The following is a 230,686-nucleotide window of genomic DNA, read 5'->3' as shown; positions in this document are numbered from 1 at the left end:
CATGCCGCCGCTGGCGAAGATCGAGATCGCGGCGACCGAGGTCTTGCTGTGCTGGGAGGTCATGGCGGGGGATTTAGCAGTCCATGGCCGAACATCAAGCGATGATCCGGGTCGTAGTCGCTAGTGAGTTGCAGGAGCGGATTAATCACTGCCGCCGTCATTCCGGGGCGATGCGAAGCATCGAACCCGGAATCTCGGGATTCCGGGTTCGGCTCTTCGAGCCGCCCCGGAATGACCGCGCCCCCTATAGAGTCACCACGATCTTCCCCAGGTGCTTGTTCGCCTCCATGTGTGCGAAGGCCTGATCGATGTCGTCGAACGCGTACACCTTGTCGATCGGCAGTTGCAGCTTGCGCGACTCCACCGCGCCCCAGACGTCCTTGCGGACTTCGTCGAAGATCTCGCGGACCTCCTCGATGGTGCGGGTGCGGAAGGTGACGCCGATATAGCTGATGCGGCGGGCGGCATGCAGGTCGAAGTTGAAGTCGGCATGGGTGCCGCCGAGCCGGCCGACATTGACGATCCGGCCCTTGATCCGGGTCGCGGCCAGGTTCTGGTTGGCGACCTGGCCGGAGACCTGATCGACGATGAGGTCGACGCCTTCGCCGCCGGTCGCCTTCAGGACCTCGTCGACCCATTTGGGGTCGGAGGAGTCGACCGCGAGGTCGGCGCCGTAGTCCGTCAGCCGGCTGCGCCGATAGGCATCGGTCGACGAGCCGATCACGAGCCTGGCGCCCTTGAGCTTGGCGATCTGCATCGCCATCAGGCCGACGCCGGAGCTGGCGCCCTGGATCAGTACGCTCTGGCCCGGCCGCACGCCGCCGACGGTGACGACGGCGTTGTGCATGGTCGCGAGCGCGACGGGGAGGGTGGCGGCCTCTTCGAAATTCATGTTCGAGGGGGCGCGGAACAGCCGGCCGTGATCGGCCAGCGTGTATTCGGCGAATGCCGCGCCGCCCGAGCCCATGATGCGGTCGCCGACCTTCACGCCCTTCGCATCGGGTCCGAGCTCGGCGACTTCGCCGGCCCATTCCATTCCGAGCACCGTGCCGACGCCGCCGGCCGCGCCGTGGGCGTGGCCCTTGCGCATGCCGGTGTCGGCGCGGTTCAGCCCGCAGGCGCGGACGCGCACCAGCACCTGCGTGCCCAAAGGTTTTGGTTGAGCGACGTCGGAAATCCGAGCGCCGTCAGTGCCGTAGACGTAAGCCTTCATGAATTACTCTCGCTTCTTGCAGTGATTATTCCGCAGCTTGCGCTGTCGGATGAACGATCATGCCTTCGAGCCGGCCGCGGATGATGGCCTCCGCCTCACGCACGATGCGGGAGACGAGCTCGGCGCAGCTCGGAATGTCCTGGATCAGACCCTGCACCTGGCCAGCCGACCAAATGCCCTCGTCGGAATCGCCCGTCGCATAGACCATCTTGCCGCGGGCGCCCGCAACGAGCTCGCGGATGTCCTCGAACTTGGCGCCTTCCTTCTCCATCGCCACGACCTTGGTCGAGATCGCGTTCCTGGCGACGCGCGAGGTGTTGCGCATGGTGCGGAAGATCAGCTCGGTCTCGCGCTCGTCGTTGGCGACGATCTTCTCCTTGATGAGCTGGTGGATCGGGCTTTCCCTGGTCGCCATGAAGCGGGTGCCCATGTTGATGCCTTCGGCTCCCAGCGCCAGGGCGGCGACCAGGCCGCGGGCGTCGGCAAAGCCTCCCGAGGCGATCATCGGGATCTTGATCTTGTTGGCCGCTGCCGGGATCAGGATCAGGCCGGGGGTGTCGTCCTCGCCGGGATGGCCGGCGCATTCGAACCCGTCGATCGATATGGCGTCGACGCCCATGCGCTCGGCCGAGAGGGCATGGCGGACGCTGGTGCATTTGTGCACGACCTTGACGCCGTGCTTTTTGAACTCGTCGACATGCTCCTGCGGCTTGTTGCCGGCGGTCTCGACCACGGTGATGCCGCTCTCGATGATGGCGGCACGGTATTCGGTGTAGGGCGGTGGCTTGATCGCGGGCAGGATGGTGAGGTTGACGCCGAACGGCTTGTCGGTGAGGTCGCGGCAGCGCGCGATCTCCTTCCTCAGATCCTCCGGGGTCGGCTGGGTCAGCGCCGTGATGAAGCCGAGCGCGCCGGCATTGGCAACGGCGGCGACCAGCTCGGCGCGCCCGACCCATTGCATGCCGCCCTGGACGATCGGGTGCTCGACGCCGACGAGTTTGGTGAACCGTGTCTGCAGCATGATGTTTCCCCCTGGGTGGCCCGCAGGCTCTGTTGTCGATTGATGCCGGGAGGATGCCGCTCAGGTGGAGAAAAGTCTATTGCGGGGGCGTGCGGAGGGGGCGGGGCGATCATGCGAGGGACGAGGGTGATTCCGCGGGGCGGATAATTAGGGTGGCTCGTGTCCCGGACGCGCTGCAACGCCTCTTGGCGTTGCGGCGCAGAGCCGGGGACCTATGCCATCCGCGGTGTTCTCGGAAAGATGGGCCCCGGCTCTGCAACGCACCGCTGAAGAAGCGCTGCGTTGCGTCCGGGGCACGAGAGCATCTGTTGATATTTGTACGGCATCGAAATTCGCACACCTTCGCCTTCTCGCGGCATTCCGCCTGAGCTTTGCTCCCCGTCGCGTCGCCCTTATCGAAGCAAGGGTGCCGGGAAGGCCGGGCGCCAACCGGCACCTGCGTCAACCTTGGCCACGAAGCCTCAGAAGTCGCGATGGAATATACTCGACGTCGATGCTGATGCCGTCTCCACTCAGAGGGTTCGCCGTATAGACGACGGAGACAGACAACTCGAATTGGCTCACAATCGTCAGGATGGCGATCGTGAGAGCGGTGTCTCCACTCGGGGCTCCGCCCAGCAGCATCTCTGCGATACGGCAACAATCATCCATCGTCGCCCCCAACGGAGGAAGCTTGATGACCTCTGCCTGACGTGCAGCAAACGTGGTGGGATCGGCGACGTCGGGTTCACGCGCAACAACGGCGCCTGAGTTGATCAAGGGCAGGACGAACTTCAGAACCGGCGCGGTCACCAGATTGAGATTTTGAATGTTGACCTCGGTTGCGTACACGCCCGGCCGGGCGCCCGCGACACAACAACAGTTCGTCTCGGTCTGTTTACCGCATACGATCTTCGCGCTGTATGCAAAGAGGCCCTCGGCTGCCGCCGGTATGGCGCCGAGCTTTTCGAGAAGTGGATGCTTCAACCGGTCAGCACTTGGGCCCGTCTGATTGTTAGCCATCTCGACCTCCATGAAGGGTTGGTGGAACGGATGAGCGGCACCTGGGCGCGTTGCTTAAATTCCTCGGTCTTGGATTCCTCGGTCTTGCCTCGATTGACTCTTGATCACTCTTCACTAGACGCGTTGCGAAGCGCCTACTCACGACCTATAATAGCACTGTCGAGGAATGCTCGCCACCTCATGTTGCAGGCGGGATTACTCCGCCGACAGCCGCACCATTTGCCGGCCGCCGTTTGCTTCCTTCAGGCTGTTGACGAAGTTTTCCGGGCGTTGCCAGCGGTAGGGGACCTTCAATCCCATGTACTCGGCGATGTCGCCGATGAAGCCGGTGCAGTTGGTGGTCTCGGCGTTCCAGACCGGCGAGCTCGCCTGCAATTTCTTGATATAGGCGAACACGCGTTTGGCGTCGGCTTCGTTCAGATAGACCCGGTAGCTCGCGGTGAGATAGTCCGGATCGAGATCGCCGTAGCTCGCGCCGGTCTCGGACGGCACCCAGGTGAGATGGCCGAGAACGTAGGCCCAGGTGTCGCCGGCGGGCGTGAGTCCTGCGACCTCGACGGCGCGCTCGCTGGTCTTGCCGTACCAGACGAAAGCATGGCCCCAGCTCGCCGCCGTGCGCGCGCGAAAGTCGACGTAGTAGGGACCTTTCTCCGCGCGCACGACGGGGCGCCGCGTCGATTGCGGCGCCGGTCGTGAAACGGAGTCGGTCGTGGCAAGCGCGTTGGCATCGGCAACGCGCTTGTTCGCTTCGTGGGCCGAGGCCGAGGGCAGCGTGCACGCGATCATCGCCGCAAGGGCGAGTCCCGCAAGGATGCAGGATCCCGATCGATCAGGTTTGTTCGTCATGCGAGCCCCCTCGACTGTCGGCCGTTTACGCTGGTGACGCGTCTACGATGCTGCGCGTCAGTAGCGCGAGACGACCGGGCCGGGTGCCTTGCCGATCGGGGCCTTTCCAACCGGGCTCTTGCCAATCGGCATCTTTCCGATCGGCGCCTGCGGCTGGACATAGACGGGCTGCCGGCGCGGCAGATCGGCCGCGTTCGCAACCGTCACCAGAGCAAACGTAGCACCCAGAACAAATACAATCTTCTTCACAGTCATACCCCTGAAGGTTTGGTCCAAACACGGCAGCGCCGTGCCCCCAGACACGTCTCACAGAAGGGCGTCGGATTGCGTCCACAGTGCGGCATCCGAGCGACATGTTGGCGGCATCTGCCGAGCGCGCGCAAAAGTGATGTGTCTGGATGTTCGGAGTGCGGAGGTCAGGATCGGTAGAGTGAAAGCGAAACCCATCCTTGCGGCCTCTCTACGCAGCTCCTCACCCGATCCGGTTCAGGCTGTTGCGGATCGTCGAGAAGATGCCGCCGATGTCCTTGCGCAAGGCATCGAGCGCGTTGAAATGGTCGAAGATGTGGGCCAGCCGATCCTCGACTTCGCGCTTGCTCCTGGTCAGCGCGTCGACGCGCGAGGTGAGGGTGACATCGCCGTTCGCCTCGATCTCGTCCACGGTCCTGGCGAGCAGGTCGCGGGTGGCGCTGACGTCGGCGATCATGGCCTCGATGCCGAACACCGGAGCCTTCAGCGGGACGAGGTCGGCCTGCGACTTCGACAGTTCCGTCTTGAAGGCGTTCAGCGTCGCCAGTGTCTCCTGCAACGCGCCGAGGCGCTAGCGCGACTGGAGGACGAAATCGTTCAGCGCGTTCTGGCGGTCGGCAAGTGACTTGCCGTCGGGATCGGTTTCGACATCCGCGAGCGAGCGTTCGAGCTGGGCTCGGCGCTGGGCGAGCTCCTCGAAGTCGAGGCCGACCGTCTTGAGGATGTTGAAGCTGTCGTCGACGCGTGCAAGGCGCTGCTCGATCTCGATCTTGTTCTTCGACAGCGTCTCGACGCGGGTGCCGAGCGGCGCTTCGCCGCCGGTCTCGAGCTCGTCGATGTTCTTCGCGAGGCGGTCATGGCTGAGCCCGAGCTCGCTGATCAGGGCGTTGATGCCGGCGTCCGTCGAGCGCAGCGGCACCAGCTCGGCGTGGGATTTCGCCAGATCTTCCTTGTACTGGTTAAGGGTCGCAAACGTCCGAGCGGTGGAGGGCGTGCGGAGGTTGCGGGGTTTTCCCGAAGTGGGGGGATGGCGCTGGCCCAGTCCTCAGTCGTCATTCCGGGCTCGGCGCTCTGCGCCGCCCCGGAATGACAGCGAGAGCTACAGCCGAAACTCGTTGGTCAGCTCGCCGATGCCGTCGATCGCGACGGTGACGATATTCACCGGCTCCTTCATCACGCCGACGCCGGCAGAGGTGCCGACGGCGATGAGGTCGCCGGGGAGCAGGGTCATGTCACGGGAGATCCTGCTGACCAGATCCTGGGCGCTGAAGATCATGTCCGCGATCGGATAGTTCTGCCGCTCGGCACCGTTGAGGATGGTGCGGACCGTGAGCCTTGCGGGATCAAGGCCGGTCGCGATGGCAGGGCCGAACGGGCCGTAATCGTCGATGCCTTTGGCGCGGGCCCATTGGGGGAAGGTGGGATCGCGCGTGAGGATGTCGTTGGCGGTGATGTCGTTGACGCAAGTGTAGCCGAAAATGAAGCTGTCCGCCTCATCAGGCAAGACGCGCGCGCAGGTCTTGCCGATGACGATGCCGAACTCACCCTCATAAGTGGTCTTGCCGTCGTAACAGGAGGGGCGCGGATCACGGCGCCCGGCGTCGTGATGCTGGTGGTGGCTTTCAGCAGATAAAGCGGCTCCGGCGGCTCGGGCTGGTTCAGCTTGGCGGCGAGCGCGTGAAAACTATTCCAGAGCGCGACGATCTTGCTGGGCGCGCACGGGGCGAGCAGATCGACCTCCGACAGCACCAGCGTCTTTCCGGTGGGCGCTTTGCGGCCGAACATCTCGCCCTCATGCCCGCTGATGCCTGGCGAGGTCAGCGTGCCGAAACCGGTCGAGCCGGCGTGGCGGAAGCGAAGCCATTTGGTGACGTCCGCCATCATGCCACCGCCAGTGCATGCGGATCGGCCGGCGTCGAGACGCCGTCATAGAGACCGGCGATGCGGGCGCGCTGCGTCACCATCGCCAGCACCGAGTCGAGCGCGGGCGTCGGAATTCCGGTCAGCCGGCCCATCTCCTGCACCACGGTGACGAGCGGGTCGATCTCCATCGGGCGGCCGCGCTCGAGATCCTGCAGCATCGAGGTCTTGTGCGCGCCGACCTTGCGGGCGCCCTCGATGCGGCGCTCGACATCGACGCGGAATTTGACGCCGAACGTCTCGGCGATGGCTTGCGTCTCCACCATGATCGCGCGCGACAGCGCGCGCGTGGGCGGATCGGTGCAGATCACGTCGAGCGTTGCGTGAGTGAGCGCGCTGATCGGGTTGAAGCAGACATTGCCCCACAGCTTCAGCCAGATCTCGTCGCGGATGCGGTCGAGCACCGGCGCTTTCAGTTCGGCCGAGACGAACAGATCGGCAAGACGTTGCACGTCCGGCGTGATCTCGCCGGAGGGCTCGCCGAGCGGAAAATTATTGCCGTAGACGTGGCGGATCACGCCGGGCGCCTCGATCTCGGTGGCGGGATAGACGATGCAGCCGATGGCACGCTCGGCGCCGATCTCGCGCCACTGCCGTCCGCCAGGGTCGATGCTTTCCAGCGTCGCATTCTCGTAAGCGCCGCCGTGCCTGTAGAAGTACCAATAGGGGATGCCGTTGACGGCAGTGACGATGCGGGTGTGGGGCCCGAGCAGCGGCTGCATCTTCTCGATCACGCTGGTGATCGAGTGCGCCTTCAGCGTGATGATGATGAAATCCTGCACGCCGAGCTCAGGGGGATTGTCGGTGCAGCGCGGATGCACCGTGTGCGTCTCCTCGCCCGTGAGCAGCGTCAGGCCGCGCTCGCGCATCGCGGCGAGATGGGCGCCCCGTGCGACCAGGCTGATATCGGCGCCCGTGCGCGCGAGCTGAACCCCGAGATATCCGCCGATCGCGCCGGCACCGTAGATGCAGATCTTCATGAAATCCTCACGGGTGGCCGGAATTTTGGGACGAGGGATCCTGTCCGGCTCGGATGGGTCCGAGCCGGGCTGGTCGTCGCAGGAGAGGGGGCGTGCCGCTTCAGGCTGCTGCCTGCGGCGTGCCGTTGATCGCTTCGTCAACGGCAGCGGCGATGTCGCGCATGCTGATGACGGAGACGAGGCTGTAATCGTCGATCACGGGCAGGTGCCGGATGTGATTGCGGTTCATCAGGTGGCGGACGTGCTCGATCGTGTCCGAGGAGGTGCAGGAGACGAGCTGCTGCACCGAGACGAGCTGCGAGACCTTGACGTTGACGCCGTTCGCGCCGTGCTCGGCGACGGCGCGCACCACGTCGCGCTCGGTGAACATGCCGACGGCGGTGTTGCCCTCGGAGCGGACCACGTCCTTGACCACCAGCGCGCTGATATTGTTGGCCCGCATAAGCTTGGCGGCGATACCCACCGTTTCGTTCATTCGCACCGTGACAACGCGCGGTGTCTTCTTGCGCAGAATGTCTCCGACCAGCATTGCAACCTCCCTGGGGTGAACGACGGGGGAAGTGTGGTATACATAATACCAATCGTCAAGCGCTCGATTTGGCTGATCCGAGAAATCTTGCGGCAGGACTGCTGACGTTTGTCGCGAGACAAAAAAGAAGGGGCGCATCGTTGCGCCCCTTCGCGATCTTGCATTGGCGTGTGGCGGCTTACGCCGTCTTGGCGTTGCCGGTTGCGGAGGTGGCGCTCTCGGCTTCTTTGCCGAGGATGAAGGAGCGGCGCAGCGGCTTGATCACGAACAGCGCCATCAATGCCGCCGTCGCGTTCAGAGCCACCGCGACCACGAACACGGCCTTCCAGCCATAGGCGGCCGAGATTACGCTGGCGAGCGGAACGAGCAGGGACGCCGTGCCCTTCGCAGTGTAGAGCATGCCGTTGTTGGTGGTGGCGAATTTCGAGCCGAACGTGTCGCCGCAGGTGGCGGGGAACAGCGAGTAGATCTCGCCGAACACGCCGAAGTAGACCGCGGTCGCGAGCACGAAGACAACGGGCACGTGGCCGTAAGCCGACAGCGTCAGCAGCATCACCGCCGCCGTGCCGAACGCGATGAACATCGTGTTCTCTCGGCCGATATTGTCGGAGACGAAGCCGAAGAACGGGCGGCCGAAGCCGTCGAAGATGCGGTCGAGCGAGATCGCGAACGTCAATGCCGCCATCTGGAAGCCCGCGAGCGTCACCGGCGTGTTGGCGATCTTGAAGTCGTGCGCGATGGGAGCAATCTGCGCCGCAGTCATCAGGCCGCCGGATGCGACCATGACGAAAACGAGGTACATCACCCAGAAAATAGGGGCGCGCAGCACCTGCGGCGGGGTGAAGTCGATCTTGGTCTGCGGCAAATTGAGCTGCTTCTTCTTCGGCGGGATCGAGATCCGCGGCGGCTGGATGAAGAAGGCGAGCACGAACACGATCAGGCCCTGGCCGATGCCGAACTTCAGGAACGCGCTCTGGTAGCCGCTCGACGCGATCATGACCGCGATCGGCACCACGGTGAGCGCGGCGCCCGCGCCGAAACCGGCGGCAGTCGCGCCGGCGGCGAGGCCGCGGCGGTCAGGAAACCACTTCAGCGCGTTGCCGACGCAGGTGCCGTACACCGCGCCCGCGCCCATGCCGCCGACGACCGCAGCCGCGTAGAGCAAGGCGAGCGAGTCGGCGTAGGAGTTGAGCACCCAGGACAGCGCGATCATGACGCCGCCGAACATGACGACGATGCGCGGACCGTATTTGTCGACGAACCACGCCTCGACCGGCACCAGCCAGGTCTCGGTGACAACGAAGATGGTGAAAGCGAGCTGGATCGCGGCGCGACCCCAATGGTGAGCCGCGTCGATCGGATCGACGAACAGCGTCCAGCCGTATTGCAGGTTGGCGATCATCGCCATGCAGACGATGCCCATGGCGAGCTGAAACCAACGGAAACCTGTGCGAAGAGGCGCGGCTGTGACGGCGCCATCCGTGCTGGAAATCATAAGAACCTCCCAACGCGCCTGATTGTCGCGACCTGGGATTGCAAGATGACCCAGTGTCGCAAATGTTGTGGCTTATCGTCGCAAGCGCGGTGGGGGAGATTGGTATACCATATTCCAGAAGGCAAGCCTTATCTGGGGCCGCGACGCAAGAAAATGCCCCGTTCCGTTCGCATCGCCGGAATCGCGCAGGCTTCGCGCAAAACGAAAACGCCCGGCCGTGAGGCCGGGCGTCCGTGAACGAGCGATGGTGGCGTGCGTCAGGCGGCGACGGTCGATTTCGCGACCACGATCTTGCGCCAGGGTTTCAGCACCGCGATTGCCAGCGCCGAGGCGAGGATGTTGGCGCCGGCCGCGATGATGAACACGCTGTCCCAGTTGCCCGACGACTGCTGCATGTAGTTGGCGATCGGGACCAGCAGCGCGGCCGTGCCCTTTGCGGTGTAGAGCAGGCCCGCATTGGTGGTCGCGAATTTGGCGCCGAACGTGTCGGTGCAGGTCGAGGGGAACAGCGAGTAGATCTCACCCCAGGCGAAGAACACGAAGCCCGAGAGCAGCACGAACCAGATCGGATCGTGACCCCAGAGGTAGAGCATCCAGATGCCGAAGCCCTCCATGCCGAAGGCGATGAACATCGTGTTCTCGCGGCCGATCATGTCGGAGACCCAGCCGAAGAACGGACGCGTCAGGCCGTTGAGCACGCGGTCGATCGTGGCTGCGAACGTCACCGCCGTCATGGTCATGCCAATCAGCGTGACCGGCACGCTGTCGACCTTCCAGTCGACCGCGATCGGTTTCAGGTTCGCCGTCACCATCAGGCCGCCGGCGCCGACGATCACGAACATGAAGTACATCAGCCAGAAGATCGGTTGGCGCAGCACCTCGGTCGGCTGGTAGTTGCGGCGCGTCTGCACCAGCGCGGCGTTCGCCACCACGGCCGGGACCTGGCCCGGCTTCGGCGCCAGCAGGAAGAAGGCGAGGATGCAGATGATGATGCCTTGTCCGAGGCCGAAATACAGGAAGGTGGTCTGGAAACCAGAGTCCTTGATCATGGCCTGGATCGGCGCGACGGTGAGCGCGGAGCCCGCACCGAAGCCGGCTGCCGTGATGCCCGCGGCGAGACCGCGCTTGTCGGGAAACCATTTCAGCGCGTTGCCGACGCAGGTGCCGTAGACGCCGCCGGCGCCGATGCCCGCGATGATCATGCCGAGATAGAAGCCGTTGAGCGTGGTGGCCTGCGCGTTGATCGCCCAACCGATGGCGCAGAGAATGCCGCCGATCAGCACGACGAGGCGCGGGCCGTATTTGTCGACGAACCAGCCTTCGATCGGCACCAGCCAGGTCTCGAACAGGACGAACAGCGTAAAGGCCCATTGGATCGAGGCGCGATCCCAGCCGAACTTCTTCTGGATGTCGGGGACGAAGAACGTCCAGCCGTATTGATAATTGGCGATCATCACCATCGCCGCTACACCGACCGCCAATTGCGCCCAGCGATACGTGTCGCTGACGCGCGCGGCTGTAGGGGCCGTTGCCTGCACCATGTCCGTCATAAAGCCTCCCGTGGCGCCTCTATTTTTCTGCGAGCGCTGGAGCGGCATTCTTGTATTCATTATGCCAAGGTTCAAGCGCCGGTCCGGTCACCGTGCGCAAATGCCGCAGGACCTTTCCGGCCCAGCTGGGAATCGGACAACGCAAATAGAAATGGCCCCGTCGTGCGGGGCCATTCATCAAAAGTAGTATATCGACGGTTCTGAAACCGGTGCGGCGCGGCGCGCTCGCGGCGCTGCTTACAGGCCGAAGCGGGGCAGGTCGCCGTTGTGATTGGAGATCTCGGCGCTCGCCATCAGGAAGCGGTCCACCGCGGCCATGAAGCGGGCGAACAGCGAGGAGGATTGGGCGAGGGCGACGGAAGCGGTCTTGGACATCGGAATTCCTTTCTCGAGACAGTCAGTATTGCTGTCTCATTTCGAAGGGCAATTTACGTATACCAGATGCCAGTGTCCATGCATGCCAGCGCATGGCAGCATGCGCGCTCCCGCATTGCAGCATAATCGTCTGCTAAAGCGGCCGTTTCGGGCTTAAGATTGGCCGGAAACATACCAAAGGGGCGAATTCGGCTCCGAAACGATCGGGAATCGCGGTGCGCTGGTGGCTCCCGTTGCCCAGATCCGCAACACTTTCGGGCGGTCCCGCCACCGCGCTGCAACATCTGCGGCCTTGGCAGAGCAGGTCAAAGCCGTTAGTGGTCTGCCCCCTTTTCCAATCAAGCGTCAGAGTGGTTCATGTCGAGCGCTTCGTCCGCTGTCTCGATCGGCATCGATTTCGGGACCAGCAATACGGTCGTTGCGATCGCGGCGGATGACCGCCGGGTCGAGGCCATCCGCTTCGACCACGGCGGCCAGCGATACAGCGTCTATGTGTCGGCCCTGTGCTTCTGGGAGGACCGGCCGGGAGCCGGCGCCCAGGCCGAAGGCGGCCCGTGGGCGATCGAGACGTTCCTGGAAGGACGCCACGCCTACCGCTTCCTCCAGTCGTTCAAGACCTTTGCCGCGAGCAGCAGCTTCAACACAACGCAGGTGTTCCGGCAGCGCTTCAAGTTCGAGGACATCCTGGCGGCGTTCCTGCGGACACTGGCGCGCCATGGCGGCGACAAATTCGATTTCGAGACCTCCACCATCACGGTCGGCCGTCCGGTGCGCTTCGCCGGCGGAAATCCCGACGAAGCGCTGGCGATGCAGCGCTACCGGGCTGCGTTCGAGCGTCTCGGCGCCGGCCACGCGCGTTATGTCTACGAACCCGTGGGTGCCGCGTTCTCCTTCGCCCGCCGGCTCGAGCGCGATGCGACCGTGCTGGTCGCGGATTTCGGCGGTGGCACCAGCGATTTCTCGGTGATGCGTTTCTCGCGCACGGGGGGTGTCTTGCGCGCCGAGCCCCTCGGCCATGCCGGCATCGGCATTGCGGGCGACACGTTCGACTACCGCATCGTCGACCACGTCGTCTCGCCGCGGCTGGGCAAGGGCTCCAGCTTCCGCTCGTTCGACAAGGTGCTGCCGGTCCCCAGCGGCCACTACACCAACCTCGCGCGCTGGCATCAGCTCGCGATGATGAAGAGCAACGGCGATCTGCGCGAGCTTCGGGAGCTTGCGCGCAGCGCGCTGAAACCGGAACTGCTCGAGGATTTCATCACCATCGTCGATCTCGATCTCGGCTTCTCACTTTATCGAGCTGTGTCGGATGCCAAGGTCGCGCTTTCGGCAAAGCACGAAGTCGACTTCCGCTTCAAGGGCGGCGGCGTCGACATCGGTTCCACCATCACGCGGAAGAACTTCGATTCCTGGATTGCCGACGACGTCGCGCGGCTCGGCGCCACCGTCGACAAGGTGCTGGCCGAGGCCGGCATCACCGCACGCGAAATCGAGAAAGTGTTCCTGACCGGCGGGACCTCGTTTGTACCCGCCGTCCGGAAGCTGTTTGCCGACCGGTTCGGCAACGAACGGCTGATGTCGGGCGACCAGTTCGAGTCGATCGCCTACGGGCTCGCGCTGATCGGGCACAGTCCCGATCCGGACCGCTGGACTGCGAGCGGCGGGCTCGAACCGAAGGCGGGCGCGTAACCTCGGCCGTCCCGATGCTCGCGCCGTCTGGGCGTTACTGATTGATCTCGGGCTCGACGAGCCTTGCCAGATTCCGCAGCGATTCCTGCCAGCCGAGATAGCAGGCCTCCGGAGGAATGACGTCCGGGATGCCCGCCTGGGTGATATCAAGCTCGGTGCCGACCGAGACCTTTTTCAGGATCACGGTTACCTCGATCTCGCCGGGCAGATTGGGATCGTCGAACCTGTCGGTGTAGCGGAGACGTTCGCCGGGGAGGAGCTCGAGATATTCACCGCCGAATGAATGGCCGGCGCCCGTCGTGAAGTTGCGGAACGACATCTTGAACGTGCCGCCGACCTTCGCCTCGAGATGCTGCACGGTGCAGGTGAAGCCGTTCGGCGGCAGCCATTTCGCCAGCGCGTCCGCTTCGATGAAGGCGCGATAGAGTTTCTCCGGGCTGGTCGAGAGAACGCGGTGCAGGCGGACAGTGTTCGGCATGGTGGTCATCCCTGTGACTTGATGGGCCCGACATTGGCGTCTACGGCCCGTTCATGTCCCGAGGACGACCGAGACGCTGCCGATCCGACAGGGCGTCGCAGGTTATGCGAAAGGCTGCGTCAGGTCGGCGCTCGCAGGCCCGGGGAGCTGATCCATGCATCGATCTGTATGGCAGTCTCGTCTTGCCGGACCTCTCGCAGCAAGTTCTTGCGGCGGTGACCTGGCGGAAGCGTGCGCATTTCCGCGCGCAGACGTTCGATGGCCCGAGTGAGCCTCTGGCTGAGAGTTTCAGTCTGCTTGAAACGACGCCGTCCCATGGCGCATCTCCCTTGCTGATGAGGCGGGAGCGCAATTGGCGTTCTCATCACCGGTAAAAGCCACATGCCGGGCGGTGATGTGGATCAGTACCATCGGATCCGCGGTACGTATGTTCACTAGGATACATTGTCTGACCGGAACCTTCGAACAGGCCTCCGTCCATCAGATTTGCTGTAAACTCGAAACGTCCGGAACCAGGGGGCACGATTAAATCTGGCCCATGCCTTGCTAATGACGATGGTGAGGTATAGGTTAGAGGCGTTCGTTCAGCCGCTGTGCCTTGTTGAATGCGCCCGCGGGCTCCTTTTCCATCGACATCGACGAATTGAATCGGTTCCGCGTGAGTGTCACGCGGAATGCACGCATGTGCGCTTTGGAGAAGAAAAATGCCGACAGGTACAGTGAAGTGGTTTAACGGCCAGAAGGGCTTCGGATTCATTCAGCCCGACGACGGCGGCAACGATGTGTTCGTTCACATCAGCGCGGTCGAGCGTGCTGGTCTGGCGGGTCTCGCCGAGGGCCAGAAGGTCAACTTCGAGGCCAAGACCGACAAGATGCGGGGCAAGGTCAGCGCTGAGAATCTCTCGCTGGCTTAAGCTCTCCAGTGCCGTTTCACGGATGTACTGAAACGGCCATGCGACCCGCTCGATCGTAAGGATTGAGCGGGTTTTGTCCGTTGCCGAACAGGGTGGAAGATGAGCACCAAGAGATCGGCCGGCCCGTCACCCGAAGGCATCGCGCGTTCCGAGCGTCAACGCGCGGCAGCCGAGGAGGGCGCGCGGGCGATGGCGGATGCCGAGCGGCAGTCCTTCGATGTCCGCAAGAACATGGCGCGGCTTCGCGAGCTGCGTGAGGCGAAGGAACTTGCCGATGCGACTCTGCGCGCATCGTTGCCCCCGCCTGCGCCGAAGAAGCGCGCGACGAAGAAATCGCCGCGATAGGCGCGTTCGATAGCGCCGACGATCATTCCAGGAAGACCGGTCACATGCCAGAGATTGCGGATCGTGGCTAGGATCAAGCCCGATGGCGGCGGCACGATCACCTTTTTTCTCGCGCTTGGCGCGGGACGGCAGACGTGCAGGCTCGCCACCAATTTCCAGACCCAGAAGCAGGCCTTCAGCTATCTTCAGAAATACCGGACGGAGTTCGAGCGTATCGCGCGGGTCCGGTTGGCTTCAGGCGAACTCGAAGACGGGATCGTCGTGCTCTCGATGCTCTAGACCGACGGCGCTCTTCTCAGCACCTGCTACTCGGCCTGATCCTTCGGCTTGGCCTCGCGAGCCAATCGCTCGGCCTTAAGGCGCTCGCGGTTCTCGTTGAAGGAGTGTTGATCCCTGGCATAGTCGTTGACCGGCTTCTGCGTCTCCACAGGTTTGAACGCCTTGTTGGCTTCGCGCTTGGCGCGATCGGGGGATTGATCTTTCGACATGTCGTCCTCGACTTGATCAACGAGCGGGGCCTCGACTCTTGCCGGGCAACGCCTCTCGCTATGGACCGGCCTGTCTTCATCAAGAAGACAAGGCGGACAATTTCTTCCGGGATGGCGGGCTTTTTTGCGAGAGTTGGTCGCTCGCTGTGCAAACAGTACGCACTTCTGACAGCGCACCGGCGAAACGATAACGGCCTGCAATAGCTTTTGTTCCCGGGGGGGCACTGTTTCATTCAGCCGTCGGTTTACTCCGCGGGGCGCCCGGCGGATTGCGTGATACGCTTTCCCCCGCGCCAACAAAAAGGCCGCCGAACCCGGCGGCCTTTCGTGTCTCTGACAGAGCCGTTTACTCGGCGGCCTGCTTCTGCGGCGGGTCGAGCGCGCCGGACTTGTGGATCTCGGCGACCTGGTGGTCGCTGAAGCCGAGCACCGAGCGCAGGATCTCGTCGGTGTGCTCGCCGAGCAGCGGCGAGCGCTCGACGTCGCTCGGGCTATCCGACAGCTTGATCGGGTTGCCGACCGAGAGGTACTTGCCACGGGTGGGGTGGTCGACCTCGACCACCGTGCCGGTCGCGCGCAGCGACTGGTCCTCGGCAAGCTCCTTCATCGACAGGATCGGGCCGCAGGGGATGTCGTCCTTGTTGAGGATTTCCATCGCCTCGAACTTCGTCTTGGTCATCGTCCACTGCTCGATGCGGGCGAAGATCTCGTTCAGGCGCGGCAGGCGCGCCGCCGGCTTGGCGTAGCTCGGATCGGTTTTCCAGGTCGGCTCGCCGATCACGTCGCAGATCTTCTCCCAGACCGGGGCCTGGGTGATGAAGTAGATGTAGGCGTTGGGATCAGTCTCCCAGCCCTTGCACTTCAGGATGCGGCCGGGCTGGCCGCCGCCAGAGTCGTTGCCGGCGCGTGGCACGGCATCGCCGAACGGAATGCCTTCGCCGAACTGGCTGTACTCCTTGAGCGGACCGTGGGCGAGACGCTGCTGGTCACGCAGTTTTACGCGCGCGAGATTCAGGACACCGTCCTGCATTGCAGCCGTGACGCGCTGGCCCTTACCCGAGTGGGTGCGGTGATAGAGCGCGGTGACGATGCCGAGCGCCAGATGCAGGCCGGTGCCGCTGTCGCCAATCTGCGCGCCGGTGACCAACGGAAGACCGTCGCGGAAACCGGTGGTGGAGGCGGCGCCGCCGGTGCACTGCGCGACGTTCTCATAGACCTTGCAGTCTTCGTAGGGGCCGGGGCCAAAGCCCTTGATCGAGGCGACGATCATCTTCGGATTGATCGCCTGGATCTTCTCCCAGGGGAAGCCCATGCGGTCGAGCACGCCGGGGCCGAAATTCTCGACCAGCACATCGCACTTCTTGATCAGCTCGGTCAGAACCTCCTTGCCCTTGGGGTTCTTGGTGTCGAGCGTGATCGAGCGCTTGTTGTGGTTGAGCATGGTGAAATACAGGCTGTCCACGTTCGGGATGTCCTGCAACTGGCCACGGGTGATGTCACCCACACCCGGACGTTCCACCTTGATCACGTCGGCGCCGAACCAAGCGAGCAGCTGCGTGCAGGTCGGTCCGGACTGGACGTGGGTGAAATCGAGAATGCGAACGCCCTCGAGCGCTTTGGTCATCGTGTTGCTCCGTACTCTGTCTGCCCCTGCACCCGCAGGGAATAAAGGGTTGAAGGGGAGGGCTTACTTCTTCTTCTGCAGAACGCTCTGCGGATTGAGGTTGCCGATGCGGCCGCTCTCCGAGCCCGCGGCCGGATCGATCACAGCGTTGATGAGTGTCGGCTTGCGTGAAGCAATGGCGTCGCTGACGGCGCGCTTGAGCTCGTCGGGCGAGGTCGCATTCACGCCGACGCCGCCGAAGGCTTCCATCATCTTGTCGTAGCGCGCGCCCTTGACGAACACGGTCGTGGCCGGGTCGGCATTGGCGCCGTTGACGTCGGTGCCGCGATAGATGCCGTCATTGTTGAAGATGACGACGCAGATCGGCAGATTGTAGCGGCAGATGGTCTCGACCTCCATGCCGGAGAAGCCGAACGCGCTGTCGCCTTCCACCGCGAGCACGGGATGGCCGGTCTCGAGCGCAGCCGCGATCGCCTGGCCCATGCCGATGCCCATCACGCCCCAGGTGCCGACGTCGAGACGCTTGCGAGGGCGATACATGTCGATGACGCCGCGGGCGAGGTCGAGCGTGTTGGCGCCTTCGTTGACGAGGATCGCATCGGGATGATCCTTGATGATGGTCTTCAGCACGCCGAGCGCGCCGTGATAGTCCATCGGCGACTTGTTGTTCATGAGCTTCGGCGCCATCTTGGCGACGTTCTCGTCGCGCTTGGACACGATCGCCTTGGTCCATTCGGTCGGCGGCGCGGTCCAACCCGTGGCGATCGCCTGGTTGAAGGCCGAGACGACCGAGCCGATGTCGCCGACGACGGGCGCGACGATCTCGACGTTGGAGTCCATCTCGCGCGGTTCGATGTCGACCTGGATGAACTTCTTGGGCGCTTCGCCCCAGCTCTTGCCCTTGCCGTGCGAGAGCAGCCAGTTCAGCCGCGCGCCGATCAGCATGACGACGTCGGAATCTTTCAGCACGGTCGAGCGGGCAGCACCGGCGCACTGCGGATGCGTGTCGGGGAGGAGGCCCTTGGCCATGCTCATGGGGAGGAACGGCACGCCGCTAGTCTCGACGAAAGTCTTGATCTGTTCGTCGGCCTGCGCGTAGGCCGCGCCCTTGCCGAGGATGATCAGCGGGCGCTTGGCGCTCTTGAGCACGTCGAGCGCGCGCTTCACCGAAGCGGGCGAGGGGATCTGCGCGGGCGCAGCGTCGATCACCTTGACCAGCGATTTCCGGCCGGCCTCGGCGTTCATCACCTGGCCGAACAGCTTGGCCGGCAGGTCGAGATAGACGCCGCCCGGACGTCCCGAGACGGCGGCGCGGATGGCACGGGCAAAGCCGATGCCGATATCCTGGGCGTGCAGCACGCGATAGGCCGCCTTGCACAGCGGCTTCGCGATCGCGAGTTGGTCCATCTCCTCGTAGTCGCCCTGCTGGAGGTCGACGATCTCGCGCTCGGACGAGCCCGAGACCAGGATCATCGGGTAGCAGTTGGTGGTGGCGTGCGCGAGCGCGGTGAGACCGTTGAGGAAGCCAGGCGCGGACACCGTGAGGCAGACGCCGGGCTTCTTGGTGAGATAGCCGGCGATGCCCGCGGCGTAACCGGCGTTCTGCTCGTGGCGGAAGGAGATCACGCGAATGCCGGCGGCCTGCGCCATGCGGCCCAAATCCGTGATCGGGATGCCCGGCACATTATAGATGGTGTTGATGCCGTTCAGCTTGAGCGCGTCGATGACGAGATGAAAGCCATCCGTCAGTTCCTGCTCGGTGCCCGGTGCCTCGGACTTGGTCGCGGTGTTCAGCATGGGCCTTGTCTCCCTGGTCTCAAGATGCCGTTTAGGCTTCGCGGGCGAATGCCTCGCCCTTCTGGTGAACGGTGCTAGAAGAGTTCCTGGCCATGCGCTTCGACGTAAGCGGCAAGGCCAAGGGTGTGGTCGCGGGCCCGCTTCTCGGCGAGTTCGGTGTCGCGCGCTTCCAGCGCTTCGATCATGCCGAGATGCTCGGGCAGGGAGGTCGCGGTGCGGTCCTTGCGTCCGATGGTCAATTGCCGGTAGCCACGCACGTGCAGCAGCAAATCGTTGGTGAGATCGACCAGCACGGGCGATTCCGACAGCGAGATCAGCGCCTGGTGGAAGGCGATGTTGGCACGTGAGTATTCCTCGACGTGATCCTCGGGCAGGCGGTCCTTGCTGAAGTCCTTGAAGTAGTCGCGCAGCGCCGTGATGTCCTTCTTGCGCGCGGTGGTAGTGATGAGGCGCGCGGCCATGCTCTCCAGCGCCGCCCAGGCACGGATCATGTCGACGATCTCGCTCTTGGTCCGGCGCACCACCATGATGCCGCGGCGCGGAACGGTCTTCACGAAGCCGTCCTGCTCGAGCATCGCGATCGCTTCGCGGATCGGTGTGCGGCTGACACCCAGGCGCTCGGACAGCGCGCGCTCGTCGAGCATCACCGGCTCGGGCGTCGAGTAGATGTCCATCTTGAGGATGGCTTCTTTCAAGGCGTCATACGCCTTGTTCTTGAAGCTGCTCTCCGGGGCAATACGAACGATTGCGATATCTGCCTCGGCCATGTTCGGCAACGCCTTGGTTGGTTTCCGCAGTGACACGACGAATCTCCTCCAGTGGGAGTCGTCTTTTACAGGATTATTAACGGGAAAGTTTTTGGCATACCAAATGCCAGAATGTCAAGCTGCCTATTTTTTGCAGCCTTCTAGGGTGCTCCGCAGCTTGACAAGTTGGCTTCTGGCATACCAAATGCCATCGTCAGCCATTTTCGATCCAAGGCGGCGGAGTAATCTCATGCTTTATGCCACTCCGTTCCGCGACATGGAACAGAGCGCGGCGAATGGCAAGCATGACGGGCAGCCGCAACACGCGCGCGCTTTGAAAAGAACGAACTAAGGTCAAGGGAGAAGCCACATGTCCAATTCCAAAGATGCCGTCCGCAAGGTGCTTGACCAGGTCAAGGCGGACAACCGCACCAGCCTGACGGCGCCGGAAGGCAAGCTGGTCTGCGACGCCTACGGCATTCCGGTGCCGAAGGAGGGGGTGGCGAGGTCGGCGGGCGAGGCCGGCAAGATGGCCTCCGCGATGGGCTTCCCTGTGGTGATGAAGATCGTCTCTCCGGACATTCTCCACAAGACTGAAGCCGGCGGCGTCATCGTCGGCCTCAAGACGGCCGAGGATGCCGAGAAGGCTTACGAGACCATCCTCGGGAACGCCCGGAAATATAAGTCCGATGCCAAGATCGAGGGCGTCCAGGTGCAGCAGATGCTGGCCGGCGGCACCGAAGTCATCGTCGGCTCGATCACCGACGGCTCGTTCGGCAAGCTGGTTGCCTTCGGCCTCGGCGGCGTGCTGGTCGAAGTCCTGAAGGACATCACTTTCCGCCTCGCGCCCGCGACCAGGGAGGACGCGCTGTCGATGCTCGACGGCATCCAGGCGCATGAGATTCTGAAGGGTGTTCGCGGGGGCGAGCCGGTGAACCGCAACGCGCTCGCCGAGGTCATCGTCAAGGTCTCGCAGCTCGTGACCGACTTCCCCGAGATCGTCGAGCTCGATCTCAACCCGGTGTTCGCGACCGCGAAGGACGCGATCGCCGCCGACGTGCGCATCGTGGTGGACTTCGCCTATGTGCCGAAGCCCAAGCCGCGCCCGACCGAAGAGATCGTCGCGGCGATGAGCCGCATCATGCAGCCGAAGGGCGTCGCCGTGATCGGCGCCTCCGCCGAGGACGGCAAGATCGGCAACTCCGTGATGAAGAACCTCATCAATGGCGGCTACAAGGGCGAGATCTATCCGATCCACCCGAAGGCACCGGAGATTCTGGGCTACAAGGCCTACAAGAGCGTCAAGGACGTGCCAGGCGTGATCGACACCGCGGTGTTCGCGATCCCCGCGAAGTTCGTCGCCGGCGCGCTCGTCGAATGCGGCGAGAAGAAAATTCCGGGCGCTGTGCTGATCCCCTCGGGCTTCGCCGAAGCCGGCGCGCCGGAGCTGCAAGCCGAGATCGTCGAGATCGGCAAGAAGTACGACATCCGCCTGATGGGGCCGAACATCTACGGTTTTTATTATACGCCCGCCAATCTCTGCGCGACCTTCTGCACCGCCTATGACGTCAAGGGCCACGCGGCACTGTCGTCGCAGTCCGGTGGCATCGGCATGGCGATCATCGGCTTCTCGCGCTCGGCGAAAATGGGCGTGTCGGCGATCGTCGGCCTCGGCAACAAATCCGACATCGACGAGGATGATCTGCTCGCCTTCTTCGAGCAGGACCCGAACACCAATCTGATCGCGCAGCACTGCGAAGATCTCAAGGACGGCCGTGCTTTCGCGGAAGCCGCCAAGCGCGTCTCCAAGAAGAAGCCGGTCGTGGTGCTCAAGGCCGGCCGCACCTCGGCCGGCGCCAAGGCGGCGTCCTCGCACACCGGCGCACTCGCCGGTAACGACAAGATCTACGAGGACGTGCTGGCGCAGTCCGGCGTGATCCGCGCCCGCAGCCTGCGGCAACTGCTCGAATTCGCCCGCGGCGTGCCGGTGCTGCCGACGCCGAAGGGCGAGAACGTGCTGATCATCACCGGTGCCGGCGGCTCGGGCGTGCTGCTGTCGGACTCCTGCGTCGACAACGGCCTGTCGCTGATGTCGATGCCGCCGGATCTCGATGCGGCCTTCCGCAAGTTCATCCCGCCGTTTGGCGCGGCAGGAAATCCTGTGGATATCACCGGCGGCGAGCCGCCGATCACCTACGTCAACACGGTCAAGCTCGGCCTGTCGGACGAGCGGATCCATTCGCTGATCCTCGGCTACTGGCACACCATCGTCACGCCGCCGATGGTGTTCGCCCGCAACATGGTCGAGGTGAAGAAGGAGATGGAGGCCAAGGGCTTCGTGAAGCCGATCGTCGCCTCGCTCGCCGGCGACGTCGAGGTCGAGGAGGCCGCCGAATATCTCTACCAGAACGGCATCCCGGCCTATGCCTACTCGACCGAGCTGCCGGTCGAGGTGCTCGGTGCCAAGTACAAATGGGCTCGCGGGGCAGGGCTGCTCTGAGCGTTATCTCTCTTGTCATGCGGGGGCGGTGCGAAGCATCGAACCCGGGATCTCGAGATTTCGGGTCTGGTACGCCAGGCCCGCGCTGCGCGCAGCCCCGGCGCACCATCCCGGAATGACGGATGCACAAGCGGCAGGTCGCGATGAGCAAGAACGTGATCCGGCGCAAATCGCTCGAGCCTCGATCTTCGTCGGACGCCGATCGCGACGGCGGCGTGCAGTCCGTCGACCGCGCGCTGTCGATCCTCGAAACGCTCGCAGAGGACGACGAGGGCTATCGCCTCAGCGACCTCGCCGTCCGCACCGGCCTGTCGGCCTCCACCGTGCACCGCCTGCTGGCGACACTGGAGAGCCGCCGCTTCGTCCAGTTCGACCGCGCCGAATCCAAATGGCATGTCGGGGTGCGCAGTTTTACCGTGGGCGCGAGCTTCGCGCGGCGGCGCAATTTCTCGGCGCAGGCGATTCCCTACCTTCGCAAGTTGCGCGACCTCACCCGCGAAACCGCCAACCTCGCCATGGTCGACGATGAATTCATCATCATGCTGACCCGGATGGAGAGCCGCGAGATCATGCGCTCGCTGACCCAGGTCGGCGGCCGCGTCGCCATGGTGACGTCGGGGGTCGGCAAGGCGGTGCTGGCGACCTATTCCGACGAGGACGTCGGCGCCGTCATCCGCCATCATGGCATGCCCCGCCTGACCGAGAAATCGATCGTACGCCCGAGCGACCTGTTCAAGGAGCTCGAGAGAATCCGCAAGCAGGGCTACGCGATCGATGATGAAGAGGCTTGCATGGGCCTGCGCTGTATTGCCGCAGTGGTCTACAACGACTGCGCCGAGCCGCTCGCGGCCATTTCCGTCTCGGGCATGACCAGCCGCATGACCGACGACAGACTGCCGGAAATCGGCCAGATCGTCCGCGAAGTCGCCGGTGAATTGACGGTCGCGCTCGGCGGGAGGCTGCCGGCTGCCGGCTAACCGGGGAACACGGGCCCTGTCGCTGGACAGCATCGGCCATTTTGGCTGATATGCGACCAAACGACACAATGCGGCAAACGTCCGCATGAGCCTGGAGATGCCCTCATGTTCCAATTTCCCGCGCGCCTTGTCGGCGCAGCCGTCGCGCTGACTCTTGCCGCAGCGACGCCTGCCTTCGCCCAACAGCTCGAGCTCAGGCTGATGGCGCCGGCGGCCCCGGGCGGTGGCTGGGACCAGACCGCGCGCTCGATGCAGCAGGCGCTGGTCGCCTCGGGCGTCGCGCGCAGCGTACAGGTCGTCAACGTTCCCGGCGCAGGCGGCAGCGTCGGCATCGCGCAGTTCGTCAACGGCGCCAAGGGTGACGGCAACCAGTTGATGGTCAACGGCTTCGTCATGGTGGGCGCGCTCGCCATGAACAAGTCGCCGGTGACGCTCGAGCAGGTGACGCCGATCGCGCGCCTGACCGAGGAAATCCAGGTGATCGTGGTCCCCGCGAATTCGCCGATCAAGACCGCGCAGGATCTGGCTGCCGCGGTGAAGGCCGATATCGCCAAGGTGACCTTCGCCGGCGGCTCGGCTGGCGGCGTCGACCACGTGATGGCGGCGTTGTTCGCCGGCGCCGTGGGCGCCGACGCCAAGAAGATCAACTACATCCCGTTCTCCGGCGGCGGCGAGTCGCTCGCCGCGATCCTCGGCGGCAAGGTCACCGCGGGTATTTCGGGGCTGAGCGAATATGACGGGCAGATCAAGTCCGGCAAGCTGCGCGCGATCGGCGTGACCTCGGAGAAGCGCATCCCAGGCAGCGACATCCCGACCTTCAGGGAGCAGGGCATCGACCTCGTGATCGCCAACTGGCGCTCGGTGGTTGCGCCTCCCGGCATCACGCCGGAGCAGCGCAAGACCTTGAGCGATGCGGTCGAGAAGATGGTGAAGTCGGACGCCTGGAAGGAGATCCTCAAGCAGAAGGGCTGGGAGGACGCCTATCTCGGCGGCGACGCCTTCGCCGACTTCCTGAAGAAGGAAACGGTGCGCGTCACCGACGTGCTGAAATCGGTTGGCCTGGTCAAGTCATGACCTCAGGCGATCCGGCCCAGCCCCCGCGGCGCGTCGATCGCGCCGGCATCGTCATCGCTGCGTTGCTCGCAGGCGTTGCCTCAGTGCTGGTCTTCGATGCGCGCGGTCTGCAATCCACGACGATGTACGGGATGGGGCCGGAGGCGATGCCTGTCGTGATCGCCTGTGGCCTCGCACTGCTCGCGATCGGCAATTTTGTTGACGCGCTGCGCGGCAATTTGCCGGCGCGCGAGAGCGCCGATCCGGTGCCGGTGGTTTTGATCCTCATTGGCCTTGCGTTGTTGATCGCCATCATCGGCTTCGGCGGTGGCTTCATCCTGGCGACGTCGGCGCTGTTCGTGACGACGTCGGCGGCGTTCGGGCGCCGTGCCATCCTGGTCGACGGCGTCATTGCGCTGGTGATGTCCGTCCTCATCTATCTCGCGTTCGACCGGCTGTTGACGCTGAGCCTTCCGACCGGCCCGCTGGAGCGACTGCTGTGATGGACACTTTTGCGGCGCTGGCGCATGGCATGGCGGTTGCCGTCCAGCCGATGAATTTGCTCTATGCGCTGATCGGCGTGTTCCTCGGCACGGCCGTGGGCGTACTGCCCGGCATCGGCCCGGCACTAACGGTCGCGCTGCTGCTGCCGGTGACGTACAAGCTCGACCCCGGCGGCTCGCTGATCATGTTCGCCGGCATCTATTACGGCGGCATGTATGGCGGCTCGACGACCGCGATCCTGATCAACACGCCCGGCGAGAGCGCCTCGATGGCGACCGCGCTCGAAGGCAACAAGATGGCCAAGGCCGGCCGCGGCGGGCCGGCGCTCGCGACCTCGGCGATCGGCTCCTTCGTCGCCGGCACCATCGCCACCATCGGTCTCGCGTTCCTCGCGCCCTGGCTGGTGGATTTCGCCGTGCGCTTTGGCCCGGAAGATTATTTCGCGCTGATGTGCGTCGCCTTCGTCACGGTGTCGGCGACCTTTGGCGATTCCCCGGTCCGCGGCCTCACCAGCCTGTTCATCGGCCTGACGCTCGGCCTCGTCGGTATCGACAAGCTGACCGGTCAGGCGCGGCTTGCGTTCGGCGTCCCTGAATTGCTCGACGGCGTCGAGGTGACGACGCTCGCGGTCGGCCTGTTCGCGCTGGGCGAGGCGCTCTTCGTCGCATCACGCCGGCACCATACCGAGGAGAAGCTCGAGCCGGTGCGCGGCTCGCTGTGGATGACCAGAGAAGACTGGAAGCGGTCGTGGAAGCCGTGGCTGCGCGGCACCATGTTCGGCTTCCCGATCGGCGCGCTACCGGCGGGCGGCGCGGAGATCCCGACCTTCCTGTCCTATTCCTGCGAGAAACGGCTGACCAAGTACCCAGAAGAATTCGGCAAGGGCGCGATCGAAGGTGTCGCTGGACCGGAAGCCGCGAATAACGCCTCCGCCGCCGGCACCTTGGTGCCGCTCTTGACGCTGGGATTGCCGACCTCGGCGACGGCCGCGATGATGCTGGCGGGGTTCCAGCAATACGGTCTCAACCCCGGGCCGTTGCTGTTCGCCGAGCGGCCCGACCTCGTGTGGGGCCTGATCGCCAGCCTGTTCATCGCCAATTGCATGCTGCTCGTGCTCAACCTGCCGCTGGTCGGCCTGTGGGTGCGGCTGCTCGCGATCCCGCAGCCCTGGCTCTATGCCGGCATCCTCGTCTTCGCGACCATGGGCACCATCGCCGCAAAGCCCTCGGTGGTCGAATTGTCCATGCTGGCGGGCTTCGGCGCGCTCGGCTTCCTGATGCGCCGGTTCGATTTTCCGATCGCGCCCGTCGTCGTCGGCCTGATCCTCGGCCCGATCGCCGAGAGTCAGTTGCGCCGCGCGCTCGCGATCAGCCTCGGCGATCCCATGACGCTGCTCCAGAGCCCGATCTCGGCGACGCTGCTCGGCCTCGCACTGATTGCGCTGCTGGCTCCATTCGTGCTGAAGGGGATGGGACGCTTCAAGGCGAACGAGGACTAGCCGTCGCGGCGCTCGCGTCGTCCAATGCTGCGTCCATCTCCTGGGGAAATGCCATGCCGTCGGAACTTCGCTCGCCCCGTCTCGCCGTCCTGATCGATGCCGACAATGCTTCCGCGAAGATCGCGGATGGGCTGTTCGAGGAGATCGCCAAGATCGGCGAGGCCAGCGTTCGCCGCATCTACGGCGACTTCTCCAATGCGCGATCGAGGGGCTGGGCCGACATCTTGTCGAAACACGCCATCATCCCGCAACAGCAGTTCGCCTATACGACGGGAAAGAATGCGTCCGACATAACGCTGGTCATCGATGCCATGGACCTGCTGCATAGCGGCCGCTTCGATGGCTTCTGTCTGGTGTCTTCCGACAGCGACTTTACCCGTCTGGCCGCCCGCATCCGGGAGCAGGGCGTCGACGTCTTCGGGTTCGGCGAGCAGAAGACGCCGGAAAGCTTCCGGCAGGCCTGCCGAAGGTTCGTTTACACCGAGAACCTGCTTGCCGTTCCGGCCACCACGCAGGACGCCGCCGCGAAATCGACGTCGCTGCAGCCGCCCGATGCAGCCACTCCCATCATCAAGAAGGTCATTACCCAGATGGAGAGCGAGGACGGCTGGGTCGCGCTCGGCGAAGTCGGGCGGCAGCTCGCCAATCTGGCGTCCGATTTCGATCCGAGAACGTTCGGCTTCCGCAAGCTCAGCGATCTCGTGCGCAAGACGAATTCGTTCGAGATCGATGAATCTAAGGGCCGGGCGATGCGAATACGGGTCAAGCCCACTGCCGCACCATCGCCGAGACGGCGGAACCCGCGCAGACCCGCAAGATCCGGAGCAGCGGTCGGTTCGGCGCCTAAGGCCTGAGCATGGCGTGCCGTTACATTTGCGCTTGCCCGGTTGAGCGCAGGGCGTAACCATCGCCTGGCCGTAACGCCACGCGAGAGTCCCGATGACAAAACTTACCCGCTTCGCCGTCGCACCGCTGCATGCGATGACCCGGCGCCTCGCCGATGTCGCATCCGCGCGTGTCGCGCCAGATCTCGTCGTCACCGGTGCCCGGGTGCTATCGACCTATTCGGAGCGCATCCACGCCAACCGCGAGATCTGGATTTCCGGCGGCCGTATCGCGGCGGTGAAGCCAACCGGGACTGCGAAGAAAGTCTGGAGCGACGTGTCGCCGTTCGACGCGGCCGGTGGCATCATCGCGCCGGGCCTGGTCGACCCGCACATCCACATCGAATCCTCGATGGTGACGGCCTGCGCCTATGCCGAGGCGGCCCTTCTCAACGGCACCACCACGATCTTCTGTGACAGCCACGAAATCGGCAACGTCATGGACGTCGCCGGCGTCGAGGCGATGCTGGAGGACGCGCGCGTGGCGCCGCTCTCGATCTTCCTGACGGTGCCGTCGACGGTGCCTGCGACCTCGGCCGAACTGGAGACGGCGGGCGGCGATCTCACGCCGGACAAGATCGCCGGCCTGTTCGACCGCTGGCCTGAGGCGGTGGCGCTCGGCGAGAAGATGGATTTCGTGCCGGTGACGATGAGCGACGAACGCAGCCACGCGATCCTCGCTGCCGCCTTGAAGCGGGGGCGGCCGGTGTCCGGCCATGTCTATGGCCGCGAATTCGTCGCGGCCTATGCGGCATCAGGCGTCACTGACACGCACGAGGCGATCGACCGCGACATCGCCGACGATCTGCTCGATGCCGGCGTCTGGGTATTTCTGCGCGGCGGGCCGCCGACCACGCCCTGGCATTCGCTGCCACAGGCGATCCGCACCATCACCGAGCTCGGCGCCTCGCACAAGCGCACCGCCGTGTGCACCGATGACCGCGATGCCGACGACCTCCTGCTGTTTGGCCTCGACTGGGTGGTGCGCGAAGCGGTGAAGGCGGGAATGTCGCCGGAGCAGGCCTGGTCGATGGGGTCGCTGCATGGTGCCACCCGCTTCGGCATGGATGGCGATATCGGCGGGCTCGGCGGCGGCCGCCGCGCCGATCTCGTGCTGATGGACGATCAGCTCAAGCCGCAATGCACCTGGTATGGCGGCGAACTGGTGGTCGAGCACGGCAAGGTCACGCCGCGTCTCGATCAGGCGCTGTCGCAACGCTATCAATATCCGAAGGCGGCCTACGCGACCGTGAAGCTGCCGGAAAAGTTGAAGCTGACGCCCGAGCTGCCGGCGAAGGCCTGCACGGTCAACGCGATCAGGACTGCGCTGCCGGGCATTACGCTGATCCACGAGAAGGTCGCGATCAAGCCGGCCCGGGACTGGCCGTCGCTGTTTGAACGGTACGGCCTGTGTTTTGTGACGGTGGTCGAGCGGCACGGCAAGTCGGCCGGCAACGTCGCCTATGGCTTGCTGAAGGATTTCGGTCTGAAGCGCGGCGCGGTCGCCTCCAGCGTCGGGCACGACAGCCACAACATCATCGTTGCCGGAACCAACGAGCCAGATATGCATGTGGCGATCGCCGCCATCAAGCAGCACCAGGGCGCGGTCTGCGTCGTCGCCGACGGCAAGGTGCGGGCGCTGGTGCCGCTTCCGATCGCCGGCCTGCTCTCCGACAAGCGCGTCACGGAGGTCGCCGAAGAGGTCAAAGTGCTGAAGAAGGAATGGGCCGAAGCCGGCTGCACCATCCCTTACATGGGGTTCAATTTGATTCCGCTATCGGTCATTCCGGAAATTCGCATCACCGACAGGGGCCTCGTGCTGGTGCCGCAGATGGAGCTGGCGCCACTGTTCGAGTAACCGCTTTCACGTGCTTCTCGATCTAACCGATTGAGGCGCCCGCGATTTTTCCGCGGCTGCCGCATCGTGGAAAATAAAACCGATCTCGTTGAGATCGCATCTCGCACGCCTGATGATCTCGCTCGCTGACGCAACCTGAGCGAGGTCCGATATGGCGAAGATGCGAGCTATCGATGCCGCTGTCCGAATCCTGGAAAAGGAGGGCATCTCGACGGCCTTCGGTGTTCCCGGGGCCGCGATCAATCCGCTTTACTCGGCGCTGAAGAAGCGCGGTTCGATCCGCCACATCCTGGCACGGCATGTGGAGGGCGCCTCGCACATGGCCGAGGGCTATACGCGGGCGAAGGCGGGCAATATCGGCGTCTGCATCGGCACCTCGGGGCCGGCCGGCACCGACATGATCACCGGGCTCTATTCGGCGATCGCAGACTCCATTCCGATCCTCTGCATCACCGGGCAGGCGCCGCGGGCGCGGCTCTACAAGGAAGACTTTCAGGCCGTCGACATCGAATCGATCGCAAAGCCCGTGACGAAGTGGGCGGTGACCGTGCGTGAGCCTGCGCTGGTGCCGCGGGTGTTCAGCCAGGCCTTTCACGTCATGCGTTCGGGCCGGCCGGGGCCGGTGCTGATCGACATGCCGCTCGACGTGCAGCTCGCCGAGATCGAGTTCGACGACGAGACGTATGAGCCGCTGCCGGTCTACAAGCCGGCCGCGACGCGCAAGCAGGTCGAGAAGGCGCTGGAGATGCTCAATGCGGCCGAGCGACCGCTGATCGTGGCGGGCGGCGGCGTCATCAACGCCGATGCCTCGGATTTGCTGGTGGAGTTTGCCGAGATCGCCAACGTGCCGGTGGTTCCGACGCTGATGGGATGGGGCGCGATCCCCGACGATCACGTGCTGATGGCCGGCATGGTCGGCCTTCAGACCAGCCACCGCTACGGCAACGCCACCATGCTCGAATCCGATTTCGTGCTCGGCATCGGCAATCGCTGGGCCAACCGGCACACCGGCTCGGTCGAGACTTACACCAAGGGCCGTACCTTCGTGCATGTCGATATCGAGCCGACCCAGATCGGCCGCGTGTTCAATCCCGATCTCGGCATCGTCTCGGACGCCAAGGCGGCGCTCGAACTGTTCGTCACCGTCGCCAGGGAGTGGCGCTCAGGCAGGCTCCGCGAGCGCGAGGCGTGGCCCGCTTCCTGCCGCGATCGCAAGAGGACGATGCTGCGCAAGAGCCATTTCGACAACGTTCCGATCAAGCCGCAGCGCGTCTACGAGGAGATGAACAAGGCCTTTGGCCGCGACACCACCTATGTCACGGTGATCGGCCTGTCGCAGATCGCGGGTGCGCAATTCCTCGGCGTCTACAAGCCGCGCAACTGGATCAATGCCGGGCAGGCGGGCCCGCTCGGCTGGACGCTGCCGGCGGCGCTCGGCGTGCGCGCGGCGTGCCCAGAGCAGGAGATCGTCGCGCTGTCGGGCGATTACGACTTCCAGTTCCTGATCGAGGAGCTTGCGGTCGGGGCGCAGTTCAATCTGCCCTACATCCACGTCGTCGTGAACAATTCCTATCTCGGTTTGATCCGTCAGGCCCAGCGCGGTTTTGACATGGACTACCATGTCCAGCTCTCGTTCGAGAACATCAACGCGCCAGAGCTCGGCGGCTATGGCGTCGACCACGTTGCGGTCGCCGAAGGCCTCGGCTGCAAGGCGATCCGCATCACCGACCCCAGGGATTCGCAGGCCGCGTTCGCGACCGCGCGCGAATTGATGGCGAAGCACCGCGTGCCCGTGGTGGTCGAGTTTATCCTCGAACGCGTCACCAACATTGCAATGGGGACCGAGATCGACAACATCGTCGAGTTCGAGGAGGTGCTGGATCTGCCGCTCGACGAGATCGGGACCAAGCGTCCCAACGCGCTGCAGCCGGCGGAATAGGGGGGCAGCACCATGCCGAAATTCGCCGCCAACCTCACCATGCTCTTCAACGAAATGCCGTTCATCGACCGCTTTGCCGCGGCGAAAGCGGCGGGCTTTGCCGGGGTCGAGTATCTCTTTCCCTATGATTTCGAGAAGGCGCAGTTGCGTGAGCAGCTCAAATCCCACGGGCTGACGCAGGTCCTGCACAATCTGCCCGCGGGCAATTGGGCCAAGGGCGAGCGCGGCATTGCGATCCTGCCTGATCGCACCGCCGAATTCCGCGATGGCGTGTTCCGGGCCATCGATTACGCCAGGTCGCTCGATTGCGAGCAGCTCAACTGCCTCGTCGGCATCGCGCCTGTCGATGCCGATCCGCGCGAGCTGCAGGAGACGCTGGTTGGTAATTTGCGTTTCGCGGCCTCGACGCTGGCGCGCGAAAACATCAGGCTGCTGGTCGAGCCGATCAACACGCTCGACATTCCCGGCTTCCACCTGAGCGGCACCGAGCAGGCAGCGCAGCTGATCTCCGAGGTGCGGTCGAACAATCTGTTCATCCAGTACGACATCTATCACATGCAGATCATGGAGGGCGATCTCGCCCGCACCATGCAGGAATATCTGCACCGGATTGCCCACATCCAGCTTGCCGACAATCCCGGGCGTAACGAGCCCGGCACCGGCGAGATCAACTATCCTTTCCTGTTCCGCCATCTCGACGCGATCGGCTATCGCGGCTGGGTCGGCTGCGAATACAAGCCGCGCACCACGACGCTGGAAGGCCTGTCCTGGCACGCGGCGCAGACATTCGAGACCTGAGGACATCTGAGTATGATCGACATCGGATTCATCGGACTTGGCACCATGGGACGGCCGATGGCCGGCCATCTCCTGGCCGCGGGCCATCGCGTTCTCCTGCATGACGTCATGCCTGTTGCCCCCGAGCTGATCGCAGCCGGCGGCGTCCCCTGCAAGTCGGCCAGGGAAGTCGCGGAGGAAGCGGATGCCGTCATCATCATGGTGCCGGATACGCCGGATGTGGAGGCGGTGCTGTTCGGCAAGGACGGGGTCGCGAGCGGCATCTCCAAAGGCAAGATCGTCGTCGACATGAGCTCGATCTCGCCGCTGGCGACCAAAGAGTTCGCCAGGAAGATCGAGGCGCTCGGCGCCGACTATCTCGACGCGCCGGTGTCGGGCGGAGAGGTCGGCGCCAAGGCTGCAAGCCTCACCATCATGGTCGGCGGGCCGGAGCGGGCTTTCGACACCATGAAGCCGATCTTCGACAGAATGGGCAAGAACGTCACCCGCGTCGGTGCCAATGGCGACGGCCAGACCACGAAGGTCGCCAACCAGATCATCGTCGCGCTGACGATCGAGGCGGTCGGCGAAGCGCTGTTGTTTGCATCCAAAGCCGGGGCCGACCCAGCGCTGGTGCGCAAGGCGCTGATGGGAGGGTTTGCGTCCTCTCGCATCCTCGAGGTGCATGGCGAGCGCATGGTGAAGCGCAATTTCGATCCCGGCTTCCGCATCGAGCTGCACCAGAAGGATCTCAACCTCGCGCTCGAAGGCGCTCGCGCGCTCGGCTTGTCGTTGCCGAGCACGGCGGTGGCGCAGCAATTGTTCTCGTCCTGCACAGCCCATGGCGGCAAGGGCTGGGATCACTCCGCGATGGTACGGGCGCTGGAACTGATGGCGGGTCACGAGGTCGCCGTGGCCTGAACTGTTACGCGGTAACACTCTTTCGAATGTCGCGCATCTTTCGGCCTGGGGGAACTGGAACAATGGTCCGGCCCCGTGGTTGAAGGCGCATCAACAAACACTGGAGAGTGTGGACATGAAGACCCGTCTTGCAATTTCGCTGGCTGCCGTGTCCCTGCTGGCGTCGAGCGCAGCCTTTGCCCAGTCGACGACCGAACAGGGCGCCAGGAACGGCGCACGCGCGGGTGGCGACATCGGCGGTCCGGTCGGGGCGGTGGTCGGCGGCACCGTGGGTGCGGCCGTCGGCGCTGGCCTGGAAATCCCGAACGCGATCCTGGGCGGTATCCCGCGCTCCGACTCTGTCGTGGTCGAGGAGCGCGTTGTGGTCGGTGAGCCGTTGCCCCCGACTGTGGTGCTGCGTCCCGTGCCGAACTACACCGAGTATCGATATGCGGTCGTGAACGATCGCCGTGTGATCGTCGAACCGCGCACGCGCAGGGTCGTCAAGATCATCGACTGACCGGCCAGAGCACAGGCGTTTGAAGAAAACGGGCCCTGCGGAGCGTTACTCCGCGGGGCCTTCGCTTGTGACCGCAGGACTGGCACGAAGGCGCGCCACGGCCCAATCAGCGGCGGCCGCGAGCACAAAGCCCGCGCAGGCCGTGGCTGCATCGACGAGAAAATCTTCCAGGCGCGCGTGGCGTCCGGGCGCCCAGTATTGCATCAGTTCGAGCACGCCAATCAGGACCACCGCGACGGCGGCGACGACCCAGCGGCGATTCCGGTAGGCGAGGCCGAAGGCCAACCCTACCAGGACGAAGGCGAGTGCATGCTCGCCATCCTGGCCGAGGTCGGAATGGGGCCGCAGGCCGGGCGGGCCGAGGGTTGCGAAAGTGACGGCGGCGGCAAGCAGCCAGGCAAAACAGCGAACTAAAATCGTCATCCAGTGCGAATAGCACGGATTTGCAACAGCCCGCTACGCGGCCGGGATCAGATCGTCGTGTAGTTAATGACGAAACGTTAAAGTGGCTCACGCACACCGAGTCCGTGCATGAAGCGTTCCCGGATTTGCACGGGATCGCGCCGGGTGGCGCCGACGCCCGGCTTGTCGTCGATCCGGACCGCGATCAGGCTCGGCTCGGAAGTTGACATCGCCGTGTCGACCAGTCGCTCGAAATCCTCCTCGTCCGCGGCCCAGGCGCTGTTGGCCAGCCCCGAAGCAGTGGCGATGCCGACGATGTCGGCCACATTTGCCGCCGGCGTTGGCTGTGCGCCGGTGATCTGGTAGATGCCGTTGTCCATCACGATCATGATGAGGTTCTTCGGCTTCAGCGTCGCGATCGTCGAGAGGGCGCCGAGCTGCATCAGCAGCGAGCCGTCGCCCTCGAGTGCGAAGACGCGGCGGTCGGGCTGCGCGATTGCGACACCCAGTGCGATCGGGAAGGCGAGGCCCATGCTGCCGAGCATGTAGAAATTCTGCGGACGGTGGCCCGCGGCCCAAAGGTCGAAATTGGTGTTGCCGATGCCGCCGATCACGGCTTCCTCGAGCCTGAGCTTTGCGATCAGGCGCGAGGTCACGTCGAACCGGTTCATCACCTTGGTATTGCGCGTGCTCATGGCCGACCTCACTTGTCGAAAGTCTTGCCGCCGGTGAGCAGCGGGTTGAGGATCAGCGCCACCGGCGCCTGTGTCGTGACGGCCTGCTTGATCGAGCGGTCGGCGATGAATTCGAGCTCGTCGAGCCGGGTGATGGTGTGATGCTCCAACGCCAGCGAGTCCAGCACCGGGCGCATGGTGCGGCAGACCAGCGACTGGCCGTAGTTGAACTCGCCGAGCGTGCCGCGCTCGGACACGAACATGATCAGCGGGATCTGGTAGGGCACTGCCAGCGAGGCCAGCACGTTGGCAAGCGTTGCAAAGCCTGACGTCTGCATCAGCACGGCGCCGCGCCGTCCGCCCATCCAGGCGCCCGAGACGATGCCGACGGCCTCTTCCTCGCGGGCGGTGGCAAAGGTCGTGAAGAAGGGGTCGGCGTGCAGGTTCTGGATCAGCGGCGTCAGCACGCGGTCGGGCACGTAAGGGATGAGGCTGATCTCGTTTCGCTTCAGGGTTTGCAGGACGATGCCATGCCAGCTCTTGTCGCTGGACCCCTGCGTCACCTGGGGCGAGGTCTGCTGCTCCGCAATCGCCATTGCGCTCTCCCTTGAGCCGCGCATGCTTCTTGGTTCTGGCCGTCGCGGCGATCTCCCGAACTTGACGCAGGCAGCGGGATTGTCAACATGTCCGGGCCGGTACCGTGATCTGCGCCAGACGGCCTGCCGTGGCCGGCCCCGCCATGTCATAAGCGGCGACAACGAGAAAATGGGAGGGACGCATGGACGGGGCGCGCATCGCGCTGACCTTGCGGGTCTCCTCGAGAGAGCCGGAAGGGTCCTGATGTCCGTCAACAGCAAGCGCGTCTTCTACGTCAAATACCTGGCCAATCCGATCTATATCGACATCCTGAAGGCGCGGCCCGACGTCCGGCTCGATCGCATCGAGAACGAGAGTTCCGAGGATTTCTACGCGCCGATCATCAGCGCCGCCCATGTCTACCAGATCGGCGCCGCCCGCGACGAGCTCGCGCCGCATTTCCATGTCGATGCCGGCTTCCTGAAGCGAACGCCGAATCTGCTGCTCGTGTCGAGCAACGGCGCCGGCTTTGATCCTGTTGACGTCGAGGCCTGCACCGATGCGGGCGTGCTGGTCGTCAACCAGTCCGGCGGCAACGCCCATTCGGTTGCCGAACACGCGCTGGCGATGATGCTGACACTGTCCAAGCGCATCATCCAGTCCGACCGCAAGCTCCGCAGGGAGTCCAACGTCAATCGCAACGAGCTCGTCGGCAACGAGGTCGAGCACAAGACCGTCGGCATCATCGGTCTCGGCAATGTCGGCCGCCGGATCGCGGCACTCTGCAAGGGCCTGTTCGGCATGAAGGTGCTGGCCTACGATCCGTACCTCACGGCCGAGGTGATGGCCGAGCGGGGCGGCGAGAAGGTCGAGCTCGACGAGCTCTTGCGCCGCGCCGATTTCGTTTCGATCTCCTGTCCACTCGACAAAAGGAGCCGCAACATGATCAGCACGCGCGAGTTCGCGCTGATGCAGTCGCATGCCTATTTTATTACCACCGCGCGCGGCTTTATCCACGACGAGGACGCGTTGCTCCGGGCATTGCGCGACAAGCGCATTGCCGGTGCCGGCCTCGACGTCTGGTCCAAGGAGCCGCCGCCGCCGGAGCATCCGTTGCTCCAGTTCGACAACGTGCTGGCCAGCCCGCACACCGCCGGTGTCACCATCGAGGCGCGCCAGAACATGGGCCGCATCGCCGCCGAACAGGTGCTGGACACGCTCGACGGCGAGCGCCCGCCGCGCATCATCAATCCCGAGGTCTGGCCTCGCTATGCCGAGCGCTTCAAGCAGGCCTTCGGCGTGACGCCGGGGTAGCGGCGCGCGAAGTCCGATTGCGCTCCGGTCGTTGGTTACGACGATGGAAGCGGAAAGCGGAGGATTTTACTGATGGCGTGAGGGAACGCGTATGACTTGTCCTGTAGATCAGGGGTCATGAGCATATTTTCGATTGCGACCTCCGGACTTTCTGCAGCGAGCCTGCGCGTGAACGTCGCCGCGAGCAACATCGCCAACGTCAACACGACCGGCCCGCTGCCCGCTTCAGGCGGATCGAGCTCGTCGGCCGGTGCGGGCAGTCCGGGCATCGCGCCAACGTTTCCTGCGGCCTACGTGCCGCTGCGAGTCGATCAGGTCTCCCAATCGAGCGGCTCGACGCCGGACGGTACGGTCGCGACCGTGTCGACGGTGTCGCCGAGCTACACCGCGCAATCCGACCCGAGCGCCCCCTTTGCAAATCAGGACGGCATGGTGGCCGCGCCGAACGTCGATCTCGCCAATGAATTCGCTCAGCTGGCGACCGCGAAGTACAGCTTCATTGCCAATGCGAAGGTCATTCAGGCTTACGCCGAAACGACGGATTCGCTCCTCGACATCACGACGTGACGACGCCGGGGTAGGTCGTCTACCCCAGCTTTGCGCCGAGCTGTTTGAACACGGCCTCGCAAGTCATGAGGTCGAGATGGCCGCCGCCTGCGTTCTTGAAGAACGTGATGTCGGACGGTGACGTGCGTCCCTGCACGCGGCCGCTGGCGAGATCGTAGAGATCGCCGAGAACATCCTTTTCGCTGATCGCGCCGCTTGCGATCGGCTGCAGGATGTCGCCGACGCCATGGAATGCGGATTCTCGCCGGTCCACGAAGACACGCGACATCCTTGCCGCCTCGTCATCGGCCTCGCGGGTTTGCGGTGTATAGCCGCCGACGAGGTCCAGATGCGTGCCCGGCCGCAAATTGCGGCCTTTGATCAGTGGTTGATGCGCGCGGGTGCAGGTGGTGATGACGTTGGCTTCGCGCGTCGCGGCATCGAGGTCCGTGATCGTCTCCGTCTTCACGCCCTCCGCGGTCAGTCGCTTGGCGAGATCATCGGCGCGTTCCACGCTCCTGTTCCAGATCAGCACGCGTTGCAGCGACGGCCGGACCGTTCGATGTCCCCGGATCAGCCATTCCGACATCTCACCGGCACCCACGCAAAGCAGCGTTTCGGGATTGGACGGTGCGAGCAGTTTCGTGCCCAGCGCGGAGTCGGCGGCGGTGCGCCAATGCGTGATCTCGGTGCCGTCCATCGCCGCCAGCGGCCGCCCGTTGGTGCCGTCGAACAGCACGCAGACGGCCTGCACCGCCGGCATCTTTCCTTCCGCCAGATTGGCCGGAAAGCTGGTGAACATCTTGCTCGCCATGTACCGGCCGGGATCGACGGCGCTGCGGATGACGTATTGCCCTTTCTCGTCGCCGAGGAAGGCGTCCAGAACCTCCATCTTCGACCGGCGGTGCGCTTCTTCCAGGGCCGCAATGAGGACGGGAAACGTCAGGGCATTCGTGACTTCGGTATCGGCGACAAAGTGCAAGACAAAATCCTCATCGGTGGCCGGCAATTGCCGTTAAACCCGCGCGGAAAGTTCCGCAATGAATCTTGCGCGAGAGATCATCAACCTTGATCCGCGTCAAAATCTCCTTCCCATGTTCAGGCCAAATGGGATTTAATCGGCTGCCGGGGCAGCAGGAGGTCCCATGTCTATCTATGTCGTCAGGTTCATGAAGGACGTGCTCGGGGAGTACGGCCGGCAGAGCGAGATTTGCCAGGGTACGCTGGAGATCGACGCCGCCGACGAGAACGAGGCCACGGAGCGGGCAAAGGCAAAGTTCTGCCAGGACCAGGCGTTGCATGACTGGTCGCTGCATGCCGACCGCATCCATGTAAAGCCGGCAGACTTTCCGTCCTGAGACTTATCTTCCGGGCACTGTTCCCGGAGGCGGAGCGGTCGCGCCGGTTCCGAGCGATCGCTGCACCATGACGGTGTCGGACCAGCGGCCGTGGCGATAGGCGACGCCGCAAAGCAGGCCGGCGCGTGCGAAGCCGAATTTCTCGTGCAGCGCCAGCGAGGGGGCGTTGTCGGCATCGATATAGCCGATCATCTGGCGGAAGCCGGCCGCCGCACAGGCATCGATCAATTCCTGAAGCAGCAAACGTCCGACACCGCGGCCGAGATGGGCGTGGTGGACGTAGATCGAGTGCTTGGCCGTGTAGCGATAGGCCGGACGCTTGCGGAACAGCACCGCATAGGCATAGCCGACGATCTCGCCGCGAAAGGTCGCGACCAGATGCGGCAGCCGGGTCTGCTTCAGATTCTTGCGCCGGTCGCGTAGATCATCCGGCTCCGGCGCGCCTGTTCCCTCGACGTCGCGGGGCACCCCATTGCGGACGTGGTGGCGATAGATCGCCAGCATCGCCTCGATATCGCTCTCGCGTGATGGCCGGACCAGCACCGGCTCGTCGTCTGGACGCGCAATCGCTGTTTCGGTCATCGACACCTACTCGACGGCGACGTAAGTGTAGAGCCCAATGCGGCCATGGGCATCGACCTCCTTGTAGACGCCCTGGATTTCCACATCGAAGCCCGGAAATGTATTGAAGCAGCTTTCGAACATCTTGAGATAATCGACCATGGGCTTGGCCCGTTCCGTCAGCCGCTCGCCGGGAACGATCGTCGCGATGCCTGGCGGATAGACAACGAAGGGCGTGGTCGCGATGCGGCCCGCGATTGCCTCGATCGGCAGATAGTCGACATCGTTGCGGATCAGGCGGCGCGCTGCATCGCGCGGCGAGATCGCAATCTCCGGCATGTGCTCCGGCATGAACTGGCGGGCCTGGAGCGCGCTGACATTGGCATCCCGGAAGAAGCGGTGCATCTCGCCGCAGAGATCACGCAGCCGGACGCCGGCATAGCGCGTCTGTCGCCGCTGATAGAACTCCGGGATCGCGTCGGCCAGCAGCGCATTGTCGTCATGCAGCCTCTTGAACGCGACGAGGCCGGAGATCAGCGTGCCGGCCTTGCTCGCCTCGACGCCGGGCGTCAGCAGGAAGAGCAGGGAGTTGAGGTCGTTCTTTTCGGGGACGATGCGGTTCTCGCGCAGATATTGCGCGACGATCGGTGCCGGGATGCCGTGCTCGGCATAGGCGCCGGTGGCGCGGTCGAAGCCGGGTGTCAGCAGTGTCAGCTTGTTTGGATCGGTCATGGCAAAGCCTTCCGCGAGATCGGGAAAGCCGTGCCAGCTGGTATCGGGAGAGAGCTGCCAGTGGGCGGGATTGGTTGCGAGCTCGTCGGTCGAGAGCGTTTCCCAGGCGACGTTGTGCGCGGCGCCGGGGCGGCTGACGTCGGGAATGGCGACGCGATCGGGGACGAAGGGTTCGAAGAACCAGCGGCGATCCGGATTCTGCTCCTTCTCCTCGAACTCCCGGCGCATCGCACGGATCTTCTTGCGAAACTCGATGCCGAGCCGGATCGTGTCGTCCCAGAGAACTTCGCCGGAGCGGCCCTTCATCATCTGCGCGCCGACGTCGAGCGAGGCGAACAATGGATAGAATGGCGACGTGGAGGCGTGCTGCATGAAACTTTCATTGAAGCGACGGTGCTCGACGCGGCGCTTCTGGCCGCGGATATGGCGGTCCTTGATGTGGATTTGCGAGGCCTGCGAAAAGCTCGCGAGCTGCTTGTGGGTCGACTGCGTCGCGATGATGCCCGGGGCGTCGGGAGGCAAGTTCGCCAGCCCCATCGCAAAGCGGCCGGCATAGAGCGGGTGGAACTTCATGAAGCCGGCCCAGGCCTCGTCGAACAGGATGTATTCGCAGAGATGGCCGATACGCTTCAAAATCATCTCGGCGCTGTGGATCGATCCGTCATAGGTGCATTGCTCGACGACGGCGACGCGGAACGGCCGCTCCTTGCGCCAGGCGTCCTTGTCCTCGACCAGCGGGTGGTTGCGGATGGCGTCGCGCAGCGCCTGTTCGTCGAGGGCGTCCCAACGCATCGGCCCGATCAGGCCCCAGGCGTTACGGATGGTCGGCACGTAGATCGGGATGCCGCCATTGATCATTAATGCGCCGTGATGGGCGGCCTTGTGGTTGTTGCGGTCGAACAGCACGAGGTCGCCGTCGGTGACAAGCGCGCCGAGCGCGATCTTGTTGGAGGTCGAGGTGCCGTTGAGCACGAAATAGGTCTTTTCCGCGCCGAAGATCGCTGCTGCTTCCTTCTGCGCCTTCAGCGCCGGGCCCTCATGGGTGAGGAGGTCGCCAAGGTCGAGCACGGAATTGTCGAGATCGTCCCGGAACACGGACTCGCCGAGATGTTCGACGAAGACCCGGCCGATCGGACTGCGGTTGTAGAACACGCCGCCGTTGTGACCGGGGCAGGTCCAGAGCTGGTTGCCTTCCTCGGCATAGTCGACCAGCGCGCCGAAGAACGGTGTCTTCAGCGTCTCGGCATATTGCTTGAGCCGGCTGATCAGATTCTTGGCGATGAAGGTCGGCGTCTCCTCGGACAGGAAGACATACCCGTCGATGAAGTCGAGCACCTCGACCGGCAAATCCTCGAACCGCTTGCGCCGGATCAGGAGGATGATCGGGAAGTCGAGGCCTCGGCGGCGCATCAAATTGATCAGCGCCGAGGTCTTGCCCTCCAGCCCCTTTTTACCCCAGTCCACCACCATGCAGCCGATCGCGGCATCGGTCTGCACCGCCATCTCGGCGTCTTCCAGCTTGCGAGCCCGGACCACCTCGAAGCCGGAGCGCTGGATCTCCTCAATGATCTGGTTGAAGCGGTTGCCTTCGAGGTCGTCGGCGTCGAAAACAGGTGCGGCGAACAGGAAGTTGAAGCGCTTGAAATAATCCATGTGCGGTCCCGAATATGCCCCGCCACACGTCTCGGTGTATTTGATGACGGTTCTATGACAGCGGTCACGTCGGCTTGCGATACCGGCTGCCGAGCGCGGCTTCGATCGTCTCGGGCTTCTCGATGCGCTCGATCAGCAGATCGATGCGGTCGCCGCCCCAGAACAGCTCGCCGTTGAACACCATGGTGGGCACGCCGAACACGCCGAGCGTCTCGGCCTCGTCGATGATGCTGTCGTGCTCGGCGCGGGCGGGGCCGTGGACATAAGCCTCGAAGTCGCTGGCTGAGCCGCCGCAGGCGGTGATGACGCCGGTGATGTCGGCGAGATCGTCGATCTCCAGCTCATGGCTCCAGAACTTGCGGAACACCGCGTCGTGGTAGGGGCGGAAGAAGCCGTGGCGTTGCGCGAACAGCATGCCGACGCTGGCATGGAAGGCATCGTAGATGCGCCGCGGTCCCTTCATGACGAGCCCCTGCGCGTTGGCATAGCGGCGCGCGTCCATATAGGCGTACCGCACCTTGCGCCAGAAATGCGGCGTGCGGTCCTCTACCGTCCCCATGAATTCGGCGACGCGCAGCGTGTAGGGCAGCCATTCGAGCTCGACACCGTGCGCTTCCTCGAGCGAGAACAACCGCTTGTTGGCGACGAACGCGTAGGGGCTCTTGTAGTCGGTGTAGATGCGCACAAGTGGCTTGGACATTGCGAGCCTCCCTAAGCTTCTGCCTTCGTCAGCCTGTATTGCCCCAAATCGGGGTCATGCGTCATGCGCCAGTAATCCACGAATCGCCACGGCATCGCGGAGAACACGCGGCCACTGGAATTGCGGTAGTAGGTGCTCATGCCTGGATGGGTCCAGATCATGGTTTCGTGCTCGGCATCGACCTTGCGGACGTAGTCGTCGAGCACGTCCTGGCGCACGTCGACGGCGGCGACGTCCTGCTCGACCATGTCGGCGAGGCAGGCGGAGATGTAGCGGCTCTGGCACTCCGACTGGAAAATGACGCTGCCGCCGTGTGCTGGGCCCGAGTTCGGTCCGAGCATGCAGAAGAAGTTCGGAAAGCCCGGCACGGTGAGGCCGAGGAACGCGGTCGGGTTGTCGTTGGCCCAGGCCTGCCGCAAATCCTTGCCGTCGCGGCCGCTGATGTTGAGGCGCGCCGCCATCTCCGTGACTTTGAAGCCGGTTGCGACCACGATGATGTCGGCGGGACGGCGCTCGCCGTCGGCGGTGACGATGCCGCCCTCGTCGAAATGATCGATCGTGTCGGTGACGAGCTCGACATTGTCCCGAGTCAGCGTCTTGAACCAGTTGTTGTCGAGCAGGATGCGCTTGCCGTAGGGCGGATAGGTCGGCACGCACTTTGCGATCAGGTCGGGCCGATCCTTCAGCTCGGCGAGGATGAAGTCGGTCAGTTCCTGGCGGTGCCGGTCATTGCCCTTGTTGACGGCGCGCTCGGGATGCGGCCAGGCCGGGTCCTTGCGAAGGAAGGGCAGCAGGCCGTCGCCGTAGCGCCAGAACATGTTGAAGCGATACCACTGCACGTAGAACGGCAGATGCGCCAGCAGCCAGCGTGCGCCTTCGCTGATCGGGTCGGCGTAGCCCTTCACCGGCCGCGCCCATTGTGCGCTCCTCTGATAGACCGTAACCGAGGCGACGCGGCCGGCGATCGCCGGCACGAGTTGCATCGATGTCGCGCCGGTACCGATCACGGCGACATGCTTGCCGTCGAGCTTGATGTCATCCGACCACAGCGCTGAGTGCAGGATCGCTCCCTTGAAATTTTCCTCGCCCTTGAAGTGCGCGCGCGAGGGATCGTTGAGCTGGCCGATGGCAGAGACCAGCGCGGTGGACTCGAACGTCTCTTCGCCGTTCGCGGTCTTGAGTGTCGAGATCCAGCGTCGTTTCTCCTCATTCCAGCGCGATGATGTCAGCTCGGTGTTGACACGCAGATGCTTGCGGATGCCGTATTCCTCGGCGACCTTCTGAAGATAGCCGAGCAACTCCTCGCGTTGACAGAAGTAACGCGTCCATTCGTTGTGCGAGCCGAAGTAGGAGTAGGAGTGGTTCGGCGTGTCGACGCCGCAGCCGGGATAGCGGTTGATCCACCAGGTGCCGCCGAGCTCGTCGTTCTTTTCGACGATGGTGTAGGGGATTCCGAGATGGCCGAGTGCTACGCCGAGCGCGATGGCGCAGACGCCGGCGCCGACGATGAGGACATGCTGTTCCGCGAGCTTTTCGTCGGAGGGGCGCTTGGTCCAGCGCGGCTCGCGCGGCACGAATCCCATCTCCTCGCGCATCAAGGGCGCGTATTCCGGCGCGACGTTCTCGCCGAGGCAGGTGCGCATCATCTTTAACAACAACTCTTCGCCGGGATCGGCGATGACGGGCTTGGGCGTGCCGTCGGCAAAGAGCTTGACCACGGCGGCGCGGATCTCGTCCTGGACCTCTTTCGGCACCCCGGCCTCGGGATCGGGAATGAGGCGGATGTCGCGCTTAGGCAGATAGGGCGGCTCTAGCCAGCGCTTATCGCCGGTCATGTGCGCCAGCACCATCAGGAGGCAGCGGATATCGCCCTCGGCGATCGCCGAGGCGAGGTCGAGCGGCTGGCGTGGAGATTCGATGTTCATGGCGATTTCTGATCTCCGGATCAACTAAACAGGCCGCGCGTCATCAGCTTGCGATAGGCGGAGATGACGTGGTCGGGCACGGCGGTAACGCCGCCTTCCGAATAGGAGTAGCGGCGGCTGAGATAGCCGCGCGAGCCCATCAGCATGTGGACGATCGCCTCGAATTCCTCGTCGCTGTAATCCTCGATGGCGCCGGCCCCGCGGGCGCGACGCAGGATGCGGACATAGGCAACCGAGATGTTGTCGAGATGCTTCTGGTAGCCGATCGGTGCAAAGAATTCGGCCTCGTTGAGGATGCGCAGGAATTCCGGCACCTCACGGATGAAGTCGAAGAAAGCAGAGAAGCGCGCGATCTCCTGGCGGGCCGCATCGGCATTGCCGGTGCGGGCGCGGATGAACTCGACCATGTCCAGGCCAATCTTGGGCAGGAGCTGGTCGAGCAGCTCCTGGCGGTTTTCGAAATGATTGTAGAAGGTGCCTTGCGCGACGCCGGCCTCTTCAGTGATGCGGGCGACGGAGGCCTCGGCATAGCCATGCTTTCCGACGACCTTGGTGGCGGCCTCAAAGATCTTCTGCTTGGTCCAGGCGTTGCGCTCGACGCGATTGAGCTTTGCGACCTTGGCGTTCGCGTGCGTCATTCAGACGTCTCCAGCTCGGCGCGCAACACGCGCTTGAGAATCTTTCCGCTCGGATTGCGCGGAAGGCTGTCGCGGATGACGAGCTGCTTCGGCACCTTGAAGCTCGCCAGCCGGGCGCGGCAATGTTCGGTGAGGGCAGGGAGCTCAAGGCTCGCGCCTTCGGCCAGCACCACGATCGCGACCGGCCGCTCGCCCCAGCGCGCATCGCGCAGGCCGATCACCGCGACCTCGCGCACCTCTGATAGCTCGTAGATGACACGCTCAACCTCGGAAGAGGCGATATTCTCGCCGCCGGAGATAATCATGTCCTTCTTGCGGTCGGTCAGATACAGGAAGCCTTCATCGTCGAGATAGCCGACATCGCCGCTGCGGAACCAGTCGCCGAAGAAGGCGGCTGCCGTCTTGTCCGGATCCTTCCAGTAGCCGCGCGTGATCTTGGGGCCGCGCAGGCAGATCTCGCCGTTGACGTTCGACGGCAGCGTCCTGCCATCCTCGTCGCGAATCTCGATCTCGACATGGGCGATGGCCCGCCCCGTCGAACCGATCTTCTCGATCTCGCGGCCGGCGTCCATGAAGGTGTCGCCGCCGACGGTTTCAGTGAGGCCGTAGGCGTCGATGTAGCGCGCATTGCGGAAGTATTCGGAGAAGGCGCGGATGCGCGCCTCCGGCGTCTTTTCGCCGCCCCCGATCGCCCATGCCAGGCTGGAGACGTCGTAGCTGTCGCGGGTCGGGCAGGTGAGCATCGCGGTGGTCATCACGGGGGCGAACCAGGCGGCGTTGAGCTTGTCTTCCGCGATGGCGGCAAGCGCGGCTTCCGGCTCAAAATTACGTTCGATGTGGACGAATCCGCCATGCCAGAGCACGGCGATGCCGGGGAGGTCGAGCGCGCCGACGTGATAGAGCGGGCCGGCGACGAGCAGACGTGTGCCGCCGCAGAGTCCGAGTGCGATGGTCTGGTCGGCGGACTTCCAGTAGAAATTATCGTAAGAGAGCATCACGCCCTTGGGGCGGTCGGTCGTCCCCGACGTGTACATCAGCCGCATCAGGTCCGATGGCGCGCGCAGATGCATCGGCGCAGCAGGCGCATCGCCCGCGAGGCGTGTGACGCTCCGTTGCGCGGCCTCGTCCAGCACGACGATGTTCGCGCCCGCTGCATGTGCGGCAAGTTCTTCATCGACGATCAAGAGGCGCGCACCGGCATTGCCTGTGATGTAACCGACCTCGTCGCGTGAAAGGCGGAAGTTGATCGGCAAGAACACCGCACCAAGATGGCTGGTGGCAAACACCAGTTCCAGGAACGCCGCGCTGTTCTTCATCAGCACAGCCATGACATCACCGGCGCCGATGCCCTGCGCGGCGAGCCAGCCGGCGGCCTTGCGGATGCGCGCATCGAAGACGGCATAGGAGATCTCCTCGCCGCGATATTTCAGCGCAGGCCGGTCCGGCGTGCGCCGGGCATGAAAGGCGATGAAGCTCGACAGGTTGATCATTGCGCGGATTTCGGGCCGGTTGCGGCCTCGGTGTCTCCATCGATGAATTCTGACTCGTAATTCATCTTTGGCTTGACGTCACCCCCCTACCTCTGAAATCCTTGAGCACACGGAGACGAGACGATCTCCGACAGGGATCAGGAAACGCCGACCCGACAGAGGGAGGGGATAATGACGAGAACCCGCACGCCGGGCATCAGCCGCCGTTCAACGCTGGCGCTGATGGGCGCCGGTGCGATGAGTGTTGCCGCGCCGTGGGTGGCGCGGGCCCAAGCCAAGACCATCAAGATCGGCATGCCGACAATTCTGTCGGGCCGCGTCGCGCAGCTCGGCACGTCGTCGCGAAATGCGGTGATGCTTGAGGTCGAGAAGGTCAACGCGGCCGGCGGCCTCGCCGGCCGGCAGATCGAGATGGTGATCCGCGATTCCAAAGGCCAGCCGCAGGAAGCCGCCCGTGTCGCGCGCGAGCTCGTCAACACCGACGGCTGTGAATGGCTGGTCGACGGCGAGGCGTCGTCCGGATCGTTCGCGGTTCACGAAGTGGCGCGCGATCTCGGCGTGCTCTGCGTCCACACCTGCTCGGAAGCCTCTTCGCTGACGGCCGATCCCAAGCAGCACATCCCGAACGCGTTCCGTTGCGTGCGGCAGGGCATCCACGATTCCATCGTCGGCGGCAGCTACGCCGCCGCGATCTCCAAGGCCAAGGGCCTGAAGAAGTGGGCGACTTGTTCGCCGGACTATGCCTATGGCCGCGACACCACCGGCGAGTTCACGCTGTACCTGAAGCGCTTTGCGCCCGACGTCGAGATCATCAGCGAGTCCTGGCCGAAGCTGTTCCAGCCTGACTACACCGAGGTGGTGACCAAGATCTTGCAGGCCAAGCCGCAGGCGCTGTACTCCTGCCTCTGGGGCGGCGATCTCACCTCCTACATCGACCAGGCCAACATCTACGCGATGTTCGGCCAGATGGAGGTGTTCGCGGTCAACATGGCAGACTACACCGCGCTCACCGTGGTGAAGAACCTGCCGAAGGGTATCCATTCCGGCAACCGCTACATCAAGACCTTCCCGACCACGCCGGAGAATGCCGCCTGGGGCGATGCCTACAAGGCCAAGTACAACGAATATCCGACCAACTGGTCGTGGCAGAACGCGACCGCCGTGATGTTCCTCGCCGAAGCCGCGAAGAAGGCGAATTCCACCGACGGCAAGAAGATTGCGGAGACATTGAAGGGCCTCACCATCAAGTGCCCGTTCGGCGCCGACGGCACCGTGACGATGCGCGGCGACGACCACACGCTGGTCGGCTACGCGATCGGCTGGGGCACCACGATCCCGCAGGAGCCTTATGTGCCCGAGGTCAAGGCCGGCGACTGGAAGACCATCTTCGAGCTCGAAGCCGAGTGGAAGAAGAGCAAGGGTTACACCTGATCCGACACGCGGCGGAGACGGGCGACCGTCTCCGCCGTTTTTGTTTGGCTCTCCGCGCCGCTTCGGGCGCGCTGCAATGAAAGTGTTCCCGTGGATCTCGACGCGCTTGCCGGCTGCCTCACCAGTTCCTCCTGCCTGGTGACGCAAACCACCAGCGGCCTCATCATCGGCATGCTGCTGTTCCTGGTCGCGGTCGGGCTGACGCTGATCTTCGGCGTGCTCAAGGTCGTCAATTTCAGTCACGGCGCCTTCTATATGTTCGGCGCCTATTTCGCGATGACGGCATATCAGCTCACCGGGAGTTTTGCGCTGGCGATGCTGGCGGGTGCGGCGGGCACCGCGATCCTCGGCCTGATCTTCGAGCGCGTCTTCATGAGCCGCGTCTATGGTGCCGACGTGCTGATGCAGCTTCTCGTCTGCTATGCGTTCGTGCTGATCTTCGATGACGTCGTGCGCCTGATCTGGGGGCCGGAATTCAGGTCGATGGGCATGCCGGCGGCGTTCCAGGTGATGCCGCTGTTCATCGCCGGGGGCGTGGTGCCGCCTTATTATCTGTTGCTGATCGGCGTCGCACTCGTCGCGGCCATCGTGCTCGGCATCGGATTGTCGCGCAGCCGCATCGGCAAGGTGATCCGTGCGGCCGCGCACAATCCCGGCATGGTGTCCGCGCTCGGCATCAATACCGGCCTGATCTATGGCGGCGTGTTCGCGCTCGGCGGCATGCTGGCAGGCCTTGCCGGCGCGCTTGCGGCGCCGGTGCGGTCGCTGACGCCGGGGATGGGATTTTCGGTGCTGATCGAATCCTTCATCGTCACCGTGATCGGCGGCATGGGCTCGATCCTGGGCGCGCTGATCGGCGCGCTGTTGCTCGGCCTGATCCGCTCCTACGGCTCGCTCGGCTTTCCCCTGTTCACGGAAGGCCTGATGTATCTGTTCATGGTGATCGTGCTGGTCTCAAAACCCACCGGCCTGTTCGGCAAGGAGGCGGCATGACCGAGCTGGAGGCCGGACGCGCGCTGGCGCCGGCGCGCAGCGGCGCGGCGCTGCAACGCTATCGCGACGCCCTGATCGCGCTGGTCGCCTTTGCCGTGCTGGCAAGCCTGCCGATGTTCACCGGCAGCAAGGCGCTGCTCGATTTCGTCATCCGCTGCTCGGCTTACGGCCTGTTCGCGACATCGCTCAATCTCCTGGTCGGCTATACCGGCCTGACCTCGTTCGGCCACGGCATGTTCTTCGGCCTCGGCGCCTACAGCTATGGGCTGATCATGCAGAAACTCGGCGTATCGATTCCCGTGGCCTTCGTCGCGACGCTGGCGATTACGGCGATCGTTGCGGTGATCATCGGCGCGATCTGCGTGCGGCTGAAGGAGATCTATTTCGCCTTCGTCACGCTGGCGTTCCAGATGCTGATCCACTCGACCATCCTGTCCTGGGCGTCCTTCACCGGCGGCGATCAGGGGCTGCGTGGCGGCATTCCGCGCCCCGTGTTTTTCGGCGTGGATCTTGCCAACCACGTCCATCTCTACATCGCGAGCTGCGCGCTGCTGATCCTCGGCCTGCTCGCGATGCGCCAGATTGCGCAATCGCCGTTCGGCTACACCCTGCGCATGATCCGCGACAACGCCGCGCGCGCGAGCTTTCTCGGCATCGACGTCTGGCGCGCCAAGCTCACCGTCTTCGTGCTGGCGGCGCTGTTCGCCTCGATGGGCGGCATGGTGATGGCGTTGTTCGTCTCCGGTGCCTATCCGGAGTTCGCCTACTGGACGATCTCGGGCGAGGGCATTTTCATCAACATGCTCGGCGGCGTCTCGACCTTCCTCGGACCGATGGTCGGCACGGTCTTGCTGCTGCTGCTCAATGACACCGTGACGCGCTTCACCGAATACCACGGCATCGTGCTCGGCGTGGTTATCCTGTTTTTCGCGCTGGGCCTGCGCAAGGGCCTGCTCGATTTCGCCGCCGAATGGTTTGCTCATCGGCGCGACGCAGGCGAGGGGCGCTAGCCATGCTCCAGATCCGCAACCTCGCAAAATCGTTCGGCGGCGTGAAGGCGACCAACGACGTCTCGCTCGACTTTCCCGACGGCTCGCTCACGGCCGTGATCGGCCCCAACGGCGCGGGCAAGAGCACCTTCTTCAACCTCATCACCGGCGCGCTGAAGCCGGATTCCGGCCAGGTGCTGCTCGACGGCGTCGATCTCGCCGGTCGCTCGCCGCCGGAGATCGTGCGCCACGGCATCGGCCGCGCCTTCCAGGTCGCCAGCATCTTCAAATCGCTGACGGTGCAGGAGACCATGCTAGCCGCCGTCAGCGCCGACCAGCGGACGTCCGCGGTGTTGCACAAGCGCTTCCCGCTGCCGGAGACGCGCGACCGCGCCGAGCACGTGATGGAGCTGCTTGGCCTCGCGAGCAAGCGCCATCGCACGGCCGCGACGCTATCGCATGGCGACCAGAAGCTGCTCGATATTGCCCTTGCGCTGGTGCTCGAACCCAAGGTGCTGCTGCTGGACGAGCCGACCGCCGGCATGGGTCCGGAAGAGCGCTGGCGCATGATCGACAAGGTGCGCGAGCTCTGGGAGACGCAGAAGATCACCGTCGTCTTCATCGAGCACGACATGGATATCGTGTTCAAGATTGCCCCCAAGATCGTCGTTCTCTGCTATGGCCGTATTCTGGCAACCGGCACGCCCGACGAGATCCGCAACAATAGCGCTGTCATCGACGCCTATCTCGGCACCGAGCATGCGGGAGCCGCCGCATGAGCGCAGCCATCATTGAAGTTGCCGATCTCGACGTCTATTACGGCACCAGCCAGATCCTGTTCGGCGTCGGCCTGTCGGTGCGGCAGGGCGAGACGATGGCGCTGCTCGGCCGCAATGGCGCCGGCAAATCCACCACCATGAAGGCGATCATGGGGCTGGCGCCGCCGCGTCGCGGCAGAGTGAGCCTTCGCGGCGCGGTGATCTCCGGCCAGAGGCCGCACCATATCGCGCGCGCCGGCCTCGGCTTCGTGCCGGAGGATCGCCAGATCTTTCCCGAGCACACGGTCGAGGACAACCTCGCCATCGGTCGCAAGAAGGGGCCGGAGGGCCAGGACGAATGGCCGATCAAACGCATCTATGAGGTCTTTCCGCTGCTCGAGCCGCTGCGCCACCGCATCGCAGGGCGGCTGTCCGGCGGTGAGCAGCAGATGCTCGCGATCGCCCGCACGCTGATGGGCAATCCCGCGCTGTTACTCCTGGACGAGCCGAGCGAGGGGCTCGCCCCGATCATTGTGCAGCGGATCGGGGAGCTGCTGCGGCAGCTTCGCCAACTCGGGTCGACCGTGCTGATCGCGGAGCAGAACATGCATTTCTGCCTGGGGTTGGCGAGCCACGCCACCGTCATCGACAAGGGCCAGATCGTCTACGCCGCCGGAATCGACGAGCTGAAGGCCAACGACGCGATCCGGCGCCGCTATCTGGCCCTGTAAGCCGCCGGCCGGTGCCCGAATAGGCCGAAAGAAGAAAACCATCGCCCCGGGACTGTCCTGAGGAAGGGGTTTCCCCTCCGGAGGGCAAAAACGCCAATCGCTTCCATTGCCGTTTGAGGCCGAAACGACGACATTCCGTTCAGAAATTGATGGATTGGCGGCCATGGAACGCACTGGATTTGAACCCTTCGGCGAGGAGCTGGTGTCCGCAACGGACACCCAGCCGCGGTCGCGTGCGTCCAAGCTCCTGCTGCGGGTCGGCACCGGCCTGTTCTGGTCGCTGGTCGCCGGCATCGTACTTGCGCGTGCGGCCTTCTTTGAGCCCGGCGTGTATGACGGCTTCAGCCGCGTCGCCTCGCTCGCGAAAAGCCTGATCTTCTGAGCCGGAATATTCCGGGCCGAGCACAGAACTTCCATCGGCCCTGATATGCCGAAAACTTATTCCCCTATCGAGCGGCGCTGCGTATAAATCCTTCTCCTCTTGGAGAGATTTGTGTCGCAGAATCAAGCATCCACGCCGGCTGACGCCAAGCCGGCCACCGCCGCGAGCCGCATTGCGGCGCTGATTCCGGGCATTCTCCTGTGCGTTCTGGTCGCCGGCGTCTCGGCCTTGCTCGAGCGGGCGGAACTGGGCGTTTTCGAGCATCCCTATGTCGAGGCGCTGGTGATGGCGATCCTGCTCGGAATGGCACTCCGCAGCTTCTGGAAACCCGCGCCGCGTTGGCAGTCCGGCATCGCTTTCAGCGCCAAACAGCTGCTCGAAGTCGCGGTCATGCTGCTTGGGGCCTCGATCAGCTTTGCCGCCATCGCGGCGTCGGGCATCGCGCTGCTGGCATCGATCGCCGCGGTCGTCGTGGTCGCGCTTTGCGCGTCCTTCGGTCTCGGCCGGCTGCTCGGGCTGTCGACGCGGCTGTCGATCCTGATTGCCTGCGGCAACTCGATCTGCGGCAATTCGGCGATCGCGGCCGTGGCGCCGATCATTGGCGCCAACAACGACGAGATCGCCTCCTCGATTTCATTCACCGCGATCCTCGGCGTGATGATGGTGCTGGGGCTGCCGCTGCTGATCCCGCTGTTGCAGTTGACGGCTACTCAATACGGCATCCTGGCAGGTCTGACCGTTTACGCGGTGCCGCAAGTGCTGGCGGCGACGGTGCCGGCGGGGCTCGTCAGCACGCAGATCGGCACGCTCGTGAAGTTGATGCGTGTGCTTATGCTCGGGCCGGTCGTCGTCGGCCTCTCGCTCGCCGCCTCGCGCTGGCAGACCAGCGCGAAGAAGACCAATGTCGGGTTTTTCCGCCTCGTCCCCTGGTTCATCCTCGGCTTCCTCGCGCTTGCGACCCTGCGATCGCTGGAGATCGTGCCGGGTACGGTGGTGGGGCCGGTGACGAAGATCACGAGTTTCCTGACCGTGGTGTCGATGGCCGCACTCGGCCTCGGCGTGGACGTGCGCGTGCTTGCCAATGTTGGCGGAAGGGTGACGGCTGCGGTCACGCTGTCACTTATGCTGCTGCTCGGCATCAGCATCGCGCTGGTGCATTGGTTCAGGTGAGCAACACTATGGAGGATCGATCTCGACGGGCGTCGGCGCTCCTTCCTCTTCACCGTCAAAGAGGATCAACACACGCAATCCGGATGATGTCCTTTCCAACGGCAGCAGCCCCTCCGGTTTTCGGCTGGAATTGAATGCAGAAAGCTCAGCGAGCCGCTTGACGTTCTCGCTTTCTGCGTCCCAAGCAAAGATCGCATACAGGCCGGGACCATCTTCGACAGGGCCCGCAAGGATGAGGATCTGGTTCTCAAACACCGCAAGATCGCGCACACCGCGGCCCTCACCCAGTGGCAGACGAAAAAGCCGATGGGTCGATCCCGTTCCGCCATACAGGGTGTCAATACCGGCGGACAGAAGGAGGGCGCGGTTGCCGTCGAGAACCGGTCCCCGGAGCCCCGCCAGTACGAAGCCATCCTTGATTGCCACGCCTTCGATCGTCAGTCCGTTCGTTTCAAGCCGCCGATCCATGAAAGGCGCAAGCAATGGCTCCGCCGCGATAATCTCTCTCAGCCTGGGCGTGCGTTCGACCTGCGAAGCATCGCCATCCTTGCCGGTGGTGCGGAAGCGGACAATCTGGCTGCTTGCGGATATCCGCGCCTTGATCTCCCTCGCGGTGAGCTTGTGTTCCTTGTCACGTGGATGGCCGTGCGAGCCCATCACGTAGTAGAAGCCTCCGGCAAATGCGACGCCTTCACCATCGAGTTCCAGCGCCTCGCCTCTGAATGTGTCGCCGATCAAGTGAACGGTGGCACCAGCGACGAGTTTTCCGTCAGTCAAGGTGACGAACTGCGCGTCCTGTACATTGTCGTCGATTGCAACGCATGAGCGCGGAAACCCCTGCGTGGTCGCGCAGGCGATGCCGCTGGCGTCTCTGGATTTTCCACCATTCTTGCCGAGCAGCTTGTTCTTGACCGGCCAGGCGTTTCCGTTTTCGCCAAGGGCAGGCTGCGTGCAAGCGAACGCCGCAGCCCCGACATACAGCATGCAGATTCCAAGTATTCTTGCGAGGCTCACGACGTCTCCTGCCGATGACCGCTTGGCAGTTGCCGCAAGGCGGTGCGTGTCTCGCTTTGGGAGGGCGCTAGCGCGCGAAATACCGCATCAGTTGTCCCTTTTTATGCGCGACGTATCCGTCCTGCCAGTCGGCGGTCGTTTCCAGGAAGCCCGACCACCCCTTCTTGCCTTTGCGTTTGCGCTCGCTCTCGATCGCCCGGAAGCGGTAGTGGTCGTAAACGTCGAGGATATGAACTGCATAAGCCTCAGCCAACGGGCGATTGCCGCTGACGATCAGCATATTTTCATCGTTTGAATAGGAGGCTTTGAAACCGAGGTTGTGGCTGCCGAGAATGACGTGACAATCATCGAGCCGGGGATCAATGACGACAAGCTTGTCGTGTATGATTGCGCCAATCGCGCCCTTCGCCGTCAACTGCTCGGCGCCAAAGTCGCCGAGCAAATTGTGGTCGTCGATGCGCGAGGCGCGGACTATCGAGACGTTCTCGTCGTCGAATGTCGCAGGCGACTCGCCTTCTTCCACGATTTCACCATCCTCGTCTTTCTTCTTGCCGACATAGTTCGGCATCGCCATGGAGCTCGAGACCGCGCCGCTGATAAGCAGCGAGCGGTCATGTAGCCCGATGTTGATGACTTCGCCGATGATGCAGTCCTTGCCTTTTTGTCCTGGATAGAAAGCCAGGAAGAGGATCGCCTCCTTGGCGCTGCGCATCAATTTGTAGGCATCCGTCAGGTCGGGCGGCGTCTGCGTCGGCCTGGTCTTGGATGTTGGCTTCTTCCGCTGTGGCATATTGGGAGAGAACCAGGCGCGCAGGGTTGTTCCGTTCCCTGCGTCCATTTCCTCGGGCGTGGCATTGTCCTTTCGGAACGTCTCGCCCTGCTGGTTGTCCTTCATCGCCTTGCCGAACGGTTTCGGAATCTTCAGTTCGTCTTTCCTCATACGCTTCCAGTAGTTGAGATAGGTCTCGGCAATGCCGTCGTTCTCGATCAGCAGCGCGTTGTTGGTCTGCCCGGCAACGCCGGTAGAGGTCCAGTTGGTGCTGCCGGTCAGCACGGAACGATTTCCACCGTCCGGCGGGACATGCACGACGAACTTGTTGTGGCCGATGTGGATGGAGTTGTTGAACATGCGGTGCTGGATGTCGACCCCTTCGTCAACGAGACGTTTGCGTGCGGGCCTGTTGCGCTCGTCCCATTTCTTGTCCTTGCCTGCGGAGGTGTTGGAAAGGATTACGTGAATACGGGACTTGTTGGCGACGAGAATGTCTTCGAGTTCGCGGTCCTCGAGCTCATACAGGCTGAGATAGAATTTCCCTCGCGCTGGAAGAAATCGTGGATCAGCGGGATAACGTCGCCCGCGAGATATTTGCGGTGCACATCGTTGGGGTTTTCGAGCTTGTCTATCAGCTCGTTAGGCTCGATGACGCCGTCATCGAGCAATACGTTGCGTAGCCATTGAGCCGCTAGAATCCCGTTGGTGAAGGTCGAGCGGAAGGGGCCACGCTTGGTTGTCACGAGGACGTCGTTCGATTTTGTGGCGGGTGCGAGATAGCCGAGTGGGCGCCTTGGTCCTTCGTACGCCCTCACGCGAATCCTCTCCGGTTTGCCGTCGGGGCCTTTCACGGGGCGGCCTTTGTTGTCCCGCTTGATGATGTCGGCAAAATCAATCCCGTTCGGTGGGACGGGTTCGAGGCCGGGGCGCATGTCACCTACAGGCCGGATCTCGTAACGCACCCGAACCTCGTCGGGCCGACGCGTTGCGCCGTCGCGCTTCTTGCGGAGAGTGAGGTCCCGCCAAGCGAGCTTCTGCACCGGCCAGACGCCCGTATCCTGTGGAATCCAATTCGGATTGCGTTGTCCCTTGAAGGAAACCCAGGCGGCGCATTTTACCCGATCTTCTTTGCCATCGGCGCGGCGCTTCACAACGCCGCTTTCGTCAACGTAGACGCGGGTGACTTCGAAGCCAAGGCAACCGTCAATCTTGGCGTCGATATCCCACGCAACGTAGGCGACTTCATTGTTCGCGTAACCGCGAACGGCAATGATCTTACCCATCACACACCCCAGCCGGCATGAAACGAGGTGTTTATAGATCAAAAGAACCAGAGGTTGTGGGGATGGCTGATGAGATGGGACCCTCTATTTGTGCGGCATATTGCCACCCGGCCTTTGTGCGTCGAGGGCCATCATCCTTCCTGTGCTCACGCCGAAATGGGCCTCACTATTGGTGGTCAAATGCGTAATGAGAAGCGCCGAAGGCCGGGATGCCGACGGCCGGTATAATCCGGAAGCGGTCGCAGGAAGAAGCGGCGGCGTCGATCAGGATCGTTAGATCACGTCCGCCAGCGAATGCCCCTGCAGCTCGATGTTCAGCCCCTGCATGCCCAGATCGGTGATCTCACCGCCCATCGCCTTGATGCTTTCCTCGCGGATCAGTGACATCAGTCCGCGGCGCAGTGCCAGGAACTCCGACGACATCATCATCGCTTGCTGCCGCGGTCGCTCCAGCGGGATCGGGATCTCCGCCTTGATCGAGCCGGGGCGGGCGGTCATGCAGTAGACGCGGTCGGAGAGGAAGATCGCTTCATCGATGTCGTGGGTCACGAACAGCACCGAGATCTTCAGCCGCTGCCACATGTTGGTGAGGATCTGCTGCATGATGACGCGCGTCTGCGCGTCGAGCGCGCCGAAAGGCTCGTCGAGCAGCAGCACTTTGGGCCCCGTCGCGAGCGCGCGGACGATGCCGACGCGCTGCTTCATGCCGCCGGAGAGTTTTTCCGGATAATGCTTCTCGAAGGCCTCGAGCCCTGCGAGCCCCAGCAGCGTGCGCGCGGCGCGTTCGCGCTGCGAGCGCGGCATGCCGCGCATCTTCAGACCGAACTCGACATTCTCCCGCACCGTCTTCCAGGGAAACAGCGAATATTGCTGGAATACCATGCCCCGTTCGGCACTGGGGCCGTTCACACGCTCGCCGTCGACGGTGACCACACCCGTCGTCGGCTTGAGGAACCCCGCGACCGCATTGAGCAGCGTCGACTTTCCGCAACCGGAAGGGCCGACGATCGAGACGAACTCGCCGGGCTTCACATGGATCTGCGTGTCGGTGACGGCCTGAACCGGTCCCTCGATGCTGTCGTAGCTGAGGGAAAAATTCCTGACCTCGATGTGGCCCTTCGGCGGGTTTGCAAGCATCTCGCTCATGTCGACCTCCACGGCATCACCAATTGTCCCGCGCCCCTGATGAGCAGGCTCGATCCGAGGCCCAATACGCCGATCGCGATCATGCCGAGTGCAATGTCGGCGTACTGGACCAGCGAATAGGCCTCCCAGGTGAAGTAACCGATGCCGTACTGACCGGAGATCATCTCGGCGGCGATCAGCGATACCCAGGCCACGCCCATGCCGACGGTGAGACCGGTAAAGATGTGCGGCAGCGAGGCCGGAAAATACACGTCGCGGAAGATCGATCGCTCGCGTGCGCCGAGGCATTGCGCGGCACGCACCAGGACGGGGTCGACCAGCGACATGCCGTGCAGCGTGTTTATCAGGATCGGGAAGAACGAGCCGAGGAACGTGATGAAGACGATGCTCTGCTCGTTGGTCGGCCACAGCATGATCGCCATCGGCACCCAGGCGATCGCCGGGATCGGCCGCAGCACTTCCGCGACAGGGAAGACGATTTCATGCACGAGCTTGAAGCGGCCCATGATCAGGCCGAGCGGCACTCCGACGATCGCCGCCAGCGAGAAACCGACGAGGATGCGCCGGCAGCTCAGGACGATGTGCAGCAGGAATTTTGGATCGTGGATCGCCTTGGTGAAGCTCGCATAGACCGCCAGCGGCGAGGGCACGTTGGTGAAGCGCACGAAGAACACGACGCGATAGGTCGTGAGCAGGTGCCAGGCCAGCAGGAAAGCGAGCAGCGAGATGATGCCGATCGCGGTCGCGCGCAGCCCCGCCCGGTTGAGCCGGTACCAGCGCAGCGCGAGTGTGCCGAACGAGGGTGGTGTCGCCTGCGGTGTGGCGGTGGGCACGGGGCCCGTCTCTGCGATTGCTGTTGCCGGCATGCTGTCCTCGGAATGTCTGAGGATGGCGGGACTGCTCACGTCTTGCCTCCGCCGACCGCTGCCTTCACGGCGTCGTCGAAGCCGAGCACCTTGCCGCTGATCCTGGCGGCGTGGGCTTCGGCGTCCTTCTTCAGCAGGAACGGTGCAACCTCGCCATTGCCGACCGCGAAGAACGCCTGGTCGGCGAACAGCTTGATGCCGCGGGTGGTATCGAAGACATAGGCGACGTTGATCTTCTTGCCCTTGGCCTTGAAGTCGGCATAGGCCCCCAAGGTGCAGCTCGCCGACGAGAACGGCAGGATGCCGGCGTCCTCGACCCAGACCTCACCGGCCTTGCGCGGATCGGTGATCGGCTTCTTGCAGAAAGCGTCTTCGCCTTTGATCTCGTAATTGCTGGTGCTCGCAAGCTGAGCATCGTAGTCGAGCTTCATCTCGGCATAGGCCTTGCGGATGTAGCTGTCGTCGACCCACTTTTTCGGATCGAATTCCTTCATGCGGCCGAGGTTCTGGAGGACCTTGACGTCGGTCGCGGCTGCATCGACCAGCGCTGGCTTGACCGTTGGATCTGTCGTCATGTTGCCGCTGGGTCCAAGGAAGATGTAGACGACTTCCTTGTTGATTCCGGTCCATTCCTGGATCTTTTCGGCGGCGAGCTTGGGATCGTCGCGCAGCCACTGGTTGGCGGCGATCAGCGCCTTGAAGTAGGCAACGACGACCTCGGGATATTTCTCGGCAAAATCGGTGCGCACCACGATGCCGTGGAAGGTCGGCAGATTGGTCTCGACGCCGTCGAAGATCTTTCGCGCGAAGCCGCGGAACGGCAAGAGCTCGGCGAAAGGAACGAAGTCGGCATGCGCGTCGATCTTCTTCTCCTGGAGGTTGGTCGAACCAACCTCCGGGCTCTGGCTGACGAGCTGGAAGAAATCAGACGCGTAGCCGCGGTCCTGCATCGCCTTCAGCACCATGCCGTGCGCCGCTGAGCCGAAGGGAACGCTGACGAGCTTGCCCTTGAGGTCGGCCAGATCGTAGTAGGGCGAGTCCTTGTGGACCACCATGCCGTTACCGGAACCGGACAGGCTGTAGGCGGCAATGCCGGCCAGGCGGCTCTTGCTCTCGGGGTTACTATCGAAGGTGAAGCCGTTCACGATCAGCGGATAGTCGCCCATCATGCCGATCTGCAGCTTGTTCGCCATCATGGCATTGGTGACGGGCGGGCCGGACGTGAAGTTCTGCCACTCCAGCTCGAATTTGATGCTGGAATATTTGCCGTCCTTCGGCAGATATTTTTCGAGAAGATGAAGCTGGCGGATGACGACGCCGGCGGTCACGGTGTTGGTCGTGGTGTCCTGCGTTCCGATGCCGAGCGTGACGGTTTCCGCCGTAGCCGGCTGCGCGAGCAGGAGCGCCAGCGACGTCACCGACATCGCGATCGAGAGCGTGGGAAGATGGCGGGCCATTCTCATCCTCATTCGGTTGGATGTGCTGTGGTTGCCATGATTGGGTGAGGGCTCGGGCAGGGCAAATCCGGAATGACCGCCGCAGTCGATTAGTTGCCGGGAAAAGCTGATTGCATACTCCTTGGGCAGTCTTGCACTATAAAGCCGCTTGCCTGTGCACCGACCCTAGTCGCCGCTCTGGCCGCGCATCTCTTCCAGCACGTCGGTCCGGCACACCACGATCTGCGAGCGCTTGGTCACGACGATTCCCTTCTCCTGCATCCGCTTCAGGCTGATCGTGACCCATTGTCGGGTAGCGCCGACCATGTGGGCGATGTCGGCATGGGTGAAGGCGGCGGCAATCACCCGGCCGTCGGCGTCCTCGACGCCGTAGAGCTCGACGAGATGCAGCAGCAGATGCGCGAGGCGTTGCGTGATCGAGCGCGTTCCCAGCATCTGCGCCAGCGCCGAATAGCATTTGCCCTTGAAGGTGAGGCCCTCGATCAGGCCGATGGCAAGATTCGGGATCTCCACCGCGAGCGACCGCAGCTCCTTCCCTGGCAGGTGCACGACGCTGCAATTGCTGGATGCGACGCCGGACCATTGATGCACGGTGCCTTCGAACACCTCGGGTCCGCCGACGAAATTGCCGACATGCCAGTAGGCCAGCGTGATCTCGCGTCCGAGCGGCGAGGTGTAGAACACGCGGACGCGGCCGCTCTCGATCAGCCAGATGCCGTCATGCTTGCCGCCCTGGCTGAACAATGTCTGGCCGCGGTTGAGCACCTTTCGGCGGCCCTGCTTCAACACCAACTCCCGCTCGCGCTGTGTCAGCTTGTCCATCAGCGGTGGCGGCCCGCCGATCCATTGCTGATTTTCGGTGAGGAGCAGCGAGGAGCCACCCGCAGGCCGAGCTATCGGGGGAACAGCCCCTCGAACCACATTGGCCGCCTGCAACATCATCCGCCTCCGGAACGTTCAAACCGTTCTAAAGAGGAGCAATGTCCGTGCCAGATGGCGGCAGCCAATCTACTGCGTCATTCCGGGATGCGCGCAAAGCGCGCAGGCCCGGATTCCATAACCACGAGCGGGGGGTTATGGATTCCGGGCTCGCCCTTAGGGCGCCCCGGAATGACGACACCGTATAGGGGTCAGCGTCCCGCCAAACTCAACAGATACGGCTTCGGGTAAATCCCCCGGTTGTGCCCATCCGAAAACGAGATGTTCAGCCCATAACCGAGATCGCCGATCTCGGTAATCGCGATGCCCGGAAACGCTTCGGGGAAGCGGCCGTCGAAGCGGGCCCGTATGCAGTGGGCGCATTTGCAGGAGAGGCGAAGCTGCTCGGCGGGCAGGCTCAGCGCATCGTCCTGCGCCGTGCGGACGAGGAGCGTCGCGAGATCGGCGCTGGCTTCGTAGTCGGCCACGGTCGGTGCCACAGAGGTCATGGCCGCTTCTACGTCATCGCAGACGCGTACGAATAGCAACTAATTGCCGGCGCGGGCGCAGCGTCACTGCCTTCTCGCCGGTCATCGCCGGTGAAATGTGAAACTAATCGACCGGGAATCTCACTTCCGCATTGCCCGATTTCCCTCGCTCCGAAACGTTGCGCCAACGCAGGCAAGGAGAGAAGACGGATGAGTGCTTTTCAGAAGGAGACGGTTTTGTCGGTCAGGCACTGGACCGACTCCCTGTTCAGCTTCACCGCGACGCGCGATCCCGGCTTCCGCTTCCAGAACGGCCAGTTCGCGATGATCGGGCTCGAGGTCGAGGGCAAGCCGTTGATGCGCGCCTACAGCATGGCGAGCGCCAATCACGAGGAGGCGCTCGAGTTCTTCTCGATCAAGGTGCAGGACGGCCCGCTGACCTCGCGTCTCCAGAAGATCCGGGAAGGCGACATCATCCTGGTCGGCCGCAAGGCGACGGGCACGCTGATCACCGGCAATCTCATTCCGGGAAAACGCCTGCTGCTGCTCTCGACTGGCACCGGGCTCGCGCCTTTTGCCAGCCTGATCAAGGACCCTGATGTTTACGAGAATTACGAGACCATCGTGCTCGCCCATGGCTGCCGCCAGGTCTCCGAGCTTGCTTATGGCGAGCACCTCGTCGATGGCTTGCGCAATCACGAATTCTTCGGGCCGCTGATCCGCGACAAGCTGGTGTATTACCCGACCGTCACCCGCGAGCCGTTCAGGAATCGCGGCCGGATCACCGACCTGATCGCCTCGAACCAGATGTTCGACGACATCGGACAAGGCGGCCTCGATATCGGGACGGACCGCATCATGCTGTGCGGCAGCCCGGCGATGCTCGAGGAACTGCCGTCGATGTTTTCCGCGCGGGGCTTCGTCGAAGGGAACCACAGCCAGCCCGGCCATTTCGTGATCGAAAAGGCTTTCGTCGAGCGCTGAGGCGCAAATCGGTCTCCGGCGACAACTAATTGCTATCGCCGGAAGGCCCCCTGAACAAATCTGATGCAAAGGCGCCGGACCTTCCGGCGGACCAGGAGCAAGCGATGGCACTAGATCAGATCGTCGATGGACTTTCGGAGGTTTCCTGCGATGTGCTGGTGATCGGCGGCGGCACGGCTGGCCCGATGGCGGCGCTGAAGGCGAAGCTGAAGAACCCGAAGGCGAATGTCGTTCTGCTCGAAAAGGCCAACGTCAAGCGCTCCGGCGCGATCTCGATGGGCATGGACGGGCTGAACAACGCCGTCATCCCCGGATATGCGACGCCGGAGCAGTACACCAAGGAAATCACCATCGCCAACGACGGCATCGTCGATCAGAAGGCGGTCTATAAATATGCGCAGAACTGCTACAAGATCATCGAGGAGCTGGACAGCTTCGGCATCCGCTTCCTGAAGAACGAGAACGGCGATTATGCCGTCAAGAAGGTGCACCACATCGGCACCTACGTTCTGCCGATGCCGAACGGCGAGACCGTGAAGAAGGCGCTGTATCGCCAGCTCCGCCGCGCCCGCATCCTGATCTCCAACCGCTACATGGCGACGCGCCTGCTCAAATCGAGCGACGGCCGCATCGCCGGCGCAATCTCTGTCAACACCCGCACCGCCGAGATCCTGGTGATCAAGGCCAAGGCCGTCGTCCTCTGTATGGGCGCCGCCGGCCGCCTCGGTCTGCCGACCTCCGGCTACATGTTCGGCACCTATGAGAATGCCGCCAATTCCGGCGACGGCTATTCGATGGCCTATCACGCCGGCGCCGCGCTCGCGAACCTCGAATGCTACCAGATCAACCCGCTGATCAAGGACTATAACGGGCCCGCCTGCGCCTACGTCGCCGGTCCCTTCGGCGCCTTTACCGCCAACAACGAGGGCTCGCGCTTCATCGAATGCGACTACTGGTCGGGCCAGATGATGCTGGAGTTCTACAACGAGCTCCTGTCCGGCAAGGGGCCGGTGTTCCTCCAGCTCAAGCATCTGCACCCCGACACGATCTCGGAGATCGAGTCCACGCTGCACAAGGTGGAACGGCCGACGCGCGGCCTGTTCCAGCAGGGGCGCGGAGTCGACTACCGCAACGAATCGATCGAGATGCACATCTCCGAGATCGGCTTCTGCTCCGGCCACAGTGCGTCCGGCGTGTTCGTCGACGACAATGCCCGCACCACCGTGCCCGGCCTCTATGCCGCTGGCGACATGGCAAGCGTGCCGCATAATTACATGCTCGGCGCCTTCACCAACGGCTCGGTCGCCGGCATCGACGCGATGGAGTTCGCCGACAATCACGATTTTGCGGACTTCGACGCCGCCGACGTCGCCAGGGAACGCGATCGCGTGCTGGCGCCGACCAAGCGCGAGGACGGCATTCCGCCGAACCAGGTCGAGTACAAGACCAGGCGTCTCGTCAACGACTACCTCCAGCCGCCGAAGGTCACGCGCAAATACGAGCTTGGCATGCGCCGCCTCGCCGAGACGCGGCAGGATATGCAGGAGCATATGATCGCGCGCAACGCGCACGAATTGCTCCGCGCGCTCGAGGTGCAGTCGATCATGGACTGCGCCGACATGGCGGTGCATGCCTCGCTCTATCGCGAGGAGAGCCGCTGGGGCCTTTATCACTGGCGCACGGACTTCCCGGAGAAGGACAACGAAAACTGGTTCTGCCACACGCTGCTCTCCAAGCAGGACGGCAAGATGACCAGCGAGAAGCGTGCGGTGGAGCCGTACGTCGTCCCAATCGCCGACGATGAGAAGGACCTCTACGACAAGCAGCGCATCCGCGCCTCCGCCTGATCCGCCGCAACTTAGCAACAGGAGATCAACGATGCCTCTCGCTTCCTATCAGACATCGGTTCCGGTGGTCGTTGACGACGCCAAATGCATCGCCGACAAGGGCTGCACCGTGTGCGTGGACGTCTGCCCGCTCGACGTGCTGCGCATCAGCGACATGACCGGAAAGGCCTACATGGCCTATGACGAATGCTGGTACTGCATGCCCTGCGAGGCGGATTGCCCGACCGGCGCCGTCACCGTCAACATTCCCTATCTCCTGAGGTAGTCATGTCGAGCCCGTTCGAATCCTACGACGATCTCGAGGACGCCGACGAGCGGCTCCAGGCCGCCGATCCCGCAGAGCGCCGGGTCGCGATCATCGCGCTCGGTCATTCCGGCGATCCGGCCGCGGTTCCGCATCTCGCCAACATGGTCGCCGATCCCGACGCGGGCGTACGCCAGCAGGTCGCGATGGCGCTCGGCGAGTTCGACGGGCCGGAGGCTGCGAGCGCGCTGGTAAAGCTGCTGGTCGATCCGGAAAGAATCGTCGCTGCCGCCGCAGCCGACAGCATGGCCGAATTCAAGAATCCCGCTTGTGCGGAGATCATCCTGCCGCTGGTCAAGCATGCCCACGCGTTCGTCCGCATGGGCGCGCTGCGTGCGCTGAAGGAGCTGCGCTGCAAGGATACGCTGAAGCCGGCGCTGGAAGCGCTTCTGGATACGGACGCTGCCGTGCGCGTGCAGGCGATCGGCGTGATCGGCTTCCTCAAGCTGGAAGAATCCATCCCCGCTCTGACTGCATTGATCAACGATCCCGATGCGCATGTGCGCCGGGCCGCCGTCAGCGCGCTGGCGTTCTCGCAGATGAAGCCCGCGGCCGAGACGATCACGCGCGCGCTGAAGGACGCCGACTGGATGGTCCGCGAGATGGCGGCGGAAACGCTGGGTCTCAACGTCAACGGTTCGATCGCGGCAGACCAGCTCGTCGGTGCGCTCGCTGACGAATTCTGGCAGGTGCGGCTGAAAGCAATCCGCAGCCTCGGCAGAATGAAGATCGAGCGCGCGGTACGCCCGATCGGAAACTGCATCAATCACGACCAGACCAATTTGCGGAAGGAAGCGGCCGCCGCGCTCGGCGAGATCGCCCATCCCGACGGCGAGGCGTTCCTGGCGGTCATAGCCGACGACGCCGATCCCGACGTCCGCAAGAACGCGCGCTGGGCGCTTCAACAGATCGTGGCCCGAAAGGCGCGGGCAGGGGCGTAGAAGCAGGGCATCCCGCCGCTCTGGACTTCCGGAGCCAGACGTTTATTGGTCTTCGCCGGGAAACAGCGAGGACGCGGCTATGACGACACTGACAACCAAGGATCTTCTCCCCGAGGACGGCACGCGGGGAACGTTGGTCGGCCGTGTCTGGCTGCCGCAGGCGAACGGCCCGGCCGTGGTCGCCGTGCGCAGCGACGGCGTGTTCGACGTCACCGCGAAATTTCCGACCGTCAGCGCGCTTTGCGAAGAGGATGCTCCGGCGAAGGCGCTTGCCGCTACCAAGGGCGAGCGCATCGGCGATCTCGATGCTATAGTCACCAACACGCCGCCCGACCAGCGTGACACGAAAGAGCCGTGGCTGCTCGCGCCGGTCGATCTCCAGACCCTTAAGGCCGCCGGCGTCACTTTCGCCATCTCGATGCTGGAGCGCGTCATCGAAGAACGCGCGAAGGGCAATCCGGCGTCGGCCGAAGCGATCCGCAAAGAGGTGACGCGGCTGATCGGTGACGATCTGTCGAAGCTCAAGCCGGGCTCGGACCAGGCGATGCACTTGAAACAGGTGCTGATCGACCAGAACGCCTGGAGCCAGTATCTCGAGGTCGGCATCGGTCCGGATGCCGAGGTCTTCACCAAGGCCCCGACGTTATCGTCGGTCGGCACCGGCATGGATGCCGGGTTGCATCCGAAGTCGACATGGAACAATCCGGAGCCCGAGCTTGTGCTGTTCGTGTCGAGCCGCGGCAAGATCGTCGGTGGCGCGCTCGGCAACGACGTGAACCTTCGCGACTTCGAGGGACGCTCGGCGCTGCTGCTGTCGAAGGCCAAGGATAACAATGCGTCCTGCTCGATCGGGCCGCTGCTGCGCCTGTTCGACGACAGTTTTTCGCTCGACGACGCGCGCAAGCTGGACATCAGCCTGAACGTGAAGGGGACGGATGGTTTCGTCCTCGACGGCCATTCCTCGATCAGCATGATCAGCCGCGATCCCACCGATCTCGTCGAGCAGACGATCGGCAAGGTGCACCAATATCCTGATGGATTCGTGCTCTTCCTCGGCACGATGTTCGCGCCGGTAAGGGATCGCGATGCGCCGGGGCAGGGGTTCACCCACAAGCGCGACGACATCGTCACGATCGCCGCGCCCCAACTCGGCAAGCTCGTCAACCGTATGCGCACCAGCGACGAGTGCGAGCCCTGGACCTTCGGCATCGGCGCGCTGATGAAGAACCTCGCGCAGCGGAAGCTGATCTAGTTTCTTCGCCTCTCTGTCTGCGGCCGTCATGCCCGGGCTTGTCCCGGGCATGACGTTCTTCGTGCCGCATGGCAACGCGTGGATGGCCGGAACGAGTGTTTAGCCCGGGCATAATGGTATGGCGCTCGCCGAGTGTCACAATATTCCTTCATCTCCTAGTTGCATCCTTGGAACAAAATCGCGCTGGGTGTGTCATTTGACTACCCATCCAACCAACGTACGTTTCTGAACGAATAGTCAGATAATATGACTAGTCGGAAGCTATTTTCCGTGGAATAGTGCTTCCGCCGTCTGACAAGGGCGGCTTGAGGGTGCCAGGCTACCAATAGGCGCCCCAGATAACATTTTGGGAGACTCGCCTGATGACCCTCAAAGCCCTCTTTGCGGCCAGCGCCACTGCCGCGTTGCTGCTTGCGCTGCCGGCGAACGCCGCCGAACTCACCATCGGCTTCTCGCAGATTGGATCGGAATCCGGATGGCGCGCGGCCGAGACTTCCGTCTCCAAGCAGGAAGCCGCCAAGCGCAAGGTCAATCTCAAGATCGCTGATGCCCAGCAGAAGCAGGAGAATCAGATCAAGGCGATCCGCTCCTTCATTGCGCAAAACGTGGATGCGATCTTCCTCGCGCCGGTCGTCTCGACCGGTTGGGATTCTGTGCTGAAGGAAGCCAAGGAGGCCAAGATTCCGGTCGTGCTGCTCGACCGCGACATCGATCCCTCCGGCAAGGAGCTCTATCTCACCGCCGTCACCTCCGACAGCGTGCACGAGGGCGAGGTCGCAGGCAACTGGCTGGCCAAGACCGTCGGCGCCAAGGCCTGCAACATCGTCGAACTGCAGGGTACGGTCGGCGCCAGCGTCGCCGCCAATCGCAAGAAGGGCTTTGATACCGCTATCGCCAAGCATGCGAACCTGAAAGTGGTGCGCAGCCAGACCGGCGACTTCACCCGCGCCAAGGGCAAGGAGGTGATGGAGAGCTTCATCAAGGCCGAAGGCGGCGGCAAGTCGATCTGCGCCGTCTACGCGCACAACGACGACATGATGGTCGGTGCGATCCAGGCGATGAAGGAAGCCGGCCTCAAGCCCGGCAAGGAGATTCTCACCGTCTCGATCGACGCGGTGCCCGATATCTTCAAGGCCATGGCCGCCGGTGAAGCCAATGCCACGGTCGAGCTGACGCCGAACATGGCGGGTCCCGCGCTCGATGCCATCGCGGCTTTCAAGGACAAGGGCACGGTGCCGCCGAAGTGGATCCAGACCGAGTCCAAGCTCTATACTGCGGCCGACGATCCGCAGAAGATCTACGACAGCAAGAAGGGTCTCGGCTACTGAGGCGGGTGCCGCGCCGGATCGCGCTCTGTGGTCCGGCACCCCTCTTCGAAACCGCTGTAAGAGCGGCTAGGCTGGGTGTCCGCATCACACGCGGGCGCCGGTGGGAGTGAATTTGCCATGGAGAACAGCCTCGATCCTGCTGCTTCCCTGCTGGAGGTCCGCGGGATCAGCAAGAGCTTTGGCGCGGTGCGTGCGTTGCAGGAGGTCGACTTCACGTTGCGCGCCGGCGAGATCCATGCGCTGCTCGGCGAGAACGGGGCCGGCAAGTCCACGCTGATCAAGGTCATCACCGGCGTCTTCCCGCGGGATGCCGGCATTGTGCGCCTCGGCGGCGACGAAGTCGCGCCGCGCTCGGCCAAGGCCGCGCTTCAGGCCGGCATCGCCACCGTCTACCAGGAAGTCAATCTGCTGCCGAATCTGTCGGTGGCGCAAAATCTGTTTCTCGACCGGCAGCCGATGCGCTTTGGCATCGTGCGGGAAGGAGAGATGCGCCGCCGCGCGATGACGCTGCTCGCGGACTTCGGCCTCGACATCGACGTAGCGGTGCCGCTCGGCAACTATTCGGTGGCCATCCAGCACGTCACTGCGATCGCGCGTGCCGTCGATCTCTCCGCGCGCGTGCTGATCCTGGACGAGCCGACTGCGAGCCTCGACCGTCACGAGGTCGAGATCCTCTTCGGCATTATGCGCCAGGTTGCGGGGCGCGGAATCGGCATCGTCTTCGTGAGCCACTTCCTCGACCAGGTCTACGAGATCTCCGACCGCATCACGGTCCTGCGCAACGGCCGTCTGGTTGGCGAGCGCGAGACCGCCTCGCTGCCGCGGCTCGAATTGATCCGCATGATGCTCGGCCGTGAGTTGGCCGAGACCACCAGTGCGCGGGTAGCGATGCGCGAGCATCGGGCGCGCGACGTCTGTGCGAGCTTTGAGAATTACGGCAAGGCCGGCTATGTCGCGCCGTTCAATCTCGAACTGCGCCGTGGCGAGGTCGTCGGCCTTGCCGGCTTGCTCGGCTCGGGCCGCACGGAGACGGCGCGGCTGGTGTTCGGTGCCGAGCGCGCCGATGGCGGGCAGGCAAGGGTAAAGGGCGCGCCTGTGCGGCTTCAATCGCCGCGCGACGGTGTGCGCCACGGGTTTGGCTATTGCCCGGAAGAGCGCAAGACCGAAGGTATCGTCGCCGAGCTCAGTGTCCGCGAGAACATCGTGCTGGCGCTCCAGGCCAAACGAGGCCTGCATCGCCCGCTGTCGCGCCGCGAGCAGGACGAGATCGCGCGGCGTTACGTCAGGATGCTCGATATCCGCCCGCCCGATCCCGAGCGCCCTGTGGGCCTGCTCTCCGGCGGCAACCAGCAAAAGGTGCTGCTGGCGCGATGGCTCGCGACATCGCCGCGGCTGCTGGTGCTGGACGAGCCAACCCGTGGCATCGACGTCGGCGCGCATGCCGAGATCATCCGCCTGATCCGCGAGCTCTGCGATGACGGGCTGGCGCTGCTCGTGATTTCGTCCGAGCTTGACGAGATCGTGAGCTATTCGGATCGGGTCGTGGTGCTGTGTGACCGCGCTCATGTCGAGGAACTTGCGGGCGAGGCGATTGACGTTACGAACATTCTCGCGGCCATTGCGGCCGACGGCGGCGCAGCAGCGCATGAGGGGCGGGCATGACAGCGCTGTTGCCGCGCCGCGGCTTTGCCCAGATCCTCGCGTTGATCGTCATCCTGGCGGTCGACCGCGTCGTGTCGCCGCAATTCTTTGACCTACGCCTCCAGGAAGGCCGCCTGTTCGGCAGCCTGATCGACGTGCTCAATCGCGGCACGCCGGTGGCGCTGCTTTCGCTCGGCATGGTGCTGGTGATCGCAACGCGCGGCATCGACCTCTCGGTCGGTGCCATCATGGCCATTTCGGGCGCGATCGCGGCGAGCCTTGCTGACAGTCACGGACTTCCGATCGTGCTGGCGGCAGCGCTCGGTGTGGGCTTGATCTGTGGATTGTGGAACGGCTTTCTCGTCGCCGTGCTCGGCATGCAGCCGATTGTGGCGACGTTGATCCTGATGGTGGCGGGACGAGGCATCGCGCAGCTCATCACCGAAGGGCGGATCGTGACGTTTTCCTCGCCGGATCTGGTCTGGCTCGGTAACGGCGCTATCCTCGGCTTGCCGGTGCCGGTCGCAATCGCACTCGGCATGCTGATCCTCACCGGCGCGGTGGTGCGCGGCTCTGCGCTCGGGCTTCTCATCGAGGCGACCGGCGGTAATGCGCGGGCGAGCGAGCTTGCCGGCGTCGGCACGCGGGCCATGATCCTGGCTGTCTATGTCTGGTGCGGCGTCTGTGCCGCGCTTGCCGGCGTGATCGCGGCGGCGGACATCATGGGCGCCGATGCCAACAATGCCGGCCTATGGCTCGAACTCGACGCGATTCTCGCGGTAGTGATCGGCGGCACTTCGCTGTTCGGCGGCCGTTTCAGTCTCGTGCTCGCGGTGTTGGGGGCGCTCATCATCCAGACCATGAACACCGGAATCCTGCTGTCAGGCTATCCGCCGGAATTCAACCTGCTGGTCAAGGCGGGGGTGGTGCTCGCGGTGCTGCTATTGCAATCGCCGAAATTTTCGGGGCTTGCCGGCATGGCCATGCGGCTGCGGAGGACGAAAGCATGAAAGGCCTGCCGCCTGTCCTGATCACGGCGATCGTGCTTGTTGCGGGCTTTGCGCTCTGTGCCGTGCAATTCCCCAACATCGCCTCCACCCGCGTGGTCGGCAATCTCCTCACCGACAACGCCTTCCTCGGCATCGTGGCGACAGGGATGACCTTTGTGATTATCTCCGGCGGGATCGACCTCTCGGTTGGCTCGGTGATCGGCTTCACCACCGTCTTCGTGGCGCTGGCGATCGAGCGCTGGGGCGTGCCGCCGCTCGTCGCCTTCGTCGCCATCCTCGCGCTGTCGGCCGTTTTCGGGGCGGCGATGGGCGCCATCATCCATGTCTTCGATCTGCCGCCTTTCATCGTAACACTCGCCGGGATGTTCCTGGCGCGTGGCGCAAGCTTCCTGCTCTCGACGGAATCGGTGCCGATCACCGCACCGGTCTATTCCACCGTGTCGGACTTCGCACTGCGCGTGCCCGGCGGGGGTCGACTGACGGCGATTGCCATCATCATGCTCGTCGTCGTGATCGGTGGCGCCTTGCTGCTGCGGCTCACGAGGTTCGGCGCCAATGTCTATGCGCTCGGCGGCAGCCGGACCACCGCAAGCCTGATGGGCGTTGCCGTTGGTACGATGACGGTAAAGATCTACATGCTGTCGAGCCTGCTCGCGGGGATCGCAGGCATCGTCTTCTCTTTCTATACCAGCGCCGGCTATTCGCTCTCTGCTGTCGGCGCCGAGCTCGACACCATCGCCGCCGTCGTGATCGGCGGCACGCTGCTCACGGGCGGGCAGGGATCGGTGATCGGCACATTTCTCGGCGTGCTGATCCAGGGCCTGATCCAGACTTACATCAATTTCGACGGGACGCTGTCGAGCTGGTGGACCAAGATCGCGACCGGCGTGCTGCTGTTCGCCTTCATCGCCCTGCAGCAGGGATTGGTCGCGCTTGCGCGTCGGCCTGTCGTCAGGCGTGCGGGAGCAGCCTCATGACCTCGCGCATCGTCGTCATCCCGACGCGGCGGGCCCATTCCAACCACGCGGAAGTCGCCCGCTCGATCGGCGTCGATATCATCGCCGGCCGCTACGCGGAGGGGATGCGGCTGCCGGGCGATGCCGAGATGATCGCGATGTTCGGCGTGTCGCGACCGGTGCTGCGTGAGAGCGTGAAGACGCTGGTCGCCAAGGGCCTGCTCACCACCAAGGCGCGGGTCGGCACCGTCGTGCGCGAGCGCGCGGCCTGGAACATGTTCGACGCCGACGTGCTGGCGTGGCATCTGGATGCGGGCATCGACAAGCGTTTCCTCAACGACCTCGCCGAGATCCGTCTCGCGGTTGAGCCGCGCGCAGCTGTGCTCGCGGCGGCACAGCGATCCGAGGAGGATGTCGCCGAGCTTCGTCGCAGCATGGAGCGCATGCGGCTTGAAGCGTCCGATTCCGTCGGCTTCGCAGATGCCGATCTCGCGCTGCATATCGCGGTGGCGCGAGCCTCGGGCAATCTGTTCATGCGCTCGATCGGGCACGTCATCGAGGCTGCGCTACGTGCCTCGTTCCTGCTCAGCGCTCCGGTCGAACCGGAAGACCGCGACACCGTGCTGCTCTGGCACCAGAAGATCGTCGATGCCATCGCAGCCGGCGATGCCGAAGCCGCGTCGGAGGCCATGGTCCATGTCATTCACAACGGCATCCGGCGCCATGAAGGCACTGTGATCGAGGTTGAGCCGGCTGCGGCGCTGCCATCGGCGGACACGGGAGAGCCGGCGTGAGCGAACTTCGCATTGCCATTGTCGGCTTCGGCAAGATCGCGCGCGACCAGCATGTCGGCGCCATCGCCGCGACGCCGGGGGCGACGCTGGCCGCCATTGCCAGCCACCATGGTTCGCTGCCGGGAGTGCCGTATTTCACCAGCATCGAGGAATTGCTGGAGAAGGGGCCGCCGATCGATGCGGTCTCGCTTTGCACACCGCCCCAAGCGCGGCGCGCCGCAGCGGTGGCCGCGCTTGCTGCCGGCAAGCACGTCATGCTGGAGAAGCCGCCCGGCACAGGCGTTGCCGAGCTCGATCCACTGATCGCGTTGGCGGCGGAGGCGAAGCGGACGCTGTTTGCGGCCTGGCATTCGCGCTACGCGCCGGCGGTCGAGCCGGCGCGCCAATGGCTGACGACGCGCCACATCAAATCCGTGCACATCAACTGGAAGGAGGATGTCCGCGTCTGGCACCCCGGGCAGGCCTGGATCTGGGAGCCGGGCGGTCTCGGCGTGTTCGATCCCGGCATCAACGCGCTCTCGATCTTGACCCGTATTCTGCCTGAGCCGGTCTTTGTCACCGCGGCCGAACTGGCCTTTCCCGCGAATTGCCAGGCCCCGATTGCCGCGAAGCTGTCGCTGGCTGACATCGATGGTCTGCCGGTCACCGCTGAATTCGACTTCCGCCAGACCGGTCCGCAGAGCTGGGACATCGCGGTGGAAACCGACCGGGGGCAAATGACGTTGTCCGGCGGCGGGCGGCGCATGTCGATCGATGGCAACGCAGCCGCCGAGGCACCCGATGAGGAATATCGCGAGTTGTACCGGCGTTTCGTCAAGCTCTCCGACACAGGCGTGAGCAACGTCGACCTGACGCCGCTCCGTCTCGTTGCGGATGCCTTCCTGCTCGGCAAGCGCATAATCGTCGAACCCTTTGTGGACTGACCATGGCTGGCGCAAGAATAGAAAATGACGTCTTCGGAACGCTGCCGGATGGCCGCAATGTCGAGCGCATCACGCTGCGCGGGGAGGGCGGCTTCGAAGCCCGCATCATCACCCATGGCGCGGTGATTCAAGCGCTGATCGCACCGGACGCCAAAGGAAACTGCGACGACGTCGTGCTCGGCCATGATGCATTTGCCGGCTATCTCGCCGAACGAAAGTTTCTGGGCGCTACCGTCGGCCGCTACGCTAACCGTATTGCCAAGGGACAGTTCTCGCTCGACGGTGGGACGTTTCAGCTTCCCGTCAACAACGGCCCGAATGCGCTGCATGGCGGGCTGGACGGTTTTGACCGTAAGCTCTGGGAGATTGCCGGGATCGACGACGGCACCGAGCCGGCGGTGACGCTCACCTATGTCAGCCCGCATGGCGAAGAGAATTATCCAGGCCGGCTTGATGTGCGCCTGACCTACCGCGTCACCGGCCCGACCGAGCTGTCGCTCATCATGGAGGCGCGAACGGACCGCCCGACCATCGTCAACCTGACCAACCACAGTTTCTTCAATCTGGAAGGCGCGACTTCAGGCACGTCCATTCTCGACCACAAGCTTACAGTTGCCGCCGATCATTTCCTCGCCATTGACCCCACCGCGATCCCGCTGCCGGTGCCGCCGCGTGCGGTCGCCGGCACGCCGTTCGATTTCCGCGGTGCGCGCCCCGTTGGTGACCGCATCCGCGAGAGCGATCAGCAATTGCGTCACGGCAAGGGTTACGACCACACCTATTGTCTCGGGCGCGACGGCAAGTTCGCATTCGCGGCGCGGCTGGAGGCGCCGCGCTCGGGGCGCATCATGGAGCTCTTCACCGATCAGCCCGGCCTTCAGGTCTATTCCGGCAATTATCTCGACGGCACGATCTCGGGGAAGGGCGGCAAGCTGATCCGGCAGTCGGACGCGATGTGCCTGGAGCCGCACATCTGGCCAAACGCGCCAAACCGGACGGATTTTCCAAGCCCGCGCCTCGATCCGGGCGGGATCTATCGCCATCACACCGTCTATCGCTTTGGGGTAAGGGCGCCATGATGGAGCAGGTGCCGACCTCCGTCCTCTCGGCCGAGCCGTGCCATCTCGGCGAAGGCCCGACCTATGACGTTGCGACCGATACCGCATGGTGGTTCGACATTCGCGAGGGACGTCTGTTCGAGGCACATCTTGGCAGCGGCAGCATTCGCGTCCACCCACTCGGCCGGATGGCGAGCGCGCTCGGGCGGATCGATGCCGAACGGCAGCTGATCGTCGCGGAGGACGGTCTCTACATCCGCAACATAGACGATGGCGCGATGGCGCTGTTCTGTCCGCTCGAAGGCGACAACCCCGTGACCCGATCCAACGATGCCCGCGTGCACCAGTCCGGCACGTTCTGGATCGGGACCATGGGGAGGCAGGCTGAGCGCGGGGCCGGTGCGATCTATGCGCTCCATCGCGGCAAGATCTCGACGTTGTTTCCCGGGATCAGCATTCCAAATTCGATCTGCTTCTCGCCGGATGGCGCCACCGGCTACTTCACCGACACCGCCCGCGCCGTGCTCTACGCGGTGCCGCTCGATCCCGCGACCGGCCTGCCGCGCGGCGAGCCGGAGGTGCTGCTGCGCCACTCCGGCATCGGCGGGCTCGACGGCTCGGTGTGCGACGCCGATGGCCAGATCTGGAACGCCTGCTGGGGCGCGAGCCGTATCGACGTCTATTCGCCGCAAGGCGAGCGCCTGCGCTCACTCAGCGTGCCGGCGAAGCAGGCGAGTTGCCCGGCCTTCGTCGGTCCCGATCTGTCGCGCCTGCTCGTCACCTCGGCCTGGCAGGACATGGACGCCGCAGCGCGCGCCGATGATCCGCAAGCCGGCTGCACTTTTCTATTTGAGGCATCCGCGCGAGGCCGCGCGGAGCCCGATGTGATGCTCGCATAGGACACCAGAGGCCGCCCACGACCAACGTTCGCGACGAAACCAAGAAACAGTCTGACACCCAAGGGAGTGAAACATGATGAAACTGAAGACGACATTCCTGGCACTGGCGCTGGCCGGCGCTGCGACGATGGCCGCAGGCGTCACTGCGTCCGCCCAGGACAAGGCGACCGTCGGCATCGCCATGCCGACGAAATCCTCGGCGCGCTGGATCGACGACGGCAACAACATGGTCAAGGTGCTGAAGGAGCGCGGCTACAACACCGATCTGCAATATGCCGAGGACGACATCCCGAACCAGCTCTCGCAGGTCGAGAACATGGTGACTAAGGGCGCCAAAGCGCTGGTGATCGCTGCGATCGATGGCACCACGCTGTCCGACGTGCTCAAGCAGGCCAAGGCCAAGGGCATTATCATCATCGCCTATGACCGCCTGATCCGCGGCACGCCGAACGTCGATTACTACGCGACCTTCGACAATTTCCAGGTCGGCGTGCTCCAGGCGCAGTCGATCGAACAGGGGCTCGGTCTGAAGGACGGCAAGGGCCCGTTCAACATCGAGCTGTTCGGCGGCTCGCCCGACGACAACAACGCCTACTTCTTCTACAACGGCGCGATGAGCGTGCTGAAGCCGTACATCGACAGCGGCAAGCTCGTCGTCGCCTCCGGCCAGATGGGCATGGACAAGGTCGCGACCTTGCGCTGGGATGGCGCCACTGCCCAGTCCCGCATGGACAATTTGCTCAGTGCCTACTACGGCAACAAGAAGGTCAACGCCGTGCTGTCACCCTATGACGGTCTCTCGATCGGCATCATCTCATCGTTGAAGGGCGTCGGTTACGGCAGTGCCGGCCAGCCGATGCCGATCATTTCGGGCCAGGACGCCGAGGTGCCTTCGATCAAGGCCATGCTGCGCGGCGATCAGTATTCGACCGTCTTCAAAGACACCCGCGACCTCGCCAAGGTGACCGCCGACATGGTCGACGCCGCGCTTGCCGGCAAGCAGGTCACGGTGAACGACACCAAGACCTACGAGAACGGCGTCAAGACTATCCCGTCCTACCTGCTCAAGCCGGTCGTGGTTTACAAGGACAATTGGGAGAAGCTGCTGGTCGAAAGCGGCTATTACAAGAAGTCGCAGTTTCAGTAGACGCTCTTTCCTCTCCTTCGCCCCGCTCTTGCGGGGAGAGGGTCGGGGTGAGGGGCTCTTTCCACACGGGCAGCTGCCTCGCGGAGACTCCCCCTCACCCGATCGCTTCGCGATCGACCTCTCCCCGCAAGCGGGGCGAGGTGGAGTAACGGATGGGACATGATCCAATGACCGCCATGCTGGAGATGCGCAACGTCAGCAAGAGCTTTGCCGGCGTGCAGGCGTTGCGCGATGTCAACTTTTCGGTTGAGGCCGGACAGATCCATGCCCTCGTCGGGGAGAACGGCGCGGGCAAGTCCACGCTGATGAAGGTGCTCAGCGGCGTCTACCCCCATGGCAGCTACGAGGGCACCATCGTCTTTGATGGCGAGGAACGCCGCTTCCGAGACATCAACGATTCCGAGGCGCTCGGCATCATCATCATCCATCAGGAACTGGCGCTGATCCCGCTGATGTCGATCGCGGAAAACATCTTCCTGTCGCATCCGCCGTCGAAATTCGGCGTGATCGATCGCGACGAGGTCTACCGGCGTACGCGGGAACTCCTCGCGCAGGTCGGTCTGAAGGAATCGCCGGATACCCTGATCACCGATCTCGGCGTCGGTAAGCAGCAGCTGGTCGAGATCGCGAAAGCCCTCTCCAAGCGGGTGCGGATGCTGATCCTGGACGAGCCGACCGCGAGCCTCAACGAGGCCGACAGCGCCGCGCTGCTGGAACGCCTGATGGCATTCCGCGAACAGGGTATCGGCTCGATCCTGATCTCGCACAAGCTCAACGAAGTCGCCAAGGTCGCTGACCACATCACGGTGCTGCGCGACGGCCGCACCGTCGACAGCATCGACTGCCATGCCGAGCCGATCCAGGAAGACCGCATCATCCGCAGCATGGTCAACCGCGATCTCGCCCATCGCTTTCCCGAGCGCAGCGCGACCATCGGCGAGCCCGTGCTCGAGGTCGCGAACTGGTCGGTCTATCACCCCATTCATCCCGAACGGCAGGTGATCAAGGCCGTCAATTTCAGTGTCAGGCGCGGCGAGGTCGTGGGCATCGCCGGGCTGATGGGCGCCGGCCGCACCGAATTCGCCATGAGCCTGTTCGGCCGTTCCTGGGGCACCAATATCAGCGGCCGTATCTGGCTCGAAGGCCATGAGATCGCGCTGCCGAACGTGGCCGCCGCGATCGACGCCGGCCTTGCCTATGTCACCGAGGACCGCAAGCAGCTTGGTCTGATCCTCGCCGACGACGTCCGCAAGAACATCACGCTCGCGAGCCTCGACCAGGTCGCGCCTAACAGGGTGATCGACGACATCGTCGAGCTGAAGGTTGCGAGCGACTATCGAAGCCGGATGCGGATCCGCTGCTCCGACGTCTATCAGGAGACCGGCCAGCTCTCCGGCGGCAACCAGCAGAAGGTCGTGCTGTCGAAATGGCTGATGACAGATCCCAAGGTCCTGATCCTGGACGAGCCGACACGGGGCATCGACGTCGGTGCCAAATACGAGATTTACGGTATCATCAACGAGCTCGCTGAGGCCGGCCGCGGTGTGGTGGTGATCTCCTCGGAGATGCCCGAGCTGCTCGGCATCTGCGACCGCATCTGCGTCATGAACGACGGTGCTTTCGTCGGGGAATTCAAGGGTGCGGAGGCGACGCAGGAAAAGATCATGCGCGCCATCATGCGCAATGAACGAAGCAACGGAAACAGCGCGCCTGAGGCCGCAGAGATGGGAGGATCGCAGCCATGACCGACAAGACGGTTACGCTGCCCGAGGAGCGCCGGCACGGCAGCTTCATCAAGAACAACTTACGCAATTACGGCATGCTGCTGTCGCTGCTCGCGATCATGCTGTTCTTCCAGGTCATGACCGGCGGCACGCTGCTGCAGCCGCTCAACCTCACCAACCTCGTGCTGCAGAACAGCTACATCGTCATCATGGCGCTGGGCATGCTTCTGGTGATCGTCACCGGACACATCGATCTTTCGGTCGGCTCTGTCGCGGGCTTCGTCGGTGCCGTGGCCGCTCTTCTCATGGTGACCTACAAGGTCGACTATACGCTGGCCTTCATCGCGTGCCTCGTGGTCGGCGCCGCCATCGGCGCGGCGCAGGGCTATTGGGTCGCCTATTTCAAGATCCCGTCCTTCATCGTCACCTTGGCCGGCATGCTGGTGTTCAAGGGCCTGGCGCTGGCGGTGTTGCAGGGCCAGTCGCTCGGGCCGTTCCCGCCGACCTTCCAGAAACTGTCGTCTGGCTTCATTCCGGAACTACTGCCCGAAGCCGGCACGCTGCATCCGACCTCGATGCTCATTGGGGCTCTGCTGGCGCTGGGGCTGGTCTATGCGAGCGCCAGGAGCCGCACGCGCGAGCTCTCGCACGGCATCGAGGTCGAGCCTTATGCGTTTTTCCTCGGCAAGAGCATCGTGCTGGCCTGCGCGGTGCTCTATTTCACCTATTTGATCGCGACCTATCGGGGCCTGCCGAACGTACTGGTGATCATGGGCGCGCTGATCGCGCTCTACGGCTTCGTCACCCGCCGCACCGTGATCGGCCGTCAGATCTATGCTGTCGGCGGCAACGCCAAGGCGGCTAGCCTGTCGGGCATCAAGACCGAGCGGCTGACGTTTCTCACCTTCGTCAACATGGGCGTGCTGGCTGCGCTGGCCGGCCTCGTCTTTGCCGCGCGCCTCAACACCGCGACGCCAAAGGCAGGTTTGGGCTTCGAGCTCGACGTTATCGCCGCCTGCTTCATCGGTGGCGCCTCGGCCTATGGCGGCGTCGGGCGCGTCGGCGGCGCCGTGGTCGGCGCGATGATCATGGGTGTGATGAACAACGGCATGTCGATCCTCGGTATCGGCATCGACTACCAGCAGGTCATCAAGGGTCTGGTGCTGCTCGGTGCGGTGTGCATCGACGTGTACAATCAGCGGCGGTGAGGCGGGCTGCGGCAGCTATCACTGCGTCGTGAACAACACCGCCGCGATCGCGACGGAGAGGCTCACGGCCGATACGGTCGCCACGGTCGACAGCACCCCCATTCGTCGCAGCGCGATGGCGAAGGCGATGATGATGGGGGTGGCGGTCATCAGCCCGATTTGTGCATCGCTCATGTCGCCGTGCTCCGTGGAACCCTGAGCCGGGTTCGTACCCGGATCCGGCCGGCTGGACGTTGCGTCGGCGCAAACTCCGCGACGTCCATCCAATTTGTTCGACGACAAACTCGGACCCGAATGGCCGGGCTAAGTCTGCCCGGTGTCTTGGGTCCAGAGAGCAGATGTCGGCGGCCGATTGCGAACAAGAAGGAACCGGCTGGGGAATTCTGGAAGATCTCCCCGGCGATCCCATGATCTGGGTGCTGATCTTCAGCGAGCTCGTCGCGTTCGGCCTGTTCCTCGGCGCATTCACGGTCGCCCGCGCAATCCATCCGGCAGTGTTTGCGGCAGGGCAGGCGACACTCGATTCGAATCTCGCAGGCCTCAATACCGTCGTGCTGGTGACCAGTGGCTGGGCTGCGGCCCGGGCTGCGAATTCCGCGCGGGCCAGTGAGAAGCGGACGTCGCGCCGCTGGCTCCTGATTGCCATGGCGCTCGGCGGCTTCTTCATCGCGATCAAGCTCGCCGAGTATGGCGGGGAGATCGGTCACGGCGCTGGTCTGGAAACCAGCCCGTTCTTCACACTCTACTTCCTCCTGACCGGCTTCCATCTCCTGCATGTCGGTCTCGGCATCATCATCCTCGCCGTCGTCTGCCGGCGGGCCGAGATATCCGGCGTCGAGACCGGGACCGCGTTCTGGCACATGGTCGATCTGGTCTGGATCGTCATGTTTCCGATTCTGTACCTGGTGCGGTGACGATGCCGGATCGCCTGAACGTCACCTGGATCGTGCTGATCGGCCTCGCGCTCGCGACCATATTGCTGCCTCCGCTGATGCCGCGACCGCTGCTCGGCAACGCTCTGTTGCTGGCCCTGGCCGCCATCAAGGGCCGCAGGATTGCGCTCGATTTCATGGATCTTCGGACCGCTCCCGCGCTGTGGCGCGGTCTCGTCGGCGCGTGGATTCTCATCGTGGTGCTGTTTGCCTGGCTGGCATCCGCCGTGGTCGCCCTGATCTGACGCGCTCATTGCGCCCTGACAAAGAACGGGCGGCGCCGATCGGCAATAAATCGCAGCATCGCGTTTCCCGATAGGAATCAAACGGAAAGGATTGGCAATGGCTGAACGCCTGACCAAGTCGGCCGCTCGAAACGTCTTCTACGGCGGCTCGGCCTTTTTCTTCGTCATCTTCTTAGGGCTGACGGCGCACAGCCATTACTACATGGTTACGACATCGACGGACGCCTCAACGCTGACGTCGTCGGTCGCCCGCGGCAAGCATGTCTGGGAGAAGAACTCCTGCATCAACTGCCACACGCTGCTGGGTGAGGGCGCCTATTTCGCGCCCGAAGTCGGCAACGTCTGGGATCGCTGGGGCGGCAACGAGGATCCGGCCGGCGCGCGCGAGACGCTGAAAGCCTGGATGCAGTCGCAGCCTTCGGGGGCGGAAGGGCGGCGGCAGATGCCGCAGTTCAACCTCACCGACCAGGAGCTCAACGATCTCGCCGACTTCCTGCAATGGACCAGCAAGATCAAGCGCCAGGAATGGCCGCCGAACAAGGCCGGCTGAGCACCTGTCTCTTTCAAGACCTTGCCTCTTTCAAGACAGAGAGAATCCGAGATGAAATACCAAACCCAGAAAGTCGCGATGCTGTACTTCTACGGCGCGCTGACCCTGTTCCTGGCCCAGGTCCTGTTCGGCCTGCTCGCCGGGACCATCTACGTCCTGCCCAATACGCTGTCGGTGCTGCTTCCGTTCAACATCGTCCGGATGATCCACACCAACGCGCTGATCGTGTGGTCGCTGATCGGCTTCATGGGGGCCACCTACTTCCTGCTGCCCGAGGAGACCGAAACCGAGCTGTATAGCCCGCTGCTGGCGAAGATCCAGTTCTGGATGTTCTTCGGCGCCGCCGGCGTTGCCGTGGTCGGCTATCTCTTCCACTACCACGAGGGCCGCGAGTTCCTCGAACAGCCCTTCATCATCAAGGTCGGCATCGTCGTCGTCTGCCTGATGTTCCTGTTCAACGTCACCATGACGGCGCTCAAGGGTCGCAAGACCACGGTCACCAACATCCTGCTGTTCGGCCTGTGGGGTGTCGCGATCTTCTTCCTGTTCGCCTTCTACAATCCGGCGAACCTCGCTGTCGACAAGATGTACTGGTGGTATGTCGTCCATCTCTGGGTCGAGGGCGTCTGGGAGCTGATCATGGCCTCCGTGCTCGCCTATCTCATGATCAAGCTCAACGGCATTGACCGCGAGGTCGTCGAGAAGTGGCTCTACGTGATCATCGGCCTTGCGCTGTTCTCGGGCATCCTCGGCACCGGCCATCATTTCTACTGGATCGGCGCGCCCGGCTACTGGCAGTGGATCGGCTCGCTGTTCTCCACACTCGAGGTCGCGCCGTTCTTCACCATGGTGATCTTCACGGTGCAGATGACCTGGAAGGCCGGCCGCAAGCATCCGAACCGCGCTGCGCTGTTGTGGTCGGTCGGCTGCTCGGTGATGGCGTTCCTGGGCGCGGGCGTCTGGGGCTTCCTGCACACGCTGTCCTCGGTGAACTACTACACCCACGGCACCCAGGTCACTGCAGCGCACGGCCATCTCGCCTTCTTCGGCGCCTATGTGATGCTGAACCTGTCGGTGATGGCCTACGCGATCCCGCAGCTCAAGGGACGCGCGCCCTATAATCAGTGGCTCTCGATGGCGAGCTTCTGGATCATGTGCACGGCCATGATGACCATGACGTTCGCGCTGACATTCGCCGGCGTAGTCCAGGTCCATCTCCAGCGCGTGCTTGGCCAGAGCTACATGGACGTGCAGGACCAGCTCGCGATGTTCTACTGGGTCCGGCTCGGCTCCGGCGTGTTCGTCGCGATCTCCGCGCTGATGTTCGTCTGGGCGGTGCTAGTGCCGGGCCGAGAGAAGCGGGCGATCGTTCCCGGTGTGCTGCAACCGGCCGAATAACGCGAAGGCGGCCGCGCAACGTCGCGGCCGCCTTTCCAAATTGATTTCCGGAGGACGACCATGAAAGCAGCACTTCACGCCCTGGCGGCGCCCGCGCCCACGCTGCCGGCCTATGTCGCAAGCGGCAACGAATGCGTGCTGTTCGAGCACGCCTGGCGGCATCAATTGCCGGTCCTGCTCAAGGGGCCGACCGGTTGCGGCAAGACGCGCTTCGTCGCACACATGGCGGCGCGGCTGGGATTGCCACTGCACACCGTCGCCTGTCACGACGATCTCACTGCCGCCGATCTCACCGGCCGCTATCTGCTGAAGGGCGGCGACACCGTATGGACCGACGGCCCGCTGACGCGTGCGGTGAGGGAAGGCGGCATCTGCTATCTCGATGAAGTCGTGGAGGCACGCAAGGACGTCACGGTGGTGCTGCATCCGCTCACCGACGACCGCCGCATCCTGCCGCTGGAGCGCACCGGCGAGGAACTCGCGGCGCCGGAGCGATTCATGCTCGTGGTCTCCTACAATCCCGGCTACCAGACGCTGCTCAAGGCGCTGAAGCCGTCGACCCGGCAACGCTTCGTCGCCATCGAGTTCGGCTTCCTGCCGCCGGAGCAGGAGATCGCCGTGGTCGCGGACGAAAGCGGACTTGCGCCCGACTATGTGCGGCCGCTGGTCCTGCTGGCCGGTCGTCTGCGGGCGCTGAAGGGGCACGATCTGGAGGAGGGCGTTTCGACCCGTCTCGTCGTCTATTGCGCAACCCTGATCGCCGCCGGCGCCTCGATTGGCGATGCCGTGCTCGCGGGCATGATCGAGCCGCTGACGGATGACGCCGACGTCAAGGCGGCGCTGCTTGACGTCGCGCGTGCCGTGATCTCCTGAGGGGGGTGTGATGCTCGATTTCCTCGAGCTTGAAGAAACCGTCGGTCGCGCCTGGCATCGCTTGGTCGGGGGCACCGCCAGTTACCCGGTCCATGCCGAGCACGCGGTGTTGCTTGCGGACGTGCGTAACCGGATCGCGATCATGTTCCGCGCGTTCGGTGGTGAGAGCGGCGTTCAGATCGCGAGTGCCGGTGCCCGCCGGACCGGCCACCGGCTCGGATGGCGGCAGCGGATCGGGCTCGGCGACGAGCGCGTCGATCAGCCGGGGCGCGATGCCGCGACGATCTTCCTGCCTGATAGCATCGCGATCTTTCCCGATCGCGAGCTGAACGCCGCGCTGTACCGGTGGCTCGCCGCGTGGTTCGCATTTGCGCCCGCTGAGGCGATCGAGGAGTCCGATCCGCTGCGGCGCGATCTGTCGATGCTGCGGCGAGCCAGCGAGATCGCAGTGCTCGTGCTGACCCAATGCCCAGGTCTCGCCGATGACTACGCACGGCTGTCGGCGGCGACCGCCATGGCCCGGCCGCACCGCCCGTTGCCGCGCATCGAGCAGGATGTGGAGCAGATCGTGCTCGCTCTGCTCGGTGCCGATACGCCGCCCATGGGCCAGCTGTGGCCGGCCATGATGGGGACGGGGCCGCTGCCGGACAAGGCGCCGCCGGGCTATCGTTCTATCCTGCCGTGCCCGCTCTGGGGCGACCGCTGGACCCGCGAGCTCTCGCCGGTACATGCGGGGGACGATGAGTGTGCCTCGGTCGCAGCGCCTGCGGCCTCGGACGATCGCAAACGTTTCGCGGTCCGCGAGCGCGAGGACGGTGCCAATCGCCGAGATCCGTTCGTGCTCAACCGCTTCGAGAAGATCCTGGCGATGGCTGAGATGGTCAATGTCGACCGTCCCGCTGACGACAGCGACGACGAGGACGCGCGGAAGGCGGCCGACGATCTCGACGAGATCACGCTCAGCCGCCGCAGCGGCAAGCCGGCGAGCCGGCTCAAATTCGATCTCGATCTGTCGCCTGAAGCGCTTGATGCCTCGCGATTGAACGCGGACCTGACCTATCCCGAATGGGATTACCGCACCGGCTCCTATCTGCCCGATTATTGCCGCGTCCTCGCGGCGCGAGCCTCCGAGCTGGGCGAGAGCTGGACGCCGGACGAGGCCATGCGCCGGCACATCCGCCAGGTGCGCCGTCGCTTCGAGATCCTGCGGCCGCGTCACGAATTGATGCGCGCCCAGGCCGACGGGCATGACCTCGACCTCGATGCCCTGGTGCGCGCGCGCTGCGATCTTCGCGCCGGGGGCAATGGCGCGGGTCTCGATCGCGTCCACATGGCGATGCGACCGCAGGGGCACGATCTCGCTGTGACGCTGCTCGTCGACGTCTCGCTCTCGACCGACGCCTGGGTCGATGGCTATCGCGTGCTCGATGTCGAGAAGGAGGCGCTGCTCGTGCTCGCACACGGGCTCTCGGCCTGCGGCGATCACCATAGCATCCTGACCTTCACCTCGCGTCGGCGCTCCTGGGTACGGCTCGAGACCGTCAAGGCGTTCGGCGAGCCGATGAGCGGAGCGGTCGAGCGGCGGATCGGCGCGCTCAGGCCAGGCTATTACACGCGGATCGGCGCGGCGGTGCGCCACGCGACGGCCGAGCTTGCGCGCCAGCCGCAGCGCAAGAAATTGCTGCTGGTTCTCACCGACGGCAAGCCGAACGATGTCGATCACTACGAGGGGCGCTTTGCCGTCGAGGACACCCGCAAATCCGTGCATGAGGCGCGGCGGTTCGGCATCGCGGTCTTCGGCGTTACCGTCGATGCCGCGGCGCAGTCCTACTTTCCGACGCTGTTCGGCCGCAGCGGTTATGCCATCGTCGGCAACATCCGCCGCTTGCCGGCTGCACTGCCCGCGATCTACCGGCAGGTGGCCCATTGAAAAGCCCGCGCCGTCGTGTTCTCGCGTGAGCTATTGCTCATAAGGTGGGTATATGATCGAATGGCCGGATGGACCAAAGCCGGGCCAGACCCGATCTGATCATCTTCGACTGCGACGGCGTGCTCGTCGACAGCGAGTTGTTGAGCTGCCGTTGCCTGTCCGAGGTGCTGGCCGAATTCGGCATCATGCTCAGCGAGGAACAGGCGCTCGAACTCTTTCTCGGACGCAGCACGAAGGCGATCGAGCAGCACTATCGTGAACTCGGGCAAGTCGTGCCGGACGGCTTTCTGCCGGGCTTAAAGTCACATGTGCTCAAGACCTTCGCGCGGGCGCTCCAGCCGATTCCAGGCATTGCCGACGTGGTGTCCGAATTGCGCGCGCCGTTTTGCGTGGCGTCGTCCAGCGACATCGACCGCGTCTCGCTCTCGCTCGATGTCACCGGTCTCCGGGCGCATTTCGGCGACCGGCTCTACACTGCGCAGATGGTCGAGCACGGCAAGCCGGCGCCGGATCTTTTTCTCTATGCGGCTGACAAGATGGGCATGCAACCTCCGCGCACGCTGGTGATAGAGGACAGCGTCAGCGGCGTGCTGGCCGCCAAGGCTGCCGGCATGATCGTCTGGGGATTTGTCGGCGGCAGCCATTATCGCGGGCGTGACGGCCGGGCTACATTGTCCGCCGCCGGGGCCGATCGGGTCTTTTCGCGCATGACCGATTTCTGGAAGGACACTTGACGCCGCCATGGCTGCCGAGAACGAAAAATCCAGGCTCGACGACGCCGCGCGCGCCGGCTGGCTCTATTTCATTGCCGGCCACACCCAGGACGAGATCGCAAAGATGCTCCAGGTGTCGCGGGCGTCGGCGCAGCGGCTGGTCTCGCTGTGCCTCGCCGAGCGGTTGATCACCTTCCGGCTCGAACATCCCATCGCCGCCTGCATGGAGTTGGCCGCGCGCCTGAAGGAGCGTTATGATCTCGCCCATTGCGAGGTGGTTCCTGCAGATCCAGCTGCGCCGCAGGCCACGGCCGGCATCGCCGAGCGCTGTGCCAATCTGCTCGATGCGACGTTGCGCTCCGAGACGCCCGTCATCGTCGCGCTCGGCACGGGGCGGGCGGTGCGTGCTGCCGTCGAGCGCGTCACGCCGATCGATCGGCCCAATCATCAGATCGTCTCGCTGGTCGGTAACATCTCCGCCGACGGCTCGGCGAGCTTCTACGACACTGTCGGCCGGCTCGCGGACCGCACCGGCGCGCGGCACTATCCGATGCCGCTGCCGTTCCTGATGTCCTCGGAGGACGAACGCAACAAGATGGTGCGGATCGAGCCGATCGCGAAGGTGAAGGCGGTTGCGGCCAAGGCGGACTTGCGCCTCGTCGGCATCGGCCAGATGGACCAGAAGGCGCAGGTGCATGTCGACGGCTTCGTCACCCGCGACGAACTGTTCGAGATGATGCGGCAGGGTGCCATCGGCGAAATTACCGGCTGGGCCTATGATTCCAAGGGCCGCCTGCTCAAAGCCGGCACCAACAAGCGCCTGACCAGCATTCCGCCGGAAGTGCCGGCGAAGACGACGACAATCGGCGCCGCGGTCGGCGCGGCCAAGGTACCTGCGATCACGGCGGCGCTGAACGGGCGGCTGATCAACGGCCTGATCACGGACGAAGCGACGGCAAGGGCGATATTGGAGCGGTAGGCGCGAGCTTCGCGCGGCAGCGGGGCTCGGCTCCCTCCCCCGCTTGCCACCCGCTTGCCGGAGAGGAGTGGGGGAGAGGTCGAACACGTTGCGGGCGCTCGGCCCGAACAGCTGCCACGACACTCGCATTACACGACACTCCCTTCCGCATCGCAGCACTCATAAGTTGCGGGAAGGCCCGCGCGCCTGCTTGACAACGCCCTCGTGCTAAGCTGAACATACGCCCAACGCGTGGGCATATGCTCAAAAGCGCGAAGTTATAGGGAGGTCACCGTGAAACACGTCCTCGGCGCCGTCTGCGGCGCGTCTTGCCTGTTGCTGGCCGTCCCCGCGATGGCTGAAACGACCCTGACGATCGCCACCGTCAACAACGGTGACATGATCCGGATGCAGGGGCTGACCAGCGAATTCACCAAGAAAAACCCTGATATCACCGTCAAATGGGTGACGCTGGAGGAGAACGTGTTGCGCCAGCGCGTCACCACCGACATCGCCACGAAGGGTGGTCAGTTCGACGTGTTGACCATCGGCACCTATGAGGTACCGATCTGGGCCAAGAAGGGCTGGCTAGTGCCGCTCGCCAATCTCGGCGCCGACTACGACATCGCCGACCTCCTGCCGAAGATCAGGGACGCGGTCTCCGTCGACGGCAAGCTCTACGCCGCGCCGTTCTATGGCGAGAGCTCGATGATCATGTATCGCACCGATCTGTTCGAGAAGGCCGGCCTGAAGATGCCGGAGAAGCCGACCTGGGATTTCGTGATCGACGCCGCCAAGAAGCTCACCGACAAGAGCGCCGGCGTCTACGGCATCTGCCTGCGCGGCAAGGCCGGCTGGGGCGAGAACATGGCGTTCCTCTCCGCCATGGCCAATTCCTACGGTGCGCGCTGGTTCGACGAGAAATGGGAGCCGCAGTTCAACACGCCGGAATGGAAGACGACGCTCACGACCTACGTCAACCTCATGAAGGACGCTGGGCCTCCCGGCGCGAGTTCCAACGGCTTCAACGAGAATCTGGCGCTGTTCAACGCCGGCAAGTGCGGCATGTGGATCGATGCGACGGTGGCGGCATCGTTCGTCACCAACCCGAAGGATTCAAAGGTCGCCGACAAGGTCGGCTTCGCGCTCGCACCGAACACCGGGCTCGGCAAGAATGCCAACTGGCTGTGGGCCTGGAATCTGGCGATCCCCGCGGGCTCCAAGAAGGCGGAAGCCGCCGAGAAGTTCATCGCCTGGGCGACGAGCAAGGATTACACGAAACTCGTAGCGGCGAAGGATGGCTGGGCCAACGTGCCGCCGGGCACGCGGACCTCGCTCTACCAGAACGATGAGTATTTGAAGGTCGCGCCGTTCGCGAAGCTTACGCTGGCCTCGATCGACGCGGCCGACCCGAACAAGCCGACGGTGAAGCCGGTTCCCTATGTCGGCGTGCAATACGCCGCCATTCCCGAATTCCAGGGCATCGGCACGCAGGTCGGCCAGCAGTTCTCGGCTGCGCTTGCGGGATCGATGACGGTCGATGCCGCGCTCACTGCCGCGCAGACCGCGACCGAGCGCGAGATGAAGCGCGCGGGCTACATCAAGTGAACCCGAGCTCTCCCTGAGCTCAAACTTGCGGCCATCCACCGTCCCTGATGGATGGCCGCCTTCTTCCCGCAAGCGGAGAAGCGTGAATGGCAACCCGGCAGACGCAAATTCTTGCGCGCGCTCTCCTGACGCCTGCGGTCGGGCTGCTGTTCATCTGGATGATCGTCCCGCTCGCGCTGACGATCTATTTCTCGACGCTGCGTTACAGCCTGCTCGATCCCGGCTCCGAGGCGTTCGTCGGTCTCGAGAATTTCCGCTACTTCCTCACCGATCCCGCCTTCCTCGCCTCGCTCCGGAACACGCTGGTACTGGTCGGCTCGGTGCTGGCGCTGACCATCTTGCTCGGCATTCCCCTGGCGCTGCTGATGGACCAGCCGGTGATCGGCCGCAACGTCGTGCGGCTGATGGTAATCGCGCCATTCTTCGTGATGCCGACGGTGAGCGCGCTGGTCTGGAAGAATCTCCTGATGCATCCGGTGTCCGGGTTTTTCGCATGGCTCGCTAAGCTGACCGGGCTGACGCCGATCGACTGGTTCACCGATGCGCCGCTGTTCGCGGTGATCCTGATCGTCTCCTGGCAATGGCTGCCGTTCGCGACGCTCATTCTGCTCACGGCGCTGCAATCGCTCGACGAGGAGCAGAAGGAGGCCGCCGAGATGGACGGCGCCAGCGCGGTCTCGACCTTCATCTACATCACGCTGCCGCATCTTGCGCGGCCCATTACCGTGGTGATCCTGATCGAGACCATCTTCCTGCTCACGGTGTTCGCCGAGATCTTCGTCACCACCGGCGGCGGGCCGGGCCTTCAGACCACCAACATCGCCTTCCTGATCTATTCGCAGGCGCTGATTCAGTACGACGTCGGCACCGCGTCAGCGGGCGGCCTTGTTGCTGTCGTGATCGCCAACGTCGTGGCCTTCTTTCTCGTCCGCATCGTCGGCCGCAATCTGGAGACCTGAAGAATGGCGCGGATGGCAACGACGCAACGGGTGGTGATTTCGACGATCGGGGCGTGGTTCTTCGGCTTCCTCATCTTCTTTCCGATCCTGTGGATGGTGTTGACGAGCTTCAAGACCGAGCTGGGGGCCTTCGCCATCCCGCCGTCCTTCCTGTTCTTCCACTGGACCACGGAAAATTACGTGACCGTGCAGGAGCGCAGCGATTATCTGCACCACGCGATGAACTCGATCATGATCGCCGGCGGCTCGACACTGATTGCGCTCTTGATCGCGATCCCGGCGGCGTGGTCGATGGCGTTCTCGCCGACCAAGCGGACCAAAGATATCCTGCTTTGGATGCTCTCGACCAAGATGATGCCGCCGGTCGGCGTGCTGGTGCCGATCTACCTCATTTACAAGAGCTTCGGCCTGCTGGATTCCCGCATCGGCCTCGTCTTCATCCTGTGCCTCGGCAATCTGCCGATCGTGATCTGGATGCTCTTCACCTATTTCAAGGAGATCCCGCGCGACATCCTCGAAGCCGCGCGCATGGACGGCGCCACCATCGGCCGCGAGCTCATTTACGTCCTCACGCCGATGGCGATCCCGGGTCTGGCCTCGACCATGCTGCTCAATTTGATCCTGGCCTGGAACGAGGCGTTCTGGACGCTCAATCTGTCGACCTCGAACGCCGCGCCGCTCACCACGTTCATCGCGTCCTATTCGAGCCCGGAAGGGCTGTTCTGGGCCAAGCTGTCGGCGGCGTCGACGCTGGCGATCGCGCCCATTCTCGTCCTCGGTTGGTTCAGCCAGAAGCAGCTCGTGCGCGGGCTCACCTTTGGCGCGGTAAAGTAAGAAGGGCTGCCGGATCATGGGTCAGATCGCACTTCAGGACGTGCAGAAGTCCTTCGGCCCGGTGCACATCATCAAGGGCGCCGATCTCGACATCGCGGACGGCTCATTTGTGGTGTTCGTCGGACCATCGGGCTGCGGCAAGACCACGCTCTTGCGCTTGATCGCGGGGCTTGAGGACGTCAGCGGCGGAAAGATCCTGATCGACGGCAAGAACGTGGTCGATACGCCGCCCGCCAAGCGCGGGCTATCCATGGTGTTCCAGTCCTACGCGCTCTATCCGCATATGAGCGTGCGCGGCAACATCGGCTTCGGCCTGAAGATGGCGGGCCTTTCCAAGGACGAGACCAACCGCAAGGTCGAGGCGGCGGCCGCGACGCTCAACCTGACGCCCTATCTCGACCGCAAGCCGCGCGAGCTCTCCGGCGGCCAGCGCCAGCGCGTCGCGATCGGTCGTGCCATCGTCCGCGAGCCCAAGGCGTTCCTGTTCGACGAGCCGCTCTCCAATCTCGACGCGGCGCTGCGCGTGCAGATGCGCATCGAAGTCACGCGGCTCCAGAAGCAGCTCGGCACCACCGCGATCTACGTCACCCACGACCAGGTCGAGGCCATGACCATGGCCGACAAGATCGTCGTGCTCAACGGCGGCAGGATCGAGCAGTATGGCTCACCGCTGGAGCTCTACGAGAAGCCGGCCAATCTCTTCGTCGCCGGCTTCATCGGCTCGCCGAAGATGAACTTTGTCACCGGAGAGCTCGCCGGGCAGCAAGGGGCGACCACCATCGGCGTGAGGCCGGAGCATCTCAAGATCGAGCGAGACGGCGCAGGCGGCTGGCTGGGGACGATCGCGGTCGCCGAGCATCTCGGTAGCGACACCTTTCTCTACGTCGATGCCGGTCCGCTCGGAATGCTGACGGCGCGCTACATCGGCGAATTGAGCCTGCATGCCGGCGACCACGTTTCGCTGGTGCCGGACCCCGCCCGCATCCACCGCTTCGACGAGCGCGGCAACGCGCTTCGAGGCTAACAAGAACCGGCGAGAAAACGGGAGGATGAAAATGTACCTGGAAAAATTCAAGCTGAACGGCAAGACCGCGTTTATCACCGGCGGCGGGCAGGGCATTGGCCTCGGCTGCGCCGAGGCGCTGGCCGAGGCCGGCGCGAAGGTCATCATCGGCGACCGCGACAGCAAGGTCGCCGATAGCGCGAAAGCCGACCTGAAAGCAAAGGGCTACGACATCGAAACCGCGATCATGGACGTCACCGACACCAAGCGGGTCGCGGAAGTCGCCAACGACCTCGTCGCCCGCCACGGCAAAGTCGACATCCTCGTCAACAATGCCGGCATCGCACGCAGCGAGACGCCGGCCGAGACCGTCACCGACGAACATTGGCTCAACGTCATCGACGTCAATCTCAACGGCACCTTCTGGTGCTGCCGCGAGTTCGGCAAGCACATGCTGGACGCCAAGCGCGGCGCCATCGTCAATGTCGGTTCGATGTCCGGTTTCATCGTCAACAAGCCGCAGGAGCAGTGCTTCTACAACGCCTCCAAGGCCGGCGTGCACCATCTGACTAAGTCGCTGGCCGCCGAATGGGGCGCGCGCGGCATCCGCGTCAATGCGGTGGCGCCGACATACATCGAAACGCCGCTCAACGCCTTCGTGAAGAGCAACGCCAAGATGTACGACGCCTGGATTGGTGGAACCCCGATGGCGCGGATGGGGCAGGTCGAGGAGATCGCCTCCGTCGTGCTGTTCCTCAGCTCGGATGCCGCGAGCCTGATGACCGGCAGCATCGTGCTGGTGGATGGCGGCTACACTTGCTGGTAGGCTTGCGTCAAAACTGACGAGAGCGACCGGGAGCGACAATGCCGCGAGCGTATATCGGCGTCGACGTGGGGACCACGAGCACGCGGGCAGGGGTGTTCGACGAGGCCGGCACGCTGCTGGCGAGCGCCCGCCATCCGATCAGGATCTGGCACGAGGCCGGCGATATCGTCGAGCAGTCGTCGTCCGACATCTGGGACGCCTGCGCGAAATCGATGCGGACCGCGATGGCGGAGGCCGGCATCGCGCCGGACAGCGTCGGCGGCATCGGTTTCGACGCGACCTGTTCGTTGGTGGTGCTCGATCCCCACGGCGAACCGGTCACCGTCAGCGCCTCCGGCGACAAGCAGCGCAACGTCATCGTCTGGATGGATCATCGCGCCATTGCCGAGGCGCGGCTGATCAACGAGACCGGAGATGGCATGCTGCGCTATGTCGGTGGCTCGATCTCGCCCGAGATGGAGATGCCAAAGCTGCTGTGGCTGAAGCGCCATTTGCGCACGAGCTTCGACGCGGCCGGTCATTTCTTCGATCTGGCAGATTACCTGACCTGGCGCGCCACTGGCTCGCTGCAGCGCTCGACCTGTACAGTCACGTGCAAGTGGAACTATCTCGCGCATGACGGCGGCGGCTGGAGCGCGCCGTTCTTCCAACGCATTGGCCTCTCGGACTTCGTCAGTGAGAAGTACGCCCGTATCGGTACCGAAATCGTCGCACCCGGTACACGGCTCAGCGCTGGTCTCACGCGCGGGGCCGCCGCCGATCTCGGCCTATCTCCGGGCACACCGGTCGGCGCGTCGCTGATCGACGCCCATGCTGGCGGCATCGGCGCCATCGGCGGCCGGAACGGATCGGGCGGCGCGACCGATGTCTGCGACCGCCTCGCCTACATCATGGGAACGTCGGCCTGCATCATGGCAACGACCAAGGAGCCGTGCTTCGTGCCCGGTGTCTGGGGCCCTTATTATTCCGGCATGGTGCCGGACTTCTGGCTCAACGAGGGCGGGCAGTCCGCGGCAGGCGCGGCGATCGATCATCTTCTCAAGTCGCATCCCGGTTTCACCGAGACGAGCGCGGCGGCGCGGAAACATGGCCTCGACATCATCGAGTTCCTGGAGCGCCGCATCGTCGCGCGTGCCGGTGACGCCAGCCGCGCCGCGCTGCTCGCCCGCGATGTCCATGTCCTGCCCGAATTTATAGGCAATCGCTCGCCTTATGCCGATCCAGATACGCGCGCGGTGATCGCGGGCCTCGATCTCGATACCGATATGGGTGCGATGGAACGGCTGTTCGTTGCCGGCCTGTGCGGGCTCGCTTATGGTCTCGCGGAGGTGATCGAAGCCTTTGCCGCGCACGGTGTCCATTCCAGGATCATGATCATGGGCGGCGGCGCGAGCCGAAGCCCGCTGGTGCGGCAGATCATGGCAGATACCACGGGCCTCACCGTCGCTCTGCCGCAGACAAAGGAGCCGGTGCTGCTGGGCGCCGCGATGTTAGGGGCGGTCGCCGGCGGCGCCTACGCCTCGATCGGCGAGACCATGGCAAAGATGTCTGCGCTGGGCCAGAAGAGCGAGCCAACGGCGCCCGACATGGCTGTCTTTCACGCCCGCAAGCGCAACGTCTACAAGCTGCTGCGCGAGGTCGATCGCTGCAGCCGCGCGGCGATGCGTGATATCGTTAGGGGTTGAGACGGATGCTGATTGCCTGCGGCGATGCGCTGATCGATTTCGTGCCGACGCGAAACACCGAAGGCCGCGAGGCGTTGATGCCCGCTGTCGGCGGTTCCTGCCTCAACGTCGCGATCGGTATGGCGCGGCTGGGCGCGCCGACCGGCTTCGTCGGTGGCATCTCGACCGACCTGTTCGGGCGGTTGATCGCAGACCACGCCGCCGCCTCCAGCGTGCAACTCGGTCTTGCCACCCGCAGCGATCGCCAGACCACGCTAGCTTTTGTGCGCATCGCCGCGGGCGAGTCGAGCTACGCGTTCTACGATGAGGGGACCGCGACACGGAACTGGGCGTACCGGCGAGGGTCGCTTCCATTTGCAGAGGTCGAAGCCGTCCACGTCGGTTCGACCACGCTGGTCGACGATCAAGGCGCCGCTGAGACGAAGGCGCTGATCGCGGACGCGCGGGCATCGTCGACGATCTGCTTCGATCCGAATTGCCGCCCCAATCTGGTCAAGGACAAGCCGGCCTATCTCGCGCGCATGGCCCAGTTCGCCGAGGGCGCCGATCTCGTCAAGATGTCGGACGTCGACTTCGCCTATCTCTTTGGAGCCGAGCCTTACGAGCAGCGCGCCAGCGCGCTCCTCGGGCAGGGCACCAGCCTCGTCGTCGTCACCCGCGGCAGCGACGGTGCGATCGCCTGGCACGCCGAGGCAGGGCTGATCGAAGTCGCCGCGCCGACGGTCGCGATCGCCGATACCATCGGCGCCGGCGACAGTTTTCAGGCGGCGCTGCTGTTTGCCCTGCACAAGCAGGGGCGGCTTGCCCGGCAGCAGCTCAAGGACATCGGCGCCGACGAACTCCGTGTCGCGCTGACCTTTGCCGCCAATTGTGCCGGTCTGACCTGCACCCGTCCGGGCGCCGATCCGCCCTGGAACCACGAGGTTGGCTGGATCTGGTAGCAGAGCCTCCAGACATCCTCCGAGACAGGCATCGTCCGAGATGTCCCGGCGGACTGCGGCCATGCGCCGGCCGAAATGGACAGGTGAGGTGCGCGCTGGCAAGGTCCGCGCGTCCTGACGCGAGCCTGTTCATCCATGAGCAACGATCTCTGTTTCCTCTCCGCCGTCGAGCTGCGCGAACAGATCCACGGCAAGAAGATCTCCCCGGTCGAGGTCACGCGGGCCGTGCTCGCACGCGCCGAGGCGCTCCAGCCCGAGCTGAACTGTTTCATCACGCTCTGCGGCGAGGAGGCGATGGAGGAGGCGCGCGCCGCCGAGCGCAAGGTGATGGCGGGCGAGCCGCTGGGCCTGTTGCACGGCGTTCCCGTCACGGTGAAGGACATCGTCAATACACGCGGCGTGAAGACCACGTTCGGCACCGTTCCTTACAAGGACAATGTGCCGACCGAGGACGCTGTCGCGGTCGCCAAGCTGCGCGCGGCAGGCGCGATCCTGATCGGCAAGACCACGACGCCCGAGTTCGGCAGCAAATGCCTGACCGACTCGCCGCTGTTCGGCCGCACCCGTAATGCCTGGAGCGCGGAGCGCTCTTCCGGCGGCTCTAGCGGCGGTGCGGCGGTGGCCGTTGCAAGCGGCATCGCACCGCTGGCGATCGCGACCGACGGCGGCGGCTCGACGCGGATTCCAGCCGCCTGCAACGGGGTGGTCGGGCTGAAGCAGAGCAACGGCGTGATCGCACACAGCCAGGCGCTCGATGCGTTCGGCAACCAGACCTATGTCACGCCGATGACGCGCGATGTCGCCGACACCGCCCTGATGATGCAGGCCATGGCCGGCGAGGACTCCTGCGACCCCTGGTCGATCGGGGTCCCCGTGCCCGACTTTATCAGCTCCGCCGCCCCGCGCGGCGATCTGCGGGGGCAAAAGATCCTGTTCTGCGCCTCGCCGCCCGGACGGCCGGTGTCCGCCGATGTCGCAGCCAGCTTCAAGGCGAGCCTCGATCGGCTGGCAAGCCTCGGTGCCGAGCTCGAGGAATTTTCCGGCGAGGGGTTTGACGTCGAGCCGATCTGGCGCGCGATCAATCACACCGTCTGGCGCACGCGCTTCGCCAAACTGGTCGCCGAGCATGGCGACGTCCTCAGCGAAGCCTTCGTCAAGCAGGTTGCGCTCGCGACCAATGTCAGCGGCGTTGCCTATCAGGAGGCGATGTTCGCGCGCACCGCGCTGTTCCGTCGCGTGCAATCCCTGCTTGCGCGCGGGAATTTCTTGGCAATGCCGACGATCACCCGCACCGCGCTCCCGATCGACCAGGACCTGTTCGGCACCATCGAAATCGACGGGGCGCGTTTCGACAGCGTCCGGCCGCACTGGTTCCCCTGGACCATGCCGTTCAACATGACTGGCCACCCCGCGATCAGCCTGCCCTGCGGCTTCGGTCGCGATGGCCTGCCGATCGGTCTTCAGCTCGTCGGACGCTTCCGTGCCGACGCGGAATTGCTGCGCGCCAGCGCGCTGTTTGAGGCTTCGCATGACCTTCTGTCCCGCCGGCCCGGCTGAACGGACGCGCGCGCTGCAAAGGGCTTGCGTCCGGCGCCCGGACATGTTGATCGTGCCGCGGATGAGCCCTGAACCCGATCGCGCATGAGCGTCTTTGTCCTCCGACGTGTCCTGACCTTGCTGGCGACGCTGGTCGGCGCATCCGTGATCATTTTCCTGGTGCTGGACGCGCTTCCGGGCAATGCCGCGCAGATGCTGATGGGCGCCGACGCGTCGGCGGATGCGGTCCGTGCGCTCACGGTCAAGCTCGGGCTCGATCAGCCGCTGGCGGTTCGCTATCTGCATTGGATCAAGGGACTGCTGATCGGCGATCTCGGCAACAGCTACGTCTATGGCACGCCGGTCGGCAGCCTGATCGCGGAACGGCTGGTGCTGACCATTCCGCTCGCGATCATGTCCATGCTGATCACGGTGTCGCTGGCGCTGTCGGCCGGCATCTACACCGCCGCCAACCACAACAAGCTCGGCGACGTCGGCGTGATGTCGCTGACGCAAATCGGCATCGCGCTGCCGAACTTCTGGTTCGCGATTCTCCTGGTGCTGTTGTTCTCGGTGCGGCTGCAATGGTTGTCCGCGGGCGGTTTCCCCGGCTGGGAGGACGGCATCTGGCTGGGGATCAAGTCGCTGTTGCTGCCGGCGGTCTCGCTCGCGGTGGTGCAGGCTGCGATCCTCGCGCGCGTCACGCGCTCGGCGGTCCTCGAAGTGCTGCGCGAAGATTTCGTTCGCACCGCGCGTGCAAAAGGCCTCGGCAAGCGCGAGGTGTTGTGGAACCACGTGCTGCGCAACGCCATGATCCCCGTGATGACGGTGATGGGGCTGCAATTCGCCAATCTGCTGGCCGGCACCATCGTGATCGAGAACGTGTTCTACCTGCCGGGGCTCGGCCGCCTGATCTTCCAGTCGATCGCCAATCGCGACCTGATCGTGGTGCGCAACTGCGTGATGTTGCTGGCCGCCATGGTCGTCATCGTCAATTTCGTGGTCGACGTGCTCTATGCCTTCATCGATCCCCGCATCAAGGTCCACGATTTGTGAGCGTGCCCCTGACCAGTTCGGTTGATGCGCCGGTCGTGGTGCGCCGGTCGCCGGCCCGGACCTTCTGGGCCCGCGCGCTGCGCCATCGCAGCTTTGTGCTGGGCGGTGCGCTCAGCCTCATCGTGCTTGCCTCGGCGCTGCTGTCGCTGGTGTGGACGCCGTGGTCGCCCTACGAGATCGACATCGCATCGAAACTGCGGCCGCCATCGACTGCGCACTGGCTCGGCACCGATTCCTTCGGTCGCGACATCGTCTCGCTGCTGCTCGCGGGTGCGCGCTCGACCATCCTGGTCGGAGTCATCGCCGTGAGCATCGGTCTCAGCTTCGGCGTCTGCCTCGGCTTGATCGCGTCGGCGAGGCGCGGCTGGACCGAGGAGATCATCATGCGGTTCTCCGATTTTGCCTTCGCGTTTCCGGCCGTGCTCTCCGCCATTATGCTCGCCGCGGTCGTGGGTCCGGGCATGGTGACCTCGATCGTCGCGATCGGGATATTCCAGATCCCGACGCTGACCCGGCTGACGCGCGGCTCGGCCAATGCGATCTGGGCACGCGAGTTCGTGCTGGCGGCGCGCGCCTCGGGGAAGGGCAAGTTCCGCATCACCATCGAGCACGTGCTGCCCAACATTCTGTCGATCCTGATCGTGCAGGTCACCATCCAATTCGCGCTCGCCATCCTTGCCGAAGCAGCGCTGTCTTATCTCGGCCTCGGCACGCAGCCGCCGCAACCGTCCTGGGGCCGGATGCTGAACGACGCGCAGACGCTGCTGTTCCAGTCGCCGATGCTCGCGGTCTATCCGGGTGCGGCGATCGCCATCGCGGTGCTCGGCCTCAATCTGCTCGGCGATGGCCTGCGCGACTTGCTCGATCCCAGACTGGCGCGGGAGCGGTGATGATGGGCGAGCGCGCCACCACACCGCTGATCGCTGTCGACAATCTCGGCGTGCGCCTCAACACCAGCCGCGGGCCGGCACAGGCCGTGCGCGGCGTCAGCTTTGCGCTGAAGCGCGGCGAGACGCTCGGTCTCGTCGGCGAATCCGGTTGCGGCAAGTCGGTCACGGCGCTGTCGCTGATGGGGTTGTTGCCTGATAGCGCGGTCGTCACCGGCAGCATCAAGCTTGACGGCGGCGAGCTCGCCGGTTTGCCCGATGCGGATTATTGCAAGCTGCGCGGCAATCGCATCAGCATGATCTTCCAGGAGCCGATGACCGCGCTCAATCCGATGCACACGATTGGCCACCAGGTCGCCGAGCCGCTGCGGCGTCACAAGAAATATTCGGCATCGCAGGCGCGGCGGGAGGCGATCGCCTTGCTCGACCGGGTCGGACTGCCAGATCCGGCCAGGCGGATTGATGCCTATCCGCACCAGTTTTCCGGCGGCCAGCGTCAGCGCGTCACCATCGCGATGGCACTCGCCTGTGAGCCGGACCTTCTGATCGCGGACGAGCCGACCACCGCGCTCGACGTCACCATCCAGGGCCAGATCCTCGATCTCATCGCCGATCTCGTCGAGGAGCGCGGCATGTCGATGATCCTGATCTCGCACGATCTCGGCGTCATCGCCGAGAACGTGCAGCGCATGATGGTGATGTATGGCGGCACGGTGGTCGAGAGCGGTCCGACCGACGAGGTGTTCCGCCGTATGGGGCATCCCTATACGCAAGGCCTGTTCCGTGCCCGCCCGCGTCTCGGCGCGCGCAAGGGGACGCGGCTGACGACCATCTCGGGAACGGTGCCGGAGCTTGCCGATTTGCCGGCCGGCTGTACCTTCGGCGATCGCTGTCCTCTGGTCGAGGACAGATGTCGCGCGGCGCTGCCGCCGGTGGTCGAAGTCGGACCCGGGCACGGCGTGCGCTGCGTGCGCACCGATGTCTCGTTGGCCGCGAATGTCGGGGCGCCCGCATGACGGCGACGCCGCTTCTCGACGTGAAGGATCTCGAGCAGCGCTACACGCTGCCGCGCGAAAGCCTGTTTCGTCCGCCGGGGCAGGTACGCGCACTCAACGGCGTCAGCGTACAGGTGGCCGCGGGCAAGAGCTTCGGCATCGTCGGCGAGTCCGGTTCGGGCAAGTCGACCTTTGCGCGGGTGGTGATGGCGCTGGAGCGACCGACGTCGGGGCAGGTTGCGCTGCTCGGGCGCGATCTCAACCGCATCTCGGCCGACGAGCTGCGCCGCGCCCGCCGCGATTTCCAGATGGTGTTCCAGGACCCCTACGGCTCGCTCGACCCACGCCAGACCATCGCACGCATCGTTGCGGAGCCGCTGACCGTGCTCGATGGTGCCGATCGCACCACCTTCCGCGCCCGTGTCTCGGCGGTGTTGCGGCAGGTCGGCCTGCGCGAGGCGGACATGGACAAATATCCGCACGAATTCTCCGGCGGCCAGCGCCAGCGCATCGCGATCGCGCGGGCGCTGATCACGCAGCCGAAGCTGATCGTCGCCGACGAGCCGGTCTCCGCGCTCGACGTCTCCGTGCAGGCGCAGGTGCTGAACCTGATGCAGGACCTGCAGGAGCAGTTCGGCCTCAGCTACGTCCTGATCAGCCACGACCTCGCCGTGGTCGACTATCTCTGCGACGAAGTCGCGGTGATGTATCTCGGCCGGATCGTCGAGCAGGGACGGCCGGAGGATCTGTTCGAGCGCTGTGCCCATCCCTATACGCGGGCGCTATTGGACGCCGTGCCGCGGGCGCGCGCGGGCGGGGGTAGGCGGCGGCGCGGGGCCCAGGCGATCGCCTCGCAATCGGCTGTGACGAGCGGGTGTCCTTATGTCGCGCGCTGTTCGCTCGCCGACCAGCATTGCCGCGAGGTTCCGCCCTTGCTACGCAAGGTCGGCGAGGGCCATCTCGCTGCCTGCCACAAGGCGGAGACGGTGATGGCGTTGCCGCAAGTCGCCATGGAAGGTTAGTATCCCCATGGAATTGGCGTAGGCTGGGAAGCAGATAAGGCCGGGGAGTTACGCATGTTCAGGAAACTATCGATCGTCGCATTTGCCGCCGCGCTGGCCGTGGCACCGTTGCCGGTGCTGGCTCAGAGCAAGAAGGACAGCGTCGTCATGGCGATGGCGCTGGAGCCGCCGGGGCTCGATCCCACCATTGCGGCTGCGGCTGCGATTGCCGAAGTCACGCTCTACAACATCTATGAGACGCTGACCAAGATCAACGAGGACGGCTCGGTCTCGCCATTGCTGGCGGAGAGCTGGACCGCATCGCCCGACCTGAAGACCTATACTTTCAAGCTGCGCAAGGGCGTCAAATTCCAGAACGGCGAGGCGTTCGATTCCGCCGCCGTGAAGTTCTCGTTCGAGCGCAATGCGATCGCCACCAGCACCAACAAGGACAAGAGCCTGTTCCAGGCTTTTGAAAAGGTCGACGCGCCCGACGCCGAGACGGTCGTGATCTCGGTGAAATATTCCGAGCCGAACCTGCCGTTCCTGCTCGGGCAGGCGAGCGGCTCGATCGTCGAGCCGAAGAGCGCAGGCACCAACGGCACGCAGCCGGTCGGCACCGGGCCCTATCAGCTCGGCGCCTGGGCCAAGGGCTCCTCGATCACGCTGAACAAATGGGCCGACTATCGCAACGCCGCCGCGATCAAGCTGTCGAAGGTGACGATCCGCTTCATCTCCGATCCGGCGGCGCAGACCGCGGCGCTGCTCTCGGGCGACGTCGATGCGTTCCCGCGCGTTGCGGCGGCGCGCGCCATCGGCCAGTTCAAAGCCGATCCGCGCTTCAACGTCATGGTCGGCGGCTCCCGCGCCAAGACCATCGTCGGCATCAACGAGCGCAAGAAGCCGCTCGACGACGTCCGCGTGCGCCGCGCCATCCTCGCCGCGATCGACCGCAAGGCGATGATCGACGGCGCGGCCGACGGCTTCGGTACGCCGATCGGCAGCTTCTACGTGCCCGGCGCGCTCGGCTATGTCGACACCACCGGCATCAACCCCTACGACCCCGAGAAGGCCAAGAAGCTGCTGGCCGAGGCCGGCGTCACCACGCCGCTCGAACTGTCGCTGAAGCTGCCGCCGCCGTCCTATGCGCGGCAGGGCGGCGAGATCCTGGCGGCCCAACTCGCCAAGGTCGGCATCATCGCCAAGATCGAGAACGTCGAATGGGCGCAGTGGCTGTCGCAAGTGTTCGCCGGCAACGGCCCGCACAATTTCGACCTCACCATCGTCAGCCATGTCGAGCCGATCGACCTCGTCAAGATCACCGAGCCGGACTACTACCTCGGCTACAACAACGCGGCCTTCAACGCGCTTTACAAGCAGATAGTGGCGACGCCCGACGAGGCCGGCCGCGCCAAGCTGCTTGGCGATGCCCAGCGCATGCTGGCCACCGACGCGGTCGCCGGCTTCCTCTACCAGCCGCAGCTGATCACCATCACCAACAAGAAGCTGAAGGGCGTCTGGAAGGACGTCCCGCAATACGAGAACGACTTTTCGACCTGGTCCTGGGAGTAGGGGCCGCTCGATCACGTCGAGCCTGTCGCTTCAGCAATGACCTCTCTCCATCGGAGGGAGGCCATTTTTCTGAGGGTCCAAAACAAAAACACGAAAAACAACCCCATGCACAGTAGACGGGCTTAGTGATTTCAATGGCTTGCGCGATCCGCTCGGCGGCTTGCGCGGGCCGGCGGTGTCGTTGACCCGTCGGGCAAAACACTGGCAATATAGCATCATCGCGGCCTCATGGTTCGGGACGCGCCGTCAGGCGAGGCACGCCATGAAGAAGCCATCCCGTCGCGATGCGCGCGTCGCCGCGACTGTTGTCGGCGCCGGGGCGCCGGCCAATCTGCAGCTCGACAATGCATCCATGAGCGAGATCGCTCAGGCGCTGGCCAGCGGGCAAGTGACTGCCACGGCGCTGACCAAGGCCTACCTCGCGCGCATCGCCGCCTATGACGTCAAAGGCCCCGCACTCAACTCCGTGCGCGCGCTCAATCCCGATGCGCTGTCGATCGCGGACAAGCTCGACGCGACAAGACCGTCGGCCAAGCGGCCGCTGGCCGGCATCCCGATCCTGGTGAAGGACAACATCGCGACCTCCGACAAGCAGCCGACCACGGCGGGCTCGCTGGCGCTGGAGGGCGCGTGCGCCAGGAGAGACGCCACCGTCGTCAAATTGCTGCGCAAGGCCGGTGCGGTGATCCTGGGCAAGGCAAACCTGACCGAGTTCGCCAACATCCTCGCGGCCGACATGCCCGCGGGCTACTCCTCGCTGGGCGGGCAGGTGAAGAATCCTTTCGCACCGGATTTGATGGACGATCGCGGCATTCCGGTCGTGCTGCCGGGCGGCTCCAGCGCGGGTTCGGCGGTCGCCGTGGCGGCCGGCCTGTGCGCGGCCTCGATCGGCACCGAGACCTCGGGCTCGCTGCTGTATCCAGCCAGCCAGAACGGCCTCGTTACCGTGAAGCCGACCGTCGGGCTGGTCAGCTGCGCCGGCATCGTGCCGATCTCGCACAGCCAGGACACCGCCGGGCCGATGACGCGCACCGTGCGCGACGCGGCGATGCTGCTCAATGTGCTGGCGGCGAAGGACCCGCTCGACCCCGCGACCGAGCGGCAGCGGCGGCCGGCCGACTACACCGCAGATCTTGCGAACGACGCGATGAAGGGCGCGCGCATCGGCGTGCCGAGCGACGCGAGCGACCCGCTGAACGATCGCTATTACGGCAAGCTGCCGCCCCGATCGGCCAAGGTGATGGCCGATGCGATCAAGGTGCTGGAGGATCTCGGCGCCGTCATCGTGCGTGCCAACATGCCGACACCGGGCTGGATCGGCGGGCCGGGGACGAGCATGAACGTGCTCAACCGCAATCCGCTGAGCCGTCACAAGGGCAACGTGGCGACGCCGCCGATCGTCTTCCTCTACGAGCTGAAGCGCGATCTCAACCTTTACCTCAGGGATTGGGCGACCAATACCGACATCAAGACCATGGCCGACATCGTGGCCTTCAACGCGGCGCATGCGGAGAAGGCGTTGCGTTTCGGCCAGGACCTGTTCCTCGCCGCCAACGAGACCAGAGGCGATCTGAGCGAACGCGAGTACAAATCGGCACGCGCCATGGACCTGCTCTCCGCCAGGACGCGCGGCATGGACGCCTACATGAACCAGCACAAGCTGGATGCGGTGCTGTTTCCTGGCGCGGCAGGCTGCGTGATCGCGGCGAAGGCAGGCTATCCCAGCGTCATGGTGCCGGGCGGCTTCATCGCGGGAGCCGACGACAAGGACACGCCCGACTATCCGCTCGGAATCACCTTCGCGGGCCGCGCCTGGAGCGAGCACAAGTTGCTGCGTCTGGCTTACGTCTTTGAGCAGGCCGCGAACATGCGCAGGCCGCCGCCCGGGTTGTCCGCGCTTTAGAGTTCAATGCTCGCGTCGCATGTTTGTTGGCAAGCAGGTGCCCATGGGCACGCACCAATGAACTCGGGAGGTCTGCTTTCCGAGGCAAAGCGGACACGCAGTCCCGCCCTTGGAATGTAGCCTTGTGACCCTCAACGGACCTTGACCATTCTCATTCCGTGTTGGGATCGCTGTTTGTTCCGCGCGACCGTCCTTGTTTGACCCTCAGTGTTGTAGGTCGATTTTGGGGTGTCCTAAATTGCCTTTGGAACTGTTACATCATTTGTTAATTGAGGAACCGCGAATACCCGCAACGGGGCGGCCCCAATGTGTGACAAGTGCATCGATCTGGATGAAAAAAATCGAGCACTACAGATCAATTCTGTCCCGCATAACCGACAAGATCGCTACGGACGGCATAGCCGAACTCGTTACCGAACTACTCGCCAAGAAAGCCGAGCTTCACCCGGACCAGCGAGAGTCGGAACGATGAGCGACAAAGACCCTCCGAAGAAGCCGAGCCCGAGCCACAAGCCCTCTGTCTATCGAGGAGTTGCGATGGATGGTCCGTGAGGACATCGAGGAGCAGAGAAAAATCCTCGAGAGTATCCGGCGCAAACTGAATTGAGGCTGCCTCAGTTAGCAACCTCTCCGACCATGTCGCCTTATGGCCCGTGCCTGACCTTAGCTCTACGAGCCGAGAGGTCTGCTTCCTCTAGGTGACCCGAACAGGGATGCGAGCGGGTTAAGGCAGCCTTTGACCCGCAACGGGCATCAATGGCCTTGACCCGGTGCGGCCTACCTCTGGTTTGATCGGGTTCTCTCGGGGGCGCGTCATTTGCGTCCAACAACGACCTCGGGCGGTCAATCCGGCGTGAGGCTGAAGATGGTGACGGTCCTATTGGAACTCCCCCGTGATAGGCAAGACATCAGGCAACAAAAGAAAGGACCGACCGTATGATCAGCCTAATAAATGTCTTCACGGTAGATCCCGCCAACCAAGACCGGCTCCTCGTTTTGCTCGCGCGCGCAACCGATGAATTCGTCAGCCGGGCACCGGGCTTTGTTTCCTCGGCCCTTCATCGGAGCCTCGATGGCACGAAGGTGACCATGTATGCGCAGTGGCGCAGCGCGGAAGACTATGAGTCCATGCGCCAGGATCCTGGACCGCTACCCTTTCTCGAAGAGGCGCTCACGATCGCGAAATTTGAGCCGGGCATATATGAGGTCGTGCGCACATTCTCGCCCATTGATAGGTAGGCCTCGCCCCCGCGCGCGATTCCGGACTTCCGCTGTTGGCCCATCGCGTCGTTTGGCGCACTGCATCGGCAGGTCTGGAGTCGGGGGCAGAGCAGAAGTAGTTGTCTCCGATGCGGACCGCCGCCTTTGACCCATAGCGGGCATTCCCGATGACATGTAAACTGGCCTTCCAGGAATTGGCGAGACAACTGCGCGATGAGCACGTCCGAGGTTTTAACCGAACGTGAACAGAAGCTATTGATCGCGCTCGTCAAGATGGTCGATCAGTATTTGGACGAGCATGGCGACGAGGTGGATAGCCTCGCCGAGTCTGCGGACGAGCATGCAATTGAAGCCCTTGCGGCTTTTGGCTTGATGGAAAACATCAATACTCGCTTCGGACGATGGACAGAAGCGGGCAACCGATTTCGCGAAGAGTTCAACAGGATTAAAGGATATCGATCCGTCGACAATCCCGGTGGCATTAAGCTGGTTGGCCGACCAAAACCTGAAAGCTGACCAGTCTTCCGCTATTGGCCCTTCGCGACTATTCTCCACGCGCGCCTGCCGGTCAGGTGTTGGAGGTAGACCGGACATCGCGATGCTGCGGTCGAATCGACGTGAATGACCCATTGCGGGCCTCATCTGTTCAACCTCTCAAAATTGGATTAAGGTGGCATTACAACCATTCGATGCAGGCACAAAAGCTGTCTAAAATTCCTCGGGTTTTCTTGGAGAGACTGCGATGTCGATTGCATCTTTCAGGGTAGTGAGCATGTCTCTTCTTGCGGCCGTCTCATTCTTCTCAGGCGCCCCCGCAAGTAGTCAGGAAATTCGTGTGACTTTGCTAGGCACAGGCAATCCTCCACCAGTGATGGATCGTTTTGGTCCGAGCATACTGGTCGAGGCCGGCGACAAGAAGTTTCTTTTCGATGCTGGTCGGGGCGCAATACAGCGCATGACTCAAATCAAAGTCGGATGGGAGACCATCAACGGTGTGTTCTTTACTCACCTTCATTCCGATCACGTCGTCGGATTTCCTGATGCATGGCTGACAGGCTGGCTTGTTAGCAGGCGGAATCGGCCGTTGGAGGTGTGGGGACCACCTGGGACCGAGAACATGGTCAGCCATCTTCGGCAAGCATTCGAGTTCGATATTCGTTTCAGAAAATCTGACGATAAAGCACCGGCAGAGGGTGCTCTCGTCAATACGCATGAGATCGGCGCAGGCGTAGCTTATGAACAAGACGACGTGAGAGTAACGGCGATCAAAGTCGACCATGCACCGGTCGAGCCGGCCTACGGTTATCGGATTGATTATGCGGGCCGCTCGGTTGTTCTATCAGGTGACACCCGAATTTCCGACAACCTCATCCGCGCGGCAGAAAGCGTTGATCTTCTGGTGCACGAAGTCGCATCGCCGGAGTCTTTTCAACGTGCCGGCATTCCGGCCGAGCGTATGAAGACAATTGTCGGACACCACGTCACTCCTGAACAGGCTGGGGAAGTATTCGAAAAGGCCAAACCGCGGTTGGCTCTCTATTCTCACATAGTATTACCCACAGCCACAGCCGACGATCTCGTGCCGGGTACGCGCAAAAACTATCGTGGCCCTTTGGAAGTCGGTGAAGATTTGATGGTCATCGAAGTAGGTAAAGAGATCGTTGTTAAACGCCCCTCCCACAAGGTTCAATAGCAGCCATCCCAGAGCAAGAGGATGACCGCTTGTGGCCCGTACCTATCTTCTGAGCTGTCGTGGCATAGCCCACTTTTGACCCAGATGGGAAATCTAACGAACCTCTTGGACTGACTATTGCTAAGGAGACAACTTCGAAAAAACGCTTCGAATGAGTCAGGAGCCTTGACCAGCCTGACCTACGCAATTCTGCTAATGTTAGGAGTCTGGTCGTGTGACCCGTGCGGAGAGGCAACGGTGACAAACTCGGAAGTCTCCAACGACCCACCTGGCAAACCGCCATCCGATAATGAGCATCCGGAAAATGCAGCATCCGATGGGGAGCAACCGGGCAAGCCTTCGGATCGCAGCTTAAAGATTCGCTTGCGGGCACGAATGCAGTTGATCGGTGGCGCGCTCGCCTCGATTGCCGCCGTGGGTGCGATTGCGGGTGGCCTCGTCGGCTACTGGACTGTTTGGAAGACGCTCCGCACAGACGTGTTTCCGGGAAGCCAGAAAACGCAGAAGCAGGCTACGGCCCGGCCCGGCGTTGCTCCCCGGTTGTCCCTCGTTGTCCTGCCATTCGCAAACCTCAACAACGATGTTGAACAGGACTATTTCGTCGACGGCATTACGACCGATCTGACGACAGACCTCGCGCAAATGCCCGACGCGTTCGTGATCGGCCGCGGGACGGCTTTCACCTATAAGAACAAGCAGGTCGATCTCAAGACGCTCGGAAAGGATCTTGGTATCCGATGGGCGGTACAGGGCGCGGTGCAGCGGGCTGGAGATCGGGTCCGTATGAACGTATCACTTGCCGACCTGGCGACTGGCCGCGATGTCTGGTCGGACCGCTTTGACGGCGATCGGACAAATCTTGCGGCCTTGCAGGAGCAGGTCACGGCTCGGCTCGCCCGCTCTCTCAACGTCGAACTCATCCAGGCCGAAAGCCGACGCAGCCAAATGGATAGGCCAACCAATCCAGACGCCGTGGATTTTAGCATGCGCGGCTGGGCGAAGCGTTACGGTCCACGGACCAAATTGACGAATGCTGAGGCAAACAGCTTGTTCGACAGCGCACTGCGTCTCGATCCGGACAACATAGATGCGATGATCGGCAAGGCGTCATGCATAGCAGATGGCGTGATCTACGGATGGTCTCCATCCGCGTTCGAAGACAGAAAGACGGCGATCAAGCTAATTGATCAAGTTCTTGCAAAACGCCCGGCGATCGCAAACGCGCACGTAGCCAAGGGCAACATTTTGAACTACGGAAATCCTGAGCAAGCATTGCCTGAATACGACGCAGCTTTGGAAATCGATCCTAATTCGCCGGTCGCGTATGCATCCAAGGGGATCGTACTTATTACGGCGGGACGCGCTACCGAATCGTTTTCTCCAATTCAGATCGCTTTGCGCCTAAGCCCCAAAGATCCTGCCGCTGGCACTTGGCGCTTTTTCCTCTGTCATGCTCATGTCCATCTGCGCCAATACAAGGAGGGTATTGAGGAGTGTAGGCGCTCGATCAATTTGAACAAATTGGACTGGTTCCCGTATGTAGATCTGATTTCAGCTTATGGGTCCACTGGCCAATTGGAAATGGCCCAGCAAGTATTGGTCGAATTGAATGCAATCCGACCGGACTTCACGATCCAGTGGTTCCGGCAAATTGGCTACGCGCGTTCGAGCAATCCGCAGTATCGTCGTGAGTACGACGAAATCGTCGAAGGCCTCAGAAAAGCTGGCGTTCGCTAGCAATGAGGCAGGAACTTTCGTGGCTGGTTACGGGCAGACAAAAGCAGTGACTAAGGTCTCCTCTTGGCCCCTTAGCCGACATTAGCGATCTCGGAATCGACGTCCGCTAGTGGTCCCAAGTCAGGCCTCAATCCCGATTGGCTGTCTGCAGTGTTGGCCAATCCCAACGCCGCTTCGGCCGTGATCGCTGGCACGGGGTGGCTTTTGTTCCAATTTTCGTCGGCGAGGCGATGCCGAAGTCGATCCAGCGGCCTGTCAAGGCCAACGACGATGAGGCAAGACACCAGCAGGCTGATTGCAACCACCACGACATAGTCGTTGCTCAGAAACTGAATGATCGGGAAATGCACGAGATAGATCGGGTAGGAAAGATCCCCGACAAATCGATCGATGCTGACGTCCTTGAAGGCCGTGAAGGCAACCGGTGCGACCGCGGCGGCCAGTGCGGCTGCAACGAAGCCGTACTGCTCGGGCACATTCAAAACAAAATGCTGTCCGAGCACGATCAGCCCGGCGATGGCGACGAGCGCTATGGCTTTGGACTTCAGGAGCGGAAGCACTTCGATCTGGCGGAGCAACCGGAAGCTGAGCATTCCGAGCACAAATAGCGGGAGCTCGAACGGAAAGAAGCGATAGAACCAGGGATCGTGATCCAGTCCAGCGCCATAGGCTGCAAGCCTCGCTCCGGTGAGCACGAGGGCAATCGCACCCAGATAGACGCCTCGAAGCCGGGCCAGGACGGGCGCCAACAGGTAAAAATACAGCTCCAGCGCCAGCGTCCACGATGGGCGCACGATCAGGTACGAGGACAGTTGAGGCGCGGTGGAATGAAAATCCGCGGTGAAGAATAGCTCGCCGTGATCGACTCCGAGAAACAGCAAGGTGTCCTGGAGGACGATCAAGATGTTGGACGCGAACACCAGAATGGCCGGTTGCCACCCCAGGCCGGCAATGTCGCGGAAACCGCTCGCGGGCCAAAACGCGAGAGCGAGTGCAGCGACGATCCAGTATGTCGGGAAGATTCGAAATGCGCGACTGAGATAGAATGCTGCTGCGGACGCGTATCGCTGCGACAGCACCATCTGCATGTAGAATCCGGAAATGACAAAGAAGACCTCGACCGCCATGATCCCCGTCGTGAGACGAAGCCAGGGAAATGGCGGCAAGACGTGGTCGCCGACAACGGCCAGTGCCAGGAGGAGTCGCAAAAGTCCCATCAGTTCACGCGATCAGGCGCGGGACGGCGTCAGACGCGATGGAGCATTGGGGCCAATGGCCGGTTCAACCGGAGCCGACGCAGGAGGGGTGACTTCCTCCGTCAGCCCGCCCCTTTGGGGCGTTCGTGACGGACTCGAACAGAACCTCGTGGCCATTTGCGGCTACTCCCTGCATCACGCGAGTTGATATGCCACAACAACTCTTAATAGAGTCGCAACATGGGCGTGTGTTTTGGATGCGGAACACGCGGTTGACTTATGGGAACCTTTGCGAGGTCAGGAGGCGGCGCACCGCGGTCTCGGCGGTGCGCCGCTTCTCGGGTTATGCCGCCTTGGCGTCGACGTTGCCGATCCAGTTGCGGGCCAGCGTCACGTCGGCTTGTGACAATTGATGACCTGATGGCAGCACCTTGTGCTCGACACGCGCACCAGCTTCCGACAATAGCGCCGCAAGCTTGGCCGAATTGCTCGCGGGCACGATAGGATCGGCCTGGCCGGACAGCAACAGGATGGGCTTGCCATCAAGCTCCGCCTTCGGTGGATCCGACAGCGGCACCATCGCACGCAGCAGGATCGCGCCTGCGAGTGCGTCCGGCTTCAGCAACAGCAGCGCGGCGGCGATGTTGGCGCCGTTGGAGAAGCCGACGGCCACAGGCGCGGCGATGCCGTACTGCTTCCGTGCCTCCGTGACGAAGTCGCCGAGCTCGAGCGCGCGCCGGCGCACGTCCTCCTCGTCGAACACGCCTTCCGCGAGACGGCGGAAGAAGCGCGGCATGCCGTGCTCGAGCACGCGGCCGCGCGGCGAGAGCAGGGCCGAGCCGGGCGAGATCATCTTGCCGAGCCCGAGCAAATCGTTCTCGTCGCCGCCGGTGCCGTGCAGCAGCAGGAGTGGGGGAGAGCCCGCGCTGGTCGCGGGCTCGTAACGATGGATGAATGCAGTCTCGGTCATGCCACGGTCTCCTCCAGGCTCGGCAGCACGCCCTCGATCTGCTTGCGGTGCTGCTCGAGGAATTCAGGCAGCTTCAGGTCTCGTCCCAGCGTCGCGACGGGCTCGTCCACGGCGAAGCCCGGGATGTCGGTCGCGATCTCGAACAGCACGCCGCCGGGCTCGCGGAAGTAGATGGAGCGGAAGTAGTTGCGATCGCGCTGCTCGGTGGGATGCAGGCCGTGATTGCTCACGAGCTTCTGCGCCATCTTGCCCTGCTCGGCATCGTCAGCGGCGCGGAAGGCGATGTGGTGCACCGAGCCGCCGCCCTGATGTCCGCGCAGGAAGCCCTTGGCCTCGTAGATGTCGACGACGCTGCCTTCGACATCGCCCGCTGCCTTGAAACGGATCACGGAGCCTTCGCGCCCCACCTCCTTGAAGCCGAACACGTCGGTGAGGACGGCAGCCGTCTTCGCCGCGCTGTCGAGCAGCAGGGTCACGCCGTGGAAGCCGCGGATCGCATGCTCGGCCGGCACCTCGCCATTGCTCCAGCCCGGCTCGTTCTCTGCTCCGGGTACGCCGACCAGCGCCAGCGCCATGCCATCAGGGTCGGTGAACGGCAGCACGGATTCGCCAAAACGCTTCTCCAGCGCTTCGTAGGCGATGCCCTTCTCGGTGAAGCGCTGGGTCCAGTAGCCGAGCGAACGCTGCGGCACGCGGAAGGCGGTCTGATGGGTTTCGCCGACGCCGCGGCGCCCCGAGGGTGCGCCGGCCCAGGGGAAGAAGGTCAGGATGGTGCCGGGGCGGCCGGTCTCGTCGCCGTAATAAAAATGATAGGTGCCGGGATCGTCGAAATTGACCGTCTTCTTGACGAAGCGCAGTCCGAGATCGCGGGTGTAGAAGCCGAAATTGCGGATGGGATCGCCGGCAATCGCGGTGACGTGGTGCAGTCCAGACATTGTCGTCCTCCAGAATTCGCAGGAGCGGTCTTGCTCTGGGTGGAAATATCGTTCCGCTTTGGATTGGAGACAATCCATGCAAATATGACGTCTATGTCTACGATTTGGAAACAATCGCCGGAGACGGCCCATGGATAAGGTCGGCAGCCTCCGGGCCTTCGTGAAGGTGGTCGAAAGCGGCAGCTTTGCCGAAGCCGGCCGCCAGCTGCGGCTGTCACGCTCGGCGATCAGCAAATACATCGCCGACCTCGAGGGAAGCCTCGGCGTCCAGCTCCTGAACCGGACCACGCGGCACGCCAGCCCGACCGAGATCGGCCAGGGCTATTTCGAGCGCGCCGTCGTGATCCTCTCGGAGATCGAGGCCGCCGACCAGGCCGTGACGCAGGCCCAGTCGGCGCCGCGCGGACTGCTCCGCGTCAACGCGCCGATGTCGTTCGGCACCATGCGGTTAGGTCCGGTGCTCGCCGATTTCATGGCGGCGTATCCGGAGCTTCAGCTTCAACTCGTGCTTAGCGACGATCTGCTCGATCCCGTCCAGGACGGCTTTGACGTGACGCTGCGGATCGCGGAGTTGGAATCCTCGAGTTTGATCGCGCGAAAAATCATGCCGGTAGGGCGGATGATCTGCGCTTCGCCGGACTACCTCGCACGCCACGGCACGCCAAAACATCCGCAGGATCTGCGCGACCACGCCGCGCTGACCTACGGCTTTCTGCTCACCGGCAACCAGTGGAAGCTCACTGGCCGCGACGGCGATCATTGGATCCAGCCGGCCTGGTCTCTCTGCGTCAACAATGCCGAGGTGCTGCGTGACGCCGCGATCAAGGGCAGGGGGCTCGCGCTGCTGCCGGACTTCATCGCCGCCGATGCTTTGAAAAAAGGCGAGTTGCGCACGGTGCTGGACGATTATTCCGCGCCGCCGCTCGCGCTCTACGCGGTCTATCCGCCGACGCGGCATCTGTCGGTGAAGGTGCGGTTGTTCATCGATTTTCTGGTGGAGCGGTTTGGGCGGGAGGACGAGGCGGGGGCGAAGACGCGCAAAGGCCGGGCATGAACTCATCGAGCGTCCGCGACGTGTAATGTTTGTCCTGTCGCACGCGATGTTCAGCCCACCGGGCCCGGGGTCCAATTGTCCCCTGCAAGTGGGCTTACTCGGACGTCATCAATGACTCCCTGCTCCAAGCTTGGATCGAAATGGCGCATCGTCCGCTCGTTGAGGTCAATGATGCGGCCAGGCCTTAGCGGGCCCACGTCATTGATCTTGACGATGACCTTTTTGCCGTCGGCCTCCACGAGGGCATATTTCGGCTTTTCTCCAAACCGGACCCCACCAAATTTTCGACGCAAGTTCGTCTTGATGGCAGCCGTCCAGGCAGAGGGATCATAACGCTCGCCGGAGGCTGTGCTCGGGCCGCCTTCTTCCTTGCCGGGCTTGAACGGATTGTACATGGACGCTGCGCCGACGATCGCATCTCCAGAGGTGGCATCGACGACGGTACTTGAGCGAACTCCTCGCGGTTCACTTCGAGCAACGGTGACAGAAACGGCAAGCGCAACCAGGGCGCCGCAAATTGCGGCGCTCGAGCGAGATAGCATCATAAGTCCTGTGATTTTTTCGATTGCCGGTTCCAACACCGCAAACATGGTCAAGCGAACGCGGATGCGTTCATGAACTTGCGACCATCAATCTGCGGATTCGAGCCAACCTTGGCCGCGGAACCGTGTGGGAACCAGAGTGGTTCCTCACGCTGTGTTTACGTTCTGACTCTCTAAGACAGAGATTGCGTCAGCAGCATGACTTAAGGGGAAGGGTATTCTTACGGGACCGTCGTCGTGTGAGCCTCTCTAGCTGACCGACCGCTGCTCTTCCGGCCGGAGCAGTTCGTCCAGCGCGCTCATCGAGGCATCGCGAAGTGCGGCGAGCTCGCGCGCGGCGCTCTCGCACTCGGGTGGGGACATCGAGTTGGTTGTCATTTCGACCTCGCGGCAGCGCTCGAACAGGCGGACGAGGCCGAGCGCGCTGGCGGCGCTGCCGAGCTGGTGCGCGGAGCGCGCAAGCTGCTTGTGATCGCCGGCCGTTGCCGTGTTCGCGATGTCTTCGACGAGCTGTTTGCTCGTCTCCACCAGCAATTGGTGTAACTTCGCGACCTGCGTCGCGCCCAACAGCTCCCTCTGGTCGTCGAGGAAATGCCGGTCGATCAACGCGCCTGCGGCGAGTTGCGCTGCGGCCGGCTTGTCCGGGGTGTCTTCGATCGCTTCCCGCAGCGCATTGATCAGGATCGGCTTGCCGACGATCCTGGTAATGCCGGCGCCGGCGAGCCGCTCGCGGGCGCTGCGCGACACGTCGGCGGTGACGGCGATGATGCGCGGCATCTTCGGCAGGCCGAGCTTGCCGATCCGCGAGGCCGCCTCGACGCCGTCCATGTCGGGCATGTGCAGGTCCATCAAGATGACGTCGAACGGCTGCTCGCGGACGAGCGCTATCGCCGAGGCGCCGTTGCGTGCGATGATGGGGCGATGTCCAAGCCGTTTCAGGATGGCTTCGCCGACCTCGCAATTGACGGGATCGTCGTCGACCAGCAGCACGCGGAGCTGCCGCGACGGCGGCGCAAGCGCACCTTGCGCGATGCCGCTCGCGGCATGGCCGAGCGGCACGTGAAGCGTGAAGGTGCTGCCCGCGCCCGGCGTGCTCTCCACAGTCAACTCGCCGCGCATCAGGCCCGTGAGGCGCCGCGCGATCGCAAGGCCAAGGCCGGTGCCACCGAACCGCCGCGCGATGCTGTCGTCGGCCTGGACGAAATCGTCGAAGATGCGCTCATGCATGTCGGGCGCGATGCCGATGCCGGTATCGCGAACGGTGATCCGGAGCAGGGCGTGATCGCCTCGCTGCCCGGCGGTCGCCTTCACGGCAATTCCGCCGCGCGGGGTGAACTTGATCGCGTTGCCGATCAGGTTCAGCAGGATGCGGTTGAGCCTGACAGGATCGCCGTGCACGGTTGTGTTGACCGTTTCGTCGAAGGCGAGGTCGAAGGTCAGGCCCTTGCCGAAGGCCTGCGGGCGCATCAGGTCCACGGCGGTCTCGATCAGCTGGTGGAGGCGGAAGTCGCGCGTTTCCAGCGTCTCCGTGCTGGCCTCCAGGCGGGCATATTCCAGGATGGCATCGACCAGCGCGATCAGCGTTTCGCCCGACGCAGCCGCGGTCGCCAGATGTCGACGCTGGGCGTCGCCGAGGTTGCCGTCGTCGAGCAGTTGCAGCACGCCCATGACGCCGTTCAGCGGCGTGCGCAGCTCGTGGCTGACGACGGCGAGGAACCGCGACTTGGTCTGGTTGGCCGCAACCGCGACGCTGCGCGCACGCTCGGCTGAATCATGCTCGGCAAGGGCGTGGTCGCGCGCCTTCTCGAGCTCGGAGGTCCGCTCGATCACCTTGCGCTCGAGCGTCGCGTAGGAGTCGCGCAGATGCGCGGCCATCCGGTTGAACTGATCGCCGAGCGCCTCTAGCTCGTCGCCGGTCCTGATCGCGAGCCGCAGGCCAAGATCGCCGCTGCCGATCCGTTTGGCTCCTTGCGTCAGCATCTGTATCGGCACGGTCATGCGCCGGCTGAGGAAGAGAGACACCAGAACCGCGATCGCGAGCAGGATGACCAGGAGAAACGTCGAGCGTCCGATCGATGCGTAGATCGGTGCATAGGCTTCCGTGAGCGGCAGCTCGACGAACACCACCCAGCCAAGCGAGGGGACCGTCGCATAGGTCGACAGCACGCGCTGGCCCGACAGGTCCTCCTTGACCAGCCCGTTCGCGGACGGCCCCACACCGTCGAGCGCGGCGCGCACGTCGGCGTGGCCGGAGAGATCGGAGCGGCGCAGCGCCGGCCACAGATCGGGATGCGCGATCAGCACGCCCTTGCGGTCGACCACATAGGCCTTGCCGGTGTTGCCGACCCTGATCCCGGCGACGAGGTCCCAGATGAAGCGCAGATTGACCTCGGCGACGACCACATTCGGCGCGGGACCGCTCCCGCGCGTGGCGAGCGTCATGAACGGCTCGGTGTCGCCGAAGAAGTAGACCGGTCCGTAATAAGCCCGGCTTTCGTTGGCGCCGCGGAAGGCCGGCGAGGTGGAGAGGTCGACCTTGCTGCCGACCCGGTCCGCGACGCGGCGCGACACGCGCACCTGCTCACGGCCTTGCGCGTCGAGTTCGGTAATCTCCGCGATCGCGGGTGAGAGGCGCAGCAGGCGGATGGCGTTGAGGCGATCGTCCTCGTTGGTCGACAGCTCCGCGGGCAGGCGCGAGAGCCACCGGATCTGGTTCTCGATCTGGCCGATGAACTGGCCGATCTGGATCGCCGCGGATGCGGCCTGCTCGCGCTGCGTCGCCGCGAGCAGCTGTTTCTGCTCCCGATAGGAGAACCAGACGTCGAAGCCGGTGTTGATGGCGAGGGCGGCAAAGGCGAGTGCGACGATCGAGTAGAGATATTTTCGGAACAGCCGGCCCGGAGGCGTCCGCAGCTGCTCCTGGTCGACCGCTTCGTTCACTCGCGGATCTCGTCGGCGCGCGCGAGCAATGTGAAGGGGATGGTCAATCCGAGCGCGCGGGCGACCGTGCGGTTGATCAGCAGTTCGTACTTTCGCGGCGATTGCACGGGCAGATCGCCGGCCTTGGTGCCGCGCAGGATGAGGTCGACATAATCGGCCGAGCGCACTTCGAGCGTCGGGCCGTAGCTCATGAGGCCGCCCGCATCCATGAAATAGTGGAACGGATAGATCATGGGAACGCGGTACTTCGCGGCTGCCGCGACGATCGCCTGCCGGTTGATCACCAGGAAGCTGTCGACCAGCGAGATCATCGCGGCCTTCGGCGGCCCGGCAAAGCGGCCGATCGCGGCGTCGATGTCGGCGGGCGCGCTGACGGGGGCGAGGACCACGCCGACGCCGGCTGCCGCGGCCTCCTGCTCGACGGAATCGAGGAAGAAGCGGCCGGCGCGCGGTGTGGTCGCCGGATTGTAGAGGACGCCGACGCGCGCGATGTCAGGGACGGCCTCCTTGATGAGCTGAAGCCATTTGCCGCCCATCTCGGCGGTGCTGCTGGTGAAGCCGGTGACGTTGCCGCCGGGCCGTGCGAGACTTTCCACGAAGCCGTTGCCGACGGGATCGTTTGCGGTCGCGAAAACGATCGGAATCGTCCTGGTGGCGCCCAGCATGGCCGCGGTTTCGATCGTCGAGCCGGTCAGGATGACGTCCGGCTTGAGCCCGATCAGCTCCTGCACAGCGGACTTCAGCTTGTCCGGTCCACCGAACGTCGAGCGGATCTCGAAGCGGTAGTTGACCCCTTCGACCCAGCCGCGCTGCTTCAACCCTGCGATGAGGCCGCCGAGGCGAGAGGTCGTGTTGCCGTCGGACATGTTCCTTCTGGTCAGTTCGTCATCGAGCGACAGGCTGGTCAGCGACGCCACGATTCGCATGCGATCTGATGTTGCGCCGAGCGCAAAAAATCCCGCGGCAGTTGTGCCTGCAAGGCGAAGGAAATCGCGGCGGGCAGGCGCCGGCACGGTGTGGGCAGGAGCAGGCCGCTTGATCATGAAATGTTTCGCAAAACTTCTTTCCAGTCGTGTGCATAACGCGAAAGGCTAACGGCCACAATTGATGAAAATCGACGCGTATGAATGTTCATTCGCAGCATTGGGCAGCCCGATACCGTATTCCTACGCGCCTTGGGAGTCGCTGTTTCGAGCCTTGTCTGCTCCGTGACGTTTTGTAAGGCCTTGTGGCATTGCAACATTCCCGTCTCGATTTCGACGACGGTTCGGGGAAGCCGATTTCGTGACTGCTGATTTTTGAGCCGTTGTTTCAAGCTGTTTCGAAGGTTTACGATGCGCAGAATCTACCTCATCCCGGCCCTCGTCGGCCTGCTCACCTCTGTTGCAGCCGGACCGCTTGCGGCCCAAGGCGCGGTGCCGAAGCAGAAGACCGCACCCAGAGCCGCTGCGGCCGGTGCTGCGCCTGCCGGAGCTGGCGCACCGGCCGCTGGCGCGACGTCGACGGCTGCGGCCGAAACGCCCGCCGGCGAGGACAAGACCGCCAAGGCGATCGATGGCTTCCGCTCCGCCAAGTTCGGCATGAACGAGGCCGACGTGCGCGCGGCGATGACGAAGGACTTCAACGCCAAGCCCGACGCCATCAAGATCCAGGACAACGCGTCCGAACTGACGCGCAGCCTGCTGCTCGCCGTTCCGGAACTGCTGCCGAACGGCGGCACCGCCGAGCTCTCCTACGTGTTCGGCTACAAGTCCAAGTCGCTGATCCAGGTCGGCGCGGTCTGGTCGAAGGGGACCGACACGGCGATGACGCCGGAGAAACTGTTCTCCAACGCCAACATCCTGCGCGCCCATTTCATGGGCGAAGGCTTCAAGCCCGACTCCATCGCGGTCAACATGCCGGTCGCCGGCGGCATCGTGATGTTCCGCGGCAGCGATGCCAAGGACCGCTCGGTGATCCTGCTGCTCCAAGGCACATTCGAGAACAAGGAGAACAACCAGCGTGTGCTGACGCCCACCAGCCTGCTGCTGTTCTACGTGGCCGATGCCAAGAGCCCCGACATCTTCAAGCTGCCGCCCGGCCAGTTCTGATGCCGGGCGCTGTCGACGACATTCTCCCACCCGGTTATGGATCGGCGCCAATGCCGATGATGGGGATCTGACATGCGCGGACCATCTGCGACGCGAGACAATGACGAGCTGACGACGCTGCGGAGGCTTTCGCGCTTCCGTTCGATGTCGCTGCTCTGCGCGATGCAGATGGTCTTCCTGCCGGTGTACAGCGTCCGCGTTCAGGCGCAGACGGCGAACGTGATCACGCCGGACGGGCGCACCGGCACCTCGCTGCAGACCTCCGGCAGCATCACCAACGTCACGACGTTGACGGTCTCGGGCAACAATGCCTTCAACTCGTTCTCGCAATTCAGTGTGGGGCAGGGCAACACCGTCAACCTGCAACTGCCAACGGGGACGCAAAACCTCGTCAACATCGTTCACGACGCGCCGGTCTACGTCAACGGCACGCTGAATTCCTACATGAACGGTGCGATCGGCGGTAACGTCTATTTCGCCGATCCCAAGGGGTTCGTGGTCGGCCGTTCCGGCACCGTGAACGTCGGCAGCCTCAACGTCTCGACGCCGACGCGCGAGTTCACCGACAGCCTGATCGGTGCCGGGGGGCAGATCAACCAGTCGGCGGTCGGCAACCTGATGGCCGGATCGTTCCCGGTCTCGCCTGACGGCAACATCCGCATCTACGGCCGGATCAATGCCATCGACGGCGTGCGCCTGACCGGGCAGAACGTCTATGTCGGCGGCGCCACCCAGCGTGACATCGCCAATCTCGACCATGCCGCGAAGTTCGCAGCCTCGGTCAATTCGAAGGGCCTGCGCAGCGCCAGCGCCATCACCGTCAGCAATGGCTCGATCCATATCGGCGCGGTCAACAATGCCAGGGTCAACGGGCGTCTGACCGCGCGCAGCAAGGCTGCGACGCCGAGCAACATCACGGTGCAGGCCGGCAACAATATCGACATCGGCAAGAATGCGAGGCTGAACATCGCAAGCACGACCGGCAATGCCGGCGAGATCCGCCTGAAGGCGGCCCAGCACCTGACCGTGGCGGGCGGCGCCAGGTTCGACGCCGGCGCGAAGACCGGCAATGCGGGCCTGGTCGATTTCAGCGCGAACGGGATCATCGACATCGGCCAGGGCATCAAGGTCAACCTCAGCGCAGACAACGGCAAGGCCGGCACGCTGCTGATCGATCCGACCGACATGGTCGTCGGCGATACCGCCCAGGGCGACACCGGCGTGACGCTGTCGAACAGCTCCATCGTGAATGCGCTCGCCGGGCTCAGCGCCGGGGCGGACTACCTCCTCCAGGCCGATCATTCCATCACGCTCGCCGCGCATGCGGTGATCGATGCCCGCCGTCTCGACGGCTCCGGCCATTCGACCGGCAACGCCAACAACGTCATCATCGACGCGCCGAACATCGCGATCATGAATGGCGCGCAGATCCTGGCCCAATCGGTCAATTTCGGCGGCACCACCTACACCAGCGGCAACGTCACGCTGAGGGCGACGGCGAGCGACACCAAGCTGTCGGGCCAGGCGACCGCCGCGACGTCCATCACGGTCGACGGCACGATCACCGGCGGTGACATCTCGATCGGCGCGACCTCGACGGCCACGTCGAGCTTCCTTGAAGGTTCGGCCGCAAGCACTTTCGCGCTTGTCGGCGAGACGCTGGCGGCCTCGCTGCTCGGGCTCAATGGCGGCTATGTCGCGGCAAGCGCGACGGCGAACATCAACATCAACGGGCACGCCAATATCAGCGGCGGCGGCAGCGTCACCATTGCCGCCCACGGCTCGGAGACCGCATCCGATCCGGCCTTGGTAGCAAGTCTGCTCGGCAGTCTCACGCCCATCGCCGCATCGGTCGTCGTCGGCAAGATCGACGGCAACGTGTCGACCAGCGTGGCGTCTGGCTCCACGATCAATGCGGGTGGCAATCTTGCGATCCATGCCACCAACGACGCGAACATGAACGTCGCCGCGCTCACCGCGACGGGCAGCGCGCAATTCGTGGAGACGATTGCCTATTCGACCGGGTCGGTTAACACCACAGCAAACGTCGCGACGGGCGCGCATCTTTCGGCCGGAACCGTGAATGCCTCCGGAAACACCCTGTCAGTGCGTGCGCTGAACAACAACAGCTTCTCGACGAGCGCCAACGCCGTCGTCTTCAGCAATCCGAGCGCGAGCGGCGGAATGGGCGGCGCGCTCGCCATCAGCGACGTCACGACGTCGGCGAACGCGGTTCTCGGCGCGTCGTTGGGAACCAGCGCGTCGAGCCGGATGAACGGCTCCGTGGTGGTCGAGGCCACGTCCAATACCACGTCCAATTCGACCATGGCCTCGACGATCGCGGGCACTCCGGCGCTAGTCGGCCTGATCCAGGCGGAACTGGTGTCGAGTCCGTCATTGAACCCGGTGATCTCGCAGCACATGACCTCGCTGATGCCGGTGAACTTCAACTTCAAGTTCGCCGGTGCATTGTCGCTGGCCAACAGCACGGAAAACGCGACGGCCGCGATCGCTCAAAATCCAAGCGGCGGTGCTCCAAGCATCTATGCAAGTGGCAACGTCGCCGTCGCCAGCAACCTCGTCGATCGGGGCGTCCGCAGCAATGCGACTGCCGCCGCGATCACATCGGACATCACGGCCGGCGAGGGGACGGCAATCAGCGCGGCCGTCGCCTGGGGCAACTTTACGCATAACTCGAACGCCTATGTCGGCAACGGGACCCTGATCAACGCGGCGAACATCGCCGTCGAGGCCAACACATCGATGCCGATCACCAACACCTGGCTGAAGTGGGACGGGCTGGGTGCGGTGCTGAGCCATCTCAACGGCAATCTCGGCGTCGGCGGCAACATCCTGACCAGCTATGCCAATGCCACGTCGGACGCCGGAGACACGATCGGGGTCGCCGGTTCGCTGAACCATTTCGTCGTGAACAACAACACGACGGCCTGGGTCGCCGGTTCTGCCAGCCTGACCGCGACCTGCACGAGTGCGACCTGCGGCAGCAACTGGTCGGCCGGGATGGACAATGGCGACGTCCACACCTACGACGCAAGCATCCAGATCGCGGCCACCACGACCACGGCGTCGATCGACGCCGCCGGCAATGTCGGCACGCTCGGCTTCCTGCCGGGCAACACGTCCGGTGGCTCATCGGTCGGCGGTGCGCTCAATCTCGTCCAGTTCAACACCAGCACCATTGCCGGCGTCTCGGACCGCGCGACGCTGCGCGCGGCGGACGACATCGCCGTCAACGCGACCACCTCGGACCAGTTCGTCGCCGTCGCGCCGTCGTCCGGCAAGGCTGCCGGCGCGCTGGCGCTGAACGGGATCACCTCGCTCGGTTTCCTGAACAACACGACGCATGCGTCGATCTCGAGCCAGGCCACCGTCTATGCCCCGACCGTGAATGTCCTGGCGCAGCAGGATCTGTCGGTTGTTTCACTGTCCGGCGCGATGAGCTTCAACAGCAGCGGCGGTTCGGCGGTTGGCTTGGCGGTCGCCTATCTGGGCGCAAATGCCGACACCTCCGCCTATATGGGCGACAACCATTCCGATATCCGGCCCGGCGTGTTCAGTGCGAATGATCCGTTTGCCGGCACGAGCGGCGGAAGCGGGTCGGTCAATGTCGACAATCTGACGATCAGCGCAACGACGTCGGGGCGCATCACGGTTGCTTCTGTCGCGGCAGCGGTCTCAGACCCGGCGGCGTCCAATGTCTCCGACAAGGCGGGCGCCGCAGGCGCGGCCTCGACCGGAGGCATCGCCGCCGTAACGACGGCCGCGAGCAAGATCGCTTCGTCCTCGGGATCGAGCACCGACGGCTTCAGCGTCGATCTCGCCGGCAGCTCGTCGGTGACGGACGTCTCGCTCGGCACCAGCGCCTATATCAGGAATACGAGCGTCAACAAGTACACCACGGCCAGCGCAGTCACGACCAATACAATCGTTCAGGCGCTCAACGACACCATCCTCAGCAACGGGTCCGGCTCCGCGGCGTTCAATCTGGCCGGGGCGTCCGCCCAGGGGGCTGCGATCGGCGGCGCGATCGCGGCAGCGATGTCCAGCAACGCGACGCTCGCCTATATCTACGGCACCACCATGAACGATCAGAGTTCGGTGACGGTGCAGGCGCTCAATGGCGGCTCGGAGACCGTCGTCGCCCTCGGCGTGGCGGGATCGAAATCCAATGCGGCATCGCTGTCGGCTTCCGTCGGCATCATGACGGACAGCGCCAACGCCTATATCGAGAGCTCGACGATCACGGGGCAGGCGACCGGCGTTAACCGCGCGCTCGAGGTCGACGCCTACCAGACCACGAATATCGCGATCGGCGGTGGCTCGCTCTATATGTCGGGTGGCCAGGCCGGCGTCGGCATTGGGCTAACCTATGCCTCGATTGCCGATCCCACGGGCGGCAACGCTACCGACGCGCACATCCGCAGCACCGCGCTCTCGAACTATGACACTCTGCTGGTGATGGCCGACAGCGCCAGCGTGATTGCGGCCGGTGCGGCCTCGGGCGGGGCAGGGTCCAACGGACTGGCCGGCGCGATCGTCGTCAACGAGATCTCGCCCACCACGACGGCCTATATCAGCAGCGGTTCGACGGTGACCATCAACGTCGGACGCGTGACGGTGCTGGCGGACAGCGGCGCCGTGTCGGCGCTGAATACGGCGCTCGGCAACCTCGTCAAGAAGTCGAACAACAACCATCTCGCCTCGGACACCTGCACGGTCGCCGGCGGCACGGGCGGGCAGAACTGCATCGACTTCAGCGCGGCCGCGCTCAACGACGGTGCGGGTAACGGTCCGGGCGCCAGCATCATCTCCGTTGCGGGCATGATCCAGGCCGGCAAGAATAATGTCGGGGCGTCGCTGGTGTACGACACCATCGCGACGACGCATTCGGCCTACATCGCCAACGTGCTGCTGACGGCGGGTGTCAACGGCAATGTCAGCGTGAGTGCGGTCGATTCCTCGAAGATCCAGTCGGTCACGATCGGCTTTGGCCTGGCGACCGGACAGTTTGCGGGCGTCGGCGGCACGACGATCAGCAGCATCGCCAATACCGTTTCGGCGGCCATCGGAAACAACCTGTCCAGCGCGTCGCAATCGGCCATCACGGCCAAAAGCATTTTGGTGACCGCGACCGACAATTCCAGCATCACTGGAACCGCCGCCGTCGCGGGCGCCTCGACGCAAGGAAGCGCCGCGGGTCTGGCACTCGTCTACAGCAGCATCGCCAACAATGTCAGCGCGGGCGTCACCGGCTCCAAGCTGACTGCCTCGGGCAACGTCGCCGTCAGCGCGAACTCGAACGCCAGCATCTCGACCGTCGCCGTCGGTATTGCGATGTCCTCGCAGGTCGGGTTGGCGGGCTCGGTCGCCACCAATCTGATGGGGACCAACGTCACCGCCAGCATCACCGCTGCCAGCACCAACGGTATCAACGGCGCCGACGTGACCGCCACCAACAACGTCGGCGTGACCGCCGGCAACAACGACAAGGCGGCGGTGTTCGCCGGCGCCGTGTCGATCAGCAAGGGCGCGGGCGGCGGGGCGGGCTCGCTGGTGACGAACAAGATCACGGGGACTACGGCAGCCTATATCAGCGGTGCCAACACCAAGGTCGACGCGCTCGGAACCAGCACCACCGACACGCTGTCGGTCAACAACGGCACGCTCGTCCATGCCTTTGATCTCGGCACCGCCCACGCGCCGAGCGACACCACGCCTGACCTCTCCGAGAACCAGGACGCCGTCCGCGGCCTTGCCGTCGTCGCGAGCTCGCATCAGGCGGTCACGGCCAACGTCGCTTCGCTTGCCGCCAGCAGCGGCATCGCCATCATGATCAACCCGATCACCAACGTGATGAGCGGAGGGACCCGGGCCTATATCGATAGCGCATCTATCGACACGCGCCTGACGTCTTCGACGCTGGCGCCGCAGATCGAGGTTGCGGCGTCGAGCTTCTCCTATTCCGGAACGTTCGGTGCCGGCATCATTCCGCCAACGGGCAATGGCGGCGGCGGCGCCACGATCATCAGCACGACGATGTCGCGCGATACCTTCGCCACCATCACCAATGCCACCATCGGGGGTGTCCAGTCGTCGAGCCCGACGGTCGGCGCCGTCACCGTGAAGGCCAATGCCGAGCAGGATGCGTCCTCGATCGCGATCGGGTTCAACACCGGCTCGGTCGGGCTGAACGTCTTCCAGGCGACGACGGAGGCCTATGTCGACGGCGGCGCGCTGACGGCCGCGTCGCTGACGGCGAACGCCAACAACAACACCGGCATCTTCTCCGCGAATGGCTCGGGCGCCTATGGCAGCCAGGCCGCGATCGGCGCCGCCTTCCTGGTCCAGGTCTCCTCGAACCGCACCGAGGCCTATGTCGGCGACGAGTTCGCCTATCACGGCGGCACGGCGACTCACACGACGGCGATCAATTTGACCGGCGCGCTCGACGTCGAGGCCAAAACCAAGAATCGCTTCGAGGCCTATTCGGTGGGCGGCGCGCTCGCGACGGGATCGGCCGCGATCGCGGGCATGGCGAACATCGAGATCGCCAGCAACACCACGATCGCGGGCGTCTACGACGTCACGCTGCAGTCGCCGAGGGGCGGCGCAGCCGGCGCGGTCACCATCAACGCGAACGAGGACGTCGCGATCAAGGAAATCGCGGGCGCGCTCGCGGTCGGTGCCAGCGGGGGAGGTGTCGGCATCGGCGCCGCCGCCAACGTCATCCTCTTCAAGAGCCAGACCACCGCGGAAAGCATCAACAGCAATCTGAACTCGTTGGGGGCGATCAACGTCAACGCGCTCAGCACCAAGGAGGTGCTGTCCTATGCGGTGACGGCCGGTATCGGCGGCAGCGTCGGCATCGGTGCGACCGTCGGCGTCATCATCATCGGTGCCAATCTCGGCGATACGCACGAGCAATCGCAGCTCGACGGCACCATCGGCGCCGCGAACTCCGGAACCAATTCCTCGCACGGCAGCGACGCGGTGGCGAGCGGCACCGCCGGTAATCCGAACGGCGCTAGCGTAACGTCGACCTACAATGTCAGCGGTGTGCTCACCGACGCAGGCCGTGACGGCGTCACGGCGCAGGTGCTGGGCGGCAATGTCACGGGCAGCGAGGTCAATGTCGCCGCCACCAGCGCCAACGCGGCCAAGATGTACCTGCTCGGCGCCGGCTTCGCCAAGAATGTCGGTATCGGGGCTGGCATCGGCTACACCAGCGTCAAGAGCTACGTGCTCGCGGATCTGACCGCGAACGTCACGGCGCCCTCCGTCACCGTTGCGGCGGTGGTCAAGGACGCCACCACCGGACCTTATGCCGGCAAGACCATCGACACCGAGGCGATCGCCGGCGGCGCGGCGCTGTACTTCGGCGCGGATGCGGCCGTGGCGATCGGCAATGTCGCCAACGACGTGACGGCCCAGCTCGGCGGGCATGTCACCGGTACGGGCGGCACCGGCGTCACCGTCATGGCGCAGGATTCCACGACCCAGGTCGTCTTCACAGGCGGTGTCACCGCCGGTGCCGCGGCAGTCGGAGCCTCGGTTGCCACGGCGTCACGGTCGAGCACGGTTGCGGCGCAAGTTCTGGATAACGCGGTCGTCGATGTTTCAACTCTGGCCGTGGGAGCATCCGGCGCAGGTACGCTCACCACGACGGCGACTGCGCTCGGCGGCGGTATCGTTGCCGGCGTCGGTGCGGATGCGGAGGCCCACGAGAACTCGGGCGTGACGGCCGAGATCGGAACCGGTGCCTCGATCACCACGTCGGCATCTGATGTTGGCACGCTGGTGACGGCGTCGATCAAGCCCAATCTGTCGAGCAGCGCGATCGGCGTCTCGGTCGGCGGCGGCGCTGTCGGCATCGCCATCGCCAAGTCAACGGTCGAAGCCACGGTCACGGCCGATGTCGGCGACAACGTCGTCTTCTCGGGCGGAGCGCTCGGCGTGACCGCGATGGCGCTGGTCCCGACTACCGGCACCACGACCTACGCCAAGGCACTCGCAGGCGGCGGCGGCTCGCTGATCGGCGCCCAGGGCAGCCTGGCCCAGGCCTCGGAGAACGCGACGGTCAGCGCCTATGGCGGGACGGGAATCACGCTGCCCAACAGCGACGTGGTGATCGCAGCCCAGAACGACAGCGCCCAATACGCCGAGGCGACCGGCCTTTCGAGCGGGTTCCTCGCGCTCGGAGCGACAGTGGCACAAGCGTCGTCGAGCGCGCACACTTATGCCTATCTGGGCGCGCCTGCCGATATGGACGCCGCCCACCTGAATCACGCCGGCTACACCGGCATCCTCGAGATATCGGCGACCGGCACGGATGCCAATGTCTCCAACGCGACGGTTGGCGCGGGCGGCACCTACGCCGGTGCGGCGGCCGTCGCCACGACCAGCTCGACCGCCGTGACCAACGCGCGGTTCGATGGTGGCGCGACCGACGACACCCTCTATTTCGGCGGCCTCAGCGTCAAGGCCAAGCACACCACGAATTATGCGGCCAGCGGCGACGCCTATCAGGCGTCCACGGCCGGTGTCTCCGCCGGCAAGGCGCAGAACGACGTCAACACGACCACCACCGCCGAGATCGGAACGCATCTGATCATCAACTCGGACGGCGGCAACATCGTCGTCATCTCGAACGACATCGTCAATCAGGCCGGCGGCGGCGCGCGCTCGGGGTCTGGCGGCTCGTTCTCGGGTGCGGCGGCCCTGAGCGACTCCACCGTCACCCAGAACGTGACCACCAACATCGGCGCCGGCGCGGTCCTGAGCCTCAACGGTGACCCCAGGACCGCGACGGGGGTGATCGACATCGAGGCGTACAACACGCTGAACACCACCGCCACGGCGAGCCTCGCCACGGCCGCTTTCTTCGCCGGCGGCGGCGCCGAATCCAACATGACGGCAAACGCCATGCTCGCGGTCAACATCAATGCCCGCGAGCTGTTCAGCGTCGGCAAGATCTATGTCGGCACGGCGGCGAAGATGGCGGCGTCCAACTACGCCAACGCCAGCCTCTACGGTGCGATCGCCGGTGTCGGCGCCAGCACCAACAGCTGGGTGCACGCGAACCAGGCCGTCACCGTCAGCGGCAGCACGACAATCGAGGCCTGGCGGGACATCAACATCCTTGCCGGCATATCCGGCGATACCATCACCTTCAGCAGCGTGCAGGCGACCGCGACGACGGTCGTCTACAACAACACCGCCATTCCGATCTCCACGCTGTACCGCGGCACGGCCAATGCCGGCAACGACTCCAGCCTGACGCTTGCCGACAGCTCGCGGGTGCTCGGCGTCCGGGATATCTATCTCGGCGCAACGCAAGGGCAGGTCACCGCGTCCGGCAACGGCAACAACTACAATCCGTATCTGGACATCTTCAGCGCCAAGAACAGCGATAACCACAGCCACACCAGCGGCACCGGCGATGTCGCGCTCAACGGAATGGTGGTCGCGGGCATCAACAACGACGTGACCATCACGATCGATCTTGGTGCAAGCGCGCCGACCTTGAGCACGACGAGCCCGCACTCGTCGCTGTCACCCACGCTCGAATACGTCGCCGACGTCGATCATTTCAGCCCGGTGATGAGCTGGAACCACCAGACGGTCCAGTACACGATCGTCGGCGGCTTCAATCCCTACCAGAACATGGTCGACCAGCTCGTCACGCTGACCGGTCTGACTGCGACGCAGATCCGGACCCAGCTCGCGACGTCGACGTCCGCACATCCCGCCACGATGGCGCCGTCCGGCGCCGATCCGACCGGCGACATCCAGCGTCAGATCAACGCCCTGATCCAGCAGGCGCCCTATACTTCCGACGCCGCCGGCAACGCCTTCGCGTTCGGCGACATCCTGGTGTCCGCCGGCAACGTCTCGATCCTGGCGCAGAAGCTGAGCGGAAACGGCCTTGCCGGTCATACGGCACCGTCCGTCACTGCGCAGGGCTCCGCAAAGATCAAGGTCGAGAACCGCGGCCTCGACTTCATGGACTTCGCGAACCTCACCGTCACCAATGTGACCGGCGGCAACATCACCTATCGCCAGATCGACCATGTCGATCCGGATTCGCACTCCAACGTGACCTTCACCGCCACGCCGAGCGCGACGCCGATCATCGACATCTCGGCGATCTACAACCGCGTCGATCCAAGCACCGGGCTCGGCGTCGACGGGAACGGCAACCAGCTCACCCGCAAGCCCGACATTTATTTCGACGGGGCCGTCACCAACGAGAACGGTCTGCTCAAGATCACCAGCCAGCTCGGCAGCGTCGTCGCCTCGCAATCGCTCAATGCCGCGACCATCCAGATGGTGGCGCCCAACGGCTCGTTCATCTTCCTCGGCGGCCTCGGCAGCTTCTACAACTCCAACCACGATGTCACCTCGCAATGGGCCGGGGTCGAGTACAAGCCGGCCGACAACGACACGCTGACGGCGGTGATGGCGGCGGCGACCTTCCTCGGCGCCTATGGCGCCTACGAGTACAGCCCGCATATCGGCGACGGTGGCAATCACCCGTATTTCTATTATTGCTGCGTCGACGGCCATAGCGGCGTCCAGCAGACGGCCGCCAACAGCACGGTCTTCACCGCCCGCATGCTGATGACCTATTACGACGGCCTGTCGCTCTATTCGGCGATCTTCCTGCCGATGGGCAACGGCTCGCCCAACGGAGGCGGCGGCAGCGTGGGCAGCACCGCCACGCTTGCGGCGATGGAAGGCCCGACGGTCCAGACCATCTCGACCGCGCCGTGGGAGCGGAATACCTATACCGACCAAGGCGTCTACAGCAACACGACCTACGACTATACGACGACCTCGACAGACGCCCAGGGTCACACCACCACCACCAACCACACGTCCACGTTCTACTCGCCGTTCAATTGCTCGGGATGCTCGGCCTATTTCCAGGTCGTCAATATCCAGAACGACGTGATCACGCCGAGGACCGCGAACACGAACGCGAGCTCGAACTGGAGCTCGACCACACCCTCGGGGTACCAGAACCCCGCGAACGCGCCCTTCATTCTCGGTCAGGCGATCATCATCTCGGCGGGGGTCATCAACGTCAACGGTCTCATCCAGAGTGGCACGAGCAGCAATTACTCGGTCGACATCGGCGGCGGGGTGCTGTCCGCCATCAACAGCCTCAAGACCAGTAATAACGGCGCGGACTTCGCCCAGGCCCAGGCCAATGCGCGGAACGGCAGCTATTACGACATCACGGCGGCTGCGACGACGCAGTTCTCCAGCGATATCAAGATCGGGGTGAAGTACAACGCGCTCACCGACCAGATCATGGTGAACGGCGTGGTGCAGGGTTCGGGCGGCTACGTCTATCTGAACGGCAAGATCATCTCGACCTCGACCGACGGCACTGCCCAGGGCACGATCGCGGTCAAGGGTGGTGCCGGCACGATCAATGTCAACAACTCGACCGGACTTCAGCTCGTCACCAACACGATCAATACGGGCGTCAGCGCGCCCAGCGTGATCCAGATCGTCGATCAGCTCCAGCAGCAGACGACGTGGTACGTCTACAATCCCTCCGCGTCGGGCGGCCAGCAGGTGTCGACGTATCGGACGAATAGCGTGAATGCGAGCCAGTACACAGGCTCGATGCTGACCGGCCTCAGCGGCACGGCAGGCATCCAGTACGCCGTGAAGCCAAACATGTACTACCAGTGGGTCGATACGGCGACGCTGGATCGTCCGACCACCAGCACGCAGTTCGACTATGGCTGGCACTACACGCCGAACGCCTCCGGAGACAACTGGACCCGCACCGTCAGCCTGGTCGAGAACGTGATGCAGGCCACGGGTGGTGGCGGCAACACCGGCCAATTGCAGACCGCGAACTTCCAGGAAGTCGTCACGGCGACCGGCAGCTATCACGGGGGTGGCTACAACACGTCGGCTGGCTTGTGCTGCGGTGCGGACGGTCATTACGACTGGTACCAGCAGATCTACGATCACCTGACCCTGACGCTGACCAACACGGTCAAGGCGTCGAACCCGATCAACATCCAGTTCAGCGGCGGCGGGGTGAGCACGGTCAACGTCAGTTCGAACTCCGGCATCGTCATCAACGGCCCGATCAACAACCTCTCGGGTGATACGACGGTCATCGCCACCGGCGCCAATTCGGCCATCACATCAGGTGCGAGTGCCAACAACCCGATGATATCGGGCAAGAACGTGACGCTGTCGGCGGATGGTGGCATCGGCACGCGCGGCACGAACGGTGTTCCCGTCCAGGTGCAGGTCTATGGCGGCAGCCTGAAGGCCGATACGATCGACCGCGACATCGCGATCGCAGCCACCGGCTCGTTGTCGATAGACCATGTGAGGGCGAATGCGTTGGGCGCGACGCCGCAGGGCAGCGTCTTCCTCTCGGCGACCGGCGACATCAACTCGGCGGCCGCTTACGACGTCGCCACACCCGTCGTGGTCGGCAAGAACATCGAGATCAATTCCAGCGGCGGCGCGATCGGTGCGACCAGCAGCGTCGTCAACGGCGCAACCACCCTGACCAGCATCAATCCGCTGGTGATCCAGGCGACAGGCACCACGCAAACCGGCGGCGCCGTCGATGGCGGCGTTCTCGACAGCGCTTCGGCCACCGGCACCTACATCGTCCAGTCCAAGGGTGACCTGCGCCTCGGCACGATCCAGTCGAGCGGCGGCCCGGTCTTCCTCGAGGCGGCCGGCTCCGATAACAACCCGGCCAGCATCCTGAACGGCCGCCCGGCCGCCGGTATCAGCGCGGCGGAGAGCGCGCATCTCCAGGCGGTGTGGGACAATCTCGGCCTGCTCAACGGCAATCCCGCCACCGCCGCCGTCAACAGCTACCAGTCGATGGTCACGGCGGCCTACAACGACTACTTCCAGCTCAAGAACATCGCCTTCGCGAACGGCACCTATAATCCGACCTCGGTGGGCCTGACGGTGCTGCGGGCGCAGGTGGCCGCCAAGCTCGGCATTGATCCCGCCAACGTCTCGACGACCGATATGAAGGTCGAGGCGACGACGCGGTTCCTGAGGGACCAGTTCCTGCTCGGCAAGATCTCCACCGCCGAGCTCAAGAGCTCGCTGACGACGTTGCTCGGAAACGCGCCCACCGACGCGCTCGCGACGGTGTTCGGCACCACGCTCTCGTCGGGCCTGTTCACGAGCCTGTTCCAGGGCGTCGCCGCCGCCGATCAGCGCCTGCCCACCAACACCGCCCTGCAGGCCGCGCTGAACACTTACTCCGCGAATTACAGCTTCACGCTGGCATCGACCGAGCGGGTCTACGGCATCATCACCTCGGGCTCGCAGTGGACGCATGATCAGCTCGCCTACACGGTCTCGTCGTCGGCCGTCGGCGCGGCGCCGCCACCGATCGATCCGAACGTCGCGGCCAATGTCAGCGCGAGCCAGATCATGCTCTACGCGCCGAAGGGGTCAGTCGGCAATTCAGCCGCGCCCCAGACGTTCACCTTCACCAGCGTCGATTCCTCGGCGCTGTCGACGGAGCAGAAGGCATTGCTCTCGTCGGCCGGCCCCGGCCAGCTCACGGTCGGCGCGACCACGGACCCGACCACCCATGTCACGACCTATACGGTCAGCCTGTCGCAGCAGAACCTCGTCGTCCTCGACAACCCGATCGCCATCTCGGCCAAGGCGCTGACGAACATCTATCTCGGCAGCAAGAACAGCCTCACGCTCGGCGGCATCACCGCGAGCTACGGCCCGATCGCGGCGGCTCAGGCCAACGGCATCGCTGTAACCGGCCGCGGCGACGTCAAGCTCGACGCCGTGACCGGCATCACTGCCGCCGCCGGCGTGACCGGTGTGCCCGTGATATCGGGTGATATCGCCAACCTGACCCTGATCGCCGAGCACGGCAATATCGGTGCCCCCTCGGGAACCGCCGGAAGCAATCCCGCGAGCAACGCGAACGCGATCCAGATCGCTTTCGCGGACGCCGCCAACGATCAGCTCGACCAGGTCTCGTCCGGGCAGGGCATCTATGTGAAGCAGACCACCGGCGATCTCATTCTCGGCAACATCTCAGCCGGCAGCGACATCCAGATCGCCGCGGCCGGCAGCATCTACGCCGAAGCCGGCTTCACGGACCGGACGGCGATCCACATTCTCGGCGCCGACCTCGACCTGCGCGCCGGCGGCAGCATCGGATTCAACGGCGCGTCCTTCCAGCCGCTGCAGGTGAATATCTCGGGCACGGTGACCGGCTCGGCGGTCGGCGATCTCAGCATCCTCGCGGTGACCGGCGATCTCGCGGTCGGTGCGAGCGGCGCCTATGGGACGCTGAGCGCCGGTGGCGCGCTGACGCTGAACGCGGCGCGCGGCGCGCTCACCATCAATACCGGCCTCACCAGCGTCGGCCTGATGCAGCTGCTCGCCAACCGCGCCATCACCATTCCGGACGGTACCAGCGCGGCGCCGGTGCTGGTGACCAGCAGCTCGGAGGGCGTGACGCTGGCCGCCGCGACGCTGTCGATGGGCGCCTATTCCGCGATCAACGCGGCCAAGGTGATCACGATCGCCACGACCGGCGACGCGATCCTCGGCCAGCTCAACACGCCGCTGTCCTTTGTCGCGGCCGGCAATGCACCGTCGATCGTCGTCAGCGCCGGCGGCGTGGCATCGCTTGGCGCGATCCTCGGCAACGGCGACGGCCAGACCACCTTCATGACCTCAGGAGCCGGCGCCAGCCTCGACCTCACGGCGTCCAACGGCATCGGCAGCGCGACGCGGCGGCTCAACTTCAATGCGTCGCTGCTCTCGGCAAGCACGATCGATAGCGGTATCTACCTCCAGGCCTTGACCGGCACCGAAGCGACGCTGCTGTCGGCGCTGAAGGGCAACGTCGATATCATCGGCACCCAGGCGCTCACGCTCGACCGGGTGATGGCGGGCACGGCAACCGGCGCCAGCGGCAAGTTCAGCGCCGTCATCGACAATGGCAGCATCGTCATCGGCACCGTCGACAGCAGTGGCTCGCAGACGGTCCACGCCAGCCAGAACGTGACGTTCAAGTCGCTTACGGCCACCGGCTCTGCCAGTGATGTCGGCAACATCGACGTCACCGCAGACAACGGCTTCATCCTGGCGCAGACGGTGATGTCGGGCGGAGTGACCACGCTCGGCTCGGTCTCAGCCCACGGCTCGGCCAGGCTGATCGCGGCGGGCACCAACACCGGTCATAACCTTGCGGCCGCAACCGGCAACGCGGTCTTGAGCGGCACGGTCGTTCGTTGGGATAATCTCATGGCCGGCGGCACGCTCGACGTCACCGCGACGGCCGGAGGGATCACGGTCGGCACCGCCATCAGCGGCGGCACGCAGACCCTGCATGCCCTTAACGACATCGTCTTCAGCCAGCTCACCACGACCGGCATCCCGGGTGATGCCGGCGACCTCAACGTCAAGTCGGACACGGGCTCGCTCCACGGCGGATCGATCACCGCCAACGGCGAGACGCGTTTCGACGTGGCCGGATCGGTCTCGTTCGACCGGATTAGCGGCGACACCGTCAAGATGACCTCGTCGGGTGATCTGACGATCAACTGGGTCAGCGTCGTGAGGGAGCTCGACCTCGCGGCCGACACGATCAACGTCAAGGGCGAGCAGATCCGCTCGAAGCCTGCAATCCCGTTGATCCTGAACATCACCGGCTACAACGGCGGCGTCGCCAAGTCCGCCAACATCTCGATCGATCCTGACAGCATCATCATCAACCAGCTCAGGGTGGTGGACGCCAACGTCTTCACCGGCGCGCACGCGGTCACGATCCTGAACGGCTATGTCCCGGGCCAGCTGATGCTGACCACGGCCACCCAGCAGGTGCTGCTCGACAACCGCACGCCGGCGCCGTCCAGCTGGCCGACCCTGCAGCTCTATCAGCCGGGCGGCGTGTTCACGATGACCCAGATCGGCAACGCCAATGTCACCAATGCCTATGTGGTGTTCTACAGCGGCGACGTCTCGGCGACCGTGACCAATTACGGGCCGGGCCACACCTGCTGCGACGGTTTCACCGGCGCCAGCATGGTGCGCAACATCCCGGTCGACGGCGAAGGCAAGGAGAGCATTGAGACCTGGATCGCGAAGAAGGACAGTGGGACGTTCTACTTGCTCGGCCTCTCCGGCAAGGCACGGCTCGATGCGCTGCTGACGCCGCGGCCGGTCGAGACGATCGGCTCCGGTCCCGCCGTCAACATCGAGGGGCTGAGCGACCTGCGCAAGCTGCGCCGTCAGGGACAGCGCGTCGGTCGCCCGGGCTGGAAGGACGCTTCCGTCGAAGCGACGCGGCCGGCCGTCGGCCGCCTCGCACAGGCCTGGTAGCGGGATTCGGGATGCGGATTTGGAGGGCAGCGTTGGGAGTCGGGCTTGCAGCTTGCTGCATCGCATCCGCGCACGCCCAGTCGATCAATCCCGGCGTGATCCAGAACGATGTCGACCGGCAACGCCGCCAGCTCGAACAGCAGAGTGCGCCACCCAAACTCACCGGTCCCGCGGTGATCGGCGGGGAGCGGGAGAAATCCCAGTTGCTGAAGCCGGGAGGGCCGAAATTCCGCCTGCGCAAGGTCGAATTCGACCCGTCCAAGTTCATCACGCCGGCGGAGCTCGAAGAGATCGCGAAGAAGTATGTCGGCAAGAACGTCGACATCGCCTCGCTGCTCCAGCTCGTCGCCGACATCAACGCCATCTACACCGAGCGCGGCATCGTCACGGGCATCGCGACGCTGCCTGACCAGGATGCCAAGCGCGGCATCGTCCGCATCAAGCTGACCGAGGGCCGGCTCCAGAAGACGACCATCGAGGGCAACAAGCAGACCCGCACCGACTACATCCTGCAGCGCGTGAAGGAGCCCGAAGGCGAGGTCCTCGACGTTCCCAAGCTCAACCGCGACGTGACCTGGTTCAACCGCACCAACGACGTGCAGATCAAGGCGCTGCTCCAGCCCGGCACGAGCTTCGGCCTGACCGACCTGCAGTTCGCGGTGATCGAGCCGCCGGTCGACACTCTGCAGCTCTTCACCGACAACCAGGGCCCGGAGAACACCGGGCGCTGGGAGGGCGGGGCCTTCTACAAGCGCCACGGCCTGTTCGGCGTCGACGATCGCCTGACCTTCTACGGCGTCCGCTCCGACGGCAATCTCAACGGCAACGTCGCCTACAGCATTCCGGTCAATCCGTGGGGCGGCCGCGTCGGCGTCAGCTACACCGAAGGCAAGATCAAGATCGTCAACGGACCGTTCGTCGCGCTCGACGTCACCGGACGCTCGAGCCAGGCCGCGATCAACTTCAGCCAGCCGGTCTGGGTGTCGCAGAACTGGCTGGTGCTGCTCAATGCCGCCGAGACCGAGGGCAAGACGGTGAGCCGCTTCGCTACGGTCGACGTCACCAACGACCACTACGACAAGGCCACGGCCGGCGTCTCGGTGACGAATTCAGGCAACACCTATTCGATCACGGTCTCGCCGGCGGTGAACTACATCGAGTGGCAGGACCACGTGCTCGGCAACAACCGCACGTTCAACACGTATACCGGCTCGCTGATCGCGACCAGCGCCGCAGGGCCGGCGAATTTCAGCGCCAACGTGCTGGCCAGCTGGCAGTACACGCAGGAAAAGCTGCTGCCGGGTGACCAGATTTTCTCGATCGGCGGCCCCACCACCGTGCGCGGCTATCCCTCCAACGCGGCATCCGGCGACAGCGGCTATTATTTCAACGCCGAGCTGCACTACAACTGGTCGCAATGGCTCAGGGGATTCGACACCTACATCTTCACTGACTGGGGTGCGGTGTATTCGACATTCCCCGGTGTCACCGAAATGGGCTCGGTCGGCGTCGGCTTCTCCTGGACCTACGCGTCGTTCATGACGTTCGAGGCGAATTACGCGACGCCGCTGAAGATGGCCGTCTCGACCCAGAACCACTATGAGGCCTATGGTCGCGTCATCTTCCGGCCGCTACTGATGTTCCAGAAGCCGGAACCACCCGCGCCTGTGGCGGCTGTTGCGGGCAAGAGCAGGTCGTAGCTTGACGTTGCCCCTTTTCCTCATGGCCGGGCTTGTCCCGGGCATCCCCGTTCTTCGATGTAGCAACCAAGACGTGGATGCCCGGGACAAGCCCGGGCATGACGAGCTTGGGGGGCGTCTCAACGCCGCAGCGTGAATTCCTCCGCACCGCGCCGGTGTTCCCACTTCGCCTGCTCCAGCTCAGGCTGGTCGCATTCGGCCTCGGGATAGCCGATGCAGAGATAGGCGATGAATTTCCAGGACTGCGGCACGTCGAGAACGGCGTGAATGCGTGCGGGGTTCAGGATCGACACCCAGCCAAGCCCGATACCCTCGGCGCGCGCGGCAAGCCACATCGCGGTGATCGCCGCGACCACGGAATATTCCGTCGTCTCCGGCATGGTGGCGCGGCCGAGGCCGTGGCCGATGTCGCTGGCCTTGTCGGCGAACACGGCGAGGTGGCCGGGCGCCTGTTCCAGGCCCGACAGCTTCAGCGCGGCATAGCGTGCGGCGCGTTCACCGGCGTAACAGTTCAGCGCGTCGGTGTTGCAGGCCTGGAAGTCGTCGATGACGGCGCGGCGTCGAGCAACACCATCGACGATGACGAAGCGCCAGGGTTGGCTGAGGCCGACCGACGGCGAAAGGCAGGCGGTCTCGATCAGGCGATCGATGGCACCATCCGGCAACGGATCGCCGCGAAAGCGGCGCACGTCGCGGCGCCACACGAACAGCTCGCGCAATTGTCGGCGGAAAACGTCGTCGAATTCGACCATGAGGTCAGCGTCCCCCCAGCAAGGCCGCGGCGACCAGCAGGATCAGGATCTCGCCGAGCTGCTCGAACGCACCGAGGATGTCGCCGGTCTGCCCGCCGATCTGGCGGATCGCAAGCCGCGCCAGCAGCAGGCCGGCGAGCGACAGCAGGATCAGGCCGGCGAGGGCCTTGCCCGGTCCGAGCGCGAGAGCGAGTACGAGCGTGCCGAGCGCAAACGCAATGGCGACGCTGCGACCCGGCGGCGCACCTGCGCTCGCCGACAGACCATCGGGCCGCGCTGGGGGCACCAGCGACATGAAGGCCGGCACGCCTGCGCGCGCGCCTGCTTGCGCGGCGCACAGCGCGAGCGCGACCAACCACGGATTGGCGATTGTTGCGAGCGCGCTCCAGCGCAGGCCGAACGACAGGATCAGCGCGCAGGTGCCATAGGTACCAATCCGGCTGTCGCGCATGATCTCGAGCTTGCGTGCGCGGGTGCGGCCGCCGCCGAGCCCATCGGCGGTGTCGGCAAGCCCGTCCTCGTGCAGCGCGCCGGTGATGAGTACGGTCGTCGCGAGTGCGAGCAGGGCGGCAAGGTTCGGTGTCAATCCGCACCGGCTGGCGATCTTGTAGACCAACGCGCCGGCAAGGCCGACCAGCAGTCCGGCGACGGGCAGCGCCCAGGTCGCGCGCGCGACGGCGCCGTCGGCCGCGGGCTTCGACGACGCGACGGGGAGGATCGTCACGAACGAAGCCGCCATCCTGAGATCGGCGACGACGTCTTTCAAGAAATCGGCACGAGGCATCATTTCAGTTTCATCGGCAGGCCGGCGACCACGAACTCAACCTCGTCGGCAATTGCCGCGATGGTCTGGTTCATGATTCCGGCGGCGTCGCGATAGCTGCGCGCCAGCGCGTTGTCGGGGACGATGCCGAGGCCGACCTCGTTGGTCACGAAGACGACGGGGCTCTTGAGGCGGGGCAGGGCGGTGGCGAGCTCCGTTACCTCACGCTCCCAGTTGCGCTCGGCGTGCATCAGGTTGGAGAGCCATAGCGTCAGGCAATCGACGAGCCTGGCGCCGCCGCCATCGCTTGCGGCCAGCGCGGGTACGAGATCGAGCGGCACCTCGCGCTCGATCCAGTCGGTTCCGCGGCGCGCGCGATGCGTGGCGATACGCGCCTCCATTTCGGCATCGAGCGCCTCAGCCGTCGCGACATAGACGGGCTGCCCCGGGAAGGCGCGCGTGCGTATTTCTGCACGCTTGCTCTTGCCCGATCGCGCTCCGCCCGTGATCAAGATGACGGCCATGAAGGTCTCCTATGGGGCCTGACTAATCACCAAACGCGGCCAAAGACAAAGCCGAAATCAGGCGGCCGGGGGCTTGCGCTCGGCCCGTGCTTTGCGCAACAGGGGCGGGACAGGAGGCAGGCGTGGGCTTTGCGGGCGCGATGGTGGTGGCGATGGCGGTGGATGCCCTGATGGGCTGGCCGTTGTGGCTGTTCGCGCGGATCGGCCATCCCGTGACGTGGCTCGGCCGGCTGATCGGCGCGATTGATAATGCCTGGAATCGTCCATCCGATGCGCCGACATTTCGCCGTGCTGCCGGCATCGCCGGCGCGCTCCTGGTCATCGCGCTGTCGGTGGCGCTCGGCTGGGCGCTTCAGTCTCTGCTCCAGTCGTTGCTCCCTTGGGGCTTGGCGCAGATCGCCCTGCTCGGCGTGCTTGCCTGGCCGCTGGTCGCGCTACGCTCGCTTCATGACCATGTGGCCGCAGTCGCAAAGCCATTGCGCGCCGGGGACATCGCCGCTGCGCGCGACGCGGTCTCGCGTATCGTCGGCCGCGATCCTGCGGCGCTCGATGAAGCCGGCATCGCGCGTGCGGCGATCGAGAGCCTTGCCGAAAACGCTTCCGACGGCATCGTGGCGCCGGTGTTCTGGGGCGCACTGTTCGGCTTGCCGGGGATTTTCGGCTACAAGGCGATCAACACATTGGACTCCATGATCGGCCATCGCAGCGAACGGCACGAAGCCTTCGGCTGGGCAGCGGCCCGCATCGACGATGTCGCCAATTTCATTCCAGCGCGCCTGACCGGATTTCTCTTCGTGCTGCTGGCCCCAAGGCGATCCGAGGCGCTGTCGTGCATGACGCGCGATGCGCGCCGCCATCGCTCGCCCAATGCCGGCTGGCCGGAAGCGGCGATGGCGGGCGCGCTCGGCGTGCGGCTCAGCGGTCCCCGCATCTATCACGGCAGCACCACCAACGAGCCCTGGCTCAACGAAGCCGCACGCGATCCGCTCGCCGCCGATATCGGCGAGGGACTGACGGTCTATCGCCGTGCCATGCTGCTGCTCGCCGGCGTGCTTGCGATCCTTGCCTTCGCGTGAAAGAACGGGGCATGCGCGAGCACGGTGGAAATCTCGATCTGGCCCAGCAGCGTTTTGGCGGGCGCGCCGAGCACTGGATCGATCTCTCGACGGGGATCAACCGGCTGCCTTATCCGGTGGGCGAGGTGAGCGCGCATCATTGGCAGGCATTGCCGTCGCGCGCCGAAATCGAAGCCCTGCACCACGCGGCGCATCACGCCTATCGCACCAGCGCGCCGGTCGTGGCGACGGGCGGTGCGCAGGCTGCCATTCAACTGTTGCCGCAACTGGCGCCACCCGGCCGGGCCCGCATCCTCGCGCCGACCTACAATGAATATGCGGGCGTGCTGTCGGCCGCTGGCTGGGACGTGCAGGAGGTCAGCGAGCTCGCCGCGCTGGCGGGCGCGGATGTTGCGATCGTCGTCAACCCGAACAATCCCGACGGCCGGTGCCATCCCGCAAAGGATCTGCTCGCGCTGCTGCCGCGCGTCGGCCGTCTCGTCATCGATGAAAGCTTTGCCGACGCCGTTCCGCAACTGTCGCTCGCGCCCGAAGCGGCTCGGCCGGGACTGCTGATCCTGCGCTCGTTCGGAAAGTTTTATGGCCTCGCCGGCCTGCGGCTTGGCTTCGCCATCGGCGATGCGGCCGACATCGAGAAGCTCGCTGCGATGTCGGGTCCATGGCCGGTCTCGGGAGCTGCGATCTCGATCGGCTGCCGCGCTTTGCGCGATGATGCCTGGGCCGAGACGACGTCCGCGCGACTTGCGCACGACTGTGTTCGCCTCGACGGCATGGCGCAGTCGCAAGGCTGGCGTCTCGTCGGCGGCACGCCGCTGTTTCGTCTCTACGAGACGCCCGACGCGCTTGCTGCGCAGGACAAGCTGGCGCGCAGCCAGATCTGGTCGCGCGTGTTCGCGAGAGAGCCGGGATGGCTGCGCCTCGGGCTTCCCGGCAGCGAAGCCGAGTGGACGCGCCTTGCCGAGGTGCTAGCGCGCTAGCGCAAGCAGGCCTTCGACGTCGAGATGCTGTTCGATGTGATCGGCCAGCGCCTCGAGCGCGCTCTCGACCCTGTCGTGATAAGGCTCGTCGCCGGCGGGAATGTCGAGCTTGGTGAGATACGCCTTGCGGAAATCGTCCGACGTGAACAGACCGTGCAGATAGCTGCCCTGCACGCGCCCATCGCGCGAGATCGCGCCTTCCGGTGCACCGGCGAGCCTAGCAAAGGGCCGCGCGCGATCGGGCCCGTCGGTGCGGCCGATGTGGATCTCGTAGGCCTCGATCGGCTGATCCGTGGCGGCATGCACGGCCGCGACACGCGTCAGCGTCTTTTGCGGGGTCATCACCGTATCCACGTCCAGAAGCCCGAGGCCCGGCGTGTCGCCCGCGGGGCCTTCGATGCCATCGGGGTCGGCGACGCTGCGGCCGAGCATCTGATAGCCGCCGCAGAGGCCGAGCACATGGCCGCCGCGACGGTGGTGCGCGAGCAGATCGATGTCCCAGCCCTGCGCGCGCAGGAAGGCGAGATCGCCGCGGGTGGATTTCGAGCCCGGGATGATGACGAGCCTGACGTCGCCGGGGATCGCTTCGCCTGGACGGACCATGATGAGATCGACGCCGGGCTCGAGCTTGAGCGGATCGAGATCGTCGAAATTGGCGATCCGCGACAGCGCAAGGCAGGCGATCTTGCATTGGCCCGGCTTGCGCGCGTCGCTGAGGCCGAGTGCGTCCTCGGCCGGCAACTCGCCGGCGCGGGCGAACCAGGGCAACACGCCAAACCCGCGCCAGGCCGTCGTCTGCTCGATCAACCTGTAGCCGTCGTCGAACAGCGTGGGATCGCCGCGAAACTTGTTGATGACAAAGCCCTGGATCATCGCGGCGTCGTCGGGGGCGATCACCGTCTTGATGCCGACGAGCTGGGCGATCACGCCGCCGCGATCGATATCGCCGACCAGCACGACGGGAACGTCGGCCTTGCGCGCAAAGCCCATATTGGCGATGTCGGCCCTTCGCAGGTTCACCTCGGCGGGGCTGCCGGCGCCTTCCACCAGCACGAGATCGGCGCGCGCCTTCAGCCGCTCGAAGCTTTCCAGCACGGCGCCCATCAGCGAAGGCTTCATCGCCGCGTAGTCGCGTGCACGCGCAGTCGCGACGCGCTTTCCGTGGACGATGATTTGCGCGCCGACATCGGTCTCGGGCTTGAGCAGCACCGGGTTCATGTCGGTGTGCGGCTCGACGCCGGCGGCAAGTGCCTGCAACGCCTGGGCGCGCCCGATCTCGCCGCCATCGACGGTGACGGCGGCGTTGTTCGACATGTTCTGCGGCTTGAACGGCAGCACGCGCAGGCCGCGCCGCGTGAAAGCGCGCGCGAGGCCGGCGACGATGAGCGACTTGCCCACGTCCGAACCGGCTCCCTGGATCATCAATGCGCGCGCCATCGCGATCGTCTTCAGAACTCGACGCCGGCTTGCGCCTTGATGCCGGAGCGGAAGGGATGCTTGACCAGCGTCATCTCGGTGACGAGATCGGCGATCTCGATCAGCTCGTCCTTGGCGTTGCGTCCGGTCAAAACGACATGCGTCATCGGCGGCTTCCGCGTCGTCAGGAGTTCGACGACCTCGGCGATGTCGAGATAGTCGTAGCGCAGCGCGATGTTGATCTCGTCGAGGACGACCATGCGCAAATTGGGATCGAGGATCAGCTCCTTGGCCTTCTCCCAGCCGGCACGCGCGGCGGCGATGTCGCGGGCGCGGTCCTGCGTCTCCCAGGTGAATCCTTCGCCCATGGCGTGGAACTGGCAGAGGTCGCCGAAATGGCCGGTGAGCAGCCGCCGTTCGCCGGTGTCCCAGGCCCCCTTGATGAACTGCACGACCGCGCAGGGGAAGCCATGGGCAACGCAGCGGACGATCATGCCGAAGGCCGAGGAGGACTTGCCCTTGCCGGCGCCGGTGTGGACGATGATGAGGCCTTTTTCGCCGCTCTTGGTCGCCATTATCTTGTCGCGGGCGGCCTTCTTCTTCGCCATTTTTTGGGCGTGCCGGGCGTCGGTTTGCTCACCCGTCTGGGTATCCGGTTCAGGCGTCATCGTACCGGTCCTTCGGCTTGACAAGAGGCGGCCGGGGGCAAATGGTGACCCGGCGTTGGTTCCTGTCCTATGACAGGCGAAGAGGGAATGCGATAGGGTCCGAATCTGCAAGATTCGGGTTCAAACTGCAGCCGCCCCCGCGACCGTGACCGGAGAGATGTCCGAAGCCACTGATCCCCCAGGGGATCGGGAAGGCGGGGATCGAAGGGCCAAAAGCCCTGCTCCGCAAGCCGGGAGACCTGCCAGCGCGGACGATTTTTGGACCGGCGGACGGGGTGTTCCGCGACGGGGAAAACGGGCCTTCGGGGGAATGGTCCGTCTGCCTCTTCGCCTCCCGCTGACTATCCTGGAAGAGGCGATGACCGTCACACTTTACGTCTGCATTACCTGCCGCGCCGGCGAGACGATTGGCGAGGGCGAGGCCACGCCCGGCAAGCGCCTGCATGGTGCGATCCTCGACGCAGGCGTGCCCGACGGGGTCTCGGTGGTTCCCGTCGAATGCCTGTCTGCATGCAGCCAGGGTTGCTCGGTCGCACTCAGCGCGCCCGGCCGTTGGTCCTACGTTTACGGCCGCCTCTCGGAAGCCCATGCGAACGACGTGGTCGCCGGTGTCGCTGCCTATGCGGCCGCGCCGGACGGTCTCGTGCCTTGGCGCAGCCGCCCCGAAATCTTTCGCAAGCAGTCGCTTGCGCGCATTCCCCCCATCGCCGTCGTGCCGGAGGCAGCCGAATGAATTCGCTCGCAAAGGTTCCGGTGACGGTGGTCACGGGTTTCCTCGGCTCCGGCAAGACGACGCTGATCCAGCATCTGCTCGCAAACCCTGACGGCAGGAAGCTCGCCGTGCTCGTCAACGAGTTCGGCAGCGAGGGCGTCGACGGTGAGATCCTGAAGTCCTGTGCAGACGCCAATTGCCCGGAAGACAACATCATCGAGCTCGCCAATGGCTGCATCTGCTGCACCGTCGCCGACGATTTCATTCCGACCATGGAGAAGCTTCTGGCGCGGCCGGTGCGGCCCGATCACATCCTGATCGAGACCTCGGGCCTGGCGCTGCCAAAGCCGCTGCTGAAGGCGTTCGATTGGCCGGAGATCCGCTCGCGCATCACCGTCGACGGCGTGATTGCGCTGGCCGATGCCGAAGCCGTGGCGGCGGGTCGTTTTGCACCGGATCCGGATGCGGTCGAAGCGCAGCGCGCGGCGGACGAAAATCTCGATCACGAGACGCCGTTGTCGGAAGTGTTCGAGGACCAGATCGCCTGCGCCGACATCGTGCTGCTGACCAAGGCTGATCTTGCCGGCGCGGCGGGACTTGAAGCCGCCAGGGCATTGATCACGGCCGAGATGCCGCGCCGCGTGCCGATGCTCTCCGTCACCGATGGCGCGATCGATGCGCGCGTGATCCTCGGTCTCGGCGCTGCCGCGGAGAATGATCTTTCCGCACGCCCCTCGCATCATGACGGCGAGGAGGATCACGAGCATGATGATTTCGCCTCCGTCGTGATCGATCTTCCTGAGGTCACCGACATCGACGCTCTGGTCGCCTCGGTGCAGCGTCTGTCCCGCGAGCAGAACGTGCTGCGCGTCAAGGGCTATATCGCCGTGCAAGGCAAGCCGATGCGCCTTTTGCTGCAAGCGGTCGGCGAACGCGTGCGCCACCAGTTCGACAAGCCCTGGGGCGCGGGCAGCAGGCAGTCGAAGCTCGTGGTGATCGGCGAGCACGGCGATATCGACGAGGCTGCGATCAAAGCGGGACTTGGTGTCTGATGCACGTCGTCTTCCGCGAGAGCCGCGGTCTCGAGGAGACTGCGACGCCAAGGGACATCGGCCAGGACGCGGCCGATCTCGTGGTGCTCTCGTATTCGGATTCCGATCTGGCCGCGTTCGCGGCCGGCTGGCGGCGTGGCCGTGACAGCCTGCCGTCGCTGCGGCTCGCCAATCTTTCGGAGCTGCGTCATCCGCTGTCGGTCGACACCTATGTCGAGCGCACGCTGGCGCAGGCGCGCGGCATTTTGGTCCGTCTCATCGGCGGCGAGTCCTATTGGTCGTATGGGCTCGCGGCTCTTCAGCAACTCGCGAAGGATCGCGGGATCGTGCTGGCCGTGCTGCCGGCCGATGGCCGCGACGATGCGCGGCTCGATGCGTATTCGACCGTGCCGGTCTCGACGCTGCGGCGGCTCAAGGTACTCTGCGACACGGGCGGTCCCGTAGCTGCCCAAGCCGCGATCGCGCAGCTTGCGCTGGCCTCGGGGCTCTATGCTGGACCGGTCGTCGGCGAAACCACTGTTCCCGAGATGGGCTTTTACGATCCCGTGCGCGGCGTTATCGCAGCGCCGCTGATCAGCGAGGGCAAGCCCCGCGCGCTCGTGACGTTCTACCGTTCCTATCTCACCGCCGCGGATACCGGCCCGGTCGATGCTGTGATCGCGGCGCTGCGCGACAAGGGGTTCGACGCGTACGGCGCGTTCGCCTCATCGTTGAAGGCGCCGGGCGTTGCGGATTGGCTGCGCTCTCACCTCTCGCAAAGCCCGCCGGCCGCGATCGTCAATGCGACGGCGTTCTCGGCGCTCGGTGACGACGGCACGACGCCGTTCGATGCGGCCTCCTGTCCGGTGTTCCAGGTTGCGCTCTCCACGGCGCGGCGGGAGGACTGGGACAGCGCTCTGCGCGGCCTGTCGCCGGGCGATCTTGCAATGCATGTGGTGTTGCCCGAGGTCGACGGCCGCCTGTTTGCCGGTGTGGTGAGTTTCAAATCTGCGGCGGAGCGTGATCCCGATCTGCAATTCTCGCACCTGGCCCATCGCGCCGATATCGAGGGCGTGGAAGCTGTTGCCGCGCGCGTCGCCGCTTGGTGCGACCTGGCGGAGACGCCGACGAGCGAGAAACGACTGGCGATCGTGCTGTCGAACTATCCGGGACGCCCGCACCAGATCGCGCATGCGGTGGGTCTCGATGCGCTGGCGTCGGTCGAGGCGCTGGTGTCCGATCTCGCAGAGACCGGATTCGATGTCGGGCCGGTCCATGCGCTCGGCGAGGAATTGCTGCAGCGAAGTTTGACCTGGAGCGTTGGCGAGTGCAGCGCGGCGCTCGCGAGTCTTCCGCGGTCGCTGCAGGATGATCTCGCCAAAGCCTGGGGCGCGCCGGAGAACGATCCGAGCTGCCGCGATGGCGCATTCCATTTCGCCGCGATCCCGTGCGGCCGATCCATCATTGCGGTCCAGCCCGAGCGTGGCGATGCCGCCACGCGGGATCACGACTATCACGATCTCGCCCGCACGCCGCGCCACGCCTATGTCGCGTTCTATCTCTGGCTCCGCGAACAGGGCGTTGATGCGATCGTTCACATGGGCGCGCATGGCACGCTGGAATGGCTGCCCGGAAAATCCGTGGCGCTTTCGTCGGCCTGCTGGCCGGAAGCCCTGATCGGCGATCTCCCAATCATCTATCCCTTCATCGTCAATGATCCCGGCGAAGCCGCGCAGGCCAAGCGGCGCGTCGGCGCCGTCACCATCGGCCATCTGCCGCCGCCGCTCGCAGTCTCTGCGGTGCCGGAGAGCCTCCGCCGTCTCGAACAGCTCCTCGACGAATATTCGACGGCCGATGGTCTCGATCCCGCGCGTCGTCAGCGATTGATCGCCGCAATCCGTGACGAGGCGCGCGTGGCCGGCCTCGAAGACGATCTTGGTCTGGATGCCTCGGCCGCGCCGGCCGAAGCGATCCCGCGGATCGATCGCTTCGTCTGCGATCTCAAGGAAAGCCAGTACGGCGACGGCCTGCATGTGTTCGGCCGCGGCGCTTGCGGCGACGCGGAGCGGGACGCGCTGCGTGCCGCGCTGGCCGGCAAGCGCGTGGCGCCGGGACCGTCGGGCTCGCCCTATCGCGGGCGCCAGGACGTGCTGCCGACCGGGCGTAATCTCTTTGCCGTCGATCCGCGCGCCGTGCCGACGCCGTCGGCGCATGCGCAAGGCATCAAGCTCGCGGAAGAATTGCTCCGCCGTCACCTGCAGGATCACGGCGACTGGCCGAAAGGCCTCGTCGTCGATCTCTGGGGCTCGGCGACGATGCGCACCGCGGGCGAGGAATTCGCCATGGCGCTGCATCTGGCGGGTCTCGCGCCGCGCTGGGACCACGCCTCCGGCCGCGTCAACGGCTACGACATCATTGCGCCTGCCGAACTCGGTCGCCCCCGCATCGACGTGACGCTGCGTGTGTCCGGCCTGTTCCGGGATGTCTTCTCCGGCCTCGCGCAATTGTTCGATGCCGCCGCCGAGGCGCTCGCAGGCCGCGAGGACGAGGGCGATGAAAATCCCTATCGCCACCGCGCCTCCCGTGTGTTCGCGCCGCGCCCCGGACAATACGGCGTCGGTCTCTCGGCGATCCCCGATGCCTTCACGCCCGAGACGCGCGATGCAGCCGGCGAGGCTTGGTTGTCGGCATCGTCCTGGGCGTTCTCGGCCGATGGCGAGATCAGCTCCGATCGCGCCGGCATCGAACAGCGGCTCGCCGCGGCCGATGCTTTCGTCCACGTCCAGGATCTGCCGGAGACGGATCTCCTGCTTGCCGCCGACTATGCCGCACACGAAGCCGGCATTGCGGCGGCAGCCGTGCATCTCGGCGGGACAGCCCCGTCGCTCTATCATCTCGATACGACGCGGCCCGAGCAGCCGCACGCGCGGACGCTGACCGAGGAAATCTCCCGCGTGGTCCGTGCGCGCGCGACCAATCCGGGCTGGATCGCCGGCATGATGCGCCACGGTTTTCGGGGCGCCGCCGAGATCACGGCAACGCTGGAGCACATGGCCGCTTTCGCCCATCTGGCCGATGCCGTGCCGCCGCATCTGTTCGATCTCTATTATGATGCGACGCTCGGAGATGCCGATGTTCGCGCCTTCATGACCCGTGACAATCCGGCGGCGCTCGCAGCAATGGAGACCTGCTTCGCGCGCCTGCACGAAGCCTCGCTCTGGCGAACGCGCCGCAATTCGATCGCGGCTGCACTGCGGGAGGCGTCATGAGCGCGTCTTCGGTGAAGGGCTGGTGTCCCGGTGCGCTGCGCCCGATGCAATCGGGCGACGGGCTCGTGGTCCGTGTGCGTCCGTTCGGCGGTCGTCTCGAAGCCGGGCAGGTCGCCGGTCTTGCCGAGCTCGCCGAGCGTTACGGCAACGGCCTCATCGACGTGACCAGCCGCGCCAATCTCCAGATCAGGGGCGTCACCGAACAGGGCCATCGCCGGCTGCTCGATGGACTTGCGTTGCTGCGGCTGCTCGACCCCGACACCGACATCGAAGCCCGGCGCAACATCCTGGTGACGCCGTTCTGGAATGTTGGCGACGAGACGCAGGCGCTTGCAGCCGAGCTCGAAGAAGCCCTCGCGAACAGCGCGCTCGAACTCCCCACCAAATTCGGTTTCGCCATCGATGACGGAAGATCGCGCGTGCTCGCCGGCGATTCCGCCGACGTGCGCATCGAACGCGACCGGGGCGGCCGTCTGCTGGTGCGGGCCGATGGTGCGAGGTCAGGCCGTTCCGTCGGGCGTGGAGAGGTCGTGAGCACCGCGCTCGCATTCGCATCTTGGTTCATCGCCTCCGGCGGCGCGAAGGGGGGGCGAGGACGCATGGCTGCCCACATCGCGGCCGGTGCGACATTGCCCGAGACGTTGCGCGGCGGGGCCGAACCGGCACCCGTGATGGCCGCGTCGCGGCCCGGGCATTATCCGCATGGCGCCCTGGTCGGCGTCGCGTTCGGACAGATGTTGCACACGACGCTGCATCAATTCTCCGGCTGCGGTCATGCGCTGCGCATGACGCCGTGGCGGATGGTGCTGAGCGAGGGCAAGCGGGAGGTGCCGAGCGGGGCAGGTCTCATCACCGAGCCCTACGACCCCGCATTGCGCGTCATCGCCTGCAGCGGTGCGCCGCGCTGCCGCGAGGCGCATGCCGATACGCGCGCGCTGGCGGCAGCGCTGGCCCCGCGCATCGCGCTCGACACGCGGCTTCACGTCTCCGGCTGCGCCAAGGGCTGCGCCCGTTCCGGCGCGTCCGCGGTGACGCTGGTCGCGACCAGCGCCGGCTTCGACCTCGTTCGCGGCGGCTCGACGCGCGACGAGCCGGTCCTGCGCGGGTTGAACGGCGCCGACATCGTCAGCGATCCCTCCATCCTGGTCGGAGGGCACTGATGCCGCACGTCTACGAAACCGATGGTGCTGCGATCTACCGGCAATCCTTCGCGACGATCCGGGCCGAGGCGGATCTTTCGCGCTTCACGGCGGACGAGGAGCAGGTCGCGGTGCGGATGATCCACGCCGCCGGCATGGTCGGCCTCGAGGCACATATCCGTTTCACATCAGGCATGGCGACCATTGCGCGCGCGGCCTTGCAGAAGGGCGCGCCGATCCTGTGCGACGCCCGCATGGTCTCGGAAGGAATTACACGCGCGAGATTGCCTGCGGCGAACGCCGTCATCTGTACGCTCGGCGACGAAGCTGTTCCTGCGCTGGCGCAATCCATGCGCAACACCCGCTCGGCGGCGGCGCTGGAGCTGTGGCGGCCGCATCTGGATGGCGCGATCGTCGCGATCGGCAACGCGCCGACCGCGCTGTTTCACCTGCTCAACATGCTGGAGGACCGGGATTGCCCGCGGCCCGCGGCGATTATCGGCTGCCCGGTCGGCTTCGTCGGCGCAGCCGAATCCAAGGCGGCGCTGATGGCCGATCCGCCGGTGCCGGCGCTGACGGTCGAGGGCCGCCTCGGCGGCTCGGCGATTACCGTTGCCGCCGTGAACGCGCTGGCGAGCCGGAGCGAGTAGCCATGGGACGCATCATCTGTTGCGGTCTCGGCCCTGGCGATCCGGATCTGATGAGCGTCCGCGCGGACCGCACGGTGCGCGGCGCGCAGCATGTCGCCTATTTCCGCAAGAAGGGGCGGCCCGGGCAGGCACGGCGCATCGTCGAGGGTATGCTGGCGGCCGAAATCACCGAATATCCCATGGAATATCCGGTCACGACGGAAATTGCGTTCGACAGTCCCGACTACGTCCGGCTGCTGGCCGGCTTCTACGACGAATGGGCCGAGCGCCTGGCGAGATTGGCGCGCGCGGTCGACGTCGTCGTGCTCTGTGAAGGCGATCCTTACTTCTACGGCTCCTTCATGCATCTGCACACGCGACTGCAAGGCCGGGTCGAGATCGAGGTGATCGCCGGCATTCCCGGCATGGTCGGCTGCTGGAATGGCGTCGGACGGCCGATCGCGCTCGGCGACGATGTGACGACGGTGCTGATGGGCACGCTGGCCGAAGACGAGTTGGAACGCCGCATGCGCGATTCCGATGCGCTCGTGATCATGAAGACCGGGCGCAATCTCATAAAGGTGCGCCGCGCGCTCGCCTCCGCCGGCCGGCTCGATGATTCCTGGCTGGTCGAGCGCGGCACCATGCCGGGCGAGCGCGTGGTGCGGCTTGCCGAGATCGATGCCGCCGATTGTCCTTACTTCGCGATCGTGCTCGTGCACGGCAAGGGCCGGCATCCGGACGCGGCCGAATGACGGGCACGCTGACCATCGCGGGCCTCGGGCCGGGCAGCGATGGCCTGGTGACGCCCGAGGTTTCCGCCGCGCTTGCGGCTGCGACGGACATTCTGGGTTATGCGCCCTATGTCGCGCGCGTGCCGCCGCGCCCTGGTCTCAACTTGCGCCCATCCGACAATCGCGAAGAGCTGCAACGCGCGAGCGAGGCGCTGCGGCTCGCCGCCGAAGGCGGACAGGTCGTGGTCGTGTCCTCCGGCGACCCCGGGGTCTTCGCGATGGCCTCGGCCGTGTTCGAGGCGCTCGAACAGGCTCCGCAATGGCGGGAGCTTCCCATTCGCGTGCTGCCGGGCATCACCGCGATGCTGGCGGCAGCCGCGCGCGCTGGGGCGCCGCTCGGGCATGATTTTTGCGCGATCAATCTCTCCGATAATCTCAAGCCGTGGACGGTGATCGAGAAACGTCTGCGGCTTGCCGCCGAAGCCGATTTTGCCATTGCGATGTACAATCCGCGCTCGGCCAGCCGGCCGGAAGGATTTGGCCGTGCGCTCGTGGTGCTGAAGGAAGCCGGCTGCGGCGAGCACCTGGTGATTTTCGCCCGCGCGGTCAGTGCCGCTGACGAGACAATCGAGACCGTGAGGCTGAACGACGCAACGCCAGAGATGGCCGACATGCGCACGCTCGTGATTGTCTGCAACGCGCAGACGCGCCGTGTCGGCCGCTGGGTCTATGCGCCGAGGCGGGTAGAATGACCGAGCCACTGCATGACCTCCGCCACGCTCTCGACCCGCAGCCGTTCAGGCAGTGTTGGTCGCGAGATCATGATCACGGGCAGGCCGAGCATGCGGGCCGCGTCGATCTTGGCGCGCGCACCGTCGCCGCCGGAATTGCGGGCGACGATCCACGCGATGCCGCGCGTGCGCATCATCCCCAGCTCGCCGTCGAGCGTGAATGGTCCACGCGACACGATCACGTCAGCCGGAAACGCCAGCGCCGCGTCGGGCGGATCGACGAAGCGCAGCGTGTAGGCATGCTGCGGCTCTCCCGTGAACGGAGCGATGTGCTGGCGGCCGATGGCGAGGAACACGTTTGCCGGCGTCTTAGGCAGCGCGGCGACGGCGGCATCGACGTCAGCGACTTCGATCCAGTTGTCGCCAGACGCCCTGGCCCATGGCGCGCGTTCCAGCGCAATCAGAGGCGTGCTAGTTTCTATGCATGCTGCGACTGCATTGCGGCTCATCTCGGCCGCGAAGGGATGCGTCGCATCGATCACATGCGTGATGCCTTCGCGGCGGATGTAATCGGCAAGACCGCTCACGCCACCGAAGCCGCCGATGCGGGTCGGCAGCGGCTGATCGGCAGGCGCGCGGGTGCGGCCGCCATAGGAATAGATGGCATCGATGCCGGCGCGCGCGATCTCCGCGGCGAGCAGGCTCGCATCGGCAATTCCGCCCAGAATGAGGGCGCGATTCATGGCTAGTTCCTTGGCTGATCCCTGGCTGACGATCATCGGTATCGGCGAAGATGGCCTTGCCGGGCTGTCCGAGGCAAGCCGAAAGGCACTCAGCGATGCCGAAACCGTATTTGGCGGTGAACGGCATCTGGCGCTTGCCGGCGTGACGGGCCGAGGTCGTCCGTGGCCGGTGCCGTTCGATGCGGACGTCGTGCTGAGCTGCCGTGGCCGGCCGACCGCGGTGCTCGCCTCGGGTGATCCGTTCTGGTACGGCGCCGGCGCGAGCCTTGCCGAGAAACTCTATGGAGACGAGTGGATCGCGTATCCGGGCCCCTCGACATTCTCGCTCGCTGCTGCGCGGCTTGGCTGGCGTCTCGAATCGGTCGTGTGCCTTGGGCTTCATGCCGCCCCGTTCGAGCGGCTGGTGCCGCATCTGGCGAAAGACGCGCGCATCATCTGTCTGGTGCGCGACGCAGCGGCGGTCGGTGATCTCGCGAAATGGCTGACGAAGCGCGGATGGGGCCCTTCGCTCCTGTGGACTCTCGCTGCCCTTGGCGGTCCACGCGAAAGCATCGACCAGCATCGCGTCGACCTCTTTGCAGATGATCTCTCGGAGAAACTGGTTGCGGTCGCGCTGCTGGCGAGGGGAACTGAGGGCATTCCTCGCAGCTCGGGACTGCCGGACGATCTCTTCGTCCACGATGGCCAGATCACCAAGCGGCCGGTGCGCGCGCTCGCACTCTCGGCGCTGGCGCCGCGCCCGGGTGAGCGGCTGTGGGACATCGGCGCCGGCTCGGGCTCGATCTCGGTGGAGTGGGCGCTGTGCGGCGGGACAGCGACCGCAATCGAGGCGCGCGAGGATCGTGTCGCGAATATCCGTAGCAATGCGGCGGCGTTCGGATTGGCGCATCGTGTCAGCGTCATTCCCGGGAAAGCGCCCGAGGCCCTTGCAGCGCTGGAGGCACCGGATGCCGTCTTCATTGGCGGTGGCCTCGATGGCGCAATGTTCGATGCTGTCTGGTCGCTGCTCGCGCCGGGAACTCGTCTCGTCGCGCATGCCGTGACGCTGGAGACGGAAGCGTTGCTCGGCGAGCTGCATCAGCGCCACGGCGGCGAGCTGATGCGGGTCGAGATTGCGCATGCCGCGCCACTCGGCCGCTTCCGGTCGTGGGAGGCGGCACGGCCGGTGGTGCAGTGGAGCACGGTTCGATGAAGGTCGCCGGACTCGGGTTCAAGCGGGATGTCACGCTGGCTTCGCTTCGCGAGGCACTTTTCGCGGCTGGTGGTCCCGCGGGCCTTGCGGCGGTGGCGACCGTCAGCGACAAAGCCGATGCCGAGGTGCTCAAGCAGCTCGCGCGCGAATGCGGCGTGCCGATAAAGGCGGTATCAGCCGATGTCTTGGCCGGCGTCGACACGCCGACGCAGTCGAATCGCGTCGTGGAAAAGTTCGGCACGGGCTCGGTCGCCGAAGCCGCAGCGCTTGCGGCGGCCGGGCCTCGCGCGCGACTGATTGCGATGCGCGTGGTCTCGCAGGATCGGACCGCGACTGCGGCGATCGCCGAAGGAGACGGCGCATGACGGTGCATTTCATCGGCGCTGGGCCTGGCGCCCCCGATCTGTTGACGCTGCGCGGCCGCGACCTGATCGCCGCCTGTCCGGTCTGCCTCTATGCCGGCTCGTTGGTGCCCGAAGGTGTGCTGGCGCATTGCCCGCCCGGCGCGCGCATCGTCAACACCGCGCCGCTGTCGCTCGACGACATCATCGCGGAGATCGCTGCCGCGCATGCGGAAGGCAAGGATATCGCGCGGCTGCATTCCGGCGATCTCTCGATCTGGTCGGCTATGGGCGAGCAGCTCCGCCGCCTGCGCGCTCTCGAAATTCCCTATACGGTCACACCCGGCGTTCCCTCCTTCTCGGCCGCCGCGGCTGCGCTGGAGGTTGAGCTGACGCTGCCCGGCATTGCACAGACGGTGGTGCTGACGCGCACGCCGGGCCGCGCCAGCGCGATCCCCGAGGGAGAAAATCTCGCCGCATTCGCCGCGACCGGCGCTGTGCTCGCGATCCATCTGTCGATCCATCTGCTCGACACGGTCATCGCCGAGCTGACGCCGCATTACGGCGCGGACTGTCCTGTCGCGATCGTCTGGCGCGCGAGCTGGCCGGACCAGCGCATCGTCCGCGCCACGCTGGCAACGCTCGACGCCGCTGTAGCCCGTGAGATGGAACGCACCGCGCTCATCCTGGTCGGCAAGACGCTCGGCGCTGCCAATTTTGACGAGAGCCGTCTCTATGCCGCCGATTACGATCGCCGCTATCGGCCTGTCGGCGCCGAGCCGCGCTTTCCGGAGGCGTCGTGATGGCGGCCGGCCTCGTCATCTCCGCGCCAGCCTCCGGCGTCGGCAAGACCACGCTGACGCTGGCGCTCGCGCGTGCCTGGCGCAATCGCGGCTTGAACGTGCAGTGTTTCAAGAGCGGGCCCGACTACATCGACCCCGCCTTCCATGCCGCTGCGACGGGACGGGCCTCCGTCAACGTCGACAGTTGGGCGATGGACCGGGCAACGATCGCGCATCTCGTCAGCCGCGGCCTTGATGCCGATGTCGTGCTCGCCGAGGGCTCGATGGGCCTGTTCGACGGCGTCGCCGCGCCTGGCGTCTGTGGCACCGGCGCCACCGCCGATATCGCGCAGATGCTGGGCTGGCCCGTTCTGCTGGTGATCGACCCTTCCGGGCAAGCTCAGACGGCGGCAGCGATCGCTGCAGGTCTGCGCGATTATCGCCCCGGTGTGCGCCTTGCCGGTGTCGTGCTCAACCGCGTTGCCAGCCCGCGTCACGAAAATCTCGTGCGGCATGCGCTGCTCGAGGCCGGCATCACCGTGTTCGGCGCGCTGCCCCGTCATGCGGAGATCAGCCTGCCGAAGCGGCATCTCGGCCTGGTGCAGGCCGAGGAGCAGGCGGAGATCGGCACGCTGATCGACGAGGCGGCGCGCTTCGTCACCGAGCATGTCGATCTCGACGCGGCGCTGCGATCGGCCGCGGCCTGGTCACCGCAGCCTGCAATGAACGGCCTGAACGTAACGCCGCCCGGCCAGCGCATCGCGCTTGCGCGTGATGCCGCGTTCTCCTTCGTCTATCCGCACATGCTGGAAGCGTGGCGCGCGGCGGGCGCCGAAATCCTGCCGTTCTCGCCGCTGGCCGACGAGGCGCCTGACGCGAGTGCCGATGTGTGCTGGCTGCCCGGCGGCTATCCGGAGCTTCACGCCGGGACGATCGCCGCCAATGCGCGTTTTCGCAGCAGCTTGCGCGCCTTCGCCGAAACGCGGCCGGTGCACGGCGAATGCGGAGGCTATATGGTGCTGGGTGAAGGCCTCACCGACGCCGACGGCATCCGCCATGAGATGACGGGCCTGCTCGGCCTGGAGACGAGCTTTGCCAGGCGCCGCATGCATCTGGGCTATCGTCTCGCCGCGCTCGCTGCCCCGATGCCGGGGCATCAGGTTGGCGCGCGGCTGCGCGGCCACGAGTTCCACTATTCGACGATCGTGGCGCAGCCGGACACGCCGCTGGCGGTCGTGCACGATGCGACCGGTTCCGTCATTGCCGAGACCGGCTCGCGCCGCGGATACGCCACCGGCACGTTCTTCCATCTGATCGCGGAGGACCGGTGAGCGGTTTTGTCACTTTCATCTCCGCCGGCCCCGGCGATCCCGAGCTGCTCACGCTGAAGGGGGCCGCGCGGCTGCGCGAGGCCGACGTCGTGCTCTATGACGATCTCGCCTCCGGCGCGATCCTCGATCTGGCCCGGTCCGGTGCGAACCTCGTCGCGGTGGGAAAACGGGCAGGGCGGCCCTCGACAAAACAGCACCATGTCAACCGTCTGCTGGTCGACTATGCGGCGACCGGCGTCCGGATCGTTCGGCTGAAGTCCGGCGATGCCGGGATTTTCGGTCGCCTCGAGGAGGAGCTCAAGACGCTGCGCGAAGCCGGCATCGGCTACGAGATCATTCCCGGCGTCACCACCGCCTGCGTCGCTGCGGCGCATGCCGGCATTCCCCTGACCCGCCGCCACACCTCGCGCCGGGTGCAGTTCGTCACCGGGGCCGACGTCACCGGTGAGCTGCCGCAGACTCTCAACTGGGCGGCGCTGGCCGATCCCGAAGCGACCACCGTGGTCTATATGGGCCGCCGTACCTTTCCGGCGCTCGTCGCGAAATTGATCGAGCACGGTCTGGCGCCAGGCACTCCGGCGCTGTTCGCCGAATCTCTCGGGCGCCCCGATGAGCGGCTGGTCCGCACCACAATTGCCGAACTGGCGGAGCAGCTTGCGCGCGGCGGCGCGGCGTCGACGGCGTCCGTGATTCTGTTCGGTGCGCTCGCAGGGGATTACCCGTCATGATCGCCCCGGCCGCCGCTCGCCCCTTGACGCCGGCTCCGCGAAAGGGGCACACAGGAGATGCATGGTGCTCGACGCGGCGCAAAGCGCCGGAGCATAATCGGGAATGGGGGTGGGCGGACCCAGTTGCGGCGCCCCAAACCCCAGCCGCCCCCGCGACTGTAAGCGGTAAGGGACTCCGAACCGCCACTGGGCCGCAAGGCTCGGGAAGGCCGGAGAACCCAGTGAGCCGCGAGCCAGGAGACCGGCCGTGCGTGTTTTGAGGCCAACGCCGTCGGGTGTGACGGCAGGAAGGATCTGAGCCATGCATATCGAACCCGGGATCGTGACGGGCGCCAAGCTCGTGTTGAGTTACGCAACAGGCATCGCCGCCGGCGGTGTTGCGCTGAAGCTCGTGGTCGAGACCGCGCGTGAGCAGGGCGTCGGCTCGCTTGCGTTGCGCACCCTCGCCACCACCGCGCTCGTCTTCACCTTCTTCGAGATCCTGCCGCACTTCCCGGTCGGCGTCTCCGAGGTGCACTTCATTCTCGGCTCGACCTTGTTCCTGCTGTTCGGGGCGGCCCCCGCAGCTCTCGGCCTCGCCTTCGGTCTACTGTTCCAGGGCATCTTCTTCGAGCCGCCGGATTTGCCGCAATTCGGCATGAACGTCACCACGCTGCTGGTGCCGCTGTTCGCCATCCAGGCGATTGCAGCGCGGATCATTTCGCGCAACACCGCCTATGTCGATCTCAGCTATCGCCAGGCGCTGGCGCTTTCGACGACCTACCAGGCCGGTGTGATCGGCTGGGTCGCGTTCTGGGCGCTGTATGGCTCCGGCTTTGCCATGAGCAATCTCGCCAACATCGCGACCTTCGCGGCCTCCTATGCGCTCGTCATCGTGATCGAGCCGCTGGCCGATCTGGCGGTGCTGGCGCTGGCGAAGTCGTTGCGCGGCGTCACCGCTCCCGGCCTCGTCACCCCGCGCCTGCACAACGCGGCCTGAGAGACAAGCGAATGGGCGGCCATCGCGGTCGCCCTTCGCACTCGCGATGCTCACCCTCTCCCTGATAGGCATCGGTTGCGGCGATCCCGAGCAGCTCACGCGCGCCGCGATCCGTGCCATCAATGCGGCCGATCTCGTCCTGATCCCGCGCAAGGGGAGCGAGAAATCCGATCTCGCCGATCTCAGGCGGACGATCTGCGCGGATGTGCTGACCAACGACAAGACTGGGATCGCCGAGTTCGATCTTCCCGTGCGCGACGCCGGTGAAGCGGACTATCACAAGGGCGTGGACGATTGGCACGATGCGGTTGCCGCGACCTGGTCGCGGACGATCGCGAGCCATCTCGAAGGCGATGGCAAAGTCGCGCTGCTGATCTGGGGCGATCCCTCGCTGTACGATTCCTCGCTGCGGATTGCGCGGCGGCTCTCTCCCTTGCCGACAATTGAGGTCGTGCCCGGCATCACCTCGATCCAGGCGCTGTGCGCGGCGCATGCGCTGCCGCTCAACGACATCGGCGAGCCCTTTCTGGTCACGACGGGGCGCCGTCTGCGCGAAGGCGGCTGGCCGCAGGGCGTCGACACCGTGGTGGTGATGCTCGACGGCGGCAGCGCATTCCAGTCGCTCGATCCGGACGGCTTGCAGATCTGGTGGGGTGCCTATCTCGGCATGCCCGACCAGATCGTCATGTCCGGCGCGCTGGCTGAGATCGGCCCGCGCATTGTGGCCGCACGCCAGGAGGCGCGCGAGCGGCATGGCTGGATCATGGACAGCTACATTCTCAAGCGCAGGCCATAAGGCAAGCGAGGCAGCATGCTTCCCGAATGGGTCACTCAAAAATGCCTGGATGTCTCCGCGGTTCATCGCGAGGCGGCAATTGCGCGGCAGGCGCAACTGACCAAGCCGACCGGCGCGCTCGGCCGGCTGGAACAGCTCGCGATCGAGCTTGCAGGCCTGCAGGCGACCGAGCAGCCGCGCGCGGCGCGGGTGCCGATCATCGTCTTCGCCGGCGATCACGGCATCGTCGCGCGGGGCGTGTCGGCCTATCCGCAAGCCGTCACCATCGCGATGATGGCGAATTTTGCCTCCGGCGGCGCCGCGATCTCCGTGCTGGCGCGCGAGCTCGGCTCGAGCCTCGAGGTGGTCGATGCCGGCACGCTGACGCAGGGGGAGATGACGGGCGTCGTCACCGATAAGCCGCGCCATGGCACCCGCGATTTCAGCGTCGAAGCCGCGCTCACTGCCACCGAACTGGCGTTTGCCTTCGAAGCCGGCCAACGCGCGGTGGCGCGCGCCGGGGCCAGCCAGCCTGATCTGCTAATCTTCGGCGAGATGGGCATCGGTAACACCACGACATCGGCGGCGATTGCCGCGAGCCTTCTCGGCGTGAGCGCTGAGGAGATCGCGGGCAGCGGTACCGGCATCGATGCGGCCGGCCGCGCGCACAAGGCGCGCGTGATCGACGCTGCGATTGCGCGCCATGGCGTTGCCGGGGCCTCGCCCGAAAAAATTCTGTGCGCGGTGGGCGGACTCGAGATCGCAGCGATCTGCGGCGCGATCATTGCGGCAGCGCAACGCCGCATCCCGGTATTGATCGACGGATTCATCGTCTCGGTCGCGGCGCTGGCGGCGGCGCGGCTCAATCCGTCGTGCCAGCCGTTCCTGCTGCCGTCGCATCAATCGGCGGAGCAGGGGCATCGGCTGGTGCTGCGCGCGCTCGACGTGCAGCCGCTGATCAGCCTCGATCTCAGGCTCGGCGAGGGATCGGGCGCCGCCATCGCGCTGCCGCTGGTGCGGTCGGCCTGCGCGCTTCACAACGGCATGGCGACGTTCGCGCAGGCCAACGTGCCGGATCGTCCCGCCTGAACCGCCTCAGGTCATGCGCTGATTGACCGAGACGACGCGCCAGCCGGCGGCGAGCCGGTCGATCCGGGTCAGCGACAGCGGATCGACCACGAAGCGCAACGCCGCTTCCGGTGTCAGATCCAGCGCGATGCAGAGCACAGCGCGGATGGTGCCGGAATGTACGACAAGCGTCGCTGGGCCGGAGCCGATCCGCGACAGTCCCTGCTGCACGCGCGCGACCTGATCCTCAAAGCTTTCGCCGCCCGGCGGTCTCTTGTGGGCGGGATCGCTCCAGAATTCCGTGTAGGTCTCACCACCGGTCGCGGCGAGTTCGTCGTGCTTCCGGCCGGTCCAGTCGCCAAAATGCTGCTCGCTGAAATCGGTCACCAGCGCCGGTTCGAGCCCCAGCGCCCGCGCGGTCTCGACCGTGCGCCGCGACGGGCTGGCATAGCTCGCCGCATCGCGCGGCAGGCGTTGCCGCAGCGCCTCCAGTTGCGCGGGATCGCCGAGATCCGCCGGCGCGTCGGACGCGTGGATCGTCCCTGCGACGCCGGCGACGGGCGCATGTCGTATCAGCCAGAGCAAGGTCTCGCCCTCCATGCTCATCTCCAGAGAAGTTGGTAGCTGTGGCAATATCGCCGCACGCTGCACATTGACTCCGTCTTGCTCCTAATCCTAGATGGTCGTGACGGTTTCCCCGCGAGGGGATGAAAAGGGAATGCGGTGCGGAGACGTCGTCTCCAATGCCGTGGCTGCCCCCGCAACTGTAAGCGGCGAATCTTGCGTCACGAGCCACTGGGTATCTCGGTCCCGGGAAGGCGACGCAAGGTCATGACCCGCGAGCCAGGAGACCTGCCGTCAGCCGTGGTCACACGCGAAGATGTCGGTCGGGGAGTACAGACATTCGGCTTCATCGGAAGGCGGGAAGCCGGAAGATGGGACCTTAATTCGCTGTGACGTGCCACTGCCGTCACACCGAGGTCCAAAACCGTGTTTTCCATCCGTGTTGTACGACCGCGCCGCGTCCTGCTCGCGTCCGCCGCTCTCACGTCGTTTGCCGTTATCGATCTGCCCTCAGCGTCGGCGCAGCAGGTCCGCGATCCCCTGCCGCCGATCGAAGTGTCCCCGGTCCAGTCCCGCAAGCAGGCGAGGCCAGCCGGCCGGGAAGGGCAGAGCCTTCGCCGCGCCGTGTTGCGACGATCCACGATTGCTGCGGCCGCGCCAAAGTCCGCCGCGACGGTCGCTTCGGCGCAGACACAAGCGCAAACACCGCTCAACAGCAATGCGGTCGCCGAAAGCGCATCGCGCCTTGGCCTGACGGTGCGCGAAACGCCTGCGACCGTCGAGGTGATTTCGGCGCAGACCATGCGAGAGCAGGGCTATCGCACCGTGTCCGAGGTTGCTCAAGGCGCGGTCGGTGTCACCTCCGGCGACAACCCGGCCGAGCCCGCGGCCTTCTCGATGCGCGGCTTCACCAACAGCCAGATCAACACGCTTTACAACGGCATCAAGATCGGTCCACAGAACATGACGTCGCGGATCAGCGACACGGCCAATCTGGAAGCCGTGGAGTTCCTGAAGGGCCCGGCCTCGCTGATCTCGGGCGAGGGCGCCGCCGGCGGTGCGATCAACTTCGTCACCAGGCAGCCGCACACGGGACCAATCCGGAACGAGGCGGAGTTTTCCTGGGATTCGCTGAATTCGTTTCGCGCGCATTACGGCTCGGGCGGCAGCACCAATGTGCAGGGGCTCGACTATCGCTTCGACGTCAGCCGCTCCTCGCTCAACGGTTTTGCCGACGACACCAACACCAAGACGCTCGACGTCTCCGGTCAGCTCAACTATCGCGTCTCCGACAGTCTCAAGGTCTGGGGCGCGATCGAGTATCGCGAGGATCGCTCGAAAGCCTATTGGGGTGCGCCGCTGGTGCCGATTGCCTATAGCGGCTCCCACGCCACGGGCGGCATCGTCTCCGGCAACTACGTCTCGAACTACAACGGAACCAACCTCAGTGCTGTCACCATCGACGACCGTACATTCAACACCAACTACAACGTCCTCGACAATCGCAACGTCGCGCAGGAAGTGTGGCTGCGTGGCGGTTTTGAGCTGAAATTGGCGCCCGACCTGACGTTGAAGAGCCAGGCCTATGGTTACGGTGCAGAGCGCACCTGGTTCAACAACGAGATCGAAGCGTTTAATTCCACAACGAACATGGTGGATCGCGAGCGCTTCTATGTCGCGCACAGCCAGCGGCTGGTTGGCAACATCACCGACCTGATCTGGGATGCGAACATCGCAGGTTTCGACAACCGGCTGGTCACGACACTGTCGTCGAGCTACCTCGACTTTGTCAGGCCGGGCGCGGCAAACTTCCCGGGCGATTCCGTTTCACTGGTCGATCCAAATCGCGGCTATTACGGCCTGCTCACGACGCAGCAGCAGACCGCCCGCATCGACAACGAGGCGCTGTCGTTCGAGGACCGGCTGAAGCTGACGCGCAGCTTTGCGCTGGTTGGCGGCCTGCGCGTCGAGCATATCGGGCTCGACCGCAATTCGACCGACAAGAACGGATTGGAGAAGGCCGGCTTCCCGTTCACGAAGGACTGGGCGCCGGTGACCGGTCGCATTGGATACACCTGGGAAGCCGTGCCCGGCCTGACCTTCTTCAGCCAGTACGCCACTGGGGCGGACATCTCGGCCAACAGCATCTTCCTGCTCGGGCCGACCCAGCCGCTCGATCTGACGACGGCCCGCACCTATGAGACCGGCGTCAAGCATCTGTTCTGGGACAACCGGGCGGAGTGGTCCTTCTCGGCCTACGACATCCTGCGCAAGAACGTCTACGCCGCGGCGGGTGGGATGCAACTCAACATCGCCGGGCGGCAGGAATCGAAGGGCGTGGAGCTCGCCGCCGCGGTGCGTCCGATCGAGCCGCTGCGCCTGTGGGGCAACATCGCCTATGTCGATGCGCGCTACGCCGACTACAATTTCGCCGGCGGCTCGTTCTCGGGCAACACGCCGCCGAACGTGCCGCGCATCGTCGCCAATGCCGGCGCGTCGTACCGGTTCTTCACGCCCTGGCCGGTCGAGATCGGCATCACCGGCCGTCATGTCGGTGACCGCTACAACACCGATGCCAACGTCGTGACGATGAAGGCTTACACCGTCGCCGACGTCTATGCCTTCGTCGACATCCCCAAGAGGGTGTTCAATGCGGTCGATCAGGCCCGCCTGACCTTCCGCGTGCGCAACATCGCCGACAAGCGCTACGCGATCTGGGGCGATCCGTTCTATCCCGACCAGATCCTGCTCGGCGCGCCGCGCACCTATGAACTTTCGGCCGCGTTCAAATGGTAGGACGCTGACCCCATGATGGCCGCGATCGTCCTGCTGCACCGCTGGCTCGGGATCGCGTTCTGCCTGCTGTTCGCGATGTGGTTCGCAACCGGCATTGTGATGCACTTCGTTCCGTTTCCGTCGCTGACGGAAGCGGAGCGATTTGCCGGACTGGCACCGGTGGGCGGCGCGCAGGTGACCATGTCGGCCCATGACGCCGTGGTCGCCAGCGAGATTGCGGATGCCAGACGAGTTCGCCTGATCCGGCGGAGCGATGGACCGGTCTACATCGTCTCGGGGCCATCGCGTGTTCGCGCGGTTCGTGCCCTGGATGGAACGGACGCGTCGGTGACGTCGTCTGAATTCGCGCTCGCCATCGCGCGGGAGCATGCGCACTTGCGCGGGCTCGATGCCACGCATGCGGAGGTCATCGCACGCGCGGATTACGATCAATGGAGCGTGCCGAATGGCTTTGATCGCCATCGGCCCCTATTCCGCGTCGCTCTCGACGATGCCGCCGGGACGGAGGTCTACGTTTCATCGCGGACCGGCGAAGTCGTCCTGGATACGACGCGAAGCGAGCGCGGCTGGAATTGGGCGGGGAGCGTCCTACACTGGATCTATCCGACAGTGCTGCGAAGCAACTGGGCGCTATGGGATGGCGTGGTTTGGACGCTATCGCTGCTGGCCTTGATTGCGGCATTGCTCGGCGCGGTGCTCGGGCTCGCACGGCTCAGGCTTCGCGGTCGGCAACTGTCGTCGCCTTATCGCGGCTGGCACGCCCTGCATCACGTCATCGGCCTCGTCGCGACAGCTTTCGTGCTGACCTGGATCTTCAGCGGCTGGCTCTCGATGGATCACGGCCGGCTGTTCTCGCGCGGGGAGTTGACCCCGGCTGAAGCCGGCGTGATCGATGTTTCGCCGGACTGGACGACAGCCGCGTCGCTCGATCGGAAGCCGATATCGTCAGCGGCCCGCGAGGTCGAATGGTTTGCTTTCGATGGCAGACTCCATCGGCGCGAGTGGCTCGGTCTCGACAAGCAAGCTCTGGTCCGCCCCGCAAATGGAGAGTCGGAATTCCTGAGCGCGCTGGAGGTCGGAAGCTTGATGACGCGTGTCGCGGACGGCTGCGGCGCACCCTCCAGTCTTGCCGGTGACGACGCCTATCCTGCGCAGTCCATCGTTGCGCGTGTACCCGTCTATCGCTCCCGCTGCGGCGACCTCTGGTTCGATATCGACGGGGCCGACGGCCGCGTGCCGCAGAGGCTCGATGCGTCGCGGCGGACCTATCGCTGGGTCTACAGCGCGTTGCATACGTTCGATTTTCCGGTCCTGCTCGCGCATCCGCGTTTGCGCGATGTCCTGATCGTCGGGCTCTGCGCGCTCGGGCTGGTGTTCTCCATCACCGGCATCGTCATCGGCTGGCGGCGCCTGCGATCGACCTTTGCGGGCTGACTTATGCCCTGAGCACGGACTCGATGTGCTGCGCAGCTCGCAGCAGTGTGCGGTCCTGTCCGCGACGGGCGATGATCTGCAAGCCGAAAGGAAGTCCGCGCTCATCGGTCCCGCAAGGGATCGAAATCGCCGGCAGTCGGGCATGATTGACGAACGGCGTGAATACGGCGTGCGCGCGCGGGCTTGCGGCGCGGCCGCCGATCGTCTCGGGTCCGAGCTGGGTAAACGGCCACGCAACGCAGGGCACCGTCGGTGCCAGCAACAGGTCGACCTCGCTGAAGAAGGCAGCGAAGGCATTGGCGATTGCGGTGCTGGCGACGAGGGCTCCGGCAACCTCTGACCCCGACCAGGTGAGTCCTCGCTCGATCTGCCTGGCGATATCAGGATCGAAGACATTCGGGTCCTTGCGAAAGGTGTCGCCATAGAGCGCGGCGAGGCCGGCATGCTGAAGCGGCATGATGGCTTCCTCCGTGGCGCCCGCCAGCCAGACCGGATCGCGATGTGCGATACGCAAGCCTGTGGCGGCGATGCGTTCAACAGCGGAAGCGAGCCCGTTCGCAACGACGTCGTCAACGGCGACGTCAAGTCCGAGGCGCGGTGAAAACGCGATGCGCAAGTCCGTGATGTCTTCAGCCTCTCTCGCGACGACTGCCGAGTCCGGATCGCGCGGATCGACGCCGGCCATGGCCTCGAACGCCAGCGCGATATCCGCGACGTCGGCGGCGATCGGAGCGATGACGGAGAGGCCAAAGAACGGCTCGGCGAAACCCGGCCCATACGGGATCGCGCCATAGGACGGCTTGAAACCGGCGACACCGACATGGGCGGGCGGCCTGCGGCTGGAGCCGCCGGCATCGGTACCGATCGCGAGCGGCACGAGGCCGGCCGCTACGGCGGCGGCCGGACCGCCCGATGAACCGCCAGGTGTCAACGTGGGATCGAGCGGATGGAGTGTGGGTCCGAACAGCTGTGAGGTCGTCACACCCTTGCTGGCGAACTCCGACGTCGCGCCGATGCCGATGATGACGGCGCCGGCCTCGCGCAGGCGCTCGATTGCAATGGCATCCTGTGGCGCAATGAAATTGGCGAACAGGCGCGAGCCCTGCGTGATGCGCCAGCCAGCGGCCCAGATGTTGTCCTTGACGACGATGGGGACGCCGGCGAGCGGCATCGCTTCGCCGGAGCGCAGGCGCGCATCGACCGCTGCCGCGTCGGCAAGCGTGCGGGCGGGATCGATCGTCACCACCGCGTTCAGCGCCCTGGCCGCCTCGATGCGCGTAAGCGCTGCCTTGGCTGTTTCCACCGCGCTCGTGCGCCCAGCGGAGATGTTGGCCGCAATCTCGCGCGCGCTATTGTTTCGCTCTGTCATGGCCTTCCCAGATCAGCGCCAATGTGCCGCACAGGGCAAGGCAAGCCAAGGCGAAGAACGCGGCGCCGAGACCGGCAACGCCATCCAGCACCGAAACCAGCGCCGGCGCGGCGAGCAGGCCGGCATAGGATGCGGTCAGCACGGCGCCCGTAGTCTCGCCGATCCGGTCCTGCGGGGCGAGGCGCGCGATCTCGGCGATGAAGACGCCGTTCCAGCCGGATGCCGTCAGGCCGAACAGGGCCGCGACGGCGAATTGCTCGGTGCGACCGAGCGATGCGCCATCGAGGCCGAGCAGCGCGGCGCAGAAGGCCATGCCGAGGCCGATGACGACGAGCACCATGCGCGAGGCATCGAGACGCATGGCGACATAGCCCCAGCCGAGCCGGCCGACCAGGCCGCCGGCCTGCGCGCACGCGAGCGCCAGGCCGGCCTCGATGTGGCTCAGGCCGAGCTGACGTGTGCCGAGCATGACGAAGACGGTGTTGAGCGACACCTGCATTGCGCTGAACGGCATCGAGGCCAGCGCCAGCAGCGCGATGCGCCGGTCCGCGGTGACCAGCGCCAGCCGCGCGCGGAGATCAAGTTGCGGAAGCGGAACGGCTTTGCCGGCAAAAGCCGGCCGCAGGTGCTCGAACAGCAGGATTGCGACGAGAGCGCAGGCACCGACGACTGCGTAGCACCAGGCCGGTCCCAGCCAGATCGCGACCGCGGGCAGGGCCAGCGAGCCGCAGACGGCGCCGATCTGGTTGCCGGTCTGGCGCACCGAGAACACGAAGGCGCGTCGCTCCGACGTTACCAGCCGCGACAGCAGCGCCGCGCTCGCGGGCGTCTCCGGTCCGAAGGCAAGGCCTAGGCAGAGGCCGGCGGCGAGCAGGGCCGCGGTCGATCCGAGCGAAGCCAGCGCCATGCTGACGACGATCGCCGCCGCGCACAGGCTCGCGATCCGGAGCGAGCCCATCCGCGCGATGAGGCCGCCGCCCCAGAACGAGGCGGGGATGCCGACGGCGAACACTGCGCAGGAGAACATCGAGAGCTGCCAGACCTCGATATGGGCGCGCGGCGCGACCACGCCCGGGGCAAACAAGGCGAGCGCCACCAGGGCCTGAAGCGAGGTCATCGCGCCGAGCGCCGGCAGCAACGGCGGCGCTGGCCGAACGGCGGTGTTTGCGTCTACCATGGCGCGGCGCTATCAGGAGGAACGGCACTATGGCAGGCGGTATTTCCATTCACGCGGTCGATGTGGCCGGCGGACGACCGGCGCAGGGTCTGCGCGTCGAGATCTGGCGGATCGATCCTGACTCCTCGCGCGTCGCCGACGGTCGGCTCGGCGCCAACGGTGTGCTCGATCACCCCATTGCGCAGGGCGCGGGCGTGACGGCAGGCGAGTACGAGGTGCTGTTTCATCTCGGCGAATTCTTTGCGGACAGCGACGGCTTTCTCACGGTGACGCCGTTCCGCTTCCGCATCAAGCATGTCGAGGAGCATTTTCATCTGCCGCTGAAATTCACGCGCTGGGGCTATTCGCTGTTCCGCGGCGCCTGATCAGTTGGTCAGCCGCCGCGACAGGCCTGTGACGCGCTCCATGACCGCGACCATCGCAACGGTGGCGATGATCAGCACGCTCGATAGCGCGGCAATGGTGACGTCGAGCTTGCCCTCGAGGTCCTGCCACATCCGGATCGGCAGCATGTCGGTTGCGGCGTCGCGCAGGAACAGCGAGACCGGTACGTTGTCGAACGACGACATGAAGGCGATGAAGGCGCCCGCGATGATGCCCGGCCGGATCAGCGGCAGCACGATCCGCCGGAACGTGTAGAGCCGGCTCGCGCCCAGCACCGCGGAACTCTCCAGCAGGGTCGGCTCGAGCTGGGCGAGCGCTGCGACCGTGTTGCGCACGACATAGGGCACGCAGACCACGGTGTGGCCGATCACCAGCGTCAGTAACGACACCTGCATCCCGACCAGCGAGAACAGCATCAGCGCAGCCAGACCAAAAGCCAGCGCCGGCAGCACCAGCGGCGACATGAAGAGGGAGTCGAGCAGACGTGCCGACAGCGTCCGCGACCGTGAGATCGCGAGCGCCGCCCCAACACCGAGCACGACTGACAGGCCCGTCGCCCACAGTGCGACGGTGAGGCTGTTCTTGGCCGCGAAGTGCAGCTGCCAGGCGTTCCACAACTCGGCGTACCAGCGCAGCGAATAGCCCGGCGGCGGGAAGCGCAGTGAGAACCCGCTGGTAAAGGAGACGATCAGCACCACCAGCGAGGGCGCGATGATGATGATCAGTGCGATCACCGCGATCGCGGTCATCACGAACTCGAAGCTGATGGCTTCCAGGGTGCGCTTGCGTCCGCTCATCACGCGCCTCCATAGCCGCGCGACAGGCGGCCGAGCGTGGTGAAGACCGAGACGACCGCGAGCACGGCCAGCAGGAAGATGATCGAGATCGCGGAGGCAAAGGGCCAGTTCTGCAGCGTGGAGGCCTGCTGATAGAGATACATCGGCATGAACAGCATCTGCCCGCCGCCGATCAGCGACTGGGTGATGAAGGCGGTGATCGCCGCGGCATAGGTCAGCGTGCAGCCGGCGATTACGCCGGGTAGCGACAGCGGCAGCACGATCCTGAAGAAGGTGCGCCAGCTCCCGGCGCCGAGGGAGCAGGAGGCATCGTCGAGATTGGAATCGATGCGGCCGAGCGCCGTGATCAGCGGCAGCGTCATCAGCGGCATCTGCACCTGCGCCAGCGCGATCACCACGCCGAACTGGGTGTAGAGCAGTTTTATCGGTGTATCGATCATCCCAAGGGATTGCAGCGTCGCATTGATGATGCCCTGGCGGCCCAGGATGACGATCCAGGCGAAGGTGCGGACCACGACGCTGGTCAGAAGCGGCAGCAGCACGATCAGGATGATGATGGTCTGAAGCTTTGGTCCGACCCGCTGGTAGAGCCAGGCGATGGGAAAGCCGAGCACGAGGCACACGGCCGTCACCTCGGCCCCTAGCATCAGCGTCGAGCCGAGCACGCCGAGGCTGAAGGGATCGGTGAGGAAGTGTAGGTACTGGCCGAGCCCCCAATGGAGCGCGGCCGTGTCGTTGTGCAGCGAGAGCCAGAGCAATTGCAGCAGCGGCGCCACGAAGAAGACCAGGAAGAACTGCGCCAGCGGCGCTGCCAATCCCATCCCGTAGGACGTCACATCCCGCGATGCCGGTGCCGTGCCCATGACAAATCCTCAGCGATGCCTCTAGATCTTGATCTCGCGGTTGAATCGCTCGATCCACGCCGAGCGCTGTTCGTTGATCTTCTTCCAGTCCTGGAACACGAATTTCTGCTTCAGCTCGGCGGTGTCCTTGGCGAGCACGCGCGCGATCTCGCCGCCCATCGTCACCTTGGAATTCGTCGGCACGATCAGATAGGGCGGGTTCATCAGCGTGGTCTGCACCTCCGGCGTCAGCGACGCCTCGATCAGCTTGAAGGCGAGCTCGCGGTTAGGCGAGTTCTTGACGATGTGGATCGTGGTCTTGAAGGCGATGGCGCCTTCCTTCGGCGCCACGAACTCGACCGGTACGCCGCGCGCCTTGAGGATCTGGATGGCGTTGAAATTGCCGGGCGAGATGTCGATCTGGCCCTGCTGGAACAGGGTCGCGAGCGCGCCGGGATTGGCGGCGACGGCGGCGAGATTGGGCTTCAGCTCCTCGATCGCCTTGAAGCCGGGATCGACATTGGCTTCCGAGCCGCCGCGCATCTTGGCGATCTCGACCAGCCAGCCGGTGCCGAGCGTCGAGTTGAGATTGGTGATGCCGACACGGCCCTTGAACTCCGGCTTCCACAGATCGGCCCAGGAGGTCGGCGGCGTCTTGACGGCTTCCGGATTGTAGGTGAGGCCGACGACCTGGAAGAACGGGGCTGGGCCCATCGGCTCCTGCGCCTCGGAGATCAGGTCCTTGTAATAGGCGCTCTTCTCGACCGGATAGGGCTCGACGAGATCCTGCCCGATCGCAACGAGGGCCGGGCCCGGATCGTGCAGCATCACGTCGATCGGCGGATTGGCCTTTGCCGCGTTCACCTTGGCAATCTGGTCGACCGAGAGCATGGGGTCGAGCACGATCGCGGCGTCCGCGCTTGCCTTGCGGAACGCCGGCACCAGCACCGCCTTGTGCGCCTCCTCCCAGCTTCCGGTGAAGGTCGCAAACACCAGCGGGCGGGCCTGGGCGTAGCTTAAGCCCGGAAACGCCTTCATGGCGCCGAGTGTGAGTGCGGTCGTCATCAGGCTGCGGCGGTTCATGATCATAGTCGAACTCCCTCTGGACAAAGATTGAATCTAAAGCGTTGCGGGAAAGGCGTTGGCGAGCGATGGGGCGAGCGGCGCGAGGCGCACGGCGGCGCCGCTCTCCAGCGCGCGCGTCTCGCCGATGCGCGCCTGGGAGACCTTGACGCCGGAGCCGTCGGCGGTCGTGACTTCATGAACGACGGTGGCCCCCAGCGGCAGCGACATGCCGACGACGCCGGCAAAGCCGGACTCGTCGCCGACGAATTGCAGATGCTCGGGCCGGATGCACACGGTGACGCGGCCGCCCTCGGTGAGCGCGCCGCCCGCGGGCCGTGCGATGATCTCCGCGCCGGCATCGAGGCGAACTTTTGCAGCCGTGCGGTCCGCCGAGACGACCACGCCGGGCATGCGGTTGCTGGAGCCGACGAAGGTATTCACGAACAGGGTTTGCGGACGGTCGTAGACGTCCGACGGCGATCCGAACTGTTCGAGCTTGCCGTGGCTGAGCACGGCGACGCGGTCGGCCATCGACAGCGCTTCTTCCTGGTCGTGCGTCACGATCAGCGTGGTGATGCCGGAGACGCGCTGCAGCCGCTTGACCTCGATCTGCATGTCGAGCCGCAAATTCTTGTCGAGCGCGGCAAAGGGCTCGTCGAGCAGCAGGATCGAGGGCTTGATCGCGAGCGCGCGGGCGAGCGCGACGCGCTGCTGCTGGCCGCCGGAGAGCTGCCGCGGCAGCCGATCCGCCATAGCAGGCAATTGCACCAGGTCCAGCAGGCGCTGCGCCTCGCGCTGGCGCGTCGCCTTGTCGATGCCACGGGCGGCGAGCCCGTAAGCGACGTTCTCGCTGATCGACAGATGCGGAAACAGCGCATAGTTCTGGAACACGATGCCGACGGCACGGCGGTTTGGCGGCAGCGCATCGACGATGTCGTCGCCGATGATGATCCGTCCCTGCGTCTGTGCGATGAAGCCGGCGATGATCCGCAGCAGAGTGGTCTTGCCGCAGCCGGACGGACCGAGCAGGGCGATGATCTCGCCGCCCTTGATGTCGAGATTGATGTTCTCGACCGCGAGCGCACCGCTCGGATAACGGTGGGTGACGGCGTCGACGACGAGTGAGCGGCCGCCTTGCACTTCAGCCATGATGTTGCCTCCCGTTGCCCCGAAGAAGAAAGCAAATCTCGTGCCCGGCGCGGTCGCTTTTGGCGGCGCGTTTTGGCATTGTCGTCCGATGACCTCGGATCAATCGATTTGCGACCTCACCGCCACAACCCTTGCGCGCGCCGTTGCCAAGAGCGAGCTGTCCTCGCGCGACGCCGTTGAGGCACATCTTGCGCGGATAGCGCACAGCGACGTGCAATTGGCGGCATTCGTGACCGTCGACGCGGAGGGCGCCCGCCGTGCCGCGCAAATCTGCGACGCTGCGCCCGCGCCGATCGGCCCGCTGCATGGTGTGCCGGTTGCGATCAAGGATCTTACCGACACCGCCGGGCTTGCGACCACCTACGGATCGGTTCTGTTTCGCGATCACGTCCCGGCCGAGGATGATCTCGTCGTTGCGCGGCTGCGGCGCGCCGGCGCGATCATCTTGGGAAAGACCAACACCCCGGAATTCGGCTTCGGTGCGGTCTGCATCAACAAGCTCTGCGGGCCGACGCGCAATCCGTTCGATCCCGCGTTGACCTCCGGCGGATCGTCCGGCGGCTCCGCCGTCGCGGTCGCGGCCGGCATGGTGCCGCTGGCGCACGGCACCGATTTCGGCGGCTCCGTCCGCACGCCCGCAAGCTTCTGCGACGTCGCCTCGATCCGGCCGACACCCGGCCGCATCCCGTCCCCGCGCCGTCCACTCGGCTGGGACATGCTCGCCACCCACGGCTTCCTCGCCCGCGATGTCGACGATCTCGAACTCGCGCTGTCGGTCTGCGGGGGAGGCGATGCGAACGATCCGCTTTCGGTCGGCGTCGGCAGCGACGACCGGCTGCTTGCGAGACGCCCCAGAATCGCAGTGACGCCCGATTTCGGCGTCGCGCCGGTCGCGCGCGACGTGCGTGCGCGCTTTTCTGCCGCCTGCGACGCGCTCGCCGGCGTCGCCGATGTCGCTCCATCCTCGCCCGATTGCGGCGGTGCGATCGAGACCTTTCGCACGCTGCGTGCCGCGCACATTGCCAACAGTTACGGCGAGCTGTTGAGGGCGCGCCTCGCCGAGCTCACGCCCACCGTGATCTGGAACATCGAGGCGGGGGCAAAGCTCTCGGCCGAAGATTACCTCAACGCCGAACGCCGCCGCACCGCGATCTACCGCAGCTTTCGCGAGCTGTTCACCCGTACCGATTTCCTGGTTGCGCCGGCGGCGTCCGTCTTCCCCTGGCCGAACGAGATCAGTGACGTCACCGCCATCGATGGCGCGGCGCTGGAGACGCCGATCGACTATCTCGCGGTGACCTTCATCGTCTCGTTGGTTGGTTTCCCGGTGCTGACTCTGCCAATGCGGCGAGAAGGGAACGAGCTGCCCTTCGGCATCCAGATCATCGCACCGCCGGGATGCGAATCCCGGTTGTTTGCCTTCGGCCGTACTCTCGAACACGAATTGGGCTTTTCGCATCGCCGACCAAAGCTCCCCTAGCTGTCGCGATGCTCGAGCCGGGCAGCGAGTGCCCCGGCAAGACCTAGGGTGGGTTTGGCGGCGGGCCGGCGGAACGTGCCCGCGGTTGCCTTGCGCAGCCGCAGCGCGACCAGCGCCTCGGCCTGCTTCACGGCGGCGACGACCTGGTCCACGACAGGGACGGGGATTCGGTCGGCGACACGCTCGGCGAGACCGGACAGCGGGGCGCCCGCGAAGATCAGCACATCGGCCTCGTCCTCGACGATGGCGCGCTGGGCGAGTTCGACCAGCACGTCTTCTTTCTCGGTGCCGACCTCGGAGATCGCCTTGAATGGCGTATCGAGCATGCGAATGCCGGCGCAGCGCTCCCGTAGTCCATGATCGCGGACGCATTCCTCGTACCAGGGCCCCAGCGCCTGGGCGAAGGTGACGATGGCAAAGCGCCGTCCGGCCATGCAGGCGGTCAGCATCGCGGCTTCCGCCATGCCGACCACGGGAATGTCGAATGTTTCGCGCGCGGCGAACAGGCCGGGATCGCCGAAGGCGGCGATGATCGCGGCATCGACCCTGGTGTGCTGCTCGGCCAGCATCTCCAGCGCAATGGCGCCGCCGATCTGTGCTTCGGTGCGCGTCGAGATATAGGGCACCCCGCGCGTCGCGGTGCAGGGTATCAGCTCGGTGCCGGGCGCGGCGGCGCGCTGCCCGACATCGGTCATCAACTGGGTGACTGCCGGGCTGGTGTTGGGGTTGAGCAGCAGCAGCTTCATGGTCAGGCCGCCGTCAGCTTGGGCTTGAGCTCGGGCTTGGGGGCGAGAGTCTCGAGCAGTGCCGTGCCGGTCTGGCGGACATGGGTGCCGAGCAGGCGGCCGGCCGCCTCGCTGTCGCGCGCCTCCAGAGCCGCGAGGATGCCGGCATGTTCGTCGACCGAATTGCTCCAGCGGCGGTCGGCACCAAGCGCCAGATAACGCGCGCGTTCGGCGCGGGAGATCAGCGTCTCGTGCGCTTCGCGCAGCGGCGTGTTGCGGGCCATGCGGACGATGGTGTTGTGGATCTCGCCGTTGATGGCGAAGTAATCGTCGAGCTTGCCGCTGCGGTGGTGACCCTCCATCCGGGTCTGGAGTGTGCGCAGGCGGGCGAGATCGCGGTCGGTCGCGCGCTCGGCGGCAAGCTCCGCGGCAATCCGCTCGATCCCGGCCAGCGCCTCGAACAACTCCGAGATGCCCTCGACCGCGATGCCGGCGATGCGGGGGCTGCGGTTGGGGCGCAGCTCGACCAAACCTTCGGCGGCCAGCACCTTCATCGCCTCGCGCAGCGGCGTGCGCGACACGCCCAGCTCCTTCGACAGTCTGGTCTCCTGGGTCTGCGATCCCGGCGGCAGCTCGCCGCGAATGATCATGGTCCGCATCCGCGCAGCGGCGCGCTCATGCAGGCCCATCCTCTTGAGTTTGGGCGATTTTCGGCCCTTCGGTGTTTCCGACTTCTGCTGCACGCGCGCCTCGTTGCTTCAGTTCATCCTAGCCGTTTCCGGCCCTCTGGCCTGCCCAAAATAGCGACGTATGTAGCTGAAAACAATGGCATAGCGCGCAAATTGTATGCAGCATGCAAAAACCGGATTGCGCTGCCGCAAGGGCCGGTCGATGATCGCGCGCGACGCGCGGGATCTCGCGCTTTCCGAAACGGAGTGAGCGATGCGGACGAGTTTGCGATGGGGCCTCGTGGTGATGGCGGCGATGTTCGGCGGAGGCGATCTCGCCATCGCGCAAGCCCCCAAAATCAAGCTCGGCTATGCCAAATGCGCGCACTGCCTGCCGATGTCGCTGATTTCAGGCATGGCGAAGGGTGTCGAGGTCGAGGCCACCGGCTTCAACTCGGGCAATGACGTGCTGACCGCGCTGATATCGAAGAGCATCGACGTCGCGCAGGTCACCTACCTCCATTACATTACCGCGCTCGACAAGGGCTTTGACGTCGTCGCCGTGTCCGGCCAAATCAATGGCGGCTCGGAATGTCTCTCGTCTACGAAGCTGGACCTGCCGCCGGATGATTGGACCGCGTTCAAGGCCATCGTTGCCAAGGGTAAGAGCGACGGTCAGCTGTTGAAGGTCGCGGCTTCCCGCGGCAACGCGCAGGACATCCACATGCGCGGCGCGTTCCTCAAGCAGGGCGTCGATCCCAACAAGGACGTCCAGTTCATCAACATTCCCAATCCGTCCGATCATCTGGCGGCGCTGCAGCGCGGCGAGATCGACATGATCTGCTCGGTGGAGCCGTTCGCCTCGCAGATTCGGCTCGCCGGCGCCGGCAAGCACTTTGTGCTGCCGTACGACCAAGCGGCCGGCAATCTGACCAATCTGATCGTCACCCGTTCGGACGTCATCGCCAGCCAGCGCGCCGGTGTTCAAGGCGTCGTCAGCGCCGTGGTCGAGCTCGACAACAAGCTGATCGCCGACAAGGCGCCGTGGATCGAGGTCATCAACAAGCTGACCGGCCTCGACAAGACTGTGGCAACCGAAGCCTTGAAGAACGCTTCGCCAGATCCCGCGATCCATCGGTCGCAGACGCTGGCGATCGCCGCGATGATGCGCGACCTCAAATATATCTCGAAGGACGTCTCCGCGGAAGCGGAGAAGAACATGGACTATTCGTTCCTGGAGCAGGCCACGGGAAAGGCTAGGAATGACCTCGGTTACTGACGTCTCGCCAGCTAAGCCGGCGTTTCCGCTGACGCGGGCTTTGCAGGGGCTCGAACGCGTCGTCGTTCCCGCGCTGCTGATCGCGGGCTGGGAAGCCTTTGCCCGCAGCGGCGTGTTGCCGCCGGCGCTGCTGCCGGCGCCGAGCGCGGTGCTGCATGCGCTCGGCGACTGGGTGTTCGGCTTCGACGAGACCACGCAGACCTATTCCGGCCACTGGCTGCGCGACGCGCTCGCCAGCGCCCTGCGCGTGTTCGGGGGCTTCGCGCTGGCAAGCCTGCTCGGCATTCTCGCCGGTGTCGCCATCGGCTGGTCGCGCCTGTTCGAGAAGACGCTGGAGCCGACACTCCAGATGCTGCGGCCGATCCCGCCGGTGTCCTGGATTCCGCTCGCGATCATCTGGTTCGGCATCGCCGACAAGCCGGCGATCTTTCTGGTCTTCCTCGGCGCCTTCTTTCCGGTGCTGATGAACACCATCCATGGGGTGAAGACCGTGGACCATAATCTGGTGCGGGCCGGTGCGATGATGGGCGCAAGCCAGCGGCAGATGCTGACCGACATCGTGCTGCCGGCGGCGCTGCCCTCGATCTTCGCCGGCCTGCGCATCGCGGTCGGGTCGGCCTGGATGCTGACGGTTACGGCCGAGATGGTCGCGGTCAAGAGCGGGCTCGGCTACGTCCTGTGGGATTCTTACTATTTCCTGCGCTACGACATCGTGCTCGCCGCGATGATATCGATCGGGCTGCTCGGCTATCTCTCCGACCTCGGCCTCAAGGCGATCATGGCGCACACGCTGCGCTGGCAACAGACAACCACGGTGCAGGGCAGGGCGGGCTGATGGCGGCTATCGAGCTACGCAACATCGTCAAGGTGTTCTCCGACAAGCGGCGCGGCCGCGACCTGCTCACGCTTGACAACATCAATCTCGACATCGAGACCAATGATTTCGTCTGCCTGCTCGGCCCGTCCGGCTGCGGCAAGTCGACCCTGCTCAACATCATCGCCGGATTCGAGCAGGCCACGTCCGGGCGTACGCTGGTCGACGGCAAGCAGGTGGAGCGGCCGGGCTCGGATCGCGGCGTGGTGTTCCAGCAGCCGACATTGATGCCGTGGCTGACGGCGATCGACAACATCGCCTTCCATCTCAAGCTCAAGGGCGTCGCCAAGGCTGAACGCTACGACCGCGCCATGGAGTTTATCGATCTCGTCGGCCTGCGCGGCTTCGAGCACCACCATCCCTCCGAGATGTCCGGCGGCATGAACCAGCGGGTCGGCATCGCCCGGGCTCTGCTGATGAATCCCAGCGTCATCCTGATGGACGAGCCGTTTGCGGCGCTCGACGCCCAGACCAAGCTCGAAATGCAGGAGGAACTGGTGGCGATCTGGCAGAAGCGCCGCTGCACCATCGTGTTCGTCACCCACAGCGTCGACGAGGCGCTGGTGCTCGGCAACAAGATCGTGGTGATGACCAAGCGGCCCGGCCGCATCCGCGAAGCGGTCAATTTCGACCTGCCGCGCCCGCGCGACATCACCAGCCCCGAGTTCAATGACGCCAAGCGCCGCATCCTGTCCCTGATCCGGGAGGAGTCGACGCGCCTTGCGCAGGCGTCGTAAGGTATGGCCATGCGCAAACGCCTCGGCATGATCACGCCGTCTTCGAACTCGGTGCTCGAGCCCGTCACCAGCGCGATGCTGCATGGCGTGACCGACGTCACCGCCCATTTCTCGCGCTTCCGCGTCACCGAGATTGCGCTGGATGCCGCTGCGCTGAACCAGTTCGACGCCTCGGTGATGTTGCCGGCGGCGGATCTGCTGGCGGACGCCAAGGTCGATGCCATCGCCTGGAACGGCACCTCCGCGAGTTGGCTCGGCATTGGCCGCGACAGGAGCCTGTGCGAGGCGATCACGGCGCGTACGAATATCCCCGCGACGACGTCGACGCTCGCCTGCATTGACGCGGCCCGCGCGCTTGGGGTCAGGCGGGTCGGCCTGGTCTCGCCCTATACTGACGACGTGCAGCGGCGGATCGGCGATGTCTGGGCCGAGGAGGGCATCGCGCCGCATGCCGAGCGGCACCTGGGCCTGCGTGACAATTTCTCCTTTGGCGAGGTCGCGCCTGCGACGATCGCGGGCATGATCCGCGCCGTGGCGGCCGAGGGCGCCGATGCCGTCGTCATCCTCTGCACCAATCTCGACGGCGCGGCGCTTGCGGCCTCGCTCGAACGGGAATTGAATGTTGCCGTGCTCGACTCGGTCGCGGTCACACTGTGGCGGACGCTGGAGCTTGCCGGCGGCGACATCGCGGCCCTTGCGCAGTGGGGCCGGATCTTCCAGACATCGGCGGTCATCAAGTGATGGAGACTTCTGTGACGCAGCTCGATCTCGCCATTCGCGGCGGCACCATCGTGACGGCCAGCGACGAGTTCCGCGCCGATATCGGCATTCGCGACGGCCGGATCGTCAGCATCGCCGACCATCTCGAGGGCGCGGCGCGCGAGATCGATGCGACGGGCCTGCTGGCGCTGCCGGGCGGCATCGACAGCCACGTCCATATCTCGCAGCCGTCAGGGCCCGATGTGGTGATGGCCGACGACTTTGCCTCGGCGACGCGCGCGGCTGCTGCCGGCGGCAACACCATGGTGCTGCCCTTCGCGCTCCAGGAGAAGGGAACGTCGCTCCGGACCTGCGTCGAAAACTACCGTAAGCTCGCCGAGGGCGAGTGCTACATCGACACGGCCTTCCACCTCATCATCTCCGATCCGACCGCCGTCGTGCTCGGGCAGGAGCTGCCGGCGCTGGTGAAGGACGGCTACACCTCGTTCAAGGTGTTCATGACCTATGACGATCTCGTGCTCAGCGACAGGCAGCTGCTCGAGGTGTTCGAGGTGGCGCGCCGCGAGGAGGCGCTGGTCATGGTCCATTGCGAGGGCTACGACGCGATTCGCTTCCTGACCAGCAAGCTGGAGCGCGAGGGCCATATCGCGCCCTACTACCACGGCACCTCGCGGCCCCAGGCCGTCGAGCGCGAGGCGACGCATCGCGCCATCAGCCATGCCGAGGTGATCGGCGTTCCCATCATGATCGTTCACGTCTCCGGGCGCGAGGCGATGGAGCAGGTGCGCTGGGCCCAGCAGCGCGGATTGCCGGTGCATGCGGAGACCTGTCCGCAATACATCACGCTGACGGCCGACGACATGAAGGGCCTCAACATGGACATCACGGGCGCGAAGTATGTCTGTTCGCCGCCGCCGCGCGATGCCGAGAGCCAGCAAGCGATCTGGGAAGGCATCACCTCAGGTGTGTTCCAGACCTTCTCGTCCGATCACTGCCCGTTCCGCTACGACGATCCCAAGGGCAAGCTGACGCCGAATTCGCGCACCTCGTTCCGTTGGGTGCCGAACGGCATTCCCGGCGTCGAGACCCGGCTGCCGATCCTGTTCTCGGAAGGCGTGTCGAAGGGACGGATCAGCTTGCAAAAGTTCGTCGAGCTGACAGCGACCAACCATGCGCGCATCTACGGTCTCTATCCACGCAAGGGGTCGATCGGCGTGGGCTTCGATGCCGACATCGCGTTGTGGGACCCGAAATTGACGAAGAAGATCCAGCAGACCGATCTGCATCACGGCGCCGACTATACGCCCTGGGAAGGCTTCGACGTCACCGGCTGGCCCGTCACCACCATCGCGCGCGGCCGTGTGGTATACGAGCAGGGCAGGATCGTCGGCGACAAGGGCGCGGGCGAGGTGCTGAGCCGCGGCAAGTCGAGCCTGGTGTGAGGCGGGCTACAATTTCCTGTCTGACAGGCGAGACATGGACAACAGCCGTCACCCGAGCAAGCGCGTATCCCTTGCCGGCATCCATATTGACCGGACGTCGACCGTGCCGCTGCATCTGCAGATCGCGGCCCACATCCGCGACGGCATCCTGCGCGGCGTCTTTCCCGCCGGAACGCAATTCCTGGGATCGCGCGAGATCGCGCGGGAATTGGGCTGTTCACGCACGGTGGTGCTGACCGCGTGGGATCTGCTCTACGCCGAGGGCTACCTCGTATCGACGCCGCGCGGCAGCGTCATGGTCGCCTCCGTCACGGCCCCGCATGCGCAGCCTCCGTCCACCGCGTCGCCTGCGACCCAGCCCGCCCGGATGTCGGAGCGCTGGCGATCGCTGCTTGGTTTGGACTACGAGACCAACTGGCCGTCCGCGTTCGCCCCCGGCGCGCCCGACATCTCGACCTTCCCGTTCAAGGACTGGTCGCGCCTGCTGCGCCAGGCCTGGCAGAATCCGAAGGAGCAGGAGTGCCTCGATCTTCCGCCCGAAGGCCATCCGCGCCTGCGAGCGGAGATCGCGAACTTCCTCGGCTCGGTGCGCGGGCTGGTCTGCTCGCCGGAAGAAGTCGTCGTCACTTCAGGTACATCAGGCGCGCTGGATTTCTGCAGCCGGATGATCCTCGATCCCGGCGACGAGGTCTGGGTCGAGGAGCCCGGCTTCATCGAGGCGCGCTGGGCGCTCACGGCGGCAGGTGCAAAGCTGGTGCCGATTCCGGTCGATGACAGGGGATTGGTCGTCTCTGAAGGAATCCGCCGCGCACCGCGCGCGAAGCTGATTGTCGTCACGCCGTCGCACCAATATCCGCTCGGCGTCAGCATGGGGCTGGAGCGGCGGCTCGAACTGCTCGACTGGGCCAACAAGAACGACGTCTGGGTCATCGAGGACGATTACAATTCGGAGTTCAGGCATCAGGACAGCATGATTGCGTCGCTCCGCTCGCTCGATCGCGAGGGGCGGGTGATCTATTTCGGCACCTTCTCGAAGATCATGATGCCGAACCTGCGGCTCGGCTACCTCGTGGCCAACAGGCATTTCATCGAAGGGTTTTCCAGGGGCCGGGCGCGGATTGACGTCCACACCTCCGGCATCGGCCAGCTCGCGCTCGCTGAGTTCATGCGGGAAGGGCATTTGTTGCGGCATCTGCGCGGGATGCGGCGGGTCTATGCCAGCAGGCGAAAGGCGCTGATCGATGCCATCGTGGCGCTGATGCCTGACGATCTGACCGTGTCCTCCGCCGTCACCGGACTGCATCTGGTGGCGCTGTTCACCGAGGCGATGCAGGCGCGGATGAGCGACCGCGAAGCGGCAGCAAGCCTGAAGCAGGCCGGTATCCACGTGCAGCCATTGTCACAGAATTTTCTGGAGCAGCCGACGCGGCAGGGATTGGTGTTCGGCTACGGGCGGCTGCATGTCGAGGATGCCGCACCGCTGCTTGCGAGAATCGCGGCCTGCATCGGCAGCGGCCCCCGCAATGCGCCGCCCAGCCCGGCAAGATCCTCGCTTACTGTTCGTACAATAAAGAGAAGCTGAGCCGACCGCTATGCATAGCTCATAGGCACCCGAATATCCGGCGGTGCCGGTCGATCGCCTGCAAATTAGACAGGCGATGGGGGAGCCGGAATTGCAGTGCAGCGGACGTTGCGATTTGCGCCCGGGAATCCGTGGTGCGCCGCACTACTCCCGCGAACGAGCGGTTCGCTCTCATGTGCTTGCTGCGCAGGCATGGCTGCACCAAAACGTGCAGCGGGTGCCGCGGCGCGCGGCGGCGACCGTACGCTGGTCTAGTGATTTGCGGCAACTCTGGCCCTGTTCCGAGCCAGCCGCTCTGTCGCACGCTCGCCGGCGATGGCATGACAGGGGATGATGATGAACGCTCTCGGTTTGGCATTGGACGTTATGACGGACGGCAAGAACCCGGCGTCCGGTTCGGACGTCATCGGCAGCTGACCCCGCACATGAACGATTTCGACAGTCTCTGGGAAGTCGGCACCGATATCGGTGGCACCTTCACCGATATCATCGCGATCCGGCGCGATTCCAGCGAAGCGCGGATCGCGAAAGTCCCCTCGCGCCCCGACGCGCCGGTTCAGGCGATGCTCGAGGCGATCGAGGCGGTGGGCCTGCGCAAGAGCGAGGTGAAGCGTTTCGTCCACGGCACCACGCGCGTGACCAACGCCATCGTCGAGAACCGGCTGCCGAAGGTGGCGCTGGTTGCGACCGAAGGCTTTGCCGATGTGCTGGAGACCGCGCGCTATCGCCGCCGCGATCTCTACCGTCTCGACGTCCCGCCGAAATCACCGCCTCTGGTGCCGCCGGAACGATGCTTCGGCCTTGCCGAGCGCCTCGACCACGAAGGCCGTGTGCTGAAAGCGCTGGAGGAATCTGAGATCGAGCGACTGGTGGCGTGGCTGAAGCAGACCGGCGTGCAGAGCGTCGCCATCGCTCTGCTGCACGCCTATGCCAATCCCGTCCACGAGAAAATGCTGGGCGAGCGCCTCAAGGACGTCGTCGCCCATGTGTCGTTGTCGCATGAGGTCAATCCCGAGGCACGCGAATACGAGCGGACCTCGGCCACCGTGTTCAACGCGGCCGCGATGCCGATCGCGGTGGAATATCTCAGCGAGCTGGAGCAGCGGCTGCCGATCGGGCCTGGCCTGCAGGTGTTTCATTCGGCCGGCGCCATGATCCCGATCTCGGCGGTGAAGCGGCGGCCGCTGGTGATGGCGATGTCGGGCCCGGCTGCCGGCGTCTCGGCCTCCGTCAGCATCGCGCGCCAGCTTGGCACCTCGCGCATGCTGACCTTCGACATGGGCGGCACCACGACCGACGTCTGCCTGATCGTCGACGGCCAGGCCGAGATGACCGACGGCCGCATGCTCGGCGACAAGCCGCTGCGCCAGCCGATGCTTGCGGTTCATTCGATCGGTGCCGGCGGCGGATCGATCGTGCGCAACGGTCCCGGCGGCCTCACGGTCGGCCCCGAGAGCGCCGGTTCCGAACCGGGGCCGGCCTGCTACGGCCGCGGCGGCCTTGAGCCAACCATCACCGACGCCAACGCGGTGCTGGGCTATCTCAATCCAGAAACAAAACTCGGCGACCGCATCGGCATCGACATCAAGGCGGCCGCTGATGTCATCGCGCCGATCGCGCGCGCACTTGACCTCGGCCTGACCGAAACGGCGCTCGGCATCATCAAGGTCGCGAACGCGACGATGGCCCGCGCGCTCCGCCGCGTCACGGTCGAGCGCGGCATCGACGGACGCGATTGCGCGCTGCTCGCCTTCGGCGGCGGCGGTCCGATGCATGCCGCGGGTCTTGCCGATCTCTACGGCATCGCAGAGGTCGTCGTGCCCAGCGCATCGAGCGCGTTTTCGGCGCTGGGCTGTCTCACCGCCGATTTCAGCTTCCTGCAGCAGCAGACCTTGCGCGCCGCCCTCGACGGCATCGACCTTGTGCGCACCTCGGAGCGGATCGGGACGCTGATCAACGACGCCTCGGCGCCACTGATCGCCAACGGCGTTGTGCAGGCGGAGATCCAGGTCGAGCTGGTCGCCTTGATGCGCTACGCGGCGCAGAACGACGCAATCCCGGTGTCATTCACGCTGCCGCTCGATGTGGCCAGGCTGAAGACGGATTTCCTGACGCGGCATCACGAGCTGTTCGGCTACGCGACGGGCGAGGCCTGCGTCATCGAATCCGTGCGGGTGCAAGCGCGCCGCCCATCGACGACGACCGTGAGCCGTCCGGCGACGGCCGTGCGCGCCGTGTCCACCGGCAAACGCATTTGCTCGTTCGACGGCTTGCATGAGATCGAAACCGCGATCATCGATCGTGCCTCGCTGACCGACATCGTCAGCGGCCCTGCGATCATCGAGGACGCGTGGTCGACCGTGGTGGTGCCGCCGGGCTGGCAGGCGAAGCCCGATATATCAGGCAATCTGTTCCTGACCCGGAGGGCGGCATGAAGCTCGATCCGTTTGTCGTCGAGGTCATCAGGCACGGGCTTTCTGCCGCGGCGGAGGAAATGAGCCTGGTGATGACGCGCTCGGCGCGTTCGCCGCTGTTGCGTGAGGCCGGCGATTTGTCGTCGGCGATCACCGACGGCCGCGGCGGCCTGGTCGGGCAGGGCCGCGATATCCCGATCCACCTCGGTGCGATGGCCTACACCATCCCCGAACTGCTCAAGGTCGTGCCGGTCGAGAGCCTGAATGATGGCGATGTGCTGATCTACAATGTCGGCGCGCTCGGCGGCAATCACCTCAACGACGTCAAGGTTGTGCGGCCCGTCTTCGTCGACGGCGAGATCGTGGCCTTCGCCATCAGCCTCGCGCACTGGCCCGACATCGGCGGCACCTGGCCCGGCAGCTATTTTGCCAAGGCCATCGACACGTTCCAGGAGGCAATGCGGATTCCGCCGGTGCTGATCGCAACCGCGGCCGGCGTCAATACGCCGATCGTGCAGCTGCTCAAGGCCAACGTCCGCGACCCCGAATCCTGCGAGGGCGATCTGCTCGCCCAGATCGCGGCGACCAAGGCCGGTGAGAAGCGCATCGTCGAACTCTGTCGCGAGCACGGCAAGGCGGTGTTCACGGCGACACAGTCGCGCCTGCACGATCTCTCCGAGATCGAGATGCGTGAGGCGATCCGTGCCCTGCCGGATGGCGTCTACGAAGGCGAGGACCATCTCGACGATGGCAGTGTGAACAATGCGCCCGCGCGCATCCATGTGAAGATCACCATCGCGGGCGACGAGGCGACCTTCGACCTCTCCGGCAGTTGTGATCGCGTCTCCAATTTCTGCAACACGACGCCGTTCATGGCGCGCTCGGCGGTCGCCTATGCCGCGCGCATCATGAGCGGTCGCGACATGCACCAGAATGCGGGCGCGCTCCGGCCGTTGACGATCATCACGCGTCCGGGCTCGATCCTGGAGCCGGGCTGGATGGCGTCCGTGGCCGCCGGCAACCACGAGACGTCGATGCGCATCGTCGATGCGATTTTCCGCGCGATGCAGCACACGATCCCCGAGCGGCTGTCGGCTGGCGGGGCGACCACGGCGGGCGTTCTGTTCTTTGCCGAGCCGCGGCCAAACGGCTCGTGGAAGATGCTTTACGAGGTCCACGGCGGCGGCGAGGGCGCGCGGCACAATCGCGCCGGCATGTCGGCGACCCGGGTGCATCTGTCCAACACGTCCAACACGCCGGTCGAGGTGATCGAGGCGAGCTACGCGATCCGCCTCGAGCAGCAGGCCATTCGCTGGAACTCGGGCGGTGCGGGCGCTCATCGCGGCGGTGACGGCTCCGTCCGCACCTATCGCATCCTCGCACCCTCGATGCACCTGACCACCTGCATCGAACGGATGGTGATTGCGCCATTCGGCATGCAGGGCGGCGAGTCAGGGAAGGCTTGTCGCATCTCGCTGGTCCGGCAGGGCGTGAACGTCGCCATCGACGGCAAATCGAACCTGGTGTTGCAGCGAGACGATCTCGTCACGATCGAGATGTGCGGCGGCGGCGGCTACGGCGCCGCGGCGGCAGAGTGAGGAGACCCGCGATGAGCAAATTGTTGCGAACTGGACTGAACGCGGGCGAGGCCGCGCCGATGGCCGTCGTTGGCGGCGAAGGCGTCTACTTCCACTTGTCGGACGGCCGCAAGCTGATTGACGGCAGCAACACCGGCGGCGGTCTCGGCCATCGCCATCCCGCGATGGTGGAAGCGATCCGCAATGCGGCGGATACGCCCGTGGTGAACGAGGGCTGGACCTGGGTCGGCCGGGAGCAGGCTGCTGACGATCTGATGAACACCGCCTTCAAGGGCGAGGAAGATTGGGTCGGCGCGGTGCGCTTCTGCACCAGCGGCAGCGAGGCCAACGATATGGCGCTGTCGCTGTGCCAGGCGCTGACGCAGCGATCGGCGCTGGCGACGCGCGAGCGCGCCTATCACGGCATCACCGGCCTGTCGCGCAGCATGACGGTGCAGCCGCAATGGCACGGCGGCCTCGCGGTGCATGCCGGCGGCTCGAAGCTGCCGGCCTCTATGGCACCGGTGCGGATCCTGCCGGCGCCCGATGGCGCGATTTATGGCGCGCCGGCCAACAACACCCCGCCGAGCGAATATCTGGCGGACGCAACTCGCCTGCTCTCGGATACCGCGGCAACGATCATCGATTATACGCAGGGCGGCATCTATTACGACGGCGCCTATCAGGACGAGGTGGCGCGCTGCGCACGGCAGGCCGGCTCGTACTGGATTGCCGACGAGGTCGTGACCGGCGCTGGACGCGCGGGACGCTGGTTCGCGTTCCAGGGCGCGCAAAGCCGCCCCGATATCGTGACGCTGGGAAAATCGCTCGGTGGCGGGGCAGCCGCTGTCGCGGCGGTTGTGGTGTCGAAAGACATCGTCGAGCGCCTCAAGGGCACGAGCTGGCAGAATTATGGCACGCTGCGCGGGCATCCCATCAGCATGGCCGCCGTCAGCGCGTACCTCAAGGTCGTCAGCGAGGAGAAAATCCTGGAGCACGTGAAGAGCCTCGAAAAGCTGTTCACCCGCCGCCTGCTCGCGATCGCGCAGAAACATCCGAGCGTGCAGCGTGTGGCCGGGCAGGGGCTGCACTGGACAGTGGAGCTGCACGGCCCGGATTGGCGCAACTGGCATGCGGACACCACCGAAATCCCGATCGCATCGCGCGTGGCAGAGCGGGCGCTGGAGGCCGGTGCGGTGATCGGCACCAGCGGCGAGCAGACCTCGCTGTTCCTGGCGCCGCCGCTGGTGATCTCCGAGCATGAGGCCGAGTGGCTGCTGGATGCGCTCGACCACGGCCTCGATATCGCCGACGAGGAGCACGGGTGAGCGCGGACCACGCAACACCCCTGCGATCGCCGGCGTGGCCGGCGGATGAGCCTTGGCATCTCTTGATGCCGGAGGGGACGCTCTACGACGCGCTGGCACGGGCCGCTCAAGATCGCCCCTCGCACCCGGCGACGGTGTTTTACGGCGCAAGCCTGAGCTATGCCGAGCTGCGCGACCGCGTCGATGCCATGGCCGGGTTCCTGCAGAAGGTCTGCGGCGTCGCGCGCGGCGACCGCGTCATGATCGCGCTGCAGAACTCGCCGCAATATGTCATCGCCTATTATGCGGTGATGCGGGCGGACGCCGTGATCGTGCCGGTCAATCCCATGAACAAGACGGGCGAAATCGCGTATCTCGCCGAGGACAGCGGCGCCAGGGTCGCGATAACAGGCAGCGAACTGAGCGATGTCTTTGCGCCGCTGGTGGGCGGGGCCATCGCGCATGCCATCGTCGCGCAGTATCGCGACGAGGTGCCAAGCGCGACGCCCTATACGCTGCCGCCATGTGTCACTGAAGCGCCGTCAGAGGTGCCGTCCTCGCCGGGTTGGCACGCCTGGTCGTCCGCGATCGCGCAAGGCTTGCAGCCCGGTGCGATGGCCGCCGGTCCGGACGATCTGATGATCCTGCCCTACACGTCGGGGACGACGGGCAAGCCCAAGGCCTGCATGCATACGCACCGCAGCGCGCTGTTCACCGCGGTCCTGCAGGCGCGCTGGTATGGAATGGGCGCCGATGACGTGATGACCGGATTCATGCCTCTGTTCCATGTCGCGGGCATGCAGGGCTCTATGAATGCGGCGATGGTGGCCGGCGCGACGCTGTTGCTGATGGCGCGCTGGGACAAGGATCTGCTGCCGGATCTGTTCGAGACTTACGGCGTGTCGTTCTGGAACGCGGCGCCGACCATGATCGTCGACGTGCTCGCCAGCGCGCGGTTTCATGACCGATGCTTTGCCAAGCTGAAAGTGCTGACCGGCGGTGGCGCGGCGATGCCGACTGCGGTGGCTGAGCGGTTGAAGGGCCGGTTTGGCCTTGATTTTGTCGAGGGCTACGGCATGACCGAGACGATGTCGCCGACGCACCTCAATCCGATGGCCGCGCCGAAGCGCCAGTGTCTCGGCATTGCGGTGCACGAGACCGATGCGAGGATCGTCGACCCCGAAAGTCTGATCGAGCTCGACGACAATGTCGTCGGCGAGATCGTGGTGCACGGGCCGCAGGTGTTGCAGGGCTATTGGAACAGGCCGCAGGCCAATGCGGAATCCTTCATCGAGCTCCAGGGCAAGCGGTTCCTGCGCACGGGCGATCTCGGCTATCGCGATGCCGACGGCTATTTCTTTGCGGTGGATCGCCTCAAGCGGATGATCAATGTCAGCGGCTTCAAGGTCTGGCCGGCCGAGGTGGAAGCGGCGATGTACCAGAACCGCGCTATCCGGGAATGCTGCATCATCTCGGCGCCTGACAACTACCGCGGCGAGACGGTCAAGGCGCTGGTCGTGCTGGACGAGGCCGCGCGCGCCACCACGTCGCCGGACGATGTCGTGAGCTGGGCGCGCGGCGCGATGGCGAGCTACAAGGCGCCGCGCGCGGTCGTCTTCGTCGACGAGCTGCCGCGGACCGCGAGCAACAAGATCGACTGGCGGCTTTTGCAGGATGCCGAATGGGGGCGAACGGCATGAAAACTGCTTGGCTGGAAACCCGGCGCAAGACCGCGTTATGCTGCGCGCGCCGATACCCGCTTGAAGCTGCAATCCCCAGCCTCGCCAAGACATTCATGAAGAGATCAGGAATTCGCTGATGCGTATCGTCACCGTCGCCGCCGCCCAGATGGGCGCGATCCAGAAAGCCGACAGCCGCGAGGCTGTGGTCAAGCGCATGATCGCGCTGATGGACGAGGCCAAGGCAAAGGGCGCCGACCTGATCGTCTATCCGGAACTGGCGCTGACGACGTTCTTTCCGCGCTGGTATTCGGAGGACCGCGCGGAGGCCGACATCTGGTTCGAGCGCGAAATGCCGAACGCGGCGACCAAGCCGCTGTTCGAGCGTGCGGCGCAGCATCAGATGGCGATGAATTTCGGCTATGCCGAGCTGACGCCCGACGGACATCATTTCAACACCGCGATCTTGACCGACAAGTCCGGCAAGATCGTCGGCAAATATCGCAAGGTCCATCTGCCGGGCCATGTGGAGTACGACACCAGGCGCTCGCACCAGCATCTGGAGAAGCGTTATTTCGAGCCCGGCGATCTCGGCTTCAACGTCTGGCGCGAGCTCGGCGGCATCATCGGCATGGCGATCTGCAACGACCGTCGCTGGCCCGAGACCTATCGCGTCATGGGTCTGCAGGGCGTCGAGATGGTGCTGATCGGCTACAACACGCCATCGGTGAACGCGGAGAGGAGCGAGGAAGGCGTCGAGAAACGGCTGTTCCACAACCGTCTCTCCGTGCAGGCCGGCGCCTACCAGAACGCGACCTGGGTGGTGGCGGTGGCCAAGGCCGGCAATGAGGACGGCCACCCGCTGTTCGGCGGCAGCCTGATCGTCGACCCCAACGGCGAGATCGTCGCCGAGGCCAGGACGGAAGAGGACGAGCTTCTGGTTCATCCCTGCGACCTCGACGCGACGACGTTCGGCAAGACCACGATCTTCAACTTCGCACAACATCGCCGCATCGAGCATTATGGCCTGATCACCAGCCAGACCGGCGCTGTGCCGCCGCCGGAGAAGTGATGCCGATGGCAGACAAGGGCATATCGCTACGCGAGCTCGACCCGCGCGATCGCTACAAGTTGCTGTGCGGCGTGATCGTGCCGCGGCCGATCGCGCTGGTGACGACGCTGGACGAGAACGGGGCGGTCAATGCCGCGCCGTTCAGTTTCTTCAACGTCTTCTCCGAGAGCCCCGCGCTGGTCGTGCTTGGGCTGCAGCACAAGCCGGATCACAGCCAGAAGGACACGACGCGCAACATTCATCGCGATGGCGAGTTCGTCGTGCACATGGTCGACGAGGCGCTGTCCGGGGCGATGAATGATTGCGCGGTCGACTTCCCGTCTGGGGACAGCGAGGTCGCTGCGACCGGGCTTGCGACGCTTCCCTCAGTCGATGTGAAGGTGCCGCGCCTGGCCGCTGCGCCATTCGCGCTCGAATGCCGCCGCCATGTCGTGATGACCTTCTCGCCCGATCGCGAGTTGCTGGTCGGAGAAGTGCTCAGGGTTCACGCCCGCGAAGGCCTCGTCGATGAGGCCAATATGTATGTCGACCTCGAAGCCTACCGGCCGATCGGCCGCATGTTCGGCAATCTCTACACGACGCAGCGGGACACATTTGCGCTTGCGCGCGAGAGCCATGCGCAATGGCTCGCGCGGCAGGACGCCAAAGAGCTGAAGGACGCCTAGTGAGCCGAGAGCTGCACCGTACCCAGCGCCATGGTGACGGCCGCCTGTGTCGGGTCGATCACGGCAATGCCGAGCGCGTCCTCCAGCGGGCGGCGGTGGCGCGCCATGCCGGCGCAGCCCATCACGATGGCGCGGGCACCGTCCTCGTCGCGGAGTGCGCGGCCGATTTCGATCATCTTGGCGAGCGTGCCTTCGCCGGACGCGGTCTCGGCGACGCTCATGTTGAGCGGTCGCTCGCCGGCAAGGCGCTCCGTCAGTCCCATCTGCCTGAGGTAGCGCATGTGGCGCGGGATCGAGCGCTGGGCAATCGCGATGACGCCGAATGTTTCGGCGCGGGCCAGCGCCGTCAGCACGCCGCACTCGGCGATGCCGAACACGGGCCGGCTCGTACCTTCGCGGCAGACCTGAAGCCCGGGATCGCTGTAGCAGGCGATGACGAAAGCAGCCGAGCTGTTGTCGCCCTCGACCAGCTTGCGCAGCGGCATCGCGACGCCGTCGACATCGGCCTGGCTCTCGATGCCGAACGGCCCCCCGGCCAGCGACTGGCAGACGACTTCCGGTCCGCCTTCGAAACCGAGCGGCTTCAGGGCCTCCTCCAGTCCTTGCGTGACCGCGGGGTTGGAGTTCGGATTGATGACGAGAATGCGCGGCCGGGCCATGGTGGTCTTCCTTCGAGATGGCGATCACTTGCCTCAGGCATATCATGGAGTGCCTCATGACTGAACCAGTTTACGACCTGATCATCCGCGGCGGCAGCGTTGCCACCACGACCGATGTGTTCGAGGCCGATGTCGCCATCTCCGGCGAGACCATCGTTGCCGTCGGCCGCGGGCTGCCTGCGGCCAAGCGTGAGATCGATGCGCGCGGCAGGCTGGTGCTGCCGGGCGGCGTCGACAGTCACGCCCATATCGAGCAATTGTCCGCGGCCGGCATCATGAATGCCGACACGTTCGAGAGCGCGACCGTCTCTGCTGCTTTCGGCGGCACCACCACGGTGATCCCGTTCGCCGCCCAGCATGTCGGCATGAAGCTGCCGCAGGTGGTGGAGGATTATCACGCACTCGCCAGGAAGGGCGCGGTGATCGACTACGCCTTTCACATGATCATCGCGGATGCGACGAGGGAGACCGTCGAGGAGCACATTCCGGCGCTGGTGAAGCAGGGCCATGCGTCGATCAAGATCTTCATGACCTACGACCGGCTCAAGGTCGACGACGAGCCGCTGCTCGACATCCTGCTTGCCGCGCGCCAATCCGGCGCGATGTTGTGCGCCCATGCCGAAAATCACGGCATCATCGCCTGGATGGTGAAGCGGCTGCTCTCGCGCGGCTACACAATGCCGAAATACCACGCCGTCAGCCATGCCCGCGTCTCGGAGGCCGAAGCCTTCACGCGGCTGATCGGCATGGCGGCGCTGATCGACCAGCCCATCATGATCTTCCATGTCTCGACGGCCGAGGGCGCCAAGGTGATCCGCGATTCGCGCGGGCAGGGCCTGAAGGTGTTCGCCGAAACCTGTCCGCAATATCTGTTCCTCACCGCCAGCGATCTCGATAAGCCCGGCGCGGAAGGCGCCAAGTGGATGTGCAGCCCGCCGCCGCGCACGCATTCCGATCAGGAGGCGCTGTGGCAGGCGCTGTCGCTCGGCGATCTCCAGACCATCTCGTCGGATCACGCGCCATATCGCTACGACGAGACCGGCAAGCTGCGCGCCGGTCCAAACCCGAACTTCAAGCAGGTCGCCAACGGCCTGCCCGGATTGGAGCTGCGGCTGCCGTTGCTGTTCGACGCGATGGTGTCGAAGGGCCGGCTGGGTCTCGAAAAATTCGTCGAGCTGACTTCGACCGCGCCAGCCAAGATCTACAATCTGCATCCCCGCAAGGGCTCGATCGCGGTGGGCGCCGATGCCGATATCGCGATCTGGGATCCCAATCGCGAGGTCACGATCGCCGACGCGATGATGCACGATCTCACCGGATACACGCCGTTCGCGGGCCGCAAGCTGAAGGGCTGGCCGGTGTCGGTGCTCTCGCGCGGCCGCGTCGTCATCGACGGCGACAAGTGCCTCGCGTCCGCCGGCAGCGGAAAATTCCTGGCCCGCAGCGGCGGGGAGGCGGCCAAGCCGACCGGCCGGCTCGTGGCCGACATGGACCCGGAACGGAATTTTGGAGCAAGCCTGCTGTGACGGTGGATTGCGCGCGATGAAGATCGTCATCTTCGGCGGCACCGGGTTCGTCGGCCTCAACCTTGCGGAGGTGCTGCTGGCGCGCGGCCATGACGTCACGCTGTATGACCGTGCTGAATTGCCGCCGTCGGCTCGACGATCTCTTGCTGATGACGGCGCACGGCTCAAGGTCGTGCAGGGCGATATCACCGACACAGACACGATCGACGCCCTCATCGCCGACGGCGTTGATGCGATCGTGCTCGGCGCGGCGATTACCGCTGGCGATGATCTCGAGAAGGCGTCGACTGCGCGCATTCTCGAGATCAACGTGATGGCGCAGATCCCGATCCTGCTCTCCGCGATCCGTCATGGCGTTCGCCGCGTGGTCAATCTGTCGTCGGCTGCGGCCTATGGCGCCGCGGGCGCGCGGGTCGAGAGCCTGGACGAGGAAACGCCCTGCGATCCCGTCTCCTTCTATGCGATCAGCAAGTTCACCTCGGAGCGGTCAGTCGCGCGCCATGCGGAGCTCTTCGGCGGTGATTTCCTGAGTGTGCGGCTGAGCGCCGTGTTCGGGCCCTGGGAGCGGCCGGGGTCGGTGCGCGATACGCCAAGCCTCCAGTATCAGATCCTGGCCGCGTTCACGCGCGGCGAGCGCGCCGTCATGCCCGAACCGGGCATGAGGGACTGGATCTATGCCCCGGATGCCGCTGAAGCCGTCGCGATTCTGGTCGAAGCCGAGCGGCCGCGCCATAGGCTCTACAACATTTCCAACGGGGGGCCATGGCCTGCGCTGCAATGGGGCGAAGCTCTTGCGGCGCTGCATCCCGGCCTCGAGTGCCGGCTCGCGGCGCCTGGAGAGAAAACTGTCATCAAGCTGCATGGACCTCATCGCGCGCCGCTGTTGGTTGCGCGGATGGCGGACGAATTCGGCTGGCGCGCGCGGTTCGGCTGCGCCGAGTCTGCGGCCCACATGAGCGCTTGGTGGACGCAGCACAAGGAGGCGATCTGACATGCGGCTGCAGGGACGCACGGCCATCGTCACGGGCGCAGCTTCGGGCATCGGTCGTGCCAGTGCAAAGCTGTTTGCCGAGGAAGGCGCGCATCTCGCTCTGGTCGATCGCGATGCCGCAGGACTTCAGGAAACGCTGAGCCTGGTCGGCGAAGCAACGACACATGTCGGCGACGTCGGCGATGCCGGTTTCGCGGAGACCGTCGTCGGGGATGTCGTGGCGCGGCACGGCCGGCTCGATATCCTCATGACTGCCGCAGGCTTTTCCTGCGGCGGCACGGTGCTGACGACGAGCGTGGACGACTGGGACGCGGTGTTCCGCGCCAATGTCGGCGGCACCTGGCTGTGGGCGCGGGCCGCGGTGCCGCAGATGCAGCGGCAGAAAAACGGCTCGATCGTCACGCTGGCCTCGCAGCTCGCGATTGCCGGCGGCAAAGGCAACAGCGCCTATATCGCCGCCAAGGGCGCGATCGTCAGCCTGACGCGGACCATGGCGGTGGATTTCGCCACCGACGGCATTCGCGTCAACGCGATTGCCCCCGGCGCGATCGACACGCCGATGCTTCGCCGCAGCTTTGCCCGTCATGCCAATTCGGACGAGGTACGCGAAGCCTCCCGCAAGCGCCACGCCATGAAGCGGTTCGGCCAGGCGGAAGAAATCGCGCAGGCTGCGCTGCATCTGGCCAGCGATGCGTCCTCGTTCACGGCCGGCACCGTCATGGTGGTCGACGGAGGCTGGCTCGCGGCATGAGTGATGGGTTGACCAAGCTTGAAGCCGAAATTCGCGCCGATCTCACCATGATCGCGCATCCCGGCGCCGCATGGCTCGAACCGAAGACGGGGCCCGACGGCGAGCCCGCGCTGGACGTGCTGATCATCGGCGCCGGCCAGTCCGGCATTGCCATCGGCTTCGGCCTGATGCGGTCCCGTGTCAGCAACATCCTGCTGCTCGACAAGGCCGAGGAAGGCAAGGAGGGCCCGTGGCTCACCTATGCCCGCATGCCGACGCTGCGCAGCCCGAAGGACTACACGGGACCTGACCTCGATATCCCGAGCCTGACTTACCAGTCCTGGCACGAAGCCCGCTTCGGCAAGGAGAGCTGGCAGACGCTGAACCTGATTCTGCGAGAGCATTGGGCCGAGTATCTGCTCTGGCTGCGGCGCACGCTCGGCTTGCCGGTGCGCAACGCTTGCGAGCTTCTGGAGATTGCACCTGCGTCCGACGGCCTGCTCGCCGCGCGCGTGAGATGCGCCGAAGGCATCGAGACGCTCTATGCCCGCAAGATCGTGCTGGCGACGGGGCAGGAGGGCATGGGCGAGTGGATGATCCCGGAGCCGCTGCGCGGTCTGCCGGCGGGTTCGGTCGCGACCGTCGCCGACGATATCGACTTCGAGAATCTTCGCGGCAAGCGTGTCGCCGTGATCGGCGCCGGCGCCTCCGCCTTCGACAATGCGGCGACCGCACTGGAGGCAGGCGCCGCAGAGGTGCATCTGCTCTGCCGCCGTGCGCAGATCCAGGTGATCCAGCCCTATCGCTGGCTGACCTTTCGCGGCTTCCTGCGTCATCTCAGCGATCTCGACGATGCCTGGCGCTGGCGCTTCATGCGCACCATCCTCGAAATACGCGAGGGCTTTCCGCAGCCGACCTACGATCGCTGCGCGCGTCATGCCAATTTTACATTGCACGAAGGCGCGCCGCTCGAGGCTGCACGCCAGACCGCCAGCGGCGTCGAGCTGCAAACGCCGCGCGGCGCGATACCTGCGGATTTCGTCATCTGCGGCACTGGCATCGACATGAACTATGCCAGTCGCGGCGAGCTCGCCAGATTCGCCGGCAACATCGCGAGCTGGGCCGACCGCTACCAGCCGCCGGAGGACGAGCGCAACGCGCGGCTCGGCCGCTTCCCCTATCTTGCCGACGACTACGCCTTCACCGAGCGCGTGCCCGGAAAGACGCCGTGGATCTCGGACATCCATCTCTTCGCCATCGCCTCCACCATGAGCTTTGGTGCGTCGGGATCGTCGATCAACGCGATGACGACCGCTGTACCGAAGCTGGTCAATGGCCTGACGCGCGGCCTGTTTCGCGCGGACGTGGAACGGCACTGGGCTTCGCTCAGCGCCTATGACGTGCCGCAGGCCGTGGTTACGCGGCCAACGCGAAAAATGGAGAATTCGCGATGATAATCATTCGCCGCCGTGGCGAAAAGTCCGCGGAAGTCTCCCATGAGACTGGCGCGCAACTTGCTTGTTTCTTGACCCGCCCTGCCGGCCTTCCTGTTCTGAAATTCAAGGGAAAACGAATGCGTTTTGTGTCTTTCAGGTCCGCGACCTCAGTCCTCGCCAGCACTGCGCTGTTGCTCGTCGCCACCGCGCCTTCGCAGGCACAAACCAGGGCGGAGACGTTGCGCTATGTCACGGGGTCTTCGGTCAACGCGCTCGATCCCAACATTCCGGGCTCGACGCGCGAGTCGTTCGCGCTGAGCATGAGCACCTATGACCGGCTGGTGGCGTTCGGCCGCAAGCAGCTCAACGGCAAATGGGTGTTCGATCTCGACGCCATCACGGGCGAGCTCGCCGAATCCTACGAGGTCAGTCCGGACGGACTGAAGATCACCTTCCGCCTGCGCAAGGACGCCAAGTTCCAGGACGGCTCGCCGGTCACGGCCGAGGACGTCAAATGGTCGCTCGATCGCTGCGTCACCGCGCCGATCCTCGGCAAGGCGCAGCTGCTGACGGGCTCGTTGACCTCGGCCGACCAGTTCAAGGTGATCGATCCCCTCACCATCGAGGTAACGCTGCCAAAGCCCGACAAGCTCGCGCTGCCCAATCTCGCGACGGTCTATCCCATGATCATCAACTCTAAGCTCGCCAAGCAGCATGCGACGGCGGATGATCCCTGGGCCATGGCTTGGCTGAAGGAGCACACCGCCGGCAGCGGCGCCTATGTGGTGGAAACCTTCAAGCCCGGCGAGCAGGTCATCCTCAAGCGCGACGAGGCCTGGAATCGCAGCACGGCCAACAAGCCGGCGTTCTTCAAGCGCGTGATCGTGCAGTCGGTGCCAGAGCCGGCGACCCGCGCCAACCTCGTCGAGCGCGGCGATGCCGACCTCGTCGTCGATCTCCAGGCCAGTGACGTGCAGTCGCTCGAGGCCAAGGGCAAGCTCAAGGTGGTCTCGACCCCGCAGTACAATGCGATCACCTATGTCTCGATGAACAACCAGATGCCGCCGTTCGACAACGTCAATGTCCGCCGCGCCATCGCTTACGCGCTGCCCTATGACGACATGTTCAAGGCCGCTCTGTTCGGACGCGGTGCGCCGCTGTTCGGCGCGAGCTGGCCGGACGGCAAGCCGCTGAACGGCATCTATCCGTTCCAGCAGCCGGTGAAGCTCGATCTCGACAAGGCCAGGGAATATCTCAAGGCCGCGGGCCTTCCCGAAGGCTTCTCGACCACGTTCAGCTTCAACGTCGGCCAGGCCGCGACGGCGGAGCCGATGGCCGCGCTGGTCAAGGAATCGCTCGGCAAGATCGGGATCAAGGTCGACATCCAGAAGCTGCCGGACGCGCAGATGTCGACGCAGATCAACGAGAAGAAGCTTCCCTTCTACACCGAGGGCATCGTAGCCTGGCTGCCTTCGACCGATTACTTCTACCGCAACTTCTACACCGGAAATCAGCGCTGGAACTACAGCTCGATCAACAACCCGGACCTTTCCGCGATTGCGCAGGAAGCCCGCTTCGAGCCGGATAAGGCCAAGTATGAGGAGGCCGGCCGCAAGCTCAATGCGATGCACTTCGACCTGATGCCGCAGATCATGCTGTGGCAGCCGAACCAGGATGCGGTGATGGCATCGTCGATCGAAGGCTACACCTACGAGTTCCACCGCCAGGTCGACTATCGCGACGTCAGCCGCAAGTGATCGCGGAAGACGAGAGAGGCTGCGAAAGGTGAAGACCGGTCTTGGTGCGACATTGCTACGGGCGGGCAGGCGGCTGCTATCGTCGCTGCCGGCGCTGTTCGGTGTGCTGGTCTTCACCTTCCTGCTGATGCGCGTCCTGCCCGGCGACCCCGCGGTGTTCTTCGCCTCGGGGCCCAATGCGGGCAAGGAGGAGATCGAGCAGATCCGCAAGCAAATGGGGCTCAACAAATCGGTGCCGGAGCAGCTCCTGTTCTATCTCTCCGACATCGGCCGCGGCAATCTCGGCCGCTCCATGATGACCGGGCAGCCGGTGCTGAAGGATCTGCGCGAGCGGCTGCCGGCTTCGCTGGAGCTGACCTTCACCGCGCTCCTGATTGCGCTGATCGCGGCGGTGCCGCTCGGCGTGGTCGCGGCGCTGCGTCCGGGGTCGTTCGTCGATCACAGCGTGCGGCTGTTCTGCGCGCTCGGCGTCTGCGTGCCGACCTTCGTGTCGGGCCTGCTGCTGATCTATGTCTTCTACTACCTGCTCGGGCTGGCGCCTGATCCGACCGGGCGGATCGACGTCTTCACCTCGCTGCCACCGCAACGCACCGGATTCCTGTCGATCGATTTCCTGCTTGCCGGAGATGTCGAGGGCTGGTGGGCGGCCTGCAAGCAGTTGATCCTGCCGGCGGTGAGCATGGCGCTGTTCGTGATCGCGCCGCTGGCGCGGATCACGCGCGCGTCGATGCTGGTGTCGCTCGGCAGCGATTTCGTGCGCACCGCGCGCTCGGTCGGATTATCCTGGCACAAGGTGGTCGTCACCTATGCCCTGAGGAATGCGATCCTGCCCGTCATCACCATCGCCGGCATCGTGTTCTCGACCATGCTGGGGGCCAACGTTCTGGTGGAGAAGGTGTTCTCCTGGCCGGGTGTTGCCTCCTACGCGCTCGATGCGCTGCTGTCCTCCGACTATGCGCCGGTGCAGGGCTTCGTGCTGCTGATGGCCAGCCTGTTCGTGCTGGTCAATCTGGTCGTCGATGTCTGCTACGGCATCGCCGATCCCAGGGTGTCGATCGAATGACCAGCGCAACCCTCCGTCATTCCGTCTGGATCCTGCGCGGCAATCCGCTCACGGCCGTTGCCGCGGCCGGCGTTGCTTTGTTCGTCCTGGTCGCGATTTTCGGGCCGTGGATCGTGCCCTATGATCCCGTGGTCTCCAATGTCTCCGAGGCCTTGCTGCCGCCGAGCGCGGCCCATCTGGCCGGGACCGACCAGCTCGGCCGCGACGTGTTCAGCCGTCTCGTCATCGCCGCACGGCTCGATCTTGCCATCGCGGTCTCGGCGGTCGGCATCTCCTTCGTGATCGGCGCGGTCGTCGGCGCGTTCTGCGGCTATACCGGCGGCAAGCTCGATCGCGGCGTCGGCCGCTTCGTGGACGTCATGATGGCGTTTCCGCTGTTCGTGCTGGCGATGGCAATGGTCGCGGCGCTGGGCAACCGGATCGAGAACATCGTGATCGCGACCGCGATCATCAACCTGCCGTTCTACATCCGCTTCGCGCGCGCCGAGGTGAACGTCCGCCGCAATGTCGGCTGGGTCGAGGCTGCGCGCGCCTGCGGCGAGAGCCATTTCTCCGTGGTGCTGCGCTTCCTGCTGCCGAACATCCTGCCGGCGATGGCGGTGCAGATCTCGCTCAACCTCGGCTGGGCCATTTTGAATGCGGCGGGCCTGTCGTTCATCGGCCTCGGCGTCAAGCCGCCGACGCCGGAATGGGGCATCATGGTCGCCGAAGGCGCGCGTTTCATCTCGACGGGGCGGTGGTGGCTGGTGGCGTTTCCGGGTCTTGCGCTGATGATGGCCGTGCTGTGCTTCAATCTGCTCGGGGACGGGATGCGGGACATTCTCGATCCCCGGATGCGAACATGAGCGAGCAACTGCTAGGGATCCGCGACCTCCACGTCTCGTTCTCGACGCGGCGTGGCATGGTCGAGGCCGTGCGCGGCGTGACGCTCTCGGTCGACAAGGGCGAGATGCTCGGCCTCGTCGGCGAGAGCGGCTCGGGCAAGTCGGTGACCGGCTTTGCAACCACACGGCTGCTGGATACGGCCGGGCGCGTCACCGGCGGCAGGATCATGTTCCGCGGGCAGGACGTGACGAAGCTTGGGGGAGACGACCTCCGTCAGCTCCAGGGCGCCGCGATGTCGATGATCTTCCAGAACCCGCGGGCGGCGCTCAATCCGATCCGGGCGATCGGCCTGCAGATCGCGGACGCGATCCTCACGCACAAGAAGATCTCGAAGGACGCGGCGCGCGCCGAGGCGCTGGAGCTGCTGCGTGCCGTCCAGATCCGCGACCCCGAGACGCGGATGAATGCCTATCCGCACGAGCTGTCCGGCGGCATGTGCCAGCGCGTGATGATCGCGATCGCGATCTCCTGCAATCCCTCGCTGTTGATCGCCGACGAGCCGACCACCGGGCTCGACGTCACCACGCAGAAAGTGGTGATGGATCTTCTGGCGGACATTGCCGCCGCGCGCGGCATGGCGACGATCCTGATCACGCACGATCTCGGCCTTGCGGCGCGCTATTGCCGCCGCATCGCCGTGATGGAACGCGGCCGCATTGTCGAGGAGGCAAGCCCCAAGGCGCTCTTCAGCGCGCCGCAGCATGCCTACACCAAGCGGCTGGTCGCAGCATCGCCCACCGCGAATTCGCGGATCGAAGACCTCGTGACGGAGGAGGAGCGGGAAGGCTACGCGGCAGTGCTCGACAAGCCGAGGCAGGAGCCTGCGTACGGGACGCCGCCGCTTCTTGAAGTGCGCAAACTTGCAAAACGTTTCGACGAGGGCTCCGCGGCGGTCGCGGATTTCTCGATGACGATGGCCGGCGGCGAGAGCGTCGGGCTGGTCGGCGAATCCGGCTCCGGCAAGAGCACGACGTCGCGCATGATCTGCCGGCTGATTGATCCCAGCGAAGGCGACATCGTGTTCGACGGGCAGTCGATCGGGCATATCGCGTCGCGCGACTTTCACCGCTCGCCGCTCCGCAAAGACATCCAGATGGTCTTCCAGGACCCGAATGAGAGCCTCAATCCGCGCTTTACGGCGTTCGACTGCATTGCCCATCCGCTGCTGCGGCTGGGCGGCATGCGTGCGGGCGACGCGCTGCGCAAGCGCGTGGAGGAATGCGCCGAGCGGGTCGGATTGCCGCTGGATCTTCTGCCGCGCTTCCCGCATCAGCTCTCCGGCGGCCAGAAAGCCCGCGTCGGCATTGCCCGCGCCATCGCCTGCCGGCCGCGGCTGCTGGTGCTGGACGAGCCGACTGCTGCGCTCGACGTCTCGGTGCAGGCGGTGGTGCTGCAACTGCTCGACCGCCTCAGGCGCGAGAACGACATCGCGCTGCTGTTCGTCAGCCATGATCTCAACGTGGTGCGCATGCTGTGCGACCGCACCATCGTGCTGCGCAACGGCGGCATCGTCGAGCAGGGCGACAGCCGGGCGCTGTTTGACAATCCCAAGACCGACTACACGCGCAAGCTGGTCGAGGCGATCCCCCATATCGACACCGGGCCGGCGCTGGCGGTTGCGCTTTGAAGCCTGAACCGGTCGAAATGCCGAGGAGTCCCGCTGGGGAGGGTCCGGTTAGTGGCATACCGTTTGCAGGCTAATGGGCTCTGGTTTCACCTGCTCTTGGCCAAAGACGGCCGGCAATCACGGCACTATCGGGAGGATTTCATGGATCGCAGGACGGTATTGAAGGGATTGGCCGGCGCGGGCGGTCTGGCATTGACCGGCGTCTCGGCCCCGGCGATCGCACAAGGCGCTTCTGCCCGCACCCTGCGGTTCGTGCCGCAGGCAAACCTCGCCAATTTCGACCCGATCTGGGGCACGCAATATGTCGTGCGCAATGCCGCCGCGATGGTCTGGGACACGCTTTACGGCATCGATTCCTCGCTGGTGCCGCAGCGGCAGATGGTCGAGTCCGAGCAGGTGAGCGACGACGGCACGACCTGGACATTCAAGCTGCGGCCGGGCCTCAAGTTCCATGACGGCGAACCGGTGCTGAGCAAGGACGTCGTCGCGAGCCTGACGCGCTGGTCGGCGCGCGATCCGATGGGTCTGATGATCAAGGCGCTTCAGCAGGAGCTGACCGCCGTCGACGATCGCACCTTCAAATGGGTCCTGAAGCAGCCGTTCCCGAAGCTGCTTTACGCGCTGGCGAAGAACAATTCGCCGTGCGCCTTCATCATGCCGGAGCGTATCGCGCAGACCGACCCGTTCAAGCAGATCGGCGACTATGTCGGCTCCGGGCCGATGAAGTTCGCCAAGGGCGAGTGGGTGCCCGGCGCGAAAGCCGTGTTCGAGAAATTCGCCGACTATGCGCCGCGACAGGAGAAATCGTCCTGGCTTGCCGGCGGCAAGCAGATCCTGGTCGATCGTATCGAATGGATCGTGATGCCGGATCCGGCGACGGCGGCTGCCGCGTTGCAGAGCGGCGAGGTCGACTGGTGGGAGAGCCCGATCGCCGACCTTGTTCCGGTGCTGAAGAAGAACAAGAACATCAGCGTCGATATCGGCGATCCGCTCGGCAATGTCGGCTCGTTCCGCATGAACTTCCTGTATCCTCCGTTCAACGACGTGCGGGCGCGGCGCGCCGTGCTGATGGCGATGAGCCAGGAGGACTACATGCGCGCGATCGTCGGTGACGACAATGCGCTGTGGAAGACGCTGCCCGGCTTCTTCACGCCGGACACGCCGCTCTATAGCGAGATGGGCGGCGAAATCCTCAAGGGCAAGCGCGATCTCGATGCGGCCAAGAAGCTGCTTGCCGAGAGCGGTTATTCCGGCCAGCCGGTGACGTGCCTCGTGGCGCAGGACCAGCCGATCACCAAGGCGCAGGGCGACGTCACCGCGGACCTGCTGAAAAGGCTCGGCATGAATGTCGACTTCGTCGCCACCGATTGGGGCACCGTCGGCTCCCGCCGTGCGGCGAAGACGCCGCCGGGACAGGGCGGCTGGAACATGTTCCACACCTGGCACGCGGGCGCGGACTGCATCAATCCGGCGCCCTACACCGCCATTCGCGCCAATGGCGACAAGGCCTGGTTCGGCTGGCCCACCAGCCCCGGCACCGAGAAGGAAGTCACGTCATGGTTCGAGGCCAAGAACCTCGACGAGGAGAAGGCAGCGATCGGCCGCCTCAACAAGGCGGCGCTCGATGACGTCGTCTACGCCCCGACCGGCTTCTTCCTGAGCTACACGGCGTGGCGCAAGAACGTCTCCGGCATCACCAAGGGGCCGCTGCCGTTCTTCTGGGGCGTGTCGAAATCCGCATGACCTTGCGCTGAAGCCAGATGCTCTCTTACATCCTCCGCCGCATCGTCTCGACCTTGCCGGTAATGGCGATCGTCGCGCTGTTCGTGTTCAGCCTGCTGTACATCGCGCCGGGTGATCCCGCCGTGGTGATCGCGGGCGATCAGGCGAGCCCGGAGGATGTGGAGCGCATTCGCCAGGGTCTCGGTCTCGACCGGCCGTTCCTGATCCAGTTCGGAAGCTGGGTCTGGCGCATCCTGCACGGCGATCTCGGCACCTCGATCTTCACCAACCTGCCGGTCTCCACGATGATCGGACAGCGTCTCGGGCCGACACTGTCGCTGATGATGGTCACGCTGCTGCTCACCATCGTGGTCGCGGTGCCGCTCGGCGTTGTGGCAGCATGGAAGGCGGGGAGCCTGATCGATCGTGTCATCATGGCGTTCGCGGTGTTCGGCTTCTCGCTGCCCGTCTTCGTCGTCGGCTACATCCTCGCCTACATCTTCGCGCTGGAGCTCGAATGGCTTCCGGTGCAGGGCTACACGCCGCTCTCGGAGGGGGTCTGGCCCTGGCTGCAAAACCTAATTCTGCCGGCGGTTGCGCTTGGCTGCGTCTACATCGCGCTGATCGCGCGCATCACCCGCGCCACCATGCTTGAAGTCTTGCAGCAGGACTATATCCGCACCGCCAAGGCGAAGGGCCTCGGGCAGGGCGGCATCCTGTTCGTTCATGCGCTGAAGAACGCAGCGGTGCCGATCGTCACCGTGATCGGGATCGGCATCGCACTGCTGATCGGCGGCGCGGTCGTCACGGAAAGCGTGTTCGCGATCCCCGGCCTCGGCCGTCTCACGATCGATGCGATCCTGCGCCGCGACTATCCCGTCATCCAGGGCATCGTTCTGCTGTTCAGCTTCGTCTACGTTCTCGTCAATCTGATGATCGACGTCGTCTATACGCTCGTTGACCCGAGGATCCGCTATTGACCGATACGACCGTCAATCCGCAAGCACTGCCGGCCGGGCTCGTCGTCGCGCCGCAACTGCCGGAAATCCTTCGGCCCGTCGTGATCCGGCGCGGCATCGTCGGCCTGCTGCGCGGCCATCCCACGGTCGCGATCGGCGGCGCGCTGCTGCTCATCCTGGTCCTGATCGCGATCTTTGCGCCCTATCTCTGGACGGTCGATCCGACTGCGCTTGCGCCGGCAAAACGCACCCGCGCGCCGTCCGCCGCTTTCTGGTTTGGCTCCGATGTGCTTGGCCGCGACATCTATTCGCGCGTGCTTTACGGCGCGCGCATCTCGCTCACGGTGGGCTTGTCGGTCGCGATATTCGCGTCCGCGGCCGGTCTTGTCATCGGAATCGTCTCCGGCTTCATCCGCTGGGCCGACGGCATCCTGATGCGCTTCATGGACGGGTTGATGTCGATCCCGCCAATCCTGCTCGCGATCGCGCTGATGGCGCTGACGCGCGGCAGCGTCGGCAACGTCATTCTGGCCATCACCATCGCCGAGATCCCCCGCGTCTCGCGCCTCGTCCGCAGCGTGGTGCTGTCGCTGCGCGAGCAGCCCTATGTGGATGCTGCGGTCGCCTGCGGCACGCGCACGCCGATGATCATCCTGCGCCACATCCTGCCCAATACGCTCGCGCCGATGCTGGTGCAGGCAACTTACATTTGCGCCAGCGCCATGATCACCGAGGCGATCCTGTCCTTCATCGGTGCCGGCACGCCGCCCACCATTCCGTCCTGGGGCAACATCATGGCCGAAGGCCGCGCGCTGTGGCAGGTCAAGCCCTACATCGTGTTCTTCCCGGCGGCGTTCCTGTCCGTCACCGTGCTTGCCGTGAATCTGCTCGGCGACGGCCTTCGCGATGCGCTCGATCCGCGCATGGCCAAGAGCCTCTGATGATGCGGGGCTGATCGCGATGGCATTGCTCGAAGTCGAGAACCTCCAGACCCATTTTCGGACGCCCAGCGGCATCAACCGCGCGGTCGACGGGGTATCCTTCCACGTCAACGAGGGCGAGACGCTCGCCATCGTCGGCGAATCCGGCTGCGGCAAGTCGGTGACCTCGATGTCGCTGATGCGGCTGATCCCCGAGCCGCCGGGCAGGATCGCGGGTTCCATCCGCTTTGCGGGGAAGGACCTGTTGCAACTCTCCGACCGCGAGATGCGCGCCATCCGTGGCAACGACATCTCGATGATCTTCCAGGAACCGATGACCAGCCTCAATCCGGTGCTGACTGTCGGCCGTCAGATCCGTGAGACGCTGATGATCCATCAGGGCCTGGACAAGGTCGCCGCCGAGGCCCACGCGGTCGAGATGCTGACCCTGGTCGGCATTCCCGAGCCGAAGCGGCGGGTGCGCGAATATCCGCACCAGCTCTCCGGCGGCATGCGCCAGCGCGTGATGATCGCGATTGCGCTGGCCTGCAATCCCAAGCTCCTGATCGCGGACGAGCCGACCACCGCGCTCGACGTGACCATCCAGGCGCAGATCCTGAAGCTGATGCTCGACCTCAAGAGCCGGGTCGGCGCCGCGATCATCCTGATCACCCACGATCTCGGCGTCGTGGCCGAGATCGCCGAGCGCGTCATGGTCATGTATGCCGGACGCAAGGTCGAGGAGGCGCCGGTGGCCGAGCTGTTCCGCTCGCCGCGGCATCCCTACACGCAGGGTCTGCTCGGCGCAGTGCCGCGGCTCGGCTCGTCGCTGACTGGCACCGCGCGACGTCTGGCTGAAATCCCCGGGCAAGTGCCGGATCTCAGGAAGCCCATCGTCGGGTGCGTCTTCGCCGGCCGCTGCGCGCTCGCGACCGATCTGTGCCGCCAATATGCGCCGGGCCTCGAAGAGAAGGCGCCTCGTCACGTCGCCGCCTGCCATTATTCCGCCAAGGGGGCCATCGCGGCATGAGTCCTCCGCTGCTCCAGGTCAACGACCTCAAGAAGCATTTTCCCGTCAACAAAGGCCTGTTCGGCCGCAAGTCCGAATGGGTCTATGCGGTGGACGGCGTGTCGTTCGAGATCGCGCGCGGCGAGACGCTGTCGCTGGTCGGCGAATCCGGCTGCGGCAAGTCGACGGTCGGCCGCGCGATTTTGCGGCTGTTCGACATCACCTCGGGGCAGGTCATTCTCGACGGCCAGCGGATCGACGACGCCGCGCCGAGCACGATGCGCCAGATGCGCCGCCGCGTGCAGGTCGTGTTTCAGGATCCGTTCTCCAGTCTCAACCCGCGCATGCGCGTGCGCGACATCCTGGCCGAGCCGATCCGCAATTTCGGCCTCGCCAAATCCGCCATCGATCTCGAAACGCGCGTGACGGCGCTGATGGACACCGTGCGCCTGCCGCGTGAGGCGCTCAACCGCCGGCCGCACGAATTCTCCGGCGGCCAACGTCAGCGCATCGGCATCGCGCGGGCGCTCGCGGCTGAACCCGAACTGATTGTCTGCGACGAGGCAGTCTCGGCGCTCGACGTCTCGGTCAAGGCGCAGATCGTCAATCTGTTGCAGGATCTCCAGCGCGAGTTCGGCCTGGCGCTGCTGTTCATCAGCCATGACCTTGCAATCGTCGAGCACATGACCCACCGCGTCGCGGTGATGTATCTCGGCAAGATCGTCGAGGTCGCGCCGCGCCGCGAGATCTTTGCCGCGCCCAAGCATCCCTATACCAAGGCGCTGCTCTCGGCGGTGCCGCTGCCGGAGCCCGGCGCTCAGCGCAATCCGATCATCCTCAAGGGCGACGTGCCGAGCCCGATCAACCCGCCGAGCGGGTGCCGCTTCCACACCCGTTGCCCCTACGTGTTCGATCGCTGCCGGACGGAGGAGCCGACGCTGCGCGCAGCTGCACCCGAGCAGTGGGTGGCCTGTCATCTCGAAGACGGTGTGCCGGCGACGGCCGGATAGCCGTCGCCGTTTGGTGCATCGCTACTCGACGGTCACGGCCGTGACCTGGATCCAGTCGTTACCGTCGAATTTCTGCACCACCAGCCGCTTGAACGGGACGTAATTGTCCGGCGTCGTGCTGTAGGTGGTGCCTGGCAGCAACGAGGGCGCCGGAACGTTGTTCAGATGCGTGGCCTGGTACAGCAGGTTCTCCCGCGTGAGATTGTCTCCGCAGGCCTCGATGATCTTCCCCATGATGTAGGCGAACGAATAGACGGCGAAGCCGATCTCGTTCTTGGGGTCTTCGTTCGGGAGATACTTCTTCATGAACGCCTGATAGGCGACGACGTCAGGGTCTTCGGCCCATTTGGGGCTCGACACCTGCTTGTAGGGCGTTGCCGCAATGATGCCGGTGACGGAATCGAAGCCTGCGGCCTCCAGGAACTGCCGGCCGACCGACGGGCTGACCACCAGTTGCATCGGCTTCCAGTCGAGCTCGAAGGCCTTCTTCATCGATTGCGACGCGGCCTTGCCGAGCGAGACGTTGAAGAACACGTCGGCACCGGATGATTTGAGCTGCGCGACCGGAGAATCCATCGTGGGATCGGTCAGCTCATAGGTGACCTCCTTGACGATCATGGTGGATGCCCTGTCGCCGAGGCCCTTCTTGAATCCGGACACGTAGTCGCGGCCGAAATCGTCGTTCTGCATCAGGATCGCGACCTTCGCGTTCGGCTTCACGGACAGCAGGTACTTTGCGAGGATCTCGCCCTCGGTGCCGTAGAGATGGAACGCCGGCGTCGACCATTTGAAGGCCTTTGGCTGGTTCCACTTGTTCGCGCCGGTCGAGACCAGCAGCTGCGGCACGCCCTTGCCGTTGAGGTATTTCTGCACGGAGGATTGCGCCGCGGTCCCGGACGATCCGAACAGCGCGAGCACACCGTCGCTCTCGACCAGCTTGCGGGTTTGTTCGACGGTCTTGGGCGGCGAGAAGGCGTCATCGAGGGAGATCAGATTGATCTTGCGGCCGTTGATACCGCCTTTCTCCTCGTTGAGCATCTTGAAATAGGCGACCTCGGTGCGCCCCTGGATGCCGTGGATCGACAGCGGGCCGCTATAGGGCATGGTCTGGCCGAGCTTGACCTCGGTATCCGAGGCGCCTTCGTCGTATTTCTTCTCGGCGGCAGTTGCGCCTGTCACCACGAGCAGTCCGGCCGATAAGACCAAGATGGCCGACAAGAGTTTCTTCATTTCATCCTCCCGATTATGTTTTGTTTTTAACCCTCATCCAGGTGAACTCGCCTTTGCGGCGAGTTCTTCGCGGAGCTGTCGCTTGACGATCTTGCCGCTCGCGGTGCGTGGCAGCTCCTCGAAGCGGATGTCGACGCGGACCGGCAGCTTGAAAGTCGCAAGCCTTGGGCGCAGGTGCTCGATCACCTGTTCCGGACTAAGGCGCGATCCGGCCCTTGCGCGCACGACGGCACCGACGAGTTCACCGAGTACGCGGTCGGGGATGCCGACAATGGCGGCTTCGAAAATATCGGGATGAGCGAGCAGGGCGTCCTCGATCTCGACGCAGTAGATGTTCTCGCCGCCGCGGATCAGCATGTCCTTGGCGCGATCGAGCAGGTAGACAAAGCCGTCCGCGTCCATCCGGGCGATGTCGCCGGTCCGGTACCAGCCGTCGCGAAACGCAGCCGCGGTTGCCTGCGGATTGTTCCAGTAGCCCTTCACGACGTTGCCGCCGCGGATTTCGAGTTCGCCGATCGCGCCGATGGGGAGCGTGTTTCCGGCCTCGTCGATGACGCGCAAGTCGCATCCGGGAACGGCCGGCCCGACCGAGTCCGGCCGCGCCAGATAGTCCTCGGCGCCGTTCGACGTCGAGACCGAGGACGTCTCGGTGGCGCCATAGCCCGTGCCCCCGAACTTGCCCGGAAACAGCGCGGCGACCTTCCGGGTCAGTTCCGGCGATGCGGCGGCGCCGCCGTAGGACAGGCCTTCAAGGCTTGAGACATCCCGGCGCTGGAAGTCCGGCGATTCCAGCAGTTGCCACGTCATGGACGGCACGCCGGACATGCCGTTGACGCGCTCGCGCTCGATCAGCTCGAGCGCCGCTTCCGCATTCCATTTGTACATGAGCACGATCTTCGCGCCGTTCGCCAATGCCGGGATCATGATCGAATGACACCCCGTGACATGAAAGAACGGCACAGGGAGCAGGACCGCCTTCTGCGCGTCCGGTGGCGCGGGCAGCGGATCGCCGCGCCGGATCGCCGCGCGGGCACCCGAGAACGTGATGTTCACGAGGTTGCACATGATGTTGCGATGCGTGCCCAGCGCTCCCTTGGGGCGACCGGTGGTGCCTGACGTGTAGAGGATGGTTGCGTCGTCGTCCGGCTGGATGTCCCGATCGGGTGGCGCCCGGTCCGGCAAGGCATGGTAGTTCGACGTCGGGCCGATCAGATCCTCGAGCGAGGTCGCGTCGCCCAGGGTCTCCGGCGTAGCGCGCACCGCAATGAGCGCGGCAGTGTGATCGCCCGCGGCCAGCGATTTCAGACGGGCCAGGCGCTCGCCATCGACGATGGCGACACGTGCGCCGGAATCGCGCAGGCCATAGGCCAGATCATCTCCGGTTCCCCAGGCATTGAGCGGTACCGCAATAGCGCCGATGATTGTTGCCGCCCAGAACGCCAGCGGCCATTCCGGAAGATTCCGCATCGCAATAGCGACGCGGTCTCCCTTCTTCACGCCGTAATCGTCCGCCAGTCGCCACGCCAGCGCCGACGCTGCGCGATAGTGCTCGCGAAAAGAGAGGCGCTCGTTCTCGAAGACGATGAAGGTGCGGTCGCCCCACGCCTTGCTGGCCTCGAAGATTGCGCGAAGATCGCGATGCGCCTTCCTGTAAACCCGGACATGACGCCCCGCGACCTGGATCGTCTCCATCTCGAACGGCGCGCCTGGAGCTGTGAGGATGCGGGTGGCTTCGTCGAGTGAAACCGCCGGCCAATCGCGACGCTCGCTTGTCATGGGAACCTGCAACGCGAGGCCACGAGTAACGGCATGCGCTTCCCTCCGCTGAACACGGCTTGTCAAGCACCGCGCATTGTTGGCGCGACGCAATCCTCGCCGCGCATCAAAAGCTTGGGTGATATGGAAGAGTCTGACTTGCGTTGACCGGCTGGTGAGCTGTCACCAACGCGGGAGGGGTGATATGCAAACAGCCGCTAGTGAATGCATATGCGTGCCGACGCGGTCAGCGGCGCTGACGTTTGTATGGGTCTGGGTCTGGATGAGAGCGCCGGAGCCGCGATCGGGCGATGGTGCCAATATGCCCCTGTTTTGCCCGACGTGTCAAAGTCTGCTCGCAGCGAAAATTCGCAAGTCAAAACAACCTCGTTCTACTGTGCATGGGGTTGTTTTCGCGTCTTGGCTTGAGCCGGCCCTCACCCCTGGCGGCGCAGGAAGCCCGTGATCGTGACCTTTTCCCAAATGCCCGCTGCCGCAAAGGGGTCGGCGCGGTTGAAGGCTTCGACTTCGCTTCGGCCGGGCGCCTCGATCAGGAACAGGCTGCCGATCATGGTGGCGCCGTCGTCGGAGACGAGCGGACCGGACATCACGATCTTGACTCCGAAGCGAGAGGTGTCGCTCAGGAAAGCCTTATGGGCATCGTAATTGGCGAGCCGGGTCGGAAGCGCGCCGGCGCGGTCAACAGCATGAATGGCGAACAGCATGATGGTCTCCGTTGATTTGGCCGTTTCTTGGGACGGCCGCGAGCGGCGGCCGTCCATGTTCGTCGCAATCGGTCGATTTACTTGGCGCTGAGCTTGCCGGCTTCCTCGAAGGTCGGGCAGGTGCGCTGCTCCAGCGGCACGTCGAACGGTTGGTAGTTGTCCTTGGTGATGACGGTCGGCTTCAGGACGATCTCGGCAATGATGGGCTGGTTGCGCAAGCTGCGGATCGCCATCATGGTGCCGAGGCAGCCCTGCGCAAATCCGTTGTAGTCGCCGCTGGCGAGCAGCTTGCCGGACTTGATCGCGTCGATCGCCTCCTTGGTGCCGTTAATGCCGATCACCTGCGCCTTGCGATTGGCGCCGTCGAGCGCCTCGATCGCGCCGACCGCCATGGCGTCATTGGCAGCTAACACGCCGTCGATCTGCGAGTTCGACTGCATCAGGTTTTCCATCACCTGGAGTGCCTGCAGCCGCTGGTAATTGCCGGGCTGCGAGGCCAGCAGCTTGGCGCCCGCGTTTTCCTTCAGTGCGTCGTTGAAGCCGCGCACGCGGTCGACATTGGTCAGCGAGCCCTTGACGCCCTCGATGATGACGATGTTGCCCTTGCCGCCCAGCGTCTTGAGCAGGAAGCGCGCGGTCTCGAGCCCGAGGCTGTAATCGTCGGCGCCGATGAAGGAGAGGAACTTGCCGCCGGCGGAGCGGTCGGTGATGTTGACGACGGGGATCTTGGCTTCGTTGATCTTCTCGACGCCCGGCACCATCGCCTTGTAGTCGACCGGCGTGAAGACGATCGCGCTCGGCTTCTTCACCACCACGTCCTCGATCTGGCTGAGCTGCTCGGGAATCGAGTCCGGCTTGGTCGGGATGTACTGCAGCGTCTTGGCGTTCAGCACCTTCGCCATGTTGTCGGCGCCGACCCGCACCGTCTGGAAGAACGGATTGGTCTGGTTCTTGGTGAAGACGGCGATGGTCTCGCCGTCAGCGCGCGCCTGCGTGGTGAACGCGGCCGCCATCAGCAGCGGTAGCGCCAGATAACCCAGTTTATGTTTCATGTTGCCTCCATCCCTCGTTTTGCTTGTTGGTAGTCCAGGAACTCATTGCGCGCGGCGGCGGGTCTTCATGTCGAGCCAGACCGCGAGAATGACGATGATGCCGGTCACGAGCGGCTGCCAGTTGGCGCTGACTGAGAGTAGATTCATGCCGTTCAGCACCAGCGTCAGGATCAGGGCGCCGATGAAGGTACCGAACACGGTGCCGACGCCGCCGAACAGCGAGGTGCCGCCGATCAGCACGGCCGCAATCGCCGGCAGCGTCAGGCTTTCGCCGATGTCGGCCTCCGCGGAATTCAGCCGCGACAGGAAGATGATCGAGGCGAGCCCCGCCATCGTGCCGGAGACGGCATAGACCAGCAGCAGCCGGCGCGCGACCGGGATGCCGGAGAGCCGGGCCGCGACCGGATTGGCACCGATCGCATAGATCTCCTGGCCCCAGATCGTTCGCTGGGCAAACAGCGTTCCGATGCCGAGGAACACCAGTAGCAGGTAGACCGGGATCGGCAGGCCGAACAGATAGCCGCTGCCGATCTGGCGGAATCCGGCCGGGAAACCGTGGAGCGTCTCGCCCGCCATGTACCAGTAGGTGAGGCCGTTCAGCACCCAGAGCATGCCATAGGTGGCGATGAAGGAGGGGATGCGCAGGGCCGTGACCATCACCCCGTTGAGCAGCCCGACGATGCCGCCGCAGGCAAGCCCGGCGAGGATGCCGAGCGCCGGCGAGCCGGTCTTGTGGATCACGGTGCCGGCGATGCAGGCGGACAGTGCGACATTGGCGCCGACCGAGAGATCGAGGCCAGCGGTCAGCACCACCAGCGTCAGGCCGGAGGCGATGAAGAAGGTCAGGCTCGCCTGCCTGAGTACGTTGAGGATGTTGCCGAGGCTCAGGAAGGAATCGCTGAGCACGGCGAGCACCGCGCAGATCAAGAGCGCCGCGAGCAGGCGGTAGAACACCTGGATCGCGTCCTGCGACAGGAAGGAGCGGGGCGGCATCATCGCCTCTTTGGTGATGTCGGTCATGCGCGGCTCCGGAGGCCGTCGAGGAACAGCGCGACGATGACGAGGACGCCGACGCTCGCGACCTGCACCGATGATGGCAGCGAGATCAGGTTCAGCCCGTTGCGCAACACCCCGACGGAAAGGACGCCGAGTAGGGTGCCGAGCAGCCAGCCGTTGCCGCGCTCGAACGAGGTGCCGCCGACCGCGACGGCCGCGATGGCATCGAATTCGAGCCCGAGGCCGGCGGTGGGATGGCCGGAATTCATCCGCGCGGTCATCAGCAGGCCGGCGATGCCTGCCATGGCGCCGCCGATCGCATAGACCACGATCAGCAGCTTGTTCGGCGACAGGCCGGCATAGCGCAGCGCCTCGCGGTTGCCGCCGAGCGCGAAGATGTAGGTGCCGAAGCGGGTGTGATAGAGCAGGCCGTGAAATGCCGCGTAGGTCACCAGTGCCATCACGATCGGCACGGGAACGCCGAGCAGCGTGGCCGAATAGATGTCGCGCACGCTGTGGGGGATGCCGACCACGCTCTGGCCGTCGCTGACGATCAGCGACAGGCCCTGCGCCATGCCGAGCGTGCCGAGCGTCGCCACGAAGGGCGGAATGCCGACGATGGCGACCAGCCAGCCGTTGGCGAAGCCGAAGGCCGTGCCGACCAGCAGGCCGGCGCCGAGGCCCAGCAGCATCGACTTGGTCGCGAGCGACACGATGGCAACGCAGAGCGAAGTCAGCGTCAGCACCGCGCCCATCGACAGGTCCAGTCCTTCGGTCATGATGATCAGCGTCATCGGTAGCGCCAGCATCGTCAGGATGGTCGACTGCACCAGCACGTTGGAGAGATTGGCGACGGACAGGAAGCCGGGTGCGATCGCGCCAAACAGCGCGATCAGGAGCACGAGCACGATGGCAACGCCGGGAATGCGCTGCAGCGGATTGGGTTGCGAGACGATTGCGGCCTCACGCATGATGCATCCCCAGTCGCACGATGTTCTCCTCGGTCAGTTCGTTGCGCGTCAGGTGCCCGGCGATGCGGCCCTCGCGCATCACGTAGGCGCGATCGCAGACATGGCAGATTTCGATCTGCTCGGATGAGATCATCAGTGCCGCGGCGCCTTCGGCGACCAGACGATCGATCAGGGCAAAAATCTCGGACTTGGCGCCGATGTCGATTCCACGGGTCGGCTCGTCGAAAATGAACAGCTTCGAGCCGGCCGCCAGCCACTTGCCGATCACGACCTTCTGCTGGTTGCCGCCCGAGAGCAGGCCGACGGTCTGGCGCGCGCTGGGCGTCGCGATCCTGAGCTGCCGGATCAGGCCGTCGGCGGTGCGTTGCGCAGCGCGCTGGTCGAACAGGCCGCTCGGGAACAGCTTTCGCAGCGCCGAGACCACCAGATTGTCGCTGACCGACCGCAACAGCGCGAGGCCTTCGCTCTTGCGGCTCTCCGGGATCAGCGCGATGCCGCGGCGGGCGGCCAAATCAGGCTCGCCGGACATGGCCTTGCCGTCGAAAATGATCTCGCCGGCGCTCGTGGGATCGGCGCCGAAGATGGCGCGCGCAACTTCGCTGCGGCCCGAGCCGACCAGGCCGCACAGGCCGACGATCTCGCCCCGTCGCACCTCGATGTTGATGTCGGAGATGCCGCTTGGCGCGCTCAGGCCCTTGACCTCGAGCAGCAGCTCGCCGGGCTTGTCGGCAAAATTGCGCGGATAGGTCATGTCGACGTTGCGGCCGACCATCATCCGGACGAGCTGATCCGGGGTGACGTCGGCAGGTTTGACGCCGTCGATGCGGCGGCCGTCGCGCAGCACCGTGATGCGGTCGCCGAGCGCGAACACCTCGGCCATGCGGTGCGAGATGTAGACGATGGAGACGCCGTCGGCCTTCAGCCGCGCGATCAGCGCGAACAGCAGCTCGGTCTCGCGGTCGGACAGCGCCGCGGTCGGCTCGTCCATCACGAGGATGCGAGCGTTCTGGCTGATCGCCTTGGCGATCTCGACCATCTGCTGCTGCGCGACGCCGAGCTTGTCGACGGTGGTGGACGGATCGATCTCGAAGCCGATCGTATCGAGCACACGCCTGGCGTCGGCCAGGATCTTGCGGCGGTCGATGGTGCCGGGGATGCGGCCTTTCGGCTCGCGGCCGAGGAAGATGTTCTGGGCGATATCGAGATGGGGGACCAGCGAGAATTCCTGGAAGATCACGGCAATGCCGAGCTTCTGCGCATCCGCCGTCGATGAGATATCGACCTTGTCGCCCCTGTAGTAGAACTCGCCGGAATCGGCGCGATAGGCACCGCACAGCACCTTCATCAGGCTCGACTTGCCCGCGCCGTTCTCCCCGAGCAGCATGTGCACTTCGCCGGGGTAAACGGCAAAGGACACGTCATCCAGCGCCTTGACGCCGGGAAACTCCTTGCTGATGCCGCGCAGCTCCAGCAGCGGCACCGGTAAGGCGGTCTCGATGGCCAACGCAGCATTGCTCATGCGCGTGCTCCGCTCGCAAAGATCTTCCCGGGGTTCATCAGTCCATCGGGATCGAGTGCCGTCTTGATCGACCGCATCACGTCGACGGCCTCGCCGAGCTCGTCGGTGAGATAGTCGATCTTGCCTATCCCGATGCCGTGCTCGCCGGTGCAGGTGCCGTCCATCGCAATGGCGCGGGCGACCATGCGGGCCTGCAGCGCCTTGGCACCTTCGGTCTCCTCGGGCCTGGCCGGGTCGATCAGGATCAGCGTGTGGAAATTGCCGTCACCGACATGGCCGACGATCGGCGCGGTAAAGCCGTGCTCGTCCGCGTCGCGCCGCGTCTCGGTCAGGCATTCGGCCAGCCGCGAGATCGGGACGCAGACATCGGTTATCACGGCGCGTGCGCCAGGTCGCAAGCCGAGGCCGGCATAGAGCGTGTTGTCGCGGGCGTGCCAGAGCCGGCTGCGGTCTTCCGGTGCCTTGGCCCAGGCAAAGCCATGACCGCCATGGTCGGCGGCGATCGCCTGTGCGGCCTCGGCCTGCTCGGCGACGGAACTCTCGGAGCCGTGGAATTCGAAGAACAGGGTTGGGGCCTCGCGATAGCCGAGCTTGGCGTAGGCGTTGATGCCGCGCATCATGACGTCGTCGAGCAACTCGATGCGCGCCACGGGGATCGCGGATTGGATCACGGAGATCGCGGTGTCGACGGCGTTGTGCAACGTATCGAAGCTGCAGACCGCGGCCGAGATGGCCTGCGGTACCGGATGCACCTTCAGCGTGACCTCGGTGATGACCCCGAGCGTTCCCTCCGCGCCCACGAACATGCGCGTCAGATCGTAGCCTGCAGCCGATTTGCGCGCGCGCCTGGCGGTGCGGATCACGCGGCCGTCGGCCAGCACCACCTCCAGCGCCATGACATTGTCCTTCATGGTGCCGTAGCGCACCGCCATGGTGCCGGATGCGCGCGTCGAGGCCATGCCGCCGATGGAGGCGTCGGCGCCGGGATCGATCGGGAAAAATAATCCGGTGCCGCGCAGCTCGGCATTGAGCTGCTTGCGCGTGATGCCGGGCTGCACCACGACGTCCATGTCGCTGTCGTGCAAATTGAGCACCTTGTTCATGCGGGCGAAGTCGAAGCAGACGCCGCCCGCAACCGCGGCCGCATTTCCTTCAAGCGACGTGCCTGCGCCGAACGGGACGATCGGCATGCCTGCGCCGGCGCACAGTTTGACGATCTCAGCGACCTCCTGAGTCGTCTCTGGGAAGACGACGATGTCGGGCGGCAAGTTGCGATAGTGCGACTCGCTCTGCCCATGCTGGTCCAGCACGCCGCGCGCAACGCTCGCGCGCGGGCCGATCATGCCGGTGAGGCGTTCGGCCAATATGCTCGTGCTGACCCGCGGTCCCATCACTAACTCCCGTCTGCTCCCTGTCGCCGGACTCTTGTTCGGTCCGTCGCCGACCAGTCTAGGCGGCTCTTGCGCTGCTCGCGACCTGCTTCAGGCCGAAATCGTAATTGAGGTGAAAATAGTCGCGCTCCACCATGCGACCATCCGGCGCACGGCCGGCAGAATGCCGGACGAATTCGCGGATCAGGCTGTCTTTGACGCCGAACACCACGTCGCTGTCGAGATATTGGTCGCCGGCGACGAACACGTGCGTGACGAGCTGCTCGAAGCCCGGCGCCGAGATCATGAAGTGGACATGCGCGGGGCGCCAGGGATGGCGACCCTGAACCTCCAGCATCTCGCCGACCGGACCGTCATGCGGGATCGGATAGGCGGCGGGCTTGATCGACCAGAAATGGAAGCGGCCGTTGGCATCGGTGTGGAAGCGGGCGCGCATCGCGAGATCGCCGATGTCGTCGAGCTGCTGCACGTCGTAATAGCCGTCGTCGTCGGAATGCCAGACGTCGACGGTGGCACCTACGAGCGGCTGTCCGTCGACGGTCGAGACGGAGCCGGTGACCAGCATCGGATCACCCTCCATCGGGCCCGAGATATCGGCGCCGCTATCCTTCTCCGGCGCGGCCTGGACGAAGAACGGGCCAAGCACCGTGGTCTCGGTCGCGCCTTCCGGCACGGGATGGTTGATCGCATCGACCAGCATGGAGACACCCAGCGCATCCGACAGCAGGATGAACTCCTGGCGCTTGTCGTCGCACATGTGGCCGGTGCGGGTCAGGAAGTCGATGCCGTATTCCCATTCCTTCTGGGTCGGCCGCACCTCGCGGACGAAGGCATGGAGATGGCGCACCAGTGCCTCGCTGATGTGCTTGATGCGCGGATCGCTCGCGTCCTCGATCCGCTCAAGCACCGCGTCGGTGATCGTGGTCTCGTTGAAGTTACGCATGGGTGCCTCCGCGATCAGAGTTTGGGTTCGCCAAGCCCGGACAGCCGTTCCAGGTGCTTGACGGTCGCGATGAAGTCGGTGTCGCCATCGCCTTGCGCCACCAGCGAGCCGTAGGTCTCGCGCACTTGCGCGGCGAGCTGGAGCGGCACGCCGACGGCGTGGCCTGCGCCGAGAATGAGATCGAGATCCTTCGCCATCTGCTTGCAGGAGAAAGTCGACTCGAAATCGCGGTTGCGCAGCGGCGCGGTCTTGTATTTCACCATGGGCGATGCAACGGCGCTGTCGTCGAGCACCTTCAGAATGTCCTGCCAGGCGATGCCGCCCTTGCGCGCCAGCGCAAGGCTCTCCGCCATCATCGCGGCGGATACCGCGATCATCAAATTGACCGAGAGCTTTGCGTAACGCGCTTCCTCGGCCGGCCCGAGATAGGTCTGGGCGCGGGTGAAGGCTGCGAACAGCGGCTTTGCGTTCTCGAAGGTGTCTTTTGGTCCCGACACGAAGCAGGTCAGGGCGCCGGTATGGACGATGCTGGCATTGCCGGAGACTGGTGAACGAAGATAGGCGATACCACGGGCCTGCGCGGCGGCTGCAACTTCAATGGATGCTTCGACGCTCACGGTGCTGGTCTCGATAAGAACGGCTCCGGGCGCCATCGCGGCGATGAGGCCGGTCGGGCCGAGCGAGGCGCCGCGCAGCGCGGCATCATCGGGCAGCGACGTGATCACGACGGCCTTGCCGCTCACGGCCTCGGCCGGCGAGGTGGCAATCGAGATGCCTTGCTCCCGCGCTTCGCTGATCCGCGCCGCGTTCTGATCGAACGCGGTGACGGCATAGCCGGCCTTGGCGACGAGGGCCGACATCGGCAGGCCCATCTTGCCGATCCCGATGAAAGCGACGTTCTTTGATGCGTCTGTCATTGTTGTTGTCCGTTGGCCGCTCAGGCGGCGTGTCCCCGTCGTTCGATGTCCTGCACCAACCGCCGGCCGGATTGCGCCAGCAGCTCTTTCTTTGCTTCCAAATCCTCGACCAGCAACCGGCCGTTCCGCTTCTTCCAGGCGCCGCCGATCATGACGGCCTCGATATTGGCAAGGCCCGTCTGCATCACGACGGTCGCGACGGGATCGTGCACCGGGACAAGGTTGAGATCGGACGCGTTGATGATGACGAGGTCGGCGAGCTTGCCCGGCGTCAGCGATCCGATCTGGTCCTCGCGGCCGAGCACGCGGGCGCCTTCCGTCGTGATCCAGCGCAGCGCTTCCCGAACGGGGATCGTGGTCGTAGCCGGAATGGTGCCGCTGGCCTTGCGCGACTCCGCATTGTCGAGCGCCCGCTGCATCGACAAAGCGATGCGGGCGACGGAGAGGAGGTCGCCGGCCAGCACGGACTCCAGATCAATGCCGATCGTTGGTCGTACGCCGCGCTTGAGCAGCCGCCCGGTGATCGGGAAACCGTGGCCCTGGATCATCTCATTCTCCGGCGTCACCGAGAAGGACACGCCGAGATCGACCAGCCTGTCGAGGAGATCGTCGGGCAGGTCGTTGCCATGGACGATGTTGATGCCGGGGCCGACAAGGCCGGCCTCGATCAGCTTCTCCCAGCCACCCGGCGTCTTGGCCGGACCGCCGCCCTGATGCATCGATGCGATCAGCTTCAGCTCCCGAGCCAGGCGGAAATCGTGCATGGCGACATCGAGCGTCGAGTAATGCGGGCCAAGGATGGCAAGCCCGAGCGTGACGAGGCCATCGCGGTCGGCGAGGGGGTCGGCCAGCAGCCGTTCGATCTCGCGGCGCGGATGCGGAATCTCGGAGAAATGCGGCTCGCCGGGCTTCGGCTCTGGCTTTGGCGAGCCGTGGAAGAAGGCGGCGCGGATGCCGCTATCGATCAGGCCGCGCACGGCCGCGTCGGTGTGATCGGGTGTCGGATTGTTGTGGCACCAGTCGACCAGCGTGGTCGTGCCGCAATTGATCTGGTTCAGCGCGCCGACCAGCGTCGCAATGTGGATGTCCTCCGGTCGGAACACGGTCGCGAGCCCGGCATGCATGCGGCGGAAATATTCCAGCAGCGTCCAGTTGGCGGCATAGCCGCGCAAGCCGGTCTGCCAGGTGTGCATATGCGCATTGATCAGGCCGGGGATGACGATTCGGCCTTTGCCGTCGACGATCTCGCTCGCACCGCTGCCGAGCTCGATCGACGGACGCACGTCGACGATGCGGCTGCCCTCGATCAGCACATCGCCGGTATTGAGATCGCCGATCGCGTCATCCATGCTGATGACCGTGGCGGATTTGATCAGCGTGCGCCTCATTGCTTTACGCCGCCGCTTTGATGGCAACCGGCGGCTCGCCGGCCCAGGCGCGCGCAATGAGGTCGCGGATGGCGCCCCGCTCGAGCGGGCGCGGATTCCAATAGGCATTGGTGACGGCGAGATCGGCCGCCTTGTCGATGCCGCTTTCGGGCATCCCGATGTCGCGCAGGGCCAGCCTGGCGCCCAGCCGCTTCGCGAGGTCGAAGAATCCCTGCGAGGCATCGGCCGCGCCGATCGCACGCGAGATCCGCGCCATCGCATCGGGCACGGCCGGTGCGTTGTAGGCCAGCGCATGCGGGAGCACGATGGTGTGGGTTTCCGCATGCGGCAGATCGAACGTGCCGCCGAGCGTATGGCAGAGCTTGTGATGCAGCGCCATGCCGACCGTGCCGAGGCAGACCCCGCACAGCCAGGCGCCATAGAGCGCCTCGGTGCGGGCCTCGCGGTCGTCATTCTCCAAGGCAATCGCGGGCAGGGCGCGGGCCAAGGCCCGGATGCCTTCTTCCGCCATCAGCGATGTCACGGGATTGGTGTCGCGCGCGTAGAGCGCTTCCACCGCATGGGCGATCGCGTTGATGCCGGACGTTGCGGCGAGGCTGGCCGGCAGCGTGAGGGTGAGATCGACATCGTAGATCACGGTCTCCGGCAGCACGGCCGCATCGCGCACCGTGGTCTTCAGGCCGTTCTCGGTCTGGCCGACGATCGGCGTCATCTCCGAGCCGGCATAGGTGGTGGGAATGCAGAGCTGGTTGACGCCGGTGCGCAAGGCGAGCGCCTTGCCGAGGCCCGTCGTGGAGCCGCCGCCGAGCGAGACCACGCAGTCGGCCTCGCACGCCTTCATCGCCGCGAGCGCGCGCTCCGTGACCTCGACCGGGGTGTGCATGGTCGCGCCGGGAAAGATGCCGGCATAGAGCGAGCCGAGCGCCGTACCGAGGCTCCTGCCCTGGGCTTCCTGCTGCGGCGTCGTCAGCACCAGCGCGCGCTTGCCACCGAGACGCTCCACCTCCGCCTTGGCCGAGGCCAGCGTTCCGCTGCCGAACACGACGCGGCAGGGCAGGTTCTCGAAGGTGAACGAACCGATCATGCGCCGGTCTCTTTGATGGGATAATCGACCTGGAAGCGTCCGATCCGCAAGTCGCCCAGCGCCTCGCGGACGCGCAAATGTTCGGGGTGATTGGCATAGGCCGCCAGCGCGGCGTGGTCGGTGAATTCGGAGAACAGGACGACATCGCAGGCGTAGTCGACGTCGCTGACGTCTACACCGACTTCAATGTGGGTGAGGCCGTCGATCCGGCCGCGCAGACCTTCGAACAGGGTTTTGACCTTGACCCGGGCCGCGGCGCGCTCCTCTTGGGTCTCGCCGCGCAGCCGCCACATCACGATGTGCCTGATCGGGCCCGACATTTCCTGGTTTCCTCGCCTGCCATTGTGCTTTGTTGGCGCTATTTTGCCTTGCGGAAAGTGGAAATAAAGACCAAAATTTGTAAGTCTCTTTTCCGATTTATGCAAAAATGGACCGGCTGCTCCAACTCGAAGTCTTCTCCAGAACCGCCGAACTCGGCAGCCTGTCCAAGGCCGCCGAAACGCTCCGGATGTCGAACGCGGCTGCCAGCCGCCATCTCAGCGCGCTGGAGGAACGGCTTGCGGTCCGGCTGATCGAGCGCAACACGCGCCGGCAATGGCTGACCGAAGCGGGGCAGGAGCTACTGCAGCGCTGCAACCCGCTTCTGAACGAATTGGCCGAAGCCGAAGACGCCGTCTCCGACCGAGCGCTGTCGCCGAAGGGCATGCTGCGGGTAACGAGTTCGCTGTCCTTCGCGATGATCTATCTCGCGCCGATGCTGCCGGCCTTCCGCGCGCTCTATCCTGATCTCAGCGTGCAGATCATCAGCGCAAACCGCTATCTGGACTTCATCGAGGCCGGCATCGACGTGGCGATCCGCACGCGCGAGCAGGAACCGGATTCCAATATCATCGTCCGCCGCATCGGCCAGATGCATCGCGTGCTCGCGGCTGCTCCGTCCTATCTGGAGAAGCACGGACGGCCGGAGCATCCCGCCGATCTGGCCCGCCACAACATGCTGATCTACAACCTCGCCAACGATCCCTATTCGCTGCGCCTGAGCCAAGGGGGCGCAACGCAGACGATCCGGATCGCACCGACGCTCGACAGCAATGACGGTCAGATCATCTGCGGCGCTGCGCGCGCCGGGCTCGGCATCCTGATCCAGCCGCTTTACATAGTGCAGAGCGATATCGCGGCCGGCCGTCTGGTGCCCGTGCTGATGGGTTGGGAGCTGCCGCTGCTCACCATGAACATCGCCTATCAGAACCGCGTCCGGCTGCCCGCCAAGATCAGGGTCTTTTCCGATTTTCTTGTCAGCCACATCCGAGAGCATTCAGAGCCGGGAATCTGGATCGACGCGACAAAGTGATGGGCAGGCGGAGTTCCGGGGGCTCTGACCGCACTGCACAGTTTTGCTACACGTCGACACGAATTGCGGCAATCTTCGCTGCAACAACGCGCTTGACATAATAACCGATCTCAACGACCGTAATGCACGAGCGTCGGGCAAGGCAGCCCGTCAACGCGAACAAGTTCAAACCATTTCCAACGCCACGCGAATGCGTGTTTGGTTGGCGGCGAGCGCGCCCTCGGCTTTACAGCCGGCGGGCGCTTTTTTATTTTGGATCGAGTGATGACGCGAAGACATTATCGGATTGGCGTGATGTTCTCGACGACGGGCTCCTACAGCGTCGTCGCGCGGTCGATCCTCAATGGCGCGTTGCTCGCGTTTGAGGAGGTCAACGCAACCAGCCACGATATCGAGCTGGAGCCAGTGGTGGTCAATCCGTCGGGCGACCTCGCGCGCTATCGTTCGCTCAGCCTTGAGCTGCTCGGTTCCGGCATACGCCAGGTGGTCGGCTGCTACACCTCGTCGAGCCGCAAGGAAGTGATCCCGTGTTTCGAGAAGTTCGACGGGCTGCTCTGGTATCCCTCGCACTACGAGGGTTTCGAGAGCTCCGATAACGTCATCTATACCGGCGCGGCGCCCAACCAGCACGTGCTGCCGCTCGTCGACTATCTGGCGTCCCGGGTCGGCTCGCGCGCCTTCTGCATCGGCTCGAATTATATCTGGGCCTGGGAGAACAACCGCATCTTCCGCGAGGCGCTGATCGCGCATGGCGGTACCGTGCTCGCCGAGCGCTATCTCTCGATGGGCGATACCGAGGTCGACCAGGTCATTGCCGCGATCATCGAGCAGCGCCCGGACTTCGTCTTCAACAATCTGATCGGCACCAGCGCCTATGCCTTCTTCCGCGCGTTCCGTGCCGCCTGCCGCGCACGCGGGATCGATCAGGCCGCGGAAATTCCCGTCGCGAGCTGCACGCTGTCCGAACCGGAATTGCCGGAGATCGGCCCCGATGCCATCGACGGACATCTGTCGTCGAGCGTCTATTTCTCGTCGCTGAATTCGCCGGAGAATGCCGCCTTCATCAATGCGTATGCGCAATCCTTTCCGGATGGACCGGTCTCCTCGGCCGACGCCGAGTCGTCCTATATCGCGGTCAAGCTGCTCGCGGCCGCATTGTCGCAGGCCGGCACCGACGATGCGCGCAGGGTGCGCGCCGCCGTGGCCGATCAGCGGCTGCGCGCGCCGCAAGGTGAGGTCCGTATCGACCGGCAGACCTTTCACGCCTGGCTCACGCCGCGGATCGGCCGCTCGTCCGTCAACGGGCAATTCGAGGTGCTGCTGGAATCCCGCGAGCCGATCGCGCCCGATCCCTATCTCGTCCAGTCGTCGCCGCGCTTTGCCAGCGCAATGCGCTCTCCGCTGTTGAAGGTGGTGTAATCATGAGCTCTCGACTGCTACAGAACTTCAAGGGCGGCCGCGCCATCGTCGTGACACGGCGAGGCGGATGGGAGAGCACGCTCGAAACGACGCTCGCCAAGCTTGGCGTCTCCACCGAATACCCCGAAATCATCGACGGCCGCGCGCAGATCGACGTGACGAGCCTGCAGGCCGACCGCGACATTCTCTTCGTCGACGGCGATCTCGAAGGGGCCGTCGCGATCGAGGTCCATCCCACCTCGCGGCTGCCGCCGGTGCCGGTGATCGGCCTCGTCGGCGTCGAGGCGCCGAGCCGGCTGAAGGCGCTCGTCAATCTCGGTGCGACCTCGTTCCTGCGCAAGCCGGTGCATGGCGGTGCGGTCTACACATCCCTGTTCATGGGCATCAACCAGTTCCTGCTGCGCGCCGAAATGAGCGAGCGCCTGCAGGACCTCGAGGAACGCCGCCGCGGTCGTCGCGCGGTGATCCGGGCCGTGATCCTGCTAATGCAGCAGGGCGGTCTCGACGAGGAAGGTGCCTATTCCCAGCTCCGTCGCGAAAGCATGCGCGCGCGGCAGAACATGGAACTCTATTGCGAGGAGTTCCTGAGCAAGCGGGCGAAGCCGCCCGATACGTCCGGCCGCACGACCGGCATCATGCTGCAAGGCGGCAACAAGCAAGCCATCTAGGAGAAGCAAAATGAGCAAGTCTGTATTGCGGGGGCTGCGTGCCGCAGCCCTCACGGGGACGCTTGTCCTCGGATCAGTCCCGGCATTCGCGGCGGAGAACCCGATCAAGCTCGGCGTGCTGGAGGATCAGTCCGGCGACTTCGCCGCGGCCACGATCGGCAAGGTCCACGCCATCCAGCTCGCCGCCGAGGAGATCAACAAGGCGGGTGGCATCATGGGCCGGCCGCTGGAGCTCGTCCCTTACGACACGCAGTCCGACAACACCCGCTACCAGGAGTTCATGCGGCGTGTGCTGCAGCGTGACAAGGTCGACGTGGTGTTCGCGGGCTTCTCCTCGGCCTCGCGCGAGGCGTATCGGCCGATTGTCGATCAGTTCAACGGCTTTGCCTTCTACAACAACCAGTACGAAGGCGGCGTCTGCGACGGCCACATGATCGTAACGGGCGCGGTGCCGGAGCAGCAGTTCTCCACGCTCATTCCCTACATGATGGAGAAGTACGGCAAGAACGTGTACACGCTCGCCGCCGACTACAATTTCGGCCAGATCTCGGCGGAATGGGTGCGCAAGATCGTCAAGGAGAACGGTGGCAAGATGGCCGGCGAGGAGTTCATCCCGCTCGGCGTGTCGCAATTCTCCCAGAGTATCCAGAACATCCAGAAGGCCAAGCCCGACTTCGTGGTCACGCTGCTGGTCGGAACCGCGCAGGCTTCCTATTACGAGCAGGCGGCCTCCGCGAACGTCAACCTGCCGATGGCATCCTCGGTCAACGTCGGCCAGGGCTACGAGCACAAGCGCTTCAAGCCGCCGAGCCTGAAGGACATGTACGTTACCACCAACTACATCGAGGAAATCGACTCGCCGAAGAGCAAGGAGTTCTACGCGAAGTTCAAGGCCAAATTCCCGAGCGAGCCCTATGTGAACCAGGAGGCGGAGAACTCCTATCTCGCGGTCTACCTCTACAAGCAGATGGTCGAGCGGGCGAAGTCGACCAAGCGCGAGGACATCCGCAAGGTGATCGCGTTGGGCGACGTCTGCATGGACGCGCCGGAAGGCAAGGTCTGCATCGACCCGAAGAGCCAGCACATGTCGCACACGATCTATCTCGCCAAGGTCGGTGCCGATCACGCGATCTCCTTCCCGAAGACCTGGGAGGACATCAAGCCGTACTGGCTGGGTGAAGCCGGCTGCGATCTCACCAAGAAAGATCCGATGGCCCAGTACACGCCGTCGAACCCCCCGCCGAAACCCTGACCGGCGGCTGGTCGTCCCGGCGTACCTGCGCGCCGGGGCGATCACGGTTACCCGCGACGGCAACGTCGTCCCTCTCATCGATCTGGTTGATTCATGGACATCGCGACCCACGTCTTTTCGGCACTTTATCAATTCGGTGACGCCTTCGCGTTCCTGGTGCTCTCGGCCTGCGGGCTCGCGGTGATCTTCGGCATGATGGGCGTGATCAATCTGGCCCATGGCGAGTTCATCATGTGCGGTGCCTATGTCACCGCGGCGACCGTGCATGCCGGTTTGCCGCTCCCGCTCGGTATCCTGGCGGGGACGGTCGTGTCTGCGCTGGTCGGCGTGCTGGTCGAACTCGCGGTGATCCGTCATCTCTACGATCGGCCGCTCGACACCATCGTCGCAACCTGGGGGCTCAGCCTGATCGCCACGCAGGGCACGCTGATCATGGTCGGCTCGACCATGGCCGGGGTCGGAACGCCATTCAGCAGTTTTCAGGTCGGCGACTACTCCTATTCGATCTACCGCATCGTGCTGTTTTGCTCCGCGCTCGGCGTGCTCGCCGCGCTCTATGCGCTGTTCAACTGGACTCGCTTCGGCGTGCTGGCGCGCGCCACCATCCAGGTGCCGCACATGGCGGCGGCCCTCGGCGTCGATACGCGCCTGATCTACAGCCTGACCTTCGCCTGCGGCGCGGGGCTCGCCGGCCTTGCCGGTGGCCTCTATGCGCCGACCATGACGCTGGTGCCGACCATGGGCGCGACCTTCATCATGGAGGCGTTCGTCACGGTCGTGATCGGCGGTGCCGACGTTTTCCTCGGCACGGCGCCCGCCGGCGGCCTGCTTGCGATCGTGAAGTCGGGGATGACGTCCTGGCAGGGACAGTTGTTCGGCCAGATCGGCCTGCTGGTTGCGGTCATCATCGTGGTCCGGGTGCTGCCGAGGGGCATCTCCGGCTTCGTGCTGCGCGAACGCACCTGACGGAGTGATGGCGTCGTGACTGCTCTTGTTTCCTTTTTTCGCCGTCTCGAAGGCCCGCAGACCGTCGGTCGCGGTCGGGCCTTCTGGGGCCTCTTTGCCATCGTGCTTGCGATCGCGCTCGCGTATCCGCTGTTCAGCGACGGCTACACGGTCGGCAACACCGTCTACTTCTTTGTCTGGGTGTTCATCGCGCTGAGTCTATGCCTGATCTGGGGCTATGGCGGCTCGCTGTCCTTCGGGCAGACCGCGTTCTTCGGCATCGCCGGCTATGGCTATGGGGTTCTCACCCTCAATTTCGGCTCGGCCTATGGCTTCACGCTGGTCGCGTTTGTGGCTGCGATCGCAATTGCGGCGCTGTTCGCGGTCCTGCTCGGCTATTTCATGTTCTTCGGCCGCATCGCCGGTGTGTTCCTCGGCATCGTCACGCTCGCCGTGACGCTGATGCTGGAGCGCTTCATGGCGCAGACCGCGGGGCCGGAGTGGCACATCGGCAGCGCGCGGCTCAACGGCTTCAACGGCATGAGCGCGATGCCGCCGCTCACCATCCCCTGGCCGGGCGAGCCGATCGTGCTGTTCGCCGATGTCGGGCTCTACTATTTCGTGCTCGGGCTCCTGGTCTTCGTCTATCTGGCCTTGCGCATCCTGATGAACTCGTCGTTCGGCAACGTCATCGTCGCCATCCGCGAGAACCCTGAAAGGGCGGAGATGCTGGGCTACGATATCCGCAAATACCAGCTCATCACCTTCGTCATCGGCGCCGCGCTCGCGGGGATATCGGGCGTGCTCTACACGGCGTGGGGCCAATACATCACGCCGTCGAGCATGGGCATGACGGCGGCGGCGCTGCCGCTGATCTGGGTCGCGGTCGGCGGCCGCAGCGACCTGACCTCGACCGTAGTCGGCACGCTGGTGGTGCTTGCGGCGTTCCAGGCGCTGACGATCTACGGCAGCCAGTACGCGCTCGTTTTCATGGGCGTGCTGCTGGTGCTGACGGTCCTGATCGCCCCGAACGGTCTCGTGCTCGGCGCGATGAACTGGCTCGGGCGGCTCGCAGCGCGCCTCACGCAGAGGGCCGGCTGATGTCGCTGCTCGAGCTGCGCGAACTGAACAAGCATTTTGGCGGCCTGCACGTCACCAACGGCGTGAACCTGACGCTCGAGCCCGGCGAGATCCATTGCCTGATCGGGCCGAACGGTGCCGGCAAGAGCACGCTGTTCCGCCTGATCCTGGGGGAGCATCATCCCGGCAGCGGCGAGATCCTTTTCGCGGGGGAGAACATCACCGCGCTGAAATCCTTTGCGCGGATTCATCGCGGCCTGTCGGTCAAGTTCCAGGTGCCGGGCGTCTTCAAGGGCCTGTCCGTCCGCCAGAACCTCGAGATCGCCCTGCAGATTCAGCATCGCGGCGCTGAGCTCGAGGCCGAGATCAATCGGCTGCTCGGCTTCCTTGGCCTCGAATCCGAGCAGGCGCAGACGGCAGGCAATCTCAGCCACGGCCAGAAGCAATGGCTGGAGATCGGCATGGCGATCAGCCTGAAGCCGCGCCTCTTGCTACTCGACGAGCCGACCGCCGGCATGTCGCCGGAGGAAACCCACATGACCGGCAAAATGGTGCAGCGGCTCAATGCCGGCGGCATGACCGTGCTGGCGATCGAGCACGACATGGCGTTCGTGCGGCAGGTCGCCCAGCGCGTCACCGTGCTGCATCTCGGCCAGGTCTTCGCGCAGGGCTCGATCGACGAGATCGTGGCCGACGAGCGCGTGGCAGCGATCTATCTGGGGCAGGCCCATGCTTGATATGCCGCGCAAGGAAGTGATCCTCTCGACGCTGGGCCTGCGTGCCGGCTATGGCGGCAAGCCGGTGCTCCAGGGCCTCGAGATCGAGGTGCGGGAAGGCGAGATCGTCGCGGTCATCGGGCGCAACGGCGTTGGCAAATCGACGCTGATGAAGAGCCTGATCGGGCTCGTGCCGGCGATGAGTGGCTCGATCGTCTATCGCGGCGAGGCCGTGGAATCGCTGCCGGCGCACAGGCGGGCGCGACTCGGCATGGGCTATGTGCCGCAGGGACGCGACGTATTTCCGCGCCTGACCGTCGGCGAGAACGTCGCGGTCGGTGCCGCGATCAAGGGCGGCGGCATCCCCGAGGCGGGCCGGCGCAAGATCGTCGAGGCCTTTCCCATTCTCGAAGAGCGCTGGCAGCAGCGCGCCGGCACCATGTCCGGAGGCCAGCAGCAGCAGCTGGCGATCGGACGGGTCCTGATAGCCGATCCGAGCCTGATCCTGCTGGACGAGCCATCCGAAGGTATCCAGCCCAACATCGTCCAGGACATCGCGCGCAACATGGTCGAGCTCAACCGCAAGACCGGCGTGACCATCATCCTGGTCGAGCAGAATCTCGACATGATCCGCGCCATGGCGCAGCGCTGCTACGTCATGGACAAGGGCCGCATCGTCGCAAGTCTCGACCGCTCAGCGCTCGACGACGTCGCGGAGATGCGCCGGCACCTCGCGGTCTAGACAGTCCAACCAAGGAGAACAGCAATGGCCTGGCAAAACGAGTCGATCATGGCACGCAAAGGCGTCGCCAAGGGCGCGCGCGGCAAGGAGTATACGATCACGGAAAGCGAGCAGGGCAAGTACCACTATGTGTACGGGCCCTATGTGGATTCTGTGCTGACCGTCGATCCCGGCGCGGTCGTCTCCGCCGAGACCCACGACGCGTTCGAAGGCGCGATCAAGCACGAGACCGACAGCCCGTCGAAAATCCTCAATTTCCCGTTCCTCAATCCGCAGAACGGGCCGATCCACGTCAACGGCGCGGAGAAGGGCGACACGCTCGCGGTCTACATCGAGAGCATCGTGCCGCGTGGGCCGCAGCCGCGCGGCACGACCGTGATCATGCCGGATTTCGGCGGCCTGGTCAGCACGGGGAATACGGCGCTGCTCAATCCCGCACTGCCGGAGCGTGTCAAGAAGCTCGAGATCGACGCCAAGACGGGCACGAAGTGGAGCGATAAGATCACGCTGCCCTATGAGCCCTTCATCGGCACCATCGGCACCTCGCCGGAGATCGAGGCGATCTCATCGCTCGTTCCCGACTATTACGGCGGCAACATGGACCTTCCGGATGTCGGCGTCGGCGCCGTCATCTACCTGCCGGTCAACACCAAGGGCGCGCTGCTCTATCTTGGCGACTGCCACGCCGCGCAGGGTGACGGCGAGCTCTGCGGCGTCGCCATCGAGCATCCGACCGTGACCACGGTGCAGATCGACCTGATCAAGAACTGGACCATCGCCTGGCCGCGGCTTGAGACCAAGGATTTCATCATGACCATCGGTTCGGCGCGGCCGATGGAGGATGCCGCCCGCATCGCCTATCGCGAACTCTGCCGCTGGATGGCGGCCGATTACGGCTTCGATGAGATCGACGCCTATATGCTGCTGACCCAGGCCGGACGGATGCGGGTCGGCAACATGGTGGACCCGAAATATACGCTCGGCGCCTCCATCAAGAAGTCCTATCTCGTTTGAGGCCAGCCGGATCATGTCCACCAAGCACAAGGTCGCAGCCGTCCAGTTCGAGCCGACCATATTCGAGAAGGAGCGCAACATCGCGCGCCTGCTCGAGCTCTGCGAGCAGGCGGCGGCGGCCGGTGCCAGGCTGATCGTCACGCCGGAAATGGGGACGACCGGCTATTGCTGGTTCGACCGTGCCGAGGTCGCTCCCTTCGTCGAGACGATCCCGGGGCCGACCACGAACCGCTTTGCGGCGCTGGCGCGTAGGCACGGCTGTTACATCGTGGTCGGCATGCCGGAGGTCGACGAGGACGGCATCTACTTCAACTCGGCCGTCCTGATCGGGCCCGACGGCATCGTCGGCCGCCACCGCAAGACGCATCCTTATATCTCCGAGCCGAAATGGGCGGCGGCGGGCGATCTGCACAACCAGGTGTTCGAGACGCCGGTCGGGCGGATCGCGCTGCTGATCTGCATGGACATCCATTTCGTCGAGACCGCGCGGCTGATGGCGCTCGGCGGCGCGGACGTCATCTGCCACATCTCGAACTGGCTGGCCGAGCGCACGCCGGCGCCATACTGGATCAGCCGCGCCTTCGAGAACGGCTGCTATGTCATCGAGAGCAATCGATGGGGTCTGGAGCGCACCGTGCAGTTCAGCGGCGGCAGCTGCGTGATCGCGCCGGACGGGCAGGTGACGGCCGTGCTCGACAAGGGCGATGGTGTCCTGATGTCGGAGATCGATCTTGGCGCCGCCCGCGCGCGCCGCATGCTCGGCGAGACGGTGTTCGCACAGCGTCGGCCGGAGCTTTACCCTGAACTGCTCACCGATACGTTCAGCTGGAATCCGCGCGAGTTCTTCGGGCTCTATGGCCATGAGCCGTGGCCGACGGGCAAGACGTCGCAAGTCAGCGTCGCGCAATTCGCACCTCGCGATGACGTCAGCCAAAATCTCGCGGAGATCGCAGCGCTCGCGCGCAAGGCCAGCGACGAGGGCGCGGAGCTTGTGGTCTTTCCGGAGCTCGCGCTGACGGGATTGGCCGATCCCGCGAGATCGGCGCAACCGATCCCGGGGCCGGCGACCGACAGCCTCTGCAGGATTGCAAGCGAGCTCGGTCTCTACCTCGTCTGCGGCCTCGCCGAACGCGACGGCGATCTGCTCTACAACAGCGCCTGCCTCGTCGCGCCCGACGGTGGCATCTCGGTGTATCGCAAGACGCATCTCACGGCCGACGAGCGCAGCTGGGCCACGGCCGGTAACAGTTGGACCGTCGTCGACACGCCGATCGGCCGGATTGGGCTGCTGATCGGTCATGATGCGTCGTTCCCGGAGGCGGGGCGGGTGCTGGCGTTGCGCGGCTGCGATCTCATCGCGTGCCCCGCCGCGATCAAGGGGCGCTTCAGTTCGTCGCATGCCGGCACGCAGGTCGATCAGCCGGCACCGATTCCGACCGGGCCGGATCCGCATCACTGGCATCATTTCCGGGTTCGCGCCGGCGAAAACAACCTGTTCTTCGCCTTCGCCAATGTCGTCGATCCCGAGCGCGGTTATCCCGGGCTGAGCGGGGTGTTCGGCCCCGACACGTTCGCGTTCCCGCGGCGGGAGGCGATCGCGGCCGGCGACACGGGCCTTGCAACCGCGCTGGTCGACACCACCAATCTCGACAGCGTCTATCCGACCAATGTCGTGCGGCGAAAGGATCTGGTGTCGATGCGCATGCCGCACAGCTATCGTGGATTGATCAAGGCGGTCGCGAACAATTACTGAACCGGGAAAAGGAATTCTGCCATGGATCTGGGACTCAAGGACGCCAAGGTTCTCGTCACGGGAAGCACCAAGGGAATCGGCCGCGCGATCGCCGAGACGTTCGCGACCGAAGGCGCCGATGTGGGCGTGTGCTCGCGCAATCTGGACGAGGTTGAGAGCACGGTCGCTGCGCTCAAGGCCAAGGGCGTTGCGGCCTATGGCGGTGCGGTCGATGTCGCCGACGCCGCCGTCCTGAAGGCCTGGGTGGGCGATATGGCCTCGAAGCTCGGCGGCATCGATGTCGTCGTGGCCAATGTCAGCGCGCTCGCGATCGGCCAGGACGAGGAAAGCTGGGAGAAGGAGTTTGCGACCGACATGATGGGCACGGTCCGGCTGGTGAACGCAGCCATGCCCTATCTGGAGAAGAGCGCCGCCGGCGCGATCGTCACCATATCGAGCGTCTCGGGGCGCGAGGTCGATTTCGCCGCCGGTCCCTACGGCACCTTCAAGGCGGCCATCATCCATTACACGCAAGGTCTCGCCAATCAGCTCGCCGGCAAGGGCATTCGCGCCAACTCGGTTTCGCCGGGGAACACCTATTTCGAGGGCGGCGTCTGGAACATGATCAAGGACAACAATCCCGAGCTCTACAAGACCGCCCTGGCACTCAATCCGACGGGGCGAATGGGCACGCCGCAGGAAATGGCCAACGCCGCCGTCTTCCTCGCCAGCCGCGCCGCAAGCTTCATTACGGGGACGAACCTCGTTGTCGACGGCGCCCTGACGCGCGGGGTGCAGTTCTAGCGCGCGAGGCAGATGTCGTTCAGGCCGTGTGCGGGCTGGTCCGCGGGGGCAAGGCCGCCGATGGGAATTTGGCTGCGAAGGCGCTGGTCTTGGGTTGAACGCGCGATCCGTCGATGACCTCGAGCCGGCCGCAGCGGTTCAGCGTGTGCAGCTTTCGGCCGGGCCACAGCGGTCCGGGCTTGAGCGAGTGGCGGACGATCTGCTTGAACGTCGTCGGCGACAGTTCGACAATCTCGGCCAGAGCGAGCGCCGCGCCATATCCGTCGGCGCAGTCCTGCACCGGCCGCCACAATTTGCCGTCCATGGTGACGAAATTCCCCGCCGGCCGTGTGCTCGCGCGGTCGATCATGACCGGGTTGCTGGCATGGGGCGTCCAGGGGCCGAGCAGGTGGTCGGCGTAGTAGATCGCCAGCGCATCCGAATAGCCGCCGGTTCCATCGCGCCAGGCTCCGAACAGATAGTTCAGCCCGTTGTGCCGCGTGATCGTAGCGTCGGCGATCTCGAGGCCGGAGAGCAGCGTCGCGTGCCGCTCCCATTTGTCCGGAAACCGGACGCATTTGTAGAGCGCGACGTCGCCATGGAGCGAGCTCTCCGGGATCATCCACAACTCGCCGTCATCCTCCATCAGAAATGGATAGGAGAGATGCCAGGGCTCCTCCAGCACGGGCACGACGTCGCCGACCGGTCCGGTGTCGCCGAACTCGATCGCCGAGATGATGCCTTTTCCGACCCGGTGATCGAGGTCTTCAAAGAAGACGAATGTTCGCCCCTGCCAGGTGATGGGAAAGGGATCGGCGTAGAAATGGTTTCCGGGATCACCCAGCACGTGCCATGTGGGACCGGAGAGATCGCCGGTCTGCCAGACGCCGTCGCCATCGTTGAAGCGCCATCCGACGTGCCAATGCGGGGCATAGCAGCAGAGGCGATAGATTTCCTTGGCGATCGATACGGCGAGGCCGCGCGCGACATAGGCTGCTGGTCCGCGGCCGTCGCCGCTCCGTGCAGGACGCGCCAGTTGCGGCACGATGCGCGGGCGTCCCGACAGGATTGCCGCCACCATGGTCAGTGTTCGCGCCATGATCGTTTCGAGCCCGCCGCTCAGGCCGGCCGCGATTTCTGCGGAGGGGTGACCGCGATCGAGCACCGCACCGTCGATCTCGTTGACAATCTCGATGACGGGCAGGTCGCCGGCGAGAACGGCGGTGAGTGCGGCATTCTCGCCCGCGGCTCCGTTGAACAACGGGCGTAGATAGAGCCGGGCAGAACAGTTCGGATCGCGTGCGGCGCTCGTGAAGTCGATGACCACGTCGACCGTGCCGGTACGCGCCCGCGTCTGTTCCGGAGTGATCGTCAGCCTGTCGGCTCCGCTGGGCTTGCCCTTGTGCAGCACCAGGCGCTCCAGCCCGAACAGCGCGTCGAGACCTGCGGGCCGCGGCTCGGTGGTCGCCGTCCACGCGATCTGAACCGGAACATCCCGGCCGTCGATCGACAGCGTCTCGCGGTGCATCCACCGCCGCGCATGGTCACATTCGCAGCGAAACTCGATGATCATGTCGAGCCAATCCATTCCAGCGCATCTGGTCAGATAACCTGGCTGAGGATTTGAACGTATTCCTCCACCATCGCGTCGACCGAATAGCGCAACCTCAGGCCTTTGGCGTTGTGTTGCAGTTCGGCGCTCAGTGCCTGGTCGGACAGGAGCCTGGAGACGGCAGCCGCCAGCTTCTTCTGATCTGACGTATCGACAAAGAGGGCCGTGGGCTTTCCTTCGAAGGACAGAACCTCGCGCAGCACGGGAAGATCCGTGACGACGGAGGGAACGCCCGCGTTTGCGGCTTCGACCGCGGCCAGACCAAAGGTCTCGGCCTGCGTCGGAAAGACGAACACGTCGAGGCAGGCGAGAAAGCCGGCGATCTGGCGCGGAGCGATTTCGCCGAGCAGATGCAATCTGTCCGAGACCTTCAGGGAATCCGCGAGCTGCCTCAGCCGCGTCTCGTCGGCCCCTTGGCCA

Annotated in this window: 202 protein-coding genes, 1 pseudogene and 3 riboswitches (2 of these 206 cut by a window edge); of the genes and pseudogenes, 128 read left to right on the top strand and 75 right to left on the bottom strand. The window is 64.8% G+C overall.

The window, feature by feature from the left end; all coding sequences use genetic code 11:
- From WHZ77_RS22740 to WHZ77_RS22675, 14 genes and pseudogenes are all read right to left on the bottom strand, one after another.
- Positions 1–63 carry the start of a cation-efflux pump gene (locus WHZ77_RS22740; RefSeq protein WP_375309985.1) on the bottom strand. The gene continues 1,311 nt to the left of window position 1, outside the view, so the window shows 63 of its 1,374 coding nt (coding positions 1–63); its start codon is at positions 61–63; the stop codon falls past the left edge of the window.
- Between the two features lie 181 nt (positions 64–244).
- Positions 245–1,213 carry a zinc-binding dehydrogenase gene (locus tag WHZ77_RS22735; protein ID WP_375309984.1) on the bottom strand — a complete coding sequence of 323 codons (969 nt, stop codon included), beginning with the start codon at positions 1,211–1,213 and terminating at the stop codon, positions 245–247.
- Positions 1,214–1,238: 25 nt separating this feature from the next.
- Positions 1,239–2,234, bottom strand: a complete 996-nt coding sequence (locus WHZ77_RS22730) for an NAD(P)H-dependent flavin oxidoreductase (protein WP_375309983.1) — start codon at positions 2,232–2,234, stop codon at positions 1,239–1,241.
- A gap of 441 nt (positions 2,235–2,675) precedes the next feature.
- Complete coding sequence (locus WHZ77_RS22725) at positions 2,676–3,236, bottom strand: hypothetical protein (protein WP_375309982.1); 561 nt, start codon at positions 3,234–3,236, stop codon at positions 2,676–2,678.
- 195 nt (positions 3,237–3,431) lie between these two features.
- Positions 3,432–4,082: a hypothetical protein gene (locus WHZ77_RS22720; RefSeq protein ID WP_375309981.1), complete on the bottom strand. Its 651-nt coding sequence runs from the start codon at positions 4,080–4,082 to the stop codon at positions 3,432–3,434.
- A gap of 57 nt (positions 4,083–4,139) precedes the next feature.
- The gene (locus tag WHZ77_RS22715) at positions 4,140–4,337 is read right to left on the bottom strand and encodes a hypothetical protein (RefSeq protein WP_375309980.1); all 198 of its coding nucleotides are present in this window, start codon (positions 4,335–4,337) and stop codon (positions 4,140–4,142) included.
- Between the two features lie 217 nt (positions 4,338–4,554).
- The gene (locus WHZ77_RS22710) at positions 4,555–4,890 is read right to left on the bottom strand and encodes a hypothetical protein (protein WP_375309979.1); all 336 of its coding nucleotides are present in this window, start codon (positions 4,888–4,890) and stop codon (positions 4,555–4,557) included.
- Between the two features lie 12 nt (positions 4,891–4,902).
- Complete coding sequence (locus tag WHZ77_RS22705) at positions 4,903–5,250, bottom strand: hypothetical protein (RefSeq protein WP_375309978.1); 348 nt, start codon at positions 5,248–5,250, stop codon at positions 4,903–4,905.
- A gap of 180 nt (positions 5,251–5,430) precedes the next feature.
- A pseudogene (locus WHZ77_RS22700) lies at positions 5,431–6,215 on the bottom strand (fumarylacetoacetate hydrolase family protein).
- Positions 6,212–7,231, bottom strand: a complete 1,020-nt coding sequence (locus WHZ77_RS22695) for a 2-dehydropantoate 2-reductase (protein WP_375309977.1) — start codon at positions 7,229–7,231, stop codon at positions 6,212–6,214. The pseudogene WHZ77_RS22700 and the gene WHZ77_RS22695 overlap by 4 nt, the downstream one beginning before the upstream one ends.
- A gap of 100 nt (positions 7,232–7,331) precedes the next feature.
- Positions 7,332–7,760, bottom strand: a complete 429-nt coding sequence (locus tag WHZ77_RS22690) for a CBS domain-containing protein (protein ID WP_151642559.1) — start codon at positions 7,758–7,760, stop codon at positions 7,332–7,334.
- A 178-nt stretch (positions 7,761–7,938) separates the two neighbouring features.
- Positions 7,939–9,255, bottom strand: coding sequence for an oxalate/formate MFS antiporter (oxlT, locus tag WHZ77_RS22685; RefSeq protein ID WP_375309976.1), 1,317 nt, complete (start codon positions 9,253–9,255; stop codon positions 7,939–7,941).
- Positions 9,256–9,512: 257 nt separating this feature from the next.
- Positions 9,513–10,805, bottom strand: coding sequence for an oxalate/formate MFS antiporter (gene oxlT, locus WHZ77_RS22680; protein WP_375309975.1), 1,293 nt, complete (start codon positions 10,803–10,805; stop codon positions 9,513–9,515).
- Between the two features lie 237 nt (positions 10,806–11,042).
- Positions 11,043–11,180 carry a hypothetical protein gene (locus WHZ77_RS22675; protein WP_375309974.1) on the bottom strand — a complete coding sequence of 46 codons (138 nt, stop codon included), beginning with the start codon at positions 11,178–11,180 and terminating at the stop codon, positions 11,043–11,045.
- A 357-nt stretch (positions 11,181–11,537) separates the two neighbouring features.
- Between WHZ77_RS22675 and WHZ77_RS22670 the strand changes: the two genes are divergently transcribed.
- Positions 11,538–12,869, top strand: a complete 1,332-nt coding sequence (locus WHZ77_RS22670) for an Hsp70 family protein (protein WP_375309973.1) — start codon at positions 11,538–11,540, stop codon at positions 12,867–12,869.
- 34 nt (positions 12,870–12,903) lie between these two features.
- On the opposite strand, the gene WHZ77_RS22665 is transcribed toward WHZ77_RS22670, so the two are convergent.
- Entirely contained in the window at positions 12,904–13,347 is a 444-nt protein-coding gene (locus tag WHZ77_RS22665) for an SRPBCC family protein (protein ID WP_375309972.1), read from the bottom strand.
- 704 nt (positions 13,348–14,051) lie between these two features.
- On the opposite strand from WHZ77_RS22665, the gene WHZ77_RS22660 reads away from it, so the two are divergent.
- The 3 genes from WHZ77_RS22660 to WHZ77_RS22650 all read left to right on the top strand — a co-directional run bounded on the left by WHZ77_RS22660 (position 14,052) and on the right by WHZ77_RS22650 (position 14,885).
- The gene (locus tag WHZ77_RS22660) at positions 14,052–14,261 is read left to right on the top strand and encodes a cold-shock protein (protein ID WP_008134109.1); all 210 of its coding nucleotides are present in this window, start codon (positions 14,052–14,054) and stop codon (positions 14,259–14,261) included.
- 99 nt (positions 14,262–14,360) lie between these two features.
- The gene (locus WHZ77_RS22655; RefSeq protein WP_375309971.1) at positions 14,361–14,606 is read left to right on the top strand and encodes a transcriptional regulator; all 246 of its coding nucleotides are present in this window, start codon (positions 14,361–14,363) and stop codon (positions 14,604–14,606) included.
- Between the two features lie 54 nt (positions 14,607–14,660).
- Entirely contained in the window at positions 14,661–14,885 is a 225-nt protein-coding gene (locus WHZ77_RS22650) for a hypothetical protein (protein ID WP_375309970.1), read from the top strand.
- A gap of 26 nt (positions 14,886–14,911) precedes the next feature.
- On the opposite strand, the gene WHZ77_RS22645 is transcribed toward WHZ77_RS22650, so the two are convergent.
- From WHZ77_RS22645 to WHZ77_RS22630, 4 genes are all read right to left on the bottom strand, one after another.
- The gene (locus tag WHZ77_RS22645; RefSeq protein WP_375309969.1) at positions 14,912–15,094 is read right to left on the bottom strand and encodes a hypothetical protein; all 183 of its coding nucleotides are present in this window, start codon (positions 15,092–15,094) and stop codon (positions 14,912–14,914) included.
- A gap of 346 nt (positions 15,095–15,440) precedes the next feature.
- On the bottom strand, positions 15,441–16,718 hold the full coding sequence (gene frc / locus WHZ77_RS22640) for a formyl-CoA transferase (protein ID WP_375309968.1): 1,278 nt from the start codon (positions 16,716–16,718) through the stop codon (positions 15,441–15,443).
- Positions 16,719–16,781: 63 nt separating this feature from the next.
- Positions 16,782–18,515 carry an oxalyl-CoA decarboxylase gene (gene oxc / locus WHZ77_RS22635; RefSeq protein WP_375309967.1) on the bottom strand — a complete coding sequence of 578 codons (1,734 nt, stop codon included), beginning with the start codon at positions 18,513–18,515 and terminating at the stop codon, positions 16,782–16,784.
- 74 nt (positions 18,516–18,589) lie between these two features.
- Entirely contained in the window at positions 18,590–19,282 is a 693-nt protein-coding gene (locus WHZ77_RS22630; protein ID WP_162006348.1) for a GntR family transcriptional regulator, read from the bottom strand.
- A 349-nt stretch (positions 19,283–19,631) separates the two neighbouring features.
- On the opposite strand from WHZ77_RS22630, the gene WHZ77_RS22625 reads away from it, so the two are divergent.
- From WHZ77_RS22625 to WHZ77_RS22575, 11 genes are all read left to right on the top strand, one after another.
- Positions 19,632–21,761 carry an acetate--CoA ligase family protein gene (locus WHZ77_RS22625; protein WP_375309966.1) on the top strand — a complete coding sequence of 710 codons (2,130 nt, stop codon included), beginning with the start codon at positions 19,632–19,634 and terminating at the stop codon, positions 21,759–21,761.
- A gap of 143 nt (positions 21,762–21,904) precedes the next feature.
- Positions 21,905–22,738, top strand: a complete 834-nt coding sequence (locus WHZ77_RS22620; protein WP_375314795.1) for an IclR family transcriptional regulator — start codon at positions 21,905–21,907, stop codon at positions 22,736–22,738.
- A 105-nt stretch (positions 22,739–22,843) separates the two neighbouring features.
- Positions 22,844–23,812 carry a Bug family tripartite tricarboxylate transporter substrate binding protein gene (locus WHZ77_RS22615; protein ID WP_375309965.1) on the top strand — a complete coding sequence of 323 codons (969 nt, stop codon included), beginning with the start codon at positions 22,844–22,846 and terminating at the stop codon, positions 23,810–23,812.
- Complete coding sequence (locus tag WHZ77_RS22610; protein ID WP_375309964.1) at positions 23,809–24,294, top strand: tripartite tricarboxylate transporter TctB family protein; 486 nt, start codon at positions 23,809–23,811, stop codon at positions 24,292–24,294. Before WHZ77_RS22615 ends, WHZ77_RS22610 begins: the two co-directional genes overlap by 4 nt.
- Positions 24,294–25,793, top strand: a complete 1,500-nt coding sequence (locus tag WHZ77_RS22605) for a tripartite tricarboxylate transporter permease (RefSeq protein ID WP_375309963.1) — start codon at positions 24,294–24,296, stop codon at positions 25,791–25,793. Before WHZ77_RS22610 ends, WHZ77_RS22605 begins: the two co-directional genes overlap by 1 nt.
- Before the next feature lie 53 nt (positions 25,794–25,846).
- Positions 25,847–26,647, top strand: coding sequence for an NYN domain-containing protein (locus WHZ77_RS22600; protein WP_375309962.1), 801 nt, complete (start codon positions 25,847–25,849; stop codon positions 26,645–26,647).
- An 85-nt stretch (positions 26,648–26,732) separates the two neighbouring features.
- Positions 26,733–28,535 (top strand): adenine deaminase C-terminal domain-containing protein, encoded by a 1,803-nt coding sequence (locus WHZ77_RS22595; protein ID WP_375309961.1) that lies wholly within the window; start codon positions 26,733–26,735, stop codon positions 28,533–28,535.
- Between the two features lie 151 nt (positions 28,536–28,686).
- Positions 28,687–30,474, top strand: a complete 1,788-nt coding sequence (gcl, locus tag WHZ77_RS22590; protein ID WP_375309960.1) for a glyoxylate carboligase — start codon at positions 28,687–28,689, stop codon at positions 30,472–30,474.
- Positions 30,475–30,486: 12 nt separating this feature from the next.
- Complete coding sequence (hyi, locus tag WHZ77_RS22585) at positions 30,487–31,272, top strand: hydroxypyruvate isomerase (RefSeq protein ID WP_375309959.1); 786 nt, start codon at positions 30,487–30,489, stop codon at positions 31,270–31,272.
- 12 nt (positions 31,273–31,284) lie between these two features.
- On the top strand, positions 31,285–32,172 hold the full coding sequence (locus WHZ77_RS22580) for a 2-hydroxy-3-oxopropionate reductase (protein WP_375309958.1): 888 nt from the start codon (positions 31,285–31,287) through the stop codon (positions 32,170–32,172).
- A gap of 115 nt (positions 32,173–32,287) precedes the next feature.
- Complete coding sequence (locus WHZ77_RS22575) at positions 32,288–32,671, top strand: DUF1236 domain-containing protein (RefSeq protein WP_375309957.1); 384 nt, start codon at positions 32,288–32,290, stop codon at positions 32,669–32,671.
- A 45-nt stretch (positions 32,672–32,716) separates the two neighbouring features.
- Here the strand turns inward: WHZ77_RS22575 and WHZ77_RS22570 are convergent, their stop codons facing one another.
- From WHZ77_RS22570 to WHZ77_RS22560, 3 genes are all read right to left on the bottom strand, one after another.
- Positions 32,717–33,094 carry a VanZ family protein gene (locus tag WHZ77_RS22570; protein ID WP_375309956.1) on the bottom strand — a complete coding sequence of 126 codons (378 nt, stop codon included), beginning with the start codon at positions 33,092–33,094 and terminating at the stop codon, positions 32,717–32,719.
- 77 nt (positions 33,095–33,171) lie between these two features.
- Positions 33,172–33,768: a thiamine pyrophosphate-dependent enzyme gene (locus tag WHZ77_RS22565; RefSeq protein WP_375309955.1), complete on the bottom strand. Its 597-nt coding sequence runs from the start codon at positions 33,766–33,768 to the stop codon at positions 33,172–33,174.
- 8 nt (positions 33,769–33,776) lie between these two features.
- Positions 33,777–34,343, bottom strand: a complete 567-nt coding sequence (locus WHZ77_RS22560; RefSeq protein WP_168213585.1) for a thiamine pyrophosphate-binding protein — start codon at positions 34,341–34,343, stop codon at positions 33,777–33,779.
- A gap of 244 nt (positions 34,344–34,587) precedes the next feature.
- Here WHZ77_RS22560 and WHZ77_RS22555 point away from each other — a divergent pair, with 244 nt between their 5' ends.
- Positions 34,588–35,637: a hydroxyacid dehydrogenase gene (locus WHZ77_RS22555; RefSeq protein ID WP_375309954.1), complete on the top strand. Its 1,050-nt coding sequence runs from the start codon at positions 34,588–34,590 to the stop codon at positions 35,635–35,637.
- 117 nt (positions 35,638–35,754) lie between these two features.
- Positions 35,755–36,204, top strand: coding sequence for a flagellar basal body rod protein FlgC (locus WHZ77_RS22550; protein ID WP_375309953.1), 450 nt, complete (start codon positions 35,755–35,757; stop codon positions 36,202–36,204).
- A gap of 19 nt (positions 36,205–36,223) precedes the next feature.
- Here WHZ77_RS22550 and WHZ77_RS22545 read toward each other — a convergent pair whose 3' ends face one another.
- A complete protein-coding gene (locus WHZ77_RS22545; protein ID WP_375309952.1) occupies positions 36,224–37,165 on the bottom strand; it encodes an ornithine cyclodeaminase family protein in 942 nt (313 codons plus the stop codon).
- Positions 37,166–37,328: 163 nt separating this feature from the next.
- On the opposite strand from WHZ77_RS22545, the gene WHZ77_RS22540 reads away from it, so the two are divergent.
- Positions 37,329–37,541: a hypothetical protein gene (locus tag WHZ77_RS22540; RefSeq protein ID WP_375309951.1), complete on the top strand. Its 213-nt coding sequence runs from the start codon at positions 37,329–37,331 to the stop codon at positions 37,539–37,541.
- Between the two features lie 3 nt (positions 37,542–37,544).
- Here WHZ77_RS22540 and WHZ77_RS22535 read toward each other — a convergent pair whose 3' ends face one another.
- From WHZ77_RS22535 to WHZ77_RS22510, 6 genes are all read right to left on the bottom strand, one after another.
- A complete protein-coding gene (locus tag WHZ77_RS22535; RefSeq protein ID WP_375309950.1) occupies positions 37,545–38,123 on the bottom strand; it encodes a GNAT family N-acetyltransferase in 579 nt (192 codons plus the stop codon).
- 6 nt (positions 38,124–38,129) lie between these two features.
- Positions 38,130–40,487: an Orn/Lys/Arg decarboxylase N-terminal domain-containing protein gene (locus tag WHZ77_RS22530; protein WP_375309949.1), complete on the bottom strand. Its 2,358-nt coding sequence runs from the start codon at positions 40,485–40,487 to the stop codon at positions 38,130–38,132.
- 64 nt (positions 40,488–40,551) lie between these two features.
- The gene (locus WHZ77_RS22525) at positions 40,552–41,187 is read right to left on the bottom strand and encodes a 2-hydroxychromene-2-carboxylate isomerase (RefSeq protein WP_375309948.1); all 636 of its coding nucleotides are present in this window, start codon (positions 41,185–41,187) and stop codon (positions 40,552–40,554) included.
- A gap of 11 nt (positions 41,188–41,198) precedes the next feature.
- On the bottom strand, positions 41,199–43,112 hold the full coding sequence (locus tag WHZ77_RS22520; RefSeq protein ID WP_375309947.1) for a flavin-containing monooxygenase: 1,914 nt from the start codon (positions 43,110–43,112) through the stop codon (positions 41,199–41,201).
- A 20-nt stretch (positions 43,113–43,132) separates the two neighbouring features.
- Positions 43,133–43,750: a TetR/AcrR family transcriptional regulator gene (locus WHZ77_RS22515; protein WP_375309946.1), complete on the bottom strand. Its 618-nt coding sequence runs from the start codon at positions 43,748–43,750 to the stop codon at positions 43,133–43,135.
- Positions 43,747–45,240: an AMP-binding protein gene (locus tag WHZ77_RS22510; RefSeq protein WP_375309945.1), complete on the bottom strand. Its 1,494-nt coding sequence runs from the start codon at positions 45,238–45,240 to the stop codon at positions 43,747–43,749. Before WHZ77_RS22510 ends, WHZ77_RS22515 begins: the two co-directional genes overlap by 4 nt.
- A gap of 171 nt (positions 45,241–45,411) precedes the next feature.
- On the opposite strand from WHZ77_RS22510, the gene WHZ77_RS22505 reads away from it, so the two are divergent.
- From WHZ77_RS22505 to WHZ77_RS22475, 7 genes are all read left to right on the top strand, one after another.
- Positions 45,412–46,671, top strand: a complete 1,260-nt coding sequence (locus WHZ77_RS22505) for an ABC transporter substrate-binding protein (RefSeq protein ID WP_375309944.1) — start codon at positions 45,412–45,414, stop codon at positions 46,669–46,671.
- A 90-nt stretch (positions 46,672–46,761) separates the two neighbouring features.
- Positions 46,762–47,664 (top strand): branched-chain amino acid ABC transporter permease, encoded by a 903-nt coding sequence (locus WHZ77_RS22500; RefSeq protein ID WP_015687285.1) that lies wholly within the window; start codon positions 46,762–46,764, stop codon positions 47,662–47,664.
- Positions 47,661–48,674, top strand: coding sequence for a branched-chain amino acid ABC transporter permease (locus WHZ77_RS22495; protein ID WP_375309943.1), 1,014 nt, complete (start codon positions 47,661–47,663; stop codon positions 48,672–48,674). Before WHZ77_RS22500 ends, WHZ77_RS22495 begins: the two co-directional genes overlap by 4 nt.
- Before the next feature lie 2 nt (positions 48,675–48,676).
- Positions 48,677–49,432, top strand: a complete 756-nt coding sequence (locus WHZ77_RS22490; protein WP_375309942.1) for an ABC transporter ATP-binding protein — start codon at positions 48,677–48,679, stop codon at positions 49,430–49,432.
- Positions 49,429–50,142, top strand: coding sequence for an ABC transporter ATP-binding protein (locus WHZ77_RS22485; protein ID WP_375309941.1), 714 nt, complete (start codon positions 49,429–49,431; stop codon positions 50,140–50,142). Before WHZ77_RS22490 ends, WHZ77_RS22485 begins: the two co-directional genes overlap by 4 nt.
- Before the next feature lie 163 nt (positions 50,143–50,305).
- Complete coding sequence (locus WHZ77_RS22480; protein WP_375309940.1) at positions 50,306–50,524, top strand: hypothetical protein; 219 nt, start codon at positions 50,306–50,308, stop codon at positions 50,522–50,524.
- Positions 50,525–50,635: 111 nt separating this feature from the next.
- A complete protein-coding gene (locus WHZ77_RS22475) occupies positions 50,636–51,694 on the top strand; it encodes a YeiH family protein (protein WP_375309939.1) in 1,059 nt (352 codons plus the stop codon).
- Between the two features lie 6 nt (positions 51,695–51,700).
- Here WHZ77_RS22475 and WHZ77_RS22470 read toward each other — a convergent pair whose 3' ends face one another.
- From WHZ77_RS22470 to WHZ77_RS22435, 8 genes are all read right to left on the bottom strand, one after another.
- Positions 51,701–52,678, bottom strand: coding sequence for a DUF3616 domain-containing protein (locus WHZ77_RS22470; RefSeq protein WP_375309938.1), 978 nt, complete (start codon positions 52,676–52,678; stop codon positions 51,701–51,703).
- A gap of 97 nt (positions 52,679–52,775) precedes the next feature.
- Complete coding sequence (locus WHZ77_RS22465) at positions 52,776–53,972, bottom strand: phospholipase D-like domain-containing protein (protein ID WP_375314794.1); 1,197 nt, start codon at positions 53,970–53,972, stop codon at positions 52,776–52,778.
- Positions 53,939–54,763, bottom strand: coding sequence for a hypothetical protein (locus WHZ77_RS22460; protein WP_375309937.1), 825 nt, complete (start codon positions 54,761–54,763; stop codon positions 53,939–53,941). The genes WHZ77_RS22465 and WHZ77_RS22460 overlap by 34 nt, the downstream gene beginning before the upstream one ends.
- 273 nt (positions 54,764–55,036) lie before the next feature.
- Entirely contained in the window at positions 55,037–55,909 is an 873-nt protein-coding gene (locus tag WHZ77_RS22455; protein ID WP_375309936.1) for an ABC transporter ATP-binding protein, read from the bottom strand.
- Positions 55,906–56,814 carry an ABC transporter permease gene (locus tag WHZ77_RS22450; RefSeq protein WP_375309935.1) on the bottom strand — a complete coding sequence of 303 codons (909 nt, stop codon included), beginning with the start codon at positions 56,812–56,814 and terminating at the stop codon, positions 55,906–55,908. The genes WHZ77_RS22455 and WHZ77_RS22450 overlap by 4 nt, the downstream gene beginning before the upstream one ends.
- Positions 56,811–58,232 (bottom strand): ABC transporter substrate-binding protein, encoded by a 1,422-nt coding sequence (locus WHZ77_RS22445; RefSeq protein WP_375309934.1) that lies wholly within the window; start codon positions 58,230–58,232, stop codon positions 56,811–56,813. Before WHZ77_RS22445 ends, WHZ77_RS22450 begins: the two co-directional genes overlap by 4 nt.
- A 165-nt stretch (positions 58,233–58,397) precedes the next feature.
- Positions 58,398–59,174, bottom strand: coding sequence for a Crp/Fnr family transcriptional regulator (locus WHZ77_RS22440; protein ID WP_375309933.1), 777 nt, complete (start codon positions 59,172–59,174; stop codon positions 58,398–58,400).
- Positions 59,175–59,362: 188 nt separating this feature from the next.
- Positions 59,363–59,659: a gamma-butyrobetaine hydroxylase-like domain-containing protein gene (locus WHZ77_RS22435; RefSeq protein WP_375309932.1), complete on the bottom strand. Its 297-nt coding sequence runs from the start codon at positions 59,657–59,659 to the stop codon at positions 59,363–59,365.
- A gap of 189 nt (positions 59,660–59,848) precedes the next feature.
- Here WHZ77_RS22435 and WHZ77_RS22430 point away from each other — a divergent pair, with 189 nt between their 5' ends.
- The 16 genes from WHZ77_RS22430 to mmsB all read left to right on the top strand — a co-directional run bounded on the left by WHZ77_RS22430 (position 59,849) and on the right by mmsB (position 77,654).
- Positions 59,849–60,622 (top strand): ferredoxin--NADP reductase, encoded by a 774-nt coding sequence (locus WHZ77_RS22430; RefSeq protein WP_375309931.1) that lies wholly within the window; start codon positions 59,849–59,851, stop codon positions 60,620–60,622.
- A gap of 104 nt (positions 60,623–60,726) precedes the next feature.
- Positions 60,727–62,469, top strand: coding sequence for a fumarate reductase/succinate dehydrogenase flavoprotein subunit (locus WHZ77_RS22425; RefSeq protein ID WP_375309930.1), 1,743 nt, complete (start codon positions 60,727–60,729; stop codon positions 62,467–62,469).
- A gap of 31 nt (positions 62,470–62,500) precedes the next feature.
- A complete protein-coding gene (locus WHZ77_RS22420) occupies positions 62,501–62,734 on the top strand; it encodes a ferredoxin family protein (RefSeq protein ID WP_008141081.1) in 234 nt (77 codons plus the stop codon).
- 2 nt (positions 62,735–62,736) lie between these two features.
- Complete coding sequence (locus WHZ77_RS22415; RefSeq protein WP_375309929.1) at positions 62,737–63,714, top strand: HEAT repeat domain-containing protein; 978 nt, start codon at positions 62,737–62,739, stop codon at positions 63,712–63,714.
- A 79-nt stretch (positions 63,715–63,793) separates the two neighbouring features.
- Entirely contained in the window at positions 63,794–64,966 is a 1,173-nt protein-coding gene (locus WHZ77_RS22410; RefSeq protein WP_375309928.1) for a fumarylacetoacetate hydrolase family protein, read from the top strand.
- A gap of 362 nt (positions 64,967–65,328) precedes the next feature.
- Complete coding sequence (gene ytfQ, locus WHZ77_RS22405) at positions 65,329–66,294, top strand: galactofuranose ABC transporter, galactofuranose-binding protein YtfQ (RefSeq protein WP_375309927.1); 966 nt, start codon at positions 65,329–65,331, stop codon at positions 66,292–66,294.
- Between the two features lie 117 nt (positions 66,295–66,411).
- Complete coding sequence (locus WHZ77_RS22400) at positions 66,412–67,956, top strand: sugar ABC transporter ATP-binding protein (RefSeq protein ID WP_375309926.1); 1,545 nt, start codon at positions 66,412–66,414, stop codon at positions 67,954–67,956.
- A complete protein-coding gene (locus WHZ77_RS22395) occupies positions 67,953–68,945 on the top strand; it encodes an ABC transporter permease (RefSeq protein WP_375309925.1) in 993 nt (330 codons plus the stop codon). The genes WHZ77_RS22400 and WHZ77_RS22395 overlap by 4 nt, the downstream gene beginning before the upstream one ends.
- A complete protein-coding gene (gene yjfF / locus WHZ77_RS22390; protein ID WP_375309924.1) occupies positions 68,942–69,922 on the top strand; it encodes a galactofuranose ABC transporter, permease protein YjfF in 981 nt (326 codons plus the stop codon). Before WHZ77_RS22395 ends, yjfF begins: the two co-directional genes overlap by 4 nt.
- Positions 69,919–70,695 carry a FadR/GntR family transcriptional regulator gene (locus tag WHZ77_RS22385; RefSeq protein ID WP_375309923.1) on the top strand — a complete coding sequence of 259 codons (777 nt, stop codon included), beginning with the start codon at positions 69,919–69,921 and terminating at the stop codon, positions 70,693–70,695. Before yjfF ends, WHZ77_RS22385 begins: the two co-directional genes overlap by 4 nt.
- Positions 70,692–71,618 carry a Gfo/Idh/MocA family protein gene (locus WHZ77_RS22380; RefSeq protein ID WP_375309922.1) on the top strand — a complete coding sequence of 309 codons (927 nt, stop codon included), beginning with the start codon at positions 70,692–70,694 and terminating at the stop codon, positions 71,616–71,618. Before WHZ77_RS22385 ends, WHZ77_RS22380 begins: the two co-directional genes overlap by 4 nt.
- Before the next feature lie 2 nt (positions 71,619–71,620).
- Positions 71,621–72,697, top strand: coding sequence for an aldose epimerase family protein (locus WHZ77_RS22375; protein WP_375309921.1), 1,077 nt, complete (start codon positions 71,621–71,623; stop codon positions 72,695–72,697).
- The gene (locus tag WHZ77_RS22370; protein WP_375314793.1) at positions 72,697–73,575 is read left to right on the top strand and encodes an SMP-30/gluconolactonase/LRE family protein; all 879 of its coding nucleotides are present in this window, start codon (positions 72,697–72,699) and stop codon (positions 73,573–73,575) included. Before WHZ77_RS22375 ends, WHZ77_RS22370 begins: the two co-directional genes overlap by 1 nt.
- A 73-nt stretch (positions 73,576–73,648) precedes the next feature.
- Positions 73,649–74,722 (top strand): multiple monosaccharide ABC transporter substrate-binding protein, encoded by a 1,074-nt coding sequence (chvE, locus tag WHZ77_RS22365; RefSeq protein ID WP_375309920.1) that lies wholly within the window; start codon positions 73,649–73,651, stop codon positions 74,720–74,722.
- A gap of 167 nt (positions 74,723–74,889) precedes the next feature.
- A complete protein-coding gene (gene mmsA, locus WHZ77_RS22360; protein ID WP_375314792.1) occupies positions 74,890–76,467 on the top strand; it encodes a multiple monosaccharide ABC transporter ATP-binding protein in 1,578 nt (525 codons plus the stop codon).
- A complete protein-coding gene (gene mmsB / locus WHZ77_RS22355) occupies positions 76,464–77,654 on the top strand; it encodes a multiple monosaccharide ABC transporter permease (RefSeq protein ID WP_375309919.1) in 1,191 nt (396 codons plus the stop codon). Before mmsA ends, mmsB begins: the two co-directional genes overlap by 4 nt.
- An 18-nt stretch (positions 77,655–77,672) precedes the next feature.
- Here the strand turns inward: mmsB and WHZ77_RS22350 are convergent, their stop codons facing one another.
- A complete protein-coding gene (locus WHZ77_RS22350; RefSeq protein ID WP_091892367.1) occupies positions 77,673–77,828 on the bottom strand; it encodes a hypothetical protein in 156 nt (51 codons plus the stop codon).
- 164 nt (positions 77,829–77,992) lie between these two features.
- Between WHZ77_RS22350 and WHZ77_RS22345 the strand changes: the two genes are divergently transcribed.
- From WHZ77_RS22345 to WHZ77_RS22220, 26 genes are all read left to right on the top strand, one after another.
- Positions 77,993–78,568 carry a cytochrome c oxidase subunit 3 family protein gene (locus tag WHZ77_RS22345; protein ID WP_375309918.1) on the top strand — a complete coding sequence of 192 codons (576 nt, stop codon included), beginning with the start codon at positions 77,993–77,995 and terminating at the stop codon, positions 78,566–78,568.
- A gap of 2 nt (positions 78,569–78,570) precedes the next feature.
- Entirely contained in the window at positions 78,571–78,831 is a 261-nt protein-coding gene (locus WHZ77_RS22340) for a cytochrome C oxidase subunit IV family protein (protein ID WP_375309917.1), read from the top strand.
- Between the two features lie 97 nt (positions 78,832–78,928).
- Positions 78,929–79,381: a c-type cytochrome gene (locus WHZ77_RS22335; RefSeq protein ID WP_375309916.1), complete on the top strand. Its 453-nt coding sequence runs from the start codon at positions 78,929–78,931 to the stop codon at positions 79,379–79,381.
- Positions 79,382–79,432: 51 nt separating this feature from the next.
- Positions 79,433–80,779, top strand: a complete 1,347-nt coding sequence (locus tag WHZ77_RS22330; protein WP_375309915.1) for a cbb3-type cytochrome c oxidase subunit I — start codon at positions 79,433–79,435, stop codon at positions 80,777–80,779.
- Positions 80,780–80,839: 60 nt separating this feature from the next.
- The gene (locus tag WHZ77_RS22325; protein WP_375309914.1) at positions 80,840–81,652 is read left to right on the top strand and encodes a CbbQ/NirQ/NorQ/GpvN family protein; all 813 of its coding nucleotides are present in this window, start codon (positions 80,840–80,842) and stop codon (positions 81,650–81,652) included.
- 10 nt (positions 81,653–81,662) lie between these two features.
- A complete protein-coding gene (locus WHZ77_RS22320) occupies positions 81,663–83,582 on the top strand; it encodes a nitric oxide reductase activation protein NorD (RefSeq protein ID WP_375309913.1) in 1,920 nt (639 codons plus the stop codon).
- 68 nt (positions 83,583–83,650) lie between these two features.
- Complete coding sequence (locus WHZ77_RS22315; protein WP_375309912.1) at positions 83,651–84,316, top strand: HAD family hydrolase; 666 nt, start codon at positions 83,651–83,653, stop codon at positions 84,314–84,316.
- Positions 84,317–84,323: 7 nt separating this feature from the next.
- Positions 84,324–85,274 (top strand): sugar-binding transcriptional regulator, encoded by a 951-nt coding sequence (locus tag WHZ77_RS22310; protein ID WP_375309911.1) that lies wholly within the window; start codon positions 84,324–84,326, stop codon positions 85,272–85,274.
- 273 nt (positions 85,275–85,547) lie between these two features.
- Positions 85,548–86,861, top strand: a complete 1,314-nt coding sequence (locus WHZ77_RS22305; RefSeq protein ID WP_375309910.1) for an ABC transporter substrate-binding protein — start codon at positions 85,548–85,550, stop codon at positions 86,859–86,861.
- Between the two features lie 86 nt (positions 86,862–86,947).
- A complete protein-coding gene (locus tag WHZ77_RS22300; RefSeq protein ID WP_375309909.1) occupies positions 86,948–87,820 on the top strand; it encodes a carbohydrate ABC transporter permease in 873 nt (290 codons plus the stop codon).
- Between the two features lie 3 nt (positions 87,821–87,823).
- Positions 87,824–88,654, top strand: a complete 831-nt coding sequence (locus WHZ77_RS22295; protein WP_375309908.1) for a carbohydrate ABC transporter permease — start codon at positions 87,824–87,826, stop codon at positions 88,652–88,654.
- Positions 88,655–88,670: 16 nt separating this feature from the next.
- Positions 88,671–89,678 (top strand): ABC transporter ATP-binding protein, encoded by a 1,008-nt coding sequence (locus tag WHZ77_RS22290; protein WP_375309907.1) that lies wholly within the window; start codon positions 88,671–88,673, stop codon positions 89,676–89,678.
- A 31-nt stretch (positions 89,679–89,709) separates the two neighbouring features.
- On the top strand, positions 89,710–90,483 hold the full coding sequence (locus WHZ77_RS22285; protein WP_375309906.1) for an SDR family NAD(P)-dependent oxidoreductase: 774 nt from the start codon (positions 89,710–89,712) through the stop codon (positions 90,481–90,483).
- A 38-nt stretch (positions 90,484–90,521) separates the two neighbouring features.
- Positions 90,522–92,168, top strand: coding sequence for an FGGY-family carbohydrate kinase (locus WHZ77_RS22280; protein WP_375309905.1), 1,647 nt, complete (start codon positions 90,522–90,524; stop codon positions 92,166–92,168).
- A 5-nt stretch (positions 92,169–92,173) separates the two neighbouring features.
- Positions 92,174–93,109 (top strand): carbohydrate kinase, encoded by a 936-nt coding sequence (locus WHZ77_RS22275; protein WP_375309904.1) that lies wholly within the window; start codon positions 92,174–92,176, stop codon positions 93,107–93,109.
- 135 nt (positions 93,110–93,244) lie between these two features.
- Positions 93,245–94,666: an amidase gene (locus WHZ77_RS22270; protein WP_375309903.1), complete on the top strand. Its 1,422-nt coding sequence runs from the start codon at positions 93,245–93,247 to the stop codon at positions 94,664–94,666.
- An 84-nt stretch (positions 94,667–94,750) separates the two neighbouring features.
- Positions 94,751–95,701: an ABC transporter permease gene (locus WHZ77_RS22265; RefSeq protein WP_375309902.1), complete on the top strand. Its 951-nt coding sequence runs from the start codon at positions 94,751–94,753 to the stop codon at positions 95,699–95,701.
- On the top strand, positions 95,698–96,591 hold the full coding sequence (locus WHZ77_RS22260; RefSeq protein ID WP_375309901.1) for an ABC transporter permease: 894 nt from the start codon (positions 95,698–95,700) through the stop codon (positions 96,589–96,591). Before WHZ77_RS22265 ends, WHZ77_RS22260 begins: the two co-directional genes overlap by 4 nt.
- Positions 96,592–96,593: 2 nt before the next feature.
- Positions 96,594–97,604, top strand: coding sequence for an ABC transporter ATP-binding protein (locus tag WHZ77_RS22255; protein WP_375314791.1), 1,011 nt, complete (start codon positions 96,594–96,596; stop codon positions 97,602–97,604).
- Positions 97,601–98,605 (top strand): ABC transporter ATP-binding protein, encoded by a 1,005-nt coding sequence (locus WHZ77_RS22250; RefSeq protein ID WP_375309900.1) that lies wholly within the window; start codon positions 97,601–97,603, stop codon positions 98,603–98,605. Before WHZ77_RS22255 ends, WHZ77_RS22250 begins: the two co-directional genes overlap by 4 nt.
- A 54-nt stretch (positions 98,606–98,659) precedes the next feature.
- Positions 98,660–100,156, top strand: coding sequence for an ABC transporter substrate-binding protein (locus tag WHZ77_RS22245; RefSeq protein ID WP_375309899.1), 1,497 nt, complete (start codon positions 98,660–98,662; stop codon positions 100,154–100,156).
- A 262-nt stretch (positions 100,157–100,418) separates the two neighbouring features.
- The gene (locus tag WHZ77_RS22240) at positions 100,419–102,059 is read left to right on the top strand and encodes an amidase family protein (protein ID WP_375309898.1); all 1,641 of its coding nucleotides are present in this window, start codon (positions 100,419–100,421) and stop codon (positions 102,057–102,059) included.
- Positions 102,060–102,995: 936 nt separating this feature from the next.
- A complete protein-coding gene (locus tag WHZ77_RS22235) occupies positions 102,996–103,298 on the top strand; it encodes an antibiotic biosynthesis monooxygenase family protein (RefSeq protein ID WP_375309897.1) in 303 nt (100 codons plus the stop codon).
- Positions 103,299–103,493: 195 nt separating this feature from the next.
- Complete coding sequence (locus tag WHZ77_RS22230; protein ID WP_375309896.1) at positions 103,494–103,796, top strand: hypothetical protein; 303 nt, start codon at positions 103,494–103,496, stop codon at positions 103,794–103,796.
- A gap of 226 nt (positions 103,797–104,022) precedes the next feature.
- Positions 104,023–104,973 carry an MBL fold metallo-hydrolase gene (locus tag WHZ77_RS22225; protein ID WP_375309895.1) on the top strand — a complete coding sequence of 317 codons (951 nt, stop codon included), beginning with the start codon at positions 104,023–104,025 and terminating at the stop codon, positions 104,971–104,973.
- Positions 104,974–105,210: 237 nt separating this feature from the next.
- Positions 105,211–106,710 carry a tetratricopeptide repeat protein gene (locus WHZ77_RS22220; RefSeq protein ID WP_375309894.1) on the top strand — a complete coding sequence of 500 codons (1,500 nt, stop codon included), beginning with the start codon at positions 105,211–105,213 and terminating at the stop codon, positions 106,708–106,710.
- Positions 106,711–106,781: 71 nt separating this feature from the next.
- Here the strand turns inward: WHZ77_RS22220 and WHZ77_RS22215 are convergent, their stop codons facing one another.
- The 3 genes from WHZ77_RS22215 to WHZ77_RS22205 all read right to left on the bottom strand — a co-directional run bounded on the left by WHZ77_RS22215 (position 106,782) and on the right by WHZ77_RS22205 (position 109,811).
- The gene (locus WHZ77_RS22215) at positions 106,782–107,927 is read right to left on the bottom strand and encodes an acyltransferase family protein (protein ID WP_375309893.1); all 1,146 of its coding nucleotides are present in this window, start codon (positions 107,925–107,927) and stop codon (positions 106,782–106,784) included.
- Between the two features lie 322 nt (positions 107,928–108,249).
- Positions 108,250–108,876: an alpha/beta hydrolase gene (locus tag WHZ77_RS22210; protein WP_375309892.1), complete on the bottom strand. Its 627-nt coding sequence runs from the start codon at positions 108,874–108,876 to the stop codon at positions 108,250–108,252.
- Positions 108,873–109,811 carry a ring-cleaving dioxygenase gene (locus tag WHZ77_RS22205; RefSeq protein ID WP_375309891.1) on the bottom strand — a complete coding sequence of 313 codons (939 nt, stop codon included), beginning with the start codon at positions 109,809–109,811 and terminating at the stop codon, positions 108,873–108,875. The genes WHZ77_RS22210 and WHZ77_RS22205 overlap by 4 nt, the downstream gene beginning before the upstream one ends.
- Before the next feature lie 130 nt (positions 109,812–109,941).
- On the opposite strand from WHZ77_RS22205, the gene WHZ77_RS22200 reads away from it, so the two are divergent.
- A complete protein-coding gene (locus WHZ77_RS22200) occupies positions 109,942–110,865 on the top strand; it encodes a LysR substrate-binding domain-containing protein (protein ID WP_375309890.1) in 924 nt (307 codons plus the stop codon).
- 50 nt (positions 110,866–110,915) lie between these two features.
- Here the strand turns inward: WHZ77_RS22200 and WHZ77_RS22195 are convergent, their stop codons facing one another.
- From WHZ77_RS22195 to WHZ77_RS22185, 3 genes are all read right to left on the bottom strand, one after another.
- A complete protein-coding gene (locus WHZ77_RS22195; RefSeq protein WP_375314790.1) occupies positions 110,916–111,410 on the bottom strand; it encodes a septal ring lytic transglycosylase RlpA family protein in 495 nt (164 codons plus the stop codon).
- Positions 111,411–111,656: 246 nt separating this feature from the next.
- On the bottom strand, positions 111,657–114,347 hold the full coding sequence (locus WHZ77_RS22190) for an ATP-binding protein (protein ID WP_375309889.1): 2,691 nt from the start codon (positions 114,345–114,347) through the stop codon (positions 111,657–111,659).
- Positions 114,344–115,390: an ABC transporter substrate-binding protein gene (locus tag WHZ77_RS22185; protein WP_375309888.1), complete on the bottom strand. Its 1,047-nt coding sequence runs from the start codon at positions 115,388–115,390 to the stop codon at positions 114,344–114,346. Before WHZ77_RS22185 ends, WHZ77_RS22190 begins: the two co-directional genes overlap by 4 nt.
- 291 nt (positions 115,391–115,681) lie before the next feature.
- Here WHZ77_RS22185 and WHZ77_RS22180 point away from each other — a divergent pair, with 291 nt between their 5' ends.
- The 3 genes from WHZ77_RS22180 to WHZ77_RS22170 all read left to right on the top strand — a co-directional run bounded on the left by WHZ77_RS22180 (position 115,682) and on the right by WHZ77_RS22170 (position 134,529).
- A complete protein-coding gene (locus WHZ77_RS22180) occupies positions 115,682–116,437 on the top strand; it encodes a hypothetical protein (RefSeq protein WP_375309887.1) in 756 nt (251 codons plus the stop codon).
- Positions 116,438–116,509: 72 nt separating this feature from the next.
- Positions 116,510–132,829, top strand: coding sequence for a leukotoxin LktA family filamentous adhesin (locus WHZ77_RS22175; RefSeq protein ID WP_375309886.1), 16,320 nt, complete (start codon positions 116,510–116,512; stop codon positions 132,827–132,829).
- A gap of 11 nt (positions 132,830–132,840) precedes the next feature.
- Entirely contained in the window at positions 132,841–134,529 is a 1,689-nt protein-coding gene (locus tag WHZ77_RS22170) for a ShlB/FhaC/HecB family hemolysin secretion/activation protein (protein ID WP_375309885.1), read from the top strand.
- Positions 134,530–134,648: 119 nt separating this feature from the next.
- Here the strand turns inward: WHZ77_RS22170 and bluB are convergent, their stop codons facing one another.
- The 3 genes from bluB to cobU are packed head-to-tail and all read right to left on the bottom strand — an operon-like array spanning position 134,649 to position 136,568.
- Positions 134,649–135,281 carry a 5,6-dimethylbenzimidazole synthase gene (gene bluB, locus WHZ77_RS22165; protein ID WP_375309884.1) on the bottom strand — a complete coding sequence of 211 codons (633 nt, stop codon included), beginning with the start codon at positions 135,279–135,281 and terminating at the stop codon, positions 134,649–134,651.
- Between the two features lie 4 nt (positions 135,282–135,285).
- Positions 135,286–136,068 (bottom strand): adenosylcobinamide-GDP ribazoletransferase, encoded by a 783-nt coding sequence (gene cobS, locus WHZ77_RS22160; protein WP_375309883.1) that lies wholly within the window; start codon positions 136,066–136,068, stop codon positions 135,286–135,288.
- The gene (cobU, locus tag WHZ77_RS22155; RefSeq protein WP_375309882.1) at positions 136,065–136,568 is read right to left on the bottom strand and encodes a bifunctional adenosylcobinamide kinase/adenosylcobinamide-phosphate guanylyltransferase; all 504 of its coding nucleotides are present in this window, start codon (positions 136,566–136,568) and stop codon (positions 136,065–136,067) included. Before cobU ends, cobS begins: the two co-directional genes overlap by 4 nt.
- 122 nt (positions 136,569–136,690) lie before the next feature.
- Between cobU and cbiB the strand changes: the two genes are divergently transcribed.
- Together cbiB and cobD are read left to right on the top strand one after the other, a co-directional pair.
- Positions 136,691–137,644: an adenosylcobinamide-phosphate synthase CbiB gene (gene cbiB / locus WHZ77_RS22150; RefSeq protein ID WP_375309881.1), complete on the top strand. Its 954-nt coding sequence runs from the start codon at positions 136,691–136,693 to the stop codon at positions 137,642–137,644.
- 11 nt (positions 137,645–137,655) lie between these two features.
- Positions 137,656–138,621, top strand: coding sequence for a threonine-phosphate decarboxylase CobD (cobD, locus tag WHZ77_RS22145; RefSeq protein ID WP_375309880.1), 966 nt, complete (start codon positions 137,656–137,658; stop codon positions 138,619–138,621).
- Here cobD and WHZ77_RS22140 read toward each other — a convergent pair.
- A complete protein-coding gene (locus WHZ77_RS22140) occupies positions 138,610–140,058 on the bottom strand; it encodes a cobyric acid synthase (protein WP_375309879.1) in 1,449 nt (482 codons plus the stop codon). The two genes, cobD and WHZ77_RS22140, sit on opposite strands and share 12 nt — an antisense overlap.
- Positions 140,059–140,069: 11 nt before the next feature.
- The gene (cobO, locus tag WHZ77_RS22135; protein WP_375309878.1) at positions 140,070–140,705 is read right to left on the bottom strand and encodes a cob(I)yrinic acid a,c-diamide adenosyltransferase; all 636 of its coding nucleotides are present in this window, start codon (positions 140,703–140,705) and stop codon (positions 140,070–140,072) included.
- A gap of 39 nt (positions 140,706–140,744) precedes the next feature.
- A riboswitch (cobalamin riboswitch) is annotated at positions 140,745–140,967 on the top strand.
- 96 nt (positions 140,968–141,063) lie between these two features.
- Here cobO and WHZ77_RS22130 point away from each other — a divergent pair.
- Genes WHZ77_RS22130 through cobJ form a run of 7 tightly spaced genes read left to right on the top strand, consistent with a single transcriptional unit; the run spans position 141,064 to position 148,971 of the window.
- Complete coding sequence (locus WHZ77_RS22130; RefSeq protein ID WP_375309877.1) at positions 141,064–141,438, top strand: DUF1636 family protein; 375 nt, start codon at positions 141,064–141,066, stop codon at positions 141,436–141,438.
- A complete protein-coding gene (gene cobW, locus WHZ77_RS22125; RefSeq protein WP_143844331.1) occupies positions 141,435–142,469 on the top strand; it encodes a cobalamin biosynthesis protein CobW in 1,035 nt (344 codons plus the stop codon). Before WHZ77_RS22130 ends, cobW begins: the two co-directional genes overlap by 4 nt.
- Entirely contained in the window at positions 142,469–145,717 is a 3,249-nt protein-coding gene (cobN, locus tag WHZ77_RS22120; RefSeq protein ID WP_375309876.1) for a cobaltochelatase subunit CobN, read from the top strand. The genes cobW and cobN overlap by 1 nt, the downstream gene beginning before the upstream one ends.
- On the top strand, positions 145,714–146,877 hold the full coding sequence (gene cobG / locus WHZ77_RS22115) for a precorrin-3B synthase (protein WP_375309875.1): 1,164 nt from the start codon (positions 145,714–145,716) through the stop codon (positions 146,875–146,877). Before cobN ends, cobG begins: the two co-directional genes overlap by 4 nt.
- Positions 146,877–147,506, top strand: coding sequence for a precorrin-8X methylmutase (locus WHZ77_RS22110; RefSeq protein ID WP_375309874.1), 630 nt, complete (start codon positions 146,877–146,879; stop codon positions 147,504–147,506). The genes cobG and WHZ77_RS22110 overlap by 1 nt, the downstream gene beginning before the upstream one ends.
- A 2-nt stretch (positions 147,507–147,508) precedes the next feature.
- A complete protein-coding gene (locus tag WHZ77_RS22105; RefSeq protein WP_375309873.1) occupies positions 147,509–148,240 on the top strand; it encodes a precorrin-2 C(20)-methyltransferase in 732 nt (243 codons plus the stop codon).
- Complete coding sequence (gene cobJ / locus WHZ77_RS22100; protein WP_375309872.1) at positions 148,237–148,971, top strand: precorrin-3B C(17)-methyltransferase; 735 nt, start codon at positions 148,237–148,239, stop codon at positions 148,969–148,971. The genes WHZ77_RS22105 and cobJ overlap by 4 nt, the downstream gene beginning before the upstream one ends.
- On the opposite strand, the gene WHZ77_RS22095 is transcribed toward cobJ, so the two are convergent.
- Positions 148,947–149,693, bottom strand: coding sequence for a cobalt-precorrin-6A reductase (locus WHZ77_RS22095; RefSeq protein ID WP_375309871.1), 747 nt, complete (start codon positions 149,691–149,693; stop codon positions 148,947–148,949). The two genes, cobJ and WHZ77_RS22095, sit on opposite strands and share 25 nt — an antisense overlap.
- Before the next feature lie 10 nt (positions 149,694–149,703).
- On the opposite strand from WHZ77_RS22095, the gene cbiE reads away from it, so the two are divergent.
- The 8 genes from cbiE (at position 149,704) to cobT (ending at position 156,910) form a co-directional block, all read left to right on the top strand.
- The gene (gene cbiE, locus WHZ77_RS22090) at positions 149,704–150,885 is read left to right on the top strand and encodes a precorrin-6y C5,15-methyltransferase (decarboxylating) subunit CbiE (protein ID WP_375314789.1); all 1,182 of its coding nucleotides are present in this window, start codon (positions 149,704–149,706) and stop codon (positions 150,883–150,885) included.
- Complete coding sequence (locus WHZ77_RS22085; RefSeq protein ID WP_375309870.1) at positions 150,882–151,250, top strand: cobalamin biosynthesis protein; 369 nt, start codon at positions 150,882–150,884, stop codon at positions 151,248–151,250. The genes cbiE and WHZ77_RS22085 overlap by 4 nt, the downstream gene beginning before the upstream one ends.
- Entirely contained in the window at positions 151,247–152,029 is a 783-nt protein-coding gene (gene cobM / locus WHZ77_RS22080; RefSeq protein ID WP_375309869.1) for a precorrin-4 C(11)-methyltransferase, read from the top strand. Before WHZ77_RS22085 ends, cobM begins: the two co-directional genes overlap by 4 nt.
- A complete protein-coding gene (locus WHZ77_RS22075; RefSeq protein WP_375309868.1) occupies positions 152,029–153,339 on the top strand; it encodes a cobyrinate a,c-diamide synthase in 1,311 nt (436 codons plus the stop codon). The genes cobM and WHZ77_RS22075 overlap by 1 nt, the downstream gene beginning before the upstream one ends.
- A complete protein-coding gene (gene cobA, locus WHZ77_RS22070) occupies positions 153,336–154,067 on the top strand; it encodes a uroporphyrinogen-III C-methyltransferase (RefSeq protein ID WP_375309867.1) in 732 nt (243 codons plus the stop codon). The genes WHZ77_RS22075 and cobA overlap by 4 nt, the downstream gene beginning before the upstream one ends.
- A gap of 45 nt (positions 154,068–154,112) precedes the next feature.
- Positions 154,113–154,332: riboswitch (cobalamin riboswitch) on the top strand.
- A gap of 36 nt (positions 154,333–154,368) precedes the next feature.
- Positions 154,369–155,046 (top strand): energy-coupling factor ABC transporter permease, encoded by a 678-nt coding sequence (locus WHZ77_RS22065; RefSeq protein ID WP_375309866.1) that lies wholly within the window; start codon positions 154,369–154,371, stop codon positions 155,044–155,046.
- Positions 155,047–155,092: 46 nt separating this feature from the next.
- Positions 155,093–155,842 (top strand): precorrin-6A synthase (deacetylating), encoded by a 750-nt coding sequence (gene cobF / locus WHZ77_RS22060; protein ID WP_375309865.1) that lies wholly within the window; start codon positions 155,093–155,095, stop codon positions 155,840–155,842.
- 15 nt (positions 155,843–155,857) lie between these two features.
- A complete protein-coding gene (gene cobT / locus WHZ77_RS22055; RefSeq protein WP_375309864.1) occupies positions 155,858–156,910 on the top strand; it encodes a nicotinate-nucleotide--dimethylbenzimidazole phosphoribosyltransferase in 1,053 nt (350 codons plus the stop codon).
- 6 nt (positions 156,911–156,916) lie between these two features.
- On the opposite strand, the gene WHZ77_RS22050 is transcribed toward cobT, so the two are convergent.
- Entirely contained in the window at positions 156,917–157,489 is a 573-nt protein-coding gene (locus WHZ77_RS22050) for a histidine phosphatase family protein (RefSeq protein WP_375309863.1), read from the bottom strand.
- Between the two features lie 72 nt (positions 157,490–157,561).
- Positions 157,562–157,764: riboswitch (cobalamin riboswitch) on the top strand.
- A gap of 115 nt (positions 157,765–157,879) precedes the next feature.
- Between WHZ77_RS22050 and WHZ77_RS22045 the strand changes: the two genes are divergently transcribed.
- Both WHZ77_RS22045 and WHZ77_RS22040 read left to right on the top strand, forming a co-directional pair.
- A complete protein-coding gene (locus WHZ77_RS22045; protein WP_375309862.1) occupies positions 157,880–160,249 on the top strand; it encodes a TonB-dependent receptor in 2,370 nt (789 codons plus the stop codon).
- Positions 160,250–160,261: 12 nt separating this feature from the next.
- A complete protein-coding gene (locus tag WHZ77_RS22040) occupies positions 160,262–161,683 on the top strand; it encodes a PepSY domain-containing protein (protein ID WP_375309861.1) in 1,422 nt (473 codons plus the stop codon).
- A 1-nt stretch (position 161,684) separates the two neighbouring features.
- Here WHZ77_RS22040 and WHZ77_RS22035 read toward each other — a convergent pair whose 3' ends face one another.
- Both WHZ77_RS22035 and WHZ77_RS22030 read right to left on the bottom strand, forming a co-directional pair.
- Positions 161,685–163,052 (bottom strand): amidase, encoded by a 1,368-nt coding sequence (locus WHZ77_RS22035; RefSeq protein WP_375309860.1) that lies wholly within the window; start codon positions 163,050–163,052, stop codon positions 161,685–161,687.
- Positions 163,033–164,229, bottom strand: coding sequence for an MFS transporter (locus WHZ77_RS22030; protein WP_375309859.1), 1,197 nt, complete (start codon positions 164,227–164,229; stop codon positions 163,033–163,035). The genes WHZ77_RS22035 and WHZ77_RS22030 overlap by 20 nt, the downstream gene beginning before the upstream one ends.
- A gap of 29 nt (positions 164,230–164,258) precedes the next feature.
- On the opposite strand from WHZ77_RS22030, the gene WHZ77_RS22025 reads away from it, so the two are divergent.
- Entirely contained in the window at positions 164,259–164,594 is a 336-nt protein-coding gene (locus tag WHZ77_RS22025) for a hydroxyisourate hydrolase (protein ID WP_375309858.1), read from the top strand.
- Here the strand turns inward: WHZ77_RS22025 and WHZ77_RS22020 are convergent, their stop codons facing one another.
- From WHZ77_RS22020 to WHZ77_RS22005, 4 genes are read right to left on the bottom strand one after another with little or no spacing between them, the layout of a single operon-like run.
- Positions 164,595–165,410: an ABC transporter permease gene (locus WHZ77_RS22020; protein ID WP_375309857.1), complete on the bottom strand. Its 816-nt coding sequence runs from the start codon at positions 165,408–165,410 to the stop codon at positions 164,595–164,597.
- Positions 165,410–166,273: an ABC transporter permease gene (locus WHZ77_RS22015; protein ID WP_375309856.1), complete on the bottom strand. Its 864-nt coding sequence runs from the start codon at positions 166,271–166,273 to the stop codon at positions 165,410–165,412. The genes WHZ77_RS22020 and WHZ77_RS22015 overlap by 1 nt, the downstream gene beginning before the upstream one ends.
- A 21-nt stretch (positions 166,274–166,294) precedes the next feature.
- Positions 166,295–167,341 carry an ABC transporter substrate-binding protein gene (locus tag WHZ77_RS22010; protein ID WP_375309855.1) on the bottom strand — a complete coding sequence of 349 codons (1,047 nt, stop codon included), beginning with the start codon at positions 167,339–167,341 and terminating at the stop codon, positions 166,295–166,297.
- A gap of 30 nt (positions 167,342–167,371) precedes the next feature.
- The gene (locus WHZ77_RS22005; protein WP_375309854.1) at positions 167,372–168,466 is read right to left on the bottom strand and encodes an ABC transporter ATP-binding protein; all 1,095 of its coding nucleotides are present in this window, start codon (positions 168,464–168,466) and stop codon (positions 167,372–167,374) included.
- Positions 168,467–168,554: 88 nt separating this feature from the next.
- Here WHZ77_RS22005 and WHZ77_RS22000 point away from each other — a divergent pair, with 88 nt between their 5' ends.
- A complete protein-coding gene (locus WHZ77_RS22000) occupies positions 168,555–169,946 on the top strand; it encodes an amidase (protein ID WP_375309853.1) in 1,392 nt (463 codons plus the stop codon).
- On the opposite strand, the gene WHZ77_RS21995 is transcribed toward WHZ77_RS22000, so the two are convergent.
- On the bottom strand, positions 169,943–170,692 hold the full coding sequence (locus tag WHZ77_RS21995) for an aspartate/glutamate racemase family protein (RefSeq protein ID WP_375309852.1): 750 nt from the start codon (positions 170,690–170,692) through the stop codon (positions 169,943–169,945). The genes WHZ77_RS22000 and WHZ77_RS21995 overlap by 4 nt on opposite strands.
- Before the next feature lie 2 nt (positions 170,693–170,694).
- On the bottom strand, positions 170,695–171,414 hold the full coding sequence (locus WHZ77_RS21990) for a GntR family transcriptional regulator (RefSeq protein ID WP_375309851.1): 720 nt from the start codon (positions 171,412–171,414) through the stop codon (positions 170,695–170,697).
- Positions 171,415–171,613: 199 nt separating this feature from the next.
- Here WHZ77_RS21990 and WHZ77_RS21985 point away from each other — a divergent pair, with 199 nt between their 5' ends.
- From WHZ77_RS21985 to WHZ77_RS21930, 12 genes are all read left to right on the top strand, one after another.
- Positions 171,614–172,618, top strand: a complete 1,005-nt coding sequence (locus WHZ77_RS21985; RefSeq protein WP_375309850.1) for an ABC transporter substrate-binding protein — start codon at positions 171,614–171,616, stop codon at positions 172,616–172,618.
- Entirely contained in the window at positions 172,602–173,453 is an 852-nt protein-coding gene (locus WHZ77_RS21980; protein ID WP_375309849.1) for an ABC transporter permease, read from the top strand. The genes WHZ77_RS21985 and WHZ77_RS21980 overlap by 17 nt, the downstream gene beginning before the upstream one ends.
- A complete protein-coding gene (locus WHZ77_RS21975) occupies positions 173,453–174,229 on the top strand; it encodes an ABC transporter ATP-binding protein (RefSeq protein WP_375309848.1) in 777 nt (258 codons plus the stop codon). The genes WHZ77_RS21980 and WHZ77_RS21975 overlap by 1 nt, the downstream gene beginning before the upstream one ends.
- Positions 174,230–174,232: 3 nt before the next feature.
- Positions 174,233–174,970: an aspartate/glutamate racemase family protein gene (locus WHZ77_RS21970; RefSeq protein ID WP_375309847.1), complete on the top strand. Its 738-nt coding sequence runs from the start codon at positions 174,233–174,235 to the stop codon at positions 174,968–174,970.
- Positions 174,970–176,391 (top strand): dihydropyrimidinase, encoded by a 1,422-nt coding sequence (gene hydA, locus WHZ77_RS21965; protein WP_375314788.1) that lies wholly within the window; start codon positions 174,970–174,972, stop codon positions 176,389–176,391. Before WHZ77_RS21970 ends, hydA (WHZ77_RS21965) begins: the two co-directional genes overlap by 1 nt.
- A 34-nt stretch (positions 176,392–176,425) precedes the next feature.
- A complete protein-coding gene (locus WHZ77_RS21960; protein ID WP_375309846.1) occupies positions 176,426–177,973 on the top strand; it encodes a PLP-dependent aminotransferase family protein in 1,548 nt (515 codons plus the stop codon).
- A gap of 425 nt (positions 177,974–178,398) precedes the next feature.
- Positions 178,399–180,408 carry a hydantoinase/oxoprolinase family protein gene (locus WHZ77_RS21955; protein ID WP_375309845.1) on the top strand — a complete coding sequence of 670 codons (2,010 nt, stop codon included), beginning with the start codon at positions 178,399–178,401 and terminating at the stop codon, positions 180,406–180,408.
- Entirely contained in the window at positions 180,405–181,985 is a 1,581-nt protein-coding gene (locus WHZ77_RS21950; protein WP_375309844.1) for a hydantoinase B/oxoprolinase family protein, read from the top strand. The genes WHZ77_RS21955 and WHZ77_RS21950 overlap by 4 nt, the downstream gene beginning before the upstream one ends.
- An 11-nt stretch (positions 181,986–181,996) precedes the next feature.
- The gene (locus WHZ77_RS21945) at positions 181,997–183,292 is read left to right on the top strand and encodes an aspartate aminotransferase family protein (protein WP_375309843.1); all 1,296 of its coding nucleotides are present in this window, start codon (positions 181,997–181,999) and stop codon (positions 183,290–183,292) included.
- 65 nt (positions 183,293–183,357) lie between these two features.
- Positions 183,358–184,971 (top strand): long-chain-fatty-acid--CoA ligase, encoded by a 1,614-nt coding sequence (locus tag WHZ77_RS21940; protein ID WP_375309842.1) that lies wholly within the window; start codon positions 183,358–183,360, stop codon positions 184,969–184,971.
- A 118-nt stretch (positions 184,972–185,089) separates the two neighbouring features.
- The gene (locus WHZ77_RS21935; RefSeq protein ID WP_375309841.1) at positions 185,090–186,022 is read left to right on the top strand and encodes an N-carbamoyl-D-amino-acid hydrolase; all 933 of its coding nucleotides are present in this window, start codon (positions 185,090–185,092) and stop codon (positions 186,020–186,022) included.
- Between the two features lie 5 nt (positions 186,023–186,027).
- Positions 186,028–186,687, top strand: coding sequence for a flavin reductase family protein (locus WHZ77_RS21930; RefSeq protein ID WP_375314787.1), 660 nt, complete (start codon positions 186,028–186,030; stop codon positions 186,685–186,687).
- Here WHZ77_RS21930 and WHZ77_RS21925 read toward each other — a convergent pair.
- On the bottom strand, positions 186,684–187,346 hold the full coding sequence (locus WHZ77_RS21925) for an aspartate/glutamate racemase family protein (RefSeq protein WP_375309840.1): 663 nt from the start codon (positions 187,344–187,346) through the stop codon (positions 186,684–186,686). The two genes, WHZ77_RS21930 and WHZ77_RS21925, sit on opposite strands and share 4 nt — an antisense overlap.
- A 56-nt stretch (positions 187,347–187,402) precedes the next feature.
- Here WHZ77_RS21925 and hydA (WHZ77_RS21920) point away from each other — a divergent pair, with 56 nt between their 5' ends.
- From hydA (WHZ77_RS21920) to WHZ77_RS21860, 13 genes are all read left to right on the top strand, one after another.
- Positions 187,403–188,872 (top strand): dihydropyrimidinase, encoded by a 1,470-nt coding sequence (gene hydA / locus WHZ77_RS21920; RefSeq protein ID WP_375309839.1) that lies wholly within the window; start codon positions 187,403–187,405, stop codon positions 188,870–188,872.
- A 16-nt stretch (positions 188,873–188,888) separates the two neighbouring features.
- On the top strand, positions 188,889–189,863 hold the full coding sequence (locus tag WHZ77_RS21915) for an NAD-dependent epimerase/dehydratase family protein (RefSeq protein WP_375309838.1): 975 nt from the start codon (positions 188,889–188,891) through the stop codon (positions 189,861–189,863).
- Position 189,864: 1 nt separating this feature from the next.
- Positions 189,865–190,614, top strand: coding sequence for an SDR family oxidoreductase (locus WHZ77_RS21910; protein WP_375309837.1), 750 nt, complete (start codon positions 189,865–189,867; stop codon positions 190,612–190,614).
- Positions 190,611–192,047 carry an NAD(P)-binding domain-containing protein gene (locus WHZ77_RS21905; RefSeq protein ID WP_375309836.1) on the top strand — a complete coding sequence of 479 codons (1,437 nt, stop codon included), beginning with the start codon at positions 190,611–190,613 and terminating at the stop codon, positions 192,045–192,047. The genes WHZ77_RS21910 and WHZ77_RS21905 overlap by 4 nt, the downstream gene beginning before the upstream one ends.
- Positions 192,048–192,166: 119 nt before the next feature.
- Positions 192,167–193,786: an ABC transporter substrate-binding protein gene (locus WHZ77_RS21900; protein WP_375309835.1), complete on the top strand. Its 1,620-nt coding sequence runs from the start codon at positions 192,167–192,169 to the stop codon at positions 193,784–193,786.
- A gap of 28 nt (positions 193,787–193,814) precedes the next feature.
- Positions 193,815–194,849 carry an ABC transporter permease gene (locus WHZ77_RS21895; RefSeq protein ID WP_375309834.1) on the top strand — a complete coding sequence of 345 codons (1,035 nt, stop codon included), beginning with the start codon at positions 193,815–193,817 and terminating at the stop codon, positions 194,847–194,849.
- Positions 194,846–195,694, top strand: a complete 849-nt coding sequence (locus tag WHZ77_RS21890; RefSeq protein ID WP_375309833.1) for an ABC transporter permease — start codon at positions 194,846–194,848, stop codon at positions 195,692–195,694. The genes WHZ77_RS21895 and WHZ77_RS21890 overlap by 4 nt, the downstream gene beginning before the upstream one ends.
- Entirely contained in the window at positions 195,691–197,361 is a 1,671-nt protein-coding gene (nikE, locus tag WHZ77_RS21885) for a nickel ABC transporter ATP-binding protein NikE (RefSeq protein ID WP_375309832.1), read from the top strand. The genes WHZ77_RS21890 and nikE overlap by 4 nt, the downstream gene beginning before the upstream one ends.
- Before the next feature lie 141 nt (positions 197,362–197,502).
- Complete coding sequence (locus tag WHZ77_RS21880; protein ID WP_375309831.1) at positions 197,503–199,104, top strand: ABC transporter substrate-binding protein; 1,602 nt, start codon at positions 197,503–197,505, stop codon at positions 199,102–199,104.
- 17 nt (positions 199,105–199,121) lie between these two features.
- A complete protein-coding gene (locus WHZ77_RS21875) occupies positions 199,122–200,063 on the top strand; it encodes an ABC transporter permease (protein ID WP_375309830.1) in 942 nt (313 codons plus the stop codon).
- A complete protein-coding gene (locus tag WHZ77_RS21870; RefSeq protein WP_375309829.1) occupies positions 200,060–200,983 on the top strand; it encodes an ABC transporter permease in 924 nt (307 codons plus the stop codon). The genes WHZ77_RS21875 and WHZ77_RS21870 overlap by 4 nt, the downstream gene beginning before the upstream one ends.
- 19 nt (positions 200,984–201,002) lie before the next feature.
- Positions 201,003–201,992: an ABC transporter ATP-binding protein gene (locus WHZ77_RS21865; protein WP_015687163.1), complete on the top strand. Its 990-nt coding sequence runs from the start codon at positions 201,003–201,005 to the stop codon at positions 201,990–201,992.
- Positions 201,989–202,981 carry an ABC transporter ATP-binding protein gene (locus tag WHZ77_RS21860; protein ID WP_375309828.1) on the top strand — a complete coding sequence of 331 codons (993 nt, stop codon included), beginning with the start codon at positions 201,989–201,991 and terminating at the stop codon, positions 202,979–202,981. Before WHZ77_RS21865 ends, WHZ77_RS21860 begins: the two co-directional genes overlap by 4 nt.
- Positions 202,982–203,002: 21 nt before the next feature.
- Here the strand turns inward: WHZ77_RS21860 and WHZ77_RS21855 are convergent, their stop codons facing one another.
- The 13 genes from WHZ77_RS21855 to WHZ77_RS21795 form a co-directional block, all read right to left on the bottom strand.
- Positions 203,003–204,211 carry an ABC transporter substrate-binding protein gene (locus WHZ77_RS21855; RefSeq protein WP_375309827.1) on the bottom strand — a complete coding sequence of 403 codons (1,209 nt, stop codon included), beginning with the start codon at positions 204,209–204,211 and terminating at the stop codon, positions 203,003–203,005.
- A gap of 33 nt (positions 204,212–204,244) precedes the next feature.
- Positions 204,245–205,987 carry a class I adenylate-forming enzyme family protein gene (locus tag WHZ77_RS21850; RefSeq protein ID WP_375309826.1) on the bottom strand — a complete coding sequence of 581 codons (1,743 nt, stop codon included), beginning with the start codon at positions 205,985–205,987 and terminating at the stop codon, positions 204,245–204,247.
- A 416-nt stretch (positions 205,988–206,403) separates the two neighbouring features.
- On the bottom strand, positions 206,404–206,691 hold the full coding sequence (locus WHZ77_RS21845; protein ID WP_247501416.1) for a YciI family protein: 288 nt from the start codon (positions 206,689–206,691) through the stop codon (positions 206,404–206,406).
- Positions 206,692–206,768: 77 nt separating this feature from the next.
- Positions 206,769–207,743 carry a sugar ABC transporter substrate-binding protein gene (locus WHZ77_RS21840; protein ID WP_375309825.1) on the bottom strand — a complete coding sequence of 325 codons (975 nt, stop codon included), beginning with the start codon at positions 207,741–207,743 and terminating at the stop codon, positions 206,769–206,771.
- A 42-nt stretch (positions 207,744–207,785) separates the two neighbouring features.
- Positions 207,786–208,763, bottom strand: a complete 978-nt coding sequence (locus WHZ77_RS21835; protein WP_015687159.1) for an ABC transporter permease — start codon at positions 208,761–208,763, stop codon at positions 207,786–207,788.
- Positions 208,760–209,710, bottom strand: a complete 951-nt coding sequence (locus WHZ77_RS21830; protein ID WP_375309824.1) for an ABC transporter permease — start codon at positions 209,708–209,710, stop codon at positions 208,760–208,762. Before WHZ77_RS21830 ends, WHZ77_RS21835 begins: the two co-directional genes overlap by 4 nt.
- Positions 209,703–211,229: a sugar ABC transporter ATP-binding protein gene (locus WHZ77_RS21825; RefSeq protein ID WP_375309823.1), complete on the bottom strand. Its 1,527-nt coding sequence runs from the start codon at positions 211,227–211,229 to the stop codon at positions 209,703–209,705. The genes WHZ77_RS21830 and WHZ77_RS21825 overlap by 8 nt, the downstream gene beginning before the upstream one ends.
- Positions 211,226–212,620, bottom strand: coding sequence for an FAD-linked oxidase C-terminal domain-containing protein (locus WHZ77_RS21820; RefSeq protein WP_375309822.1), 1,395 nt, complete (start codon positions 212,618–212,620; stop codon positions 211,226–211,228). Before WHZ77_RS21820 ends, WHZ77_RS21825 begins: the two co-directional genes overlap by 4 nt.
- 58 nt (positions 212,621–212,678) lie before the next feature.
- Positions 212,679–213,563: an intradiol ring-cleavage dioxygenase gene (locus WHZ77_RS21815; RefSeq protein WP_375309821.1), complete on the bottom strand. Its 885-nt coding sequence runs from the start codon at positions 213,561–213,563 to the stop codon at positions 212,679–212,681.
- 14 nt (positions 213,564–213,577) lie between these two features.
- Positions 213,578–214,480 carry an NAD(P)-dependent oxidoreductase gene (locus WHZ77_RS21810; protein ID WP_375309820.1) on the bottom strand — a complete coding sequence of 301 codons (903 nt, stop codon included), beginning with the start codon at positions 214,478–214,480 and terminating at the stop codon, positions 213,578–213,580.
- Between the two features lie 20 nt (positions 214,481–214,500).
- Positions 214,501–215,868: an amidohydrolase family protein gene (locus WHZ77_RS21805; RefSeq protein WP_375309819.1), complete on the bottom strand. Its 1,368-nt coding sequence runs from the start codon at positions 215,866–215,868 to the stop codon at positions 214,501–214,503.
- Between the two features lie 4 nt (positions 215,869–215,872).
- Positions 215,873–216,952, bottom strand: a complete 1,080-nt coding sequence (locus WHZ77_RS21800; RefSeq protein ID WP_375309818.1) for a maleylacetate reductase — start codon at positions 216,950–216,952, stop codon at positions 215,873–215,875.
- Positions 216,949–217,272, bottom strand: coding sequence for a Dabb family protein (locus WHZ77_RS21795; RefSeq protein ID WP_375309817.1), 324 nt, complete (start codon positions 217,270–217,272; stop codon positions 216,949–216,951). Before WHZ77_RS21795 ends, WHZ77_RS21800 begins: the two co-directional genes overlap by 4 nt.
- A 107-nt stretch (positions 217,273–217,379) precedes the next feature.
- Between WHZ77_RS21795 and WHZ77_RS21790 the strand changes: the two genes are divergently transcribed.
- The 11 genes from WHZ77_RS21790 (at position 217,380) to WHZ77_RS21740 (ending at position 228,675) form a co-directional block, all read left to right on the top strand.
- On the top strand, positions 217,380–218,303 hold the full coding sequence (locus WHZ77_RS21790) for a LysR family transcriptional regulator (RefSeq protein WP_375309816.1): 924 nt from the start codon (positions 217,380–217,382) through the stop codon (positions 218,301–218,303).
- Positions 218,304–218,567: 264 nt separating this feature from the next.
- Positions 218,568–219,722 carry a transporter substrate-binding domain-containing protein gene (locus tag WHZ77_RS21785; protein WP_375309815.1) on the top strand — a complete coding sequence of 385 codons (1,155 nt, stop codon included), beginning with the start codon at positions 218,568–218,570 and terminating at the stop codon, positions 219,720–219,722.
- A 2-nt stretch (positions 219,723–219,724) separates the two neighbouring features.
- Entirely contained in the window at positions 219,725–220,390 is a 666-nt protein-coding gene (locus WHZ77_RS21780; RefSeq protein ID WP_375309814.1) for an ANTAR domain-containing response regulator, read from the top strand.
- Positions 220,391–220,400: 10 nt separating this feature from the next.
- Positions 220,401–221,642: an urea ABC transporter substrate-binding protein gene (locus WHZ77_RS21775; protein ID WP_375309813.1), complete on the top strand. Its 1,242-nt coding sequence runs from the start codon at positions 220,401–220,403 to the stop codon at positions 221,640–221,642.
- 93 nt (positions 221,643–221,735) lie between these two features.
- Positions 221,736–222,608, top strand: coding sequence for a branched-chain amino acid ABC transporter permease (locus WHZ77_RS21770; protein WP_375309812.1), 873 nt, complete (start codon positions 221,736–221,738; stop codon positions 222,606–222,608).
- Between the two features lie 15 nt (positions 222,609–222,623).
- Positions 222,624–223,688 carry a branched-chain amino acid ABC transporter permease gene (locus tag WHZ77_RS21765; protein ID WP_143844388.1) on the top strand — a complete coding sequence of 355 codons (1,065 nt, stop codon included), beginning with the start codon at positions 222,624–222,626 and terminating at the stop codon, positions 223,686–223,688.
- Positions 223,688–224,404, top strand: coding sequence for an ABC transporter ATP-binding protein (locus tag WHZ77_RS21760; protein WP_339038664.1), 717 nt, complete (start codon positions 223,688–223,690; stop codon positions 224,402–224,404). Before WHZ77_RS21765 ends, WHZ77_RS21760 begins: the two co-directional genes overlap by 1 nt.
- Before the next feature lies 1 nt (position 224,405).
- The gene (locus WHZ77_RS21755) at positions 224,406–225,125 is read left to right on the top strand and encodes an ABC transporter ATP-binding protein (protein WP_339039545.1); all 720 of its coding nucleotides are present in this window, start codon (positions 224,406–224,408) and stop codon (positions 225,123–225,125) included.
- A gap of 24 nt (positions 225,126–225,149) precedes the next feature.
- The gene (locus WHZ77_RS21750; RefSeq protein WP_375309811.1) at positions 225,150–226,139 is read left to right on the top strand and encodes an acetamidase/formamidase family protein; all 990 of its coding nucleotides are present in this window, start codon (positions 225,150–225,152) and stop codon (positions 226,137–226,139) included.
- 13 nt (positions 226,140–226,152) lie between these two features.
- A complete protein-coding gene (locus WHZ77_RS21745; RefSeq protein WP_375309810.1) occupies positions 226,153–227,892 on the top strand; it encodes a nitrilase-related carbon-nitrogen hydrolase in 1,740 nt (579 codons plus the stop codon).
- A 21-nt stretch (positions 227,893–227,913) separates the two neighbouring features.
- Positions 227,914–228,675 (top strand): SDR family NAD(P)-dependent oxidoreductase, encoded by a 762-nt coding sequence (locus WHZ77_RS21740; protein WP_375309809.1) that lies wholly within the window; start codon positions 227,914–227,916, stop codon positions 228,673–228,675.
- Positions 228,676–228,694: 19 nt separating this feature from the next.
- Here the strand turns inward: WHZ77_RS21740 and WHZ77_RS21735 are convergent, their stop codons facing one another.
- Positions 228,695–230,227: a hypothetical protein gene (locus WHZ77_RS21735; protein ID WP_375314786.1), complete on the bottom strand. Its 1,533-nt coding sequence runs from the start codon at positions 230,225–230,227 to the stop codon at positions 228,695–228,697.
- Positions 230,228–230,256: 29 nt separating this feature from the next.
- Positions 230,257–230,686, bottom strand: partial view of a glycosyltransferase family 4 protein gene (locus WHZ77_RS21730; RefSeq protein ID WP_375309808.1) — the 3' portion only. 746 nt of this gene lie beyond the right edge of the window; only the last 430 of its 1,176 coding nucleotides appear in the window; its start codon lies beyond the right edge, outside the window — the gene reads right to left on this strand; it ends in the stop codon at positions 230,257–230,259.

The sequence above is a fragment of the Bradyrhizobium sp. A5 genome, assembly GCF_042076515.1.
GTDB lineage: Bacteria > Pseudomonadota > Alphaproteobacteria > Rhizobiales > Xanthobacteraceae > Bradyrhizobium > Bradyrhizobium cosmicum.
The sequence above is the reverse complement of the archived record's forward strand: the minus strand, read 5'-3'. Positions and strand labels throughout refer to the sequence as shown.

Excerpts from the sequence above, each read along its gene's own strand:
- WHZ77_RS21860 (WP_375309828.1), top strand. The coding sequence starts at position 201,989 with ATGAGTCCTCCGCTGCTCCAGGTCAACGACCTCAAGAAGCATTTTCCC.
- WHZ77_RS22085 (WP_375309870.1), top strand. The coding sequence starts at position 150,882 with ATGAAGGTCGCCGGACTCGGGTTCAAGCGGGATGTCACGCTGGCTTCG.
- WHZ77_RS22210 (WP_375309892.1), bottom strand. The coding sequence starts at position 108,876 with ATGACCGAGACTGCATTCATCCATCGTTACGAGCCCGCGACCAGCGCG.
- WHZ77_RS22665 (WP_375309972.1), bottom strand. The coding sequence starts at position 13,347 with ATGCCGAACACTGTCCGCCTGCACCGCGTTCTCTCGACCAGCCCGGAG.
- cobO (WP_375309878.1), bottom strand. The coding sequence starts at position 140,705 with ATGACGCCTGAACCGGATACCCAGACGGGTGAGCAAACCGACGCCCGG.
- mmsA (WP_375314792.1), top strand. The coding sequence starts at position 74,890 with ATGACCGCCATGCTGGAGATGCGCAACGTCAGCAAGAGCTTTGCCGGC.
- WHZ77_RS21980 (WP_375309849.1), top strand. The coding sequence starts at position 172,602 with ATGACCTCGGTTACTGACGTCTCGCCAGCTAAGCCGGCGTTTCCGCTG.
- WHZ77_RS22310 (WP_375309911.1), top strand. The coding sequence starts at position 84,324 with ATGGCTGCCGAGAACGAAAAATCCAGGCTCGACGACGCCGCGCGCGCC.
- WHZ77_RS21865 (WP_015687163.1), top strand. The coding sequence starts at position 201,003 with ATGGCATTGCTCGAAGTCGAGAACCTCCAGACCCATTTTCGGACGCCC.
- WHZ77_RS21995 (WP_375309852.1), bottom strand. The coding sequence starts at position 170,692 with ATGAAGCTGCTGCTGCTCAACCCCAACACCAGCCCGGCAGTCACCCAG.
- WHZ77_RS22250 (WP_375309900.1), top strand. The coding sequence starts at position 97,601 with ATGACGGCGACGCCGCTTCTCGACGTGAAGGATCTCGAGCAGCGCTAC.
- WHZ77_RS22265 (WP_375309902.1), top strand. The coding sequence starts at position 94,751 with ATGAGCGTCTTTGTCCTCCGACGTGTCCTGACCTTGCTGGCGACGCTG.
- WHZ77_RS22410 (WP_375309928.1), top strand. The coding sequence starts at position 63,794 with ATGACGACACTGACAACCAAGGATCTTCTCCCCGAGGACGGCACGCGG.
- WHZ77_RS21855 (WP_375309827.1), bottom strand. The coding sequence starts at position 204,211 with ATGAAGAAACTCTTGTCGGCCATCTTGGTCTTATCGGCCGGACTGCTC.
- WHZ77_RS22625 (WP_375309966.1), top strand. The coding sequence starts at position 19,632 with ATGTCCAATTCCAAAGATGCCGTCCGCAAGGTGCTTGACCAGGTCAAG.
- WHZ77_RS22035 (WP_375309860.1), bottom strand. The coding sequence starts at position 163,052 with ATGACAGAGCGAAACAATAGCGCGCGCGAGATTGCGGCCAACATCTCC.
- WHZ77_RS22005 (WP_375309854.1), bottom strand. The coding sequence starts at position 168,466 with ATGGCTGAAGTGCAAGGCGGCCGCTCACTCGTCGTCGACGCCGTCACC.
- frc (WP_375309968.1), bottom strand. The coding sequence starts at position 16,718 with ATGACCAAAGCGCTCGAGGGCGTTCGCATTCTCGATTTCACCCACGTC.
- WHZ77_RS22605 (WP_375309963.1), top strand. The coding sequence starts at position 24,294 with ATGGACACTTTTGCGGCGCTGGCGCATGGCATGGCGGTTGCCGTCCAG.
- WHZ77_RS22490 (WP_375309942.1), top strand. The coding sequence starts at position 48,677 with ATGCTCCAGATCCGCAACCTCGCAAAATCGTTCGGCGGCGTGAAGGCG.
- WHZ77_RS21955 (WP_375309845.1), top strand. The coding sequence starts at position 178,399 with ATGAACGATTTCGACAGTCTCTGGGAAGTCGGCACCGATATCGGTGGC.
- WHZ77_RS22105 (WP_375309873.1), top strand. The coding sequence starts at position 147,509 with ATGGGACGCATCATCTGTTGCGGTCTCGGCCCTGGCGATCCGGATCTG.
- WHZ77_RS21830 (WP_375309824.1), bottom strand. The coding sequence starts at position 209,710 with ATGCGTGAGGCCGCAATCGTCTCGCAACCCAATCCGCTGCAGCGCATT.
- WHZ77_RS22235 (WP_375309897.1), top strand. The coding sequence starts at position 102,996 with ATGATCAGCCTAATAAATGTCTTCACGGTAGATCCCGCCAACCAAGAC.
- WHZ77_RS22020 (WP_375309857.1), bottom strand. The coding sequence starts at position 165,410 with ATGAGCGGACGCAAGCGCACCCTGGAAGCCATCAGCTTCGAGTTCGTG.
- nikE (WP_375309832.1), top strand. The coding sequence starts at position 195,691 with ATGAGCGAGCAACTGCTAGGGATCCGCGACCTCCACGTCTCGTTCTCG.
- WHZ77_RS22505 (WP_375309944.1), top strand. The coding sequence starts at position 45,412 with ATGACGAGAACCCGCACGCCGGGCATCAGCCGCCGTTCAACGCTGGCG.
- WHZ77_RS22330 (WP_375309915.1), top strand. The coding sequence starts at position 79,433 with ATGAAATACCAAACCCAGAAAGTCGCGATGCTGTACTTCTACGGCGCG.
- oxc (WP_375309967.1), bottom strand. The coding sequence starts at position 18,515 with ATGCTGAACACCGCGACCAAGTCCGAGGCACCGGGCACCGAGCAGGAA.
- hydA (WP_375309839.1), top strand. The coding sequence starts at position 187,403 with ATGACTGAACCAGTTTACGACCTGATCATCCGCGGCGGCAGCGTTGCC.
- WHZ77_RS22010 (WP_375309855.1), bottom strand. The coding sequence starts at position 167,341 with ATGATCATGAACCGCCGCAGCCTGATGACGACCGCACTCACACTCGGC.
- WHZ77_RS22610 (WP_375309964.1), top strand. The coding sequence starts at position 23,809 with ATGACCTCAGGCGATCCGGCCCAGCCCCCGCGGCGCGTCGATCGCGCC.
- WHZ77_RS21770 (WP_375309812.1), top strand. The coding sequence starts at position 221,736 with ATGGACATCGCGACCCACGTCTTTTCGGCACTTTATCAATTCGGTGAC.
- WHZ77_RS22695 (WP_375309977.1), bottom strand. The coding sequence starts at position 7,231 with ATGAAGATCTGCATCTACGGTGCCGGCGCGATCGGCGGATATCTCGGG.
- WHZ77_RS21740 (WP_375309809.1), top strand. The coding sequence starts at position 227,914 with ATGGATCTGGGACTCAAGGACGCCAAGGTTCTCGTCACGGGAAGCACC.
- WHZ77_RS21935 (WP_375309841.1), top strand. The coding sequence starts at position 185,090 with ATGCGTATCGTCACCGTCGCCGCCGCCCAGATGGGCGCGATCCAGAAA.
- WHZ77_RS21930 (WP_375314787.1), top strand. The coding sequence starts at position 186,028 with ATGGCAGACAAGGGCATATCGCTACGCGAGCTCGACCCGCGCGATCGC.
- gcl (WP_375309960.1), top strand. The coding sequence starts at position 28,687 with ATGGCGAAGATGCGAGCTATCGATGCCGCTGTCCGAATCCTGGAAAAG.
- WHZ77_RS22560 (WP_168213585.1), bottom strand. The coding sequence starts at position 34,343 with ATGGCGATTGCGGAGCAGCAGACCTCGCCCCAGGTGACGCAGGGGTCC.
- WHZ77_RS22370 (WP_375314793.1), top strand. The coding sequence starts at position 72,697 with ATGGAGCAGGTGCCGACCTCCGTCCTCTCGGCCGAGCCGTGCCATCTC.
- WHZ77_RS21970 (WP_375309847.1), top strand. The coding sequence starts at position 174,233 with ATGGCCATGCGCAAACGCCTCGGCATGATCACGCCGTCTTCGAACTCG.
- WHZ77_RS22485 (WP_375309941.1), top strand. The coding sequence starts at position 49,429 with ATGAGCGCAGCCATCATTGAAGTTGCCGATCTCGACGTCTATTACGGC.
- WHZ77_RS21800 (WP_375309818.1), bottom strand. The coding sequence starts at position 216,952 with ATGATCGGTTCGTTCACCTTCGAGAACCTGCCCTGCCGCGTCGTGTTC.
- hydA (WP_375314788.1), top strand. The coding sequence starts at position 174,970 with ATGGAGACTTCTGTGACGCAGCTCGATCTCGCCATTCGCGGCGGCACC.
- ytfQ (WP_375309927.1), top strand. The coding sequence starts at position 65,329 with ATGACCCTCAAAGCCCTCTTTGCGGCCAGCGCCACTGCCGCGTTGCTG.
- WHZ77_RS21985 (WP_375309850.1), top strand. The coding sequence starts at position 171,614 with ATGCGGACGAGTTTGCGATGGGGCCTCGTGGTGATGGCGGCGATGTTC.
- WHZ77_RS22460 (WP_375309937.1), bottom strand. The coding sequence starts at position 54,763 with ATGGGTAAGATCATTGCCGTTCGCGGTTACGCGAACAATGAAGTCGCC.
- WHZ77_RS22335 (WP_375309916.1), top strand. The coding sequence starts at position 78,929 with ATGGCTGAACGCCTGACCAAGTCGGCCGCTCGAAACGTCTTCTACGGC.
- WHZ77_RS22655 (WP_375309971.1), top strand. The coding sequence starts at position 14,361 with ATGAGCACCAAGAGATCGGCCGGCCCGTCACCCGAAGGCATCGCGCGT.
- WHZ77_RS22185 (WP_375309888.1), bottom strand. The coding sequence starts at position 115,390 with ATGATCAAGCGGCCTGCTCCTGCCCACACCGTGCCGGCGCCTGCCCGC.
- WHZ77_RS21750 (WP_375309811.1), top strand. The coding sequence starts at position 225,150 with ATGGCCTGGCAAAACGAGTCGATCATGGCACGCAAAGGCGTCGCCAAG.
- WHZ77_RS22565 (WP_375309955.1), bottom strand. The coding sequence starts at position 33,768 with ATGAGCACGCGCAATACCAAGGTGATGAACCGGTTCGACGTGACCTCG.
- cobT (WP_375309864.1), top strand. The coding sequence starts at position 155,858 with ATGCTTCCCGAATGGGTCACTCAAAAATGCCTGGATGTCTCCGCGGTT.
- WHZ77_RS21880 (WP_375309831.1), top strand. The coding sequence starts at position 197,503 with ATGGATCGCAGGACGGTATTGAAGGGATTGGCCGGCGCGGGCGGTCTG.
- WHZ77_RS22550 (WP_375309953.1), top strand. The coding sequence starts at position 35,755 with ATGAGCATATTTTCGATTGCGACCTCCGGACTTTCTGCAGCGAGCCTG.
- WHZ77_RS22095 (WP_375309871.1), bottom strand. The coding sequence starts at position 149,693 with ATGAATCGCGCCCTCATTCTGGGCGGAATTGCCGATGCGAGCCTGCTC.
- WHZ77_RS21900 (WP_375309835.1), top strand. The coding sequence starts at position 192,167 with ATGCGTTTTGTGTCTTTCAGGTCCGCGACCTCAGTCCTCGCCAGCACT.
- WHZ77_RS21960 (WP_375309846.1), top strand. The coding sequence starts at position 176,426 with ATGGACAACAGCCGTCACCCGAGCAAGCGCGTATCCCTTGCCGGCATC.
- WHZ77_RS22725 (WP_375309982.1), bottom strand. The coding sequence starts at position 3,236 with ATGGCTAACAATCAGACGGGCCCAAGTGCTGACCGGTTGAAGCATCCA.
- WHZ77_RS22660 (WP_008134109.1), top strand. The coding sequence starts at position 14,052 with ATGCCGACAGGTACAGTGAAGTGGTTTAACGGCCAGAAGGGCTTCGGA.
- WHZ77_RS22200 (WP_375309890.1), top strand. The coding sequence starts at position 109,942 with ATGGATAAGGTCGGCAGCCTCCGGGCCTTCGTGAAGGTGGTCGAAAGC.
- WHZ77_RS21805 (WP_375309819.1), bottom strand. The coding sequence starts at position 215,868 with ATGAGGCGCACGCTGATCAAATCCGCCACGGTCATCAGCATGGATGAC.
- yjfF (WP_375309924.1), top strand. The coding sequence starts at position 68,942 with ATGAAAGGCCTGCCGCCTGTCCTGATCACGGCGATCGTGCTTGTTGCG.
- WHZ77_RS21815 (WP_375309821.1), bottom strand. The coding sequence starts at position 213,563 with ATGCGTAACTTCAACGAGACCACGATCACCGACGCGGTGCTTGAGCGG.
- WHZ77_RS21745 (WP_375309810.1), top strand. The coding sequence starts at position 226,153 with ATGTCCACCAAGCACAAGGTCGCAGCCGTCCAGTTCGAGCCGACCATA.
- WHZ77_RS22435 (WP_375309932.1), bottom strand. The coding sequence starts at position 59,659 with ATGACCTCTGTGGCACCGACCGTGGCCGACTACGAAGCCAGCGCCGAT.
- WHZ77_RS22275 (WP_375309904.1), top strand. The coding sequence starts at position 92,174 with ATGCTGATTGCCTGCGGCGATGCGCTGATCGATTTCGTGCCGACGCGA.
- WHZ77_RS22245 (WP_375309899.1), top strand. The coding sequence starts at position 98,660 with ATGTTCAGGAAACTATCGATCGTCGCATTTGCCGCCGCGCTGGCCGTG.
- WHZ77_RS22715 (WP_375309980.1), bottom strand. The coding sequence starts at position 4,337 with ATGACTGTGAAGAAGATTGTATTTGTTCTGGGTGCTACGTTTGCTCTG.
- WHZ77_RS22375 (WP_375309921.1), top strand. The coding sequence starts at position 71,621 with ATGGCTGGCGCAAGAATAGAAAATGACGTCTTCGGAACGCTGCCGGAT.
- WHZ77_RS22515 (WP_375309946.1), bottom strand. The coding sequence starts at position 43,750 with ATGACGCACGCGAACGCCAAGGTCGCAAAGCTCAATCGCGTCGAGCGC.
- WHZ77_RS21840 (WP_375309825.1), bottom strand. The coding sequence starts at position 207,743 with ATGAAACATAAACTGGGTTATCTGGCGCTACCGCTGCTGATGGCGGCC.
- WHZ77_RS21820 (WP_375309822.1), bottom strand. The coding sequence starts at position 212,620 with ATGGGACCGCGGGTCAGCACGAGCATATTGGCCGAACGCCTCACCGGC.
- cobS (WP_375309883.1), bottom strand. The coding sequence starts at position 136,068 with ATGATGCCTCGTGCCGATTTCTTGAAAGACGTCGTCGCCGATCTCAGG.
- WHZ77_RS21875 (WP_375309830.1), top strand. The coding sequence starts at position 199,122 with ATGCTCTCTTACATCCTCCGCCGCATCGTCTCGACCTTGCCGGTAATG.
- hyi (WP_375309959.1), top strand. The coding sequence starts at position 30,487 with ATGCCGAAATTCGCCGCCAACCTCACCATGCTCTTCAACGAAATGCCG.
- WHZ77_RS22600 (WP_375309962.1), top strand. The coding sequence starts at position 25,847 with ATGCCGTCGGAACTTCGCTCGCCCCGTCTCGCCGTCCTGATCGATGCC.
- WHZ77_RS21945 (WP_375309843.1), top strand. The coding sequence starts at position 181,997 with ATGAGCAAATTGTTGCGAACTGGACTGAACGCGGGCGAGGCCGCGCCG.
- WHZ77_RS21735 (WP_375314786.1), bottom strand. The coding sequence starts at position 230,227 with ATGATCATCGAGTTTCGCTGCGAATGTGACCATGCGCGGCGGTGGATG.
- WHZ77_RS21850 (WP_375309826.1), bottom strand. The coding sequence starts at position 205,987 with ATGACAAGCGAGCGTCGCGATTGGCCGGCGGTTTCACTCGACGAAGCC.
- WHZ77_RS22615 (WP_375309965.1), top strand. The coding sequence starts at position 22,844 with ATGTTCCAATTTCCCGCGCGCCTTGTCGGCGCAGCCGTCGCGCTGACT.
- WHZ77_RS22440 (WP_375309933.1), bottom strand. The coding sequence starts at position 59,174 with ATGATGTTGCAGGCGGCCAATGTGGTTCGAGGGGCTGTTCCCCCGATA.
- WHZ77_RS22025 (WP_375309858.1), top strand. The coding sequence starts at position 164,259 with ATGGCAGGCGGTATTTCCATTCACGCGGTCGATGTGGCCGGCGGACGA.
- WHZ77_RS21975 (WP_375309848.1), top strand. The coding sequence starts at position 173,453 with ATGGCGGCTATCGAGCTACGCAACATCGTCAAGGTGTTCTCCGACAAG.
- WHZ77_RS21775 (WP_375309813.1), top strand. The coding sequence starts at position 220,401 with ATGAGCAAGTCTGTATTGCGGGGGCTGCGTGCCGCAGCCCTCACGGGG.
- WHZ77_RS21940 (WP_375309842.1), top strand. The coding sequence starts at position 183,358 with ATGCCGGAGGGGACGCTCTACGACGCGCTGGCACGGGCCGCTCAAGAT.
- WHZ77_RS21905 (WP_375309836.1), top strand. The coding sequence starts at position 190,611 with ATGAGTGATGGGTTGACCAAGCTTGAAGCCGAAATTCGCGCCGATCTC.
- WHZ77_RS22420 (WP_008141081.1), top strand. The coding sequence starts at position 62,501 with ATGCCTCTCGCTTCCTATCAGACATCGGTTCCGGTGGTCGTTGACGAC.
- WHZ77_RS21785 (WP_375309815.1), top strand. The coding sequence starts at position 218,568 with ATGACGCGAAGACATTATCGGATTGGCGTGATGTTCTCGACGACGGGC.
- WHZ77_RS22675 (WP_375309974.1), bottom strand. The coding sequence starts at position 11,180 with ATGTCCAAGACCGCTTCCGTCGCCCTCGCCCAATCCTCCTCGCTGTTC.
- cobN (WP_375309876.1), top strand. The coding sequence starts at position 142,469 with ATGCACGTCGTCTTCCGCGAGAGCCGCGGTCTCGAGGAGACTGCGACG.
- WHZ77_RS22130 (WP_375309877.1), top strand. The coding sequence starts at position 141,064 with ATGACCGTCACACTTTACGTCTGCATTACCTGCCGCGCCGGCGAGACG.
- WHZ77_RS22535 (WP_375309950.1), bottom strand. The coding sequence starts at position 38,123 with ATGACCGAAACAGCGATTGCGCGTCCAGACGACGAGCCGGTGCTGGTC.
- WHZ77_RS22735 (WP_375309984.1), bottom strand. The coding sequence starts at position 1,213 with ATGAAGGCTTACGTCTACGGCACTGACGGCGCTCGGATTTCCGACGTC.
- WHZ77_RS22295 (WP_375309908.1), top strand. The coding sequence starts at position 87,824 with ATGGCGCGGATGGCAACGACGCAACGGGTGGTGATTTCGACGATCGGG.
- WHZ77_RS22595 (WP_375309961.1), top strand. The coding sequence starts at position 26,733 with ATGACAAAACTTACCCGCTTCGCCGTCGCACCGCTGCATGCGATGACC.
- WHZ77_RS22345 (WP_375309918.1), top strand. The coding sequence starts at position 77,993 with ATGTCGGCGGCCGATTGCGAACAAGAAGGAACCGGCTGGGGAATTCTG.
- WHZ77_RS21915 (WP_375309838.1), top strand. The coding sequence starts at position 188,889 with ATGAAGATCGTCATCTTCGGCGGCACCGGGTTCGTCGGCCTCAACCTT.
- WHZ77_RS21890 (WP_375309833.1), top strand. The coding sequence starts at position 194,846 with ATGACCAGCGCAACCCTCCGTCATTCCGTCTGGATCCTGCGCGGCAAT.
- WHZ77_RS22430 (WP_375309931.1), top strand. The coding sequence starts at position 59,849 with ATGAGTGCTTTTCAGAAGGAGACGGTTTTGTCGGTCAGGCACTGGACC.
- WHZ77_RS22580 (WP_375309958.1), top strand. The coding sequence starts at position 31,285 with ATGATCGACATCGGATTCATCGGACTTGGCACCATGGGACGGCCGATG.
- WHZ77_RS22230 (WP_375309896.1), top strand. The coding sequence starts at position 103,494 with ATGAGCACGTCCGAGGTTTTAACCGAACGTGAACAGAAGCTATTGATC.
- WHZ77_RS22050 (WP_375309863.1), bottom strand. The coding sequence starts at position 157,489 with ATGGAGGGCGAGACCTTGCTCTGGCTGATACGACATGCGCCCGTCGCC.
- WHZ77_RS22630 (WP_162006348.1), bottom strand. The coding sequence starts at position 19,282 with ATGGCCGAGGCAGATATCGCAATCGTTCGTATTGCCCCGGAGAGCAGC.
- WHZ77_RS22540 (WP_375309951.1), top strand. The coding sequence starts at position 37,329 with ATGTCTATCTATGTCGTCAGGTTCATGAAGGACGTGCTCGGGGAGTAC.
- WHZ77_RS22415 (WP_375309929.1), top strand. The coding sequence starts at position 62,737 with ATGTCGAGCCCGTTCGAATCCTACGACGATCTCGAGGACGCCGACGAG.
- WHZ77_RS22270 (WP_375309903.1), top strand. The coding sequence starts at position 93,245 with ATGAGCAACGATCTCTGTTTCCTCTCCGCCGTCGAGCTGCGCGAACAG.
- WHZ77_RS22530 (WP_375309949.1), bottom strand. The coding sequence starts at position 40,487 with ATGGATTATTTCAAGCGCTTCAACTTCCTGTTCGCCGCACCTGTTTTC.
- WHZ77_RS22110 (WP_375309874.1), top strand. The coding sequence starts at position 146,877 with ATGCCGCACGTCTACGAAACCGATGGTGCTGCGATCTACCGGCAATCC.
- WHZ77_RS22480 (WP_375309940.1), top strand. The coding sequence starts at position 50,306 with ATGGAACGCACTGGATTTGAACCCTTCGGCGAGGAGCTGGTGTCCGCA.
- WHZ77_RS22570 (WP_375309956.1), bottom strand. The coding sequence starts at position 33,094 with ATGACGATTTTAGTTCGCTGTTTTGCCTGGCTGCTTGCCGCCGCCGTC.
- cobM (WP_375309869.1), top strand. The coding sequence starts at position 151,247 with ATGACGGTGCATTTCATCGGCGCTGGGCCTGGCGCCCCCGATCTGTTG.
- WHZ77_RS22425 (WP_375309930.1), top strand. The coding sequence starts at position 60,727 with ATGGCACTAGATCAGATCGTCGATGGACTTTCGGAGGTTTCCTGCGAT.
- WHZ77_RS22170 (WP_375309885.1), top strand. The coding sequence starts at position 132,841 with ATGCGGATTTGGAGGGCAGCGTTGGGAGTCGGGCTTGCAGCTTGCTGC.
- WHZ77_RS22140 (WP_375309879.1), bottom strand. The coding sequence starts at position 140,058 with ATGGCGCGCGCATTGATGATCCAGGGAGCCGGTTCGGACGTGGGCAAG.
- WHZ77_RS21760 (WP_339038664.1), top strand. The coding sequence starts at position 223,688 with ATGTCGCTGCTCGAGCTGCGCGAACTGAACAAGCATTTTGGCGGCCTG.
- WHZ77_RS22555 (WP_375309954.1), top strand. The coding sequence starts at position 34,588 with ATGTCCGTCAACAGCAAGCGCGTCTTCTACGTCAAATACCTGGCCAAT.
- WHZ77_RS22620 (WP_375314795.1), top strand. The coding sequence starts at position 21,905 with ATGAGCAAGAACGTGATCCGGCGCAAATCGCTCGAGCCTCGATCTTCG.
- WHZ77_RS22445 (WP_375309934.1), bottom strand. The coding sequence starts at position 58,232 with ATGGCCCGCCATCTTCCCACGCTCTCGATCGCGATGTCGGTGACGTCG.
- WHZ77_RS22280 (WP_375309905.1), top strand. The coding sequence starts at position 90,522 with ATGCCGCGAGCGTATATCGGCGTCGACGTGGGGACCACGAGCACGCGG.
- WHZ77_RS22455 (WP_375309936.1), bottom strand. The coding sequence starts at position 55,909 with ATGAGCGAGATGCTTGCAAACCCGCCGAAGGGCCACATCGAGGTCAGG.
- WHZ77_RS22300 (WP_375309909.1), top strand. The coding sequence starts at position 86,948 with ATGGCAACCCGGCAGACGCAAATTCTTGCGCGCGCTCTCCTGACGCCT.
- WHZ77_RS21755 (WP_339039545.1), top strand. The coding sequence starts at position 224,406 with ATGCCGCGCAAGGAAGTGATCCTCTCGACGCTGGGCCTGCGTGCCGGC.
- WHZ77_RS22205 (WP_375309891.1), bottom strand. The coding sequence starts at position 109,811 with ATGTCTGGACTGCACCACGTCACCGCGATTGCCGGCGATCCCATCCGC.
- cobF (WP_375309865.1), top strand. The coding sequence starts at position 155,093 with ATGCTCACCCTCTCCCTGATAGGCATCGGTTGCGGCGATCCCGAGCAG.
- WHZ77_RS22525 (WP_375309948.1), bottom strand. The coding sequence starts at position 41,187 with ATGTCCAAGCCACTTGTGCGCATCTACACCGACTACAAGAGCCCCTAC.
- WHZ77_RS21950 (WP_375309844.1), top strand. The coding sequence starts at position 180,405 with ATGAAGCTCGATCCGTTTGTCGTCGAGGTCATCAGGCACGGGCTTTCT.
- WHZ77_RS22385 (WP_375309923.1), top strand. The coding sequence starts at position 69,919 with ATGACCTCGCGCATCGTCGTCATCCCGACGCGGCGGGCCCATTCCAAC.
- WHZ77_RS21795 (WP_375309817.1), bottom strand. The coding sequence starts at position 217,272 with ATGTCGGGCCCGATCAGGCACATCGTGATGTGGCGGCTGCGCGGCGAG.
- WHZ77_RS22340 (WP_375309917.1), top strand. The coding sequence starts at position 78,571 with ATGCCGGATCGCCTGAACGTCACCTGGATCGTGCTGATCGGCCTCGCG.
- WHZ77_RS22350 (WP_091892367.1), bottom strand. The coding sequence starts at position 77,828 with ATGAGCGATGCACAAATCGGGCTGATGACCGCCACCCCCATCATCATC.
- WHZ77_RS22645 (WP_375309969.1), bottom strand. The coding sequence starts at position 15,094 with ATGTCGAAAGATCAATCCCCCGATCGCGCCAAGCGCGAAGCCAACAAG.
- WHZ77_RS22325 (WP_375309914.1), top strand. The coding sequence starts at position 80,840 with ATGAAAGCAGCACTTCACGCCCTGGCGGCGCCCGCGCCCACGCTGCCG.
- WHZ77_RS21845 (WP_247501416.1), bottom strand. The coding sequence starts at position 206,691 with ATGCTGTTCGCCATTCATGCTGTTGACCGCGCCGGCGCGCTTCCGACC.
- cobW (WP_143844331.1), top strand. The coding sequence starts at position 141,435 with ATGAATTCGCTCGCAAAGGTTCCGGTGACGGTGGTCACGGGTTTCCTC.
- WHZ77_RS22225 (WP_375309895.1), top strand. The coding sequence starts at position 104,023 with ATGTCGATTGCATCTTTCAGGGTAGTGAGCATGTCTCTTCTTGCGGCC.
- WHZ77_RS22015 (WP_375309856.1), bottom strand. The coding sequence starts at position 166,273 with ATGGGCACGGCACCGGCATCGCGGGATGTGACGTCCTACGGGATGGGA.
- WHZ77_RS22075 (WP_375309868.1), top strand. The coding sequence starts at position 152,029 with ATGGCGGCCGGCCTCGTCATCTCCGCGCCAGCCTCCGGCGTCGGCAAG.
- WHZ77_RS22510 (WP_375309945.1), bottom strand. The coding sequence starts at position 45,240 with ATGATCAACCTGTCGAGCTTCATCGCCTTTCATGCCCGGCGCACGCCG.
- oxlT (WP_375309975.1), bottom strand. The coding sequence starts at position 10,805 with ATGACGGACATGGTGCAGGCAACGGCCCCTACAGCCGCGCGCGTCAGC.
- WHZ77_RS22720 (WP_375309981.1), bottom strand. The coding sequence starts at position 4,082 with ATGACGAACAAACCTGATCGATCGGGATCCTGCATCCTTGCGGGACTC.
- WHZ77_RS21810 (WP_375309820.1), bottom strand. The coding sequence starts at position 214,480 with ATGACAGACGCATCAAAGAACGTCGCTTTCATCGGGATCGGCAAGATG.
- WHZ77_RS22400 (WP_375309926.1), top strand. The coding sequence starts at position 66,412 with ATGGAGAACAGCCTCGATCCTGCTGCTTCCCTGCTGGAGGTCCGCGGG.
- WHZ77_RS22470 (WP_375309938.1), bottom strand. The coding sequence starts at position 52,678 with ATGCTGTATGTCGGGGCTGCGGCGTTCGCTTGCACGCAGCCTGCCCTT.
- WHZ77_RS21925 (WP_375309840.1), bottom strand. The coding sequence starts at position 187,346 with ATGGCCCGGCCGCGCATTCTCGTCATCAATCCGAACTCCAACCCCGCG.
- cobU (WP_375309882.1), bottom strand. The coding sequence starts at position 136,568 with ATGGCCGTCATCTTGATCACGGGCGGAGCGCGATCGGGCAAGAGCAAG.
- WHZ77_RS22040 (WP_375309861.1), top strand. The coding sequence starts at position 160,262 with ATGATGGCCGCGATCGTCCTGCTGCACCGCTGGCTCGGGATCGCGTTC.
- WHZ77_RS22240 (WP_375309898.1), top strand. The coding sequence starts at position 100,419 with ATGAAGAAGCCATCCCGTCGCGATGCGCGCGTCGCCGCGACTGTTGTC.
- WHZ77_RS22285 (WP_375309906.1), top strand. The coding sequence starts at position 89,710 with ATGTACCTGGAAAAATTCAAGCTGAACGGCAAGACCGCGTTTATCACC.
- cobG (WP_375309875.1), top strand. The coding sequence starts at position 145,714 with ATGAGCGCGTCTTCGGTGAAGGGCTGGTGTCCCGGTGCGCTGCGCCCG.
- WHZ77_RS22495 (WP_375309943.1), top strand. The coding sequence starts at position 47,661 with ATGACCGAGCTGGAGGCCGGACGCGCGCTGGCGCCGGCGCGCAGCGGC.
- WHZ77_RS22730 (WP_375309983.1), bottom strand. The coding sequence starts at position 2,234 with ATGCTGCAGACACGGTTCACCAAACTCGTCGGCGTCGAGCACCCGATC.
- cobD (WP_375309880.1), top strand. The coding sequence starts at position 137,656 with ATGCGCGAGCACGGTGGAAATCTCGATCTGGCCCAGCAGCGTTTTGGC.
- WHZ77_RS22065 (WP_375309866.1), top strand. The coding sequence starts at position 154,369 with ATGCATATCGAACCCGGGATCGTGACGGGCGCCAAGCTCGTGTTGAGT.
- WHZ77_RS21910 (WP_375309837.1), top strand. The coding sequence starts at position 189,865 with ATGCGGCTGCAGGGACGCACGGCCATCGTCACGGGCGCAGCTTCGGGC.
- WHZ77_RS22690 (WP_151642559.1), bottom strand. The coding sequence starts at position 7,760 with ATGCTGGTCGGAGACATTCTGCGCAAGAAGACACCGCGCGTTGTCACG.
- WHZ77_RS22175 (WP_375309886.1), top strand. The coding sequence starts at position 116,510 with ATGCGCGGACCATCTGCGACGCGAGACAATGACGAGCTGACGACGCTG.
- cobJ (WP_375309872.1), top strand. The coding sequence starts at position 148,237 with ATGACGGGCACGCTGACCATCGCGGGCCTCGGGCCGGGCAGCGATGGC.
- WHZ77_RS22000 (WP_375309853.1), top strand. The coding sequence starts at position 168,555 with ATGACCTCGGATCAATCGATTTGCGACCTCACCGCCACAACCCTTGCG.
- WHZ77_RS22320 (WP_375309913.1), top strand. The coding sequence starts at position 81,663 with ATGCTCGATTTCCTCGAGCTTGAAGAAACCGTCGGTCGCGCCTGGCAT.
- WHZ77_RS21825 (WP_375309823.1), bottom strand. The coding sequence starts at position 211,229 with ATGAGCAATGCTGCGTTGGCCATCGAGACCGCCTTACCGGTGCCGCTG.
- WHZ77_RS22180 (WP_375309887.1), top strand. The coding sequence starts at position 115,682 with ATGCGCAGAATCTACCTCATCCCGGCCCTCGTCGGCCTGCTCACCTCT.
- WHZ77_RS22255 (WP_375314791.1), top strand. The coding sequence starts at position 96,594 with ATGGGCGAGCGCGCCACCACACCGCTGATCGCTGTCGACAATCTCGGC.
- WHZ77_RS21835 (WP_015687159.1), bottom strand. The coding sequence starts at position 208,763 with ATGACCGACATCACCAAAGAGGCGATGATGCCGCCCCGCTCCTTCCTG.
- WHZ77_RS22215 (WP_375309893.1), bottom strand. The coding sequence starts at position 107,927 with ATGGGACTTTTGCGACTCCTCCTGGCACTGGCCGTTGTCGGCGACCAC.
- chvE (WP_375309920.1), top strand. The coding sequence starts at position 73,649 with ATGATGAAACTGAAGACGACATTCCTGGCACTGGCGCTGGCCGGCGCT.
- WHZ77_RS22520 (WP_375309947.1), bottom strand. The coding sequence starts at position 43,112 with ATGAACATCGAATCTCCACGCCAGCCGCTCGACCTCGCCTCGGCGATC.
- mmsB (WP_375309919.1), top strand. The coding sequence starts at position 76,464 with ATGACCGACAAGACGGTTACGCTGCCCGAGGAGCGCCGGCACGGCAGC.
- WHZ77_RS22030 (WP_375309859.1), bottom strand. The coding sequence starts at position 164,229 with ATGGTAGACGCAAACACCGCCGTTCGGCCAGCGCCGCCGTTGCTGCCG.
- WHZ77_RS22195 (WP_375314790.1), bottom strand. The coding sequence starts at position 111,410 with ATGATGCTATCTCGCTCGAGCGCCGCAATTTGCGGCGCCCTGGTTGCG.
- WHZ77_RS21790 (WP_375309816.1), top strand. The coding sequence starts at position 217,380 with ATGGACCGGCTGCTCCAACTCGAAGTCTTCTCCAGAACCGCCGAACTC.
- WHZ77_RS22290 (WP_375309907.1), top strand. The coding sequence starts at position 88,671 with ATGGGTCAGATCGCACTTCAGGACGTGCAGAAGTCCTTCGGCCCGGTG.
- WHZ77_RS22575 (WP_375309957.1), top strand. The coding sequence starts at position 32,288 with ATGAAGACCCGTCTTGCAATTTCGCTGGCTGCCGTGTCCCTGCTGGCG.
- WHZ77_RS22395 (WP_375309925.1), top strand. The coding sequence starts at position 67,953 with ATGACAGCGCTGTTGCCGCGCCGCGGCTTTGCCCAGATCCTCGCGTTG.
- bluB (WP_375309884.1), bottom strand. The coding sequence starts at position 135,281 with ATGGTCGAATTCGACGACGTTTTCCGCCGACAATTGCGCGAGCTGTTC.
- WHZ77_RS22315 (WP_375309912.1), top strand. The coding sequence starts at position 83,651 with ATGGACCAAAGCCGGGCCAGACCCGATCTGATCATCTTCGACTGCGAC.
- WHZ77_RS22670 (WP_375309973.1), top strand. The coding sequence starts at position 11,538 with ATGTCGAGCGCTTCGTCCGCTGTCTCGATCGGCATCGATTTCGGGACC.
- WHZ77_RS21780 (WP_375309814.1), top strand. The coding sequence starts at position 219,725 with ATGAGCTCTCGACTGCTACAGAACTTCAAGGGCGGCCGCGCCATCGTC.
- oxlT (WP_375309976.1), bottom strand. The coding sequence starts at position 9,255 with ATGATTTCCAGCACGGATGGCGCCGTCACAGCCGCGCCTCTTCGCACA.